The 162367-nt window shown below is 43.2% G+C and carries 179 protein-coding genes, 2 riboswitches and 1 other annotated feature; of the genes, 148 read left to right on the top strand and 31 right to left on the bottom strand.

The annotated features are described in order from the left end of the window. The first annotated feature begins 139 nt into the window (after positions 1–139). The 8 genes from JZO70_RS18230 to JZO70_RS18195 all read left to right on the top strand — a co-directional run bounded on the left by JZO70_RS18230 (position 140) and on the right by JZO70_RS18195 (position 6388). Positions 140–550, top strand: a complete 411-nt coding sequence (locus JZO70_RS18230; RefSeq protein WP_242704009.1) for a PTS sugar transporter subunit IIA — start codon at positions 140–142, stop codon at positions 548–550. 42 nt (positions 551–592) lie between these two features. Next, the gene (locus JZO70_RS18225) at positions 593–1087 is read left to right on the top strand and encodes a PTS sugar transporter subunit IIB (RefSeq protein ID WP_207675105.1); all 495 of its coding nucleotides are present in this window, start codon (positions 593–595) and stop codon (positions 1085–1087) included. 46 nt (positions 1088–1133) lie between these two features. Next, positions 1134–1979, top strand: a complete 846-nt coding sequence (locus JZO70_RS18220; RefSeq protein ID WP_207675104.1) for a PTS mannose/fructose/sorbose/N-acetylgalactosamine transporter subunit IIC — start codon at positions 1134–1136, stop codon at positions 1977–1979. A 14-nt stretch (positions 1980–1993) separates the two neighbouring features. Beyond that, complete coding sequence (locus JZO70_RS18215; protein ID WP_207675103.1) at positions 1994–2806, top strand: PTS system mannose/fructose/sorbose family transporter subunit IID; 813 nt, start codon at positions 1994–1996, stop codon at positions 2804–2806. A 9-nt stretch (positions 2807–2815) separates the two neighbouring features. Then, positions 2816–3718 carry a class I mannose-6-phosphate isomerase gene (locus tag JZO70_RS18210; RefSeq protein ID WP_207675102.1) on the top strand — a complete coding sequence of 301 codons (903 nt, stop codon included), beginning with the start codon at positions 2816–2818 and terminating at the stop codon, positions 3716–3718. 56 nt (positions 3719–3774) lie between these two features. After that, positions 3775–4485 carry a GntR family transcriptional regulator gene (locus JZO70_RS18205; protein ID WP_207675101.1) on the top strand — a complete coding sequence of 237 codons (711 nt, stop codon included), beginning with the start codon at positions 3775–3777 and terminating at the stop codon, positions 4483–4485. A gap of 198 nt (positions 4486–4683) precedes the next feature. Next, positions 4684–5523: a Cof-type HAD-IIB family hydrolase gene (locus JZO70_RS18200; RefSeq protein WP_207675100.1), complete on the top strand. Its 840-nt coding sequence runs from the start codon at positions 4684–4686 to the stop codon at positions 5521–5523. Between the two features lie 196 nt (positions 5524–5719). Beyond that, positions 5720–6388, top strand: coding sequence for a hypothetical protein (locus JZO70_RS18195; protein ID WP_207675099.1), 669 nt, complete (start codon positions 5720–5722; stop codon positions 6386–6388). Between the two features lie 42 nt (positions 6389–6430). Here the strand turns inward: JZO70_RS18195 and JZO70_RS18190 are convergent, their stop codons facing one another. From JZO70_RS18190 to JZO70_RS18180, 3 genes are all read right to left on the bottom strand, one after another. Then, positions 6431–7141, bottom strand: coding sequence for an ABC transporter permease (locus JZO70_RS18190; RefSeq protein ID WP_207675098.1), 711 nt, complete (start codon positions 7139–7141; stop codon positions 6431–6433). Beyond that, positions 7134–7844: an ABC transporter ATP-binding protein gene (locus JZO70_RS18185; protein ID WP_207675097.1), complete on the bottom strand. Its 711-nt coding sequence runs from the start codon at positions 7842–7844 to the stop codon at positions 7134–7136. Before JZO70_RS18185 ends, JZO70_RS18190 begins: the two co-directional genes overlap by 8 nt. Before the next feature lie 65 nt (positions 7845–7909). Further along, positions 7910–8446, bottom strand: a complete 537-nt coding sequence (locus JZO70_RS18180) for a PadR family transcriptional regulator (RefSeq protein WP_207675096.1) — start codon at positions 8444–8446, stop codon at positions 7910–7912. A 151-nt stretch (positions 8447–8597) separates the two neighbouring features. Between JZO70_RS18180 and JZO70_RS18175 the strand changes: the two genes are divergently transcribed. Continuing rightward, positions 8598–8858 (top strand): type II toxin-antitoxin system Phd/YefM family antitoxin, encoded by a 261-nt coding sequence (locus JZO70_RS18175; RefSeq protein ID WP_207675095.1) that lies wholly within the window; start codon positions 8598–8600, stop codon positions 8856–8858. Beyond that, on the top strand, positions 8855–9115 hold the full coding sequence (locus tag JZO70_RS18170) for a Txe/YoeB family addiction module toxin (protein ID WP_207675094.1): 261 nt from the start codon (positions 8855–8857) through the stop codon (positions 9113–9115). Before JZO70_RS18175 ends, JZO70_RS18170 begins: the two co-directional genes overlap by 4 nt. A gap of 57 nt (positions 9116–9172) precedes the next feature. Here JZO70_RS18170 and JZO70_RS18165 read toward each other — a convergent pair whose 3' ends face one another. Genes JZO70_RS18165 through JZO70_RS18155 form a run of 3 tightly spaced genes read right to left on the bottom strand, consistent with a single transcriptional unit; the run spans position 9173 to position 11121 of the window. Continuing rightward, positions 9173–9478 carry a hypothetical protein gene (locus JZO70_RS18165; protein WP_207675093.1) on the bottom strand — a complete coding sequence of 102 codons (306 nt, stop codon included), beginning with the start codon at positions 9476–9478 and terminating at the stop codon, positions 9173–9175. After that, positions 9475–10362, bottom strand: a complete 888-nt coding sequence (locus JZO70_RS18160) for a carbohydrate kinase family protein (protein WP_207675092.1) — start codon at positions 10360–10362, stop codon at positions 9475–9477. The genes JZO70_RS18165 and JZO70_RS18160 overlap by 4 nt, the downstream gene beginning before the upstream one ends. A 12-nt stretch (positions 10363–10374) precedes the next feature. Beyond that, positions 10375–11121: a MurR/RpiR family transcriptional regulator gene (locus JZO70_RS18155; protein ID WP_207675091.1), complete on the bottom strand. Its 747-nt coding sequence runs from the start codon at positions 11119–11121 to the stop codon at positions 10375–10377. Between the two features lie 255 nt (positions 11122–11376). Here JZO70_RS18155 and JZO70_RS18150 point away from each other — a divergent pair, with 255 nt between their 5' ends. The 8 genes from JZO70_RS18150 to JZO70_RS18115 are packed head-to-tail and all read left to right on the top strand — an operon-like array spanning position 11377 to position 17943. Beyond that, positions 11377–12225, top strand: a complete 849-nt coding sequence (locus JZO70_RS18150; protein ID WP_207675090.1) for a class II fructose-bisphosphate aldolase — start codon at positions 11377–11379, stop codon at positions 12223–12225. A 9-nt stretch (positions 12226–12234) separates the two neighbouring features. Then, on the top strand, positions 12235–13236 hold the full coding sequence (locus tag JZO70_RS18145; protein WP_207675089.1) for a zinc-dependent alcohol dehydrogenase family protein: 1002 nt from the start codon (positions 12235–12237) through the stop codon (positions 13234–13236). 12 nt (positions 13237–13248) lie between these two features. Continuing rightward, the gene (locus JZO70_RS18140; protein WP_207675088.1) at positions 13249–14898 is read left to right on the top strand and encodes a PTS system mannose/fructose/sorbose family transporter subunit IID; all 1650 of its coding nucleotides are present in this window, start codon (positions 13249–13251) and stop codon (positions 14896–14898) included. Positions 14899–14915: 17 nt separating this feature from the next. Next, the gene (locus JZO70_RS18135; RefSeq protein WP_207675087.1) at positions 14916–15353 is read left to right on the top strand and encodes a PTS sugar transporter subunit IIA; all 438 of its coding nucleotides are present in this window, start codon (positions 14916–14918) and stop codon (positions 15351–15353) included. After that, the gene (locus JZO70_RS18130) at positions 15325–15798 is read left to right on the top strand and encodes a PTS sugar transporter subunit IIB (protein ID WP_207675086.1); all 474 of its coding nucleotides are present in this window, start codon (positions 15325–15327) and stop codon (positions 15796–15798) included. The genes JZO70_RS18135 and JZO70_RS18130 overlap by 29 nt, the downstream gene beginning before the upstream one ends. A gap of 14 nt (positions 15799–15812) precedes the next feature. Beyond that, positions 15813–16577 (top strand): SDR family NAD(P)-dependent oxidoreductase, encoded by a 765-nt coding sequence (locus tag JZO70_RS18125; RefSeq protein ID WP_207675085.1) that lies wholly within the window; start codon positions 15813–15815, stop codon positions 16575–16577. A gap of 18 nt (positions 16578–16595) precedes the next feature. Further along, positions 16596–17327 carry a GntR family transcriptional regulator gene (locus JZO70_RS18120; RefSeq protein ID WP_207675084.1) on the top strand — a complete coding sequence of 244 codons (732 nt, stop codon included), beginning with the start codon at positions 16596–16598 and terminating at the stop codon, positions 17325–17327. 13 nt (positions 17328–17340) lie between these two features. After that, positions 17341–17943, top strand: coding sequence for a P-loop nucleotide/nucleoside kinase family protein (locus JZO70_RS18115; protein WP_207675083.1), 603 nt, complete (start codon positions 17341–17343; stop codon positions 17941–17943). 92 nt (positions 17944–18035) lie between these two features. On the opposite strand, the gene JZO70_RS18110 is transcribed toward JZO70_RS18115, so the two are convergent. Beyond that, positions 18036–20351 carry a PRD domain-containing protein gene (locus JZO70_RS18110; RefSeq protein WP_207675082.1) on the bottom strand — a complete coding sequence of 772 codons (2316 nt, stop codon included), beginning with the start codon at positions 20349–20351 and terminating at the stop codon, positions 18036–18038. 289 nt (positions 20352–20640) lie between these two features. Here JZO70_RS18110 and JZO70_RS18105 point away from each other — a divergent pair, with 289 nt between their 5' ends. Genes JZO70_RS18105 through JZO70_RS18075 form a run of 7 tightly spaced genes read left to right on the top strand, consistent with a single transcriptional unit; the run spans position 20641 to position 26206 of the window. Beyond that, the gene (locus JZO70_RS18105) at positions 20641–21072 is read left to right on the top strand and encodes a PTS sugar transporter subunit IIA (RefSeq protein WP_207675081.1); all 432 of its coding nucleotides are present in this window, start codon (positions 20641–20643) and stop codon (positions 21070–21072) included. Position 21073: 1 nt separating this feature from the next. After that, positions 21074–21544 carry a PTS sugar transporter subunit IIB gene (locus JZO70_RS18100; protein ID WP_207675080.1) on the top strand — a complete coding sequence of 157 codons (471 nt, stop codon included), beginning with the start codon at positions 21074–21076 and terminating at the stop codon, positions 21542–21544. A 15-nt stretch (positions 21545–21559) separates the two neighbouring features. Next, positions 21560–22330: a PTS mannose/fructose/sorbose/N-acetylgalactosamine transporter subunit IIC gene (locus tag JZO70_RS18095; RefSeq protein WP_207675079.1), complete on the top strand. Its 771-nt coding sequence runs from the start codon at positions 21560–21562 to the stop codon at positions 22328–22330. Then, positions 22330–23160: a PTS system mannose/fructose/sorbose family transporter subunit IID gene (locus JZO70_RS18090; RefSeq protein WP_207675078.1), complete on the top strand. Its 831-nt coding sequence runs from the start codon at positions 22330–22332 to the stop codon at positions 23158–23160. Before JZO70_RS18095 ends, JZO70_RS18090 begins: the two co-directional genes overlap by 1 nt. 18 nt (positions 23161–23178) lie before the next feature. Then, the gene (locus JZO70_RS18085; RefSeq protein ID WP_207675077.1) at positions 23179–24309 is read left to right on the top strand and encodes an iron-containing alcohol dehydrogenase; all 1131 of its coding nucleotides are present in this window, start codon (positions 23179–23181) and stop codon (positions 24307–24309) included. A 12-nt stretch (positions 24310–24321) separates the two neighbouring features. After that, complete coding sequence (locus tag JZO70_RS18080; protein WP_207675076.1) at positions 24322–25167, top strand: class II fructose-bisphosphate aldolase; 846 nt, start codon at positions 24322–24324, stop codon at positions 25165–25167. After that, on the top strand, positions 25160–26206 hold the full coding sequence (locus tag JZO70_RS18075) for a zinc-dependent alcohol dehydrogenase (RefSeq protein WP_207675075.1): 1047 nt from the start codon (positions 25160–25162) through the stop codon (positions 26204–26206). The genes JZO70_RS18080 and JZO70_RS18075 overlap by 8 nt, the downstream gene beginning before the upstream one ends. Before the next feature lie 68 nt (positions 26207–26274). Here the strand turns inward: JZO70_RS18075 and JZO70_RS18070 are convergent, their stop codons facing one another. Then, positions 26275–26721, bottom strand: coding sequence for a universal stress protein (locus JZO70_RS18070; RefSeq protein ID WP_207675074.1), 447 nt, complete (start codon positions 26719–26721; stop codon positions 26275–26277). Continuing rightward, the gene (locus JZO70_RS18065; RefSeq protein WP_242704008.1) at positions 26721–28289 is read right to left on the bottom strand and encodes an Nramp family divalent metal transporter; all 1569 of its coding nucleotides are present in this window, start codon (positions 28287–28289) and stop codon (positions 26721–26723) included. The genes JZO70_RS18070 and JZO70_RS18065 overlap by 1 nt, the downstream gene beginning before the upstream one ends. 513 nt (positions 28290–28802) lie before the next feature. Between JZO70_RS18065 and JZO70_RS18060 the strand changes: the two genes are divergently transcribed. The 3 genes from JZO70_RS18060 (at position 28803) to JZO70_RS22765 (ending at position 31200) form a co-directional block, all read left to right on the top strand. Then, entirely contained in the window at positions 28803–30464 is a 1662-nt protein-coding gene (locus JZO70_RS18060; protein ID WP_207675073.1) for a glycosyltransferase family protein, read from the top strand. Positions 30465–30563: 99 nt separating this feature from the next. Continuing rightward, positions 30564–30869 carry a type II toxin-antitoxin system RelB/DinJ family antitoxin gene (locus JZO70_RS18055; RefSeq protein WP_207675072.1) on the top strand — a complete coding sequence of 102 codons (306 nt, stop codon included), beginning with the start codon at positions 30564–30566 and terminating at the stop codon, positions 30867–30869. Positions 30870–31092: 223 nt separating this feature from the next. Then, positions 31093–31200, top strand: coding sequence for a type II toxin-antitoxin system RelE/ParE family toxin (locus JZO70_RS22765; protein ID WP_207675113.1), 108 nt, complete (start codon positions 31093–31095; stop codon positions 31198–31200). A gap of 49 nt (positions 31201–31249) precedes the next feature. On the opposite strand, the gene JZO70_RS18045 is transcribed toward JZO70_RS22765, so the two are convergent. After that, positions 31250–31561 carry a DUF2316 family protein gene (locus JZO70_RS18045; RefSeq protein ID WP_207675071.1) on the bottom strand — a complete coding sequence of 104 codons (312 nt, stop codon included), beginning with the start codon at positions 31559–31561 and terminating at the stop codon, positions 31250–31252. 200 nt (positions 31562–31761) lie between these two features. Here JZO70_RS18045 and JZO70_RS18040 point away from each other — a divergent pair, with 200 nt between their 5' ends. The 3 genes from JZO70_RS18040 to JZO70_RS18030 are packed head-to-tail and all read left to right on the top strand — an operon-like array spanning position 31762 to position 34672. Continuing rightward, entirely contained in the window at positions 31762–33435 is a 1674-nt protein-coding gene (locus JZO70_RS18040; RefSeq protein WP_207675070.1) for a PTS transporter subunit EIIC, read from the top strand. Between the two features lie 4 nt (positions 33436–33439). Continuing rightward, complete coding sequence (locus JZO70_RS18035; protein WP_207675069.1) at positions 33440–34195, top strand: Cof-type HAD-IIB family hydrolase; 756 nt, start codon at positions 33440–33442, stop codon at positions 34193–34195. Between the two features lie 15 nt (positions 34196–34210). Next, positions 34211–34672: a glucose PTS transporter subunit IIA gene (locus JZO70_RS18030; RefSeq protein WP_207675068.1), complete on the top strand. Its 462-nt coding sequence runs from the start codon at positions 34211–34213 to the stop codon at positions 34670–34672. A gap of 53 nt (positions 34673–34725) precedes the next feature. On the opposite strand, the gene JZO70_RS18025 is transcribed toward JZO70_RS18030, so the two are convergent. Beyond that, positions 34726–35517, bottom strand: coding sequence for a MurR/RpiR family transcriptional regulator (locus JZO70_RS18025; protein ID WP_207675067.1), 792 nt, complete (start codon positions 35515–35517; stop codon positions 34726–34728). 319 nt (positions 35518–35836) lie between these two features. Between JZO70_RS18025 and JZO70_RS18020 the strand changes: the two genes are divergently transcribed. From JZO70_RS18020 to panC, 15 genes are all read left to right on the top strand, one after another. After that, entirely contained in the window at positions 35837–36661 is an 825-nt protein-coding gene (locus tag JZO70_RS18020) for a class I SAM-dependent methyltransferase (RefSeq protein WP_207675066.1), read from the top strand. 76 nt (positions 36662–36737) lie between these two features. After that, a complete protein-coding gene (locus JZO70_RS18015) occupies positions 36738–37319 on the top strand; it encodes a helix-turn-helix domain-containing protein (RefSeq protein ID WP_207675065.1) in 582 nt (193 codons plus the stop codon). Positions 37320–37322: 3 nt separating this feature from the next. Next, positions 37323–37979 (top strand): chloramphenicol acetyltransferase, encoded by a 657-nt coding sequence (locus JZO70_RS18010; RefSeq protein ID WP_207675064.1) that lies wholly within the window; start codon positions 37323–37325, stop codon positions 37977–37979. 483 nt (positions 37980–38462) lie between these two features. Next, positions 38463–39440, top strand: a complete 978-nt coding sequence (locus JZO70_RS18005; protein WP_347565199.1) for an ABC transporter substrate binding protein — start codon at positions 38463–38465, stop codon at positions 39438–39440. Between the two features lie 151 nt (positions 39441–39591). After that, positions 39592–40095, top strand: a complete 504-nt coding sequence (locus tag JZO70_RS18000) for a hypothetical protein (protein WP_207675062.1) — start codon at positions 39592–39594, stop codon at positions 40093–40095. A 490-nt stretch (positions 40096–40585) separates the two neighbouring features. Further along, a complete protein-coding gene (locus JZO70_RS17995) occupies positions 40586–41986 on the top strand; it encodes a pyruvate carboxylase subunit B (RefSeq protein ID WP_207675061.1) in 1401 nt (466 codons plus the stop codon). Position 41987: 1 nt separating this feature from the next. Then, positions 41988–42275, top strand: a complete 288-nt coding sequence (locus tag JZO70_RS17990) for an OadG family protein (RefSeq protein WP_207675060.1) — start codon at positions 41988–41990, stop codon at positions 42273–42275. Positions 42276–42287: 12 nt separating this feature from the next. Next, complete coding sequence (locus tag JZO70_RS17985) at positions 42288–42644, top strand: biotin/lipoyl-containing protein (protein WP_207675059.1); 357 nt, start codon at positions 42288–42290, stop codon at positions 42642–42644. A 15-nt stretch (positions 42645–42659) separates the two neighbouring features. Beyond that, complete coding sequence (locus JZO70_RS17980; RefSeq protein ID WP_207675058.1) at positions 42660–43793, top strand: sodium ion-translocating decarboxylase subunit beta; 1134 nt, start codon at positions 42660–42662, stop codon at positions 43791–43793. 112 nt (positions 43794–43905) lie between these two features. Further along, positions 43906–44187 carry a hypothetical protein gene (locus JZO70_RS17975; RefSeq protein ID WP_207675057.1) on the top strand — a complete coding sequence of 94 codons (282 nt, stop codon included), beginning with the start codon at positions 43906–43908 and terminating at the stop codon, positions 44185–44187. A 156-nt stretch (positions 44188–44343) separates the two neighbouring features. Then, positions 44344–45054, top strand: coding sequence for an ABC transporter ATP-binding protein (locus tag JZO70_RS17970; RefSeq protein WP_207675056.1), 711 nt, complete (start codon positions 44344–44346; stop codon positions 45052–45054). A gap of 3 nt (positions 45055–45057) precedes the next feature. Next, positions 45058–46686, top strand: a complete 1629-nt coding sequence (locus tag JZO70_RS17965; protein ID WP_207675055.1) for a hypothetical protein — start codon at positions 45058–45060, stop codon at positions 46684–46686. A gap of 174 nt (positions 46687–46860) precedes the next feature. After that, on the top strand, positions 46861–47703 hold the full coding sequence (locus JZO70_RS17960; RefSeq protein WP_207675054.1) for a Rossmann-like and DUF2520 domain-containing protein: 843 nt from the start codon (positions 46861–46863) through the stop codon (positions 47701–47703). After that, entirely contained in the window at positions 47700–48548 is an 849-nt protein-coding gene (panB, locus tag JZO70_RS17955; RefSeq protein WP_207675053.1) for a 3-methyl-2-oxobutanoate hydroxymethyltransferase, read from the top strand. Before JZO70_RS17960 ends, panB begins: the two co-directional genes overlap by 4 nt. Further along, on the top strand, positions 48545–49390 hold the full coding sequence (panC, locus tag JZO70_RS17950) for a pantoate--beta-alanine ligase (protein WP_207675052.1): 846 nt from the start codon (positions 48545–48547) through the stop codon (positions 49388–49390). The genes panB and panC overlap by 4 nt, the downstream gene beginning before the upstream one ends. 36 nt (positions 49391–49426) lie before the next feature. Here the strand turns inward: panC and JZO70_RS17945 are convergent, their stop codons facing one another. Continuing rightward, on the bottom strand, positions 49427–49750 hold the full coding sequence (locus JZO70_RS17945; RefSeq protein WP_207675051.1) for a type II toxin-antitoxin system Phd/YefM family antitoxin: 324 nt from the start codon (positions 49748–49750) through the stop codon (positions 49427–49429). Positions 49751–50074: 324 nt separating this feature from the next. Between JZO70_RS17945 and JZO70_RS17940 the strand changes: the two genes are divergently transcribed. From JZO70_RS17940 to JZO70_RS17925, 4 genes are read left to right on the top strand one after another with little or no spacing between them, the layout of a single operon-like run. Beyond that, on the top strand, positions 50075–51022 hold the full coding sequence (locus JZO70_RS17940) for an ABC transporter permease (RefSeq protein ID WP_207675050.1): 948 nt from the start codon (positions 50075–50077) through the stop codon (positions 51020–51022). Then, positions 51019–51987 (top strand): iron chelate uptake ABC transporter family permease subunit, encoded by a 969-nt coding sequence (locus tag JZO70_RS17935; RefSeq protein WP_207675049.1) that lies wholly within the window; start codon positions 51019–51021, stop codon positions 51985–51987. Before JZO70_RS17940 ends, JZO70_RS17935 begins: the two co-directional genes overlap by 4 nt. Continuing rightward, a complete protein-coding gene (locus tag JZO70_RS17930) occupies positions 51984–52742 on the top strand; it encodes an iron ABC transporter ATP-binding protein (RefSeq protein WP_207675048.1) in 759 nt (252 codons plus the stop codon). Before JZO70_RS17935 ends, JZO70_RS17930 begins: the two co-directional genes overlap by 4 nt. 16 nt (positions 52743–52758) lie before the next feature. Then, positions 52759–53724 (top strand): ABC transporter substrate-binding protein, encoded by a 966-nt coding sequence (locus JZO70_RS17925; RefSeq protein WP_207675047.1) that lies wholly within the window; start codon positions 52759–52761, stop codon positions 53722–53724. Between the two features lie 51 nt (positions 53725–53775). On the opposite strand, the gene JZO70_RS17920 is transcribed toward JZO70_RS17925, so the two are convergent. Together JZO70_RS17920 and JZO70_RS17915 are read right to left on the bottom strand one after the other, a co-directional pair. Continuing rightward, complete coding sequence (locus tag JZO70_RS17920; RefSeq protein ID WP_207675046.1) at positions 53776–54798, bottom strand: ArsR/SmtB family transcription factor; 1023 nt, start codon at positions 54796–54798, stop codon at positions 53776–53778. 43 nt (positions 54799–54841) lie between these two features. Then, a complete protein-coding gene (locus tag JZO70_RS17915; RefSeq protein ID WP_207675045.1) occupies positions 54842–56548 on the bottom strand; it encodes an ABC transporter ATP-binding protein in 1707 nt (568 codons plus the stop codon). 713 nt (positions 56549–57261) lie between these two features. Here JZO70_RS17915 and JZO70_RS17910 point away from each other — a divergent pair. The 13 genes from JZO70_RS17910 (at position 57262) to JZO70_RS17850 (ending at position 70455) form a co-directional block, all read left to right on the top strand. Then, positions 57262–58017 (top strand): winged helix-turn-helix domain-containing protein, encoded by a 756-nt coding sequence (locus tag JZO70_RS17910; RefSeq protein ID WP_207675044.1) that lies wholly within the window; start codon positions 57262–57264, stop codon positions 58015–58017. A gap of 169 nt (positions 58018–58186) precedes the next feature. Next, positions 58187–58843, top strand: coding sequence for a response regulator transcription factor (locus tag JZO70_RS17905; protein ID WP_242704014.1), 657 nt, complete (start codon positions 58187–58189; stop codon positions 58841–58843). A gap of 13 nt (positions 58844–58856) precedes the next feature. After that, positions 58857–59870: a sensor histidine kinase gene (locus tag JZO70_RS17900; RefSeq protein WP_207675042.1), complete on the top strand. Its 1014-nt coding sequence runs from the start codon at positions 58857–58859 to the stop codon at positions 59868–59870. 80 nt (positions 59871–59950) lie between these two features. Further along, positions 59951–60970 (top strand): acyltransferase family protein, encoded by a 1020-nt coding sequence (locus tag JZO70_RS17895; RefSeq protein ID WP_207675041.1) that lies wholly within the window; start codon positions 59951–59953, stop codon positions 60968–60970. 89 nt (positions 60971–61059) lie between these two features. Next, entirely contained in the window at positions 61060–61824 is a 765-nt protein-coding gene (locus JZO70_RS17890) for an ABC transporter ATP-binding protein (protein ID WP_207675040.1), read from the top strand. Further along, a complete protein-coding gene (locus JZO70_RS17885) occupies positions 61817–63850 on the top strand; it encodes an FtsX-like permease family protein (RefSeq protein ID WP_207675039.1) in 2034 nt (677 codons plus the stop codon). Before JZO70_RS17890 ends, JZO70_RS17885 begins: the two co-directional genes overlap by 8 nt. A gap of 392 nt (positions 63851–64242) precedes the next feature. Further along, positions 64243–64674 (top strand): transcriptional regulator Spx, encoded by a 432-nt coding sequence (gene spx, locus JZO70_RS17880; protein ID WP_207675112.1) that lies wholly within the window; start codon positions 64243–64245, stop codon positions 64672–64674. Between the two features lie 231 nt (positions 64675–64905). Next, positions 64906–66525, top strand: a complete 1620-nt coding sequence (locus JZO70_RS17875) for a C39 family peptidase (RefSeq protein ID WP_207675038.1) — start codon at positions 64906–64908, stop codon at positions 66523–66525. 260 nt (positions 66526–66785) lie between these two features. Continuing rightward, complete coding sequence (locus JZO70_RS17870) at positions 66786–68243, top strand: NAD-dependent succinate-semialdehyde dehydrogenase (protein ID WP_207675037.1); 1458 nt, start codon at positions 66786–66788, stop codon at positions 68241–68243. Between the two features lie 94 nt (positions 68244–68337). After that, positions 68338–68475 carry a hypothetical protein gene (locus tag JZO70_RS17865; RefSeq protein ID WP_207675036.1) on the top strand — a complete coding sequence of 46 codons (138 nt, stop codon included), beginning with the start codon at positions 68338–68340 and terminating at the stop codon, positions 68473–68475. A 181-nt stretch (positions 68476–68656) separates the two neighbouring features. Beyond that, positions 68657–69340: a CPBP family glutamic-type intramembrane protease gene (locus tag JZO70_RS17860; RefSeq protein WP_207675035.1), complete on the top strand. Its 684-nt coding sequence runs from the start codon at positions 68657–68659 to the stop codon at positions 69338–69340. A 151-nt stretch (positions 69341–69491) separates the two neighbouring features. Further along, entirely contained in the window at positions 69492–70028 is a 537-nt protein-coding gene (locus JZO70_RS17855) for a GNAT family N-acetyltransferase (RefSeq protein WP_207675034.1), read from the top strand. 118 nt (positions 70029–70146) lie between these two features. Continuing rightward, complete coding sequence (locus JZO70_RS17850; RefSeq protein ID WP_242704007.1) at positions 70147–70455, top strand: DUF3784 domain-containing protein; 309 nt, start codon at positions 70147–70149, stop codon at positions 70453–70455. A 421-nt stretch (positions 70456–70876) separates the two neighbouring features. Here JZO70_RS17850 and JZO70_RS17845 read toward each other — a convergent pair whose 3' ends face one another. Beyond that, complete coding sequence (locus tag JZO70_RS17845; protein ID WP_207675032.1) at positions 70877–72025, bottom strand: hypothetical protein; 1149 nt, start codon at positions 72023–72025, stop codon at positions 70877–70879. 789 nt (positions 72026–72814) lie between these two features. Here JZO70_RS17845 and JZO70_RS17840 point away from each other — a divergent pair. The 9 genes from JZO70_RS17840 (at position 72815) to JZO70_RS17800 (ending at position 79224) form a co-directional block, all read left to right on the top strand. Continuing rightward, the gene (locus JZO70_RS17840) at positions 72815–73117 is read left to right on the top strand and encodes a type II toxin-antitoxin system Phd/YefM family antitoxin (RefSeq protein WP_207675031.1); all 303 of its coding nucleotides are present in this window, start codon (positions 72815–72817) and stop codon (positions 73115–73117) included. Next, positions 73098–73418 (top strand): type II toxin-antitoxin system YafQ family toxin, encoded by a 321-nt coding sequence (locus tag JZO70_RS17835; RefSeq protein ID WP_207675030.1) that lies wholly within the window; start codon positions 73098–73100, stop codon positions 73416–73418. The genes JZO70_RS17840 and JZO70_RS17835 overlap by 20 nt, the downstream gene beginning before the upstream one ends. A 129-nt stretch (positions 73419–73547) precedes the next feature. Further along, the gene (locus tag JZO70_RS17830) at positions 73548–74246 is read left to right on the top strand and encodes a response regulator transcription factor (protein WP_207675029.1); all 699 of its coding nucleotides are present in this window, start codon (positions 73548–73550) and stop codon (positions 74244–74246) included. A gap of 4 nt (positions 74247–74250) precedes the next feature. Continuing rightward, positions 74251–75171 carry a sensor histidine kinase gene (locus JZO70_RS17825; RefSeq protein WP_207675028.1) on the top strand — a complete coding sequence of 307 codons (921 nt, stop codon included), beginning with the start codon at positions 74251–74253 and terminating at the stop codon, positions 75169–75171. A 121-nt stretch (positions 75172–75292) separates the two neighbouring features. Further along, positions 75293–76216, top strand: coding sequence for an ABC transporter ATP-binding protein (locus tag JZO70_RS17820; protein ID WP_207675027.1), 924 nt, complete (start codon positions 75293–75295; stop codon positions 76214–76216). Next, complete coding sequence (locus tag JZO70_RS17815) at positions 76209–76994, top strand: ABC transporter permease (RefSeq protein WP_207675026.1); 786 nt, start codon at positions 76209–76211, stop codon at positions 76992–76994. The genes JZO70_RS17820 and JZO70_RS17815 overlap by 8 nt, the downstream gene beginning before the upstream one ends. A 10-nt stretch (positions 76995–77004) precedes the next feature. Next, a complete protein-coding gene (locus JZO70_RS17810) occupies positions 77005–77766 on the top strand; it encodes an ABC transporter permease (RefSeq protein WP_207675025.1) in 762 nt (253 codons plus the stop codon). Positions 77767–77881: 115 nt separating this feature from the next. Beyond that, positions 77882–78538 (top strand): helix-turn-helix transcriptional regulator, encoded by a 657-nt coding sequence (locus tag JZO70_RS17805; protein ID WP_207675024.1) that lies wholly within the window; start codon positions 77882–77884, stop codon positions 78536–78538. 56 nt (positions 78539–78594) lie between these two features. Beyond that, positions 78595–79224 (top strand): GyrI-like domain-containing protein, encoded by a 630-nt coding sequence (locus JZO70_RS17800; protein ID WP_207675023.1) that lies wholly within the window; start codon positions 78595–78597, stop codon positions 79222–79224. 2 nt (positions 79225–79226) lie between these two features. Here JZO70_RS17800 and JZO70_RS17795 read toward each other — a convergent pair whose 3' ends face one another. Then, on the bottom strand, positions 79227–79946 hold the full coding sequence (locus tag JZO70_RS17795; protein ID WP_207675022.1) for a CPBP family intramembrane glutamic endopeptidase: 720 nt from the start codon (positions 79944–79946) through the stop codon (positions 79227–79229). A 100-nt stretch (positions 79947–80046) separates the two neighbouring features. Between JZO70_RS17795 and JZO70_RS17790 the strand changes: the two genes are divergently transcribed. Next, positions 80047–80946 carry a helix-turn-helix domain-containing protein gene (locus JZO70_RS17790; RefSeq protein ID WP_207675021.1) on the top strand — a complete coding sequence of 300 codons (900 nt, stop codon included), beginning with the start codon at positions 80047–80049 and terminating at the stop codon, positions 80944–80946. Between the two features lie 6 nt (positions 80947–80952). Here JZO70_RS17790 and JZO70_RS17785 read toward each other — a convergent pair whose 3' ends face one another. From JZO70_RS17785 to JZO70_RS17770, 4 genes are all read right to left on the bottom strand, one after another. Next, a complete protein-coding gene (locus JZO70_RS17785; RefSeq protein WP_242704006.1) occupies positions 80953–81372 on the bottom strand; it encodes a type II toxin-antitoxin system death-on-curing family toxin in 420 nt (139 codons plus the stop codon). A gap of 2 nt (positions 81373–81374) precedes the next feature. After that, positions 81375–81602, bottom strand: a complete 228-nt coding sequence (locus tag JZO70_RS17780) for an AbrB/MazE/SpoVT family DNA-binding domain-containing protein (protein WP_207675020.1) — start codon at positions 81600–81602, stop codon at positions 81375–81377. A 388-nt stretch (positions 81603–81990) separates the two neighbouring features. Next, positions 81991–82329, bottom strand: a complete 339-nt coding sequence (locus JZO70_RS17775) for a type II toxin-antitoxin system PemK/MazF family toxin (RefSeq protein WP_207675019.1) — start codon at positions 82327–82329, stop codon at positions 81991–81993. Further along, positions 82322–82597: a type II toxin-antitoxin system RelB/DinJ family antitoxin gene (locus tag JZO70_RS17770; RefSeq protein ID WP_207675018.1), complete on the bottom strand. Its 276-nt coding sequence runs from the start codon at positions 82595–82597 to the stop codon at positions 82322–82324. The genes JZO70_RS17775 and JZO70_RS17770 overlap by 8 nt, the downstream gene beginning before the upstream one ends. A gap of 151 nt (positions 82598–82748) precedes the next feature. Between JZO70_RS17770 and JZO70_RS17765 the strand changes: the two genes are divergently transcribed. The 5 genes from JZO70_RS17765 (at position 82749) to JZO70_RS17745 (ending at position 89692) form a co-directional block, all read left to right on the top strand. Beyond that, positions 82749–83747, top strand: coding sequence for a LacI family DNA-binding transcriptional regulator (locus JZO70_RS17765; RefSeq protein WP_207675017.1), 999 nt, complete (start codon positions 82749–82751; stop codon positions 83745–83747). A 72-nt stretch (positions 83748–83819) separates the two neighbouring features. Then, positions 83820–85535, top strand: a complete 1716-nt coding sequence (locus tag JZO70_RS17760) for a glycoside hydrolase family 13 protein (RefSeq protein WP_207675016.1) — start codon at positions 83820–83822, stop codon at positions 85533–85535. After that, positions 85528–87402 (top strand): PTS sucrose transporter subunit IIABC, encoded by a 1875-nt coding sequence (locus tag JZO70_RS17755; RefSeq protein ID WP_207675015.1) that lies wholly within the window; start codon positions 85528–85530, stop codon positions 87400–87402. Before JZO70_RS17760 ends, JZO70_RS17755 begins: the two co-directional genes overlap by 8 nt. 214 nt (positions 87403–87616) lie before the next feature. Next, positions 87617–89401, top strand: a complete 1785-nt coding sequence (gene liaX / locus JZO70_RS17750) for a daptomycin-sensing surface protein LiaX (RefSeq protein WP_207675014.1) — start codon at positions 87617–87619, stop codon at positions 89399–89401. Between the two features lie 123 nt (positions 89402–89524). Further along, complete coding sequence (locus JZO70_RS17745; RefSeq protein WP_207675013.1) at positions 89525–89692, top strand: hypothetical protein; 168 nt, start codon at positions 89525–89527, stop codon at positions 89690–89692. Positions 89693–89694: 2 nt separating this feature from the next. On the opposite strand, the gene JZO70_RS17740 is transcribed toward JZO70_RS17745, so the two are convergent. Beyond that, complete coding sequence (locus JZO70_RS17740; RefSeq protein WP_207675012.1) at positions 89695–91197, bottom strand: amino acid permease; 1503 nt, start codon at positions 91195–91197, stop codon at positions 89695–89697. A 234-nt stretch (positions 91198–91431) separates the two neighbouring features. Further along, positions 91432–91605, top strand: a riboswitch (cobalamin riboswitch). 245 nt (positions 91606–91850) lie between these two features. On the opposite strand from JZO70_RS17740, the gene nikB reads away from it, so the two are divergent. From nikB to JZO70_RS17560, 36 genes are all read left to right on the top strand, one after another. Next, positions 91851–92852, top strand: a complete 1002-nt coding sequence (gene nikB, locus JZO70_RS17735) for a nickel ABC transporter permease (protein WP_207675011.1) — start codon at positions 91851–91853, stop codon at positions 92850–92852. Continuing rightward, positions 92821–93642, top strand: a complete 822-nt coding sequence (nikC, locus tag JZO70_RS17730) for a nickel transporter permease (protein WP_207675010.1) — start codon at positions 92821–92823, stop codon at positions 93640–93642. Before nikB ends, nikC begins: the two co-directional genes overlap by 32 nt. 19 nt (positions 93643–93661) lie before the next feature. Then, on the top strand, positions 93662–95221 hold the full coding sequence (locus JZO70_RS17725) for an ABC transporter substrate-binding protein (RefSeq protein WP_207675009.1): 1560 nt from the start codon (positions 93662–93664) through the stop codon (positions 95219–95221). A gap of 13 nt (positions 95222–95234) precedes the next feature. Further along, on the top strand, positions 95235–96020 hold the full coding sequence (locus JZO70_RS17720; RefSeq protein ID WP_207675008.1) for an ABC transporter ATP-binding protein: 786 nt from the start codon (positions 95235–95237) through the stop codon (positions 96018–96020). Next, a complete protein-coding gene (locus tag JZO70_RS17715; protein ID WP_207675007.1) occupies positions 96013–96819 on the top strand; it encodes an ABC transporter ATP-binding protein in 807 nt (268 codons plus the stop codon). Before JZO70_RS17720 ends, JZO70_RS17715 begins: the two co-directional genes overlap by 8 nt. Positions 96820–96833: 14 nt before the next feature. Further along, entirely contained in the window at positions 96834–97769 is a 936-nt protein-coding gene (locus JZO70_RS17710; protein WP_207675006.1) for a M14 family metallopeptidase, read from the top strand. A gap of 95 nt (positions 97770–97864) precedes the next feature. Further along, positions 97865–98030: riboswitch (cobalamin riboswitch) on the top strand. Positions 98031–98144: 114 nt separating this feature from the next. Beyond that, positions 98145–98642 (top strand): ECF transporter S component, encoded by a 498-nt coding sequence (locus JZO70_RS17705; RefSeq protein ID WP_207675005.1) that lies wholly within the window; start codon positions 98145–98147, stop codon positions 98640–98642. A gap of 21 nt (positions 98643–98663) precedes the next feature. Then, a complete protein-coding gene (gene cobD / locus JZO70_RS17700) occupies positions 98664–99728 on the top strand; it encodes a threonine-phosphate decarboxylase CobD (protein ID WP_207675004.1) in 1065 nt (354 codons plus the stop codon). Further along, a complete protein-coding gene (locus JZO70_RS17695; RefSeq protein ID WP_207675003.1) occupies positions 99725–100633 on the top strand; it encodes a GHMP family kinase ATP-binding protein in 909 nt (302 codons plus the stop codon). Before cobD ends, JZO70_RS17695 begins: the two co-directional genes overlap by 4 nt. Then, positions 100590–101945, top strand: coding sequence for a cobyrinic acid a,c-diamide synthase CobB (locus tag JZO70_RS17690; protein WP_207675002.1), 1356 nt, complete (start codon positions 100590–100592; stop codon positions 101943–101945). The genes JZO70_RS17695 and JZO70_RS17690 overlap by 44 nt, the downstream gene beginning before the upstream one ends. Further along, positions 101942–102889 carry an adenosylcobinamide-phosphate synthase CbiB gene (gene cbiB / locus JZO70_RS17685; RefSeq protein WP_207675001.1) on the top strand — a complete coding sequence of 316 codons (948 nt, stop codon included), beginning with the start codon at positions 101942–101944 and terminating at the stop codon, positions 102887–102889. The genes JZO70_RS17690 and cbiB overlap by 4 nt, the downstream gene beginning before the upstream one ends. Before the next feature lie 14 nt (positions 102890–102903). After that, a complete protein-coding gene (locus JZO70_RS17680; protein ID WP_207675000.1) occupies positions 102904–103554 on the top strand; it encodes a cobalt-precorrin-8 methylmutase in 651 nt (216 codons plus the stop codon). Beyond that, positions 103551–104675: a cobalt-precorrin-5B (C(1))-methyltransferase CbiD gene (gene cbiD, locus JZO70_RS17675; RefSeq protein ID WP_242704012.1), complete on the top strand. Its 1125-nt coding sequence runs from the start codon at positions 103551–103553 to the stop codon at positions 104673–104675. The genes JZO70_RS17680 and cbiD overlap by 4 nt, the downstream gene beginning before the upstream one ends. Beyond that, positions 104672–105283, top strand: coding sequence for a cobalt-precorrin-7 (C(5))-methyltransferase (locus JZO70_RS17670; protein WP_207674998.1), 612 nt, complete (start codon positions 104672–104674; stop codon positions 105281–105283). The genes cbiD and JZO70_RS17670 overlap by 4 nt, the downstream gene beginning before the upstream one ends. Further along, positions 105273–105827, top strand: a complete 555-nt coding sequence (locus JZO70_RS17665) for a decarboxylating cobalt-precorrin-6B (C(15))-methyltransferase (protein ID WP_207674997.1) — start codon at positions 105273–105275, stop codon at positions 105825–105827. Before JZO70_RS17670 ends, JZO70_RS17665 begins: the two co-directional genes overlap by 11 nt. Before the next feature lie 3 nt (positions 105828–105830). After that, positions 105831–106598, top strand: coding sequence for a cobalt-precorrin-4 methyltransferase (locus tag JZO70_RS17660; RefSeq protein WP_207674996.1), 768 nt, complete (start codon positions 105831–105833; stop codon positions 106596–106598). Continuing rightward, on the top strand, positions 106591–107625 hold the full coding sequence (locus JZO70_RS17655; RefSeq protein WP_207674995.1) for a cobalt-precorrin 5A hydrolase: 1035 nt from the start codon (positions 106591–106593) through the stop codon (positions 107623–107625). The genes JZO70_RS17660 and JZO70_RS17655 overlap by 8 nt, the downstream gene beginning before the upstream one ends. Beyond that, entirely contained in the window at positions 107626–108351 is a 726-nt protein-coding gene (gene cobJ / locus JZO70_RS17650) for a precorrin-3B C(17)-methyltransferase (protein WP_207674994.1), read from the top strand. Then, positions 108348–109106 carry a precorrin-6A reductase gene (gene cobK, locus JZO70_RS17645; RefSeq protein WP_207674993.1) on the top strand — a complete coding sequence of 253 codons (759 nt, stop codon included), beginning with the start codon at positions 108348–108350 and terminating at the stop codon, positions 109104–109106. Before cobJ ends, cobK begins: the two co-directional genes overlap by 4 nt. Next, positions 109103–110518: a uroporphyrinogen-III C-methyltransferase gene (gene cobA, locus JZO70_RS17640; RefSeq protein WP_207674992.1), complete on the top strand. Its 1416-nt coding sequence runs from the start codon at positions 109103–109105 to the stop codon at positions 110516–110518. The genes cobK and cobA overlap by 4 nt, the downstream gene beginning before the upstream one ends. Continuing rightward, the gene (locus JZO70_RS17635; protein WP_207674991.1) at positions 110518–111294 is read left to right on the top strand and encodes a sirohydrochlorin cobaltochelatase; all 777 of its coding nucleotides are present in this window, start codon (positions 110518–110520) and stop codon (positions 111292–111294) included. The genes cobA and JZO70_RS17635 overlap by 1 nt, the downstream gene beginning before the upstream one ends. Before the next feature lies 1 nt (position 111295). After that, positions 111296–112000 (top strand): cobalt-factor II C(20)-methyltransferase, encoded by a 705-nt coding sequence (locus JZO70_RS17630; RefSeq protein ID WP_207674990.1) that lies wholly within the window; start codon positions 111296–111298, stop codon positions 111998–112000. Between the two features lie 14 nt (positions 112001–112014). Beyond that, positions 112015–112764, top strand: a complete 750-nt coding sequence (locus JZO70_RS17625) for an energy-coupling factor ABC transporter permease (RefSeq protein WP_207674989.1) — start codon at positions 112015–112017, stop codon at positions 112762–112764. After that, positions 112751–113053, top strand: coding sequence for an energy-coupling factor ABC transporter substrate-binding protein (locus tag JZO70_RS17620; RefSeq protein WP_207674988.1), 303 nt, complete (start codon positions 112751–112753; stop codon positions 113051–113053). The genes JZO70_RS17625 and JZO70_RS17620 overlap by 14 nt, the downstream gene beginning before the upstream one ends. Positions 113054–113093: 40 nt before the next feature. Then, complete coding sequence (gene cbiQ / locus JZO70_RS17615) at positions 113094–113717, top strand: cobalt ECF transporter T component CbiQ (RefSeq protein WP_207674987.1); 624 nt, start codon at positions 113094–113096, stop codon at positions 113715–113717. Positions 113718–113734: 17 nt separating this feature from the next. Continuing rightward, positions 113735–114532 (top strand): ATP-binding cassette domain-containing protein, encoded by a 798-nt coding sequence (locus tag JZO70_RS17610; RefSeq protein WP_207674986.1) that lies wholly within the window; start codon positions 113735–113737, stop codon positions 114530–114532. Positions 114533–114538: 6 nt separating this feature from the next. Then, positions 114539–116041, top strand: coding sequence for a cobyric acid synthase (locus JZO70_RS17605; protein ID WP_207674985.1), 1503 nt, complete (start codon positions 114539–114541; stop codon positions 116039–116041). Next, positions 116038–116616 carry a cob(I)yrinic acid a,c-diamide adenosyltransferase gene (locus tag JZO70_RS17600; protein ID WP_207674984.1) on the top strand — a complete coding sequence of 193 codons (579 nt, stop codon included), beginning with the start codon at positions 116038–116040 and terminating at the stop codon, positions 116614–116616. Before JZO70_RS17605 ends, JZO70_RS17600 begins: the two co-directional genes overlap by 4 nt. Before the next feature lie 26 nt (positions 116617–116642). Next, positions 116643–117590: a hydroxymethylbilane synthase gene (gene hemC, locus JZO70_RS17595; protein ID WP_207674983.1), complete on the top strand. Its 948-nt coding sequence runs from the start codon at positions 116643–116645 to the stop codon at positions 117588–117590. 10 nt (positions 117591–117600) lie between these two features. Next, on the top strand, positions 117601–118296 hold the full coding sequence (locus JZO70_RS17590; RefSeq protein ID WP_207674982.1) for a uroporphyrinogen-III synthase: 696 nt from the start codon (positions 117601–117603) through the stop codon (positions 118294–118296). 4 nt (positions 118297–118300) lie between these two features. Then, positions 118301–119038 (top strand): hypothetical protein, encoded by a 738-nt coding sequence (locus JZO70_RS17585; RefSeq protein ID WP_207674981.1) that lies wholly within the window; start codon positions 118301–118303, stop codon positions 119036–119038. 5 nt (positions 119039–119043) lie between these two features. Next, the gene (gene cobU / locus JZO70_RS17580; RefSeq protein WP_207674980.1) at positions 119044–119631 is read left to right on the top strand and encodes a bifunctional adenosylcobinamide kinase/adenosylcobinamide-phosphate guanylyltransferase; all 588 of its coding nucleotides are present in this window, start codon (positions 119044–119046) and stop codon (positions 119629–119631) included. Beyond that, positions 119628–120389, top strand: a complete 762-nt coding sequence (gene cobS, locus JZO70_RS17575; RefSeq protein ID WP_207674979.1) for an adenosylcobinamide-GDP ribazoletransferase — start codon at positions 119628–119630, stop codon at positions 120387–120389. Before cobU ends, cobS begins: the two co-directional genes overlap by 4 nt. Then, the gene (locus JZO70_RS17570) at positions 120386–120928 is read left to right on the top strand and encodes a histidine phosphatase family protein (RefSeq protein ID WP_207674978.1); all 543 of its coding nucleotides are present in this window, start codon (positions 120386–120388) and stop codon (positions 120926–120928) included. The genes cobS and JZO70_RS17570 overlap by 4 nt, the downstream gene beginning before the upstream one ends. 22 nt (positions 120929–120950) lie before the next feature. Continuing rightward, a complete protein-coding gene (locus JZO70_RS17565; RefSeq protein ID WP_242704005.1) occupies positions 120951–121487 on the top strand; it encodes an ECF transporter S component in 537 nt (178 codons plus the stop codon). A gap of 165 nt (positions 121488–121652) precedes the next feature. Continuing rightward, positions 121653–122708 carry a hypothetical protein gene (locus JZO70_RS17560; RefSeq protein WP_207674977.1) on the top strand — a complete coding sequence of 352 codons (1056 nt, stop codon included), beginning with the start codon at positions 121653–121655 and terminating at the stop codon, positions 122706–122708. Between the two features lie 10 nt (positions 122709–122718). Here the strand turns inward: JZO70_RS17560 and JZO70_RS17555 are convergent, their stop codons facing one another. After that, positions 122719–122931 carry a helix-turn-helix domain-containing protein gene (locus JZO70_RS17555; protein WP_207674976.1) on the bottom strand — a complete coding sequence of 71 codons (213 nt, stop codon included), beginning with the start codon at positions 122929–122931 and terminating at the stop codon, positions 122719–122721. 12 nt (positions 122932–122943) lie between these two features. Beyond that, positions 122944–123471, bottom strand: a complete 528-nt coding sequence (locus JZO70_RS17550) for a hypothetical protein (protein WP_207674975.1) — start codon at positions 123469–123471, stop codon at positions 122944–122946. A 245-nt stretch (positions 123472–123716) separates the two neighbouring features. On the opposite strand from JZO70_RS17550, the gene JZO70_RS17545 reads away from it, so the two are divergent. The 19 genes from JZO70_RS17545 (at position 123717) to JZO70_RS17455 (ending at position 140468) form a co-directional block, all read left to right on the top strand. Next, the gene (locus JZO70_RS17545) at positions 123717–123917 is read left to right on the top strand and encodes a helix-turn-helix transcriptional regulator (protein ID WP_207675109.1); all 201 of its coding nucleotides are present in this window, start codon (positions 123717–123719) and stop codon (positions 123915–123917) included. After that, complete coding sequence (locus JZO70_RS17540) at positions 123917–124234, top strand: hypothetical protein (protein ID WP_207674974.1); 318 nt, start codon at positions 123917–123919, stop codon at positions 124232–124234. The genes JZO70_RS17545 and JZO70_RS17540 overlap by 1 nt, the downstream gene beginning before the upstream one ends. A 17-nt stretch (positions 124235–124251) precedes the next feature. Further along, a complete protein-coding gene (locus JZO70_RS17535; protein ID WP_207674973.1) occupies positions 124252–124596 on the top strand; it encodes a hypothetical protein in 345 nt (114 codons plus the stop codon). Positions 124597–124906: 310 nt separating this feature from the next. After that, complete coding sequence (locus JZO70_RS17530; protein ID WP_207674972.1) at positions 124907–126340, top strand: 6-phospho-beta-glucosidase; 1434 nt, start codon at positions 124907–124909, stop codon at positions 126338–126340. Between the two features lie 20 nt (positions 126341–126360). Beyond that, the gene (locus tag JZO70_RS17525; RefSeq protein ID WP_207674971.1) at positions 126361–126675 is read left to right on the top strand and encodes a PTS cellobiose transporter subunit IIB; all 315 of its coding nucleotides are present in this window, start codon (positions 126361–126363) and stop codon (positions 126673–126675) included. Between the two features lie 16 nt (positions 126676–126691). Then, entirely contained in the window at positions 126692–128701 is a 2010-nt protein-coding gene (locus JZO70_RS17520) for a BglG family transcription antiterminator (RefSeq protein WP_207674970.1), read from the top strand. A gap of 25 nt (positions 128702–128726) precedes the next feature. Next, entirely contained in the window at positions 128727–129050 is a 324-nt protein-coding gene (locus tag JZO70_RS17515) for a PTS cellobiose transporter subunit IIA (protein ID WP_207674969.1), read from the top strand. A 17-nt stretch (positions 129051–129067) separates the two neighbouring features. Further along, the gene (locus JZO70_RS17510; RefSeq protein ID WP_207674968.1) at positions 129068–129586 is read left to right on the top strand and encodes a hypothetical protein; all 519 of its coding nucleotides are present in this window, start codon (positions 129068–129070) and stop codon (positions 129584–129586) included. 4 nt (positions 129587–129590) lie between these two features. After that, complete coding sequence (gene celB, locus JZO70_RS17505; RefSeq protein WP_207675108.1) at positions 129591–130952, top strand: PTS cellobiose transporter subunit IIC; 1362 nt, start codon at positions 129591–129593, stop codon at positions 130950–130952. Positions 130953–131362: 410 nt separating this feature from the next. Continuing rightward, on the top strand, positions 131363–132226 hold the full coding sequence (locus tag JZO70_RS17500) for a helix-turn-helix domain-containing protein (RefSeq protein ID WP_207674967.1): 864 nt from the start codon (positions 131363–131365) through the stop codon (positions 132224–132226). A 152-nt stretch (positions 132227–132378) separates the two neighbouring features. Continuing rightward, complete coding sequence (locus JZO70_RS17495; RefSeq protein WP_347565194.1) at positions 132379–133434, top strand: AbrB family transcriptional regulator; 1056 nt, start codon at positions 132379–132381, stop codon at positions 133432–133434. Between the two features lie 413 nt (positions 133435–133847). Further along, complete coding sequence (locus JZO70_RS17490; protein ID WP_207674966.1) at positions 133848–134393, top strand: GNAT family N-acetyltransferase; 546 nt, start codon at positions 133848–133850, stop codon at positions 134391–134393. Beyond that, positions 134390–134827, top strand: coding sequence for an N-acetyltransferase (locus JZO70_RS17485; RefSeq protein WP_207674965.1), 438 nt, complete (start codon positions 134390–134392; stop codon positions 134825–134827). The genes JZO70_RS17490 and JZO70_RS17485 overlap by 4 nt, the downstream gene beginning before the upstream one ends. A 135-nt stretch (positions 134828–134962) precedes the next feature. After that, positions 134963–135532: an NAD(P)H-dependent oxidoreductase gene (locus tag JZO70_RS17480; RefSeq protein WP_207674964.1), complete on the top strand. Its 570-nt coding sequence runs from the start codon at positions 134963–134965 to the stop codon at positions 135530–135532. 97 nt (positions 135533–135629) lie between these two features. Beyond that, positions 135630–135866: a binding site (T-box leader), on the top strand. Positions 135867–135997: 131 nt separating this feature from the next. Then, positions 135998–137140, top strand: a complete 1143-nt coding sequence (locus JZO70_RS17475; protein WP_207674963.1) for a trans-sulfuration enzyme family protein — start codon at positions 135998–136000, stop codon at positions 137138–137140. Beyond that, on the top strand, positions 137141–137902 hold the full coding sequence (locus tag JZO70_RS17470; protein ID WP_207674962.1) for an amino acid ABC transporter substrate-binding protein: 762 nt from the start codon (positions 137141–137143) through the stop codon (positions 137900–137902). A gap of 14 nt (positions 137903–137916) precedes the next feature. Beyond that, positions 137917–138573: an amino acid ABC transporter permease gene (locus tag JZO70_RS17465; RefSeq protein WP_207674961.1), complete on the top strand. Its 657-nt coding sequence runs from the start codon at positions 137917–137919 to the stop codon at positions 138571–138573. A gap of 12 nt (positions 138574–138585) precedes the next feature. Continuing rightward, positions 138586–139320 carry an amino acid ABC transporter ATP-binding protein gene (locus tag JZO70_RS17460; RefSeq protein WP_207674960.1) on the top strand — a complete coding sequence of 245 codons (735 nt, stop codon included), beginning with the start codon at positions 138586–138588 and terminating at the stop codon, positions 139318–139320. 20 nt (positions 139321–139340) lie between these two features. Continuing rightward, the gene (locus JZO70_RS17455; RefSeq protein WP_207674959.1) at positions 139341–140468 is read left to right on the top strand and encodes a 5-methyltetrahydropteroyltriglutamate--homocysteine S-methyltransferase; all 1128 of its coding nucleotides are present in this window, start codon (positions 139341–139343) and stop codon (positions 140466–140468) included. A gap of 51 nt (positions 140469–140519) precedes the next feature. Here JZO70_RS17455 and JZO70_RS17450 read toward each other — a convergent pair whose 3' ends face one another. Beyond that, positions 140520–142766 carry a hypothetical protein gene (locus JZO70_RS17450; protein WP_207674958.1) on the bottom strand — a complete coding sequence of 749 codons (2247 nt, stop codon included), beginning with the start codon at positions 142764–142766 and terminating at the stop codon, positions 140520–140522. 348 nt (positions 142767–143114) lie between these two features. Between JZO70_RS17450 and JZO70_RS17445 the strand changes: the two genes are divergently transcribed. From JZO70_RS17445 to JZO70_RS17435, 3 genes are read left to right on the top strand one after another with little or no spacing between them, the layout of a single operon-like run. Next, entirely contained in the window at positions 143115–143471 is a 357-nt protein-coding gene (locus tag JZO70_RS17445) for a hypothetical protein (protein ID WP_242704003.1), read from the top strand. Between the two features lie 26 nt (positions 143472–143497). Next, positions 143498–144130, top strand: a complete 633-nt coding sequence (locus JZO70_RS17440) for a hypothetical protein (RefSeq protein WP_207674957.1) — start codon at positions 143498–143500, stop codon at positions 144128–144130. Between the two features lie 34 nt (positions 144131–144164). Continuing rightward, the gene (locus tag JZO70_RS17435; RefSeq protein WP_207674956.1) at positions 144165–144398 is read left to right on the top strand and encodes a hypothetical protein; all 234 of its coding nucleotides are present in this window, start codon (positions 144165–144167) and stop codon (positions 144396–144398) included. 222 nt (positions 144399–144620) lie between these two features. Here the strand turns inward: JZO70_RS17435 and JZO70_RS17430 are convergent, their stop codons facing one another. Then, the gene (locus JZO70_RS17430) at positions 144621–145052 is read right to left on the bottom strand and encodes a rhodanese-like domain-containing protein (protein ID WP_207674955.1); all 432 of its coding nucleotides are present in this window, start codon (positions 145050–145052) and stop codon (positions 144621–144623) included. 301 nt (positions 145053–145353) lie between these two features. Here JZO70_RS17430 and JZO70_RS17425 point away from each other — a divergent pair, with 301 nt between their 5' ends. Then, a complete protein-coding gene (locus tag JZO70_RS17425; protein ID WP_207674954.1) occupies positions 145354–146010 on the top strand; it encodes a TetR/AcrR family transcriptional regulator in 657 nt (218 codons plus the stop codon). A gap of 24 nt (positions 146011–146034) precedes the next feature. Next, the gene (locus tag JZO70_RS17420) at positions 146035–146739 is read left to right on the top strand and encodes a M23 family metallopeptidase (RefSeq protein ID WP_207674953.1); all 705 of its coding nucleotides are present in this window, start codon (positions 146035–146037) and stop codon (positions 146737–146739) included. 446 nt (positions 146740–147185) lie between these two features. Here JZO70_RS17420 and JZO70_RS17415 read toward each other — a convergent pair whose 3' ends face one another. Beyond that, positions 147186–148019: an AraC family transcriptional regulator gene (locus JZO70_RS17415; RefSeq protein WP_207674952.1), complete on the bottom strand. Its 834-nt coding sequence runs from the start codon at positions 148017–148019 to the stop codon at positions 147186–147188. 193 nt (positions 148020–148212) lie between these two features. On the opposite strand from JZO70_RS17415, the gene JZO70_RS17410 reads away from it, so the two are divergent. Next, positions 148213–148887 carry a response regulator gene (locus JZO70_RS17410; protein WP_207674951.1) on the top strand — a complete coding sequence of 225 codons (675 nt, stop codon included), beginning with the start codon at positions 148213–148215 and terminating at the stop codon, positions 148885–148887. A gap of 88 nt (positions 148888–148975) precedes the next feature. Beyond that, entirely contained in the window at positions 148976–149860 is an 885-nt protein-coding gene (locus JZO70_RS17405) for a D-alanyl-D-alanine carboxypeptidase family protein (RefSeq protein WP_207674950.1), read from the top strand. Between the two features lie 19 nt (positions 149861–149879). Here JZO70_RS17405 and JZO70_RS17400 read toward each other — a convergent pair whose 3' ends face one another. Continuing rightward, positions 149880–150995: a sensor histidine kinase gene (locus JZO70_RS17400; RefSeq protein ID WP_207674949.1), complete on the bottom strand. Its 1116-nt coding sequence runs from the start codon at positions 150993–150995 to the stop codon at positions 149880–149882. A 272-nt stretch (positions 150996–151267) separates the two neighbouring features. Here JZO70_RS17400 and JZO70_RS17395 point away from each other — a divergent pair, with 272 nt between their 5' ends. From JZO70_RS17395 to JZO70_RS17375, 5 genes are all read left to right on the top strand, one after another. Beyond that, the gene (locus tag JZO70_RS17395) at positions 151268–151543 is read left to right on the top strand and encodes a hypothetical protein (RefSeq protein ID WP_207674948.1); all 276 of its coding nucleotides are present in this window, start codon (positions 151268–151270) and stop codon (positions 151541–151543) included. A gap of 317 nt (positions 151544–151860) precedes the next feature. Further along, positions 151861–152262 carry a DUF4430 domain-containing protein gene (locus JZO70_RS17390; protein ID WP_207674947.1) on the top strand — a complete coding sequence of 134 codons (402 nt, stop codon included), beginning with the start codon at positions 151861–151863 and terminating at the stop codon, positions 152260–152262. Beyond that, entirely contained in the window at positions 152246–152779 is a 534-nt protein-coding gene (locus JZO70_RS17385; protein WP_207674946.1) for an ECF transporter S component, read from the top strand. Before JZO70_RS17390 ends, JZO70_RS17385 begins: the two co-directional genes overlap by 17 nt. Before the next feature lie 129 nt (positions 152780–152908). Further along, positions 152909–153520, top strand: a complete 612-nt coding sequence (locus JZO70_RS17380) for a hypothetical protein (protein ID WP_207674945.1) — start codon at positions 152909–152911, stop codon at positions 153518–153520. A 368-nt stretch (positions 153521–153888) separates the two neighbouring features. Further along, positions 153889–154371: a hypothetical protein gene (locus JZO70_RS17375; protein WP_207674944.1), complete on the top strand. Its 483-nt coding sequence runs from the start codon at positions 153889–153891 to the stop codon at positions 154369–154371. Positions 154372–154538: 167 nt separating this feature from the next. Here JZO70_RS17375 and JZO70_RS17370 read toward each other — a convergent pair whose 3' ends face one another. Continuing rightward, positions 154539–155294, bottom strand: a complete 756-nt coding sequence (locus JZO70_RS17370) for an N-acetyltransferase (protein WP_207674943.1) — start codon at positions 155292–155294, stop codon at positions 154539–154541. A 90-nt stretch (positions 155295–155384) separates the two neighbouring features. Further along, on the bottom strand, positions 155385–155684 hold the full coding sequence (locus tag JZO70_RS17365) for a YtxH domain-containing protein (RefSeq protein WP_207674942.1): 300 nt from the start codon (positions 155682–155684) through the stop codon (positions 155385–155387). Between the two features lie 243 nt (positions 155685–155927). On the opposite strand from JZO70_RS17365, the gene JZO70_RS17360 reads away from it, so the two are divergent. Beyond that, positions 155928–157121, top strand: coding sequence for an ATP-binding protein (locus tag JZO70_RS17360; protein WP_207674941.1), 1194 nt, complete (start codon positions 155928–155930; stop codon positions 157119–157121). A 51-nt stretch (positions 157122–157172) separates the two neighbouring features. Here JZO70_RS17360 and JZO70_RS17355 read toward each other — a convergent pair whose 3' ends face one another. Together JZO70_RS17355 and JZO70_RS17350 are read right to left on the bottom strand one after the other, a co-directional pair. Continuing rightward, on the bottom strand, positions 157173–159248 hold the full coding sequence (locus JZO70_RS17355; protein WP_207674940.1) for an ABC transporter permease: 2076 nt from the start codon (positions 159246–159248) through the stop codon (positions 157173–157175). Beyond that, positions 159245–159994 (bottom strand): ABC transporter ATP-binding protein, encoded by a 750-nt coding sequence (locus JZO70_RS17350; RefSeq protein WP_207674939.1) that lies wholly within the window; start codon positions 159992–159994, stop codon positions 159245–159247. Before JZO70_RS17350 ends, JZO70_RS17355 begins: the two co-directional genes overlap by 4 nt. 223 nt (positions 159995–160217) lie before the next feature. On the opposite strand from JZO70_RS17350, the gene JZO70_RS17345 reads away from it, so the two are divergent. Next, complete coding sequence (locus tag JZO70_RS17345) at positions 160218–160940, top strand: LytR/AlgR family response regulator transcription factor (protein WP_207674938.1); 723 nt, start codon at positions 160218–160220, stop codon at positions 160938–160940. Continuing rightward, complete coding sequence (locus tag JZO70_RS17340) at positions 160937–162307, top strand: sensor histidine kinase (protein ID WP_207674937.1); 1371 nt, start codon at positions 160937–160939, stop codon at positions 162305–162307. The genes JZO70_RS17345 and JZO70_RS17340 overlap by 4 nt, the downstream gene beginning before the upstream one ends. Positions 162308–162367 lie beyond the last annotated feature (60 nt).

Raw genomic sequence — 162367 nt, 5'->3', positions numbered from 1 at the left:
ATAAATAATCATAATTCAGTTTTAGTTAGTTGTCAAGGCAAAAAATAATTACAAATAGATGTTGACACCGCTTTCTCGTCGGTATATTATTTGGTTGTGATACAAAATGTAATTACATAAAAGGAGATGAAACGAAAATATGCACATTATGTTAGCAACTCATGGCGGGTTTGCAGAAGGTATCTTCAATAGTTACCAAATGATTGCCGGCACCAATCCTCAAATTCAAACCGCCAGCTTAACTGATGAAGGGATTGAACCCTTTGTCAAAACTTTTAAAGCCAAGTTAGACTCGTTGGTTGATGAGGAGGTACTAGTAATGACGGACCTAAAAGGCGGTACCCCTTACAACGAAGCTTACAACTATTATCTCAAACATCCTGACAAAATGCGAGTCGTAGCAGGATTGAATCTGCCGATGTTGATCGAAACTGGGCTGGCAATAGGGAATTCATCATTAAATGAGCTTTACGAGCTGGCACTTACAGCCGGGAAAGCCGGTGTTGATGGGCCGACTGAAGACAATGATGAGGATGACATCGAATTTTAGTTATAGAAGAAGCGATTATACAATAAGAAGGAGCGATATGTTATGACAATTACATTAGCAAGAATTGATGACCGGGTGATCCATGGTCAAACAACGACACGCTGGACGAAGGCGCGTTCAGTGCAAGGGATTTTAGTAGTAGGCGATGACATTGCCCAGGACGATTTGCGCAAACGAGTATTAAAAGCAGCAGCCGGCAACTTAAAGTTGGGTGTTTACACGACAGAACAAGCAGTGGAAAGCATTCCTAAAGGAAAGAACTCCAACAAAGATTTCTTCCTCATCAGCAACTCGCCCCAAACCTTTGCCAAACTAGTGGAGCTGGGCGTAGATTTTGGCAAAAAGCTGAACGTTGGGCCGATGAATACGCGAGCGGGGGCTAAAGTGTTGGGCCGGACTGTAGCAATTGATCAAAAGGATTACGACGCTTTTGAATACATGGATCAGCAGGGAATTGAGATTGGCTTCCAATTATTGCCGGATGACGAAACCAAACCTTGGAAAGTAATGAAGGCGAAATACGATTCGATGGACTAAAAAATGCTTAAACACAAAAACATCTTTTTAAATAGGAGGAAAGAAAATGGAAGGCAGTTTATTTTTACCAGCGCTTTTGACAGGAATTTTTTGTTACTTAGGAGCGATTGAGAGTCCGTGGTTGTTTGGGATGAGCGGTGGTTTTTATGTAGTAGGTCGGCCGTTAGTAGCTGGACTGTTAACAGGGATTGCATTTGGTGATGTTCAGGCTGGTGTTCTGTGTGGGTTAGCAGTGCAGGCGGTGTTTATCGCCAACTTATCAACTGGAGGTGCCACCAACAGTGAGATCACCTACGCAGCATACGGTGGTATCGGTTTGGCATTGGCGACCACCAAGGATCCAGCGGTTGCGGTGACCTTGTCAATTCTAATTGGCCAAACCTTTGGACTTATTTTCTATAATACTAGAATGGCTTTGTACTCATTCTGGAACACCCGGGCACAAAAAGCAGCAGAAAATATCGACGATCGCGGCATTACCATGAACCATGTCGTCTATCCTCAGATCACCACATTTCTGTTGCGGGCAGTACCGATTTTTGCGGCGATTTTCTTTGGTCGTGGTTTAGTGGATTGGTTGTTGTCTAATGTACCTCAAGTGGTCACCGACACGATTTCCGTTCTAGGGGGCGTATTGCCAGCGTTAGGGATTGCGATGCTGATGGGGATTGTCATCAAAGACAAAATTCATTTGGTATTTTTCTTTGCCGGCTTTGTGCTAATGGCCTTTGCTAAATTGAATATGATTGCTTTAGTTTTTCTAGCGGCCATGGTTGCCTACATTGTTTACTTAAGTACTGGAAAAGGCACCAACAACGGCAATACCAGCACGCCAGTAGCTGAAACCGGACCGCAGGCGGATGTCGCTTACGAAGATGATGACTTATTTTAAAGGAGGACAAGTTAATGGAAACAGCACGATTAAGTAAAAAAGAATTGCGTCAAATTTGGAAACGCTGGGGCTTCACCCATTTGTCTTCCATGAGTTATGAAAAATTGCAGGCACACGCGTGGGCCTTTTCCTACCTGCCTTTTGCTGAAAAATATTATAAAAATGATCCGGAAGCTAAACGCCGTTTGTTAGTACGCCACTCGATGTTTTACAATACCGAACCGCAAACCGGACAATTAATTAACGGTATTGTTGCTTCATTAGAAGAAGAAATTGCCTTAGGCGGTGATGTGCCGGAAGAAATGCCGATTAATATTAAAACCACCTTGATGGGACCGTTGGCTGGAATTGGTGATTCGATTATTCAAGGGATTATTGTGCCGATTCTGTTATCCATCGGTATGGGATTAGCCGCAGGCGGTAATGCGCTGGGTCCGGTCTTCTACTTGATCAGCTACGGCATTATTGGCCCACTGATTTCTTACCTGTGCTTTATGAACGGTTACCGTCTAGGAGTAAATGCCATCGATGTAATTATCGGTGACAATGCCAAGCGGATTACCGATGCTTTCAACATTTTAGGGATCATGGTTGTGGGCGGATTGGCTGCCTCCAATATTGCCTTGACTACAGCGATTAAAATTCCCATGGGGGATGAAGTACAAGAATTGCAAAATGTGCTGGACGGCATTTTCCCAAGCATTTTACCTTTAGCGATGGTCTTGCTGGCTTGGTACTTGTTAACCTCGAAACAGTTGACCGCCACAAAAGTAATCTTGGTCTTGACCGTCATTTCCGCTGCCGGCGTGGTCATTGGCGTATTCTAGGAGGCCATCATGTACATTTTAGAACCGATTTCCAAGGAGCGAATCTGGGGCACACCTAGGCTGCATGATTATCAAGGTGAGGAAACGATTGATAAGATTGGCTCTGTGTATTCCGCTAGCGGCATCACAGAAATTGATTGTCCGGTAGTTAACACCGACGCTTCTTTAAATGATCTAATTCAAACAGAGCCGGAGAAGTTCGGCCTGCAGCCGGGAGAAGTCTATCCCTTGATCATTTCCTTTACCGCTTGTGATGAAAACTTGAGTATCCAAGTCCATCCAACCGATGACTATGCGCAAAAGCAGGAAGGAATGCCTTATGGCAAAAGCGAGGCTTGGTATTTTATCACCCCGCCAGAAAAGGGTTGGATTTATGCCGAACAACTCACTCAAGATAAAGCTGCCATCACTGAAGCAGTCAAGGAGAATCAATATCAACAAGTGTTGCAGGAATATCCGACGGCGCAACAAGACCTGATTTATATTCCTTCAGGCACCATTCATGCCTTGACTAAGGGCTCATTAGTTTACGAAATCCAGCAGTCCACCGATATCACTTATCGTTTTTACGATTATGACCGGATGGATAAAACTGGAGAAAAAAGACAGCTGCATGTAAAGCAGGCGATTGAGACATTGATGCCAGAACAAAGAGTGGAGAAAAAGTCCTTTGAATTAGGTACAACGGCTCGCCAACGAGAGTTTACCATTCAACATCTGGAAGTTAACGGCGCAATCGAAAATCCTGCTGACATTGCCAGCGTCTTGACGATTCTTTCTGGGGAGCTGGTTTTAGGGGAGTATCCTTGTACCGCTGGTCAAAGCTTACTGCTGCTGCCAGGAGAAGAAGCGATTTTACCAGGCAATGCGGATTGTGTATTAGCGACGCCAGTTCCATACTGGCGTAAATAGTTGAGGGGATCATTCTATGCTATAATAGAGGTAATTTATTGAGGAGCCGAGGATCAATGAGTATCCCTTTACACAAAAAAATACGCGAAGATCTATTACAAAAAATTAAATCCGGCGAGTACGCCGAAAATGATATTATCCCAACTGAACTGGAATTAGCTGATATCTACGGCGTCAGTCGACCAACAATTCGCCAAGCGGTGCAATCACTGGTGAATGACGGCTACTTGGAAAAACGCAAAAAGCGGGGGACGGTGGTCACGAAACCAAAGTTCCAGCAGGAATTCACCCATGTGATTGAAAGCTTTGACTCTGAGATGAACCGCAAGGGCCTTGCGCCGAAGACCAAAATTTTGGCCTTCAATGTGGTGAAAGCAAATGAAGACGTGGCGGAAAATCTCAGACTGAAAAAAGGCGAACAAGTCTATAAGCTGATCCGTTTGCGCTATGCTGAGGACAAGCCGGTAGTTTTAGTCACCAGCTATATTCCCTATCGCCTGTTTCCCAACTTTCAAGAGATTGATTTCACCACAGAAAAATTGTACAAAGCCTTAGAAGAAGCAGGCTATCCGGTTTCAGCGGTAGCCCGCAAGCTGGAAGTCATCAAATCTGATGAAACTACCAGTGATTTGCTGGACATCGAAATTGACGAGCCGCTCTTTTATTTCCATACCCAAGGCTTCGCTCAGGATCGCGTTCCGGTAGAGTACTCGATTTCAAAATACCGGGGCGATTTGAATTACTTTGTCTTTGAGCTGTCCCAGTAAAATGTCGGCTTGACCTTTTATCAGAAAACGTTTACCATAAAAAGTGGATAGTGACTAGTGCGACTAGGCTAAACCTGTTAAGAACCAGCTTCGATGGAGGCTTCTTTCTTAACGGGTTTTTTCAATGGAACAAAATTGATTAGCCGGTTTATCGGGGGATTCGCCAAGTGTATCTAATTAATTATTTGAGGTGGAAAAATGGGAAAATTGATTTTTTTAGACGTGGATGGAACATTATGTAATGACGCTGGGATTATTCCAGACAGTGCCAAGGAGGCAATTCAACAAGCCGCCGCCAACGGCCACCAATTCTTTTTGTGTACCGGACGCTCCAAGGCAGAAATCACGCAAGAAGCGCTGGACTTGCCGTTAAGCGGAATTATCGGAGCCGGCGGCGGTTATTGCGAAGTGGACGGCGAAGTAATTCTGCACAAAGTTTTTGATCCCGAGGAATTGAAACGACTGATTGGTTTTTTAGAAGAAAATCAGATCGACTACTATTTGGAATCTAACCAAGGCTTGTTTGCCAGCGAAAAACTAAAAGAAACGTTAACCAACTTAACTTTAAACGGCTTGTCGGCTGACAGCGAAGAAGGCCAAGCTCGTTTAAGCAAAATTCAGTGGTTTATGGATTTGTTAATCGAAGACCAAAACCGAATCGATTATGCCGATGTAAACAAAGTATCTTTTGTGAATCATTCGATTCCTTACGAAAAGATCGACGATAAATACAAGGGTGCCTTCCAAATGATGCGCAGCACAGTACCAGCGTTTGGTCCCGACAGCGGTGAAATCGGTATCAAGGATATCCACAAGAAAAGCGCGATTGAAGCTGTTTTGAAGCATTTGGGCCGAGACAAAGCTGATACGATGGCTTATGGCGACGGTCATAATGATGTGGAAATGTTTGCGGCGGTGGAAACCGGGGTTGCCATGGGGAACGCCTGTGATCAACTTTTGGCTGTAGCCGATGAAGTGACTGCGACTCCGGATGAAGGCGGAATTGCTTTATCATTGAAAAAGCACCAATTATACTAGGTAAATAGAACAGAATTATATAATAATAGCCATGATCAGAACGAATAATCTGGGTATGGCTATTAATTTTCGTTTAAATACAAATGGATAGATGATATAATTAAAGAATAATTTCAAGTTGTGAAATTGGAGGTTCGGAATAATTCAATGACTTTTCAGTGGTTGAGTTAAAAAATAAAAAAAGGGGTTTTTAAGGATGGAAAAAGGCAAGAATTGGTTACGGTGGGGAATTATGCTGGTGGCCTCGCTCTTCCTGTTTGGCGCATGCGGCGGCGGAACGTATGATGCCAGCGGTTATGTGAAAAGTGTGTTGGATGCCCAAACGAAGGGTGAGCTGGATGAGTATCTTGAGCTGACGGACTCGACACAAAAGGAAGCGGAGCAGCTTTACAAAGGAAATATTGATACCCAAATGGAGAGTTTGGAGGGCATGGAACTTTCTGACGAGTTGGCAAATAAATATCGCCAGCTGTTTGTGAATGTCTTCAAAAATGCGAAGTATGAAGTTGGTGAAGCCAAAGAAGGGGATGACGACACTTTTACTGTTCCAGTCGAGGTAGAAACCTTCCAGCTGTTTGCTGGACTGGATGATGAAATGTTGAAGTTTCAGGAAGAAATGGTGGCCGAGTTAGAGGCTCAAGCTCTAGCAGGCGAAGCTCCACCGAATGAAGCTGAATACATGGAAAGATTCTATCAGCACATGTATGACTTGTTAAATGAACGAGTGGAAAATCCAACTTACGGTGAAAAAACGACCATTAAAGTGACCGTCAGCAAAAACAGCGACGGAATCTACGAAGCAGATGAAAAAGATCTGGAAGAAATCGGCAACAAAACTGTCGATGGCGATGATTTTACTGTTTAACCTAAAGCTGCGAAACCTAACCAGTTTCGCAGCTTTTTTTATTTAAATTTTCCCAACTTTAAATGAACGTTTTGCCAAAACAAGACTGATAACCAGCAAACCAATTAAGAAGGCCAGTGACAACCAATAATCAGCAGCCTGTCCTGACAGTGCCGCCAGATAGCCTTGGTGGAGCCGAGCAAAGGGATTGATAAAGCTGATCCAGCGGACCAAAGCTGGAGCCGTTTCCAAATTAAAAACCATCGGACTGCAAACAACTAAGGGAATCATCACCAAATTCGAAACAATGCTGAGCTGACCTTCGTTTTTCGGAATAGCCGACAACGCAAAACCTATCAGCGAAAAGATACTCGCTCCTAAGAAAAACAAAGGCAAGAATTGAAGCGCCTGGATGCCGGTCAAATTCAGATTGAACAAGAACCGCTCCACAAACAGCAGAAGAGTGGCTACCACACAAGCCACCACCGTTTGGCTGATAGTGATCGCCCCCAAATAGCGCCAAAGTGAAAAAGGCGTGATCCGCAGTAAATCAAAAATTCCCCGTTTCCGTTGGGCATATATATAGAAGGAATTAGTCGTGCAGCAATAGAAAAACAGCGCCACACTCAAAATACCAAATAGAATACCGGTGCTCAACTGTACCTTAAAATAGTACATACCAATTAAGACTGCCAGCGGTAAAATAATCGACCAAAACAACAGATAAAAATCCTTCAAATTTTTTCTCAAGGTGATAGTTATAATGTTAGACATACGCCTTCTCCTTTGCAGTGACTAAATAAAACAACTCTTCCAAATCCAGCACCTGATACTCTGCCAGCAATTTTCCAGGTGCGCCATCAGCCAAAATACGCCCCTTATCCATAATAATCACCCGATCTGCAATATTACGCACCTCCAACATGTCGTGAGAAGAAAACAAAATGGTTTTTCCAGCTTTTTTCAGCTGCTTAATCATCTGCTGCACCTCACGTTGTCCACCGGGATCAAGTCCGGCTGAGGGTTCATCCAAGATAATCAATTCAGGATTGTGCAAGGTAGTGATTGCCAAGGCTAGTCGTTTTTGTTGCCCCAAAGATAAGTTAGTAGCAACCGTTTCTGAAGCATCGTGTAAGTTGTAGCTTTCAAGAATCCCCGTTAATTCTTGGTTGGAAAGAGCCGCATCATAGAACGTACGAAACAATTTCAGGTTTTCTAGAACGGTATAGCCTTCAAAAAAAGGTGTTGATTGCAGCTGAACCCCGATCTTTTTGTTGAAATCGCTAGCCCACCGCGTAATACTTCCAGCTTCTGGCTGAGTGATCCCTAAAAGCATCCGAATCGTTGTGGTTTTGCCGGCCCCGTTGGTTCCCACTAAAGCAATCACCTCATTTTGATTGATTTCGAAATCGATTTGATGGACAATTTCTCGTTTCTTTAACAGCTTAGTAACCTTTTCAAATTTAATTAAGTTCATGTCAATTCTCCTTTGTATATTCAACTTTGACTATATGGCTAAAAATGAAAGCCACTTGCATGGCTTCATTGTTTTTCGATAATGGCGATGGTTTGCTCAATCAGTTTAATTTGTGACTCAATCGTTTCAAACATGTGATCAAAGACCACTTTTGACAATGCCGGAATTTCTCCTTGCATAGCTTTTTCTTTAGCAATCAATCCGTGCTTCACTTCAGCAATTTCATTTTCCTGCTTTGTTTTATGTTCCTGTAAGGCAGAAATAGCATCGGCTTTTGGAAGCTGGTGTGCCAATCCGATTCCCGAGTAGAGAGACGTTGGGTAGTTAACCTTTGGATCGGCTAAAGCCTCCAAAATTAATTGTGCTTGATATGTTTCACCCGCATCGGTAATTTTGTAGATGGCCTTTTGACGATGTCCTTGATTTTCAATCGTTGCCACCTCAACATATCCAGCAGCTTCCAATTTTTTCAAGGCATTGTAGATGGAACCAGGCAAAGCACCTGCCCAACGCTGGGAGTCGCTTTGCTCCAGCATCCCTTTAATTTCGTATCCAGACATGGGCTGCATGCTCAATAAAGCTAAGACTAATAATTTTGTCATCTCAAAACTCCTTTGTATATTCAACGTTGACTATATTTATACTATAATGATTTGGTGAGAGGTTGTCAATGAAAAGTTTAAATTTAAAAAAGTACAACATATTGTACTTTTTTATCCAGGGTGTTATACTTAGGGAAAGAAGGTGATTTGAATGCAAGCAACCAATTATTCTGACTTCCGTAAAAATATGAAAAGTTACATGGACATTGTTAGTGAGGATTTTGAACCAGTCATCGTCACGCGTAAGGATAATAAAAATGTGGTGATTCTTTCAGAGGCAGAGTACGAAAATTTGAAGGAAAACCAATATGTTTTAGGAAACCCGGTCAATAAAGCTTGGCTAGATGAATCCAAACGTCAGTTGGAGATGGGTAAAGGGAAAATCAGAGAGGTAATTGAGGATAACGAATGAAAAAGGAATTCTCAGAAAATGCCTGGAAAGATTATCTTTATTGGCAAACACAGGACCGAAAAACCTTAAAAAGAATCAATCAGCTGATTCGCAGTATTGAATCCACGCCGTTTGAAGGACTTGGCAAACCAGAACCCTTGCGCTTTGATTATTCTGGCTATTGGTCACGGAGAATCAATCCAACCGATCGTTTGATTTACCGAGTAGAAGAAGACACGATTTATCTATTGGCTTGCCGAACCCACTACCAAAACTAAAGGAAGTACTTTTGCCAAGTAATCTGCAAAAGTACTTCCTTTTTTAAGTGTCTTAATTTACGCAAAAGCTCCTATCAACGTGACAATCATCATCACCAAATAAATTAAGAAGCCCACGATATTTCTCGGGTTCAAACTCCATCCTTGCCCAATCCCTTTTCGCATAAATAGTTTCTTTTCACCAGCAGGCACGATGATAAAACCTATAACCAGCACGATAGCGACTACCACAAAACCAAATAAACCATAGATATTGATATCAGCAGGAATAAGGTGCAGCCGACTGGCGATCAAAAAGATAAAGTAGGCTGCGATTAACAAAGCTAAACCCAGCCGATTCAAATTCTTCGTCCGTTTACTCATAAGAATGTTTCCACCTCTTTCAATGTCGGAATCGACGTTTGCCCACCCATGCGTTCCACCGAAAGTGCCGCGGTCGCTGAGGCAAAAACAACGATGTCCTTTAAATCTTTTCCTTGATGCAAGCCATAAGCGAAGGCCCCGTGAAAAATATCGCCAGCCCCAGTTGTATCTACCGGTTTTGTGGGAAAGGCCGGGACATGATTAATTATTCCGTCTTGTTCAAACACACTGCCATTTTCACCTAAGGTAACCACGATTTGATGAGGATTCAATTCTGCCAATTTCGCAAATGCCGCTTCCAGCGTTTGCGGTTCCGCAACATTCAGCTCAATTCCAGTATATTGAACTGCAAAATCCTCAGAACAAACCAAATAATCCACCGTCTGAAAAAGCTCAGTCAGCTCAGGTTTATAAGTTCCTGCATCAATCAGCGTGATTGCTTCTGGATACCTCTTCAATGCCTCCAGCGAAATTTTAACTTCATGACCGTCCACCAAAATAACCTTCGGCGGATCATGGGGCCAGTTAGGCGAAAATTCGGTTTCCTGAAGCGGCGCATTCAAAATCGTCCGATTGCCGTTTTGCTTGTTAACCACAATGCAGCTGATGCTGGTCTTCTGCTCAGATTCCTGCCGAACGCCGCCCGTCTTCACCCCGACTGACTCCAATGTCCGCAAAATCTCCTTGCCGAACAAATCATCACCTACACGGGCAATCAGCGAAGTATCCATGCCCCACAGACCACAAAGATACGCCGCATTAGCTGCTGGTGCACCCATACATTCAGAACGATCGTAAACCCGATACTTTTGATTTTCGACAATCGGTTCCTCACTAGGAAAGGTAATGTCGTAAACCGCCTGGCCGATACATAAAATGCTCATGGAAATCCTCCTTTATAAACCAATATACTCAATAATTGTCCGGGTGATAATCAACAAAGGGACTCGGGAATAAACCTCTAAACCACTTGCCTGCATAACTTTTTCCGTATGACCGATGATTACTACATTTGAATGTTTTTCCAAATCTGTTGGCGATTTGCAGCAGCAGGTAACCACTTTGGCGCCACAGCGTTGGGCCGCTTTCGCTGAATCGGCTAATTCTGGAGTAGAGTTTCTCAGCGACAAAATGATCACCATATCATCCTTGGTCACAATTTCATGGGTCTTCAGCATCCACTTCACGTCTTTTACAATAATTGCATTATAGCCTAGCAGTTGCAGGTACATCTGAAATTCTTCAGCGATTAAGGCTGTAAATCCACGGGCATAAATAAAGATCCGCTGGGCATTTTTGATGTACTCGATGGTTTGAAAAAGAGCTGTCGAGCTAATCGCATCAATCGTCTGGGTGCACTCGCGAAAGGATTTTGCTAAAATATTATTCACCACATAAGGTGCATCATAAGTATCCTTGGATTGCTGCTGCTGTGAAATTTTATAACGTAATTCCCCAATGCCGGAAAAGCCGCATTTTTGAATCGTTCGTGAAACCGTCGCCGAAGAAGTGTAGGTCTTTTCGGCAATTTTCGTAATTGACAGTTCGGGGATTTTTGCTTCGTGTTTATTTAAAAAATCGATCACCTTGCGCTCGGAATCGGACAAGGCTTGATAGTCGTCCTTCATTAATTGAATAATCATGGGAATCCTCCCTCATCATCAAAATAGTTGCTGTATTGTTTTGATGAACTTCATTTTCTCATATTTTACCATGGATAGATTTTCAAGATACACTTGTTTTGCACTTTTTTCTGTAAAGGTTTTCCTGGTGAGGCTATAGTATTCACTTTTTGTTCAAGCTATGATGAAGATGAATCAAATATACGTATATTATGATATTCCATTTTTGGCCGGGCCCGGCTAAAATGGCGCACCACTCTAAGAGGAGGAAGATTCATGTACGTAACGTTGAAAGAGGTTTTGAGTCAAGCAGATAAGTTGAATATGGCAGTCGGAGCATTTAATACCCATAACCTGGAAATGCTGCCAGCCATTATCAAAGGAGCAGAAAAGCAAAAGACACCGGTGATTATTCAAACCAGCTGTGGAACGGCAAATTATGTCGGCCACCGAAATTTGGTCGCTGTTTGTAAATCGATGGCAGACGAGTATGGTGTAGATGTTGTCTTGCATTTGGATCATGCCAAAGATTTTGGTGAAATTCGTAAAGCCATTTTGGCGGGCTACAGTTCAGTCATGTTTGACGGCTCTTCACTACCATTTAAAGAAAATATTTTAGGCACACAACAGGTAGTGAATTTTGCCAAGGAATATGGCGTAAGTGTTGAAGCTGAATTAGGAACTGTAGGTGGAACAGAGGACGGCATCGTCGTTACCCAAGATGAAGTCTTTTATACTGATCCCGAAGATGCGGTTCGATTTGTTGAAGCGACCGGTATTGATGCATTAGCGGTGGCAATCGGCACCAATCATGGACAATACAAATCAAAAACCGAAATCAGCTTTGAGCAGTTGGAAAAAATTCAGCAGGCCGTTGACGTTCCTTTAGTCATTCACGGCGGAACCGGCGTCAAAGATGAAGATGTGAAACGAGTCATTGATTTAGGTATCCGCAAATTCAATGTAGGAACCGAATTGTTAGTCGGCTGGAATAAAAAATCCAAAGACTGCTATGGAGCAAACAAAGAAAATGTCTCCAATCGGGACAATGTGATGCCATGTTTAGATGCAATTCAAGCAATTGTCGAACGGAAGATTCAATTATTCAAAAATTTAGATAATTGAGGGATGGATATGAAAGCTGGATATTATGTAGGTGATTATACCTACGAAGTCAGAGATATTCCTGATCGAGAACCAATTGAAGATGAAGTGAAGATCCGAGTAGCTTGGTGCGGCTTATGTGGGACCGATGTTCATAAATTCCAAGGGAAAAACGGTGCTAGTGTGGTCATTCCACCGATTATCTTAGGCCACGAATGTTCGGGAGTAGTTGAATCAGTAGGACCAGAATGTGAATACTTTCAACCTGGGGATCGTGTAGCCTGTGATCCTAGCTACGGTTGCGGAAAATGTAAATGGTGTCAGCAAGGCCACCCGAATTTTTGTCTAACACGCCATGGCGTAGCAAAAGGCTTCGCCGAATACGTATATCCGCCGGAGCAAAATGTTTATCCTATTAAGGATTCATTGGATTTAAAAACCGCAGCCTTCACTGAGCCTTTATCCTGTGCGATTCACGGGATGGATTTGATTCAGATCGAAAGCGGCAAAACCGTCGTCATGTATGGCATGGGAGCAATTGGTTCTTTGATGCTGCAGCTGATCTACTTGGCGGGTGCCGGGAGAATTATCGTGGTGGAACGTGAAGCCGAGAAACGAGAATTAGCCTTGGAGTTAGGGGCTGATCAGGCGGTAAGCGACCAGGAGATCGAAGCGATCAGCCAAGCAGAAAATATCGATTATGTGATAGAATGCATCGGCTTGAAAAGCACCATGGAACAGGCCATCAAAATCGCCGGGAAGAACAGCAAGGTTCTGCTTTTTGGCCTAGGTGATCCGGATCAACCAGTCAGCTTTAATCAATTTGAAGCCTACACCAAGGAATTAAGTATTTATACTTCTTATTTAAATCCCCATACCTCGGCTCGGGCAGTCAAGTTGTTGGAAAGCGGTCGTCTGGACACTGAAAAAATTATTAGTGCCGAGTTGAACCTGGAAGAAATCGGGACAGAGCTTCAAAACTTAAATTATTCGAAAAAAGGAAAAGTGATGGTTTATTTAGATAGAAATTAAGGAGGAAAAAAGATGATCGTATCAGCAATTTTAGTTGCATTATTAGCGACAATGGGTCAGTGGTGGTTCTTTGGTCCAGTAACAAAATGTTTGGTTTATCCACTGACAACCGGATTTTTAGTTGGTATTTTTATGGGTGATCCGATGACGGGGATGTTGGCGGGGGCCAATATTCAGTTGATTTACTTAGGATGGATCTCCGCCGGCGGCACCATGCCCAGCAACACGATTGTTGCCGGGATTTTCGGTACAGCCATGACGATTTTATCCGATTCTGATCCTACTATGGCAGTAACCTTTGCCATTCCATTTAGTATGTTAGGGCTATTATTGAATCAAGTATATATGACAGTCAACGCAGCCTGGATTCACCAAGCCGACAAGTTATTAGACAAAGGTAACCTAAGCGGTGTTCGTTTGATGAACTTTGTGCCATCCTTTTGTATGGCCTTTCTATTATATGGAATTCCAGCCTTCCTGTTGGTCTACTCTGGCAGCAGCTGGGCACAACAGCTGATTAATTTTGTACCTGAAAATGTCATCAGTGCCTTAGAAGTAGTGGGCGGCATCATGCCAGCACTTGGGATTGCGATGCTATTAAATTATCTAGGCAAACGGAATTTGATTCCTTGGTTCTTCGGCGGCTTTTTCTTAACCGTTTATTCCGGCTTAAGCTTAACAGCCATCTCGATTTTCTCAGCAATTATTGCCCTTGTGATGTACTTGAATTCCAATAAAGGCAGCGAACAACCCGAAAAGAAAAAAGTCAAACGCTTATCGGTTACGAAAGAAGTCAAAACAGTTGAAGTGGCAAAAGAAGCTGAAGCAGCACCTGTGGTTGAATATCAAAAGAAATTGTCGAAAAATACCTTGGTTAAAACCTGGTTATGGACCACTAGTACCGAAGCTTGCTACAACTATGAACGCCTGCAAGCGTTAGGGGCAGCCAACTTAATGATTACGCCGATTCGCGCGTTGTATGATACAAACGAAGAACGAGTAAGAGAATTGCGCAAATACATGGTCTTCTACAATTCTGAAGTATTTACGATTGGACCAATTATCAATGGGATTGCTTGCTCAATGGAAGAAGCTCGAGCAAACGGTGAAGATGTACAAGAAAAAGATATTAACGCAGTTCGTACCGGATTAATGGGACCCGTTGCCGGAATTGGTGATACGGTCATGCAAGGAATCTTGTTCCCAATCATTTTCGGGATTGGTTGTTCGATGGCGTTGGACGGCAGTTACTTAGGTCCGATCTTGTCCTTTGTGGTGTTTGAAGCATTGATTTTTGGTTGCGGTTACTTTATGTTTATGACAGGTTATAAACAAGGGAAAAATTCGCTATTGAAAATTTTGAAAAATGGCACGATTGATCGCATTATAAACTCATTTAGTATCGTGGGGTTAATGGTAGTCGGTTCGATGGCGGCAACTCGGGTAGCGGTAAACACCCCGCTGGCAGTGACTGTAGGAGAAGGAGTCACAAAAATTCAAGATGTTTTGGATTCTTTGGCACCTGGTTTGATTCCATTAGGGATTACTTTGCTGGTTTGGTGGATGTTGAAACGCAAAATTAGTACGGTTTGGATTATTGTGGCTATCTTTGTAGTCGGCATTTTAGGATTCTATTTAGGAATATTAGGCTACGCAGCCTAATCAATTGAGGTGAAGGTATGAGCAATATTGTATTAGTCAGTCACGGAGAATTTTGTGTCGGCTTGCTGAAAAGTCTGGAAATGATTGCTGGAGATACGTTTGGAATTAGCGCAGTGCCGCTAATTCCCGGCGAATCACCCGAAAGCTATCGCGAGAAATTGACACAAGTATTAAGCGAAATGGACAAGGAAAAAGGCTACATTATCTTATCAGATATTTCCGGTGGCACACCTTTCCAAAGCGCTGCTTATCTGGCAAAGGATTTTCAAATTGGGCTAATCTCCGGTATGAATATGCCGATGCTGCTGACATTGGCATTAGGTAACTCAGACGAGATGACGCTGGACGAATTAGTCGAAAAAGCAACGAAAGAAAGTTCATTGGGTGTTCAAGGTAAGGTAATCAAGCGAGGGGAGCGGAAGCAGCGTGCAAAACTTAGTATTAACAAGAATTGATGACCGTCTGATTCATGGACAGGTTATGACCGCATGGATTAAAAATAAAGGTGCCGATCAGGTAGTGATTGTCGATGACGGAACAGCCAACGATGAATACATGATCGAGGTATTAGAAATGGCGATTCCCGAAGAAATTGCGATTGGCATTTTTACCAAAGAAGAGGGCGTACAGTTCTTCAGCCAAGGTCTAGATGCGCCAACTATTTTATTAGTAAAAGGTCCGGATGTATTAAACTATTTAGTTGACCATGGCATATCAATCGAAGAAGTCGATGTCGGCGGTATGGGTACCCGAAAAGACCGTAATGTCTTGTATAAAAATATTTCCACCAGTCCGGAAGAAAATGAACAATTCAAACAGTTAATCGCTAAAAACGTGAATGTGTTCGTTCAAGTAATGCCGCAAGACAAGCCAGCAGATGTAGCTAAATTTTTGAGCTAGAGGAGCAAAAGAAAATGGATGGAAAAGTCATTGTAATAACCGGCGGCAGCAGCGGTATGGGGGCCGCTATGGCCAAAGCTTTTGTCGATCGTGGAGCAAAGGTTGCAGTATTTGATTTAAATGAAGAAAAAGGGCGAGCATTAGTCGCTGAAATCAACCAACCAACTGCAGCCTTTTATAAAGTTGATGTCACAAACAAGCAGGCAATTGCTGCGGCTGTTGATGAGGTGGAAGCGCAGTTTGGCCCCTTGACCACTTGGGTGAACTCAGCAGGAGTCTCCGAAATGAAACCATTTTTGGAAAGCAGTGAAGAATTGTGGGATTTGACGATGGATGTCAACTTGAAGGCCACCTTCTTATGCTGCCAGGTTGCCATTGAGCGCATGTTGAAAACCGGTGGGGGAGAGATTCTGAACATGTCTTCACTTTCCGGCAAAAAAGCCAGCTCATGGCAAACCATTTATTGTGCTAGTAAATTTGGGGTACAAGGTCTGACCCAATCGATTGCCAAAGAATTTGCTGATCAAAATATTCGTGTCAATTCGATTTGTCCAGGAATTGTTTATACCGAAATGTGGGAAAAATTGAAGCATCAGTATGCCAAAAAACGTAATCTTGATCCGGAAGAAGTCATGGACTATTTCAAAGGCAACATTCCGATGCATCGTTTGGTGGATTTGCAAGACGTCATTAATGCCGCTGTCTTTTTAGTTACCGATCAATCCAGCTATTTAACCGGTCAGTCGATTAATCTAGTTGGCGGAGAGTGGATGGACTAGCAGACAGGAGGCGGTAGTATGGCAGAGTTAGATTTCAATGGTCGGGAGCAATTGTATTATCAATTGTACGATTTATTGTTTCAAGGAATCAGCAACGGAACTTATGTCATTGGCGATCTGATTCCTTCAGAAAGTGAATTGATGAAAACCTATCATGTCAGCCGAGCTACCGCCCGCAAAGCGATGGAGATGCTGGCAAATGATGGCTTCGTGAAAAAGAAAAGGGGCTTGGGCACAGTGGTTGTTTCCACTCGCCCAAAGCATTCCCCCCATCGAGTTGTTAATTACACCCGGAAAATTCAGCAGGCCAGCGTTGTCTCGCAAAAGAAATTAATCAGCTTTGAGACCATTCCAGCACCAACGGATATCGCTGCTATTTTAAATCTTGAAGCAGGCACTGAATTGATTTGCCTTCAGCGCCTTCGGTATGGCGATGAGGAACCTTTTTATCTGGAGATTAATTATTTCGAGAAGTCTTACGTTCCAGCAATCCTGCAACGGGATTTTTCGAAAGAATCGTTGCGAGTATTTTTGAAGAAAACCTATAACATTCAGTGGGCGTATGCTCGGCAAGAAATTTATTCAATTATTGCCGACGAAAAGTTGAGCCTGCTATTGAAAGTTGAAGCAGGCAGTCCTCTCCTTCATATCAAACGCGTCTCTTTTGATGTGGAGGATCATCCCCGAGAATACGTGGACACCTACTATATTGCAGAGAAGTATCACTTGGAAATCGAGTTGACCATTTAAGGGGATGAATGTGATGAAAAAAACATTGATTTTATTAGCCGGTTATCCAGGCACTGGCAAAACCTATTTAGCCAAGCAGATTATTGAGTGTTTTCCAGAGTTTCAATTATTATCTCCAGATGAATTTAAAGAAAAAAACTGGGATCAATATGGGTTTGATACGTTGGAAGAAAAAGAAGAGTTGATTCAAAAAAGCTGGTCCGATTATTATCAGGCCATGGAAGAACAGTTCAAGCAGCAGGTCAGTCTGATTTCGGATTATCCATTTAGCGACAAACAAAAGAAGAATATCAGCTGCTTGTGTAAAGTCTACTCCTATCAAGTCGTTACGATTCGTTTAATCGCTGACTTGGATGTGCTGTTTGAGCGACAAAAGCTGCGAGATACGAAAGACAATCGCCACTTAGGACACATTGTTAGGCAATATCATCAAGGAAAAACCGTCAATCCTGAGGAAGCTGATAATCTACTGACCTATGATGAATTTATTAGCCGATGCACGACAAGAGGTTATCAAAGCTTTTCGCTGGGAACCTTGTATGAAGTAGATGTGACTGATTTTTCGAAAGTGGATTATGAGGGATTGATGGAGCAGTTAAAGAAGAAGTTAGAATAATAGCAAGCCGGGTAATTTGCCATGTGATTATGGGTGAATTACTCGGCTTGTTTTTGATTTAAAACTACGAAATAAATATTTTTTAAGCTTGTTTAAACAAAATATTTATAGAAAATTTCTGATGTAAAAGCAAGTTCGTTTTGGGGGATTGTAATAGCAAAAACGTTATTCAAAAGCTCAAGTTCTGTTTTGACAACTTGATAAATCCTAGCATATTCTTCAGTACTTTCTTTTTTACTTTTATAGGGTAAAGTTTCATTACGGATAGTTCTTTCCACCATAAAAGCTGCATGATTAACAAAATGTAGAGTCAATTCATCGTCAATATCTATGTCTAACTTTTGGCAAATACTAGTAAGAACTTGAGTAAGCAGAGTAAAAGCTTTTTCTGGATTCAAGAAAATTAGTGAATTGTTTAAATACTCTAATAGTGCTTTGCTAGAAAGCTTCTCACTAGCAGCATTATTCTCATTTGAAACTTTTTTCGAAGTATTAAGCAATAAACTGCATGTTTCCTCAACTTTTATTAGGGATAACGGGTAGTGAATTTGTAATCTAGGAAGCTTATTAAACAATTGCTTGCCTGACTGTTTAAGTAATTCAATATCAGTAATAAGAATTATTTTGGCAGCTTTGGATTGTTTTAATATTTCAGTTTGATAATGAAGCAAACTTTCTTGTGTCAAATCTAAGTAAGCATTCTCCATGTAAAATGACAGAAAATGCAACTGGGAATATTTCTTTGCAAAAAAGCTCTTATAAGAAGATGCTACATGTTCAACTTGACTTATAAAAACTACTACCACGTTATCAAGTGCATAACGATTTGTCATTGAAAGAAAGCAATAAATGTAGGAGTTGAAAAAATCTAGTTTCTCATTAGTGTAGTTATCTTTTAAATATTCAGTTATTGTGTTTGCTGCTTGATCTATTACAGGGTTGTTTCTTTGGAAATCCAATAAGTATTCTTTTTTTGATCGACTATTTCTAAACTGTCTGATTGAGTGAACTAATAATTGGATCAATTTCTTTTCGATATGGATGGAGAAAGATTCCAGTATGTCATTTGTAAAATCGAATAAGCGACTATCAAAGTTTTGATTGTTGATAACAAAAGATTTTTCCTTTGAAAGTAGGGTTTGTTGTACTAATTCGGTCATCCTTCGTTCAATGTTCTGATCAGAAACTAAGTGAAGATTCGTTTCTACACGAGTAGATTCCAATAAAGCAAGTGACTGTTGGGGAATGTTAACCAAAAAGTATAAGTCACTCTCACCAATAATTTTAAAGACTGTTTTAACTCTTTCAGCTTCTCCTGTTACATCAGGAATATTATTCAATAAGTCATCTGACAAATCACTAAACTGAAGATCAATCATACTAGAGTTAGTTGGGAAACAAGTAAAATTGTAATACGCGTTGGCACAAGCATACATGATCTCATTTCTAAGGTCAGTCAAATTATTTTTGTAGCTGGAAATCAATAAACAGGTAAGAATGTTTTTAGACACACAAAAAGATTGATTTAAGGAATCACATTCTTGTTGAAGAAAGTTGAGGATAAACATCATCTTTTCTTTTAGTGTTCGTTCATCAAAAGTGGGTATCCTAATGCAATTTGGAAGATATTTTTTAACAAGGTTCTTCTTCTCCAAACTCAAAGTTTCACTAGTAACAACAAATTGTACCAGGTATTTAGATTCCGTTTGTAGACTTAATATCAAATTTAAAAAGTATTCTAAATTGGCGATACTTAGTACATGTAAATGTTCGATTGAAACTAAGTGTACCTTGTCTTTTGAGGTTAGTGACAGCGTTTGTACGAGATAGTTAAGTTTTTCTTCATCATTGCTGTAGACATCTAAGATAATTGTTTGAGCCTCTTTTACAAATTTCAAGCTATCACGGATAGTTTTTTCAAAAGTTGACAGTAAAAAATGTTTCCCAGTACCGCGTTCGCCTTCAAGCAAAAGATTCATTTTATGGTTTGGATAGTGGTGAATTAAACATAGTTGACGATAAGTTTCTGACAAAGTTTCATTTTTCCCCGAACCAATAACCTTTTTCAATAAATCAGTAAAATCCTCCACATATAATTTTTCGGAATGATCGTTGTAAAGAAAATACTCGAATTCTGCCACGCTGCTGAAGTTCGCTGGTATATGGGATATTTTTGTAGTTTCTTCCAGTACTTTACGCGAGAAGTACAATGTTGGTCGTCCATTAACCTTAATTAAATAGTTCATTCGAAATAACTGATTTAATTTACGTGAAATATTTGATCGATCATTGTGTAAATCAATAGATAAGTTAGTAGCATCAGCACAAGAATCTTTTAAATTGTTTTTCAGGACCATTTCAGCGGTTAGCTCTTCTATCTTTTTTAGTAATCGTTCATCTTTCGCCATATTTTTATCTCCTTCCAGTACATTTTAGTGCTTTCTAATCACATTTTAATACACACTGACTCTAGAGTATAGGTCGTTTTATCGAAAAAAGGAAAAAGTGTGAGGAGTTGTCGCTAGGTGTGTACATATACTAGTCTAACGAAGTGAAATTTCACAAAAATGAAGGTGTTTTCTTAAGCACATTAGGTGTAGTGTGCGTTTTTTCCGTTGTTTGACGGAAGGAGCAGGGGCTTTTACACTAACATTAAATAAGCGTTCATGAAAGCGAATAATGAAAAGGAGGAATAAGATGATTCAAATAATAATAGCTACTCATGGCTCGTTGTCTGAAGGATTCAAGGATGCCGTTGAATTAATTATGGGTGAGAGCGAAAATTTACACACGTTCTCATTGTATCAAGAAACTGGAATCGATTTGTTTGGTGATAGCATTCTTGCCAAAATCGAGTCCCTTCCTTCAAAAGACGGTATCGTCATTTTCACCGATTTATTTGGAGCCAGTCCATATAATCAGACTACGATTAAAATGAAAGATTTGAAAAATGTGAATTATCGTATTATTTCAGGTGTCAATTTGCCAATGGTGATTGAATGTCTCACTTTGTGCAAAATGGGTATTACTTTGGACGAGCTTTGGCAACCAGTTGTCAATGTAGGGAAAGAGGGGATTAAGGATTTCAGACAAGAATTTGAAAAACATATGATGAAAAGAGGGGATTAAGATGGGGAAAATAACTTTAGCACGTGTGGATGATCGGTTGATTCATGGTCAAGTGATGACTTCGTGGCTGCAATATACTGGAGCTAGACACATTCTAATCATTGACGACGAGACTGCAAATGATGAATTTACTAAGACAATTATCAGTATGGCAGTTCCAAATGGTATTCAATTAGACGTTTTCACGATTGCAGAAGCTACAAGTTTTTTGTCAGAAAACAATTTCAATGATTTGATTTTATTAGTAAAGTCACCATTAACATTTTTGCAATTAATTGAACGTGGTATTCCTTTGAAAGAGATTGTAGTTGGTGGTATGGGAGCTAGTGCTGAGCGGAAATCGTTCTATAAAAATATTTCTGCTTCAGAGAATGAAAAGATAGTTTTAAAAAAATTGATAGATAATGGAGTAGAGGTAAGAATTCAAGTAATTCCGGATCAAAAGTCTGTTTCAGTAAAAAATCTTTTATAAGAAAGGAGACAAACGATGAGTGTTAATATATTACAAGCATTTTTGATTGGTTGTGTCTATTACATGGGAATTAGCGGCACACCTTGGTTGACGTCCAATAATAGTATGGCAATGATGCGTCCAATGGTTTCTGGAACAGTTGTGGGGTTAATCTTAGGTGATCCTGTTCAAGGGTGTATTATCGGTTCGGCAATTAATCTTCCTTATTTAGCTTTTATCAGTGCTGGAGGTACTTTGCCAATGGATCCGGGGATTGCTGGAACTTTAGGAACTGCACTTGGACTTTTATCTGGAGTCTCTCCTACAGCCGCAGCTGCTCTTGCTATTCCATTAGGTTTATTGGGAACAGTGGTTTGGGTCGTTCATATGACGGTGGATATTTCTTTTGTGCATATGGCAGATAAAGCAGCGGAAGAAGGCGACATCGATCGTGTTAATTTCTTGCATGTAATTCCACCGCAAATATTTTTGGCTCTTATCACTATTATCCCAGTGATGGTTGCAGTTTATTTTGGAGCAGATTACGTAGCTGGAATGGTGGAGATTTTAGATGGTAAGCCTTTGGAAATTCTAGGTCTTATTGGTGGAATTCTACCTGCGTTAGGGATCGCGATGAATTTGAAAACATTAAATTCCGAAGGAGTAATTGTTTTCTTTGTTCTAGGTTTTATGTTTTCTATGTATTCGGGTTTGAGCATTCTGCCGATATCTGTTTTTGCAGCCGTACTTTCATACATCTACACAAAATTCATGATTACATCTAAAGGAAGCGAAGGTGAAGCTTAATGGAGAAGTCAAAATCTTTACTAACAAAAAAAGACATTACGAAATCCTTTTGGCGTTGGACGTTTTTTTCACACTCTAATTACAATTATGAGCGACTACAATCTACAGCAGTAGTAAATGCACTGACGCCGGCTTTAAAAAAATTATATAGTGACGATAAAGAAGAAATGAAGAAAGCTATTACTCGCCATTTACAATTTTTTAATACAGAACCAAATTTTGGTTGTGCCATACTTTCCATAACAATTGCTTTAGAAGAGGAAAGAAAGCTCGGTGCAAGTGGAATTGACGACACAGGAATTAATAGTTTTAAGACAGGGTTGATGGGACCGTTAGCTGGGATTGGAGATACCCTGTGGCAAGGCACGATTATTCCTATATTGCTGTCCTTTACATTGGCTTTCGGAGCAGAAGGAAATATTTTGATGGGACCGGTTTTATTCTTCTTATCACATTTCATTATTATGTTAGCAATCTCGTATAAGCTTTGGATGTTAGGATATGAAAAAGGAAAAGAAGGAATTTTGAAGCTGATGTCGGGTAATCTGCTTAAAACAGTCTTAACTTTTGCTCAAACATTGGGAGCGATTGTAATTGGTGCATTAGCTTCTCAATTTGTAGCTATAAGCTCTCCATTGTCGGTTTCACTTGGACAGGGTGAATTGGTAATTCAGGATCTTTTAGACCAATTGATCAAAGGTCTGCTTCCATTGGCATTGACATTAGGTGTTTACTATTTGTTACGAAAAAAACAGATGAAAACTACTCACATGTTAGTTGCGCTTATCTTGTTTGGACTAGTATTCGGATTGTTGGGAATTTTTGCTTAGAATAATAAGGAGGAACTCATGGAATTTATCTATCATTTGCCGGTGGATTTGTACTTTGGTGCTGGCAAAATCAACGATTTACCTGATTTAGTCAAAAATTTAGGTAGTCGAGTTTTATTAGTGACAGGTGAGGGTTATCTAGTTGAATCCGGGTTTATTGATAAAATAGCAGATCAATTAAGGGCAAATCTATTGGAAACCACAGTCTTTACAAACGTAGCAGAAAATCCCACGTTAGATTCGGTTAGAGAAGGTGCAACGTTAGCAAAACAAAATAAAAGCGATATTGTAGTGGGAATCGGTGGAGGTAGTTTTATGGATTGTGCTAAAGCAATAGCCTTTGCTGCCAAAAACAGTGAGGACATTTTGACTTACGTGTTAGGTGAGAATACTGGTTGTGAGGCACTACCAACGATACTGATTCCGACAACCTGTGGAACAGGCAGTGAAGTAAATCGCTATACTTTATTAAATAATCCTGAAACTGGAGACAAATTGCCGTTTGGCGACGACTTAATGATACCAACAATATCTTTAGTTGATCCGAATTTGATGAAGACGCTTCCTAAACAAGTGCTGGCAGCTGCAGGTTTTGATGCGTTAACCCACGCAATGGAATCGTATCTATCAAAAAGAGGACAGCCAATTACTCAGCTATTAGCTTTAGAAAGTATTCGTCTTTTAGGCGAAAACTTGGTAGAACTTTATAAAGACTATGAATATGAACTGGGATGGCAAAATGTAACATTAGCTAGTACATTGGCCGGAATGGCGATGGACATTTCTGGCTTAGGGCCAGGACATGGACTAGAACATCCTGTTAGTGGATTGAGAAATATTGTTCATGGAAGAGGAATGGCAGCGTTAATTCCAGTAATATTTAAACACTCGTATCAATCTGATCCTCAGAGATTTGCTAAGATATCACAATTATTAGGTGGGAAGGATGAAAATGATTGTACGGAAAGAATTATGAATTTGTTGGATGCGTTGGATCTAAATGTTCATTTAAAAGAGGAAGGGATGAAAGAAGAAGATATTCCGATTCTCGTTGAAAACGTTAAAGCTCAAAGTATGGATTATCTGACCAATTATCCAGTCACTTTTTCTGATGAAGAAATTGTTCAGCTCTACAAGGAAGCTTTGTAAAAGGAGGATATTATGCTAGTAACTATGAAAGAACTGTTGGATGAGGCAAAAGTTGGTGGTTACGCGGTACCAGCACCTAATGTAGATAACGAACACAATTTACGTGCAGCAATTGAAGCAGCTGAAGAAATGAATTCTCCAGTCATTATTGGACATATTTGTGGATATAATCCAGATATACAATACTTTGGACGAATCGCGACTGATTTAGCCCGAAGAGCAAAAGTTAAAGTAGCAATTAATTTGGATCATGGCGGTAGCTTTGAAGATTGCATGGCAGGTATTCAAGCGGGCTTCACTTCAATTATGATTGATCGATCTCAATCTAGTTTTGATGAAAATGTTTCTGAAGTGAAAGAATTAGCTAAAGCTGCCCATGCTTTAGGGGTCTCAGTAGAAGCTGAATTAGGACACGTAGGTGTAGGGCAAAATTATGCTGTTGATGGTAAGCAAATGCTGACAGATCCCGACGAAGCTGTGAGATTTGTCAAAGAAACAAATGTAGATTGTCTAGCTGTAGCAGTTGGGACTGCTCATGGTGTTTATCAAGGTACTCCAAAAATCCGATTTGAGCTCTTAGAAGAGCTGACAGAAAAAATTCCGGTTCCCTTAGTTTTGCATGGAGGGTCAGGATCTGGTGACGAAAATTTGAGCCGTTGTGCTAAATTAGGAATTTGCAAAGTAAATTTGTCCAATGATTTACGAAAGGCTGCTATTGAAAGTTTGTTGAAACAAGATATATCTGGAGACGGCGCTTATGAAATGTACAATTATTTAGCTGATGGATACAAAGCAAAACTAAAACACTATATTGAAATTCTGGGCAGTAAGGGTATGGGTGGTGAATTGAATGACTGAATTAGTAAGAGCTATTAGTGTTGAAAAAATCGGGTCTGTAGAAAATATAAATTTAGAAAAACCAAAGTTACGGGATTACGAAGTCCTTTTCAAAGTTCACTATGTTTCATTATGTACAATTGAACAGCGTGTTTATAAAGGGAAGCGTGACTATGGTTATCCTTTTCTAGGTGGTCATGAAAACGTCGGTGAAATTATTGAAGTTGGTAATGGAGTGGTAGGTTTTGAAAAAGGTGATTATTCAGTATTTACTTTCAACTATTGTAATCAATGCGAAAGTTGTCAAAGCGGCCGTGGAACTCAATGTGAACATCAAAAGGAGCAACTGCAAAAAATTGAATTTGACGGTTCAATTGTTGGAGGAGCAATGAGCGAATACATTGCTGTACCAGCTTGGCAATTGATCAAAATCACGCCAAAAATAGAGGATTTACCAGTATTTGCTCTAACAGAACCATTGGCATGCTGTATACACAGTGTTGAAAAAGCCAACATTCAGTTCGGTGATACCGTGCTTATTATAGGTTTTGGAATCATGGGCTGGCTTCATTTACAATTAGCGAAATTAAGAGGTGCTATTACTATAGTAAGTGAAGGAGATGAAGAACGGCGGAATTTTGCTCAAGTAGAAGGTGCTGACTATGTAATTAATCCGATGGAAGAATCCGTTGAATCTTGTATCAACGAAATCACACAGCAAAAAGGGGTAACCGTGATTGTAAATACAGTTGCTAATCCTAATATTTGGGATTCGTTATTTAGCTTGTTAACCACTCAAGGAAAAATTATTGCTTATAGTTCACAAGATATGAAAAAACCAGCGTCAGTCGATATGGGTTATATTCATAGCAAAGAAATCCAAATTATTGGTACGGTAAACCCAACTGTACATGATAATTTGAAAGCCACCAAATTAATTATGGCAAAACGGATCGACTTAGAAAAAATGATTGATTCAATTTTTGATTATGAAGATGCTAAGGCAGCTTTTGATCATGCCTGTTTACCGAACGTGTACCGTGTACTAATCAAGTTTTAGCAAAAAAGGGGCCTCGGCCTCTTTTTTGCTATTTAAAAACTGCCCATCATCGACAGGCAGTTCACTAATTATTTAATCACCGTCACCGAAATCGGCGAATGTTTCACCATATAAGAAGCACTTGTACCAAAATACCCTTTGATCCCATGAGTTGCCCGCGAACCTATCACCAGCAAATCCGCATTAGTTTGGGGAAGAATATCCTTCACAATCAATTCCGCAGGATCGCCTTCACCGGTCATCAATTCCAAATCCTTCACACCATGAGCCTGCGCATATTCGCGATATTCCTCCAACTGAAGGAGCAGTTCCTTGCGTTTTTCAGCCATGAATTGTTCGTCCATCACTTCATAAACGCTGAACTGGTCAATTTCCAAAATCGAGCAGATGATTAATTTTGCCCCTTCACGATAAGCAAAATTCACTGCATACTTAAACGCTTTTTGCGCATTCTCCGAAGTATCTACTCCAGTAACGATACACTGAAACTTTTCTGCGACTGCCTGATTTTCCATTAACGGTTTCCTTCTTTCAGTAACGCCTCAACTCGTTTATTTCCTTTGTACAGGTCCCAAATTGTCCAGGCTAACAACAATAATACCAGTACGATGACCACATAGGCAATTGAATCAGCCAGCATCAGTTGGCTGGCTGAAGCGTGATCTCCGAAGAAGCCTTCGATTTGCCCTGGCAAGCCAATCATGTTCAAATAGGTTAAACCAACGACCGAAATCCAGCCTAAAATCTTCACTACCAAATTATTTTTGAAGCGATCGCCCATTTCCGCCCGGCTGTCAGTCATCATCAACAAAGGAATCATTGAAAACGGCAACGCAAAAGCCAGAAATACTTGGGAATTATTCATCAAATCATTCAAGGCTTCATGCTCTTCAATCGTTCCTTTGCCGCGAGTGATCAGCACACAAATCAAAACGGGAACTACCGAAATCAAGCGTGTAACCAATCTTCGCAACCAAATCGGCATCCGCATTTGAATGAAACCTTCCATAATTACTTGTCCTGTCAACGTTCCGGTAATCGTGGAATTTTGTCCCGATGCCAGCAATGCAACCGCGAATAAGGTAGAAAGTAAACCGGATTTTGCCACCGTGACCAATATGCCGTTGCTCAGAGTAGTTGGATCGGACAAAGCTTCGTACAAACCAAAGAAGGAAGGGTCCTTCACAGCGCCAGCTTTGAAAACCGCCACACCCATAATTAGAAGAAGTGCGTTCACTAAGAAAGCCAAGGTCAATTGTATATTCGAATCCCAGGTGGTAAACCGCACTGCTTCAGCAACTCGATCTTCATTATCGTGATCAATTTTACGCGTTTGCGAAACCGCCGAATGCAAGTACAAATTATGGGGCATTACAGTTGCACCAATAATTCCCAACGCACCAGTCAAAGGCGTTTGCCCACCAATCGCTGGTTTGTCCGCGAAGGTTTCGCTATTAGGAATAAAGCCTTTGAACACGTCACCCCAAACAGGATTAGACAAAGTCACTTGATAAATAAAGACAAATAAAATGACGAAAATCAAACAGACGACAATCGCCTCAATTTTCCGAAAACCAATCTTAGTCAATAATAATAGCAGCAACACGTCAAAAACCGTAATGAATACCGCAATCGCCAACGGAATATTAAATAGTAGATACAAAGCTATCGCTGCCCCAATAACCTCGGCAATATCCGTCGCCATGATGGCCAGCTCGGTCAATATCCAAAGAACAATCCCCAACTTTTTACTAGTTCGGGCACGAATCGCCTGAGCCAAATCCATTTGAGTGACAATTCCTAGTTTCGCCGCCATGTATTGCAGCAGCATCGCAATCAGGCTGGACATCAAAATCACCGACATCAGCAAATATTGAAAGTTTTGCCCACCCGTAATTGAAGTGGACCAGTTCCCTGGATCCATATAGCCAACTGCAACCAGTGCGCCAGGTCCAGAATATGCTAATAACGTCTTCCAAAAGCCTTTCCCTTGCGGAACAGTCACGGTTCCGTTGATCTCCTCCAGCGAAGGTCCATTCGCATGATTTAATACTTTATTTTTATGGGCTTGATGATTACTCAAGTGAATCCCACCTTTCTATTCTCTCAATCCGATTCTATAATACTCCTAAATAAGGTAAAGCGAAAGTGAAAAGTATGGTGTGCCTAATTTAACTAAAAATCATTTCGTTTGAACACTTACCGAAGATATATTTGTAGGTGTTAGTATACAAATTTGAATTAAAATCTCGGACTGAATATCGGTGTCATGTTAGAGTAATAATTTTAGTATGAGACAGACTAGCAAGAATTAGTTGGTTGAAGGAAAGTTGAAATAATGACCTATATATTTCAAAAAGATTGAAATATTAGTTCGAATAGTAAATGTCTTGTTAGAAAGTTTGGAATAGGGCTCCCATCATTTCAAACCAGCTGTACCATCGGTCTTCCAGCTCACCATTTCTATTCTTCACTATTTTTGTAAATATCATTAAAGAAAGCCGAAAAATTGCTGAAAAAGTCTTTTTGGCGAGTCTCTTTATTACTAAGTTGGGAAAAGCGTGGCTTATAATGAAAACCGAGATGAGGTGATTTTATGAAAAAACTCTCTCCTTACTTGATCATTCCGTTGGTGGCGCTGCTTTTTATTATGCCGAACCTGATCACCGGTGACATGATTGTAGGGTCAGATGCTGTTTTTCATTTTAATCGGTTTTATGATACCGCAATGCAAATCAGACATGGCAATTTTGAATATTTTCTTACTTTTTACGGCTTTCAGCAATCGGGCCGGATTGTAAATGTGCTTTATGGTCCGCTTTGGGCTTACTGGAATGGATTACTGGTGCTGCTTACAGGTACTTGGTTTCGTTATCAAGTCGCTGCCAATTTCTTTATTTATTTGCTGTCGGGCAGCTCGATGTATTATCTGCTGAAGAAGGCTCGCGTGCCACAAGGACTAAGTGTCACAGTAGCGGTTTTCTTCATGACAACTTTTTCGATTCAATATTGGATTCAGCGTCAAGGATTTACCAGCTGGGGCACGGCGGTTCTGCCATTGTGTCTGCTGCCGATATTGGATATGGTGGAGAAAGGCAAAATTCCGATTGTGAAGCTGGCCTTTGCGATGGCTTTGATGACCCAGATTCATCTGTTTTCTAGTTTACTTTTGGCTTTGATTTATGGATTCTATTTTGTTTATAGCTTCATCAAGAGTTCTCATAAAACAAAGCTGATCAAAGATGTCAGCTTGGCTGTGCTTTTATTTTTGGGACTGACCGCCAATTTATGGGGATCGATGTTCTATTTGTACACCAACAATGAGATTTTGAGTCCCTTTGTGAACCAGCAGATGTCGAATTTCGCGGTAGACAGCGGCAGTGACTATTGGCTGTTTTATCCTTACGCCTTTTTACCGTTAATGGGTGCGATGCTGGCGATTTATTTAAACAATCGCAAAAAGATGACGCCGTTGATTCACTTAACTGGAGCTTTGTCATTGTTTTTCCTGATTTTGTCCAGCGATATTTTACCGTGGACTGATTGGGTGCAGGAACAGGTGCCGTTTGTTTCTTTGATTCAATTTCCGTTTCGTTTCTTTGCGCCTTTCACGGTGTTGTTCGCCTTCTTTGCCGCTCAAGTTTTCTCGACGGTGGTTTGGCCGAAACGCTTGAAACAAATTGTTCCGATGGTAGTTGTAGCGCTAGGAGTGGTGCAAATTTTGTATACCACCACCGATCATTTGCAGCGCTGGCAGACGGATTCCTACATCAATAAGGAAGGAATTCATACCTATGTTTACGGCGATGATCAAACGATTCGCGATTCTTTCTATAGTAAGGATTTGAAAAAAAGTCTGGAGCTGGTGCAAAAAGGTACGCCGGATTATTTGCCGGTTTATGAAGAAACGGATCGCAACAATTACAATATGTACAAAAAAGAAATCGTCGATAGAAATCCAGATTTCCAGAAAACCGTGGATGGCTCTTCGTTGATTATTCAATGGAATCAAGCAGAGTCTGGTGAAACGCAGGTACCGATTATTGTGTATGCTGGTTCAGAGGTGGAAGTCAATGGACAAAAAGTTTCACCGATCTTGTCAGAAATTGGCACGCCAACGGTTGAAGGGAAAAGCGGACAAAATACAGTTCGCTTACGCTTCCGAGCACCGGCGTATGTAACGATTAGCTTGTGGGTGACTCTATTGTGTTGGTTAGTTTTTCCATCATACTTTTTAATCAAAAAATTTAGACGGTAAAAACCATCGCCAACAAATAGTTGGCGATGGTTTTTTGGCAAGTAATTCTTTACAAAGTGACTCAATGTGGGTACGATGACGTAAAAAGGAGGCTTTTTTATGACTACAAGTAAACAGGCAACAAAAGATGACTACATTCGCGTTCGCATTAATGGCCAGTTGAAAAAGGAAGCGAGCGAAATTATCGAAAGTATGCAATTAGATATGAGCACAGTCATCAACATGACTCTAGACCAGATTGTTCGCCACAACGGACTGCCTTTTGAAGTGACAAACGATGACGAAGAAACGATTCAATTGAAAAAGTTGCAATCAGAAGTCGCTAAAGGATTGGCGTCTTTTAATCAGGAGAAGACCTACGATATTGACGAAGTAAAAGCGCTGTTCGCTAAATCTGGTGAGTAAGATGGATCAGGCAAAAGTTATTGAATTTTCCGAAACAGCAGTGAAAGATCTTCAGAATATTTTTGATTATGTGGTGTCTTATTCATCTTAAGAGGCAACTGCTGAAAAGTATGTTTAAAAGATGATCGACCGGATTGAGCATTTGAAGCAAACGCCGAATATGGGTGTGCTGGCAAACAACAAACTTTCTCAGTAGTTATCAACAGAGTATGCTTATCGATTACTGTTTCTTGATCCGTATGTTGCTGTGTATCTTTCTGAAGAAGAAAATCAGTTGGTCAAAATTATCAGAGTCCTCCATCATAAGCAAGATTATCCAGCTTTATTTTAAAAACACCAAAAACCATCGCCAGCGTAAAAAAGTTGGCGATGGTTTTGCATTACGAATTCCCGCGACTGAGCTTTCGTTTATCAATCTTTCCAGCATTTAAAAACCAATACTGATGATAATCACCCGCTAACGCAGTGAATGGTACAGGCATTTTGCCGACGGCTTCGATTTTTTCAGTCAAATATTCTTTTACAATCCAGGGATCTTCCAAAGCACGTTGCTGCAGGTGAAGAATTCGCTGGATTTTTTCATCGGTAGTATGGAGATCACGAGCAATTTCTTCGACTGAAAGACCAGAAAGCGCTAGGTTTTCCTGGAATTCTTGGATCGTGTCTTGCATTTGTTGTGGAGTTAGAGACATGGGGCTCACTTCCTATTCTTACTGTTTTTATCGATGGTACTACTGATAATAAAATCTGTCGAACAATTCATAACCGCGGCCGTAATTTTTTACTGAAACTCTAGTTTTTTTCTTTTTAAGATAAAAATGCTTAAATCGATAAAAACAAAACAATCGATGATAAGATGTGTTTGTAAATGAATAAATAGGAGGAATTAGAAGTGGAAAATACTGCAAAGAAAAGTCGTAAAAATCAGTTTATCCGAGCTTTTGAAACATTCGGACGTTCATTCTTGTTACCGGTTTCGGTGTTGCCGGCTGCTGGGATTTTAAAAGGAATCGGGTCAGCCTTCACCAATTCGAGTACGGTAGAGATGCACCCATGGATGGCGAATGAGACGTTGCAATTTGTTATGGGATTTTTGGATATGTTGGGAAGCGTCGCCTTCAGTAATTTGCCGGTAATTTTTGCGGTAGGTGTTGCTGTTGGATTGGCGAAACAGGAAAAAGGCTCGGCTGCTTTATCAGGATTATTAGGATTTTTAGTATTACACAAAACGTTGAACTTCTTATTAGCAGCAAGCGGTCAGCTGGTTGACGCTAGTGCGGAAAATGCCAGTGAATTAATGGCTGCGAACATGCAGACGACGATTCTGGGAATTCAAACGATGGATTTAAATGTATTTGGTGGGATTATTACTGGTATTATTGTTTATCTTGTCCACAAAAAAGCCATCCGAGTTCAAGTACCGCAAATTTTCGGCTTCTTTAGTGGCCCACGTTTGGTACCGATTTTGATTATGCCGGCAATGGCAATGGTGGCAGTTGGATTCTTCTTTGTTTGGCCGTTAGTTCAAGCGGGAATTAACTTGTTGTCAGTAGCTATTTTGAAATCTGGTTACTTTGGTACCTTTGCATACGGTGTTATTGAACGGTTGCTTTTGCCATTTGGTTTGCATCATGGACTAAATTGGCCAGTACGGACAACCCCGTTAGGCGGAACCTTCTTAATTGGCGGCCAAGAATTTTCAGGAACAATCAATGCCTACATGGCAGCACTTGCTGGTAAAAGCCCGATTGATCCGATGATTACTCGTTTCTCATCAGGGAAATTTATTTTCAACATGTTCGGTTTACCAGGTGCAGCTTTAGCGATGTATGTTACTGCGAAACCAGAAAATAAAAAGACAGTAGGATCTTTGCTGCTTGCGGCAGGGTTAACTTCATTCTTAACAGGTATTACTGAACCTTTGGAATTTACCTTCTTATTTATTGCTCCAGCACTTTACGGCGTTCATGCTGTTTTAGCAGGAACCACTATGTTGGTAGCGAACTTAGCGGGTGCGGCTTTCCTTACACCAACTGGACACGGATTGATTAACTTTATTATTTACGGCGTTCTGCAAGGGACACGTACAAAATGGTTCTTATTGCCGATCATTGGGGTATTTTGTTTCGCCATTTACTTTGTAGTCTTCACTTATGTAATTAAGAAATTTGACTTTAAGACACCAGGCCGCGAGGATGATCCAGCGACTATCGCATTGCATGGTAAGGATGAAACTCGTAAGAAAATGGGCGTGAAAACCCTTAAAGACATCGAGAAAGAAAGACAAAGTGGAGCAGTTGATGGGGCTAAATTGAGCTTGCATGACCAAGCGGTTGCCTTGATTGATGCTCACGGCGGATCTGAAAATATTGACAACGTGGATGCGTGTATCACTCGCCTGAGAATCAATGTAAAAGATGATTCAGTTGTTGACAGTGATCGGATCAAGTCCGATTTGAATGCGATGGGCTTTAACAAATCTGGTATGCAGATGCAATCCATCTATGGTGGTCGTGCGAATCAGCTGAAGGTTGAAATTCAGGATATTCTCGGATTGGCGGAATAAATAAATGACTATTGAAAAAATGATTATAACTGACTTAGACGGCACATTTGTCAAGGATTCGCGGAAAGTTGCATCGATTGATCAACAATCACTATTGGACTTAAAGGAAACCATGCAGGTAGGAATTGCGACCGGTCGTTCCATTAAGGAAATCGAATTTATTGAAGAACAGACTGGCATTAAGGCCGACGTGAAAATTGGATTTAACGGAGCTGTGGTTGAAGTAGGCGGCGAACGTATTTTTGAACAAACCATTTCAAAAGACTCTTTGGAACCAATATTGGCTTACATCCAGGAAAAAGAATTGGTGTTTGATGCGTTGGATGGTGATCAGCGGATTGGCACCCATAAATCTGAGGATATCGAGCGGCTGTGGAATATGCAGCTGGTTGAGCCGGAGGGATTGTTTGAACTGCTGCAGCAAAAGAAAATTTTCAAGATCAATATTCGGCCAGATGCTGATAAAAGTGATCAGCTTTTGGAGGATTTGTCGGTACGTTTTCCCGATTTGGCGATTTGTAAAAGCGGCGAGAAGCGAATCGAAATTACCCCTAAAAATATTACCAAAGGGCACGCCTTGGAAATTGTTCGGCAGCACAAGGATCTGCAAATTTTCTCAGTAGGCGATTCAGAAAATGATATCAGCATGTTCCAAACGTCAAACTACTCATTTTGTATGTCCCATGCTTCGGCACAGGTTAAACAGTATGCCAGCACGGTAATCAATAATTTTTATGAAGTAAAAAAATTAATTGCTTAAAAGGAGGAACAGCAGGTGCTATTTGGAAAAAAGAAACTAATTGTTTCCCCCGTCAACGGCCGCTTTATTCCGATTGAACAGGTGAATGATCCAGTCTTTGCTGAAGGGATGATGGGAGACGGCGTGGCGGTTATCCCAAGTGAAAATACAATTGTCAGTCCGGTTGAAGGAACAATAACCATGCTGTCTGAACAAAAACATGGCATTGGTATCACAATGGAGGGCGGTACTGAACTGCTGATTCATATGGGAATTGATACCGTGGAGCTTGGCGGCAAACCCTTCGAGATCAACGTTCAGCAAAATGACCAAGTAAAACCTGGTGATGCGTTGGCAACGATGGATGTCGATATGGTCAGAGCCGAAGGGAGAGACCCGGTGATTATGATTATCGCCACGGGTAAAACCTTGAAAAAGAAAAAGTATAGCCAGGAAAAAGATGTTTCCGTATTGGATGAATTAGCGAAAATAGAATAAAGTAAAACAAGGCCGCAGCCAACCGATAAAAAGGGAGACTGCGGCTTTATTTGTTATTCAGTTAGTTGACCAGCACTTTTTAGTTCATGCTCCTTTTGGTCGCTGACGAGTAAGACAGTCTCAAAAATAATTTCACTTGCCACTGACAGCATTAAGCGGGAACGCATCTTTTTCCGCTGCTGCGGACTTTGGTGAATCATCAGGGCAATTGTACTGAGATTCGCTAAGGCATTGCTGGATAAAGAAGTGATCGTAATTATTTTGCAGCCGGTTACTTTGCAAGCCGTAATGACTTCGATCAGCTGTTCTTCTGATCCGCTAAGGGAAAACACCACGATACAATCTTCTTTTTTCGCCACGTCTGGAATATCCCGAATGGGGAACACTTCGGAATAATCATTGGACCATAGACCAAAATTTTTCAGCTTGTGATTAAAGGAATTCACGACAGTAGCACTAGAGCCAATGCCAACACAAAAAATTCTTCTGCTGTTTAAAATGGCTTCAGCAATCGCCGTTAGTTTTTCCTTGTCCATCATGTGCAGGGTGCGGTCAAAATCGGAGGCCATCGTTTGCAGCATATTTTCATAGCTTCGTTCAGGCCGTGCTTGCTCCTCTTTCTGCCGGGTGGCAATCAGCGCATACTTAAACTCCGTAAAGGTTCGATAATTCAGTTTTTTGATGGCGCGGATAATTGTAGGGGCAGAAATATGTAATGCATCTTCGATAATTTTCAGTTTTAGATTTTCAATATCTTGGTAATCCAGCAGGTAATCAATTGCTAATTGTTCCGTACTCGATAACTCATCATAGTGCTTTTGAATTTGCGAGTAAACCGCATCCATAGTTGTCAACTCCCGTTTTTTATGTTAATTGCAGTATAGCATATTTAATACTTTACTGACGGGATTTTTCCTTGAACAACCGCTCAAACTTCGCTAAACTGAAAGTGATCGTTGACCAAAGGAAGTGGATTCAGTCCGGCGCACTATCCATTACAAATAAAGTAATTTAGTGAAACGTGGAAAAGCAGTCTAGACAAATAAACTGAAAAAATTTCGTTAGAGAAGTCAGTTTATTTGTTGTGCCTAGAGGATGCTTTTTCACGTTTTTTTGTGTACCCCAAAACCCGTCAACGATCAATTTAAAAAAAGGAGAATCCACATGAATATCAATCAACTAAATAAAACAGTGACCATTTTTGCAGATACCGGAGAGAATATTTGGACCGATCCCTATGTTGCCCAGCAAATGCTGGCGGCTCATTTAAATGAACAAGCCGATGGAGCGACTAGAAACAAAAGCTTTGTCGAAAAATCGCTAAAGTGGCTGAATGAAGAATTTCCAGCCGTTGACTATCCTAAAATTTTAGACCTTGGTTGTGGCCCGGGGATTTATGCTGAAAAGTTTCTGCGAGCAGGCTATCAAGTGACTGGTTTGGATTTTTCCCGAACTAGTATCGATTACGCTCGACAATCTGCCGAAGAAAAAGGACTTGAGATTGACTATATTTGTGCTGATTACCTTATGGCTGATTGGCAAGAGGGACGATACGATTTGATTTTTATGATTTATTGCGATTTGGGCGTGCTGTCTCATGAAGGACGCAAACTTATCTTGCAAAAAGCCGCTCAAGCGTTAAATCCTGGTGGTAAATTGATTTTTGATGTGTTCACTCCTGAAAAATACAAAGAGTTTACACCAACTCAAACTTGGCAAATAGAAGAAAACAGTTTTTGGAGCGCTGAGCCTTGCTTGCATTTGCAACGAAGCAAGCAGTATGGCCGAACCTATTTGGATGCTCACCATTTACTTTACGAACAAAACCAGAAAACCTTCTACATTTGGGAAACGGTTTTTACTCCCGAAGAAGTGATTGAAGAATTGCGGGCTGAGGGATTTACAAAAATCGAAGTCTACAGCAATCTTGCAGGTGACTTGTGGGAAGCTGATTCTGACACAGCCTGTTTTGTATCTGCTATCAAATAGTAAGGGAAAACTCTACGCTGCGTTGGTTGTTTTGCGGTGTAGAGTTTCGTATGCTTAGAAAAAGGAGTTGAAGAGGATGGATGTTATCCAAACAGGACAATTAATTCGTCAGCTGCGAAAAGAACGGGGCTGGACGCAGCAGGAATTGGCAAATCAATTGATGATCAGTGATCGTACGGTCTCAAAATGGGAAAGGGGCCGCGGGTATCCCGATGTTTCGTTGGTCACTAAGCTTTCCCAGCTTTTTCAAGTTGAAACCAATCAATTATTAGCGGGGGAGTTAACTTGCCAGCAAAAAAATACCGGTGATATTCGAAAAATCACTTTTTACGCGTGCCCGACTTGTCAGACCATCAATTTTTCATTCGGAAAAACCGAAATGGTGTGCTGCGGGCGCAAATTGGAGCCATTGATCCCGCAAAAGGAAACGGCCGAACACACCGCACATCTGCAAGAAGTAGAAAGTGACTGGTATATCACGTTTGAACATGAGATGGAGAAGGAACACTATATTTCCTTCATTGCTATCGTTTCTGGGGATCAAGTCCTGTTGAAAAAAATGTACCCCGAACAAGAAGCAGCCGTTCGTCTACCCAAAATATATCAGGGAAATCTTTATTTCTATTGTACAACCCACGGATTATTTAAAAAGGAGTAAATAATGAGCACTTTCTATGCACAGCCAATGGCAAACTGGCCGCGAGCAGAGTCGTTTTATTACTATTCACAAATGGCACCTACTAGTTATTCTGTCACGGTCAAACTAAATGTTACGAAGCTAAAAGCCGAGGTACAGCAGCGGGGATTAAAGTTTTTTCCGGCCTATCTGTATGCGGTTAGTCGAGTAGTAAGTCAGATTCAAGAATTAAAAATGGCAGTAAAGGATGAAACAGTAGGATACTGGGATTACTTGAATCCGGTCTATCCACAGTTTCATCACGAAGATCAGACAGTTTCTTTATTATGGACGGAATATTCACCTGATTTTGCCGAGTTTTATCAACGCTATCTATCTGATACGCAAAAATTCGCCGACGATCGTGGGATGTTAACCAAAAAGGGTGCACCACCGGAAAATTCTTATGTCATCTCCTGCATTCCTTGGTTCAGCTTTGACAGCTTTTCTTTGCAGCATCATAATCTGAAGGATTACTATTTCCCTAGTTTTGAAGCGGGAAAATTTACCCAGCAAGACGGGGAATTGTACATGCCTTTGGCGGTTAATGCGCATCATGCAGCAACAGACGGTTACCAGTTGAAAATATTTTTGGAGGAACTGCAGAAATTGATGGATACGGCAGCGGAGTGGATGGGTTGAAGCTAACAGCTTAGTACATTTATTTTTGGTGTATCGAAAATAAATGCAGAAAAGTTTGAATAATTTCGATCTACCGAAAATATAGGCTGAAATGTTGTTTAGCCGGGCTAAATCGAACATAGCAAAATAATCAGCAGAATTTTTTTAATACAAATTCTATTTTTCTCATTTACATTTAATATCTCTTGAGGTATACTAAGTTCAATTCATCAGTTGGAGGTTATTACCATGTTAAAGAATACTCTTACACAACTGAATAACCGCTATTACGTTAGCTATTATTAGATACGTTTGTATTCATCAGGATACAAACGGACAAAGTTTGTATCTATGATGGCTAATGGGTTTCAACGCGTCACCAGCCACGTAGGTAATTCTAAGTGGCTGCGAATAGAGCGGAAAATGTAATCTTACTTTCGTTATATCCAATCGTCCACTTAGACTATCTAGGTGGACGATTTTTTAATTCGAAAGGGAGAGAAAATAATGAAAAAAGTATTAGCAGGATTAGGAATTTTTAGTTTATTAGTATTAGGGGCATGTGGGCAAGGCGAATCAGCAACTGAAAACGGAAATGACGATGTAAAAACAGTTGGGGCACTACAGTTTGTAGAACACGAATCATTAGATGACTCTTACAAAGGGTTCGTTCGCGGCTTGGAAGAAGAAGGCTTTGTGGATGGCGACACAGTGAATATCGATTACCACAATGCACAGGGCAGCCAGGATAACTTGAAAAGCATCAGTGAAAAATTAGTCAAATCGGAGCCAGATTTATTACTGGGAGTGACCACCGTTGCCGGTCAATCGTTGTTAACAGCTACTACAGATATTCCGATTGTGGTGACTTGTGTAACGGACCTGCAGGAAGCAAAATTAGTGAAGAGCTACGATGAACCAGGGGGGAATGTGACGGGAACCACCAACATGTCGCCAGTTGCCAAGCAAATTAAATTGCTGCTGTCGATTGTGCCGAATGCTAAAAAAGTCGGAATCATGTACAATTCTGGGGAAATTAATTCAAAAATTCAAGCTGATTTAGCGGTTGAAGCCTTAGAAAAAGCCGGCGTTGAACCGGTGATCCGTACCGTAACCAGCACCAATGATGTGCAGCAAGTTTCTCAAACGGTTGCTGATGAAGTAGACGGCATTTACCTGCCAACGGATAACACTTTTGCCAGTGCAAAAACCCTAGTTGGCGATGTGATGAAAGAGAAAAAAGTGCCTTTAGTAGCTGGTGCAATTAATGATGCCAAAGAAGCCGGAATTGCAACAATCGGAATTAACTACGAAGAATTGGGCGCTCAAACTGGTAGAATGGCAGCGAAAATCTTGCGGGGTGAAGCAACGCCAGCGGAAATGCCTGTTGAAGAATCTGAAAACTTGGAATTCTTTGTCAACGAAGAAATGTGTGAAGCGTTAGGCATCGATCCAGCAAGCATCAAAAATCCAGAGGAATAAATTGATGATATAGAATGCAAGCTCGACTTGAGGTAGAAGTCGAGCTTGTATTTTTTGATTTATTGGGTAAGTATAAATATGCTATTATGTTACTGAGGAGTAACGAAAAATAGTTGGTGCGCAAATTCAGAATAGTAATGAGGTGAATTAAATGGAAGAGATAATCGAGCGTTATTCTAGCGAGACAGGTGTGAAGGAACAATACAAAAAACTAAGAATGAAAGAAATAGTTGAAGTGAAACAGGAACAGTTTGAGGTTGAGCATGAGTATTATCAAAGATTATCTGACGGTGAACTGTTTGAACCTTTTGAGAATCCTGATAAAAACTTGGAAAAAGATTATGCGTTATATCGTCAGAAGCATTCGCTGCTGTCACCAGAAGAGGTGAAGCAGATTCGAATGAATTATCAGCTGTCAGTCAGAGATTTTTCCAAATTATTAGGAATCAGCTACAGCAATCTTTCGACGGTTGAAAATGGCAGTATCCAAGCAAACTACATTGATTCCCTATTGCGACTTGCAGAAGAACCATTGGCTTTTTTACATTTGGTCCAGCAGCGCAGTGATCTATTATCTGAAAAAGCCTACCAAGATTTATCAGCACGCCTTGAGCAACTTGTTGCAGATTCAAAAAAAGCTGACGTCGCTTTGTAAAGAATTACCCGTCCAAAAAGCTGCTTATATAATAGAAGGAAAAAGTAAAATAAGTAATCTGATGAACTGTATCCAAATGGTTATAAAGCGTGTTTATCATAAAAATTCCGAAATATATTCAACTTAGCTGGTTTTTATTGTATAATTTATTTGTGAGAAGTAAGCGTTTTTGCATAATGTGCTTTTGGGGAAAAGCATAATCACGACGCTAGTGGAATATATTATTATTCATCAGATACCTTACTGTCTCACAAAAATGTAATAAAAAAGCTTGCGTAACTCGAGTCGCAAGCTTTTTTACGTTGTTCTGCTAAGTTTTGGAAAACGAAAAGCAGATGTGACTTAGATATGAAACAAAAAGCGGTTCATGCTGGGTATTTTCTAAGCTTATCCACGAAGTATGTTAAACTAATAATATAACAAATGTTAGCTGAAGAGTTTCAAATGTTACAGAAGTTGGGACAATCAAATGTAAAAGGAGGAGAGGCTTATGGGAAAGAAAATTGGGATTACCGACACGATTTTGCGGGATGCCCATCAAAGCTTGATGGCGACGCGGATGTCAATTGCCGATATGGAACCGATTTTGCCGGTTTTGAATGAAGTGGGCTATGCGTCCTTGGAATGCTGGGGTGGCGCGACCTTTGATGCGTGTATTCGTTTCTTGAACGAAGATCCGTGGGAGCGATTGCGGACAATCAAGCGCTTGGCACCAAACACACCGTTGCAAATGCTGTTGCGAGGGCAGAATTTATTGGGCTATCGTCATTATGCCGATGATGTGGTGGAGCGTTTTGTTCAACTGTCGGCGGAAAATGGCATCGATATTTTTCGGATTTTTGATGCGTTGAATGATACGCGGAATTTGGAGATGTCTTTAAAAGCCGTGAAGAAAACCGGCAAGGAAGCGCAGCTGGCGATTGCCTATACGATTAGTGATGTGCATACGGCCGATTATTTTGAAGAGTTAGGTGCTAAATTTGCCGAAATGGGCGCCGATTCGATTTGTATCAAGGATATGGCGGGGATTTTGACGCCGGTGAAGTGTCGCGACTTGGTGACACGTTTGAAAAAAAGAACCGGGTTGCCGATTATTGTCCACACCCATAGTACCAGCGGGATTGCTCAGATGACGTACCAAGCGGCAGTCGAAGCTGGAGCGGCGCGAATTGATACGGCGCTGTCGCCTTTAAGTGAGGGAACCAGCCAACCGCCGACAGAATCAATGGTCTTGAATTTTTTAGAAGAAGGTTACGACCCGGGGTTAAATTTGGAAAAAATGGAAGAGGCAGCCAATCATTTCCGGGGTGTGCGGGACAAGTATTTGGAAAACGGGATCTTGAATGCGAAAATGCTGATGCCTGATCCTAGAGCCTTGATCTATCAGGTGCCTGGTGGGATGTTGTCCAACATGTATTCCCAGCTTAGTCAGGCGAAGGCGGTTGATAAATACGATGAGGTGCTGCAGGAAGTGCCAAAAGTGCGGGCTGACTTAGGATTTCCGCCACTAGTTACACCTTTGAGTCAAATGGTGGGGACGCAAGCGGCCATGAATGTGCTGACAGGTGAACGCTATAAGATGGTGTCTAATGAAGTGAAGGCTTATCTTTTAGGGGAATACGGGAAATCGCCGGTGCCGATTGCCGAAGATTTTATTCAGGAAATGGTAGGGGATAAGCCGCGGATCACCGATCGGCCGGCTAATCATATTCCGCCAGAGTTTGAAACATTGAAAGCTGAGATTGGCGATTTAGCTGCCAATGACGAAGAGGTGTTGATTTATGCCCTGTTCCCGCAGGTTGGCAAAGACTTTTTAGCAAAAAATAATGTAGTTGAAGAACCAGTAAAAACCGAGGGACCGATCAAAGTATTTGGTTATACAAGGAGGTAGTATGGAATTTAATCTAATGGACTCGCTGGAGTTAACCGTTGTTGCCATGGCGCTGGTTTTTCTTGTGCTGGCAGGTTTGATGCTGCTGATGATGGGAACGGCAAAGATTGCCCAAGCGTTTGATAAACCAAGTGAAGAAGTACAGACACCGGAAAAACCTGCTGTCCAAGCGACTGCTGGCAACGATCCAGAACGAGAACGAGTGGCAGTTTTGTGTGCTTTGGCAGAAGCGGCTCAGGAAAACGCAAATAAGCATTATGAAATTGAAAAAGTTGAGAGAATTAAGTAGGGAGATGAATTAATGAAGCACTATGAAATTACGGTAGACGGACAGGTGTACCAAGTCACCTTGAGAGAAATTTCGGAAGCAGAAGCAAAACAGAAAAGCACGGCAGCTCCACAACCAGCAGCACCAGCAGCGGCGCCGGCACAAGCACCAGTCAGCAGCGGCACAGAAATTCCGGCTCCGATGGCGGGCAATGTTTTGTCGATCTTGGTTAAACCTGGAGATCAGGTGAAAACGGGGGATGTGCTGTTGATTTTGGAAGCGATGAAGATGGAAAACGAAATTGTTTCTCCAATGGACGGGGTGGTTTCTGAGGTATTGACGGAAACGGGTCAGACCGTGGAATCAGGTCAGTTACTTATTATGATTTAGCGACGGAGGAAGACGATGATAGAAATTGTACAGCAGATGCTGGAAACATCCGGTTTTGCTAATCTTACATTTAACAACTTATTCATGATTGTGTTAGCCTGCTTCTTCCTTTACTTGGGGATACGCAGGGAGTATGAGCCCTATTTGATGGTGCCGATTGCCTTTGGAATTTTGCTGGTTAATCTGCCGTTGGCGGGATTAATGAGTGAAGCGATTGGCGACAGTCCAGCAGGGTTGCTTTATTACCTGTATCAAGGAACCAATCTAGGGATTTATCCGCCGCTGATTTTTCTTTGTTTAGGGGCATCCACGGATTTCGGTCCTTTGATTGCCAATCCGAAAACAATTTTGTTAGGAGGCGCGGCACAGTTCGGAATATTCGCAGCGTTTTTCTTGGCGACGGCTTTAGGCATGACGCCAGCTGAATCTGGTTCAATCGGAATTATCGGTGGAGCGGACGGTCCGACGGCCATTTTTGTGACAACTCGCTTAGCTCCACATTTATTGTCAGCAATTGCGTTGGCGGCCTATTCTTATATGGCACTTGTACCAATTATTCAACCGCCGATTATTCGCATGTTGACGACAGAAAAAGAGCGTAAGGTAGTTATGACGCAAACCAGAAATGTTCGACCAATTGAAAAAATTCTGTTTCCCATAATTACCACTATCTTTGTCAGCTTGATTGTTCCAAGTGCAACAACATTGATCGGCTGCTTAATGCTGGGGAATTTGATTCGGGAAATCAAAATTGTGCCAAAATTGGCGGAAACGTTGCAAAACTCGTTTATGTATATTGTGACCATCTTGTTGGGAGTGACAGTGGGAGCGAAAGCCGATGGCGATTTGTTCTTGTCACCGACGACACTGAAAATTATGTTCTTAGGCTTGCTGGCGTTTGCGATTGGAACTGCTTCGGGGGTTCTGTTAGGCAAATTGATGTACAAGCTTTCCGGTGGCAAAATTAATCCGATGATCGGAGCAGCTGGCGTTTCGGCAGTACCGATGGCGGCGCGGGTAGTTCAAAAAGAAGGACAAAAAGAAAATCCCGGCAACTATTTATTGATGCACGCGATGGGTCCCAACGTAGCTGGAGTAATTGGCTCAGCTGTTGCGGCGGGTGTGTTGTTAGCCTTTTTCGGGGCATAATGGAAAGTCTTTGTTTGCAGGTTTTGCTTGCAGGCAAGGGCTTTTTTTGTGGAGAATACGAATATGGCATAAGCAGAGATGATATAATTAATCAAAAAAGGGGGCGAAGCTGATGGAGCTTTCAAAGGATAAAGGCAAAATAGCGGAATTGGCTGATGGCAAAGGAGTATTATTGTCGAAAGAAATTTTGCTTGCTGCGGGTTTGGAAAATAAAGAAGACGTAATGATGACGGTGGAAGTGGATGATGTTGGGAAAAAGCGGATCATTATTGAAGAAGAGTCGGTTGATAAGGAAACTTTGCTTGATGAACTAATTGGTATAGTTCAGCTGCCGCAAGATTTTGATCGGAACGAAGCAAGAACTGAAAGAATGCAGCACAGAATGGCAAAATAGGAAAGCTAGATGGTGCTAATATATAGAAACGAGCCTTTGTTTATTGCTTAATCGCAAACAAAGGCTCTTTTTGTGAAAAAGTTATCGTACTCCCTGCAAAATTTTGGTACACTTAGAAAAAGATTTGCTATGAATTAAATGGAAGAAGTGTGGACGATGGAATTAGTTTTAGAAAATATCGCCAAGCAGTTTGATGAGAAGATCATTCTGGACGGGGCAGATTTTACCTTTGAAACCGGCAAGATTTACGGACTGTTGGGTCGAAATGGTGCTGGGAAAACGACGCTGTTTAATTGTATTGCTAAGAATATGACGCTGACTAGCGGACAAATTTTGCTGGATCAAGGGGCAGGGCCGCAGGATTACGACAACACGGATATTGGTTATGTTTACACGATTCCTCATTTGCCGGCTTTTATGACGGCGGTGGAATTTGTTAAATTTTTCATGGATATTAACAAGGATCGTTTGAGAAATCCCAAAACGCCGGCTGAATATCTGGCGATGGTGGGTATCAAAAAAGAAGACCAGCATCGGTTGTTGAAGGATTTCTCTCATGGGATGCAAAACAAGGTGCAGATGGTGGTTTCTTTGATGATTACTCCGCCAGTTCTGTTAATGGATGAACCGTTGACTTCTTTTGATGTGGTGGCTGCGCATGAAATGAAGGAACTGATTTTGGCAGCGAAGAAGGATTCGATTGTCATTTTCTCCACCCATATTTTGCAGTTAGCTCAGGATTTGTGCGATGAGATTGTTTTATTGAATCATCATCAGCTGCAGCCGATCCCGTCGGAAAAAATTCACGACGCTGATTTTGAAGAGGAAATTATTCAGCTGCTGCGGGACCCGCAGGAGGAGAAATAGCGTATGGGTGAGATTGTTCGAATTTCCTGGATCTTTTCGGTGATAAAAATAACTCAGAAGGTCAATGGTTTGCTGTACTATTTGCGGAAGCTGCCGTTGATCGGGAAGAAAATCCCAGGCGGCGTGTTTCAAAGCTATGGACTGAAGAAAGTTCTAACAGTTTTGCTGTATATTTGGAAAGTCGGCTTCAGCTTGGGTGCCAAGTTTTTTTGGCTGGGACTAAACTATCTGCTGGTCTTTTTCATCATTAAGCTTACGTCTGGCGAGACATTGCGACTGTGGCCGCTAGATCCGTTCCTCTTAAGGCAGGGCTTTCTGTTTTGGGCGAGCTGGATGGTACTAGCCAGTATTTTTGATGGTATTTGGTATTCGCTGGATAACAATGAAGTCAGCTTTATGGAGCAGTTTTTGCTGCCGCGGGTGCGCTTTGTCCGAGGACGGATTTTGTTACTAAATGTCGTGGAAACCGTGAAATATTGGCCGGCATTCTTGCTATACGGAGCATTTTTGGATCAGTCCTTGAGTGTGCTGGTTGTAGGTAGTCTGTGTTATTTGGTACCGACAGTGTTTTTCATGTGGTTGGGACGAATGATTCATACTAAAACGCCGAGTCAGCTGCGGGGAATTGGCTGGTCGATTGTTTTGGTTTTAATCCTGTTGGTGGGTGCTGATTTGTGGTTGGACAAAGCGGCGGTCGTAGGTACAGGGCTGTTGCATCCAATTAATTGGCTAGTTTTGGCTGGTTTGCTGATCTTTTTCGGTCACAAATTTTTAAATTATTCAGATGAAAATGATTACTTGATTTGGCAGGTGGAGCGGGTGCACAAAACTGCCGAAGCTGCGCCGGCAGCTAAAAATGCCCAGTATTTAGGTCAGGGCTTGTCAATGCAGAAAAAGCTGGAGCTGGATGCCACCAGCAATGAATCACTTTCCGGCAGTCAATATTTAAATGATTTGCTGTTTAAACGATACCGCCGAATTTTAACAAGAGGTTTATACATTCGTCTAGCGGTTGTCGGGGTCGTTTGGCTAGGAGTGATCATTCTTTCCTTTTTGGGGCTTTTAAGTGGGCTGAAGGAGGAAGACCTAATCGGCTTTTTGCCTTTGCTGTTTTTCACGATGTATTTAGCTACTTTTGGGAAAATTATTGTGCAAATGGCCTTCGTCAATTGTGATATGGCGATGCTGTATTATCCTTTTTATCGAGAAGCATCGACGATTTTGTCCGGATTTATGTATCGCTTTAAGAAAACCTTGTTTTATAATGGATCGATTATTGCGGGGATTCTGTTGATTTTCTTGACCTTTGGCTTGTTGAATCCAGGTATTTTATCGCTGCAATTTTTCGCGGTGCTAGTGTTGCTGCTGTTCAGCTTGGCGGTGCTGTTTTCTTTTCACGAGCTGTTCATTTATTATTTGCTGCAGCCTTTTACTAGTGAAATGGAAGTGACCAATCCATTGTACAAAATCATTTCCGGAGTTTTCTACGGGATTGCTTATGCGAATCTTCAGATAGACGTGACTGGGTTGAGCTATGCGCTGTTGGTGTCCGCGGTTAGTCTCGTGTATATCGGGATTGGCTTGGTGCTGCTATGGAAGAAGGCGCCTAAGACGTTTCGGATTAAAGAATAAATAGGATGCAAATGCGAAAGCGGGTAACAAGCTTTCGCGTTTGCTTTTTTAGTTGGCAAAAATAATCATTTTTCTTCAATTAATTCCGGTAAATCAGTGACACGTTATCGACTTTGGGATACAATTGATAAAAATGACACGGGTGTCAGTGGATCACGGGGAAGGGAGCAAGGTATGAAGGTTGGGTTTATCGGAGCCGGAAAAGTTGGGTGTTCGTTAGGAAGCTACTTTCGAGAAAAAGGATTTGAGCTGTCAGGGTTTTACAGTCGTCAGTTAGAATCGGCGAAATTTGCGGCGGAGTTGAGCGACTGTAAAGCTTTTTCCGATCTGGAAGAACTGGTTGCAGCGAGTGATTGGCTTTTTTTGACGGTTTCTGATGCGCAGCTTTTGACGATTTTTCAGCAGGTACAACCGTTTTTGCGTTCGGAGATGGTAGTTTTTCATTGCTCGGGCGTGGAAAGTTCGCAATTGTTGGCAATTGATCCGGCACGGGAATACCGTTTGTTTTCCTTTCATCCTTTGCTGGCTTTTCCGAATCGGCAGACACCGGTTGCGGCCATCGAGCAAGCCTTGTTTACGTTGGAAGGTGACGACGCCGGGTTTGAAGAAGTGTATAATCAGCTGGAAAAATTAGGCAATTCGATTCAACGGATTGAGGCGGAGCAGAAGATTCGTTACCATGCGGCATGTGTGATGTGCAGTAATTTGGTAAATGGGCTGGTTTACAAGAGCCAGCAGCTTTTTCAGCAGGCAGGCTTTTCAGCTGAAGCGGCTGAAATTGCTTGGAAGAATCTTTTTTTAGCGAATGCTCAGAATATTGCGGCGACTGATGCAGTTAGTGCCTTAACTGGGCCGGTGGAACGAGCTGATTTACCGACGGTTGAGAAGCATTTGAGCCAATTGGAAGGAGACCAGGCGGAAATTTACCGGGATTTGTCGCAGGTTTTAGTAGAAATGGCGGAGATCAAGCATCCGGAAACAGATTATTCTCAAATAAAGGAGCGATTCAATCAATGAAAAATACGACAGCGAGTTTACAAAAGCAAAAGCAGCAGCAGGAAAAAATTTCGATGCTGACGGCTTACGATTATACGACGGCCCGATTAGTAGATAAAGCCGGAATTAACGCGATCCTGGTGGGAGATTCTTTAGGCATGGTGATGCTGGGGTACGAAAATACCTTGGCAGTGACGATGGAGGACATGATTCATCACTCAAAAGCGGTGGCACGAGGAGCGAAAAACGCTTTGGTAGTGACGGATTTACCGTTTCTATCCTATCATACTTCTATTGAAGAAGCAGTGCTCAATGCGGGGCGCTTGTTAAAAGAGGGCGATGCTCAGGCAGTGAAGTTGGAAGGCGGCGTCGAGTTTGCGGAAGTCATTCAGGCAATTACGCGGGCTTCGATTCCGGTAATGGGTCATGTCGGATTAACACCACAATCGGTGCATTCTTTTGGCGGCTTCAAAATTCAAGGGAAGACCGAAGCGGCTGCGCGTAAAGTGGTCCAAGATGCGTTGGCGGTTGAGGCGGCGGGCGCTTTTGCGATAGTTTTAGAAGGTGTTCCGGAAAAATTAGGGCAATTAATTACCGAACTTTTGACAATTCCCACAATTGGTATTGGGGCTGGGCGCTATACCGATGGCCAGGTTTTGGTATATCAAGATATGCTGGCGATGTACGATGGTTTTCAGCCAAAATTCGTGAAGCAATACGCGGCGATCGGTGAGGATATGGTGGCGGCCTTTGCAAATTATCATCAAGAAGTAGGTTCGCAAGCTTTTCCGGCGGATGAACATGTTTTTGCTATTCAGTCGGAAGTGATGGACACGTTGCGTCAGGAATTTGGTGAAGCAAAATGAAGCTGATAACAACGATTAAGGAAATTCGTGAAATTGTGTCCGAATGGAAAAAAGCGGGAAAGACTGTGGGGCTGGTACCCACCATGGGTTACTTGCATGAAGGACATCAAAGTCTGATTCGTCAGGCCCATGCTGAAAATGATAAAGTGGTGGTTAGTGTCTTTGTCAATCCGACGCAATTTAGTGCTAATGAAGATTTGTCCAGCTATCCTCGCGATATTGAAAACGATCTGGAAAAAAGTCATGAAGCTGGAGCTAGTTTGATTTTTCATCCGGAAGTCAGTGAAATGTATCCTGATGGCTTCAACACGTACATCGAAGCTTTCGGTGTGACGGAAGTGCTGGAAGGGGCTAGTCGACCGACGCATTTTCGCGGGGTGACGACAGTTGTCGGAAAATTGTTTAATATTGTTCAACCGGACCGGGCGTATTTTGGTCAAAAGGATGCCCAGCAGGCGGCCGTGATTGAACAAATGGTGCGGGATTTGAATTTTCCGGTGAAGGTGGTTTGTTGTCCGATTATTCGGGAAGAGGACGGCCTGGCTAAAAGCTCCCGTAATGTTTATTTGTCTGAAGAAGAACGGGAAGCGGCGCTGGTTCTTTCGCAATCCCTAAAGCTGGCTAAGAAAATGCTGGAGCAAGGAGAGAAGTCGGCTGAGAAAATTAAGCAGACGATGACGGAAAAAATCCAGCAGGAACCGTTAGCGGAGATTGACTACATTAAAATAGTTGATCATCGCAGCTTGCAGGATGTGGCTGTGATTGAAGCTGCGGTACTGATTCCTATTGCGGTTAGAATCGGGAATACTCGATTGATTGATAATTTTGTTTTTGGGGAATAGTGAATTGGAAGACCTTAGGCTGCTAAGGTCTTTTTGTTATTCCCATTCATCTTCTACATCTTCTGACTTTTCTTCACCACGAACTTCCTCATCCGATAAGTAATCCACCTTCATGGCAATTCTTTTTTCTGCCTCCAGCTCGACAATTTGATCTAATAACTGATCATTTTGCTGAATGAGACGTTGATAATCCTCAATTAGTTGTCGATAATTTTCGGTATCAAGTATTACAGCAACGGCTTTGTTGTTGTTAAGAACATAAACTCCGTTGCGACTCGTTTGGGCTTTTTCGATCGCGGACATGGGTGATTTCTTTAGGTCGGAAATGGAAACCAGTTCATTTTTAATTGCGTCAAGCATTCAAAAGACCTCCTTTTAGCCTTATTATAGTACGAATAATAACTATTTAAAAGCTGTTATTTCATCAGAAATCCGTATGCGACTGATTGTATTCTCACCTGTATTAAAACATTCTCATTTAAACTAAACTACATCCATTAATTTCTCATTAAAAAGAATCTGAGAAGCCACTCATACCAGACCCTCCTAAGCAGATTTCCACTTTCCTTGCAACTATTCTCTCCTAATAGCTAAAAAAATCTTGCTTTTCTTGACGATTTCGCCTAAAATTTACCAATGAGAGGGATAATGAGAATCATTATCAGTTAAATAGGGAGTGATTCGTTGAAAAAAGGATGGATTATTGCGCTTTTATTCCTCTTAAGCGGTTTCTCGATTTTTCTCGGAGTGAAGGATTTGGCTTTGCAGGGATTGCTTGCTGGGGAGCAGCAGCAATGGTTGGTTTTGGCGACGACGCGGATTCCGCGAACGGTTAGTTTGATTTTAGCCGGCGCCACCATGAGTATCTGCGGCTTGATTATGCAGCATTTGACGCAAAACAAATTTGTTTCGCCAACCACAGCAGGCACAATGGATAGCGCGCGGCTGGGAATTTTGATTGTGATGCTGTTTTTGCCAAATGCATCAACACCGATGCGGACATTGGCGGCTTTTGTCTTTGCCTTTTTAGGCACGATGGTGTTTCTGGCTTTGAGTCGGCTGCTGCCGGCGAAAAATCCGGTGTTCTTACCATTGCTGGGTGTGATGTTTGGCAATATTGTCGGCTCGGTAGCGACCTTTTTCGCTTATCAGTTTGAGCTGATTCAAAATATGTCTTCTTGGCTGCAGGGGAATTTTTCGCTGGTGACCAAAGGGAACTATGAGCTGTTGTATCTGACGATTCCACTGTTTATCGTCATCTACCTTTTTGCTTACCTTTTCACAATTGTAGGTCTGGGGGAAGATGTGGCAGTAAACCTTGGGATCAATTACCGGTTAGCCCAAACCTTTGGCATCGCTTTAGTGGCAGCTGCCAGTGGATTGGTTCTAATCATGGTAGGAACGGTGCCGTTTCTGGGAGTCATTGTCCCTAATATTGTCTCGCTGGTTTTTGGCGATCATGTGAAGCAGACGCTGTGGATCACGGCAGTATCAGGCAGCTTATTCTTAATGGTTTGTGATATGATTTCCCGGATTGTGATTGCACCTTACGAAGTGCCGGTCAGCTTGACGGTTGGCGTGTTAGGCAGTGTGATTTTCATTTACCTGCTGGTTAGGAGGCGACAGGCGTGAAGGCTTTCCCTCTGAAAAAAGGAACCACCTTAGTTTTACTGGCAATTTTGGCGCTGGTGTTGTGCGCCATTTATTTAACCTACAATACTTATGGCAATTTTCAGTTTGCCTGGATGCTGCGGGGGAAAAAGGTAGCGGCCTTTTTACTTGTGGCTTTGGCAACGGGCATGGCGACAGTGAGTTTTCAAACCATGACCCAAAATCAGTTTTTAACCCCGAATATTTTAGGCTTGGATTCGTTGTATGTCTTAATCCAAACCGTTTTGTTTTTTGTGGTCGGCGGGGTGAAGATGCTTTCGCAGGAGCAAACGCCGTTGTTTCTAGTGAGTATTTTGCTGATGGCGTTGCTGAGTTTGTTGCTGGCAAACGTACTATTAAAGCGGCAGCAAAATGACTTGTTTATCCTATTAATGCTGGGGATGATCTTCGGCACTTTGTTCAGCAGTACAAGCAGTTTTTTGCAGGTGATGATGGACCCTAACGAGTACGATTTGCTGCAGGGGCGGCTGTTTGCCAGCTTCAGCAACATCAATACCAACCATTTGGCGATTGCGGCTGGCATCATTTTGATCGGTTCTCTACTATTATATAGGTTGAGTTCTTACCTGGATGTGTTGCACCTAGGTGCCGATCAAGCGGCGAACTTGGGGGTGTCGGTCAATCGGTTTCAAATCTTGATTTTGTTTTTAGTCAGTTTGTTGACGGGAACGGCGACGGCTTTGGTGGGACCGATCACCTTTTTAGGTTTTATTGTGGCCAACATTGCGTATCAAATGATGCCCACCTATCGCCACAGGTATTTATTTCCAACGGCGGTTTTGCTGGGAATCAACTTTCTGGTGGGCAGTCAGTTTTTAGTGGAGCAGGTGTTTCAGCTGAAAACGACGGTAAGTGTGGTGACGCAGTTTGTCGGAGGCGTGTATTTTATTTGGAAAATTATTCATGAGAGGAGACGGCAAGGATGATCGACGTAAAGGATGTTTCGAAGAATTATGGTAAGAAAAAAGTGATCTCAGAAGTGCGCTTGCCGATTAAGGAAAAGCAGCTGACTGCCTTTATTGGGCCAAACGGGGCGGGGAAAAGTACCTTGTTGTCGATGATTAGTCGGTTGATCGATGCCGATGTGGGCCAGATTTATTTGGATCACAACGAGGTCAAAGCGTGGCGCTCCAATGAATTGTCGAAAAAGCTGTCGATTCTTAAACAGAGCAACGGCTTGAGTTTGCGGATTACCGTTCGTGAATTGGTGAGCTTCGGCCGGTTTCCTTATTCCAAGGGTCGCTTGACGAAAGAAGATCAGCGCTTGATTGATCAGGCGTTGACTAAGCTGGGTTTGGATGAAATGGCCGATGATACGATCGATACATTGTCGGGGGGCCAATTGCAGCGGGCCTATATTGCCATGATTTTAGCCCAAGATACCGAGTATATTTTGCTGGATGAGCCCTTGAATAATTTGGATATGAATTACGCGGTTCAGCTGATGAAGACCTTGCGGCGTTTGGTGGATGAAGAGCAGAAGACGATTTTGCTGGTGATCCACGACATTAATTTTGCCGCGAGTTATGCGGATGAGATTGTGGCTATGAAGGCAGGGCAGATTTTTGCCCACGGCACTACCGATGAAATGATTCAGCCGAGTGTGTTGAATCATTTATATGAAATGGACGTCAAAGTTTGCGAGCTTGAGGGCAAGCGGTTTTGTATGTATTTTAATTAAATTGGAGGAAAAAAGCGTGAAAAAATATATTGTGAGTTTGTCAGTTGTGTTGTTAGGATTAGGTTTGGCAGGGTGCAACTCGGGAAATGACGCCACCACAGATTCCAGCGGCGGAGCGACAGCTCAAAGTAGCGTAGCCAAAGTGGAAACATTGGAAGTAACCGACAGCAACGGTACAGTAACTGTTCCGAAAAATCCGGAAAAAGTCGTAGTATTCGACAACGGTTCATTGGATACGATTGATGCCTTGGGTGCTGGCGACAGTGTGATTGGGGCGGCAACTGACAACTTGCCAGCTTACTTGGAAGACTACAAAGATGTGGATTCAGCTGGGGGAATTAAAGAGCCTGATTTGGAAAAAATCAACCAAATGCAGCCAGACTTGATCATTATTTCTGGTCGTCAAAGTGACTTCCAAGATCAGCTGAAGGAAATCGCACCAACTATGTACTTGGCAGTGGATCCAACCGACACTTGGAATTCTATTCAGCACAATGTGGAAACCTTAGGCCAAATCTTCGATAAGGAAGATGAAGCCAAGGAACAATTAGCCGATCTGGAAACTAGCATCGAAGAAACGAAAACTAAAGCAGCCGACAGCCAAGACAAAGCATTGACGGTTTTAGTCAACGAAGGTGAGCTTTCAGCTTACGGCAAGGATTCACGTTTCGGGATTATCTACGATACCTTTGGGTTTGCGGAAGCCGACGATGCGATCGAGGCTTCAACTCATGGACAAAGTGTTTCCTACGAATATGTGTTGGAAAAAAATCCTGATGTTCTATTCGTAGTTGACCGCACTAAAGCGATTGGCGGAGATGACACCAACAACAAAGTTGCTGACAATGAATTGGTTGCTGAAACAACGGCCGGTAAAGACGGTAAAATCATCAGCTTGCAGCCAGATGTTTGGTACTTAAGCGGCGGCGGATTAGAATCTGTTAAGTTGATGTTGGATGATGTGAATAAAGTATTTGAATAAAAAGCAGCCGCGAACAGCGAGGAAATTCCTGGCAGTTCGCGGCTATTTTTTCTATTTTAATAATTCTCGGCGCAGCTCGTGGATAAAATGTTCAATCGATTCTTCATTCAAAACATAGTAGGCTTTATTTTTTTTCTCGATTTTTACAAAACCGGAATTCAGCAAAGCATTCATATGATGAGAAATAGTCGCAGGCGCTAGGTTCAGATGCTCCGCCAGTTCTAAGTTGTAGCTGGGCTTTTCTTTTAAGTAGGCTAGGATTTCCAGCTTGGTTTTGTCGCTAATCGCCTTGAGCCCCACCAATAGATCTTCCTTAGAAAGTGCCGAGTTACCGCCGCTTCGCTGAACATGATCACACAAAAGGCCGTAATAGCACTGATTTTCAAGAATTAATACCGACATAGGCACCGCTAAGGTTGGGGTGATCGTAGCTGCCAGCTCTAAATTTCTGGTCATTTGGCGTAGAAATGACTCATTTTGCATATTTTGCTGGTATTTTTCCAGTAAAGGAGCCAAATCATTTTCCACCGCAGCCTTCGCCGCCTCAAAAGCCGGCAGATTGGTCTTCACTGCTTCAATCAAGCCCGCCAAAATAGGTCTAGGCTGCTGTAGGAGATTCGTGATCTGCCATTTTACGCTATCAGGAAATTCCAGCTGGCCCAACTGCTGGATCGCCTGAAGAGTCGTTGCATTTTCTGGCGGCTCCTCGTCATGTATATACAGATAGATGAAGGAAATGATCAGCTGCTGCAGCTGGGCATCACTCATGGTGGAAAGTTCATCATTCCAGAAAGAATAGCGGAAAAGTAAAAATGCCAAGGTGATTAAGTAATCCGTTTCCACTTCTTGGAAAAAAAAGTCACAGGCAGTCGGTATTCGCTGCTCCTCAAAGCGTGAATAATACGCTTCGATGACGGGATAATGTTTTTCGTAAAAGCTCAATCCATCCAACCCCAACTCATCCAAATCAGCCAGCGTTTCTTGCTGGGCTTTTTCGTCAAAAGGGGTCTGATACAGCAGGAAAAAAGTTTCAAAGTAAGGATTTAATTGATTATTAATCGGCAAGGAAGTCATGCGTGTTTGCTCCTTTGAATAACTAGTTATATCTCATCATAAATCAAACCGCGGCTACTTGCAATTGCTCCTGTTGTTTAATCGAAGCAAAGTCGGCAAACTGCTGGTTTTTGCTCAATTCTTCGTAGGTGCCCACCTGAATAATTTTTCCCTCTTCCATATAGATGATTGCATCGTATTGACCTAACAGCTCTTCACTCAAGTTGTGGGTGATGGTCAACAAAGTCAGCTCCGGTAATTGCAGCAAACGGGTCTCGATGTCATAGGCGGTTTTGCTGTCGACCGCTGAGGTGCCCTCATCCAAAATCAGAAGCGGCTTGTTTTGAATCAAAGCCCGAGCCACTGCTACCCGCTGTCTTTGACCGCCAGACAAGTTATTGCCGTTTTCACCAGCAGGAGTTTCCAGACCAGCCGGCAAACTGTCGATAAACTTCTTGGCGCCGCTAGCAAACAATGCACTGCCGATTTCTCCGGCCGAACGTTCCTGATGCAAGGTGATATTGTCGCCAATTGATTCATCAAACATATAAACGTTTTGGTGAATCATGGAATAATATTGGGGAATTTGATGCACATCTAATTCCTTCAGCTCCTGATCATCAAAGCGGATTTCTCCTTGATAATTGCCAAAGTTAGCGGTGATTAAGCGGGCCAAGGTGGTTTTTCCGCAGCCGCTGGGGCCAACCAGGGCGTATTTTTTATTCTTTTCCAAAGTTAAATTTAGATCTTGAATGACGGGCTTCTCCTCATAGCTGAAAGCCAGCTGTTTTAATTGAATGGTTTTTTCAAAGGTGGGGACTTCTGTGCCTTTGAACGGCGAGTCCACGGGAGCAGCCAGTTCGTCAATCCGAGCTGCCACCGGTTTTGCCCCTTGAATTTTAGGCAAGCTTTCTAATATCATGGCGGCCGGCTGGACGAATGTGCCGCTCAGCTGAAGTAAGGCCAGCATCACGCCAGCGGTCATTTCGCCGTTTAACACAAAGTAGGCTGCAACAATCAAATTGACAAATTGAGTGCCCGCTCCTAAAACAGTCGAAATTCCTTCGTTAGCAGCATAGAGTTTGTCCACTGAGAATTTGGATTTTGCGGTCTGTTGGTTTTGTTGGTGAAAGCTTTTGCGGGCAAAGGGCAGCATTTGAAAGGATTGAATCACTTCGTAGCCGGATAATAAATCCTTCAAGCGCACGGTTAAGGAGGTGTAATTTTGCGAAAGCAGGTCCTGGCGTTTTTGCAGCGGGTTGCCGAAAATGCTTGGAATAATGATTAAAGCCAGTAAACAAACAATCATCACCACCGTGATCAAAGGACTGGTGTAAATCAACGCAATCAAAGTAGCCGCAAAAACAAAGCCGTAGCGAATCGCGTCTAATAATGGAACAAGATAATTGTCTTCCAAAATCTTAATATCGTTGGTGACTGCGGAGATATAGTCGGCAGTGTTGGTGGAGTGAAAGGTGGAAGCATCGCGATTCAAAATGCCGTCAAAAATTTCCTGACGCAGGTCTTGGATCACTTGATAAATGAATTTCTTGCTGAAATAGCTGTAAGCCCATTGCAGCAGGCCAGTCATCGGCAAATAAATAATTGTTAGTAAAACGGTTTGGCGAAACAAGGCGTCATCTTGGGTAATTGCGGCATTCAAAATATCCCGCAGCAGGAACGCGGCATAGATGGCAGTGATGGAAGAAATGATACTGAAAAGCAAGGTTATGACTAAAAGCAGCTTGTGGTTCTTGATCACGTGTTTCATAGTGGGTCACCCTTTCTTTATTAGATGGATATCTAATGTTTGTAAAAATATATCACGATTAACGAATGATATCAAGAGTAAATTAGATGTATATCGAATGAAATTCTTGATGATTCGTTTTTAATCTAATCTATCGGCGGTCTTCGCTGAATATACTGGTAAAAAGGACAATCGCCATTTCCAATCGGAAGCAGCATTCTCGGTTTATAACTCCAGGGACGCTAAAAAAACAAAAAATATTCTGTTACTAACATTATTCTTACAATCAATGTTAGATAGGACTTTATTACTTTTGGAATATTTGATATTATCAATATTCCGGATGTTTGATCTGGAACAATGAGGTCGTTTGTAGCGAAAAATATGGTTTTATAAGAAAAATGGTCAATAACAGGGGAAATTTAAGAATATGGAGGTTAAATGGAGTAAATTTACCGTAATATACATAACAACTAAATTTACTGGACACCGTACTGTTTATCAGACAGCTGATTAGCTGCTTTTCCAATGAGAAGAATTTGCAGGCAGTAAATTTTTTTCGCGAAAAGAAAGAGAACTGGGGGCAAGTCTAGTTTGAAATCGCTTTTATCAATTTTCTGTTTTTAACCAGCATGCTTGTTGAAGTGCGGCGTCTTTTTGGATAGGGGCGTACATACGGCTGCAACTAATCGCACAAACACCTCCAACAACTAATTGTAGAAAAGGTGGAACCCATGCAACACGTATTACTTTTAACTAAAAATGTCTTAGCGGAAGAACGCTTAATCAAAAAGCTTCACCATTTAAACTATGAAGTGCTGTGTTCTTCGGATTGGATTGAGCATTTAGCGCAAGGCAAAAGTCCACTGAGGTTGAATTATTTTCAAGCCGTGATTTTGAGCGACACTTTGAGCGATAGTGATTTGGTTCGTTTTTTACCCAACTTGAGCAGTCCATCCCTGGCGATTATCCGTGTAAGTACTCCGGAGTATACCGAGGATCGAGATAAACTTAGTGAATGGGTTCATGAATGGATTGCTAAAGAGGACTCACTTGAACAGATACGGGAAGCTTTATATCGGACAGTCAAGGAGACGAAGCCGCAACCATTGAATGTGACATTTTCGGCTGATTTTTCTAAGATTGGTAATAATGACAGCAGCGAATCTAATCTGGTCAGCGGATTACGCATAAAACTTTCAAAAAAGGAAAAGAAAGTGCTTGACCACCTGGTGGCTGCTGGCGCGAAGGAAGTAATTCTCGATCGCAAAGAATTATGCGAGTATATATGGGGGATTGATTCGGATTCCAACATGAGTCAGCTCTCCTGTCTGATAAATAAAATTAAGAAGAAGTTTGAAAGAGCTGGCGTGCCAGGGGAAACAATCACCACTTTGTGGGGCCGCGGCTACAAGCTAAATGACGAGTTCTACCGTCAATTGCTGCAAAACGCGTCTGAGGTTAAAAACTTAGTGTATCAGATGGATTAGAACGAGGCTTCAAGGGAATTTTCCTTTGAAGCTTTTTTAGGTTGGTGGTCTAAGAGTCGGCCCAGTTGGTGAAGCCTTTATTATAAAAAGGATGTTCATTTACAAAGGCGAATGCTATCATAAATAGATACGAACAAGGCAAAGAAATGAGGGATGCAGCGTGAAAATCATGATCATTGAGGATGAACCGAAGATCCGAGAAGAGCTGGCGGCTTTGCTGCGAAATGCGCTTTACCAGGTGGCGCTGGTGACGGAGTTTGTTGAGGTGACCCAACAGGTGCAGCAGGCCAAGCCGGATTTGATTTTGTTAGATATTCATTTGCCGGGGATTGATGGGCATCAGCTGTGTGGGGAAATTCGGCGTACCATGGGAGTACCGATTATTTTTCTCACCAGTGATAATAGTGTTATGACGGAGACCAATAGTATTTTGATGGGCGGCGATGATTTTATTGCCAAGCCTTATCATCCGTCGGTGCTGCTGGCGCGGATCACGGCGGTGCTGAAGCGCAGCGGTGGCGGAGGGAAGGAAGAAACGGTGCTGGAACACAAGGGTGTTACGCTGGATGTTCGTTCCTATAAAATTGCTGCCAATGGATTTGACACGGAATTGTCGAAAAATGAATGCAAGCTGCTGCATTATTTGTTTCTCCATAAAGGCGAGGTGGTGCCGCGGCTGGATTTGATTGAATACCTGTGGGACAACGAAGTGTTCATTGACGACAATGCTTTGAGTGTGACCATGACGCGGATTCGCGCCCGGTTGGCGGATATTGAAGTAACCAATTTTGTTGAGACTAAGCGGGGAGCCGGCTACAAAATCTAAGAAGGAGCAGCCTATGACTTTAGCAAGCTATTTAAAAGACAAGATTTTACTACTAGTGTTAAACGGGGTCAGCTTGTTTCTATTGAGTTTGTATTTGCTGGCAATCGGCAACAGCGCGTTGACCGTCGGCTTGATCACTTTTTTTTGGCTGACGATTTTAGGCGTTTGGTTAACGGTTCATTACCAGCAGCGGAAAAAATATTTCGCTGGGATTATGGATACGTTAGCGGATTTGGAGAAGCCTTATTTGATCCAGGAATTTATGGGGCAAAGCTGGCAGCTGGAGGATCAGCTGCACCAGCAGATTTTGCGGCGATCCAATAAAGCAGTGATTGAGAAAATTCAGGCGCTGGAGCAGGAGCAAATGGAATACCGAGAATTTATCGAGGGCTGGATTCATGAGGTGAAGCTGCCGATCACCGGCATGCGGCTGGCGGCCCACAATTTAGATAATCAATTGAAACGGAAGTTTGAAATTTATTTAACTGAAATGGACGACTTAGTGGAGCAGGCGCTTTTTTATGCCCGCTCGGAACAGGTTTACAAGGACTATACGATTAAGGAAACCGACCTGCGCCAAGTGGTGCTGCAAGTACTGGGGAAGAACAAATATTTGCTGATCCAAAATCAGATGGCACCGCAGCCTTTAAGTGAGCCGGTCTTTGTGCAGACGGATGAAAAATGGGTGGCCTTTATTTTAGGGCAGCTGTTGATTAATGCGGTGAAGTACAAAAAAGAGGGTCCGGGAGCGCTGACTTTCACGGTAGAAGAAGCGGAACACAGCGTTCGGTTGTCCTTGACGGATAACGGGATCGGAATTCCGACGAGTGAGCTGGGGCGGGTTTTTGACAAGGGCTTTACCGGAACGAACGGTCGCCAGCGGGAAAAAACCACCGGCATCGGCTTGTATTTATGCAAAAAGCTGTGTAAAAAGCTGGAGCTGGGCTTGGAAATCGACTCAAAGCAAAACGAATACACGACGGTCACACTGGTTTTTCCTAAGAACACCTATCTTTCAAAGCTGTAATTTTCACCACAGGTAAGTCGATACAACGAGCGGCCTCCAAGGCATAGACTGAAGCTAGTTTATGGATTGGAGGAAGCGGGATGGAATTTGTTCAGGTACAAAGGATTCATAAAATAAGTCGGCTTCAGTGGATGCAATACGGAGCGGCTCTGCTGGTGATCTGTGTGCATTGTGGTCCGATTTTAGAAAATCCAGCGTACAATCATCTGTTGAAGGGGGCACTTTGTCGGGTGGCGGTGCCGTTTTTTGCCCTTTCCACCGCCTTCTTTGTTCGGGAGAAAAGCCGTTGGCAACCGGGTTATTTTCGCACGTACATGCGCTCATTAGTGAAAAACTATCTGGTTTGGAGTGTGGCTTTTTTGCCGTTAGGAATGCTGTGGCTGCAGCAGAATCTGACGTTGCCCCTTTATTTGTATCCGGCGGCTTTGCTGGTGGGGGTGTTTTACACTGGGACGTTTTATCATTTGTGGTATATTCCAGCGCTGCTTTTGGCCTTGTGGCTGGGTCATTTTTTGGTGGGGAAATTTCCTTATAAAGTGCTGCTATCCGGTTTTGGTTGCTTGTATCTGTTTGGCTGCATGGAGACCTATTATGGATTTCTGCCGGAGGGCGGGATGAAGGTGGTAGTTGATGCGTATCTTCAGCTGTTTGTCACTACGAGAAATGGCCTGTTGTTTGTGAGTATTTTTGTGGTTCTGGGATTTCTGATCAGTGATTACCAGGATCAGTTACATAAGCTTTCTTCGTATTATTCATGGGGCTTGGTAGTGAGCATGGCCGGGTTGATTTTGGAGGAACGGCTGATTTTCGGTTCGGGGAATTTGGACTCGAATTTTTTGATTAGTCTGGTGCCGCTAAGCTTTTGCCTTTTTCTTTGGGGCTTAGCTGGCTCGCAGCAGGCACCCAGGATAAAAAATTGCAGCAAGTACTACTATTTTATTCATCCTTATGCCATTTTTGTGGTTCAGCAGATCACCCAGCAGGAAATGACTCGCGGCTGGGAGCAGTTTTTATTGGTGGTAGTTATAACTCATGGGATGAGCTGGTTGTTGGTGATGGGCAAGGGAAAGTTAACTGGGCGTTATCTTTCAAGATTGTAATCTTCAGTACAGATAAGTTCATACAAGGCAGCGGAAAAAATCTATAGACTAAAGGTAGAAAGTAAGCCTATGGATGGGAGAGAAACAAAATGAAGACATTAATTCAAGTTGAAAAGGTCGAAAAGTATTATGGCTCAAAAAGCAACGTGACTAAAGCTTTGGATGGGGTGGATTTTGATGTTGCAGAAGGGGAGTTCACCGGAATTATGGGGGCGTCCGGTTCCGGTAAAAGTACTTTGTTAAACGTGTTGTCGACGATTGATACGGTAACTTCGGGGCATGTCTATTTTCGCGGCAAGGATATCAGTACGTTAAACGAAGAGCAGGTGGCGAAATTTCGCAAGGAGAATATCGGCTTTGTTTTTCAGGATTTTAACTTGTTGGATACCTTAACGATCGAAGAGAATATTACCTTAGCTATGACCTTGCAGGATAAGCCGAAAAAGGATATTCAAAAGCGGGTGCACAAATTATTGGAGCAGCTGGGAATCAGGGAGATCGCCGACAAATTTCCTTACGAAGTGTCCGGCGGCCAAAAGCAGCGCTGCGCTTGTGCCCGGGCGATTGCCAATCAGCCGTTGGTAATTATGGCAGATGAACCCACCGGTGCGCTGGATTCCAAATCAGCCCAAACCTTGCTGGAAACCTTTGTCACCATGAATCAGAAATTGAATTCGACGATTTTAATGGTGACCCACGATGCCTTTTCTGCCAGCTATTGCAAAAGGATTTTGTTTCTGAAGGATGGGCAAATTTTCCACGAGCTGATCCGGGGCGAGAAAAGTCGCCGGGAATTTTTGAACGATATTTTAGATGTACTGTCAGTCTTTGGCGGAGGTGGGGGCAATGTTTAAGACGCTGATTGCCCGGAATGCCAAGCGTTCGGTGAAGGACTATCTGATTTATGTGGGGACGATGACGATTATTTCCACCTTGATGTTTGCTTTTCATGGCATGATTTTCTCCAAAGACATGCGAGAGTTATACGCAGATGCGACAATTTTTATAGTGATGATTGGCGTGGCTTCCTTTTTTATCGTCGGAATCGTCATGTGGCTGGTGCGTTATATTGTCAATTTCATGCTGGAAAAGCGCAGTAAAGAATTCGGCACCTATTTGTTGTTGGGGATGACCAAAAAACAAATCATCAAGCTGTTTCGCCGGGAAAATTATTTGTTGGGTTTGCTGTCGATTTTGTTGGGGATTATTCCCGGGTATGCTTTTCAGCTGCTGTTTGTAAATATTTTTTATGCCATTTTGGATACGGAATATCGCATCTCGCCTGATTTCAATCCGTGGTATTTGCTGCTGACCGCTGGGGTTTTGGTGCTGGCGTATTTGTTGGCCATGCGGGGTGTGCGGCGAAAAATCAAAAAGATGACGATTCGCCAGCTTTTATACAGCGACCAGCAAAATGAAAAAATCACCCATGAGAAGAATGGTCGCAAAGGCATTCTGGTGATTCTGGCAGTGGCGTACATTTGTGTCTTTAATGGATTGATTTTGACCTCCAATATGTCCTTGAATGCTAGTCTCTTTTATTCTCTAGGATTAGTGCTGGCGATTTATTTGCTGTATTTCGGTTTGGCGGCTTTTTTTATCCGCTTCATTCAGAAAAAATCGCCGCTGATTTATAAAAAAGATACGCTGTTTATCCTGCGGCAGCTGTCTTCCAAAATCAAAACGATGCGCTTTACGATGGGAACATTGACGATTTTGTTTACTGGCGCGTTGCTGACCTGGATGGTGGTGATGATGTTTACCGATTTTCAACGCAATCAAGTCACGCTGGTGCAGCCCTTTGATATTTCGATTTCCAATGGAGATGCCGATTATGATTTTAGCGACGAAGAGCAAGTAATTGCTGAAAATGCGCAGATCAATGACCAATATCAATATCGGATTTATCGCAACGGCACCACCGCAATGAATGATTATTTGTATGAGCATGTGGATAGCACTTACAAAGGCGAAAAAATTGGCGATCGCTATGCTGACAGTACTTATTTCGGCGAGGATACTTATATGAAACTGAGCGATTACAATCATTTGCGGGAAATGGCTGGCTACGATCAGGTGCAATTGAAGAAGGGAGAGTATATTCTGCAGGGGAAAAAACGCCTGGAAAAGCAGTGGCAAGAGGCTGGTGAGCAAGTCCGCGTTAAAGCCAACCAAGAAACACTGGCATTGCAGACAATTCATATGGAACCGTTTGCTCAGAACGGGATGAACGGTGCCGATTATTTGTTAATTGTAACGGATGAGGCAGCCCAGCAAATGACGCCTTATTACCGGGCCATCGCTATCAACATAGCGGGCGTTGCACCGCAGGGGTTGCAGGGGAAATTAGAGGCCCTCGACAAAAATTATAGTGAAACGGATCTTTACGGGGATCTTTACGAGATTTCTTATGGCAACGGCAGCGATCAAATTATGACGATGTCGGGCACCACGATTGTCAGGGATAATATTCAAAAAGACGCCAGCTTTGTGATTGTCTCTCTCTGCTTCATGATGGCGTATATAGGAATTGTTTTCCTGTGTGCCGCCTTGACTATTTTGGCTGTTCAACAGCTGAGTGATTCCACTAAGCATAAAAAACGTTACGACATTTTGCGCCAATTAGGACTGAGCAAAAAGGAAACGGAAAAAGTCGTGCTGAAGCAGTTGAGTATTTATTATTTGTGTCCGCTGGTGATTTCCGTTGTGCTGAGTATTTTCATCGGTTTGTTTGCCGGTGAACGCTTTGTTTATTACACTGGAGTAGAGGGGACGCCTTTTAGATTTTATGGACTGGCGCTAATGGTGTTCTTAGTCATTTATTTCGCCTACTTCATTGTGACCTATGTAGGGTTTACTAGAAATATTGAAAAATACTAATTATGGATGAAAGGCAGCCTGTGGTTGGGGCTGTCTTTTTTTACTGTTTTCAGCTGGTTTTAGAAATTACCACATATAAGAACACTTGTTATTAAATTAGGTTATGGAAGGCCTTTATTGGTATGAAAAGGTGGATTGAATTAAGAATTGATAAAATTATAATTCCGTTTTACTTTTTTATATCATAGTTGCGTTAAAAATAAAATAATCTGAAAGATAAATTTCTAGTAAACTTATAGTTAGAGGAAACCGTATGGGTTGTTGGGGTGATTCACATACATACGAATTTTTTTCTGATAGGAAGTCGGACTTTATTTTTATTTTGAAAATATCTTCAAGGATTCCTGATTCATGCTTAATTGCATAATTAAAAGAGAAAGAATGTGATGATTATGATTCATTTGTTAGTTGGGCCTTCCTGTACCTCTTGTCGGAAAGCCAAAAAATGGTTTACCAATTATGGGATTGAATTTGAAGAAAGAAACATTATTAATGAGCCATTAAATAGCAACGAATTGAAGCTGATTTTATCCATGACGGAAACCGGGATTGAAGAAATCCTGTCTACCCGCTCGATTGTTTATCAAAAACTGAACATCGATTTTGACGAGCTGTCCATGAGTCAGCTGCTGGTTTTGCTGTCGCAATATCCTCAGCTGCTGAAGCGGCCGATCATTTACGATGACCACCGCCTGCAAGTGGGTTATAACGAAGAGGATATCCGCATCTTTATGCCAAAAAAACTGCGCAAGGTTGCCCGCATGGACTTGTATCGTGAAAATGTGGATGTCTTGTGTGGGGATATTATTACGAATTTGCATTAAAATGAATGGATTTTTTAGACCAACTAACTGGTTGGTTTTTTAATACAGATACCGTGATGACAGATATGATAGCCTAATAATGCTGGGAAAACGGATTCAGATCGATGTGAATATAATGGATAAGCGAATATAGAGTAATTATATCCAATTATATGATGAAAAAAGTAAGATAACTACTGTGATTTTATAGTATAATAGCATCAGTGGGAAATCGTAAAAAAGGAGGATTTTATGGAAAAGAAAAGATTTAAGATGTATAAAAAAGGGAAAAGCTGGGTAGTCGCACCGATTATATTTTTAGGTATGTTAGGTGTCGGTGGCTTAGCGGTACAAGAACAAACAGTTCAGGCAGCTGAAGTAGCTGTTTCTGAGATAGAGGCAGCCGTTGTTCCACAAGAGAATACCAGTGAGGTTGCTGAAGTAGTGCCAGAAGTAGTTGTTGAAGATACTTCAGCCGGAAATTCTTCTGAAGCACAGACACCAGAAGTTCCAGTAGTTGAGACTCCTACAGTAGATACACCAGTGCAAGAGGATTCACAAGATCAACAGGAAGCAACCGATCCTACTGATCAAAAAGAAGAAACTATTGATTCTTCAACCGAAAATACAGAAGAAGCAACAACTGAAGAGTCACAAGATAAAGCCGACGAGACTACTGATAAAGAAGGCTCTGAGGTTGTAACTGAAAAAGAACCCGATGCTTCTGAAAGTAAAGACACTACAGATTCTGAAAAGAAACCTGAAGTCACAGATACAGTAGATTCGGTCACAGATTCAGTTAAACCGGAAAAAGCAGCAGCTCCGGTGGCTCAACCTAAGGCAGCTAAAGCAGCAGCACCAAAAGCAGCTGCACCAAAGGCTGAAGCGACAATTCCGATTTATCGCGTATATAATCCCAATTCTGGTGAACATTTACACACGATGAATGGGAATGAAAAAGACTTTTTAGTTAATCTAGGTTGGCGCTATGAAGGTATAAGTATGCGTGTGGTTGGTACGGGAAGAGAGTTATACCGTATTTACAATCCCAATTCTGGTGAGCATTTCTATACTTTGGATGGCAATGAACGAGACCATCTGAAATCTGTAGGCTGGAACTATGAGGGAATCGCTTGGCATACACCTTGGGAAGGCTTGCCGATGTATCGAGTTTATAACCCAAATACTAAGGGAGCCGGCGCTCATCACTATACGATGGATGCCAATGAACGCGACTCTTTAACACGGGCTGGCTGGCGCTATGAGGGAGTTTCTTGGTATACCCTTGGCGGAGCGGCACCGGTTGCACCAGTTGAACGTGTTCTGTCGGTTCCTTACGTTAGTCAATACGTTCCAGTTATGTCTCCTTGGGGCTGTGCTGGTGCGGCAATGGCAATGTTGCTGAATTACAAAGGCCAAAATGTCGATTTAAAATATGTTCAAGACAATTTACCAATGTACCCCGGAGATCCTGGTGGACAGCAGGGCAATGTGTATACAGGCGCTGGTTTTGGCTGGGTAATTACACCTGGTTCATTGACTAATTATGCAAAACGCTGGTACAACAATGTTTCTAATATTACTGGAACAAAAACTCAAGGGATCATTGATCGGATTATGGGTGGAAATCCAGTCTTGTATTACGGTTACTCTTCTTATCAAAAACCAAATGACACAAATAGAAATCATTGCAAAGTAGTTGTCGGCTATAAGGATAATAAATTCTTAGTTCACGATCCTTTGTACTACAATGCAAATGCTAAAGCCGGAACAGGCGGAGGAAATATGGCTTACGACCGCGGAGCAGTAGCGTGGGTTTCAGTGGCTGATTTCAACCGTGAATGGGATGGACGAGCAGTCGGAATTAATTAAATAGTAGTAAGATAAAACCAAACAACCAGTTTTCCTTCATTCATTAAAGGAAGGAGCCGGTTGTTTGGTTTTTTCGTTTACACGTCTGTACCAATTTCCAATAACCTGGAATTTTACTCATAAAAAAAGAAAATTTTAGGATAGATTCACTATTTATAAAGAAAACGCGTGAGTCCGGTATAACAAGCATCAATTTTGTGCTTTCATTTTATCCATGATAGGGTGATTATGTACCTAATAATAAGGAGGAAATTAGACATATGGCAAAAAGAGATTTACCACAGGTCGAAACTCGTCTCTATATTAATGGCAAATGGATCGAGGGCTCAGAGGACAAACGAGCAGTAATCAACCCTGCTACCGGTGAAACCTTAATTGAAGTTCACCAAGGTGGCGCAAATGAAACCAAAGAAGCAATTGCAGCAGCGAATGCGGCTTTTCCTAAATGGTCAACTATGGCACCTTCAGAACGCGCAGAGCTGATGAACAAAATGGCCGATCTGGTGGAAGAGGACGCTGAACGTCTGTCAACCATCATGACGATGGAACAAGGGAAACCACTAACACAAGCCAAAGGCGAAATTCAAACCAACGTGGAAAACCTGCGCTGGAATGCGGCAGAAGGTCAACGAGTAATGGGAGATATTGTCCCTTCACCAGCCACCAATCAATGGCAAGTGCGCAAGCAGCCAGTGGGTGTAGTAGGCGCAATTACTCCTTGGAACTTCCCATCCAATATGATTATCCGTAAAATTTCACCAGCAATTGCTGCCGGCTGTACTGTAGTATTGAAACCGGCAGAAGACACTCCGTTGTCAGCTTTGGCATTAATGGAGCTTTTTGACAAAGCTGGCTTTCCAGAAGGTGTAGTCAATATTATGCTGGGAGATGCTGCTACCATCGGAGAAATTCTTTCTGAATCAGACGATGTGAAGAAAATTACCTTTACTGGTTCAACTGAAGTTGGGAAAACCCTGAACGAACAAGCAGCTCCAACCTTGAAGAAAGTTTCGATGGAGTTGGGTGGACATGCACCGTACATTATTTTCCCAGATGCTGATCTGGAATTAGCCGTGGAAACCTTAGTTGAAACTAAATTCGGCAACAATGGTCAGGTGTGTACTTCGCCAAACCGGGTATTCATTCACAAAGATATCAAAGAAAAAGCCACGGAAATGATTGTGGAACGGGTGAAGGAAGTCACAGTTGGTAATGGCTTGGATGATCCAACCACCGGACCACTCATTAACAAAGAAGGCGTGGAAAAAGTCGAAGAACAAATGGAAGATGCTACCGGCAAGGGAGCAAAAGTCTTGGTTGGCGGCAGTAAAATGGAAGACGGCGAATTCGCCAACGGCTTCTTCTTCCAACCAACCGTTTTAGACGGTGTCACGAAAGACATGAATATTTTCTATGAAGAAACCTTTGGACCGGTATTACCGATCATCGAATTTGAAGATGAAGAAAAAGTAATCGAAGATGCCAATGACAGCGAATTTGGTTTAGCTTCTTACTTCTTCTCTACCAATATTCACACCATCGACAACGTCAGCAGCAAGTTGCAATATGGAATGGTGGGTGTCAACGATACCGAGATTTCTAATTCTGCAACACCATTTGGCGGGATGAAACATTCCGGCTTCGGTCGTGAAAACGGCACATACGGGGTGGAAGAGTATGTTGAAGTGAAATTTGTAACGATTCGCACCGCTAAATAAGTTTTTCTTCCTTATCCCAAACGCTGGGATAAGGTTTTTTCATCTTGATGGGTCGTTTTTGTTGTGCTAATCTTTTGGTAGGGAGGCGATCGGGATGAAGAATGTGAATCCGGCATGGTTGGTATTAGCAATTGTATTTTTTGTGATAGATTTCAATGATAGTTTTATGTTTACAATGTTAGGGTTTATCTTTCTTATCCTGGCCTTTACTGAAACCGACGAAAAAAAGTGAGTCGTTTTTTCTATTAGTTCATTTTTTAACGCAGAAGAGCATTCTGCGTTTTTTTGATTTGAATGTGCCTAAGCAAACTGTTTGGATCAAGGGAGATGCTGTTTAAATATCCCGCGAATAGTTCGTTAGAAAAGGTGTTTTTCCTGCTTTCCGGTATAATCAGAACAAAGGGGGCATTCCGATGTTCGAGAGAATTGAAAATACCAAGCCTAAAACTTGGGGACTTATATTAACACCTTTTTTACTGATTATTGGCTTTGCAGGCAGAATAAATAACTGGCCCTTAAGCTGGCTATGGTTGTTTGCTTTTTCATCAATCGCTTTGATTGCTCAATTTGGCCTAGGCAGTTATCAGATCTTTCTACAGCCGATGAAAAAAGGAAAATGGAAAAGCATTTTAGGGTTGACGGTGCTGTCGTTTGTTCTTTCATTTGCGGCATCAAGAGTGGGCATACTGCTGTTTAATAATGCCAGCAACGCCAATCCTATCGCAAAAGTTATCGTGGACAATAGTCTGTGGGAAAATATTTACTTTTTCCTGACTACTTGGATTTCGCTGGCTGGAGAAGAATTAATCACCGCAGCCGTCGCTTTTCCGCTCTATCATTTCCTCACGAAACGCTTTACGTCAAATAAGGCCTTTCTGCTGAGCTCGATTTTCGCGGCCTTATTCTTTGGTTCGCTCCATTTATCAACGTATTCCTGGAATTGGTATCAATGTTTAGTCATCATCGGCTTGACCCGAATCCCATTCAATTATGTTTGGAAAAGGACCGATAGTTTACGAGGGGGAATTATTGCCCACACGCTTTATGACTATACGCTCTTTCTCATTATGCTGATAGTGGCACTGCTGCAACATTAAGGTGGTAGCCGTTATCAATAAATGTTGCACCTGACTCTAGGCTTCTCTATAATTTAGGTAACTAAACAATGGAGGCTTTTGTTTGACAGACTTATGTTTACTTTCGGTAATGCGCTCTTCTCAAAATTAATGAATTAGGAGAGTGGAAAAAATGAACATTCAAATTCGTGAAACAACTGAAAAAGACCGCAAACAAATTTATGATGTCGAGTACCGGGCCTTCAATGAACCCGACGAAGCGATTTTTGCCGATGAATTGCTGGATGATCCGACTGCTCGGCCGTTGGTTTCTTTGTTGGCTTTTGATAGTGAACAACCAGTTGGACACATCTTATTTACTAAGGCTCGCTTAGAAAATTATGAAAAGCAGTTGTCGCTTTCGATTTTAGCACCGTTGGCAATTGTTCCTGAGTACCAGAAAAAAGAGATTGGCGGCCAACTAATTCGAGCCGGGCTGGAAATATTGAAGGAGCAGCAGGTGGATTTGGTTTTTGTGTTGGGGCATATCGACTACTATCCTCGACACGGCTTCAAGCCTGCTTTGCCGCAAGGCTTCCTGCCGCCTTACCCGACGAAAAAAGGATTGGAAGATGCTTGGATGGCGCAGGCGTTGTCGGATATTCGAACGGAAGATTTTTCAGGTGTGGTGAAGCCGGCAGAGGCGATGGATAAGCCGGAGGATTGGTAGGCAATTAGGTAAACCATAGCAAAGTAAAAAGTACTTTCATCTGGACAACTCCAATGAAAGTACTTTTTTTGCATAAAGGCTCCGTGGTAAAATGATAGTAAAAAAGGAGGGATCAGCGATGACAACAATTGATTATTTAGCTATCTGGAGTATCTTAATTGGAACGCTCATTGTGGGTATCCAATTGATTCGCGGAAAGTGGCTGATGCTGATAGCTGGTTATAATACCATAGGTGAAGCGAATCGAGCCAAAGTAAACGGCAGAAATCTAGGTAAATTGGTGGGAGTTTATTTATTTTTTGTAGATTTAGTAGTACTTTTGCCAATCATTGGAATAATTCCCGAAAATTACGTTGGTAGGCTGATTGTTCCGGCTACTTTGTTTGTGTTGATTTTTAGTAATGTTTCTAAGTTGTTCAAGCGATAGTTTTTTTACTCACTATAAAATAATCCGAATTTTTCAAGAAATAAAAAATGACTCAGTTGCCGATTTTTATCAGGTCATGTATCATTTCTTCTTAGAAAGCCTATCAATGATTGCGCAGTGAGTTTCCTTGGAGTGGCCACTGAAAAAGTACCATCAGTAAAAAAAGTCTGACCCATTCACCGGCGAATCAGCATGTTTGTCAAAAAACAATCGAACCCGAGTCCAATCGGAAAATAGAGGCAATGGAATAAAATTCTTTTCAAAACGAGCATTGCATAATACAGCGAAAAATATTTTGGATTGCTGCGATACTTTAGAAGTAATATCGCAGCAATTTCTCTCTATCTAGCTCCGTTTCAGAAAATACCGAAAGATAGGAACTTGAGAACAATAGAACTAACGTCCAAGTGCTAAAGCCTAATTAGCGCTTTTTCTTCTTGCCTCTTTTCTTTTTCCCTAGTTTCTTACGAGTCTTTTGATCTAGTTCCTTTTCTTTCCGTTGTCTTTCCATCTCTTCTTTAGTCAGGTAGACCTTCCCCTCTTTTTTTCTTCGTTTGGACTTTTTCTTTTTACCCTTTGGCGGGTCTTGCAGCGGTGTTTCAGGTTCATCGGCAGTATCTTTCGGCGGAGCGTCGCTTTTACGGTTAACGAGATTCGAGAGTGTCGGAGCCTCCTTCAGTTTGAGACCGCCGATTAAAGCCGTCATCATCCGGCTGTGGAGCTGCTGCGGATCGTCCTCCGGCGAATAGCTGTAGCCGTCGAACATATGGGCAGCGATTTCCTCTGACGTTTTGCCAGCATAGACATTCTTTTGCAAGAAGTCAGGCGATTCCATCAGCAAACCAGCACCTGGCTCGTTATTGACTTTAAGCAGAGCCAAAGCTTCCAGAGCTTGATCCAGCTGTTCCTGAAGGACTATCGAATCAGTGTCAGCGTCTGTTTCAGCAGCCTGTTCGTCTCGTTCACGATCGTAAACTGGGGTCGTCGACAAATAAATGTAGCGGAACAGCTCTGTAAAACGCCGCACGCCGTCTTTTTCAAATAGGGTTAAGGTCGTTAAAATCGATAAAAGAGCAGTGGTTTCCTCCACTGAGTAGCAAGGGTCCGTCCCCTTTAAGGTAAAGCGATGCTTCTTGCCCGCGGCGTCTTTGTAAACGGTGGCAATGTCCATCAGTTCGGCGGGCTGACGTTTGCCGCCATGGAGGTATTTATGTAAATGATCGGTCTGAGCGCGCAAGGTGGCGGTGTGATTCAAATATTCCTTTTCACTGCCAAATAAGCGGATAATCAGCTTTTCCCAATCGGTGTTTGAAAAATATTCTTTAAAATAAACGCAAAGATGCCGCACAGAAGACAGCGCCTCTAAATCACCAGTTAAAAACAGCTGGCAAATTTCTTCCTTGGCTAATAAAGAGAAGTTCTCTGGCGAAAAAGCATTACGCAGTAAAATCACTACGGCACATTGGATCAAATAAGCAGGATTGCTGCCCTCCTTCGCGAATTTGCGAATCCTAGCTTCCAAGTTTCGTCTAGTTAGAGAGAACAATTGCTTTTGCTGAAGTGCTTTCATAATTTTCACGGCTCCTTACGATTAGTTGAAATGATAGTAGGTGAAATCCTCTTCGATTAAAGAGGCTAATCACAATATATCGCAAACGCTTTCTGTAAGCAAGTGCAAATTTCATCGAAGGTCCAAAATGTTTTAATAACTCGTTATATTATATGATGTGTTCTTGATATATAAAGATTTTTCAAAATATTCGACCTGTTGAAACGGTTGGGATTTGTTATCCGAATTAGCATTTGTTTTTTAAGGGCTTAGCGTTATTTTATTTAAATTTTATGAAAATATTTCTTGGGGAAAATTTTTTAAAGGGGGAAAGTTGGATTATTTGCACCTTTTTTTAATGTAGTAATCGTCATCTGCCGTTTACTACATGTTTTACGGAAGATTACGACAAGTTGGAAAATTCGGCACCTTTTTCAAGCATGATAAGCTGATTTTTGAAGTGGTGAATTATACGGAAAAAGTCGCGACAGACTTCCAGCTATCCACTAAAACGGCGGGTAGAATTGGCCTGGACCTGAAATGAATTTAGCTACGGACCAAAAAACGGAGAGGCTGCTGTGATTTTTCGATTAGTATTGATAAATTAAGCCCGCTTATTGTGGTTCCGATAAATTGCGAGTCAAGCTTACTGTTGCCTTTATTATTTTCATTCAATTAAAAAAATTAAATGTGAGTGGTTACTGAAGACTAATAGTACAAGTTGAAGTAAATCTTCCGATCAACTCTCTGTTTATTTGTGTATAAATATGGTAATATATTTATACACAAATATAGAGAGGAGAAATCATGATGTCTGATATAGTGACAGCTACAACGCCATCTAAAGTAAGAACGAATCTTACTTCGTTGCTAGATGATGTTACGACGAAAAATGCCGAGATCCACATTGTTTTATCTTCCGGGAAAAATGCAGTACTGATTTCTGAGGATGAATTAAACTCGTTGCGTTCGCAGTTGAGAGAAATGGAATTAATGGATGCGAAAAAAGAGCGGATGGCGTATTTGAAAGATCCTAGTACGAAAAAATACAATACGGCTGAAGAGATGCATAAGGATATATTGGGAGATTTATATGACGAACTTCCAGACTAAATATCAGATAGTGCCAACCAGTCTGTATAAAAGACAAATTAGAAAGCTTGCTAAAAGTGGCAGATTCTCTAAAAAAGATATGGCAGAATTAACGCTTCTATTGAATCAATTAGCCAATAAAGAAAAACTTGCTGAAAAGTACGCAGATCATGCTTTGATCAATCATCCTTCCGGGGATCGAGAGTTTCATTTTAGGCCTGATTTATTAGTAATTTACTCCTATATAGATCATTTGCTTGTCGTTGAACTGGGAGAAGTAGGATCACACTCGGATTTATTTGGCAAGATAAGACGCAGATAGAGATCAATATATTTAACCAATTTTTGAATTAGGCCGGAACCTGCTAAGCAGACCGGCTTTTTTTAGACGCTCAAAACCAGCAACAATCTGTTACACTTAATTTATGAAGAAAAAAGCAGGAGGCAGACAATGGCAGACTATCAACTATTAATCATCGATGATGATAAAGAATTGTGTAGCTTGATTCAACGCAGCGTTCTCGCAGAAAATATCGAGGCGGATTTTTGTACTTCAGGCAAAGCAGGTCTGGACAAATTAAAAGCAAGGGACTACCAGCTGGTGATCCTGGATGTCATGATGCCGGGCATGGACGGCTTTGAAACTTTGGAACAAATCCGCCAAGAGAGCAGCTTACCTATTCTGATGTTTACCTCAAAAAACGACAGTGCCTCCAAAGTTAGAGGATTGCGAGCAGGGGCTGATGACTATTTGACAAAGCCTTTTGACATGGATGAGCTGATTGCCCGGGTCGTTTCCCTGATCCGCCGTTATACTCGGTTCAATCAGCCCGGCGCTTCACAGCAGCAGCTTACATTTGACGGCTTGGAAATTGATCTTGACAACCGTTCCATCACGACCGTCAACGGAACCTACGAACTTCCGCCCAAAGAATTTGATTTGCTTTTATTTTGCGCCAAAAATCAAGGGAAGATTTTGACTAAGCAGCAGATTTATGAGGAAGTCTGGGGCGAAGAATACTTTTATGACGATAGCAATATTATGGCGATTATCAGCCGTTTGCGGAAAAAGATCGAAGAAAATTCCGGAAGCCCGAAATATATCCAAACAATCAAGGGTATCGGCTATCGCTTTAACAAGGAGGTGTGACAAGATGGAGCTGATTATTTTTATTTCGCTGTTGGTGGCTTTGCTGGCGATCATCTACGCTGCTTATGTTACCCGTAAAGTAAAAAGACAAATCGCCGAAATGGAGGAAGCACTTGCTGATGTAAAGGCGGGGAATGCTAACCGACGTATTTTAGCGGCAACTAATGAGCTTGTTGCTCCGCTGGCGTATGAAATCAACGAAATTGTGGCAGCTTATGAAGGCAAGTTAGCCATCCTTCACCAAACAGAAGAAACTAATAAGCAGCTGATGACCAGCCTGTCCCATGATGTGCGAACACCCCTAACAACCTTGATTGGTTATCAAGATGCCGTAAACAAAGGGATTGTTACCGGAAAAGAACGGGAGGATTACCTGGAAATCGCCCGCCGTAAAGCTCATGACTTAAAAGAATATATCGATGTATTGTTTGATTGGTTCAAGCTGAATTCCAACGAGTTTACCATGGAGCTAACTACAGTGGAGGTTGCCGAACTGACGAGAAATATACTCATCGACTGGATACCTATCTTTGAAGCTAAACAAATCGCTTACCGCATTGATATTCCCCAACAGCCTCTCCAGGTAAAGCTTGATACAGACGGATATACGCGAATACTAAACAATTTAATCCAAAACGTCATTGCTCACAGCCGCGCAGAAAAAATCGAAATCGCTTTGTCCCAGAATGACCAGAACTTGCAAATATGCTTGACCGACAATGGCGTAGGAATAGAAAAAGCCGATTTGCCCTATATTTTTGAACGCCTCTATAAATGTGATAAGGGACGATCGGAAAAAGGCAGCGGTCTAGGATTATCGATTGTGCATCAGCTGGTGGAAAAAATGAACGGTGCCATCACGGCTAAAAGTATACCCGGGAAAGAAACAGTTTTTACTTTGTTTTTCCCCTTGAATGATGATTAAGGCTCTCGCTTTACGGTGGGAGCTTTATTCTTTTTTTAAATGCAAGGTTAATGCAAGATTCTGGCAAGGTTAATGCAAGACTGGGATGATAGAATTTTTGTATAGAACAGGAGGGTTGACTATGAGTAAATACATTATCGAAACGAAGAATCTGACCAAGCAATACGGCGTGCAAAAAAGTGTTGCCGATTTGAATATTCACGTCAAGCCGGGACGTATTTATGGATTGCTGGGAAGAAATGGGGCGGGTAAAACTACCGCCATGAAAATGCTTCTTGGATTGACAGCTCCTACTTCCGGCGAGGTCAACATATGGGGGAAACCATTACAGGGCAACGAGAAAAACGTTCTTCCTCGCATAGGCAGTTTGATCGAAGCCCCTGGTTTTTATCCGAATCTAACCGCAACCGAGAATTTGCGCATTTTTGCCGAGCTGCGGGGAGTACCCAACCGCCACGCCATTAAGGACACGTTGAAATTAGTCGGATTGCCTTATAAGGACAAGAAGCTTTTTCCCCAATATTCCCTGGGGATGAAGCAGCGATTAGCGATTGCCTTGGCCGTCATGCATGACCCGGAGCTTTTAATTTTGGATGAGCCCATCAATGGACTTGATCCGATCGGGATTGCTGAGGTGCGTTCCTTTATTCGCGAGCTTTGCGACGTGCGAGGCAAAACCATTTTAATTTCCAGCCACATCCTCTCTGAAATTGCTTTGTTAGCCGATGATATTGGTATTATTGATCAAGGTGTCTTGCTGGAGGAAGAGAGTCTGGAGGAGCTGGAACAAAAAAGCAGCCGCCATATTCGTTTTATTGTCTCCGACACCGCCCAGGCTGCCCGAATTTTGGAACAAAACTTTAACGAAACCCAATTTACCATCCAAGATGACCAGCATTTACGAGTGAATAATCTTGATCTGCCGGTTGCCGACATTGTCACCGAATTTGTAAAAAACGGATTGGCGGTTTCCGAAGCTCATACTTGTGAGGAAAGCCTGGAAGATTACTTTAAACGAGTAACCGGGGGTGAAGGAATTGCTTAGACTGATCAAATGTGAGTTTTGGAAACTAAAAAGAAAGCACTTTGTTCGTTTTGTGATTTTGGCCGCACTATTGTTTCCTATTCCGCTGACGGCTTTAGTCTTGGCGGGAAATGTCGGAAATTTCACAGGATTCGATGCAGTGTTTGGGCTGCTGGTAACCATGGGGGTACCCATTATGCTGCCGGCGGCGTTAGGTATTATTGCCACCATGCTGTTTTTTATGGAGCGAGATAATAACACCTTGAAGAATTTACGTGCGATCCCAGTTTCGCCCGTCAAAATAGTCACGGCAAAAATCGGGGTGCTGTACATATTAGGTCTGATTTTCGCTTTTGCAACGTTAGGCTCTTCAATCATTGGCGGACTGATTGTCGGCAGCGAATTAGAAAATATTCTCGGGAAATTGCTGATCGTTATCATTACAGCACTGCTTTATACAACAAGTATTTTACCGGTGATCATTGCGATTGTGGGTTTTAACCGTTCCTATATTTTTGCTGTTATTCTTACTTTTTTCTATACCATGTTTGATTTTGTCTTGGCTTATGGTGGTTTATTCGCTGCAACAAATCCCATGATGAAGTTGTTAACCAGTATTATGCCGGCTCCGATTATTTATCGTTGGCAGGCTTCAGAGTTTGTCGTACCGGGAACACCCGCTTATGCTGTCATGAAACCGTACTTTTTGCCGCTATCGGTGGTGGTTTTGCCGGTTTGTATCATTGGGCTGCTATCCTATCTACTCATTATTCGGATTTACAGCAAGCGGGAAAGTTGAGGTGAACAAGATGAAAATTATTGTAAAAACCGAGCTTTATAAACTAAAACGCTATTCGGTAGTATGGATTGGCATAGCTACCATGCTGGCGGTGGTGTTGCTGGCACGTTTTATGGCAACGGCCTCTGATGGGGCAACTCATACCCTTTCAAATTTTTCTTCCAGCGTGATTTGGAACAATCTGGTTTTGATTTATCCGGCAACGATTACCTTAATGTCTGGCTATATGATCGAACGGGAGCGTACCGATGATACCATGAAAAACCTCTTAACCATCCCGCTTTCTTTTCGGAAGCTGTTAACTGGAAAATTGCTTACTGTTGGCCTACTGACAATTGTGCTTTCGCTGTTTGAATTTGGATTTACCATGCTGGTGTTTTTCATGAGTGGTTTTCCAGGATTTTCCTTTGAAGGAGCGATTCAGGTCCTTTTTCAAATGATTGGGATGAATTTGTTCGCGTATATTGCCGTTTTACCGATCATTGCTTTTACAGGACAGAGAAGCGGCAGCTTAATGGGCGGAGTGGGGTTTGCTTTCTTTTATGGATTTATTGGAATGATGGCTTCCGGGCATGGCCTGCGAGACCTTTATCCGATTACCGCCGGACTTTCGCTTATTCGCTACCAAGACACAGAAAGCACAACGATAACCGGCAATCTTCTTGTTAGTGTAACTATCTTATTGATGATCTTGCTAGTTACTGTGCTGATTGTTTTAAATGCAAAAAATCGAGAAAGAAAAACACCCAGCAAAAAGCCGAAAAGCGTTTAGTCCTTAGATGAAATGAAGCCGGAAACTGCTGACAACAGGCCGGCTTTTTTGTCTCTCAAAACCACTCGCAATCTGGTACACTTAACCTAAGAAAACTAGGCGAAGGAGGTGTCCCATGACCAACAGTCGGCTATTGAAAATTTTGCTGCTGCTTTTAGAAAAAGGCAAGGTGACCGCACCGGAATTGGCGGAACAATTTGAGACCTCGGTGCGCACGATTTATCGCGACATCGACGGACTAAGCGCTGCGGGTGTCCCAGTATATACTACCCAAGGCAAGGGTGGCGGTATATTTCTCAATCAAGAGTATGTACTGAATAAAATGATTGTTTCCGCTGAAGAACAGGAAAAAATCTTAATGGCCTTGCAGGAATTGTCTTTGGTAGAAAATCGCCAAACCGATGAATTGCTGCAAAAATTAAGCGGCTTGTTTAGAACGACACCATCGGATTGGCTGGAAATTGACTTTTCAGCTTGGGGTTTAGAAAGCAAAACGATTTTTGATCCGCTAAAGCAGGCGATTTTCGCTCAACAGTTAGTCAAATTCTGCTATATGAATCGCAAAGGGGAGCAAGAGCGGCGAACCGTCGAGCCGGTCAAACTGATTTTCAAGAATCGTGATTGGTATTTGCAGGCCTTTTGCCAGCTGCGGCAGGATTTTCGTTTGTTTAAGCTGCTGCGAATTAGGGAACTGGAAGTGGCTGCACCCGCGGAAGTGCGGGAAGAGTTACAGACTCGAATGAAAAAGATGGCGCAAATTTATGAAACGTGACACTCCTTGTCAAGTTATGCCTGCTAAGATATAGGTATAAAGAGGAGGAGATAACGATGAAACACGAATGGCGAAAACAAGAAAAAGAATTGTATGGTGTATCCATAAAACCGCAGGTGATCCAGGTGCCGAAGCAAACTTTTATTACTATTAAAGGAGAGGGCAACCCCAACGAGGAAGCTTTCTCTGATCGAGTGGGGGTGTTGTATTCACTAGCATTCCCATTGAAAATGGCCTTCAAGCGTATGGCGGTCAATGACAAAACGCGGCGAGAAGAATTCAGCTATACTGACTACACTGTTTATCCATTGGAAGGGGAGTGGCAGACCACCAATCCCGACAATTTGCTGGACAAAACCAGCTTCCAGTACACGCTGATGATCCGGCAGTCGGACTATATCACCGAAGAAATATTTGAAGAAACTTTGACAACAGTCAAAAAGAAAAAGCCGCATCCATTATTGGATGAAATTGAATTTGTCACTTTAGAAGAAGACTTGTGTGTTCACGCCTTGCACAATGGATCTTTTGATGACGAGCCAGTCACCTTCGCCAAAATGGAGCAATTCGCCCAAGAACAAAAACTGCAACGACTGCATCTCTACCACAAAGAAATTTATCTCAATGATGCTCGCAAAACACCACCCGCAAAACGCAAAACCATTTTGCGCTTTCAAGTCAGATAAAGTTACCGCGTGGAGCTGCCCAGCTTCACGTTTTTTCCAGTGTAAATGATAAAAACAACATAACAGACCGTTAAGATTCCCACAGCGAATAAATTCTTTTCCACCGAACCATTTCGAACAACCGAAGCCAAAATATCAAACAACGCATGGAAAACGATCCCGATGTAAATGGTTCCTGTTTGATAATAAAGCAGAGCAAAGACAACGCCCACTAACAACGCATTGACTACCTGCAACATGACTAAAGCCGAAGTCATTTCCGGATTCAAGCCGCTGGACATGTGCAGCAGACCAAAGACGACGCTTGAAAATACGACCGTGACTTTCAAGCCCTTATCCCGCAAAAAATAAAAGAAAATTCCGCGAAACAAGGCTTCCTCAACAAAACCTACTAAGAGCATCTGCACCACAATCAAGCAAACGGCGGCTAATGATAATGCAGTATTCACCCCAAAAATGAGCGGCTGCACCAGCACAACCAAAGCAATATATCCATAAAACCCTCGACTAACAGGCTTCGTCACAAAACCAAAGCCCCGCAAGCTGCGATCCTTTCTCCTCATATAATAGAAGAAAAAAATCGCCGCCAATAAAAAGGCCGCAATCTGACAGCCCTGCAACCCCGCTTCCTCCAGCTGAAAAATCATACCAAAAGCCGTAAATAGGCTCACCACCACCGTTAATCCCAGTGCCATACCAATTAATTTCAAATAAATTTTCATTTTTTGTTCCTCCGTCTTCGTTTTTTCAACTATAGCATGGCCTTACTAAGGAAAAACCGCTATAATTCCGGTATACAGGAATTAACAAGGAGAACGAAAAATGTACGGAAAAATAATGAAGCAGATTCGCAAAGCCAAAGGATACACGCAAAAAGAAGTTTACACCGGCGTGCTCTCCAAAACCTTCTATAGCGATTTCGAAGCCGGCAAATACTCAGTAGAAATCACCAAATTCCAGGGGCTGTTGAAAAATTTAGGAATCAGTTACGAAGAATTCATGTATTTCAAGGAGACACCGGATGAGGGGAAACAATTAGAAGAACAGATCGATGCGCTATACAAAAAAGGCAAATTTGAGGAACTGTACAAAATCTATCAGCAATACCAGCAGCATCCCCAAATCGAGCTGCGCTACTCAGCGATGCAGGCTTATCTGTTAGTATTGCTGACTAACCCTAATTTCTATCAATTTTCCCGCGCACCCTTTCAAGAGATTTTAGCAGATTTGGAAAATGCCAAAATGTGGACTTTAAAAGAAATCAAACTCAGTAAGCTGGTACTGCTATCTTTAACAGAAAGCGACAAAAAACGTGCCGATGAGCTGTTCCAACGGATTTTGCGAGAATTAGAAAAATATCACAGCTTTGATACGAAGATTTATTATGAAGAAGTAGGGGATTTGTTTTTCAACCGCCTGCAAAGTCTCTTGATCATCAACGATATTCCTCAGGCAGAAGCAGTGGTTATTCAATATCAGGAACTGGTAAAACCTTCGGACAATTTATTGCTGATGATTCAGCTGCAGTTTATCACTTACTTAGTTGATCTTTATTCGAATTTTCCCGAGGCCCAAGCACAATTACAGCTTTTCTTAGAACAACTGACGGCGATTCCCACTTCGGAGACTCATTTTTACCAGATCATTTTCCAAATTCACCAAGAAAAGGCGCGGAATTATTATCAGCGGTATATAGCAAAATCCAACCCAGACAAGGAATGAGCTTCCTTATTTGGGTTGGATTTTATCAGTTGTTTTTAAATAGGTAAATACGTACTCCTTCAATGTGTCAAAATCCTTCTCGTAATTGACGACATTTAAAGTGAAGTCCAGGCCTTCTTCGGTAGTGAAGTCAGTCTGATAACCGTTTGCCTTCAAAAAGACATCCATTGCCAGCCAAGCGGTGCGTTTGTTGGCATTGAAGAAGGCATGCTTAGTCGCAATATTAATATACAAGATACCAGCTTTTTCATAGACGGTAGGATAGAGCTCTTCACCAAATACTTCCTGCTGCGGCTGGTTCACACACATATGCAGCGCTGGAGCGTCCTTTACACCGATTTGTTCCTTTGGAGAAAAGGTTGTTATCGCCAGCACATTTAGTTTAATGATGGTTTCTTCCGATAAATGGTTCATCTTCATCACCATAATTATTTTTCCACCAGCTCTTGCATCAATACATGGTACTGATTAATAGATTCTTCGATTAACGCATCGATATCGGGCTGCGGAATATCCTTCACGATTTCCACTTTTTCATCCTTAATAATATAACGAATCGAATCGCCTTCCTGCACATCTAGCGCTTGTTTCACTTCCTGCGGGATAGTGGCGATGTTACTATTGCCGGATTTTCGAATTTTGAACGCTTTAGTCATGATGATCCACCTCGTTTATTATAATTCTACAAGTAAGTATATATGTATTATACAATGTATTTCTTCCTTGTGAAGTATATACCGATATGAAACAGATCTATTTTCCAATCGGTCTTTTAAGCTCATTCGCAAGTGAATTCAATACATGTCTTGAGAATTAGAACATTTAACTATTCAATACTGAAGATTATTTAAGAAGCATACTCCGTTATTCGTGTTAAGATTGTGAGTTTGATGTTATAACGATATTACCAATAAAACAAAAAAACTATCAGCAACAAAACCAGAATTAAGCACTGCTACGGGTTTTGTTGCTGATAGTGTGAGAAGTCCCCCAAGGCTAGTTTTTAGAAACATTGCGCAGAAGAGTTCAGCCAGAAGGGATGTGTCAATTGAAGTCATAAAAGTGTTCAATAAATTTAGCTAATCCTTTTCGGTCCTGGGAGGACAAACTGCCAATCGCTTTTACTTTAAGCACGCTTAGATCAATACTTCTTGCTACACCAATATCTATCCATGATTCTCTATTTAATCCTGCAAACTGCCAATCACGAATTTGATAATATTGCTTTTGGATTGTGGTAGATTTGTTGTGAAACTTAGAGGTTATTTTGAACACATGAACAATATCCTCATCTTTTTCTATTACAAGCACGGGCCTCCGTTTACCATTAGCAGAATCTTCTGAATATCCTAGATAGGCAATTAGTACATCGTTTCTATTCATCCTCATCTAACCATTCATTGAGTTCTTCCATGGTAGATACGTGAACAGTAGGAACTAGATCAAGAGCTTTCATTAGGGAGATATCCGCCTTTTCTTCCTCAGTCAATGAAAAGCTAAATGGTATTTCACCTTTAGCAGCAACGCGCTTATACAGAGCGGTAATTAACACTGTAGGATTCAGACCAAGAGAATCTAATACAATATCTACGTCAGATGCTAAGCTTTTGTCAATATTCACTTGAACTTTCTTTTTATCTTTAGTTGTCATGATACCACCTCACACTCCTATTATACTCCCAAGAGGATGGTTATGCAAAGATTTCGCGATAATTATTCTCTTTCTTAAAAAACCATTTGACAAACCTTCCTAAACATCGTATGATAAATATGAAATCGATACCACAGGCGGTGAATAAAACATGGCAACAATCAAAGAGGTAGCGAAGAAGGCGGGACTATCAGTCTCCACGGTTTCTCGTTACTTAAATAAACACCCATATATTTCTGAAGATAAACGGCGACGGATTCAAGCGGCGATGGATGAGCTTCATTATCGTCCCAGCACAGTGGCCACCCAGCTGCGCTCGAAAAAAGGCAAAACCATCGGCATTTTAGTTTCCCGGATTGTGAATCCCTTTTTCTCTCAGCTGGTGGACTCGATTGAACAGTGCGCCAAGGACAAAGGCTACAACGTGTTGATCATGCAGACCTACGACGATCGCAATGCCGAGATTAATATGCTGGAGATGCTGAAGCAGCATGTTATTGCTGGCTTAATCATGTGTTCTATCGAAGGTGAGCCTCACGAAATCGAAGCCTACCAGGAATTTGGCCCAATTATTTTGTGCAACGAAGAAATTCCCGGTTCCAGCTTGCCGCAGGTGTACACCGATCAGCAGGCGGCCAGCTTTGAAGCGGTGGAATATTTGATCAATAAAGGTCACAAGAAAATCGCTTATTGTACAGGCGGAACGCTAACCACCGGTGGACACGGAAATTCCCGGACCGAAGGATTTGAACAGGCCATCAACAAGCACGGTCTGCCGATGAAAATTGACTGGATTTTTAAACAGGTTCACACGATCCAAGACGGGCAGATGGTGGCCCGCAAGATGCTGGCTTTACCGGAGAACATTCGCCCCGATGCAGTGTTTACCAGCAGTGACGAAGTGGCGATTGGTATTATGAAGGAATACATCCAAGCCGGCAAACGGGTGCCCGAGGACTTAGCGATTTTGGGCTTTGACAATCAACCCTTTACCGATGTGCTGGCAGTGCCGTTAACGACGATTGCCCAACCAGTAGAAGTTTTAGGACGAGAATCCACCAATCTGTTACTGGCTAAATTAGAAGAACGCAGCTACACCATCGACCAGTCACACTTACATTTAAGCTTAATAAAACGAGAATCTGCTTAAGGGCAGGTTCTTCTAAAATAGCAAATATGATATCGATACCACAAACTAAACTCACAAAGGAGCACATCCAAAATGAAAACAATGACAAAAGAAAAAACAATTCTCGGCCAGCCAACTGCCGACTGGAAAGAAGAGGTTGTCTACCAGATTTACCCGAAAAGCTTTTCCGACAGCAACAACGACGGCATCGGCGACCTGAAAGGCATCACTGCCAAACTGGACTACTTGAAGGAATTAGGCGTAACCATGCTGTGGATTTGCCCGATTTTCACTTCTCCCATGGTAGATAATGGCTACGACATCGCAGATTACCAGGCAATTCAACCTGAGTTTGGCACGATGGCAGATTTAGAGGAATTAATTGCCGCCGCCAAGGAAAAGGGCATGAAAATCATGTTAGACTTAGTTGTCAACCATTCTTCCGATGAGCATGAATGGTTCCAAAAAGCTCTAGCTGACTCGCAAAGTCCGTATCGTGATTACTACATTTTCAAAAAAGGCCAAGCAGGCAATCCCCCCAACAACTGGCGCTCGATTTTTGGCGGCAGTGTCTGGGAGCCGGTAGCAAATGAAGCCGATATGTATTACTTCCATACCTTTGATAAAAAACAGCCGGATCTGAATTGGGAAAATCCTGCACTGCGCCAGGAAATTTACCAAATGATTAATTGGTGGCTGGACAAAGGGATCGCCGGTTTTCGGATCGACTCGATTACCTTCATTAAAAAAGATCAGGATTACGGCGATGTCCCGCCGGATGGGTCAGACGGCTTAGGCAGCGTCAAAGTGAAAACCCGAAATCGTCCGGGAATTGAAAAATTTTTAGCCGAATTAAATCAAGAAACCTTCCGCCAGCACGATTGTGTCAGCGTTGGCGAAGCACCAGGAGTTCCTTACGAACAGTTTGATCAATACATCGGCCCAGATGGCTACTTCAACATGATTTTTGATTTTCATTATGCCGACATCGATGTGGAAAACGGCAGCGAGTGGTTCCGCCAAACGAAATGGCAGCCGCAGGATTTAAAGGAATTAATGGTTAAAAGTCAGGAAGCCATTCAGGCCAACGGCTGGGGCGCCAACTTTTTAGAAAATCACGATCAGCCCCGTTCGCTATCAAAATATATTACAGACAAAAACTATCAAAATGCGATCGGCGCCAAAGCGCTGGGAACCTTGTTTTTCTTCCTGCGAGGCACGCCTTTCATTTATCAAGGACAGGAAATCGGCATGAAGAATTTCCAACGAACCAGCTTAGCAGATTTCAACGATGTTTCCAGCATCGACAATTACCATCGCTCGATTCAAGAAGGCTACACCAAAGAACAGGCACTGGGCTTTGTCAATCAGCGCTCTCGCGACAACACCCGCACGCCATTCCAGTGGGATGCTTCGGCAACAGCTGGTTTTAGTCAAACGGCAACACCTTGGATGAAGCTGGTAGGGGATCAGCAGGAAGTCAACGCCGCCGATCAAGTGAACCACGAACAATCCGTGTTCCACTACTATCAGCAAATGATTCAATTACGTAATCATTCAGATTACCGCAACACGCTGATTTATGGTCAATTTCAATCGTTAGGGGCTGATCCAGCCATCATCGCTTATGAGCGGATCGGCCAGGAACGGATTCAAGTCATTGTCAATTTAAGCAATCAGCCGCAGCATTTTGATGGCGCTGGTGAGTTATTGTTAAGCAATTATCCCGACACTCCGGCATCCAGCGAGCAATGGCAGCTGCAACCTTACCAAGCTTTGGTTCTAAGAAAGGAAGATCATCATGAGTAAACAACCCAATTATCAGGAAATCGCGCAAAAAATCGTGGCGGTGGTAGGGGAAGACAATATTGTTTCGGCTACCCACTGCGCCACTCGGCTGCGGCTGCAGGTTAACGACCGCAAAGCCATCGATGACAGCCAAGTGGAGCTGATCGATCAGGTCAAAGGCGTCTTTTATAACGCCGGACAGTACCAGATTATTCTGGGAACTGGTGTCGTGAATAAAGTCTATGCTGCTTTGCAGGATAGCTACTCTTTTGAAAACGTTTCGAAGTCCGAAATGGCCAAGGCTGATTCTTCACCCTTGCAGCGGGCCGTCCGCAACATTGCTGATGTATTTGTGCCGATTATTCCAATTTTAGGTGCTACCGGTCTTTTCTTGGGATTAAAGGGTGTGCTGTTGAACGAATCGGTTTTAGGTGTGATGGGTTTATCTCTTGAATCAGTGCCGGAATGGTTGAATGCTTGTATCACGGTTCTAACCGATACGGCCTTCGGATTTCTGACTGCTTTTATTTGCTGGTCTGCCTTCAAAAAAATCGGCGGCCTGCCCATTATCGGTTTTCTGATTGGATTGATGCTGGTGTCGCCAGCCTTACCCAATGCTTATGCGGTGGCCGGCGGAACGGCGGAACCGATTATGGCCTTTGGCGTAATTCCATTAGTCGGGTACCAAGGCTCGATTTTGACAGCTTTAATTACCGGAATGATTGGGGCCGCGCTAGAGAAAAAATTGCGGAAAGTCATGCCTAACTCGATGGATTTGATTTTTACCCCCTTTATCGTAATTTTAGTTTCAGTTTTTATCGCGTTGTTCGTTTTAGGCCCGATTGTCCACGGCTTTGAAGCTCAAGCCGTTAAAGTGATCGAGATGTTCCTGCACTTGCCATTGGGAATCGGCGGCTTGATCATCGGCTTCTTGTATCCGATTGCCGTGATGACCGGGATGCACCACATGTTTATTATGATCGAAACTTCCTTGATCGCCACCACCGGCTTCAACCCGTTGATTACCGTTTGTGCGATGTACGGCTTCGCCAATGCGGCAGTCTGCTTGGCCATTGCTTTGCGGACAAAAAGCTCATCGATTAAGACGGCGGGTATTTCTGCAACGGTTACCCAAATGCTGGGTGTCAGTGAACCGGCGCTGTTCGGGGTCGTGATGCGCACCGGGATGAAGGCCATCGGTGTTATGCTGGCCAGCTCAGCCATCGGCGGCATGGTGCTTTCGTTGTTAGGCATTCAAGCCAACAGCTACGGCTTGGCAGTTCTTTTGTCACCGTTGATGTACATTTACAGTCCTTATCAAGTGATTACTTACGTCACTGTCGGAGCTGCCACCTTCGTATTGGCCTTCGTTTTGACCAATTTATTCGTCATCAAAAAGACCAAAGACGAAGTTGTTCCAGAAGTTAAGCAAGTTGGCCAAGTAACCAGTGTCGGCAAAGTCTATGCGCCGATTGAAGGGGAGATCATCCCGATTACCGAGGTCAACGACCAAGTATTCGCCAGCAAAATGATGGGGGAAGGCTTTGCGGTTCTGCCAACCAACGGAGAAATTACCGCACCGGTTTCCGGCGTCGTAAAAATGATCGCACCAACTAAACACGCCATCGGCATTGTCAGTGAAGACGGTTTGGAACTGCTGCTTCACTTAGGCATTGATACCGTGGAGCTTCACGGCGAACCCTTCAGCTGGTCGGTCAAAGAAGGCGAAAATGTCCAACAAGGACAACCAATCGGCACTATGGATTTAGCAATGTTAGCCGAAAAAGGCAAAGATGCTTCCGTGATGGTGATTATTACCGATTCCCGCGCAACTATCGCCAGTTTACAGTTTGATGAAGATTCCGTTCTGCCTATTTTAGAAAGTTAAAAAACGATCCCCCGTTGCTGAAATTTCGGCAACGGGAATTTTTTTGTGACTAAATAAACTCTATATAATAGAAGAAAATGGTTCATTTTCTCTTTTCCACAACCAACCCAGCCAGAATACTTAGAAAAAATCCTCCTTTTGACCTATGTAAAATTCAAAAATATCCGGCATAATAGAAGCATGGAGAAATATAGTCTAATAAGGAGGCTTTATCATGGCCCTACGCAAAGAAATTTTAGAAGCAATCAAGGACGGCACCATCACGCCGGAAGAAGGCTTGCAATTACTAGAAGAAATCGAAGAAGCTGAAGCACTAAGCAGTGAAGATAAACCAAAACCAGCGAAAACTGCCGTGGAGGAATCAGCTAAAGAGGCAACACCAGCGCCAGAGCTAGAATCCGCGGATGAATTAGAGCAGAAAGCTCAACCGGAATCAGAAACAATACTGGAAGACGAACTGGTGGAGGAATTAGAAAACAAAGCTGAGCCAGAACCGGAAACTGAACCACTGGGAAAATCAGAAGCAACACCAGAAGCAGCACCAAAAACGGCACCCGAAGACGAACCAGCGAAAGTGCCAGAGCCTAAAATTGAACCAGAACCAGAAAAACCTCATGACCCCATCGCCAGCTTAATCGACGAATGGGAAATGAACGATCACAAGCCGCCGGTATCTGAACCTGTCCAACAGCCGAAATCAGCAGACACTCGTTCAGAAAAGCAAAAAGCCAAAGAAAATGATTCCCTAGTCAAGATTCATGCGCTGGATCAACAGATCGATCCTTTGCGAGACCAATTAAAAGAAAGGCAGGAACTCTTCCGAAATCTGAATTTAGAAGTTGAACTAGAAATCATTTCGGATGATAACATGGTTTTGTATCAACAGACCAAAAAGGAAATGGCTGATATCGAAGCGCAAATCAAACTGTTAAACCGCAAGAAAGAAGCGGCAGAAAAAGATTTTTATTCGATTCCTGTTTGGAAAAACGAAATACCTAAATTTAATGAAGAAACCGAAAATCCTTGGGGCTTTGAGGATGATGAAGAGGAAGCACCAGCTTACGAAAGCACCAGCTTCAACAGTCGGGTCAACGACTTGGTCAACCGCACCTTAAAAACCGTTGCCGACACAGTCGACGGCAAATGGAACGAGGTCAAACTTCCAGGCGCAGGTTCGGTAGGGAATACCAAGTTTGAGCATGATTTTACCTTTAGAGATCGTGGAATCACCGACTTGGATATCAAATTGGCCAACGGAACGGTGATTTTTGAAACGTGGTCGAGATCGGATATTTACGTGGAAGCAGAGATCAAGCTGCAGGGAAAAATGTACGGCCAAGATCCCATGGACGCCTTCATGGAACGTAGCCAAATTCAGGTGGACGAGGACAAGCTGCTTTTCCATGTTCATAATAAACGGGTGACTGCCGAGTTAACCTTCTATTTGCCGGAAAAAATGTACGATCATGTAATGATTCGGCTGCTGAATGGGGATTTGATTGTCCAGGAAATCAATGCTAAAGATATTTTCATTAAAGCGACCAACGGGGATTTGATCTTCAAAAACATTAACGCAGCGGTGCTGGAAATTCAAGGTACTAAAAATGAAATCGAAATTTACGAAGGGACGATCCTTGATTCCATCATCGAAACTGCCAACGGCTCAATTGTCTCCAAGGCGGATGTCGCCAATTTCGATGCATCTTTGGTCAATGGTCAAATCAAACTGAGTGTCGGCAACAATGATTTGAGAAAAATTAAAGCCAATTCAGTCAATGGAACAATCAAAATTTCACTGCCAACTACGATTGGTTTAGAAGGAATCGCCAAAACCAGCTTGGGAGAAATCAATTATCGCTTATCCGATTTTCAAACAGTCAGAGAACGAAGAGACGCCAAAGAACGGCTGTTTCATTTCCGCCGCCCAATGGAACCAACCGCGCAAATCGAGGTTTCTTCCAAAACCGGCAGCATTTTCTTGAAAGACTTTGCCCGCTAGTTTAAATTATTACAAGAAAATATCCCGACGACACTGAATTCTGTTGTCATCGGGATATTTTTAGGCTATTTAGTCGCAACTCTTTAGTATATAATAGAAGAAACTTTGCAAGGAGGAACATTTATGCCCAATCCTGATTTTGGCAATCTGATTATTGTCATCGGGAGTTTGTTATTTTTACTATTCCCGATTTTTCTAATACTGTTAAACTATTTCGTAGTCAAACGTGCTGTTGTAAAAGGCATGCAGAAATACCACCGCATGACGGAAACGCAAGAAGACGACGAGTAAATTTACTTTTCCTGCTGCGAATGCTGAGCCGCCTTGTGCTCCAAGCTCAAATATACATGATGGGCAAACAACCCGAAGGCCAGCGGTCCCAGCAGCAGAGTCGAAAAGTTCAGATAATTGCCTAATTTCAACGGTTCGTAAATTTGAAAGGCAATCGCGATAAAGATACAGGCACAGACGCTAAAGGACAAAAGAAAATTCAAGCCGCGGCTCTTAATAATCAAGGATTCTTCAGCAATCACTTTCTTCTTAATGAAAAACGGGAAGCTGGCGGCTACAATAAAATAAGGAATCGCCCGCGACACATTGGTCATAAAGGTCAGCTGATTGAACAGCTCCGCTAAAAGAGAGTTGCTGATGGAAAGCAGCAGGATCGCGACGGACAAGGCAATTGCCTGCAGCCACAACGCTCTTTCCGGCATTTGATTTTTATTTAGCGCCGAGAATTTGTGCCAAAGCTCGCTAGGCGTGCCGTGAATCAAACTTTTCAAAGGACCATAGCTGATAGAACATAGCAATCCCAGATAAGCAATCCCCATTGCCAGGGCGGTATAGCGAATAAAAAATTGTCTTAAAAGAACGCTTTGACCAGCACTCAAAGCAAAGCTGTCAGCCAAGGACTGAGCCAGATTTTCCATCAGGCCGTACATCAAGTTCCCTAAATGCAGCGATTGGATTTGCCGCAGCGATTCAATGTCGTTAGCGGCACTCCACAAAACAATTCCTGTCACATACAATAACAAAATAATAAACGAACTAACAATCACAGCCTTAGGAAATCTTTTCCGGCTGTTTTTTGTTTTGTCGGCAATACTGGCAATCGTATCTAATCCGCCAAACGCGGTAATCGAAAAGATGAAAAACGGGAGCTGTGACAACAGCCGCGTACTGGATTGATGGAAAAAGCTGGTAACGTTCAAGCTGTTGGACAGGTTAGTCATCACTTGTTCCGGACTATTTAAAATCAGCAATACATTCCCCGAAATCGATAATACCAACAATCCCATCATCGTATACCCGCTAATTTTCAGACAGTAAAAAATTGCCTGGAACCCGCGATTATTAATCCAAGTAATTCCAAACACTGCCATAATCGAAAAGACTGCCAGCCACACCTGGGGCGGCAAGTTCAGCCAAGCAATCGTTCCTGTCAAATCTTTGCCGAAAAAGAAAATCGACAAAGGAATCATCACCTTCATAAATAAACTAATCATCCAAATAAAATAACTGCAATACCACAAAAATACCGTGATGAAGGCGGCTTTGGGAGACAAAGAGTCCTTTAACCAATCGTAAATGGATCCCGGCCGATGAGCATACTTCTTCGTGTATTGAGCGACGATCAGCGCGTAAGGTACAAAATAACAAGCCGCGCTAATTAAAAACCAGATCAGTGACTGACTGCCCAGCATAAAAAAGGCGGTAACCATGCTGGAGAAGGAAAACACTGTGGTTGTAATGATTAAAATTAAATTTGGTACTGACGTATCTTTGTTTCCCAACATCTTCAGCCTCCTGCTCTTTTCTTACCATATTATTGACTTTTTTCACTAAATACAAGGCACTTCGTAAAAATAGTTATTTTGCAAAATGATAAATATCGAAAAATGAAAAACGAAAACCTTGCTATATCAATGATCATTGGGGGTGGGGGGCATAAATAGCAATATTTTGCCGAATTTTTGCAGGTTTTATGAAAATTTGGCTGAACTGCCTGATAGCAATAGGTTTTGCCCGATTCTTCCATTACAATTTAATTAATAAAACGCATTCAATAAAGGGAATGAGGTGAGAATCCTCAGCAGCCCCTTTCTACTGTGTACGCGGACGAAATCAATCATTGCCACTTTACGGGAAGGCATGAGAGTAGGACGAAGCGAAGTCAGGATACCTTAGTTGAATGCAAGTAAAAGAATGGATTGGGAAATTCTTTATACTTCAGACAAGCAGTGTCTATGACTGCCTTTTTTGTTGTATAGCAAGCCCTTAATTCATTCGAGTTAGGGGCTTTTTCTTTTTCGCAAGGAAAAAAAGCAAGTTTCCACGAGGATCAAAGTTATATTTAAAGTTTTTTGATGTCTGGCTTCACTGACGAGCTTTGCTAGGATTAGGCGGGCGAGTTGGAAGCCTTTCTTAAATTAGAAATGGGGAAAAGAACATGACGATTCAAAAAAGCAATCATCGCATTATTCAATTATTCATCGTCTTATTCGGCATCAGTTTTTTAACCTTTCTGCTGGTTTATTTATCACCAGGAGATCCGGCGGAAATTATGCTGACGGAATGCGGACACATTCCAACACCGGAATTGCTGGCTCAGGCTAGACATGATCTAGGCTTGGATCGGCCGTTCTTGACGCAGTATGGCAGTTGGCTGAAAGGCGTGGTCACCGGCGATATGGGGATGAGCTATTCCTTTAAAATGCCAGTCTTCCAAAAATTGATCCAGTGCCTGCTGCCGACACTGGCCTTAGCGCTTTTGTCATTGGCGATCATGTTAGTGGTTTCCTTGCCATTGGGCTTTTTATCAGCAGTCTTCCACAACAAATGGATGGACTACGTTGTTCGCGGCTTTTCCTTTATCGGAATTTCCGTACCCAGCTTCTGGATCGGCTTGGTTTTACTGCGAGTGTTCGGGGTGAATCTCGGCTGGGTCTCAGTATCCGGCGGCAGTGCCGATCTGCGGTCGATTATCCTACCGGCGGTGACCTTAGCCTTGGCAATGTCGGCGAAATACACCCGCCAAGTGCGGATCACTGTATTAGAAGAACTAAACAAGGAATACGTAACGGGCGCGCGCATGCGGGGAATTCCTGAAAGGAAAATCCTCATGCAGCATGTCATGCCTAATGTGCTGCTGCCGCTAGTGACCATTTTAGGCTTGTCCTTTGGCAGCCTGCTAGGTGGAACCGCGGTCGTAGAAATTATTTACAACTGGCCAGGCTTGGGAAACATGGCTGTGCGGGCAATTGCCTGTCGTGATTTCCCATTAATCCAAGGCTACGTATTAATGATTTCGCTGTTTTATATGCTGATTAATCTTTTGGTGGACTTTTCTTATCCGTTGATTGATCCGCGGCTGAAGCAAGACAAAAAAATGAAGGTTAAAACGAGTGAGGTGAAGAAAGATGGGAAAGCTTACGTCATTGAAAAAGAATAAGCAGCTGGTAATTTCACTGATTATGCTGGCACTGATCGTTTTGGTCGCCATCTTCGCTGAACAGATCGCGCCTTACGATCCGCTGGATGCCGACATGAATCGTTCCTTAAGTGCTCCTGACAGTTTGAACCGATTTGGTACCGATCGCTTAGGACGGGATATTTTGTCGCGAGTGATTTTTGGCACCAGGTCTTCATTAGGTTCAACAATTATTATGGTAGGAATTATTTTCGTTTTAGGAACCTTTTTAGGGATTGTCGCCGGCTTTTTTGGCGGCTGGGTGGACCAGATTATTATGCGGTTGGCCGATATGATGATTTCTTTCCCCGGTCTGGTTTTGGCGATTGCCATTGCCGGCGTGTTAGGACCGAATTTAACCAATGCTGTGATTGCAATAACCTGTGTCAGTTGGACCAAGTACGCCCGTTTAGCTCGCAGTCTGGTTTTGCGGGTCAATCAGAGTCTGTTTATGGAAGCCGCCCTGGTGACTGGGACTGCCAACAGTCGGCTGATGTCCCATTATATTTTGCCGAATATTTTTCCGCCCATGCTAGTGACAGCCATGACGGATATGGGAACTTTGATGTTGGAAATTGCGGCTTTGTCTTTCTTAGGTTTCGGAGCGCAGGCACCGACACCGGAGTGGGGGCTGATGCTAAATGAAGGCCGGACCTATTTGGCAACTGCGCCATGGCTGATGATTTATCCCGGCCTGGCGATCGTAATAGTAGTAGTAACCTTTAATCTGATCGGTGACAGCGTCGGGGATTTGCTGGATACACATCAATAAAAAATGAGGGGGAAATAAAATGAAGAAATGGCTAGGACGAGGAATAAAACTGGCTTTATTGGTATTAACCGTGGGCAGTTTAACCGGCTGCGGCGGCGATGAGGATACAGCGTCACCAGAAGGAAAAGATTTAACGATTGGGGTAACCAGCTTCGCAGACACCTTAGAGCCCACTGAGCAATATTTCGGCTGGGTCGTCACCCGCTACGGCGTAGGTGAAACCTTAGCCAAGTTCGACGAAGAAGGAAAAATTGTCCCATCCTTAGCGGAAGAATGGACGGTAAGCGACGACAATCTAACCTGGAACTTTAAAATCCGACCTGAGGTAAAATTCTCCAACGGCACCGAGCTGACTCCGGAAATTGTTAAAGCTTCGCTGGAACGTTCTTTTGAACTAAATCCACGCTCGGAAACCTTCTTCAAATTAGATTCCATCACAGTGGACGGCGATACCGTTTCAATTAAAACCGAGGTGCCTTCTGCGGTAGTTCCCGGCAGTCTGGCTGATCCGCTGTTCTTGATCGTGGATACCACTGCGGATACTTCTAAGTTTGCCAGCGATGGCCCGATTTGTACCGGCCCTTACGCGGTGGAAAGCTTCAACCCAACCGTCGACTGTGTACTGGTGAAAAACGAGCATTATTGGGATGGCGAAGTACCGATGGAAAAAGTGACCATGAAATGTATCGATGATCAAGCCACCCGCTCAATGGCCCTGCAAAACGGCGAAATTCAAGTGGCTTACAATTTGAAAACCGAAAATGCCAAGGAATTTGAAGGGAATCCGGAAATTAAAATGCAGGATTTAGATTCCCTGCGTTCGACTTATGCTTTCATGAACCAAAATGGTCCGTTGAAAGATTTGGCTCTGCGCCAAGCGATGATTCGCAGCTTGGATCGGGAAACCTATGCGGAAAAACTGCTGCAAGGCGGCGCAACTCCAGGGAAAGCACCAATTCCGCCAACCTTAGACTTCGGCTTTGACGAATTAGTGGACGAAAATGCCTTTGACCCAGAAAGCGCCAAAGAATTGTTAGCGGAAGCCGGCTATGAGGACAAGGATGGCGACGGCTTTGTGGAGCAGCCAAATGGCGATCCGTTAGATTTGGAATTTGTTATTTATACCAGTCGCGAAGAGCTGAACATCTATGCTCAAGCAGCCCAAGCCAACATGAAGGATGTCGGCATCAAGGTAACCTTGAATACCGTCAGTTATGAAACATCGATGGATTTACGGGATTCCGGCAGCTTTGACATGCTGATTTGGAACGTATTGGTGGCGAACACCGGTGACCCGGAAAACTACCTGCGAGACAATTGGCACAGCGAGTCACCAACCAATGTTAATGATTACAACAATCCGAAGGTGGACGAGTTGATCGATCAATTAACCACCACCTTTGATGAAAATGAACGTCGCGATTTAGACATTGAAATTCAACAAATGATTATGGACGATGCAGCCACCATGTTCTTTGGCTACGAAACTACGTATCTATTCCATACTGACCAAGTGAAGGGCATTCAGCTGTATCCGGTGGACTACTATTGGTTGACTAAGGACGTCACATTTGAATAGAGAGTGAGAAATTATGCTGAAAATCGAAAATTTATCGGTGTGCTATGAAGGCAATCAGAACCCTAGCGTCCAAGACTTTAATTTAACCATGAAAAAAGGTGAAATCGTCGGGATTGTCGGGGAAAGCGGCAGTGGCAAATCCACTGTGCTGAAAACCGTACTGGGTGCTCTGCCTAAAACCGCAAAAATAACCGGTGCCATCGATCTGCAAGGGGAGTCCTTACTGGCTCAAAGTCCGGCTCAATGGCAAAAAATGCGGGGCACCAAGCTGTCGCTGATTTTTCAAGACAGCAGCTCCGCCTTAAATCCCATCCGTAAAATCGGACCGCAATTTGAAGAATACATTCAGCAGCATTTGTCTCTCGACAGCAAATCAGCCCGTCAAAAAGCCGAAGAAATGCTGATTAAGATGAGACTGCCTGATGCCAAAAGTATCATGGACAGCTACCCCCACCAGTTGAGTGGTGGGATGTGCCAGCGGGTAGGTATTGCCATGGCGATGACCTTCAACCCCGAATTATTGCTAGCCGACGAACCCACAAGTGCGCTGGACGTGGTGACCCAGCAGCAAATTGTCGAAGAACTTTTGCTGCTGCGGAAGAGTTATCACACCTCGATTCTGCTAGTGACTCACAACTTGGCGATGGCAGCCTACATGTCCGATCAGCTGGTAGTGATGGAAAAAGGCGTGGTGGTGGATTGCGGCACTGTGCTGGAAGTTATCGAATCACCCACCAGCGACTACACCAAACGACTGTTAGCCGCAGTCCCAGAATTAGGAGGTGCGTTGCATGTCTGAGATTATTTTAGAGGTTCAGCATTTAACCAAAGAATTTACTTTGCCTAATAAAGAAATTCTGACCGCCTGCGATGACATTTCCTTTACGATGGAAAAAGGCGAAACCATCGGAATTGTCGGCGAAAGCGGCTCCGGAAAATCCACGCTGGTGAAAATGCTGATGCTGATGGAACCACCCACTCAAGGTGAAATCATTTACCGCGGCGAAAACATCTTAAGCTACAATAAAAAAGCAATCTGGCAGCTGCGGCCCCAGATTCAGATGGTGTTTCAAGCCCCGATGGCTTCGATCAACCCGAAAATGAAGGTGATCGATGTGGTGACAGAACCCTTGTTTAATTACAAAAAATTGAAACCCAAAGAGAAACGGGCTAAAGCGATTGAGCTGCTGGCGATGGTGGAAATGACTGAAGAATATTTGGATCGTTACCCTCATAATTTAAGCGGTGGTCAGTGCCAGCGGGTTAGTATTGCCCGGGCCTTGGCCTTGGAACCTGAGCTGTTGATTTGCGACGAAGCTACTTCAGCCTTAGACGTATCGGTGCAAAAAAGTATTGTGGATTTACTGGTGAAGCTGCAAAAGCAGACCAACATGAGCATGCTGTTTATCAGCCACGATTTGGCCTTGGTCCAGTCCTTTGCCCATAAGATTTTAGTGATGCAAAAAGGCGTGGTGGTGGATCGGCTCAGCAGCAGCGAGACCTTCAGCGCATCCCAAGTTGCCTATACGCAGGACCTGTTGAACTCAGTGTATTCACTAGCGAAGGTCAGACAGCAACTGAAACCAACAATGACGTAAAACAGGAGGCCGATGTGAAAGAAAAATTAACGAAGCAAATAGCCGGAACCGTTGAACGCCTTTTCTACCAGGTAGCAGGCACCGATCTTGAGCTGCCGGTGGTTTCCATCAAAGGGCAACAGCCGGGCGCAACATTACTAATAACCGCTGGTGTTCATGGCGGAGAATATCCCGGCATTGAAGCGGCGAAACGTTTGAGCCAAGAAATCAATCCTAGTGAACTGATGGGCAATTTAATCATCTTACCTTGTGTCAGCCAGCGAGCCTTCTATCAACGGATCGCCTTTGTGAATCCTGCCGATGGCAAGAATTTGAATCGCTCTTTTCCGGGGAAAGCTGATGGTACAGAAACCGAAAAAATCGCTTATACCTTAGAAACAGCGTTTTTCTCGCTAGCAGATTTCTATTTGGATTTCCACAGCGGCGATTTACCAGAGCCGCTGGAGCAGTTTGTTTTTATACCTGGCGTTGGTTCACCGGAAACGGTCCAGCAAGAATATGAAGCGGTACAGTATTTAGATCTGCCCTTTGGCATCCCTTCTCAAAGTCGGGTAGGTGCCAGCGGATGTGCCTGCCAGATGGGTGTTCCAGCCTTATTGATTGAACGTGGCGGCTTTGGCGAACGATTGCCGGCAGCGATTGATGGTTTTGTGGATGATGTCCAGCAGCATTTGCGATTTTTGCAGATTTTAGACGAGCCGTTGAGCGGTGCTAAGCCATTGCCGCTGAAGGAAAACATCCATTACCTGGACAGTCCGCAAACTGGGCTGTGGTATCCAGCTTTTGAGCTGGGAGATCAGGTGGAAGCCGGTCAATCCCTAGGGGTAATCGAGGATATCTTCGGCAATGTATTATGGGAAGGTTTTGCTAAGCAAAAAGGCGAAATTTTGTATCAGGTGGCTAGTTTGCCAATTTCGGCGGGGGAACATTTAATCGCCTACGGATATTAGAAAAAGTAAATAGCAATTTTTTGTCCTCTTCTATTTCAAACTATCAGAATGTAGCTGACTTGACGCCAGAACTTCGGACGGTCAACAGGATTCGATATAATAAAGACAATCAAATAAATAATAATGGTTCAAGGGAATGAGGTGAGAATCCTCAACAGCCCCTTTCTACTGTAAGCGCTGACGAAATCAAAACTGCCACTTTACGGGAAGGCATGAGAGTAGGATGAAGCAAAGTCAGGATACCTTGATCGATTGTTAAAGAATAATTGGATTGGGAAGATTATTTGCTGATTGTTTGCACCATTAAACAGACAAAACACGGCGAGTCCTTCTTTTTCAGGCTCGGCGTGTTTATTTTTTTAAGGAGGGGACAAAATGAATAACGCAACAAAAAGATTAACCACCTTGGCAATCCTGCTGGCTCTGTGTGTCATTGGGGCCAACATCAAGATTTTAGGTTCGATTGCCTTGGACTCATTTCCAGCATTTATTGGCGCCATTGTTTTAGGACCAGCGGCGGGGGCCTTTTTAGGCTTTTTCGGCCACATGATTTCAGCGCTATTATCCGGCTTTCCCAGCTCACTACCGATTCACTTGATTATCGCGGCCATAATGGCTTTATGCATGTTCGCCTACAGCTGGACTCGCAGAAAACTGGCCAAGAATAAACTGGCAGCTTCTGTGGTTTCGATGGTGGTAGCTTACATCATCAATGTGCCATTGGACATCGTGTTACTGTATCCTTTAATGGGACCGGGGATTTTCGTTTTGTTCGTGCCTTTAACTTTGGCAACTGTGGTGAATTTAGGATTATCTGAAATTGTTATTCTGGGCATTCCAAGTAAATACAAGGAATTTGTCTCAGCCAAATAAACGAAAAACGGGGGAGTTAAGATGGCTAAGCACGGAGGCAACATTCAAGAAATCGCTGAAATCCATCAACTGGACCCGCAAAAGCTGATCGATTTCAGTGCCAATATTAATCCGCTGGGGATTCCCGCGGGGGTAAAAAAAGTACTGCAGGCAGGAATTGAGCAGCTGGTTCACTATCCCGATCTGCGCTATCGCGACTTAAAAGCGGCGATCGCAGAATTTCATGGCATCCGACCTGAACAAGTTTATGCCTCCAACGGGGCGGCCGAAGCAATTTTTATGTTGGGGAAAACATTACCGGTGAACCGCTTGCTGCTTTTGGCGCCTACGTTCGTGGAATATGAAGAAGCCTTTAGTCAGCAGGCCACTGAATTTTGTTATTTCAATTTGGAAAAGTACGATTTTCAGTGGAACGTAGCGGACTTGATTCAAAGCGCCAAACGACAAAAGGTAACTGGAATTTGCTTATGCAATCCCAACAACCCCACTGGTCAGTTGTTAAGGCAGGATGAACTGTTGCAACTGCTAGCATTTTGCCAAGACAATGAAATCAAGCTGATTGTGGATGAAGCCTTTGTGGACTTTTCCGAAGAAGACCAGTCCTTAGTGGGAGCGTTAAACGATTATTCGCAGCTGTTTATTTTCCGCTCGCTGACTAAAATGTTCGCGATTCCTGGCTTACGTTTGGGTTATTTATTAACCAGCAATCAAGAAATATTGGCCGAAATGGAGCAGCAAACGGTGCCTTGGCATATTAACACCTTTGCCGACTTGGCTGGCCAACAAGCCTTAAAAGAACAAGAATTTATTAAAGAAAGTCAGCAATATATTAAACAAGAGCGGGCTTTTTTAGTTGAACACTTAGCTAAATTTGCCCCAGCGATTAAATGTTATCCCAGTGAAACCAACTACCTGTTTTTCCGGTATACTAAAGAGGACTGTCTGCAGGAACGTCTGCTGACAAAAAACATTTTGATCCGCAATTGCGACAGCTTCAAAGGCTTGAGCCAACGCTATTACCGGATCGCCGTCAAGTCCCGCCCGGAAAACGAGGCGCTGCTGGCGGCGTTGGAGGAGATTTTATGAAACAGGTAACGGCCATTTGCCCTGGTTCCTGCGGTGAGCTTTTGCAGGGCTGGGTGGGGGATTCGCAAAAATTAGTCAGTTACGGTATCGACAGCTTTTCCCGCGTGACTGTGGGTTCCGGGAATCACCCGAATTCACTGCCAACAAAAGTCCAGATCACAGCCAGCAGAACTTTACAACACCTAGGTATTTCGGAGCTGGAGTTAGCAAAGTTGTGCATCACGGTGGATTCGGATTTGCCGGTCGCTAAAGGGATGTCCAGCAGCACTGCTGATATCGCGGCTACTTGCCAGGCGGTGGCGGCTTATTTTGGAAAGCCCTTCTCGCGGGAAGAAATTTTGAACATTTGTCTCGGCATCGAGCGTACCGACAGTATTTTGTTTCCTTCTTTGACCCTGTTCGAGCAGCAAAAAGGCACCACCAGAGCGATCAGCGGCTGGTGCCCAGAATTTTATGTGATTGTTTTGGAACCGGAGCAGGAGATTTTAACCGAAGCCTGTCATTCGCCGAAAGTTGAACAACTGGTTTATCAACAACGGCAACGTTTTGATCAAGTGTACCGCCAATATTTGGAAGCTGTGGCTGAGCGAAACCTGCGGAAGCTGGGGGCGGCGGCCCTGCAAAGTGCCCGCTTAAATCAGGAAATTTTACCAAAGCCTTATTTTGATGAGCTGGTATCTCTAAGCCAACGTTACGATCTGCTGGGAGTGAATGTGGCTCACAGTGGCACTGTCATGGGCTTGATGGTGGAAGATGAGCAGCAAATTCCGGCGTTGTTGACGGCGCTTCAGCAGTCTTCCATTAGCCGTTGGTACACCCAGATGAAGGTACATAAAAGCTACTATCAAGGAGTGCAACTGCATGAAAAAATTAATGATCGCGGCCGCCTCCAGCGGCTCCGGTAAAACCACGGTAACTTTAGGATTGCTTAAGTTGTTGCAGGATCAAGGCTACCGAGTTCAACCTTATAAAGTAGGACCAGATTATGTAGATACCGAATATCACACCCGGATTACCGGCACAGCTTCCCGGAATTTGGATATGTTTTTAATCAATGACCAAGAGCGCTTGCGTTACTTATTCGAAAAAGAAGCTGGCAAAGCTGATCTTTGCGTGATCGAAGGAGTGATGGGTCTGTTCGACGGTCTAGGCAGTGACAAGGATTGCTGTTCCAGCTCCGGGGTAGCGAAGTTGCTGGATTGTCCAGTGATTTTGGTGGTGAACGGCCAGTCGGCGTCGACTTCGATGGCGGCGTTAGTGAAAGGGTTTGCCGAGTTTGATCCTGACCTCAAGATTAGCGGCGTGATTGTAAACAAAGTGGCTTCAGAAAACCATTATCAGCTGATCAAAGCGGCGATTGAACGTTATACGGATGTGCCGGTTTTTGGCTATTTAAAAAGAAACCAAGGCGTGGAGCTGCCTTCTCGTCAGCTGGGCTTGATTCCCGACCGTGAGATTAGCGACGTCCTATCTAAAATTGATCAAGTGGCTGAAGCTTTAAAGGAAACCGTTGATCTAACTGCTTTGCTGGCAAGTCTGCCGGAGGAAACGATCAACTTCGTCCCTGAAAGCTACCCGCAATATCCGGATTTGACTTTGGCTTACGCGCTAGATGAGGCTTTTCACTTTTATTATCAAGATAACTTGGAATTATTGGCAGCCTATGGCGTTAAGCTAGTAACCTTTAGTCCCATGAAGGATGCTGAGTTGCCGCCAGCGGATTTGTATTATTTTGGCGGCGGCTATCCGGAAGAGTTTGCGGCACAACTGGCTGAGAATAGCGCCATGCGCAAAGCTGTGAAGGATAAGCATGACCAAGGTGACTTCATTTTAGCCGAGTGCGGTGGGCTAATGTATTTAGGAACTGCGTTGGGTTACCAAAATCAGAGCTTCCCAATGGTGGGAATTTTTGAAGGCGTCAGTGAGATGACCGATCGGCTGCGGCGGTTTGGTTATTGCTACGGGGAAATGACGGAGGACACCTTGATTGGTAAAAAAGGGACAGTGGCTTCCGGACATGAATTTCATCATTCCCAGTTTGAAAGCTCGGAGCCAACCGTGATGGCAATGAACAAACAGCGGGATGGCGAAATCGTCAAAACTTGGCAAGGCGGCTATCAAAAGAAAAATACCTTTGCCAGCTATCTGCATTTGCATTTTTACCAACGTAAAGATTTCTTAACGGACCTGCTGGAAAAAGTGAGGGCTGGCCTATGATTGTAACGGCCTTTCTATTGGATCTGCTGTTGGGGGACCCGTATCACTGGCCCCATCCCATCAAGCTGATTGGCAATTTTATCGCCTGGTTTCAGGCCAGCTTCACCCAGGATAAGAGTGAAAAGGAAAAATATCGCTTAGGCGTAGTGCTATGGCTAGTTACAGTGATGGGAACTGGTTTAGTAACTTATCTTTTATTGCGGCTAACCTTTTGGCTTCATCCTTGGATCGGAACAGTTTGTTCTATCTACTTGGCTTATACAACTTTAGCCACTAAGAGCTTGGCTCAAGAAGGCCGAAAAGTGTATCAAAAACTGAAATTTGACAGTGTGACCAATGCCCGCAAACAGGTGGCAATGATTGTCGGTCGCGACACTGCGGAATTAAGCGAAGAAGAAATCACTAAGGCTACAGTGGAAACGATCGCCGAAAACACTAGTGACGGTGTAGTTGCACCTTTGATGTGTCTGTTTCTAGGTGGTCCAGTGTTGGCGATGATGTATAAAGCGGTGAACACATTGGATTCTATGGTGGGATACGTAACCCCTAAATACAAAGAAATCGGCTGGTTTTCCGCAAAAATGGATGACGTTTGGAATTTTATTCCCGCTCGCCTGACCTGGTTGTTTCTGTTGATTGCTGCAAAAATTCTTGGTTTGAACAGTGAAAATGCCCTGCAGGTTGGGCGCACTGATTGCCGCAACCACAAGAGTCCCAACAGCGGCTACCCAGAAGCAATCGTTGCCGGAGCACTAGGCATTCAGCTGGGAGGCACCCATCAGTACCACGGAATCGAGATTTACAAGCCGACCATCGGCAACGCGCTTCGTCCGGCACAACAGGAAGATATTATCTTAACCAATCGTTTATTATACGCTGCGGCCATTGTCAGTCTGGTGACCTTCAGCATCGTTTCGTTGCTCGTCCGCTATTACTTATTGTGAAAAGAGGTAGCTTTGTGGAATATAAAAAGAACCCCCAAGGAATAGAAACCGAAAGCTTTGAAATTATTCAATCGATCATTCAGCAAGAATTTCCAACGTATCAATTTGCTTCACCGAAAGAGGAAAAAATCATCAAACGGGTGATTCATACTAGTGCTGATTTTGATTATTTGCAAAATCTGACCTTCACCCATGATGTGGTGGCTGTTTTGGAACAGTTTTTACAAGCCGGTGAAGGCACGATTTTTACCGACACCACCATGGCCCTCAGCGGCATCAATAAACGGGTGCTGGATCAGTTGGGCATTAACTATGCCTGCTATATCGCCGATCCTGACGTTGCCGAACAAGCCAAAGCTAAAGGCATGACTCGCTCAATGGCGGGAATTGAACATGCGGCGACTTTGCCGGGACCGAAAGTTTTTGTACTGGGCAACGCCCCGACAGCGATTTTCAAAATTTTGGAAATGGTGGAGGCCGGCACCTTGGAACCTACAGCCGTTGTCGGAGTACCAGTTGGCTTTGTCGGAGCAGTGGAATCAAAAGAAGCCTTGTACGAAAGTGATTTGCCAGCGATAGTTGCTCGTGGTCGTAAAGGCGGCAGCAATGTTGCAGCCGCCATCATCAATGCCTTGTTATATCAAATGGTGGAAAGGGAAAGCTGATGGAGGAATTTGTTTTCTATAATGGAAAGAAATTACGCAAAGGCTACACTACCGGCTCCTGTGCTACAGCAGCTGCCACCGCGGCGGCGTTGTATCTGGTTAAAGATCAGCAGCACGAAGATGTTCAAATTAAATTACCCAACGAATCAATGTTAACCATTCCGATTGCCAGCTTGGAGCTGAAAGCCGACAGCTGTGTGGCGTTTGTTGAAAAAGACGGCGGCGACGATGCCGATGCTACCGATGGCATGCTGATCGGTGTGGAAATCAGCCGCAACGACACACCAGAAATAAAAATTGATGGCGGCGAAGGAGTTGGCCGGGTAACCGAAGTAGGCTTGCAAATTCCTGTCGGCGAAGCAGCCATTAATCCTGTGCCTCGTAAAATGATTGCCGAGTCAGTTCGCAAAGTCATCGGCCCGGAACAAGGCGCTTTGGTAAAAGTCTTTGCTCCCAAAGGCGTGGAAATCGCGCAGCAAACCATGAACAGCCGCTTAGGAATTATCGGCGGCATCTCTATTCTGGGTACTTCGGGAATTGTCACCCCTATGTCGGAAGAAGGCTGGAAGCAGGCGATTTCGGTGGAGCTGGAAATGAAAAAACAGCAGGGCTACAAAAAGATTATTTTGTGTCCTGGTAATTACGGCGAAGATTTTGCGGTAAAGGAACTGAAGCTAAAAGCCGAACAGATTGTCTCTATGAGTAATTTTGTGGGCTATGTTTTGAAAGAAGTCCAGCGTCTGGCCTTTGAAGAAGTGCTGATGGTGGGGCATTTAGGGAAGTTGATTAAAGTGTCAGCCGGAATTTTTTCTACCCATAGTAAGGATGCTGATGCGCGAACCGAAATTTTGATCGCTAATCTAGCTTTGCTGGGCATGCCGGTCCCGCAGCTGCAGGAAATTCAAGCCTGCAACACCACCGAAGCGGCTGGAGAAATTATTGAGCGCTACGGCTACGAAGGTGTTTATCAAGTAATTGCTGACAAAATCAAGCAGCGGTCCCAGGATTTATTGAAATATCGCAAGCCAGAAACGCGGATTGAGGTCGTGATCTTTTCCTCCCAACGCGGCTATCTGGCATCAACACAACCCTTGGCACAAGTGATGGAGGAATGGCAATGATTACCGTAGTTGGCATCGGCCCGGGTGGAAACAGCAATTATTTATTTGAAACAGCTAAGCAGGCCATCGACAGGGCTGACTTGATTATCGGCAGTTCCCGGCAACTGGAAATCGTGCCGATGGAAAAACAGGCTGCTTGTGTTCAATTGCCGCGAAAACTAAATGATTTGGAAATCCTGCTAAAGGAAAAAGCAACGGGATCAGTCGTGGTGTTGGCTTCTGGTGATCCGCTAACTTACGGCATCGGTAAATGGCTAAGTCAGCGTTTCTCATCAGATCAGCTGACGATCCTACCAGGCATCAGCTCGATTCATTATTTATTCAACCAACTGCAGCTGCCGATGGAGGACTGTTTGATTACCAGCAGTCATGGCAAGGTGCCGAATTTTGACTTAATTTTCCAGCTACCGAAAGTGGCGCTGGTTACAGATAAACAAATCGGACCTTTCCAATTAGCGCTAGCAGCAGTGGAACGGGACCAAGAAGCAACCTTCTATATCGGGGAAAATTTGAGCTATCCTGACGAACGGATTCGCAAGTTTTCAGCTAAAGACGTACCCGATGAAGACTATCAAATGAATGTAGTGGTGATTGTTAATGAAAGATAGCAGTTTTATTCGCGGCGCAGTGCCCATGACCAAAGAAGAAGTGCGTTCCGTCAGCTTGGCTAAGTTACAGCTTCGAGCGGCCCAGAACTTTTTAGATGTAGGAACCGGCACTGGCAGTATTGCCATCGAAGCTGCATATACTTATCCGCAGTTGAAGGTTACAACTCTGGATTCCAATCCAGCTGCGCTGGAACTGTTGCAGCAAAATCAAGAAAAATTCGAACTAACCAATATTAAAGGTATTTTGGGCAAAGCGCCCATCCAGCTGGAGCAGCGTTTTGACGCAATTTTCATCGGTGGCAGCGGCGGCAATCTAGCGGAAATCTTAGACTGGAGCTTCCAACTGTTAACCGACAAGGGGCGGCTGGTTTTGAATTTTATTTTACTGGAAAATGCCTTGGAAGCGATCCATTGGCTGGAGGAGCAAAAATATGACTTTCAGGCGGTTCAACTTCAAGTAGGGCAGTACACAAAACTGGGCAAGGGGCATTATTACAAGCCGCAAAATCCAGTGATTATTATTGAAACAGGAAAAGGGGAATAGGCGATGGCAAAGGTTCATTTTGTTGGTGCGGGTCCCGGCGATCCCGAGCTGATTACATTAAAAGGCTACCAGCTGCTGCAAACAGCCGGCGTAGTGATTTATGCTGGTTCACTGGTTAACCCGGAGCTTTTAAATTATTGTTCGGAGGACTGCGAGATTTTCAATAGCGCCTCCATGAATCTAATCGAAATTATTGATGAAATGCAACGGGGTGTGGAAGCTGGCAAGGAAGTCATCCGCCTGCAAACCGGCGACTTCTCGATTTACGGCTCGATTCGTGAGCAAGTTGAGGAATTGAAGAAACGAGAAATTGAATTCACTTGTACGCCTGGAGTCAGCTCATTCTTGGGTGCAGCTTCCAGCTTAGGCGTGGAGTACACGGTGCCGGAAATTTCTCAAAGTGTCATTATTACTCGCATGGCGGGCCGCACACCAGTGCCAGCGAAAGAAAATTTACGATCGTTAGCGCAGCATCAGACGTCGATGGTGATCTTCCTTTCGGTTCAAGGAATCAAACAAGTGGTGCGAGAATTGTTGGCAGGGGGCTATAAACCGACAACACCAGTGGCGGTAGTCTACAAGGCGACTTGGCCAGAGGAAAAGAAAATTGTCAGTACCTTAGAAAAAATTGCCGACGAAATTATTGCCGAGGATATTACTAAGACTGCGTTGATTATGGTGGGGGACTTCTTGGGAGATGAATTTTACTACTCCAAGCTGTACGATGCCACCTTCCCCCATGAATACCGGGACGCGAAGAAAAATGACTAGGCTCGCGATCGCCGCGCTGACTCCAACCGGCATCCGCTTAGCCAAAAAAATACAAGCCAGTTGGGAAACGGAACTGCCGATCTTTGTACCGGAAAGCAGAATGGAAACTGGTCTGACCGTCATTCCGACGGGTAATTTCAAGCAAGGCCTGCAGCAGCTCTTTCAACAATACGACGGGCTGATTTGTATTATGGCTACTGGAATTGTTGTTCGCAGCATTGCCGAGGTAGTCAATGATAAGCGCCAAGACCCGGCGGTGGTTGTACTGGACGAAAAAGGTCAGCACGTAATCAGTCTGCTGTCCGGTCATGTCGGCGGCGGTAATCAATTGGCCCGTGAGATTGCTGAAAAAATCGGTGGACAAGCGGTGATTACCACCGCCACGGATGTCCAGGAAGTTACCGCTCTGGATCTGCTGGCCAAAGAAATCAATGGCTGGTATGCCGATTTCAAGACAACAACGAAGAAAATCAATGGGCTTTTAGCTGATCATCAAAAAGTCGGCTTGCTGCAACGAGAAAAACGGGTGCAGGATCTGCGAGGACTGACTTTGCTGGAGGAAGGCGATTCTTTGGAACCTTTCGAGGCGGTTTTATTAGTCTCCGATCGGAATGAACCATTAACCGGCGAGAAGATTATTCAGGTGGTACCGCGAAACTATGTCTTGGGAATCGGCGCTCGAAAAGGCGTGACCTTTGAAGTCATCCAGGAAGAATACTTGAATTTTTGCCAGCAGCAGGGAATTCACCCTCAGGGAGTAAAAAAAATCGTCAGTATTGATTTAAAAAAAGAAGAAGCAGGAATATGTCAGCTGGCAACTTGGCTGGCGGTTCCTTTTGAAACATACTCAGCCAAAGAGCTGGCACCAGCTGCCGCAAAGTATCCTCAGTCCGAATTTGTGAAGCAGACGACAGGGATAGGCAATGTCAGTTTGGCAGCCGCTGATTTGGCTAGCGGTGGACAGGTAATTAGTGAACGCTACGCCCAGCATGGGGTGACCTTTGCACTAGGAAAGGACGGAAAGTAAATGTTGTATGTGGTTGGATTAGGACCCGGCGAAAAAGAAAAAATGTCATTCGAAGCGCTGGAATGTTTGAAACAGGCAGAAATTATTGTGGGCTACACCACTTATATTCGCTTAATTAAAGAGCTAGTAGGAGACAAGGAAATTGTCAGCACCGGCATGAAGCAGGAAATTGATCGCTGTAAAAAAGCCATCGAACTGGCACAATCCGGTAAAGAGGTAGCGGTGGTTTCCAGCGGAGATGCCGGCGTTTACGGCATGGCCGGATTGATTTTGGAGCTGGTCATCAAACTGGAAGAGCCGATTGAAGTAAAGGTGATTCCAGGCATTACAGCCAGCATAGCTGGGGCAGCTTTACTGGGCGCGCCTTTAATGAACGATTTTTGCCACATCAGCCTGAGTGATCTGATGACGCCATGGGAAATGATTGAAAAAAGGCTGCATGCTGCAGCTAGCGCCGATTTTGTAATTTGCTTGTACAACCCTCGCAGCAAAGGTCGGCCGAAGCATCTGGTGAAGGCACTGGAAATTATTCAGCAGTACAAGTCTGGCGACACGATTGTCGGCTTAGCCAAGGATGTCGGCCGTAAGAAAGAACTGGGGATTCTAACTACGATTCAGGATCTAGATGAAACTTTAGTGGATATGACCACCGTTGTGCTGATTGGTAACAAGGAGACCTACGTTTCCAATGGGCAAATGATCACGCCTCGCGGGTATCAGTTATGATTTTAGTTTTAGGCGGCACCTCCGACAGCTTAAAAATTGCCGAAGGTCTGCAACAGCAAGGAATGGAATTTTATCTGTCAGTGGTTTCTGATTACGGTGCTAAGCTGGCCATAGAAGTGACGCAGCAGGTCATTCAAGGTCGGATGAATGTTGAGGAATTGGTGGGGTTCCTTAAAGAAAAGCAAATCCAGCTAGTCATTGATGCCACCCATCCTTTTGCGGTGGAGGTATCAAAAAATGCCATGAAGGCCTGCCAGCAAACGGCCTGCGACTATCTGCGTTTCGAGCGTCCCTCGGAGATGCCAGAAGATGTAATTACAGTGGAAACGATCGAAGCTGCCTGCCAAGCCGCAACTCAGTATGACGGAAAGATTTATCTAACAACCGGCAGTAAAACCTTGCCGCAGTTTATTCAGTATTTACCAAAAGAACAATTGATTGTGCGGGTTCTGCCAATGGCGGAGGTTTTACATATTTGTGAAGCTTGCGGACTGCAGGCGGATCAGATTGAAGCGATCAAGGGTCCTTTTTCAGAGGAAATGAATCAAGCGTTGCTGACCCATAATCAAGCAGCGGTGATGATTACCAAGGAAAGCGGTCAGGCCGGGGGCTTCATGGAAAAAGTTGCCGCCTGCCAAAAGCTGGGCATTCCTTGCATAGTGATGACCCGGGAAAAGCTGGAGTATCCGCAAATCGCGGCTACAGCAGAAGAAGTGATCCAGCTAGCTTTACCAAAAAAGGAGCTGAAGATATGACAGGAGAAATTGCCTTAGTCGGCGCCGGTCTCGGCGATCCCGAATTATTGACCGTCAAGGCCTTGCGAAAAATCCAACAGGCGGATGTAGTGGTCTATGATCGTCTGATTAATCCAGCGATTTTGAATTCTTGCCGGGCTGACTGTGAAAAAATATACGTCGGAAAAATGCCCAATTACCATCCGGTTCCTCAGGACCAAATTGAAGCTATCATGCTGGAAAAAGCTCAAGACGGGAAGAATATTGTTCGGCTAAAAAGCGGTGATCCTTACGTGTTTGGTCGGGGCGGCGAAGAAGGTTCGACTTTGAAGGATGCCGGAATTCCTTTTGAAGTGATTCCTGGAATTACTTCATCCATCGGCGGATTGGCTTATGCCGGGATTCCCGTGACTTATCGTGATTTAGCGGCCAGCTTTCATATTTATACCGGACGTTTGAAAAATGCGGAACAGCCGGTAGATTGGGCAACAGCTGCCAAAGCTGAAGGGACATTAGTCTTTTTGATGGGGATGGCCGCTTTGGAGGAAATCACTCAACAGCTGATCCAGCACGGAAAATCGGCCGATACACCGGCGGCAATTATTCAATGGGCCAGCCGCAAGCAGCAAAAAACGGTAGTTGGAACTTTAGCGACGATTTTCGATTTAGCTAAAGAAGCGAACCTGCAGCCGCCCAGTTTAATTGTTGTGGGCGATGTAGTGACTCGTCGCAGTAAACTGAACTTTTTCGAGGAACGACCGCTCTTTTCATTGAGCATCGCGGTTCCTTACAGCAAAAAGAAAAAAATCACCAGCCGCTTAACCGATTTAGGAGCGGAAGTGGTAGAGCTGCCGAAGCCGCAATTAGAAAAATACGATTTGACGCTAGATTTTGCTAGCTTTGACCAAGTGGTTTTCACTGACAAAACCAGCATTCAAGTATTTATCGAAACCATGAAACAAGCAAAAACTGATTGGCGCAAATTAAGCCACTTGAAATTCGTTACTGTCGGCCATCATACCGGCGCAGAATTACGGAAAAAAGGGATCGAATCAGACGAGCATTTGACGGATATAAACGAATTGACCAGCACTCCGGAAACGTTGATTTTAGGTGATGCACAACAAATTGCTTCTATTAAAAAGCAGCAATTATTTGGTCAATATCAAGTAACTCACGAAGAAAAAATTGTGCCGCCGATTCATGACCTGTGGCAGACCACTGATCTGATGTATTTCCCGAATTCCAAAGCCGCTCGTCTATTCTTGCAAGCCTTGGATCAAGAGGAGTTAGAGATTCTGCGACAACGGAAAATTATTGTGATGGGCCAGTTTACTAAAGCCGTTTTTGATGCTGCTGATATTCCAGTGATTCTAACTAAGGAACCTAGCTACGAAAGTGTATTGGAAAAAATATTAGAGGAGATGAACTGATGAAAAAAGCAATTATTGCTGTCAGCTTCGGCACCAGCTACCTAGAAACTCGCAAGAAAACGATTGAAGCGGTGGAAGAAAAATTAGCCGCAACTTTTCCTGACTATGATCTGTTTCGAGCTTTCACCTCCAATAAGGTGATCAAAAAAATCAAAGAGCAGGAAGATATTACGATTTTGACGGTGGATCAGCAAATGCAAAAACTGGTGGATGCTGGTTACGAAGAAGTATACGTGCAGCCGTTGCATATCATCTCCGGCAGCGAGTACTCCAAGGCGCTCCATCAAGCCAAGCGTTATAAGGATAAACTGAAAACAATCGAAGTAGGCAAACCGTTATTAAGCAGTCAAGCCGACTTTGAAAAAATGATTGACTGGTTGAAGAGTTTAACGCCGGATTTTGCTGAAGATGAAGCATTGGTTTTAATGGGGCATGGCAGTCAGCATTCTGCCTTTACCGCCTATGCATGTTTGGATCACATGCTGCTGAAGGAGTCGATTTTTGTTTGTGCGGTGGAAAGCTATCCGGAAATTCAGTCAGTGGTTCAGCGCTTGAAGGATGGTGGCTTCAAAAAAATCAGCCTGTATCCTTTCATGCTAGTAGCCGGCGATCATGCCACCAACGACATGGCGTCAGATGACGAGGATTCTTGGAAGAGCCAATTACAGCAAGCTGGCTTTGAAGTGGAACCTGTGTTAAAAGGTTTGGGAGAATTTCCAGTGGTTCAGGAAATGTTTATTGATCATATGAAAACAGCGATGGAGACAGGTGACTAGGATGGCAAAATTTTACGGCATTGGCACCGGACCGGGGGATTCCGATTTACTGACGGTTAAGGGACAAAAGGTATTGAATCAGGTGGACTGCTTATACACCCCGGAACCAAAAAAAGGCGGCAAAAGCTTGGCCTTGAAAATCGTTACACCCTATTTAAAGGAAGATTTAGAAATTAAGCAGCGTCATTTTCCGATGGTGAATACATTGGAAACCAAGCAGGCCGCCTGGGATGCAATTGCGGCGGAAATTATCGCCGACGTGCAGCAAGGGAAAAACGTGGCCTTCATCACATTGGGGGATCCGATGATTTACAGCACCTATGCCTATTTGTTGGAACGGGTGCAGGGCGAGGTGGAAACTGAAACGGTTGCTGGGATTTCTTCCTTTACCCAAATTGCTAATTCGCTGCAAATTCCGTTGGTGATGGATGATGAATCTTATGCGGTATTGCCGGCGACCAAGGATGAGGCCTTAATCAAGGCGGCGTTAGAAATGTTTTCAACGGTTATTCTAATGAAGGTTTCGGTAGCTTTGCCGAAAATTTTAAAGCTGCTGCGAGAACAGGATTTGTTAGAACAAACGATTTTAGTCAGTGATGCATCAATGGAAACCGAAGAGATCACTGTGGGCATTCAAGAGTTAACCGAGGAGGCGAAGCTTTCGTATTTCAGTACGATGATTGTGTACAAAAATCGTGATTTTTGAAGGGAAGAGATTAGATGAAGTACAAATTGAAACAGGCATGTAAATTCCTAATGCTATTAGCCCTTTTATTTTTCTTAATGCCGCAGAAAGCCTATGCCATGCACATTATGGAAGGATTCCTTCCGTTAGGCTGGTGTTTGTTCTGGTATGCAGTCTTTATTCCATTTTTCATTTACGGTTTAATCAGTATCAAAAAAGCAACGGCAGACAATCCGCAAAACAAAGTCTTGTTAGCCTTTAGCGGCGCGTTTATTTTCATTCTTTCAGCCTTGAAGATTCCTTCAGTGACTGGATCCACCTCTCATCCAACTGGGGTAGGGATTGGGACCGCTCTGTTCGGCCCAGGTGTCATCAGTGTGTTGGGGACGATTTGTTTGTTATTCCAAGCATTGCTGTTAGCTCACGGAGGGATTACGACTTTAGGAGCCAATGCGGTTTCGATGGCAGTTGTCGGACCATTTGTCGGATACGGTGTGTATCAATTGCTGAAAAAAGCCGGTGCTTCGGCTTCAATTAGTTTGTTCATGTGTGCTTTTATTGCTGATTTGGCGACTTACTTTATGACTTCAATTCAGTTGGGGATCGTGTTTCCTGATCCGGCTGGCGGCGTAATGGGTGCGATTGTTAAATTTGCTGGTGTGTTTATGTTGACGCAAATTCCGATTGCCATCGCTGAAGGCTTGTTGACTGTGGTGGCTTACAACTTAATTTCGGCGAATTTTCCGGTGAACGAGGGGAGTGTCTTGAATCATGGAGGCAAGTAAAACGAAATCGAAAACTAAATTGAACTTGATTTTACTGCTGGCAGTGGCAGCTTTAATGGTAGGTGCTTTGTTGATCAACCAAAATGGTGAGTACGGCGGCTCCGATGGCGAAGCGGAAGAAATGATTACCGAAATCGACCCAGAATACACTCCTTGGTTTGAATCAATTTTGGAACCGAAAAGCGGCGAAATCGAAAGCCTGCTGTTTACGTTACAGGGCAGCTTAGGTGTGGGGATCATCACCTATATTTTAGGCTATTACAAAGGAAAGAAAACCAGTGCTGATTGACCGTATCGCCTATGAGAATCGGCTGCTGGAGGTTTCGCCCATGAAAAAAAGTGCTGCCTACCTGTGCCTGCTGCTGGTTTGTTTTCTGACCGGTCCGCTGGTGCAGGGGCTGCTGATTCTGGCGATCATACCGCTGACCATTTATACTGCCAAGGTCACGCCTCAACGCTATTTGAAATGGTTGATGATTCCGCTGCCTTTTCTAGCGGTCAGTCTGATCACGATTTTGATGACGACTAGTCCAAATGCCGGGGATTTGCTGATTAGTTTACCGTTTTTCGGCCGCTTTTTAGGAATTTCCGCTGCGTCTTTGGACATGGGGATGCATCTTTTCTTTCGTTCCTTTAGTTGTCTAGTTTGTACTTATCTGTATATTTTGTCGGTTCCTTTTCAGCAAATTCTACAGGTCATGAAGCGGGCGCATTTTCCGCTGCTGCTGATTGAGCTGACGATGCTGATGTATCGCTTTATTTTTATCTTTTTAGATGAGGTCTTTATTTTGAAACGATCTCAGGAGATGCGCTTTGGCTTCAATGGGTTGAAAAACAGCTATCTGTCTTTAGGTATGATGATTAAGCTGCTGTTTTTACAGACCTTTGATCGGTTTAACAAAATGACGTTGTCACTGGAAATGAAATTTTTTAATGGAGATTTCCCCATGTAAGGAAAGAAGGGCTTGGAATGTTTGCAGTTGAAGATTTATGTGTCAGCTATGAGAATCAAATGGAAATTCTGCATCAGCTTTCCTTGCGCTTTGATACCCATCAGGCGGTGGGGATTCTAGGAGCGAACGGTTCTGGTAAATCGACTTTATTTGCGGCAATCGTGGGTTTGTTGAAGCCAACCCGTGGCCGAGTGATTTACCAGGACCAGCCGCTGGATTATCAGAAAAAGGCCCTTTATAGCTACCGCCAAGAGGTGGGGATTGTTTTTCAAGAGCCGGATCATCAAATTTTTTATTCGATTGTGGAAGAAGATGTTTCCTTTGCTTTGAAAAACTTAGGCTTTGATCAACGAGAAATCGACCGACGCTTGGACGAGGTTTTCGACCTGTTGGCATTGCAGCCGCTGCGGAAAAAGCCGATTCAATATTTAAGCTATGGGCAAAAGAAAAAAATCGCGATTGCCAGCGTGCTGGTGCTGCAAACTAAATGGCTTTTGTTGGATGAGCCCACGGCCGGCTTAGATCCCACTGGGCGCAAGCAGATGATTGACATCATTTTCCGCTTGCTGGAGCAGGGAACTAAGGTAATTATTTCCAGTCACGACATGGATTTAATGTACGAAATTTGCGACTATCTCTACATATTAAAAGAAGGCTCGCTGGTGGCAGAAGGTGCAAAGGAAGAAGTCTTTTTGGATGAAGAGATGCTGGCCCATGCCGGACTGGAGCAGCCGTGGCTAGTGAAAATTCATCAACAGCTGCAGACGCCGTTGTTTAAAAACGAAGCAGAATTTATGGAGAAAAGAGTGAGGTGATCAGTGATGGGAAAAAGCTTGATGGTGCAAGGAACTGCCTCTGATTCGGGAAAAAGTATTTTGGTGGCCGGCCTGTGTCGGATTTTTCATCAGGACGGACTGCGGGTGATTCCTTTTAAATCGCAAAATATGGCTTTGAACTCCTATATCACGTTAACGGGTGATGAAATGGGACGGGCCCAAGTTTTTCAAGCGGAAGCTGCCGGGGTGGAGCCGGATGTGCGGATGAATCCGGTGCTGTTAAAACCGACGTCTGACCGCAAATCCCAGGTGATTTTTAAAGGAAAAGTGCTGTCGGATATGGATGCAGTGGAGTACCATAATTTTAAACCGCAGCTGATTACTAGAATCTCAGAGTTATATCAGGAGCTGTTGGCGGAAAATGATGTGATCGTTTTAGAAGGCGCCGGTAGCCCAGCCGAGATCAACCTGAACAGCAAAGACATTGCCAATATGGGAATGGCGAAAATTGCTGACGCGCCGGTGATTTTGGTGGCGGATATTGACAAAGGCGGGGTGTTTGCCTCGATTTACGGCACGATTCATTTGCTGAAGCCGGAAGAACGGGCGCGGATTAAAGGGATCGTGATTAATAAATTCCGAGGTGATGTGGCTTTACTAGAACCGGGTTTGCGGATGATTGAAGAGTTGACGGATGTGCCAGTGGTGGGGGTAGTTCCATATGCTCAGCTGAACATTGAGGATGAGGACAGCGTGGCCTTGAACAAGGTCAACCGTTTGTACAACACCCAAAAAGAACTGGACATTGCGATTGTCGCCTTGAAGAAAATTTCTAATTTTACCGATTTTAACAGCTTGTCGATTGAGCCGGATGTGTCGGTGCGTTATGTGTTTCCTGGAGATCAGCTGGGGAGTCCGGATATTTTGATTTTGCCCGGAAGCAAGAACACGCTGGAGGATGCATTGTATTTGGAAGAGTCTGGCTTGGCAGAGGAAATTCGTCGGGTGCGGAGAGAAGGCAAACTGATTCTCGGCATTTGTGGCGGCTTCCAGCTGTTAGGAAAATGGCTGCATGATCCTAATCAAATCGAATCCACTCATGGCAGTTTAAGCGGGTTAGGTCTGTTGAATACTGAGACCTATTTCGAATCGGAAAAGACGACGACGCAGGTGACTGCTCGGAGCGGGGAAGAGTTGCTGACTGGCTATGAAATTCATATGGGGCGTACGGAAAACCACGAGGAACAAGCTTTTGCCCAAATTATTTCTGCAAATGGCAAAGCGATTGAAAAGGCGGATGGAGCAGTTAGTGCCGACGGTCAGGTAATTGGGACTTATCTGCATGGTGTATTCGATAACAGCGGTTGGCGTCGTCGCTTGTTGAATCAAGTCCGCAGTGCCAAAGGATTGCCGCCGATTGAAAAGGTAGCGATTCCTTATCAGGAATACAAAAACCAACAATACGACAAGTTAGCGGATTTGTTGCGAGAAAGCTTGGACATGGAGAAAATTTATCAAATTATGCAAGGCGAGGAGTTGGAAGTATGAGCATTTACACACGTTATGGCGATCAGGGGTACACCCGCTTAGTCGGCGGCGGACGGGCAAAAAAGAATGCGCCGCGGGTCCAGGCTTATGGGTCGATTGATACCTTGAACTCCCACGCAGGTGTGGCGGTTTCCCAGCTGAGCAAAGAGGATCCGGTAAGGAAGGAGCTGCTTCAGGTGCAGCAATGGATTTTTGATTGCGGCGGTGATTTCGCTACCCCAGATGAGAAGCGGCCTTATAAAATCGAGGCGGAGATGGTTCAATGGCTGGAGGAGAAAATTGACGAGTACTGGTCGAAAACCCCAGAGCTGAAGCAGTTTATTTTACCGGGGGGTGTGCCGGCAGCTGCGACCTTACATGTCTGTCGTTGTGTAGCTCGTGAAGCCGAACGCAATGCAGTGGCTTTACTTGAGCTGGAGGAAGCAGTTAATCCCGAAGCTTTAAAATTTTTGAATCGCTTATCCGACTACTTCTTTGCATTAGCCCGCTGGGTGAACCTGCAAGCAGAAGAGCCAGATGTTTGTTACCAAAATAGTGCCCCAGTGTTTAAAGGGAAAAAGAAACCGCGGGCGTAAAACGTTGCGGTGAAAGAAGGAAAAGTATGAAGAAGAAGCTGAAGGTTGGAACCCGCGGCAGCAAGCTGGCGACCACGCAAACCAAGCAGGCATTGGTCCTGTTTAACCAACATTTTCCAGAAATTGAGCTGGAGTTAGTCAAAATCAAAACCAAAGGCGACCACCTGGCCAATCACAGTTTGCTGGCGATCGGTGGGCAAGGAGCTTTTGTTCGGGAGCTGGAGTATCAACTGCGAGAAGGAAAAATCGACTTCGCGGTTCACAGTTTGAAGGATATTCCGACGAGGATTCATGAAGAGTTGGCGATTGGCTGTTTTTTGAAACGGAAATCACCAACGGATGCGATTTTGTTTCCTGAGGCAGGTCTTAGCTTAGACAAATTGCCGCAAAAAGCTGTGGTAGGAACTAGCAGTTTGCGGCGCAAGGCACAGTTATTACACGCGCGACCAGACTTGGATATCCAGCCAATTCGCGGCAACATCGATACCCGCATTCGCAAAATGAACGAGGGACAATATGATGCGATCGTGCTGGCGTTAGCTGGTTTGGAACGGATGGGTTTGGAGGAAAGTGTGCCTCATCAAGAGCTTTCGCCAGACACGATGCTGCCGGCGATTGGACAAGGGGCTTTGGCCTTCGAATGCCGCAAGGACAACACTGAAGTTCGGGAGCTGTTGAAGAAAATGAATGATGAAGCGACTGCTGGTGCGGTGGCAGCTGAACGGGCCTTTTTAGGTAGTTTGGATGGCAGTTGTACGTTTCCAGTGGGGGCTTATGCCCAGAAAAAAGGCGACGTTTATGAATTGACTGGGATGATCGGCAGTGAAAACGGCGTGATCATTCTAAAAGAAACGCAAAAAGACAGCGATCCTCAGCGCTTAGGAAAAGCGGTCGCTACCACATTGATTCAGCAAGGTGCCATTCAGCTGATTGAGGAGTGCCGAAACGATCAGGAAAAAATTATTATACACTAGAGAAGCAGCCATGCCAGAAGTTATTCGGCAAGCTTTGGTTCAGCGGGAGGTTGACGTCATCGACATTCCTATGAATCGAACCCAAGCCGTCCCTTGTTCAGCGCTGGAGCAGGCGTACGACTGGCTGTTTTTCACTAGTGTAAACGCGGTGCGGTATTTTGATTTTGACCAACTGCTGCCGCAAGCCAAAATTTTAGCCATTGGTAATCAAACCACTAAAGTACTGAAGGAATGTGGTTTGCCGGTGGACTTCCAACCGAAAGAAGGTTTTTCTGAAGGTTTGGTGAGTGAGTGGATGGCAACGGTGACTGAACCGCAGCGGGTCTTTTGGCCGCATTCTTTGCGGGCCCGCCGTGTTATTTACGATTCTTTGACCAAGGGTGGACATACGGTGCTGGAACAAGTTATTTATACCAACGAATTTGTGGCGGAAGATCGCAAGCAGTTGATCCAATTGCTGAAAGAAGACCGTCTGGATTATGTGCTGTTTGCTAGTCCCTCTGCTTGGGAATCCTTTTATGAAACGGTTAGCCAGCTGGCTGATTTACCAGAAGTTTTTTGGGAGAATCTACGAATTGCGGCGATTGGTCCGGTGACGGCCAAGGCGATTGAAAAAGAGGGACAGTCGGTGGCGATCCAGCCGAAAGTTTACGACATGCAGCATTTGTACCAGTGTCTATTGGAAGAAATAAAGCTAAAGGAGTAAGAAGATGAGTCTGCCAACGAGTTATCGCGATTTAACGATAATGCCGATTTTTACTGAGAAAGCGCTGGTGGTTGCCTGCGACACGAGTGCGGCGATCGGCCAAAAAGAGCATGATGCGGTTTATATTGATCCCGCAATCACGGCGGCTTTTTGCCTGCGGGTGCCGATATTGGAGTTCATTTGTTTTGGAGCTAAACCTTTGTGTATCATCGACTTGATCGGGAATGAATACGAACCGACTGGTCGACAAATTTTGTCAGGCATCAAAGGCGAAATGGTGAAGGCGGGATTGGGAGATTTGCCGATCAACGGCAGCACCGAAGAAAATATGGTGACGACTGCCACCAGCATCGGCATCACCTTAATCGGAGAAATTCCGACGGATCATGCGTTGCCGCGGATGGAAGAGGAATGTACCTTGCTTCAATTGGGGCAACCATATATCACCAATGAGGTGGTGAAAAATCGCGACATCATTTTTTCTTATGATATTGTGAAAAAGTTGAAAGGTGAACCTGCTGTAGTGGATCTTTTACCGGTGGGATCAAAAGGAATCGGCTACGAAGCACAGCTGATGACGGAAAATTCTGATTTTCAAGTGACGTTTAATGAAGGTGTCGACACTGAATGTTCAGCTGGGCCAGCAACAGTCTTGATATTGGCGGTTAAAAAGAATCGGGTAGATGAGCTGTTGGAAAAATACCCAGAACTAAAACAAATCGGAGAATTCACAAGGAGGTGACCGCGATGGGTCAGATTACATTAATTACTGGCGGGGCTAGAAGCGGAAAATCAAATTTTGCGGAAAGCTTTTTTTGGGATTATGAGCCGGTTTGCTACATAGCGACAAATGGCGCGGCGCGGGATGAAGAAACGAAACGCCGAGTGGAGCTGCATCAAGAACGGCGGGCGAATGCTTGGTCGACCCATGAAGCGTATCTCGATTTAGCGGAATTTATTGCGGCAGCTTCTAGTAAATCTTATTTGCTGGATTGTGCCACCATGCTGACGACGAATTATTTTTATCATTTAATGCAGCAGCAATTTGGCGAAAATTATCAGCTGATTGATGAGCAGATTGCCAATTTTTCCGAACAAGAAAAATCGGCGGTTGAAGCGGAAATTTTAACGGAATGGCAGAAAATTATCGCTGCTGCTAAGGAGAACGCGGTGGAATTGGTGATCGTCACGAACGAGGTGGGCTTGGGAATTGTGCCTGAAGATCCCTTTGTCCGCTGGTTTCGCGATGTTTTCGGCCGCATTAATCAATTTCTAGGAAAGGAAGCGGATGTGGCCTTTCTAGTGGTGGCCGGCATTCCGGTAAAACTCAAATGATCAATAGTTTAATTCTCTATTTTCAGTTTTTTACTCGGGTTCCGATTCCAGTGGAAATTGACAATCCGGCAGAAGGTATTCGATCCGGCGTGCGTTATTTTACTTTGTTCGGTCTGATATTGGGCTGTATCGAAACACTGGTCTTTTTACTTTTGCAGCGAGTGTTTGGTGCTGGAATTGCCTGGATTTTCACGCTGTTTTTTGATGTTTGTATTACCGGCGGCTTTCATTTGGACGCCTTGTCGGATATGGCGGACGGTCTGTTTTCTTCCCGCAATAAAGAGCGGATGCTGGCGATTATGAAGGATAGCCGAGTGGGGAGTAACGGCGTGTTGGCAGTAGTTTTCTATTATTTATTAATGATTTTCAGTTTTTATACGATTCTGCCCATGACCACGATCTACCAACAGTTATTTATTGTTTTGCTGCTGAATGTCGTGGGGAAAAACGGCATCTCTTTGTTATTTTACAATATGCGCTATGCGGGGGATAATCCTGAGGGGTCAGGTACGATTTTCGTGAACACGAAAACGGCGGATATTGGGATCGCTCAAGGATTTACTTTTGTTCTTTTGCTGCTGCTTTTTGGCAGAGTTGGAGTAATATGCTTTGGTGTGAATGTTCTTGTTGCGGCGGGCTATCGCTGGCTGGTGCTGAACAAGGTGGATGGTTTTAATGGGGACACGTTGGGCGCGGGATCGCCTTTGACTCAAGTCAGCTTTTTATTGACATTGGTTAGTCTGCGAGGTTTGCTATGAAAATTTACTTCATTCGCCACGGCGAAACTGATTATAATAATCGCGGGCTGTTTTATGGTTCAACCGACGTTTCATTAAATCAAACCGGCATCAATCAGGCATTGGCTTTGCATAAGAAACTGGCGTTTTTGTCAGCGGATATTCCTGTTTACACTAGTGAGCTGGTTCGCACAAAAGAAACGGCTCAGCTGATTTTTCCGGCGCAAGAAAAAACGGCTTTAGCTGGTTTTAATGAAAAAAGTTTTGGCTTGTGGGAAGGCATGGATGCGAATCAGATAGAAGCCCGTTATCCGGTGGAATGGCAAAGCTGGTTGGATGATCCTTTTGAGATAACACCGCCGGAAGCTGAACCGTTTTTTGATTTTCGTTTGCGGGTGCTGACGGAATTTGAAAAATTATTGAGGAAAAGACAGGATTTTGTGATTGTCAGTCATTTAGGGGTGCTGCGGGTAATTTTGCAGGCCTGCAATCCGGGAAAAACTTTTTGGGAAGTGGATGTTCCTCAAGGTGAGTATCAAGTGATTGATACGGACTTGTAAAAATAGAAATCAGGTGAAAGTAATGATGGAAAATTCGCTCAAAAAGAATCACTCGCATTTTAGTGTGCGAGATATTTGTTTTATTGCATTACTGACAGCGGCCTGCGTGGTCGGCCGCACGTCTTTTCAGTTTATTCCTAACGTTCAGCCGATTACTACCATTTTTATTATGGTTAGTTTGAATAAGGGCTTCGGTCGGGGCTTTTTGCTGGCGGTGCTGACGATTATTACCACCAATATTTATATGGGTATGGGGCCGTGGACGATGACGCAGCTTTTTGCCTACGGAACGATTGTTTTGCTCAGCAGTTTGTTAGGTCGAATTCCCAGTTTTCAGCGGCACAAAAGTTTGCAGCTGATCTTTGCATTTGGCGCTGGCTTTTTGTTTGGTTTTCTGACAGCCTGCGGTGATGTATTGATTTATGGTATTTCAGCATTTTGGCCTTATTATTTGCAGGGTGTTTACTTTGATTTACTCCATGCTACAGGCAATTTTATTTTCTATTTGCTGTTGATGTCGATTTTGCCAAGACTTTTTAGTAAGTTTTGGTGCAATTAAAAGATGAGAAGTTATTTCAGCTTGAATCTTCCTTCAATTGGGATGATTTGGGCTTTTTTTGTTTTATAATATTAAACCAACGCTGATTCACTATGGTATAATGAGTTTTATTGATAATATTTTTGTTATTATGTTATATATTTGTTGAATAGGAGCGTTTGAGTGATGGATAATAATGAAGATCGAAAGCGGCCGGTGGTCTTTTTGAAAGATATTTCTGTAAGAATGATGACTGATGGCAAGGCGCAATTGAAAAGAAGCTTGACTCTCTTATCGATATTTTGGCTGATTCTGTTGCTTACTTATGGGATAGTCGTGCTAACTGGCAACAAAGAGGTTCATTTATATAAGATATATATTGTGGTTTTTGCTTTGCTGGGTGCTGTGGCAGCCAATCATTTACTCTATTCAAAAAGAATCACTCTTCTATTGTATCCAGCTAGGCAACAATACGTGTTGAGGTTGGGAGACAAAGAAGTGAAGTGGGGTCAGGGAGATATAGCAGCTATTCATATTTCTACACACGGAGATTCCCACACGCAAGGATTCTTTTTGGGGGAAAGAGTGGATCTGCTGATCAATCAAGAGTATTTTGCTTTCAAGGTTAACAGGAGAAAATTTGTTGACCGGTTATACGAGTTTGAAGAAGCTCTGGCAGTATCATTTTACTTAGAGAGGCAAAAAACCACTTTGAAAGAGACAGCACCAAAGAAAATCACTTTTCTTAAAGAAGACAAACTGCGATACGGAAAATCTCTTACGAAGAAATTTCTTTTTGCTCTGCTCTTTTGTTTTTTAGTTGTTATTAATCTGGTATTTTCATTCTATGCAATAAGTAACTTTGGTTTATTCGGGATGTTTGCGGCCTGTATAGTTGCTTCTTATGTGGTAGTGCTCAGCAAGTACGCGCTTGTGGCATTGTATGATGCTCTGACTGAAATCCAAACGACGGTAACCTTTAGCGAGCGCACCAAAAGTCTGCATTTTTCTAATGAGAAGGAATCTTTTCGCTTGTTGCTGTCTGATATAACGGAAATAAAACCGAATTTTCTTTCGGTGGCGCCAATGGGCAGAGCTTTTTCCAGTATGGCCTTAAAGATGAAGCTAAAAGGTGAACCTTACATGTTTTCGACGAATAACGACCAGACGCGAGGAAAGCTGGAATATTTTTATTGTTGGCTAGCGATACGCCAATTAGAGGCTGAAAAAGGCGAGAAGTAGTTGTAACTGACTACTTTTCGCCTTTTTGATATTCTAATAAATCTCCCGGCTGACAATCCAGCACATCGCAAATCGCCTCCAAAGTGGAAAAACGCACGGCACTGACTTTGCCGGTTTTCAGCTTGGAGAGATTGGCATTGGTGATGCCGACTTCTTCTGCCAAATCCTTCAAGCTGATCTTTCGCTCCGCCATCATGCGGTCTAAGTGAACAGTAATTGGCATCTCACAGCCCCCTTATACAGTGTCATCGGCTAGTTCTTGGAGGGAGATCGCGTAGCGGAAGATCGCGGCTATACTGGAAAGAACCAGTCCCATAATCAGGCTCAAATCAAAGGTAAGATATAGGTTAATTTCACCGGCTACCACTGTAGCGATTAAGGAGTAGATTACCGGATAGAAAATTGCTAGACCCAGCACGCTTTTAGCAATCCAATCGATTCGTTTTTGGATTGTTTTGGAAAAAGGTGTTCGATTTTCTGACAAATCATAGAAAATCCGACTGCCCAACCAAAAGGCTATACCCCAAACAAGAAGTTGCGGCATTGCCATTAGCGTGTTAGTAACGTCTTGTTGGGAAGCTGTAAGTCCACCTTCTGACAAAAGTCCAATGACAACAATCCTGTTTGCGTCTGTAATCACGGGATTCTGATAACCAAACAGCTGCACTGCTAGATAAATCACCCAAGCAAAACATCCAACTGCCAATAATTTAAATAATCCATCAATTATCCAAAATGTATCGCGAGATTTTTTTAAGTCCATGATCCTCGCCTCCTCATGTATAGTATAGCACGATAATTATCGTTAAACAATAATTAATTGTCGATAAAAGATAATTTGAGGATGAATAAAATTCGGATTTTTAAGTTGCTACACTGAAAAAATATGGAAGAGGTCTTCCTTAAATTGATCAATAATAAGAATCCTTAGTAATACTGTATTGACAAAATGTAATCACTTGTTTACAATTTGTAATGAAGAGGTTAGCAAGGAGGACGTTTGGTTTGATTAAAAATCGTATCAAGGTGTTACGAGCCGAGCGGGATTGGACTCAGGCAGATTTAGCGGATCGGGTAGGAATTTCCCGCCAGGCGGTGATCTCCATAGAGAAATACAAGTACACACCGTCGTTGGAGTTAGCCTTTAAAATTGCCTCGGCTTTTGAGGTGGAAATTACAGAAGTGTTTAGACCAGAGGAGGATGACTGATGGAATGGGTGAGCTTTGGACTATTAACTATTTTAGTAATATTTTTAATTGCAACTATGGTATTTAAGAGTAGAAAAGAAAAAGAGTATAAAAACGATGAACGTTGGAGATTAGTAACTTCAAAAGCTAGTAAACAGATCATGATTTATTATTATTTGGTCTCTTTGCTTATTTGTATTGGTTCTCTATACTTCAGTATAACTGGATCTTCAAAAACAATTGAACTGGGACTCGTATTCAACTATGGCCTTTATACTTTATTGTTAAGTAATCCTATCGAATACATCGCCTTGCGATACTATAACAGCGTACTTTAAGCCAAAGGAGGAAAAGTATGATTTACTTTTTTATTGCAATTTCAATGACTATAATTGTCGCTTATATGAGTTACGGCATTGGTTTTGAAAATAAAAGCCGGAAGGAAAATAAAAATGACGAGCGCTGGCAATCGGTGGTTGCTAAAGCAAATAGTACGGCATTATCGACGTTCTATATAGCAGGAAGCTTGATGGCAGTGGTCACCTTAGTAAGTGAAATTTTCCAAAGCGTCTACCTTATCCGGGGACTACTATCTCAAGAAAATCTATTTGAGATTTACAAGTATTATACGTTGGTAATTCTATGTATCGTTTTTGCGGTACGGACGTATTCGCTGAAGCGCTATGATCGGGAAATGTAACCAAGAAAGTTTGATTACAGTTTCTAAAAACTAGATAAAAATACTCGGCAGCTATCCGGAATTTTTTGCGATAGCTGCTCTTTTTGCGAGCAAAAGTAGTCTAAATTCCCTTTTCACTAAGGAAATTTCTCTTTTTCCACAACGGTAAAATCAACTATTGCCGGAGTACAAACGCTCGCTAGATAGCGGTTTCAACCTTTTCGTTTAAACAAATGAACAAGGTTCCGTAACGATAAGGAAAGAATATGTCTTCCTATAGAAAGCGCTATCTATTATTCTTAGAGCATAGAAAGAAAAGGAAGGTGAAGCAATGACAGGATTACCAGAAAATTTTTTGTGGGGTGGCGCAGTTGCCGCACATCAGCTGGAAGGCGGCTGGCAAGAAGGTGGTAAGGGCATCAGCGTAGCGGATGTCATGACGATGGGTGGACCGGGCGTTCCCCGCGAGATTACTGATGGCGTGATCGCTGGCAAGAATTATCCGAACCATGAGGCGATTGATTTTTATCATCACTACAAAGAGGATATCGCATTGTTTGCGGAGATGGGTTTTAAATGTTTCCGGACATCGATTGCCTGGACGAGGATTTTTCCTGAAGGAGATGAGGCGGAGCCCAATGAAGCGGGGCTGCAATTTTACGACGATTTGTTTGATGAGTGCTTGAAGCATGGCATTGAACCGGTTGTGACATTGTCCCATTTTGAACTGCCTTTTGCTTTAGTGAAAAAGTACGGCGGCTTTACCAATCGCAAAACGATTGATTTCTTTGTGAATTTTGCGGAGGTTTGCTTCAAACGTTACCAAGACAAAGTTAAATACTGGATGACCTTTAATGAGATTAACAACCAAGCCAATTACAACGAAGATTTTGCACCATTCACCAATTCAGGAATCGTCTATAAAGAAGGCGATAATCGGGAGCAAATTATGTATCAGGCAGCCCATTATGAATTAGTGGCAAGTGCCAAAGCGGTTCAGATCGGGAAAGCCATCAACCCGGATTTTGAAATCGGTTGTATGATTGCGATGGTACCGATTTATCCTAAAACCTGTAAGCCAGGGGATGTTTTGATGGCACAAAAGGCGATGGAAAAACGTTATTACTTCACTGATGTTCATGTTTTTGGCGAGTATCCTGGCTACATGAAGACTTACTTCAAGCGCAAGGGCTTTGATTTAGATATCACTGAAGCAGACTTGTCCGAGTTGAAAAAGGGAACCACTGACTACATTGGCTTCAGTTATTACATGTCTTATGCGATTGAGCATCAAGCGGACAATGATACTTATGACTATGATGAAACCCGCGACCTGGTGCGCAATGAATTTGTTCCGACATCTGATTGGGGTTGGCAAATCGACCCTGAAGGTATTCGTTATTCCATGAACTGGTTCGCCGATCACTATCGCCAACCGCTTTTTATTGTTGAAAACGGTTTTGGGGCGATTGATGTTAAAGAGGACGACGGCACAGTGAACGACCAGTATCGGATTGATTATTTAAAGGCTCATGTTGAGCAAATGATCAAGGGCGTGCTGGAAGATGGTGTTGAACTGATGGGCTACACACCGTGGGGGTGCATCGATTTGGTTTCTGCCAGCACTGGCGAAATGAAAAAACGTTATGGCTTCATTTATGTTGATAAAGACAATGAAGGTAACGGGACATTAGAACGCAGTAAAAAATTATCGTTTGACTGGTACAAAAAAGTTATCGCCACTAACGGCGCTGATCTAGATTAATTATTAGGAGGAATTTTATTATGAAACGAGCATTGATTATTTGTGCAGGGGGTATGTCTTCTTCGGTTATTGCCAAGAAAACAACGGAGTATTTGCAAGGAAAAGGAAAAGAAATCGAATTAGATGCGACTTCAGCTTCGCAAGGCTCAACAACAATTGCCAAGGATGAGTATGATCTGTACTTGGTTAGTCCACAAACGAAAATGTATTTTGCTAATTTGGAAAAAGCTGCCATTAAAACGAATAAACCAATCGTCAATATTCCGCCGCAGGCTTACGTGCCGATTCCAATGGGAATTGAAAAAATGGGCAAACTTGTGGAAGAAAATATTTAGATAAAGGTTGATCAACATGTTGAGTAAGAAAGAGACAAAAATTCTTAAATTGCTATATGGACACCAGCCGACTTTTTTGACCAGTCAGGAGCTGGCAGCCAGTCTCGGGGTATCAGACCGGACGGCTCGGAAATACTTGCATTTATTGGAGGATACATTGAAGGATCAAAAGCTGGGCTCGATTGAAGGAAAACAGGGCAACGGCTATCGTTTAGTGGTGGACAGTCAGGACAGCTTTCAGGCGTTTTATTTACAGGAAACCAAGTCACCGCATTGTTCCAAGGACAATGGAGCCGTTCAGGAAGTGCAGGATCGTCAGTATTACATCCTGAATCAATTGTTTTTCGAGCAAAAAGCGGTGTATGTGGACAATCTAGCCGAAGAATTGTTTGTCTCTCGCTCAACGGTTTCCAACGATTTAGTCGAGGTCAAGAAACTGTTGAAGCCTTACGAGATTGAATTAAGCAGTAAAAGTAATCGAGGAATCTTTGCTGTGGGTAATGAGAAAAATATTCGTCATTTTATGATGAATTATTTCTTCTTGCAGCGTCTGCAGGATAATCTATATACTTTTTCCACTTATACCAACCTGCTGGATGGCATCAGCGTTGAAGAGATCGTCATTATTGTCTTAGACGAGTGCCGAGAAGCGCGCTTGAAGTTGTCTGACTTTATTATTTTCAATATTGTTTTGCACATTGGACTGGCAATCAAACGGCTCCAATCTGGATTCGAAATTGAGTATAGCAATATGATACAGCTATCCGAGGATGCATTGGAATACCAAACAGCTTTGCGAATTGTAAATCGAATTACCGAAAGTATGTCAGTGGAGTTTCCCCGCGAAGAGGCTAATTACATTGCGCTGCATTTGCGCAACAAGATTACCTCCAAACGGGTTTTCCAGAAAACCACTTATAGTGAATCGGAAATTAAAGCCCAGCTGTTGGAAGCATTGGCAGCCTTTGATCAGGAAACGGGTTATCACCTGCAGCAGGATTCGATTTTGATTGACGGGTTGATGATGCATTTTACCCCCTTCTTATTGCGGTTGCAAAACAACATGAGTATCGAAAATCCACTGATGGAGGAAATTCGTCAGCATTATGGGGATTTACTGCAGATGACAATCAAATATCTCTCTAAGATGCCGATTTTTCAACCTTATGAAATTACCGACAGCGAGTGGGCCTACTTAACGATTCACTTAACGGCGGCAGTTGAACGATACCATAATGACCTAAAAGCACGGGTCCTAGTAATTTGTGCCACCGGCTTAGGCAGTTCGCAAATGATTAAAAACCGCTTGGAGCGGGAATTCGGTTCGAAGATTTTAATTGAAAAAGTCATCAGCTATTACGAGATTGCCGATCAGGATTTAGACAAAATTGATTTAATTATTTCCTCAATTAATTTGCCCAACGTGATTCATCACACACCGATTGTTTATGTCAGTGTGTTTGTTGGCGAAGAAGATATTAAAAAGATCAATCATGAATTGTCCGGCTTTAGACCGTCTAACTTTCCAAGCCTTAAAGATGAAGCAGCGGATGCTGAGAAAAAAGCGGGGCAAATCGAGTTGATTCAACAATGTTTCCGACCTGAGCTGTTTATAAAGCTGGATTCACCTTCTACCAAAAAGGAGGTTGTCGATCAATTGATTACTCGCCTGGAGGCAGTAGAGGGCAAACCGATAAAAGCTGCCTTCAATCAACAGCTGCGTTTGCGGGAAAGCTATAGTTCAGTGGCGTTTTCATCCCGCTTAGCCGTACCCCATCCGATTGAGGCCTTGACCGAAGAGGCGTATGTTGCCGCGGCGATTGTACCAAAGGGTGTCTATTGGGAAGCGGAATATCCAGAGATCCAGCTGGTGCTCTTGATGTCGCCGGATAAGCTGGGCCGGGTGGAATTAGAGAAAGTCAGTCACATGCTGGTACCGATTATTGAGGACGAAGAATTTTGTGCCCAATTAGTTGCTAGTAAAAATTACGAAGAATTTATTGCAAAACTAATTAAATCGCTTTAATAGAAAAACGGCAGGAGTGAAAAAGATGGATTCTGAAAAATTACAGGAAGTTGCTTTTGAAATTATCTTAAGCAGTGGGGACGCGCGCACACTGGTGCATGAATCGTTCCAGCATATGCGGGAGGGTGAATTTGCCACCGCTGAACAAAAATTAGAGGATGCCAATGAATCGTTGGTGAAGGCACACCGTGCACAAACCGAATTACTAAAGAATTATGCTAACGGTGAAAAAATAGAAATGGAAATAATCATGGTGCATGCGCAGGATCATTTGATGACCACCATGACCTTGAAGGAAGTTGCTGCGGAAATGCTGGTCTTGTACCAACGTCAAGCTGCGATTCATTAAGAAAGGAGGGGACTGGCTTGAGTAAAAAAGGAACAAGGGATATAAAAAAAGAAACTGCCTTGAAAAATTTTCGCTACAATCGCTTTTTGATCTTGCGTTATTTACTGGCCGGCTTTTTCTTCAGCAATCTCTATTGGCTGCTGATGTTGTTTATGAGCCGCAGCTGGTATGCACTGCTGCCGGCAAGTTTATTTATTTTAACGCTGCCGGCGATTGGTGAACACGCGAAGCTTTACGGTGATATGACCGATCAAATCCAGAATAAATTGCGCCATCATAAGTTTTATCTATCTATTCAACTAGGTATGAATCTGGTGCTGTTAGTTATCAGCTTTACTGAAGGAGGTTTTCAACGGTTGTACCCCTTTTTGACGACTTCTTCTCAAGCCAAAGCAGCCCTTGTTACGATCCTGTTAGTGGGGATTTTTATGTCAGCCTTTTGTATCCATCGTATTAGACGGATTTATTTGCAACAAGACAAGCATTACGAGTATATCCAGGAGTTTGCCAAATTGAAACAGAAAGCGAGTGAATAAAAAAATGGACGGATCAAACAACAAGATATTTAAACTCTTAGAAAAGACATTGATGGGACCTTTAGGAAAATTAGCACAGTTTAAAATTGTACGTGCAATTATGGGCGCAGGGATGGGCGCAATTCCTTTTACCATCGTGGGCTCCATGTTCTTGGTATTCAATATTCTGCCAATGACATTTCCCTTTTTAGAAGATATTTTCAATGCCAGCTTCTTCAGAGTTAGCGAATTATATATGTTAGCCAACAGCACGACAATGGGTATCTTGGCATTGTATTTCTGCATCGGCTTAGGTTACGAATATACTAAAATTATTGCCGAAGAAGAAGATTTAAACATGGCGCCAATGACGGGTGCTTTGCTTTCTATGTTCTCATTCTTCATGGCGATCCCACAATTAGTGATGGAAAATGGTTCAATGGTTCGTGTGACGGACGGTGGACAAGACATTATTAATGGTTGGGAGATCGGCGGCGACGGGATAGCTCGTCTAGGAACCGTGGGGATCTTTACCGGGATCATCATGGCTGTTATCGCCGTGCAGTTGTATCGTTTATGTGTATCAAAAAACTGGGTTATCCGTATGCCGGAACAAGTACCAGAAGGTGTATCACGGGCCTTTACGGCATTGGTTCCAGCGTTCTTAGTGGCTTTTGTTGTATTAGCAATTATCGGGGTTTTAGTCGCATTCAACACGGACATTTTCCAATTAATTGCTGTGCCGTTTGGTTTTGTAACTCAATTGACCAACAGCTGGTTAGGGATTATGGTCATTTACTTCTTGGTGCATGCATTATGGCTAGTGGGGATTCACGGGGCGAACATTATCTTCTCACTGATCACACCAATCACGCTTGGCAACATGGCTTTAAACGCTGAAGGCGCAAATATTCCATTGGCGGGTGAGTTTAACAATGCATTCGTAACCGTTGGTGGTTCTGGTGCAACTTTAGGCTTTTGTTTCTTCTTAGTTTACATGGCGAAATCAGAGCAGTTGAAGGTATTAGGGAAAGCGGCTTTGATTCCAGCGATCTTCAATATCAACGAACCTTTGATTTTCGGTGTACCGTTGATTTATAATCCGTACTTGGCAGTGCCGTTTTTCTTAGCACCAATGGTTTCAGCAAGTATCGCTTACTTTGCGATTCAACTGGAAATTATTCGTCCGGTGATTGCCAATATGCCTTGGCCATCTCCAGCAGGAGTAGGAGCTTTCATTAGTACCGGTGGTGACTTGAAAGCCGCAGCTGTGGCTATCGTCTGTGTGTTAGTCGCTTTTGTAATCTATCTGCCATTCATTCGTTCTTATGACAAACGCTTGCTGAAGGAAGAACTAGCTAGTGTTCAAGGTAATGATGCAGCATAGTAAATAAGTAAATGGTCATGAGGGTGAAATTCTCTCTTGACCATTTTTTTAACCTTAAAGAAAGGATAAGTTTTTCAAAATTGAAATGCTTGTAACAACAATGTTACCGGTGTCCGGCTTCACAAACTAACTTTGTCGGCACTAAGCGAAAATTGGGAGAAACTTGAGGAGCAGTTTATCCCAATTTTAGTCTTAGTGCTCCAAAGCTGAGCGAGTTTGCGAAGCCTTTCTTAGTAATAAGCTAAATGAGACTGTAAAACCACTCTAGTTTATGACTACAATAGATTTTTGCCAATGTTTTGCTAAATAAGTCGAATAATCATTGAAAACAAGCCGATGCACGTAATAAGTGCGCGGTATTTTTATGCTTATAGGATACACTTATCATATAGGAGGAAAGGAGTTTTTTAGTGTTAGCAAAAAATATCATTAAGTATAGAAAGAAAAATAATTTGACTCAAACTCAGTTGGCAGAAGAATTGAAAATCGCACGTCAATCGATTTCCAAATGGGAAACCGGCGAAAATCTGCCCAGTATTGACAATTTGATTTTGCTGAGCGAGATTTTGAACATTTCCTTAGATGAACTAATTACCGGTTCGCCTTATTTACCGCTGCCCTTTGATTTTGGCAAACCCAAATCCAGAAAGGCGTTAATCATTCTAGGGGTAATGGCTTCACTGCCGCTGCTTTCGTTCATAGGGCTGGGCTCGATAGAAGAAGTGGCGGGGGACTTTTTCCGTCTATTGTTGGTGTCTGCATTAATGATTGTTTTGAGTGTGTATGGCTTTCCCTTTGATTTCAAGCGGTATTACAACTATTGGAGAATTGAAAAGACTGGACTAGTTTATGCTACACCTCATCTACGCTCGTTGGGAATCAGCGGTTCCTTAGATGAGTTGATCTTACCTTTGAAAGCTCTGTTCGGTCAGCGAAAAACGAGAAGGATCAACTATCAGGACATCCAATCAATGGAACTAATCCTAGTCCCATTTCGTTCAAACCCAACTCTAGGCTGGTCACCGCGGGGCTACACTCCTCGCTTACAGCAGCTGATGAGAGAATCTTTCTATTTAAAAGTTGTCACTAAGAATGGTGATGAAATTTATTTAGAATTGCGGCAGTACTATATGAAGGACTCCAAGGAGCGAGAACTTTTTCTTCCTATTATATTGTTCTTTAAACGGAAAAATTTTGACTTTATTGATCAGGGGCAGATTATAGAAAAATTGAGGAGTGGGAAGAATGTGCTTGAAGGCATATATGCTGATTAATAATTGGAACAGGGATAGTTCACGCATCTCAAGCAAAGCTGTGAAAAAAAGCAGACTTTTATAAAAAAACAATAAAAAAACAGTACAATCTGGCAGGCACCTGATAAAATGAAGCTAACAAGACGAATATGCTTCATTGAGGAGATAAGCAGGTGCTGGTTAAAATAATTGGAACTTTAGTGGTAGGATTTTTAGGTAGTACGGTGGCGAAACGCTTGAAGATGCCGGCCGCATTTATGACAGGGAGCATGCTGGCAGTGGCATTGTTTTCCATTATAACAAACGAGATGTTTATGCCGGGCAGCTTGAAGGTAATCGCCCAGGTTGTCAGCGGGGCTTACATCGGTCAACAGGTCTCCAAGCAGGATTTATTGAACTTTCCTAAACTGGCGAAATCTATTGTTCTGCTGATGACTTTTTTTACCATCAACACGTTTGTCATGGGCTTTTTGTTCGCGCGTTTTTTCTCGATTGATTTGGTAACGGCTTTACTTAGTTGTTTGCCAGGCGGGATTATGGATGTTTCGCTGATCAGTATCGACATGGGGGCCCAGGCTGAAATTGTGGCGACCATGCAGCTGGCGCGTTTGGTGGGGATGCTGCTGATTTTGCCTTATTGGATCAGTTTTATTTTGAAGCGCTTAGGCAAAGATGATCCGAAACCGGAACCGGAAAAACCAGCTTTGAAAAAGAGCCTGACCTTTGGAACGAATAGGGAAATTAGTAATAATTTGTTGATCTTAGTTGTTTCTGGCATTGGCGGTCTATTGGGGATGTACTTGCAAATTCCGGTAGGGGCCTTGATTTTCTCGCTGATTTTTTCTTGCGGTCTAAAACTGTTGAAAAATACTGCGCCGTTGAACAATAAAATTCGTCAGCTGGCTCAAATTTTGGCCGGTTCGATTATTGGCAGTACCTTTACCCGAGAAAGTTTGGAGCAGATCAGTCAGCTGCTGATTCCGGCTTGCTTGCTGTTAGGCAGCTATTTATTTATTAATGTGTTGTTTGGTTTTATTGTCTACAAGCGGGGTATCCTGGATTTGCGCTCGGCTTTGTTTGCTTCATCACCAGCCGGGGCCACCGACATTTCCTTGATTGCGGGGGAACTGGGAGGCGACATGCCGAAAATTGCGGGGATTCAAATTTGCCGTACGCTGTATACGATTATTGTTTTGCCAATTTTAGTTCGCCTAGTGGTGAATGAATAGCGCTGTTTAGCGCTTTTTTTGACTTTAAAGAAAGTATAAGATATTCACAATTAGAAAGCTGCTTAAACCAATTCTACTGATGTCCGGCTTCACAAACTAGCTTTGTCGGCAATAAGCGAAAATTTTGAGAAACTTGAGGAGCAGTTTATCAAAATTTTAGTCTTATTGCTCCAAAGCTGAGCGAGTTTGCGAAGCCTTTCTTATGCAATAAAAAGCCATATTCTTGAAAATGGTTTCATTTCTGGCATAATGGAAGAGAGGTGAGTCAATTGAAAAGAAGAAATTGGGTAAGTGTGTTGGCGATCTCGCTGGTTGCGACGGCCGCCTGCGGGATGATTATGGGGATTGAAATTATCACCCATCACAAAGAAACAAAAAAAGGCTCTTAGGAGTCTTTTTTTTAGGAGGATTCGATGCTTACTGTAAAAAATATTACACGACAATTACCGGAGTACGCTAAAATTTTTGATATTTATAAAAATTCTTTCCCTGAAGAAGAACAAATGCCGGTGTGGCTGCTGCGGCTGTTCGCGAGGAGAAAACGGGTAGAATTTTTGGCTTTTTATGATCAAGGGGTCTTTTGCGGTTTTACTTATTTGGTGCACAGTGAAAAACTGACTTTTATTTTTTATCTTGCCACCGATCCGGACCAGCGCTCCCAGGGCTACGGCTCAAAAATACTCAGCTGGATTCAGGAAAAATATCAGGATCGCGGCGTGGTTTTAACAATTGAAACGGTGGATCCGGCGGCTGAGAATTATCAGCAGCGCCTGAGGAGACAACAGTTTTATTTCAAAAATAATTTCCACGATACCGGACACAAAGTCAAAGAATATGGTGTGCTGTACGATGTATTAGCGAATACACCGAACTTTGTTTTTTCTGACTATCAAGCGTTACTAAAATATTTTTCCTTTGGCTTTTATTCAGTCAAACCGGAAAAGATGGAGGACAAATGATCAAAGAATTAACGAACCCCACTCAACAGGAAATTGAAAAAATTGCTCAACTGTGGCTAGCCAGTAATTTGGAGGCTCATGATTTTGTAGCAGCGGATTATTGGCGCGGCAATTATTCTGAAGTCAAGGAGATGCTGCCAAATGCCCAGCTGTTTGTTTACTCTGACGAAGGTGAACTAGCCGGATTCATGGGCTTGATGGAGGGTTATATCGCTGGTATTTTTGTCAAAAAGGAGTACCAGCAGCAGGGGATCGGCCGAGCTTTGTTAGCTGAGGCAATGAGCCGAAACGAAAAATTGACGTTGGCAGTCTACAAACAGAATCAACAAGCTTATCGTTTTTACGTAAAGCAAGGATTCACCGTGGAAGCAGAAAGGATCGATCCACAAACCGACGAAGTAGAATATCAAATGAGCTGGACGCGCAACGCATAAGAAAGTATTTGAGCGATCATGGACCAAACACGGTCCAAATGGTCGTTCTTTTTTACTGGCCAAATAAAATCGGCTATCATTCCCCCTTCAAAACCTCTATACTGAATGGTAATCAACTTTCGAAGGGAATGACTTATGAAAATACTAATTGTCTACGCCTACCCCAATCAAACCGGATTTTCTGCCGCCGTTTTAAACGCTGTGCAGGAAAATCTGAAGGCTAGTCACCAAGTGAAGCTGCTGGATTTATATCAGGAAAACTTCGATCCAGTCTTAGTTTTTAACGAACAGCAAAGGAGACGTGACTTGGCGACAGAAGCGTCTACTGCAAACTATCGGGAAATGCTGGAGTGGTCGGAGCAATTGATTTTTATTTTTCCTATTTGGTGGAGCGGGATGCCGGCGATCTTAAAGGGGTTTATTGATCGAGTGTTTGCCAAAGGATTCGCTTATGAGTACAAAGGTCTATTGCCAGTGGGGTTATTAAAAGGACGTCAGGCATGGGTTATCACCAGTCACGACACGCCGAAGCCTTATGCTCGCTTTATGCAGCAGGATTACGGTCGGGTATTAAAACGACAAGTGCTGGGCATGTGTGGAATCAAACCGGTGAAGCTGACGGAGATTGCTTATTTGCGGGGGTCTTCCAATGAAAAACGTGAGAAATATTTGCGGAAAATTGCTAAAATGAGTCAAGCGTTATAGTCATCTTTCTTGAAACAGATCTGACTATTATGAAATTAAAATGAAAATTTCTGTTGACAAATGAAAAATTAGTGATAATCTATTAATCAAATAAAATATTTTTTCGATGAGAAAGAAAGTAGACTTGGAACGGTTGCAGAGAGACTCTGGTTGGTGAAAAGAGTTAGATGGGAAGAGTTGAAAATGGCTTTTGAGAAACTTTTGGCGATAGGTAGTCAAAAGCGGAGTGTCCACCGATACAAGGACCGCCGATCTTGCGTTTAGCGACGTCGGGCAGAGAGACGGGGGGAACCTGTCTAAACAAAAGGTGGTAACACGATGATTCGTCCTTTTACTAGTACATAGCTGGTAAAAGGGCTTTTTTTGTTTTCCGCAGCTTTTTGGGGATCATCAACGAAGGTTTTTCGCGTAAGCAGGCATCGGAAAAGTATTTTTATTCCAAAAATATTATTACAGGAGGAAAACATGAAAATTGAATCATTGCTCGTTCAAGGAATTTCTGCCCATAACAATCCTTATGGTGCGATCGTTCCACCGATTTTTTTAGCTTCAACCTATATTCAGCCGGCGATTGGAGAAGAACAGGATTTTGCCTACTCAAGGGGAGGCAACCCAACGCGGAATCAGGTAGAGGATTTGCTGGGCCAGCTGGAGGAAGCGCAATATAGTTACGCCTTTGCTTCGGGGATGGCCGCTACAAGTTCGGTCTTTCAGCTTTTGAAGCACGGCGACAAAGTTTTATTGAACAACAATATTTACGGCGGAACCTTTCGCTATTTGGATCAGTTGTTTGAGTCTCGGGGGTTAGAGTACCAGCTGGTGGAAGATTTTAACCACTTGTCTGAAGAACATTTTGATCTCACGGTAAAAATGATTTTTATCGAAACACCTTCTAATCCACTGCTGGAAGTCACAGATATTAAAAGAATCAGTGAGCTTGCCCATCAACATGGTGCCGTCGTGGCAGTAGATAATACCTTTATGACCGCCTACTTGCAAAAGCCGTTGGCATTGGGAGCCGATATTGTCACTTATTCAGCTACCAAATATTTATCTGGACATGCTGATTTGATTGCGGGAGCTGTTTTAACTAATGATCAAGCAATCGGTGAACGGTTGAAGGTCATTCAAAACACGCTAGGCAACATTTTAAGTCCTTTTGATTCATATTCGTTGATTCGAGGAATTAAAACATTGGCAGTACGGATGGATCGGCAAATTGAAAATACCCACAAACTGATCGTTTTTTTGCAAAGCCAAGCTATTTCAGTCAATTTTGCTGGGGCTCATTCCAAGGAAGAAGCGGCGATTCAATCAAGTCAGGCAACTGGTATTGGTGCGGTAATTTCCTTTGAATTACCGGAAGAATATGACTTATCGGTTTTTGTTCAACAATTAAAAATGTTTCCACTGGCAGTTAGTCTAGGCGGGGTTGAAAGCTTGATTTGTCACCCGGCTTCCATGACTCACGAGTCCTATTCTCAGGATTTACGAGAAAAAATTGGAATTAGCGATCGTCTGCTGCGGGTAGCGGTGGGAATTGAAAACAGCGAGGATTTAGTTGCCGATGTGGCGCAAGCCTTGAAGCAAGCGAAGGGGGAAATTTAGATGAAAAAGAAACTGATTTTAGTCACCGCACTAGCGGGTTTATTTTTACTAGGAGGCTGCCAATCTGGCAATTCTGCTACCGAAGAAAAAGTGCTGCGGGTGGGCACAGAAGGAACCTACGCACCATTTTCTTATCGAAACGAAGAAAACGAATTAGTCGGTTACGATGTAGAAGTGGCCGAAGCAGTAGCTGAAAAAATCGGCTATCAAGTAGAATTTGTGGATGCCCCTTGGGATTCAATGCTGGCAGCCTTTGATGCGGAAAAATCCGATGTCATCTTTAATCAAGTGAGTATTACGGATGAACGGAAAGAAAAATATGATTTCACCATTCCCTACAGTGTTTCCCATGCTTCCTTGATTACCAATGAAGCAGATGACACGATCCAAAGCTTTGATGATTTGAAAGGCAAAAAATCAGCCCAATCGTTGACTTCAAATTATGCGGTGTTGGCTGAGGAGTACGGAGCAGAATTAGTCAGTACCGACGGCTTCAGTAAGTCGGCGGAATTAGTTGCTAATGGACAAGCGGATGCTACTTTAAACGACGATGTCACTTATTACGATTACATCAATCAGCAGCCGGATGCGCCGTTGAAGCTGGTTCAGGTTTCTGATGAGACGACGGAAGTTGGGGCAATGCTTCATAAGGGTAATGAGGAATTGATTGAAGAAATCAATCAAGCATTACAGGAATTAAAAGATGACGGTACTTTGACGAAATTATCAACGAAATATTTTGATAAGGATATTTCACAATAGAAAGGTTTGTGATTATGGAGCGAACACTTTCAATTGTACAAACTAGTTTATGGCCCTTGCTGACGGCCTTGCTTCAAGTAACGATACCCTTAACCATTCTTTCCTTTAGCTTTGGCTTGATCATTGCGGTGATCACAGCTTTGGCGCGTATTTCGAAACAGCGAATTTTAAATACGATTTTCTATCTGTATGTTTGGATTTTCCGCGGGACACCGCTGTTGGTTCAGTTGTTCATTGTCTTTTTCGGATTGCCTAGTGTGGGGATTCAGTTTGAAGCTTTCCCAGCGGCAGTCTTGACCTTGTCCTTGAATACTGGAGCTTATGCTTCTGAAACAATTCGCTCGGCGTTGCTGGCGATTCCGAATGGACAATATGAATCGGCAGCCTCATTAGGCATGAGCCGTTGGCAAATTTTGCGCCGCATTTTAGCGCCGCAGGCTTTTAAAATTGCGGTACCTCCTTTGTCCAACACGCTGATTAGCTTAGTGAAGGATACGTCCCTTGCTTCCAGCATCACGATTGTTGAAATTTTTATGACCGGCCAGCGGATTGCCGCGCGGACTTATGAGCCGCTGCTGTTATACTGCTTAGTTGCTGTATATTATTTGATGGTTTGTACTGTGTTGGGTTATTTTCAACAACGACTTGAGCAGCGCATGGCTCGTTATTAAGGAGGAATTGGTTTGCTGACATTAAAGAATTTAACGAAAACATTTACCGACGAGCCGGTTTTGAAAAATATTTCCTTGAGCTTCGAGGATGGAAAAACAACCGCGATCCTTGGACCTTCCGGCTCAGGGAAAAGCACCCTGCTGCGGCTGATCAATTTGTTGGAGCAACCGGATCAAGGTGAGATTCAGCTGGAGGACAAAATTATCGCTTTTCCGCAAAAGCTGCCTTTTAAAGAATTACGGCAGCACCGAGCAAATTTCAGTATGGTGTTTCAGGCCTTTAACTTATTTCCTCACTTAACGGTGGTGGAAAATGTCATGGAAGGACCAACGCAGGTAAAAAAAGTACCGGCTGCTGTTGCCAAACAGCAAGCCCGCCAATTATTGCAGCTGGTGGGCTTATCGGAAAAAAGCGATAGCTATCCTAAATCCTTATCCGGCGGTCAGCAGCAGCGGGTGGCGATCGCCCGTGCACTGGCGATGGAGCCAAAGTTCATTTTATACGATGAACCTACCAGTGCGTTAGATCCCGAATTGGCGCAAGAGGTTTTAAACGTGATTCAAAATCTAGCCGATCAAGGCAATTCGCAAATTATCGTAACTCACCATGTGGATTTTGCCCGAAAAATTGCCGACCGGATTTTGTTTATTGAAAACGGGACAGTCTTTTACGATGGAGACACCGAGCACTTTTTTATTAGCGACATCCCACGAATTCAGCAGTTTATTCAACGAGTTTCTCAATAAAACAACAAAGGATGATAAAAATGACCAATAAAATTCCCTTTACTGTAGACCACGTAGGCAGTTTCCTGCGACCAGAAAGTATCAAAAAAGCCCGCCAACAAGCTGCCGATGGAATCATAACCTCGGCTGAACTGCGGGAACTTGAGAATCAGGAGATTGCAAAGTTGGTAGAACAGCAAAAAGCTGCCGGAATCAAAGGTATTACCGATGGTGAATTCCGCCGGGGCTTTTGGCACATTGATTTTCTAGAAAACTTGCATGGGGTGGTGGGCTATGTGCCAGAAACGGGCTACAATCAGCAGTTCCACGGAAAAGCCGCACCTTCTTACAATATTCGTGTGGAGGATCGGATTGCCTTTAATCCAGACCATCCTTTTTTAGCAGATTTTATTTTCTTGAATGAACAGGTAGAGACGGAGCCGGGCTACTATGCCAAGGCAACGATTCCTAGTCCCACGATGATTTTGCGCCAAGAGCTTTTAGCGAATGACGGCACATCGAAGATTGATACGATTTATCCTGATTTGCAGGAGTTTTACCGTGACTTGGCTGAAACTTACCGGGACGCGATTCAAGCCTTTTATCAAATCGGCTGCCGCTATTTACAATTTGACGATACCAATTGGGCCTTCTTGGCAGATGCGGACAAACGGACGGAGTTGAAGGAAAAGGGAATTGACCCGAATGAGATCGCGCAAATTTGTGCCGATATTATTAATGAAGCGCTGAAGGATAAGCCACAGGATTTGACCATCACTACTCACATTTGTCGGGGGAATCACGCATCGTCTTGGTTGTTCTCAGGTGGTTACGAGCCGATTGCCAAAGAACTGTTTTCCACCAAATACGACGGCTTTTTCTTAGAATACGATTCTGATCGAGCGGGAGATTTTGCGCCGCTGCGTTACTGGAATAATTCAGATAGCAAAGTGGTACTGGGCTTAATTACTTCGAAACACCCAGAGCTGGAGGATGTTACTTCAGTGATCGAGCGAATTAACGAAGCCACACAGTATGTACCGTTAGAAAATTTAGCCATCAGTCCCCAATGCGGTTTTGCTTCAACCCAAGAAGGCAACAAGCTGACGGAAGAGGAGCAATGGGCTAAAATTAATTTTTTACAAGAAATCGCAGAACAAGTCTGGTAAACAAAAAGAGGAATCCTCAATAAATATGCTGAGGATTCCGATAAACTTTTTCTAGTCACCAGTCGGCTGAATAGAAAATGTCAATTGGTAATTGCTTTGTTTAATCCCGCTCAAGGGTCCAGAGTAATTTCCTTGAAAGGCAAATGTTCCGCTGCTGTTTGCTCCACTAAAAGGTGGTAAAACAATTGCTTGGCTAGAATCAATCGTGGTCAAACTCACTACTTTTTGTTGATTATTAAAAGCTGCCTTCAGTGACAAGTCCAAGGTTGCTTCGAACTTCGCCGGCTTACTCAACTGATCCACCAGTGTAAATTGGTTGGTTGCTCCAGCAGATAACGCAGAGACCGAAATTGCCACAGGAGTATTGCCTAAATTTTCCGCCGCATAACTGCTGCTTTGGAAGGCGCCAGTCATGGGGGAAGCAAATTCGGTCGCAACCGGCAGCTGCACAAAAATTCCTGGTTCGACTGTTTGGGTGGCTGCAAACCAATTGCTGGTGGTGCTGACTGTAAAGCTGCGATTGGAAGCCGTCAAGGAAACTTGATCCTTCACCTTGGCATAAAGGTAATAGTCTTGAGCCACCAGTTGATTGAGCGTCAGCTGGGTACTGCCAGTTACCACCTGATTAGCCAGCAATGCACCATCGGCTGTATTTTCAATCGTTGCTTGGGTGCTGTCACTGTTAATGTCTTGGTTTGGAATCAAATTGGTCGTCGCAACTTTGTAACTAACTTGCTGCAAGGTACGGTCTGCCGGGGTTACTTCCAAAGTTCCACCAAGAATCAGATCGCTTTGTCGCGGAGCTACCTGCGTTGTAGTTGAAAGGTTGCTTATGGCCACGGTGGGTTGATAAACTAAAGCGACTTGATTACCAGTTTCTGATTGGGTGTAAACTGCCGACTGATTAAGCCCCAGCAGTTTGGAATTTGTTGTTTCTGTTGCACCGTTGGTTAAAAGGCTGAGTTGATCTTTTTTCGTAGCGTCGGTATCCTTTCGATTGAAGGTCACCGATCCGCCGGTAAACAACGAACCTGATGTATTTATTTTGGAAAATAAAACTCGTTTTGGTTGATTAGCATTAATCACCGTGTTTCCGGTCATTGCCCAAGAAGTCGAAATGGACTTATTATTCTCAAAAACCGCCTCAGCATTTTTCCCGACTGAAATATTCGTAGGCGCACCATCAGACACGCCGCGAATGCCGCTATTCAAATAGCTGACATTCCTCAATCCGCCACCGTTTATCACGTTGTAATGAAATTGAGCCGCTTCGCCGATCGTTAAATTCGCCGTAGTACTGGCAAACAAATCATTTTTCCCATTATCAATCGTCACCTGAGCCCGTGGATTTAAAGCAACATCAATTGGTCCCCGCTCGGATTCTCCGCGAAAAACCGCGTCCTCGCCACTAGGATTGGACATCACCTTAATATAGTTGGTGCTGTCGCTATCAAACACGATGTTGCGAAATCCTGAAGCAAATTCCCGACCATAATTTCCGGTACTGGAGCTGATGAAGCTGTTTGTACCTTTGAAGGTTACCGTGCTGCCGGTTCCGTAATAACCATTGAAGGGAACTGCGCCATTGCCGGGAATATTGTAATTGATATTTTCCACCGTCAAATTCAGATTTGCTGCAAAGGATGAGCCGTCGGTGTAAGGATAAACTAGGCCCGCGGTAGTGGAATTAGGGTAGGCGCTGCTGCCAAACTTCAAATTGCGAAAGGTAATGTTTAAATTTGCGGTGGAAACCTTCAGCAGGGTGGCCCAATTATTCGTGCCATCAGCTAAAGTATAGCCATAGTACATCCCATACTGATGGGTTCCATCTGTCCCCGCCCCATCAATAATGGTGTCGCCAGTAAAGGTTAACGTATCGATGCCGCCATTGACATAGCCGTAAACGATATCTGTTTGTAAAAGCAGGTATTTTTTTGTGTAGGCGGTATCCTGCATGGCTGCTTTGAAGGTGGCATAGCTGGTAATGTTGTACAGGTGATAACCGGATGGCACCGCAAAAGTGCTGACCTCAGTCTCTGCCTGAGCCAGTCTCGGTGTGATCACCGGTTGTAATTCTTCCGCAACTTCCTCCGTGCTTGAACTTGCGGCCTCTTCCGAAGTCTCAGTGGTAGTCGAGGAGTCAGTCTGTGCACTGTCAGACTCATTGCTGGACTGACTTGATTCAGTGGATTCGCTGGAACTAGCCATTTGTCCGCTGTCCACGACAGTTTCGGCAAACGCATGGGTAGGCATGATAGAGACAAGCAATAAGCCGATCAAAAAAACTCTTTTCTTCACTCAGTGACCTCCTTACATCTAATTAATTCCAACCTTAACTATACGAGAAAATCGATGAAGGAGATTTTATTTTTTTGAAACTAAAATCCAAATTATATAAAATAATTCGTATTTACCTGTAAAAGCAAATGGGATAGGATAAGAGGCAATCCAGCAAATTCATTTTCAAAAAAGGAGGTCTGAGTAATTATCGAAAACAACACAAAAAAACGAAAGAAGTGGTGGTATCTTTTATTGCTGCTGCTGTTGTTGCTGGGGGGATATTTCACCTACAGGTATTTTTCCCAAGAAGAAACAGCAACAGTAATAGCTGGGAATTTTTTGCCGGAGGGAAAGGATGCTTCCAAAATGACGGAAGAGGAAATTGCCAATTATGCCCAAACGGCCGTGGACAAGAGTCAGTTTAATATGCGGGTCGTGGCCTCAGCTAACTTTGATCAAGCAACCATGACCGGCAATTTAGCCATTCAAAATCCCCCCTCCAATTCTCAACCCGCCAATGTCGTCATTACTTTAGACAATACCGGGGAGGTTCTCTATACATCCGGCGGGATTGAGCCCGGCGAGGAGATAAAAGAAGCGACGCTGGATAAAAAGCTGGAACCCGGCATCTATCAGGCGACCGCAACTTTTCAAATTTTTAACTCTGATACCAAGAAACAACAAGGCCAGGTAAAATCGGCATTGAGTATTACGGTGGAATAAAATAAAACAAATGAGGAGATCAACAAATGAAAAAATTTATGGCAGGTTTATTAGTAAGTGCAAGTATATTAGGCTTCGTAGCTACAGCTTCGGCGGCAGAAACCGATAATGGCGACGGCACAAAGGTAGTAACTGAAGCGGGGACTTCTACAGTTCCAGTTCAAGGGACTTTAGGCGCCGATAATTCCAAACCAGATGCTGGAATCGATGAAGGTAATACCGACTGGGTCAACGTGACGGTTCCAAGTACCACTTTATTCTATAGTGCCGGGACTGCTACCACGATCAAATCACCAACTTATACGATTGAAAATCATTCCGGTCGTCCGGTAACCGTTTCTGTCGACAGCTTTAATTCGCAAGCAGCTGGCGGTGATCTTAGTAAGGTTGCCAGCTTAAACGTTGCTTTGGATGCGCACTTAGGGAGTGCAACCACCAATGTGCCAGTGATTGACGGAGGTACACCAAAAGGCAATGCTATCGGAACCAAGATTGGGGAACTGGCCAACAGCGAAGGCAAATTGACTGCCAGCGGTACTGCTGGACAAGCAACTGCATTAACATTTGGTTATTCTGGGAGCTTTGCTAAAGGGGTAGTTACTAGCCCGATCACCGAAATGTATGATTTAGGCTTGAAATTTACTCCTACTAAGTGGTAGGTAGCAGCCTCTAATTCAAAACGGAGGTTCCTGGATGAGTCAAATTGAAGTTTATGGGACGTTAGGTATAAAGGAAGTCGATCAAACTGAAAAAATCGATTTGCCTGCAACGCCGTCTGTATCAAGATCAAGTGTTCAGACTTATACTGGTCGGCTGGTCCAAACCAACGACACGGTGAACACGAATTTAGTTTTTATGGGGATAGTGCTATGCTTGATTGCTTATGTGATTTATAAAATAAGAAAAATGGAGGCTGCTGGCGAGTAGTCGAATAATTTGAAGGAAAGTCGGAAAGAAAAAATCTTTTCGGCTTTTTTACGCAGAGAAGTACTCATTTTCGTGAGAATTCTTTGATGAGGTAAGAAATAAGTGCAGATTGTTGGAAAAGTGGACAATAGGTACTGAGAAGAAAAATGGTTGCCGCTGTTTGGTGATTCAATAATTGCAAAAAATTCCCACGATGGAAAATGAATACAGCTATTTAATTGTTTAGACGAATTCTAGTACGTTTGTCGCTTGCTTTTGTTTTCTGCCAAGCATTTTGATGATAATCATGCTTTGTGAGAATACATCTGTCGCTGGGTGTTTTACCAAACTTAATTGTTCAGAATGAAAAAGTTCCAAATAATTGAGTACGGCTGCTGTTCCACCGATAACATTCACGGCCTGATAGCCTTTTTCATTAAGGAAATAAGCCATCGTTTTTGCCCGCTTACCTGATTGGCTGAATAAATAATAGGTCTGGTTCTTATCCAATTCAGTGTAACGACTAGGCAATTCAGTCAAAGGCATAGAAGTAATAGTCGATTGTGATTTCATATTTTCAATTTCAAAAAAATCAGGGTCTCTAAGGTCAAGTACATTTAATGATTGCGTCTTAGCAAGAGCTACAAACTCTTGTGTTGTCATGGAATAATTCATCTGCTATAAGTCCTTATCTATAATTTTTCTAACGACAAAATATTAATACACATTCGCAGGAAATACAAGTGATAATTTGCAGTAAAACGGTTACTTTTACGAAAAACGAACGATTTTTAATCTTTTATCTAGTTTTCAGCAGGTATATTTAAATGAAAAGGCGGCAGCTTGAGAAATCAGATTTCTTATTTTGTTGAAGTTTAGTCAAAGGTTTAGGTGGCGAGAAAGCGTTGACCTGTTAGGTAAATGAGTGTATGCTTGTATTGACCTAATAGGTAAATCTGGTTTGGAAGGAGCAATTATGAGTATAAAATTATTTGAACTGGAACCACCAAGACGAGATGCGATATTGAACGCGGCTTTGAAGGGATTTGTCGCAAGAGGCTTTGATCAGGCCTCCACGAATACCATTGCCAAAGAAGCAGGCATGTCCAAAGGGTTGCTGTTTCATTACGTTAAGAACAAGCAGGAACTTTTTCTAGCTGTCTACCAGTATTTCACAGAGTTGCTGGAGCGAGAATACGCGGCTAAGCTGGACTTTACTGAAAAAGATCTTTTTGCTCGCTTGCGCCAATCCTATCTGCTGCAAATAAAGCTGATTAAGCAATACCCAGCAATTTTAGCCTTTAATCAATTATCTGCCGCTACCAAATCGACGGAAATCAATCAGGAAATAGAAAAAATTCGTCAAGGTGCTGCCTGCCAGCCGCCACTTTTTGAAGGAATTGATGTTTCCCGATTTAGAGAAGAGCTGGACATTGAGAAAAGCCAGCAATTTATTTTGTGGGGGAACATCGGTTTTACTAATCAAATTGTCGAAGAGATAAAAAATGCAGAAGAGCTGGAGGAAGCTGCTGTTATCGAGACGGTGGATGAGTATTTAAACGAATTGGAAAAAATCTTCTATGTACCAGCCAATCAAGGAAAAGGTAGAGGCATTTGGAAGTCACTGTTTTAGCCAAGCAAAGTCAGGAGAAAAGCCATGAATCATTCCATCATCGTTGAATTTCCACTGCGGGGAGAGTGGCAGTCCCCCAATACACCAGGAACCAAGATCCCCAGTCATGGAACCAATCGTTTTGGTACCCGCTATGCCTATGACTTTATTCAAGTTGACTGGAACCGCCCCGGCTGGCCGGCTTATCGCAGCAGCTTGCCGCAATACTTGATTACGGGTTTGCCGCTTAAGGATTATTATTGCTGGGGTCAGGAAATTTATGCCCCTTGCGATGGCATCGTCGTTAAGGCGGAGGACCATTACGAAGAACGCGAGCGAACCAATTTGTTGGGAGATTTGAAGAATGCTTATCAAAATGCCAAGCATTTTGATCCGTCGATGGGTGATCCTCGAACTGTTGCCGGCAATTACATCATAATTGAGCATTCCACAAAAATTTATGCCGCTCTGTGTCATTTGCAGCAGGAGTCCATTCAAGTGACAGAAGGCCAACTGGTAAAAAAGGGCGATCTCCTTGGTCGCGTCGGACATTCCGGTAATTCCTTTGGTCCGCATCTGCATTTTCAGTTGATGGACAATCGTGATATCAGTAAAGCAAAGGGGCTGCCTTGTGCTTTTGAAAAGTATGAAGTTTATCGTGAGGGAAAGTGGCAAGAAGTTGAGGCGGGGATTCCTACCAGTAAAGATCGGATTCGGTTTGGTGGGAAAGTAATTTTGTTAATAGAATAGTTCATCATTGTCCTACATTGATTGCTTGCATTCTAAGCCAATCGATGCAGGATTTTTTTATTAGTAATCAATTGAAAAGACCACAAGGATTCAGAAGTTTTACGATTGTTTATTCGTTATTCTTGAAAGAGAAGAAAGAGGTGAATCCGATGAAAATCTAGTTTATTTTTTTATATTCAACTTGAAAGGAAGATTTTATGGTGAACAGCCGATGTAGTCCGCCTACACAACTTTTGGATCGAAGAAAATAATCTAGCAAAGGAAGTTGTGTATGCCTAAGCAAAAAACACATAGCGGAATGAAGAAGCGGGCCAAGCTAAAAAAGGGTAAAATAAAATGCCCGAAGTCTGTCATCAGTTCCCCGGATAAAAAGAAGGTTAAACAGTTGCTTTCTTAGTTTTAATAGAAGAAAAAATCTTTGAACGATTCTATGTTCAAAGATTTTTTTACTTAGTTATTGGAATACACAGCTCCATTACGACCTTTTCGTGCTCTCGATCAATTGCCAGGTAGCGATTCACAGCAAAACGTTCCGTCATTTGATACTTGCTTTGAGGCAGCCAAATGCGAAAAACTCCCTGCAGCTCAGCAAAAATTTCGTCGATATGGCCGGAAAAAGAGTAAACAGCATAAGTACCACCCTTGATCACGGTAGCAGCCTCCGGAGTTGGCTGATCGGCCGAAAAGCACAGGTCGCAGATGCAATGATCCAAATCAGCGGAAGCTGGATCGCTGTAAAATTTTTCATACAGAATTGTTTGATCAAAGATCGTGTCTTGGTGCTTATCTAGAAACATAAACCAGCGATCTTTTAAATCAGCGTAATTTCCGATAAAACGTTCATAGTAAACTTTTTGCTCCGGCAGCTGTTCGATTCGTATTTTACGGTCATACTTGTCATAAGATAAAAACGTTTCTATTTTGGCAGGGATGAACGGGTTTAGCGTTTGGGGAGCAGTTAAAATTTGGCGATAGAAAGCAGGTGGATGATGATAAACTGTTTTAAAAGCAGTACTGAAGTTGGTAGAACTATAGCCATAGTCTAAGCCAATCTTACTCACTCTTTCGGTTGCCTGCAGCTTCAAATCAATGGCGCTTTGTTCCAGTTTCATCCGTTTGATAAAACCATAAACACTTTCACCGGTTTGCTCCTTAAATAGTCGAGCAAAGTAATAGTGGGAATAATTGAAATAAGCCGCGACTTTTTCCAAGGTCACCCCTTTATCTAGATGCTGGATAATATAATCAATGCTCTGGTTAATCAGTTGTTTTTTATCCATGGCCACCTCTTCGTAAAGATCATTTTTCAAATCAATTCTTACTTTTAGTATATTTGCTGGAGGGAGTGGATGTAAAGGACAAATTTAACAATACGTTTCCTCGAAATCTAGTTGAAAAATTCTAAACAATTTTGCCCACAGCTCCAGCCAGCGGCAACTTTTGCTATAATTCAATAGAGGAGTGTGATTCCGGGTGAAAATTTTGTTAGTGGAAGATGAACAAGAAATTTCTGAATTAGTCGAATTTTATTTAAAAAACGAAAATTATGACGTTGTCACCTGCGAGAACGGGACCGATGCTTTGGAAAAGATCCGCAGCAGTGAGTTTTCCTTGGCGATCTTGGATATTATGCTGCCGGATACCGATGGCTTTGAGCTGTGCAAGGCGATTCGTGAAAAATATACGTATCCTGTTATCATGCTGACGGCCAAGGGGGAAGAAATCGACAAAATCACCGGATTGACGATTGGTGCGGATGATTATATCACCAAACCGTTTCGTCCATTGGAACTGGTGGCTCGGGTGAAGGCGCAGTTAAGGCGGGCAACTCAATACAGCGGTGCAAAACGCAATGTATTGACCGTGAAGGGGTTGGAGCTGGATATTGAGAAGCGCAAAGTTTTTCTGAATGAAGAGGAGCTGTTTCTAACGCCGCTGGAATTTTCGATTTTGAAGCTGCTGATGGAGCGCAAGGATCAGGTGGTCAGCTCAGAAGAGTTGTTTAAAGAAGTTTGGGGCGAAAAATATTACATCAACTCTAACAATACTATCATGGTCCATATCCGCCACCTGCGGGAAAAGATGCAGGACACCGGCGAGAAGCATAAATATATCCAAACGGTTTGGGGTGTCGGCTACAAAATATAGCTTAAGATATCTTAAGAGAAAACTAAGTGAATAATAAAAAACTGCCTGCTTATAGATGATTAAATAAATCTATAAGGAGGTTTTTTCGATGAGAAAAAGAAGGAATAAGTTGCTGCCGGGGTTAACCATCCTAGCTGTTTTGTTAGCGGGTCTGTTAACGTATCAAGTTTTTGCCACGCCCAGTGGAAACTTCATCAACGTTCGGGGAATTTCCGCTAATCAGTACTTGTTAAAGCAGCGCAACGGAACGATTATCAATCAAAGAAAGCCCCAGAAAAAAATTGCGATTGCCTCACTTACAAAAATAATGACCGCCCTGTGTATGATTGAACAGACAGAAGACCTGAATCAACTAACCACTGTACCTGAAACGATTTTTTTAGATATTCAACAAAATAATTTAGCCGTCGCCGGTCTTCAACCAGGTGAGGTAATTAGTTATCGTGATCTTTTGCACGGGATTTTGCTGCCGTCTGGTGCCGATGCTACCATGACCGCCGTTTTGTCAGTTAGTGGAAATGAAGAAGCCTTTGTCGCTGAAATGAATCGCAAAGCAGCGGAGCTGGGCATGAACAATACTCATTTTACCAATTCCATCGGTTTAGATACGGAAGACCATTATTCAACGGTGGAGGATTTGGCCCTGCTTTTAGAATACGCTCTGACGAATGAGACGTTTTATCAGACGTTTACTTGCCTGTACTATCAAGGTGCTGCCACCAATTGTCATCCCGGAGGAAATTATTTTACCAGCAGTTTAATCAGTCGTGGTGAATCGCTGGAGCTGACCAATGGCCAAATAATTGGCGGCAAAACCGGCTATACCAAAAAAGCTGGCTTATGCTTAGCCAGCTTGGCCCAAATAAATGGCGAGGAATATTTGCTGATTTTGGCGGGAAGCAAAGGGGATAGCCAATCCGAGCAATTTAACTTAATCGAAAGTCGCAAGCTTTATAACGAAAGCCTGCCATAAAAAACGCGTAGCGAAAAAGCTACGCGTTTTGGCTGTCGATAGGCAAAGTGAAACGAAAAGTTGTCCGACCATTTTCACTTTCGGCTTCAATCGTTCCTTGATGAGCTAAAATAATTTCTTTCGCGATCGCCAGACCCAGGCCGGCACCGCCGGTTTTAGTGGAACGAGATTTGTCCAAGCGATAAAATTTTTCAAAAATGGTTTCGATTTGATGTTTCGGAATCGTCGCGCCTTCGTTAGTGATGCTGAAGGTTAGACGGTCGACTGTATTCTCAGTAAGCGCCATCTGAATGGTGGAATTTTCCGGTCCATAAGCAATCGCGTTTTTCAGCAAATTGTTCAGCACCCGCGCCAGCTGCTCACTATCGGCAAAAAGCTTCAAGGTTTCTGGCCCAGTGTAGGCTAAGCTCTGATTTTTCTCTTTCAACAAAGGATAAAATTCATCTGTCAGCTGATTCAGCAATAAAACAAAATCCAGCTCCGTCGTGTATAGTTCAATATCCTGTAAATTGAAACGAGTAATATCGAAGAAATCGTCAATCAAATTTTCCAGACGATTGGATTTATCCAAGGTAATAGAAAGAAAATGCTGCAGCTGTTCCTTCGTTAAATCAGGCGAATCGAGGATCAAGTTGAGATAACCAATCACCGAAGCCAACGGGGTCTTCAAATCATGCGCCAAATAAGTAATCAAATCCTTGGTTCGTTGTGTTTCCCGTTTCAGCAGGACCTCTTTGTTATCAATGTTGGCTTTGATTTTCAGCAACTCGTTATCAATCACCAGTTCCCCGATAGGCACCGCCGCATCAGCCGCAAAAAACTGAGTGATTTTTACCGCCAGCTGCTGAGTATTCTTTTTCAGCTGATATCGGTAAATAAAAAAGCTGATCAAGGAAACAATAAAAATAATGGCTAACGCAAAAATAATCAGAAACAGTTTGACATTGGGCCAATCGATATAAGTTTCCACCCGATAAGGTTCCTCTGAACCATCAACAACAATACTAACAAAAGTGCCGTAAATACTATCCAAAATTTTATGATGCATTTCGGTTTGAATAAATAATATGGACGTACCCACCAGCAACAGTGCACCCAGTAAAATGAAAAACAGAGAACTCATTTTTTTCCGCATTTTCCGACCTCCCTTCATTGTTTTATTAAATTAAGTGTATCAAACCTTATCCAAAGTGAAAACCCAACATTTCTTAAGCTTTCTTCACAATAGCCGAACGCTTTCGCGGGGGTGACTAGTGGCAGTAAAGCGACCTCGTTTCAAAAATCTTGGGAAATGTTGAACAATTTCTTAAGAGACAAAAAAAGAACAATCTAGTTATGGAAAGCGCTGTCAGAAAATGATACAATCAGTATTACCTAATACAAAGTAGAGTGAAAGGAGGGCCTATGATGACGATCGTGAATCAGTACATCACGGAATGCTTGGATGATAACCTGGAAGATTTCACCAACTATTCGATTTTCTGCTGCGGCAAAAAAATTGAAACAGATGAAAACGTTCGCATTTATTACACTGACTGGCTCTCCAGCAACATTGTTTATGAACTTGTGCTGGCCCATGATTATAAAACCGAACGAAAAAATATTTACTTTTACCTGAAAGACCGCCAACAGTGGATTGCCTATGGCCATAGCGGCGTGCGGGTAGTCCCGTCATTAGGATAACGAAACAAGCTGACAAAGTGCTTCATACACTTTGTCGGCTTTTTTTGTTCCTATCGCTTTTGTAAAACATCAAAAGTATGTAAATTCAACTAACTACAGTTGCAGCCTAATGTAAAAGATTTCCGGCTTCATTTATTTTGTTGCTAAAAGTTTTCTACTATTATATAGTCTATTATTTGTAAATTGTTTCTTACTAAATCAGACAGTCGAAAAAAACAACTATTGTTCAATCGAGATTCTTCATGTACACTTCTATATACAGAAGATTGTCTGATTTATATTTGGTCAGACGATGGGTAAAAGAGAGGAATTTATTCATGAAAAAACTAGGTCTTATTTTAATGTTAGGTATCTCATTAAGTGTAGCAGCTGGCTGTACGCCAGGGGGAAGTACTTCCGAAAGCTCCAGCCAATCAACAACGGCATCTACGCAGGAAATGATCACCGCTACTGTGAAGGTAGTCAACGATGGCGAGGAAGTTTCTAACGAAGAGATTGAAACAACGGAAACCACCAGCTTGTTGGATATCATGGAAAAAGATCACGAGCTGGAAGTGGATAACGGCATGATTATCGCGATTGATGGAACCAAACAGGATGAGCAAGCGGGTTTGTATTGGACCTACACCATTAATGGCGAGTGGGCTGAAAAGGGCGCCGGCGAGACCTTCTTAAAAGCTGGTGACCAAGTCGAGTTTACCTATGGAAAATTCGAATAAACACGTTAGCGGATGGCTCACCGTTCGTGATATTTGCTTTATTGCACTGCTGACGGCGGCGTGTGTGGTGGGGCGTACGGCATTTCAATTTATTCCCAATGTTCAGCCGATTACGACTATGTTTATTCTAATTAGCTTGTACAAAGGCTTTACCCGCGGATTTTTAGTTATGCTGCTGACGATCCTCACCACCAATATTTACATGGGGATGGGACCGTGGACCTTAACCCAGCTTTTTTCCTACAGCGTAATAATTTTGGTGAGCTTTGGCTTAAGTAAAATTCCTGGGTTCAGCCAACGAAAAATCCCACAGCTGGTTTTTGTCCTTTTGGCGGGCTATCTGTTTGGCTTTTTGACCGCTTGCGGGGACTACGTCATTTATGGCATTCGTGCCTTTTGGCCATATTATCTCCAAGGAATCTATTTTGATACGATGCATGGGGCGGGTAATTTTTTGTTTTACCTTTTACTGTCACCGATCGTGCCGCGGTTGTTCATGAGGTATTGGCCGGATTAAGAGGATCCAAGGATTTTTTTGCTAGAAAAGTCGCTGGATGCTTTTTGGGTTAAAATACACTTGATTATTCACGAGGGTTTCGCATATGATAAAAGAGATTAATTTTAATGAAAGCAAGGAGTTGAAAAAATGGGAGTAAACCTCCAGGAGCGGCAATTGTTTAAAATGCAGCGGAAAACCTTAGAGAAACGTTTTTCACAGCATTACGAGGAAATGAATGATGCAAATTACATAATTGAATGCGCATTAGCCGTTCAAGTTCGCAATGCACTGACGACAGAAGACTTCTCATTTTTGGCAAAAGACTTGATTCGCCAGCTGTTTTTCACAGCGGAGGATCTTCAGGCGACGCGCCATCTGTGCTTTTTCTTCCGGGCGTATTTTACGAATGAAGAATGGGCAACTGTATTGGGACGATTGTTCAAAAAACCGGATGAATACTTGGATTTAACGCAAATCTATGTTCCGGGAGTGGAGAAGCTGCAGAAATTCCTATCTTCCGGCGCCCGGGAAGAGGAGGAGGATATCAGTATCTATGCCTTCTTCAAAGACGAAGCAGGGAAAATGCAAAGATGGCGATTAAGCAAAGCTGAATCCAAGCTTGGTTCGCAGGAAGCTTTTGAAATTATGCATATTCTAAGCTTTTTGACGATTCTAAAAAAAGATGGGGTACGGCGCTTTGTGAAGCCGCTGCGCTCTGACTTTGTCACCACTTATCATGTGGAAAAAATTGGGACTTAAATATCAATAGTGAAAAACTCAAAAGGAGACCTGTCTCTTTTTGAGTTTTTTTGCATAGTCAAAGCCCTCAAAATAGCTTTCCCTGCAGCCAAGTCTCTGATATTTAAAGCAGAATCAACCTTTGTTTATGAGAAAGGCCCTCTTTCAGCTCAAATCCTTAAGATAAAAGTTAATAAAACGTTTGTCTGTATTTGAATCTAATCTTTTTGCTTTTTCTTTCAAAAATATATGATTTTATAGTTTTAAATATATGTAAAAATGATTATAATAATAGTAGTTATCATTTTTGTAAGGGAGGACCTTTGCGTTGAAGTGATAACAGGTGGGGAAGCGTTTCTATTTAAAAAAGAAGGGAGAAGTTGTTTGGTATGGGACAAGAGGGATCGTGCTATATAAGAAAGGACAACCGTCGGGGGCATTCTTATAATAATAGGAAAAAGAATGAGCCAACTTTCCAAGAATGGGTGACTGAGCTCACGGCTGATCAAACGATTGATTGGCGTGCCTATGACAAATTGAAGCACTATGTATTTCCGATTTTGGGTGAGAAGCTGTTAGAGCAGGTGGATTGTTTCGCGATTGCTGAGCTATTGTTGACGTGGCAGAAAAAGGAGGTCATGCTTGAGACTATGCAGGAATTGATTCGTTTGACGCATCAGACGATTGATTATGCGGTGGAAAGAGGTCTTCTCTTGGAAAATTTGTGTACTTCAATTGGTGGCAATAAGCCGAAATTATCTTTTTTGTCTGTAAAAGATCAATCGGTATTCAAACAGATCGTAGTTGAAGATCGTCACAATACGGGCCGGGCGGCGATTATTTCGATGAATACGGGATTACCCATCGAATAAGCTGTTGGCTTAAAACGACTGAAACTGCTTAATGTTACAAAAGTTTGTTTACCAGCCGAAGAATCCGCTGAAGGTTTGCGGTATATTGCTTGGAACCTTTTTTCTATCGGAATAAAAATGAAAAGACACGGCCCTTTTGGATTGATTCGCCAGGGCGGTGTCTTTGTTTAGTCATCCAATTTTGCTAAAAACTTCTTCAGCTGTCCTTCGTTCATCATGTGAATGGTTTGAAAGCGGCCTTTATAATAAATCGCCCAGTTGTTGAACATCCCCGGCAGTGCTTTCGCTTTTTCCAGACTGTCAATGGCAATCGTGTTCAGCGGGATATTATTAGCAGTACAATAAGCAGTCACTTCCTTTAGTCCATTTGGAATAAAAGGACATTGCAGGCCGTAATAGATGGTCAAATCTTGCGAGTCGATTTTTTGCTGGCGGGCATTTTCGGCAAACTGTGGCTGGCTGCCGTCAAAGGAAAGAGCCAGCAGTTCGTATCCGCCCTCTAAAGTATCCACCACTTCAAAACCGTTTTTTACCATGAACTTTTTATCTGTGAGGAAAGGACTTTTCTTTTGGGAGCTCACTACACAGACTCCCGATTTCTTTTGGGCTTTGGCATCGTTTATACAATACTCCAGCAAGGCTTTGCCGTGTCCATGGCCTTTGAATTTACCCGATACCCACTGGCAATAAATGTACAAATAATTATCCCCGACAACCGGCACCCAGGCTGTCTCCAAGGGTGCATATTCGATAAAGACCTTGCCGTTTTCGTTAAGCTTACGAAAAACATGTCCTTCCTGCACCCGGCTGGCTAGCCATTCTCGTTTCGCGTTGACACCGGCTTGATGCTTCATCCCGGCAATTGCGCAGCAAACATGTTCCGTGGCTATGTTTTCCTTACTTAAATTGATGTAGTTGCTCATTTAGTCACCGCCTCATTTTTCCCATTTTACCATAAAATGGTTCTCTTTTTGCGCAAAAAAAGGAAGACCTGCGTCTCCCTGATTGGTGAGTTAATAGAAGCTATCCTTTAAGTCGTTAGACATTTCCTTTAATTCAGCTTTCGTCTCGTCTCGGGTGGCTTTTAGGTCATCCTTCAAAGCGGTGCGCTCGTCTTTTAACCCTTCGGTGGTGTCCTTTAGATCCTCTTTGACTTCCTGTTTGGTGACCTTCATTTCTTCCTTCAAAGCCGTCATCTCTGTGCGAATCTCTGCTCTGCCAACTGGACGCAGCACGTAGCGGTTCAAGGACAGTAAGCCAATACACACAATTCCTAAAACCAGCACCGTCATATCCAAAGCGTTTCGTTTCATTAGTAAATCCTCCTCAATTTTTCTCTTATCTACAGGTTTCTTTCTACTCTTTAATCATAGAGGAAATTTAGCTGTGCCACGTCCAACTTAAGTCCTATTTTTGACTAGGGAATAAGGCTTGAGTCGTGGTGGCGGATTTGAAGGGAACTGCAAATATTGGATAAAATCGGACAAATTTGAAGCAAACTTCAAATAATGGTAAAATAGATTAAAATATGAAGTCTAGTTCAAGGAGGGAAGCCGATGTTTCAACGTCCAGTTTATCTTAACCAATTGATCCAATTCAAGGATGCAGATTTAATCAAAGTCATAACTGGAGTAAGACGTTCCGGGAAATCAGTTTTGTTGATGTTGTATCGAGAGTATCTGCTCCAACTGGGCATTCCGGAAGATCGCATTATCTATATGAACTTCGAAAGTTTCGAGTACCAAACGATTACTACCGAAGAAAAGCTGCGTGAAAAGATCATGGAGCTTTTGCCAGTAGACAAACAAAAAGTTTATTTCCTATTTGATGAAATTCAAACAGTAGATGGCTGGCAAAGAGTGATCAATGGTATTCGAGTCAGTTTTAATAGTGATATCGTCGTTACCGGGTCAAATGCCTATATGCTGTCAGGAGAATTAGCCACCCTTTTGAGTGGGCGCTATGTAGAAATTGCCATCTATCCTCTTTCCTTTAAGGAATTTTTGGCAGCCAAAGGAATCGATGCAGATTCTCGCAGCGTAGATAGAACCTATACAGAGTATGAAAAATACGGCGGATTTCCTAGTATAGCAATCGCAAATGAAGCGATTAAGGATACGATTTTATCGGGGATATTTGATACGATTGTGTTAAATGATGTCGCATTGCGGGCTGGTGTAAAGGATGCAACTGTTTTAAAAGCAATCATCAGCTTTTTAGCAGACAATGTAGGTCAGTTGATTAATACCTCTAAAATTGTCAATACATTAAAAAGCGAAGGTGTACAAACCACGGTTCACACAGTCAATCGTTATTTGGAACTGCTGGAAAACAGTTATTTGTTTTACCGTGCGAAACAATATGATATTCGTGGACGTGAATACCTGCGAACCAATGGCAAGTATTTTATTGTTGATTCTGGCCTCCGGCGTAATGCGATTGGGCGCAAAGACGGGAACTACAGCAATCGTTTAGAAAACATTGTCTATCTCGAGCTGCTGCGACGCGGCTATCAGGTGGATGTAGGAAGATTGGATAGTAAAGAAATTGATTTTGTTGCCCGCAGGCTGGATGAAACGGTGTATGTTAAGGTAACTTACGAGATGCCAGAAAATCGTCACGAAACAGAGAATCTCTTGAATATTCGCGACAACTATAAAAAAATCCTAATCACCGGACGTTTTTATGAAGAGAAACAAATCGACGGCATTCCAATTATCTACATTGTGGATTGGCTATTGTCAGACTAAAAAGGTCCTAACAGAGGAGAGAACTTTCTCCGCTGTTAGGACTTTTTGCTTTTACTCGATTAAATTCAGCAAACGACAGGTTTTTCGCAAAGTTAAGCGATAAAATAGCCACATTAGGCCGCTGATTACTAGGACAACAATCAAATCAACCCCTAGTGTCGCCCATTCCGTAGCATCTAAACTAGTTGAGTTGAAGTACAGGATCATAGCATAAAACAAAAACATCAGCACGGTTCCTACTGCGATGGGGATAGCAATAATCTTGCGCACCTGTTTTGTGACTGTCGCAATCAGGTAAGCGCGGTTGGCTCCCAATCGGCTGAGATCTTCATAAATTTGTCGATTGGTAAGCGCAATGGTGGTGCAGCGGGTATAGGCGATCACCAAGACTGCAGTGAAACAGATAATAGCGATGAAGACAAACAGCATCAAGAAGACGGCCATATTATTGACGAAGTCCACCTGATCCAAGATGCGGAAGGACGGCAGATATTTCCATCTAGTAATAAAATGTGAGGAATCCCGTTGCTGGTTATCCAGCACAGGCAGGGCGTCTGCCCAATAATCGTCACCCTCCCGCAGCTTGCCGACCCGGTCATACCAGAGATCCATCACCGGTTCTTCAGCGCTTTGATCAATAATTTCGTTGCGCAGCCGTTTGGCAAAATTGTAGCTGGCCTCCACATCCGCCACGTTAAACAAGATCATTTTTTCACGCCATTCGTCGGTCAGGCCTTGCGTAATAGTTGCAAAATCATCATCATTCATCACCAAGTATCCGGTAAATGGCGCGTAAGTCAGGTGACGATCTATCGAAATGGAAAGGGTCGTTTGTGTATCTGGATTCGTCAAAAGAGTAACATCATCAGCGGAAGAGCTGTCTTGACCATAGCCCCGCACCGGTTTGACCGATCCTGCTGAGACATCAACCGGTTTGCCGCTGAGTCTTGAAAATTCACTGGCGGATATGCAGTGCTGTTCATGAGAAAAGGGAATATATTCTTTACGAAACGTACCGTCGCCATTGTCATACTCCTGCGTGCTGTCGGCGGCTAGGGTGGTCAGCAGCATTTCATTCCATTGAGTGATTTCCACCTTTTCTTCTGCGGCCATTTTTCTGACGGCAGCTTCATCAGGTACTGCTTGATCCAAGCGATGATAGTAAACAAAATCCACCGGCCGATTTTTGACTTCCAAAGAATTTCTAGTCATCATACTAGGGATATAAAAAATGGCAAAATAAGCGCCGGCAATCAAAATGGCAATCACACACATGTTGCGGACCGTGGACCGGCCTTGGAATTTCATCATGCTATGAGAAACAATATTTTTGTACTTGTTTTTTCCGTTTTTGTCCCGCACGACCACATAGACTAAAAATAGATAGAGACCTGCCAGCGGGATCAGATAGATTAGGTTCAGCCAAATCGGTGGCTGCCGATGCAGTACTTCTCGGAAAAAAGTAGGCAAGCCGTAGAGTCCTAGAAAGGTTCCGCTGGCCATCATTAAAATGCCGCCCCAGCCGTACCAGGATTTGACCCCGGACACCGTCTCGCTTTTACGCTGCTGGTAGAGGATATCCATGATATTCTGGCGGCGCAGAAAAAGCAACGCGCTGATCAGCAGGATCGTCACCACAAACAACGCAAATCCCAGGCCCCAAACGTAACCGCTGAGATTAAGGGAAAATTTCATCTCCGGAGAATCCACCAACAGGCGAAAAAACTGCCAGATGCCTGCCGCCAGCGGTGTGCCCAGCAAAAAGCCTAAGCCGCTGCCGGTTGCTGCCAGCAAACTAACTTCCGTAAGCAAACTGTTGCGCAGCTGTTTCTTGCCAGCGCCCAGCACTTTAAAAACACCAATTTGCTTCGATTTACTGCGGAAAAACAGGGAAGAGGCGTAAACGGTAAAAATGCTGCAGCCGACAATGGCCATCGCTAAAATCATCATCATCTGTTTGCGGGAGTCACCGCCTTTAGGCAGGGTCGTCTGGACCGTATCACTTTGCATAATAATCGAAAAGGCCGAGATTAAAGCAGTGGCAAAAAGAATACAACCAAACAACAGCAGGGCATTTTTGTAATCCTTTCGTCGCAGCTTGGCGTTTGCTTGAGCGAAGGTATTCATGCTGCATCGCCTCCATCCATTTCCCGAATCGCGTCCAGCAGCTCATCTTGAAAATCAGAGCGATTGCCATGATTACTGACAACACTGTGAACCACGCCGTCCTTTAAGATAATGACTCGATCACAAAAGGAGGCAGCAAAGCTGTCGTGGGTAACCATAAAAATAGTGGCATCCAGCATTTTTTTCGCCTGCAAAAAGGAATCGATCACGGCTTTGCTGGATTTGGAATCCAAATTGCCTGTAGGTTCATCGGCTAAGATAACTAAGGGATTATTAATCAGAGCTCTAGCTACGGCCGTCCGCTGTTTTTCGCCGCCGGAAATTTCAACCGGGTATTTATCCCGTATTTTGGCGATGCCAAACACCTGACAAAGCCGCTCGGCGCCTTCCTCCATGTCTGAGCCGGTCCGCCCACTGATAATCCGCGGCAGCATAATGTTTTCCTTCACACTCAAGCCATCCAGCAGCATAAAGTCCTGAAAGATAAAGCCTAGCTCCTTATTGCGCACCGCTGCCAATTCATCTTCTCCCAAATGAGAGAGATTTTTGTCTCCTAAAGTAATCTCTCCCTGGTCAAAGGGGATATAGCAGGAGATGCAGTTGAGCATGGTGGTTTTACCTGAACCAGACGGCCCCATCACTCCCACAAACTCTCCTTGCTTTACCTCAAAATTAATTCCCTTCAGAACGGGATAGGCTTGGCCGCCCAAATGATAGGACTTCTGCAAATTTTTTACTGCCAACATTTCCTTCAACCTCCTCTTTCTTCTATATTTAGCGTACCAGTGGTGGGGACCGGCCACAAACACCCCATGTAAAAACTCGACACTCAAATGTAAAAAAGTGCAGGGGGATTACCACGATGTAAAAAGCGGTCGTTTTCAAGTAAAGAGGCGCAGAGGAACTATTGTAAAAGTTGGGGTGGTGTGTGAAAATTAACAAAAGACCACAAGTTTTGGAGGTGGGAGTATGCTGAGGGTTGGTATTTGTGATGATGAACAAAAGGCCAGAGAAGCGCTGAGTTTAATGCTGACGGTTTTGTCAGATCGGGAGGAAATGGCGCTAAAAATCTATGAGTTTTCCTCCGGTGAAGGGGTGGTCAAATGGTTGACGAACCATCCAGGAGAACTGGACCTGCTTTTTCTTGATATCGATATGCGGGGAATGGACGGGATCACTACGGGAAAAGAAATTCGCAAGACGGACATGGGATTGAGTATTGCTTATTTGACGGGGCACCCCGAGCAGGTCTTCCAGGGCTATGCCGTTGGCGCGTTGGATTATTTAATCAAGCCTTTAGAAAAAGACAAGCTGCGGGAAGTATTGAAGCGGGCAATGGTGGCTTTGCAGCTGACGGAGCAAGATACCTATACGGTTCGTAATGCCGAGGGACTCTATCGGATTCCTAAACGGGAGATTCGCTATGTCTACAGCGACCGCCGGCTGGTGACGATCGAAACCAGTCGCCGCAGCTACACCTTTTACGGCAAGTTGGGAGAGGTTGAACAAGATTTGGGAAACGGTTTCGTTCGCATCCATAAGCGCTACTTGGTGCGGGCTCAGGCGGTGGATCAAGTGGAAAGCGGGCAGGTAAAGCTGGGAGAAGTGACGTTGCCCATCAGCCGCACGCATCGGCAAGCCGCGATGCAGGGATTTGCCCGTACGCTGTTGAATAAGGAGGCGGGGGAATGATGACGCTCCTGGCTCATGTTGTCCGGCTGTTGGTGTCCTTTCTTTTTATGAATACTGCCCAACGTTTTCTTCCGGTTAAGGGGAAGTGGATCTGGCAGCTGCTGTTTTTTCTAAGCTGCTGGTTGGGGGCAAATACGGTCATTTTAATTGGCGATCCTTGGAATATTATTTTGATCCTGCCGGTCTTTTTAGTAGGCTTTTTCCTGTGCTGTGAAGGGACGATTGCCGCCAAGCTGACGATGGGACTGATTTTTTTCGCTATTTCGATTTCCTTAAGTGCTGTAATCGATACCGGCATTCATTTGGTCGGCTATTATTTAGGCGACGTAGGCAACCCGGTTATGCTGCGGCTCATCTTACCCCAGCTGGAGGTGATGGGCTTTTCTACTATTGAAGCTGTACCGCAGGAGGACTTTGCTGCATTAAGTATTTTCGCCTTGAATAGGCTGGGAGTGCAAGCCTGGCTGCGGCTGATTTCATGGGCGATCATTTGGCTCTTTTTCCGTAAATTAAAGCTGACCGAAGCGGCAGAACTTTCGCCGCAAATCTGGCGCTTAGTGGACGTGTTGGCTCTTTTTCCCACCGTGACGGTTTTTGCGATGGTGGCCCTGCAAACCTTTGGGATGGTATTGGATACGAATGCTTCATTTTTGCCGACAATAACGATTTTACCCTTTGCTTTTTTGTCGTCTTTAGGACTTTTGTACGCAGTCTCGGTGTTGGTGCGCCATGAAAAGCTGGAGAAGCAGCAGGCTCTTTGGCAGATTCGCGCCGGCTATTACAGTCTTTTGGAACAAACCCAGCTGCAGGTTCGCTATCTGAGACATGACATGGCGAATCATCTTCATACGATGGATGTGCTGGACAATGATGGTATGCGGGCTTATTTGCGGGAGTTATTAGCCTCGCCGGCTATGACCGGAAACCTGCGGGTGTGTGACAATGATATTGTGAATGCCGTCATCACCAGCAAAACGCTTCGCCTGGAAGAAGAGGGAATTCAGACAAAAATAGAAGTGGATATCCCCAAGGAATTGGCGGTGGCAGATATCGATTTGTGCGCCCTGTTTGCTAACGCGTTGGATAATGCAATTGAAGCTTGTGGCAAACTACCGGCAGACCAGCGTTTTATTCGGATGAGTACGGTTGCTGACAAAGGGCTGCTGATGCTACGGGTGGAAAATGCGGCCGCGGCGGCGCCGATAACCAAAGACGGCCAGATCGTTACTAGTAAAAAAAATCAGGCCGCCCATGGTTTCGGCTTGGCCAGTATTCGCGATATCGTTGAAAAGTATGATGGAACGATGGAAACGGAGTATCGGGATGGGATCTTTTTATTGAGCTGTACTATGATGACGGCTGTTTAGGTGAGCGATTGCTATCAAATTAAATGAGTCATGACAGAGGAGTGCTATGCTACCCCTATC

Source organism: Candidatus Enterococcus moelleringii, from assembly GCF_017377575.1.
GTDB classification, from domain to species: domain Bacteria; phylum Bacillota; class Bacilli; order Lactobacillales; family Enterococcaceae; genus Enterococcus_A; species Enterococcus_A moelleringii.
The sequence above is the reverse complement of the archived record's forward strand: the minus strand, read 5'-3'. Positions and strand labels throughout refer to the sequence as shown.

What these genes read in the sequence shown, in the direction of transcription:
- JZO70_RS18230 (WP_242704009.1), top strand. Translation starts at nt 140, where the DNA reads ATGCACATTATGTTAGCAACTCATGGCGGGTTTGCAGAAGGTATCTTC.
- JZO70_RS18225 (WP_207675105.1), top strand. Translation starts at nt 593, where the DNA reads ATGACAATTACATTAGCAAGAATTGATGACCGGGTGATCCATGGTCAA.
- JZO70_RS18220 (WP_207675104.1), top strand. Translation starts at nt 1,134, where the DNA reads ATGGAAGGCAGTTTATTTTTACCAGCGCTTTTGACAGGAATTTTTTGT.
- JZO70_RS18215 (WP_207675103.1), top strand. Translation starts at nt 1,994, where the DNA reads ATGGAAACAGCACGATTAAGTAAAAAAGAATTGCGTCAAATTTGGAAA.
- JZO70_RS18210 (WP_207675102.1), top strand. Translation starts at nt 2,816, where the DNA reads ATGTACATTTTAGAACCGATTTCCAAGGAGCGAATCTGGGGCACACCT.
- JZO70_RS18205 (WP_207675101.1), top strand. Translation starts at nt 3,775, where the DNA reads ATGAGTATCCCTTTACACAAAAAAATACGCGAAGATCTATTACAAAAA.
- JZO70_RS18200 (WP_207675100.1), top strand. Translation starts at nt 4,684, where the DNA reads ATGGGAAAATTGATTTTTTTAGACGTGGATGGAACATTATGTAATGAC.
- JZO70_RS18195 (WP_207675099.1), top strand. Translation starts at nt 5,720, where the DNA reads ATGGAAAAAGGCAAGAATTGGTTACGGTGGGGAATTATGCTGGTGGCC.
- JZO70_RS18190 (WP_207675098.1), bottom strand. Translation starts at nt 7,141, where the DNA reads ATGTCTAACATTATAACTATCACCTTGAGAAAAAATTTGAAGGATTTT.
- JZO70_RS18185 (WP_207675097.1), bottom strand. Translation starts at nt 7,844, where the DNA reads ATGAACTTAATTAAATTTGAAAAGGTTACTAAGCTGTTAAAGAAACGA.
- JZO70_RS18180 (WP_207675096.1), bottom strand. Translation starts at nt 8,446, where the DNA reads ATGACAAAATTATTAGTCTTAGCTTTATTGAGCATGCAGCCCATGTCT.
- JZO70_RS18175 (WP_207675095.1), top strand. Translation starts at nt 8,598, where the DNA reads ATGCAAGCAACCAATTATTCTGACTTCCGTAAAAATATGAAAAGTTAC.
- JZO70_RS18170 (WP_207675094.1), top strand. Translation starts at nt 8,855, where the DNA reads ATGAAAAAGGAATTCTCAGAAAATGCCTGGAAAGATTATCTTTATTGG.
- JZO70_RS18165 (WP_207675093.1), bottom strand. Translation starts at nt 9,478, where the DNA reads ATGAGTAAACGGACGAAGAATTTGAATCGGCTGGGTTTAGCTTTGTTA.
- JZO70_RS18160 (WP_207675092.1), bottom strand. Translation starts at nt 10,362, where the DNA reads ATGAGCATTTTATGTATCGGCCAGGCGGTTTACGACATTACCTTTCCT.
- JZO70_RS18155 (WP_207675091.1), bottom strand. Translation starts at nt 11,121, where the DNA reads ATGATTATTCAATTAATGAAGGACGACTATCAAGCCTTGTCCGATTCC.
- JZO70_RS18150 (WP_207675090.1), top strand. Translation starts at nt 11,377, where the DNA reads ATGTACGTAACGTTGAAAGAGGTTTTGAGTCAAGCAGATAAGTTGAAT.
- JZO70_RS18145 (WP_207675089.1), top strand. Translation starts at nt 12,235, where the DNA reads ATGAAAGCTGGATATTATGTAGGTGATTATACCTACGAAGTCAGAGAT.
- JZO70_RS18140 (WP_207675088.1), top strand. Translation starts at nt 13,249, where the DNA reads ATGATCGTATCAGCAATTTTAGTTGCATTATTAGCGACAATGGGTCAG.
- JZO70_RS18135 (WP_207675087.1), top strand. Translation starts at nt 14,916, where the DNA reads ATGAGCAATATTGTATTAGTCAGTCACGGAGAATTTTGTGTCGGCTTG.
- JZO70_RS18125 (WP_207675085.1), top strand. Translation starts at nt 15,813, where the DNA reads ATGGATGGAAAAGTCATTGTAATAACCGGCGGCAGCAGCGGTATGGGG.
- JZO70_RS18120 (WP_207675084.1), top strand. Translation starts at nt 16,596, where the DNA reads ATGGCAGAGTTAGATTTCAATGGTCGGGAGCAATTGTATTATCAATTG.
- JZO70_RS18115 (WP_207675083.1), top strand. Translation starts at nt 17,341, where the DNA reads ATGAAAAAAACATTGATTTTATTAGCCGGTTATCCAGGCACTGGCAAA.
- JZO70_RS18110 (WP_207675082.1), bottom strand. Translation starts at nt 20,351, where the DNA reads ATGGCGAAAGATGAACGATTACTAAAAAAGATAGAAGAGCTAACCGCT.
- JZO70_RS18105 (WP_207675081.1), top strand. Translation starts at nt 20,641, where the DNA reads ATGATTCAAATAATAATAGCTACTCATGGCTCGTTGTCTGAAGGATTC.
- JZO70_RS18100 (WP_207675080.1), top strand. Translation starts at nt 21,074, where the DNA reads ATGGGGAAAATAACTTTAGCACGTGTGGATGATCGGTTGATTCATGGT.
- JZO70_RS18095 (WP_207675079.1), top strand. Translation starts at nt 21,560, where the DNA reads ATGAGTGTTAATATATTACAAGCATTTTTGATTGGTTGTGTCTATTAC.
- JZO70_RS18090 (WP_207675078.1), top strand. Translation starts at nt 22,330, where the DNA reads ATGGAGAAGTCAAAATCTTTACTAACAAAAAAAGACATTACGAAATCC.
- JZO70_RS18085 (WP_207675077.1), top strand. Translation starts at nt 23,179, where the DNA reads ATGGAATTTATCTATCATTTGCCGGTGGATTTGTACTTTGGTGCTGGC.
- JZO70_RS18080 (WP_207675076.1), top strand. Translation starts at nt 24,322, where the DNA reads ATGCTAGTAACTATGAAAGAACTGTTGGATGAGGCAAAAGTTGGTGGT.
- JZO70_RS18075 (WP_207675075.1), top strand. Translation starts at nt 25,160, where the DNA reads ATGACTGAATTAGTAAGAGCTATTAGTGTTGAAAAAATCGGGTCTGTA.
- JZO70_RS18070 (WP_207675074.1), bottom strand. Translation starts at nt 26,721, where the DNA reads ATGGAAAATCAGGCAGTCGCAGAAAAGTTTCAGTGTATCGTTACTGGA.
- JZO70_RS18060 (WP_207675073.1), top strand. Translation starts at nt 28,803, where the DNA reads ATGAAAAAACTCTCTCCTTACTTGATCATTCCGTTGGTGGCGCTGCTT.
- JZO70_RS18055 (WP_207675072.1), top strand. Translation starts at nt 30,564, where the DNA reads ATGACTACAAGTAAACAGGCAACAAAAGATGACTACATTCGCGTTCGC.
- JZO70_RS18045 (WP_207675071.1), bottom strand. Translation starts at nt 31,561, where the DNA reads ATGTCTCTAACTCCACAACAAATGCAAGACACGATCCAAGAATTCCAG.
- JZO70_RS18035 (WP_207675069.1), top strand. Translation starts at nt 33,440, where the DNA reads ATGACTATTGAAAAAATGATTATAACTGACTTAGACGGCACATTTGTC.
- JZO70_RS18025 (WP_207675067.1), bottom strand. Translation starts at nt 35,517, where the DNA reads ATGGATGCGGTTTACTCGCAAATTCAAAAGCACTATGATGAGTTATCG.
- JZO70_RS18020 (WP_207675066.1), top strand. Translation starts at nt 35,837, where the DNA reads ATGAATATCAATCAACTAAATAAAACAGTGACCATTTTTGCAGATACC.
- JZO70_RS18015 (WP_207675065.1), top strand. Translation starts at nt 36,738, where the DNA reads ATGGATGTTATCCAAACAGGACAATTAATTCGTCAGCTGCGAAAAGAA.
- JZO70_RS18010 (WP_207675064.1), top strand. Translation starts at nt 37,323, where the DNA reads ATGAGCACTTTCTATGCACAGCCAATGGCAAACTGGCCGCGAGCAGAG.
- JZO70_RS18000 (WP_207675062.1), top strand. Translation starts at nt 39,592, where the DNA reads ATGGAAGAGATAATCGAGCGTTATTCTAGCGAGACAGGTGTGAAGGAA.
- JZO70_RS17995 (WP_207675061.1), top strand. Translation starts at nt 40,586, where the DNA reads ATGGGAAAGAAAATTGGGATTACCGACACGATTTTGCGGGATGCCCAT.
- JZO70_RS17990 (WP_207675060.1), top strand. Translation starts at nt 41,988, where the DNA reads ATGGAATTTAATCTAATGGACTCGCTGGAGTTAACCGTTGTTGCCATG.
- JZO70_RS17985 (WP_207675059.1), top strand. Translation starts at nt 42,288, where the DNA reads ATGAAGCACTATGAAATTACGGTAGACGGACAGGTGTACCAAGTCACC.
- JZO70_RS17980 (WP_207675058.1), top strand. Translation starts at nt 42,660, where the DNA reads ATGATAGAAATTGTACAGCAGATGCTGGAAACATCCGGTTTTGCTAAT.
- JZO70_RS17975 (WP_207675057.1), top strand. Translation starts at nt 43,906, where the DNA reads ATGGAGCTTTCAAAGGATAAAGGCAAAATAGCGGAATTGGCTGATGGC.
- JZO70_RS17970 (WP_207675056.1), top strand. Translation starts at nt 44,344, where the DNA reads ATGGAATTAGTTTTAGAAAATATCGCCAAGCAGTTTGATGAGAAGATC.
- JZO70_RS17965 (WP_207675055.1), top strand. Translation starts at nt 45,058, where the DNA reads ATGGGTGAGATTGTTCGAATTTCCTGGATCTTTTCGGTGATAAAAATA.
- JZO70_RS17960 (WP_207675054.1), top strand. Translation starts at nt 46,861, where the DNA reads ATGAAGGTTGGGTTTATCGGAGCCGGAAAAGTTGGGTGTTCGTTAGGA.
- panB (WP_207675053.1), top strand. Translation starts at nt 47,700, where the DNA reads ATGAAAAATACGACAGCGAGTTTACAAAAGCAAAAGCAGCAGCAGGAA.
- panC (WP_207675052.1), top strand. Translation starts at nt 48,545, where the DNA reads ATGAAGCTGATAACAACGATTAAGGAAATTCGTGAAATTGTGTCCGAA.
- JZO70_RS17945 (WP_207675051.1), bottom strand. Translation starts at nt 49,750, where the DNA reads ATGCTTGACGCAATTAAAAATGAACTGGTTTCCATTTCCGACCTAAAG.
- JZO70_RS17930 (WP_207675048.1), top strand. Translation starts at nt 51,984, where the DNA reads ATGATCGACGTAAAGGATGTTTCGAAGAATTATGGTAAGAAAAAAGTG.
- JZO70_RS17920 (WP_207675046.1), bottom strand. Translation starts at nt 54,798, where the DNA reads ATGACTTCCTTGCCGATTAATAATCAATTAAATCCTTACTTTGAAACT.
- JZO70_RS17915 (WP_207675045.1), bottom strand. Translation starts at nt 56,548, where the DNA reads ATGAAACACGTGATCAAGAACCACAAGCTGCTTTTAGTCATAACCTTG.
- JZO70_RS17910 (WP_207675044.1), top strand. Translation starts at nt 57,262, where the DNA reads ATGCAACACGTATTACTTTTAACTAAAAATGTCTTAGCGGAAGAACGC.
- JZO70_RS17905 (WP_242704014.1), top strand. Translation starts at nt 58,187, where the DNA reads ATGATCATTGAGGATGAACCGAAGATCCGAGAAGAGCTGGCGGCTTTG.
- JZO70_RS17900 (WP_207675042.1), top strand. Translation starts at nt 58,857, where the DNA reads ATGACTTTAGCAAGCTATTTAAAAGACAAGATTTTACTACTAGTGTTA.
- JZO70_RS17895 (WP_207675041.1), top strand. Translation starts at nt 59,951, where the DNA reads ATGGAATTTGTTCAGGTACAAAGGATTCATAAAATAAGTCGGCTTCAG.
- JZO70_RS17890 (WP_207675040.1), top strand. Translation starts at nt 61,060, where the DNA reads ATGAAGACATTAATTCAAGTTGAAAAGGTCGAAAAGTATTATGGCTCA.
- JZO70_RS17885 (WP_207675039.1), top strand. Translation starts at nt 61,817, where the DNA reads ATGTTTAAGACGCTGATTGCCCGGAATGCCAAGCGTTCGGTGAAGGAC.
- spx (WP_207675112.1), top strand. Translation starts at nt 64,243, where the DNA reads ATGATTCATTTGTTAGTTGGGCCTTCCTGTACCTCTTGTCGGAAAGCC.
- JZO70_RS17875 (WP_207675038.1), top strand. Translation starts at nt 64,906, where the DNA reads ATGGAAAAGAAAAGATTTAAGATGTATAAAAAAGGGAAAAGCTGGGTA.
- JZO70_RS17870 (WP_207675037.1), top strand. Translation starts at nt 66,786, where the DNA reads ATGGCAAAAAGAGATTTACCACAGGTCGAAACTCGTCTCTATATTAAT.
- JZO70_RS17865 (WP_207675036.1), top strand. Translation starts at nt 68,338, where the DNA reads ATGAAGAATGTGAATCCGGCATGGTTGGTATTAGCAATTGTATTTTTT.
- JZO70_RS17860 (WP_207675035.1), top strand. Translation starts at nt 68,657, where the DNA reads ATGTTCGAGAGAATTGAAAATACCAAGCCTAAAACTTGGGGACTTATA.
- JZO70_RS17855 (WP_207675034.1), top strand. Translation starts at nt 69,492, where the DNA reads ATGAACATTCAAATTCGTGAAACAACTGAAAAAGACCGCAAACAAATT.
- JZO70_RS17850 (WP_242704007.1), top strand. Translation starts at nt 70,147, where the DNA reads ATGACAACAATTGATTATTTAGCTATCTGGAGTATCTTAATTGGAACG.
- JZO70_RS17845 (WP_207675032.1), bottom strand. Translation starts at nt 72,025, where the DNA reads ATGAAAGCACTTCAGCAAAAGCAATTGTTCTCTCTAACTAGACGAAAC.
- JZO70_RS17840 (WP_207675031.1), top strand. Translation starts at nt 72,815, where the DNA reads ATGTCTGATATAGTGACAGCTACAACGCCATCTAAAGTAAGAACGAAT.
- JZO70_RS17835 (WP_207675030.1), top strand. Translation starts at nt 73,098, where the DNA reads ATGACGAACTTCCAGACTAAATATCAGATAGTGCCAACCAGTCTGTAT.
- JZO70_RS17830 (WP_207675029.1), top strand. Translation starts at nt 73,548, where the DNA reads ATGGCAGACTATCAACTATTAATCATCGATGATGATAAAGAATTGTGT.
- JZO70_RS17825 (WP_207675028.1), top strand. Translation starts at nt 74,251, where the DNA reads ATGGAGCTGATTATTTTTATTTCGCTGTTGGTGGCTTTGCTGGCGATC.
- JZO70_RS17820 (WP_207675027.1), top strand. Translation starts at nt 75,293, where the DNA reads ATGAGTAAATACATTATCGAAACGAAGAATCTGACCAAGCAATACGGC.
- JZO70_RS17810 (WP_207675025.1), top strand. Translation starts at nt 77,005, where the DNA reads ATGAAAATTATTGTAAAAACCGAGCTTTATAAACTAAAACGCTATTCG.
- JZO70_RS17805 (WP_207675024.1), top strand. Translation starts at nt 77,882, where the DNA reads ATGACCAACAGTCGGCTATTGAAAATTTTGCTGCTGCTTTTAGAAAAA.
- JZO70_RS17800 (WP_207675023.1), top strand. Translation starts at nt 78,595, where the DNA reads ATGAAACACGAATGGCGAAAACAAGAAAAAGAATTGTATGGTGTATCC.
- JZO70_RS17795 (WP_207675022.1), bottom strand. Translation starts at nt 79,946, where the DNA reads ATGAAAATTTATTTGAAATTAATTGGTATGGCACTGGGATTAACGGTG.
- JZO70_RS17790 (WP_207675021.1), top strand. Translation starts at nt 80,047, where the DNA reads ATGTACGGAAAAATAATGAAGCAGATTCGCAAAGCCAAAGGATACACG.
- JZO70_RS17785 (WP_242704006.1), bottom strand. Translation starts at nt 81,372, where the DNA reads ATGGTGATGAAGATGAACCATTTATCGGAAGAAACCATCATTAAACTA.
- JZO70_RS17780 (WP_207675020.1), bottom strand. Translation starts at nt 81,602, where the DNA reads ATGACTAAAGCGTTCAAAATTCGAAAATCCGGCAATAGTAACATCGCC.
- JZO70_RS17775 (WP_207675019.1), bottom strand. Translation starts at nt 82,329, where the DNA reads ATGAATAGAAACGATGTACTAATTGCCTATCTAGGATATTCAGAAGAT.
- JZO70_RS17770 (WP_207675018.1), bottom strand. Translation starts at nt 82,597, where the DNA reads ATGACAACTAAAGATAAAAAGAAAGTTCAAGTGAATATTGACAAAAGC.
- JZO70_RS17765 (WP_207675017.1), top strand. Translation starts at nt 82,749, where the DNA reads ATGGCAACAATCAAAGAGGTAGCGAAGAAGGCGGGACTATCAGTCTCC.
- JZO70_RS17760 (WP_207675016.1), top strand. Translation starts at nt 83,820, where the DNA reads ATGAAAACAATGACAAAAGAAAAAACAATTCTCGGCCAGCCAACTGCC.
- JZO70_RS17755 (WP_207675015.1), top strand. Translation starts at nt 85,528, where the DNA reads ATGAGTAAACAACCCAATTATCAGGAAATCGCGCAAAAAATCGTGGCG.
- liaX (WP_207675014.1), top strand. Translation starts at nt 87,617, where the DNA reads ATGGCCCTACGCAAAGAAATTTTAGAAGCAATCAAGGACGGCACCATC.
- JZO70_RS17745 (WP_207675013.1), top strand. Translation starts at nt 89,525, where the DNA reads ATGCCCAATCCTGATTTTGGCAATCTGATTATTGTCATCGGGAGTTTG.
- JZO70_RS17740 (WP_207675012.1), bottom strand. Translation starts at nt 91,197, where the DNA reads ATGTTGGGAAACAAAGATACGTCAGTACCAAATTTAATTTTAATCATT.
- nikB (WP_207675011.1), top strand. Translation starts at nt 91,851, where the DNA reads ATGACGATTCAAAAAAGCAATCATCGCATTATTCAATTATTCATCGTC.
- nikC (WP_207675010.1), top strand. Translation starts at nt 92,821, where the DNA reads ATGGGAAAGCTTACGTCATTGAAAAAGAATAAGCAGCTGGTAATTTCA.
- JZO70_RS17725 (WP_207675009.1), top strand. Translation starts at nt 93,662, where the DNA reads ATGAAGAAATGGCTAGGACGAGGAATAAAACTGGCTTTATTGGTATTA.
- JZO70_RS17720 (WP_207675008.1), top strand. Translation starts at nt 95,235, where the DNA reads ATGCTGAAAATCGAAAATTTATCGGTGTGCTATGAAGGCAATCAGAAC.
- JZO70_RS17715 (WP_207675007.1), top strand. Translation starts at nt 96,013, where the DNA reads ATGTCTGAGATTATTTTAGAGGTTCAGCATTTAACCAAAGAATTTACT.
- JZO70_RS17705 (WP_207675005.1), top strand. Translation starts at nt 98,145, where the DNA reads ATGAATAACGCAACAAAAAGATTAACCACCTTGGCAATCCTGCTGGCT.
- cobD (WP_207675004.1), top strand. Translation starts at nt 98,664, where the DNA reads ATGGCTAAGCACGGAGGCAACATTCAAGAAATCGCTGAAATCCATCAA.
- JZO70_RS17695 (WP_207675003.1), top strand. Translation starts at nt 99,725, where the DNA reads ATGAAACAGGTAACGGCCATTTGCCCTGGTTCCTGCGGTGAGCTTTTG.
- JZO70_RS17690 (WP_207675002.1), top strand. Translation starts at nt 100,590, where the DNA reads ATGAAAAAATTAATGATCGCGGCCGCCTCCAGCGGCTCCGGTAAAACC.
- cbiB (WP_207675001.1), top strand. Translation starts at nt 101,942, where the DNA reads ATGATTGTAACGGCCTTTCTATTGGATCTGCTGTTGGGGGACCCGTAT.
- JZO70_RS17670 (WP_207674998.1), top strand. Translation starts at nt 104,672, where the DNA reads ATGATTACCGTAGTTGGCATCGGCCCGGGTGGAAACAGCAATTATTTA.
- JZO70_RS17665 (WP_207674997.1), top strand. Translation starts at nt 105,273, where the DNA reads ATGAAAGATAGCAGTTTTATTCGCGGCGCAGTGCCCATGACCAAAGAA.
- JZO70_RS17660 (WP_207674996.1), top strand. Translation starts at nt 105,831, where the DNA reads ATGGCAAAGGTTCATTTTGTTGGTGCGGGTCCCGGCGATCCCGAGCTG.
- JZO70_RS17655 (WP_207674995.1), top strand. Translation starts at nt 106,591, where the DNA reads ATGACTAGGCTCGCGATCGCCGCGCTGACTCCAACCGGCATCCGCTTA.
- cobJ (WP_207674994.1), top strand. Translation starts at nt 107,626, where the DNA reads ATGTTGTATGTGGTTGGATTAGGACCCGGCGAAAAAGAAAAAATGTCA.
- cobK (WP_207674993.1), top strand. Translation starts at nt 108,348, where the DNA reads ATGATTTTAGTTTTAGGCGGCACCTCCGACAGCTTAAAAATTGCCGAA.
- cobA (WP_207674992.1), top strand. Translation starts at nt 109,103, where the DNA reads ATGACAGGAGAAATTGCCTTAGTCGGCGCCGGTCTCGGCGATCCCGAA.
- JZO70_RS17635 (WP_207674991.1), top strand. Translation starts at nt 110,518, where the DNA reads ATGAAAAAAGCAATTATTGCTGTCAGCTTCGGCACCAGCTACCTAGAA.
- JZO70_RS17630 (WP_207674990.1), top strand. Translation starts at nt 111,296, where the DNA reads ATGGCAAAATTTTACGGCATTGGCACCGGACCGGGGGATTCCGATTTA.
- JZO70_RS17625 (WP_207674989.1), top strand. Translation starts at nt 112,015, where the DNA reads ATGAAGTACAAATTGAAACAGGCATGTAAATTCCTAATGCTATTAGCC.
- JZO70_RS17620 (WP_207674988.1), top strand. Translation starts at nt 112,751, where the DNA reads ATGGAGGCAAGTAAAACGAAATCGAAAACTAAATTGAACTTGATTTTA.
- cbiQ (WP_207674987.1), top strand. Translation starts at nt 113,094, where the DNA reads ATGAAAAAAAGTGCTGCCTACCTGTGCCTGCTGCTGGTTTGTTTTCTG.
- JZO70_RS17610 (WP_207674986.1), top strand. Translation starts at nt 113,735, where the DNA reads ATGTTTGCAGTTGAAGATTTATGTGTCAGCTATGAGAATCAAATGGAA.
- JZO70_RS17605 (WP_207674985.1), top strand. Translation starts at nt 114,539, where the DNA reads ATGGGAAAAAGCTTGATGGTGCAAGGAACTGCCTCTGATTCGGGAAAA.
- JZO70_RS17600 (WP_207674984.1), top strand. Translation starts at nt 116,038, where the DNA reads ATGAGCATTTACACACGTTATGGCGATCAGGGGTACACCCGCTTAGTC.
- hemC (WP_207674983.1), top strand. Translation starts at nt 116,643, where the DNA reads ATGAAGAAGAAGCTGAAGGTTGGAACCCGCGGCAGCAAGCTGGCGACC.
- JZO70_RS17590 (WP_207674982.1), top strand. Translation starts at nt 117,601, where the DNA reads ATGCCAGAAGTTATTCGGCAAGCTTTGGTTCAGCGGGAGGTTGACGTC.
- JZO70_RS17585 (WP_207674981.1), top strand. Translation starts at nt 118,301, where the DNA reads ATGAGTCTGCCAACGAGTTATCGCGATTTAACGATAATGCCGATTTTT.
- cobU (WP_207674980.1), top strand. Translation starts at nt 119,044, where the DNA reads ATGGGTCAGATTACATTAATTACTGGCGGGGCTAGAAGCGGAAAATCA.
- cobS (WP_207674979.1), top strand. Translation starts at nt 119,628, where the DNA reads ATGATCAATAGTTTAATTCTCTATTTTCAGTTTTTTACTCGGGTTCCG.
- JZO70_RS17570 (WP_207674978.1), top strand. Translation starts at nt 120,386, where the DNA reads ATGAAAATTTACTTCATTCGCCACGGCGAAACTGATTATAATAATCGC.
- JZO70_RS17565 (WP_242704005.1), top strand. Translation starts at nt 120,951, where the DNA reads ATGATGGAAAATTCGCTCAAAAAGAATCACTCGCATTTTAGTGTGCGA.
- JZO70_RS17560 (WP_207674977.1), top strand. Translation starts at nt 121,653, where the DNA reads ATGGATAATAATGAAGATCGAAAGCGGCCGGTGGTCTTTTTGAAAGAT.
- JZO70_RS17555 (WP_207674976.1), bottom strand. Translation starts at nt 122,931, where the DNA reads ATGCCAATTACTGTTCACTTAGACCGCATGATGGCGGAGCGAAAGATC.
- JZO70_RS17550 (WP_207674975.1), bottom strand. Translation starts at nt 123,471, where the DNA reads ATGGACTTAAAAAAATCTCGCGATACATTTTGGATAATTGATGGATTA.
- JZO70_RS17540 (WP_207674974.1), top strand. Translation starts at nt 123,917, where the DNA reads ATGGAATGGGTGAGCTTTGGACTATTAACTATTTTAGTAATATTTTTA.
- JZO70_RS17535 (WP_207674973.1), top strand. Translation starts at nt 124,252, where the DNA reads ATGATTTACTTTTTTATTGCAATTTCAATGACTATAATTGTCGCTTAT.
- JZO70_RS17530 (WP_207674972.1), top strand. Translation starts at nt 124,907, where the DNA reads ATGACAGGATTACCAGAAAATTTTTTGTGGGGTGGCGCAGTTGCCGCA.
- JZO70_RS17525 (WP_207674971.1), top strand. Translation starts at nt 126,361, where the DNA reads ATGAAACGAGCATTGATTATTTGTGCAGGGGGTATGTCTTCTTCGGTT.
- JZO70_RS17520 (WP_207674970.1), top strand. Translation starts at nt 126,692, where the DNA reads ATGTTGAGTAAGAAAGAGACAAAAATTCTTAAATTGCTATATGGACAC.
- JZO70_RS17515 (WP_207674969.1), top strand. Translation starts at nt 128,727, where the DNA reads ATGGATTCTGAAAAATTACAGGAAGTTGCTTTTGAAATTATCTTAAGC.
- celB (WP_207675108.1), top strand. Translation starts at nt 129,591, where the DNA reads ATGGACGGATCAAACAACAAGATATTTAAACTCTTAGAAAAGACATTG.
- JZO70_RS17490 (WP_207674966.1), top strand. Translation starts at nt 133,848, where the DNA reads ATGCTTACTGTAAAAAATATTACACGACAATTACCGGAGTACGCTAAA.
- JZO70_RS17485 (WP_207674965.1), top strand. Translation starts at nt 134,390, where the DNA reads ATGATCAAAGAATTAACGAACCCCACTCAACAGGAAATTGAAAAAATT.
- JZO70_RS17480 (WP_207674964.1), top strand. Translation starts at nt 134,963, where the DNA reads ATGAAAATACTAATTGTCTACGCCTACCCCAATCAAACCGGATTTTCT.
- JZO70_RS17475 (WP_207674963.1), top strand. Translation starts at nt 135,998, where the DNA reads ATGAAAATTGAATCATTGCTCGTTCAAGGAATTTCTGCCCATAACAAT.
- JZO70_RS17470 (WP_207674962.1), top strand. Translation starts at nt 137,141, where the DNA reads ATGAAAAAGAAACTGATTTTAGTCACCGCACTAGCGGGTTTATTTTTA.
- JZO70_RS17465 (WP_207674961.1), top strand. Translation starts at nt 137,917, where the DNA reads ATGGAGCGAACACTTTCAATTGTACAAACTAGTTTATGGCCCTTGCTG.
- JZO70_RS17455 (WP_207674959.1), top strand. Translation starts at nt 139,341, where the DNA reads ATGACCAATAAAATTCCCTTTACTGTAGACCACGTAGGCAGTTTCCTG.
- JZO70_RS17445 (WP_242704003.1), top strand. Translation starts at nt 143,115, where the DNA reads ATGACGGAAGAGGAAATTGCCAATTATGCCCAAACGGCCGTGGACAAG.
- JZO70_RS17440 (WP_207674957.1), top strand. Translation starts at nt 143,498, where the DNA reads ATGAAAAAATTTATGGCAGGTTTATTAGTAAGTGCAAGTATATTAGGC.
- JZO70_RS17435 (WP_207674956.1), top strand. Translation starts at nt 144,165, where the DNA reads ATGAGTCAAATTGAAGTTTATGGGACGTTAGGTATAAAGGAAGTCGAT.
- JZO70_RS17430 (WP_207674955.1), bottom strand. Translation starts at nt 145,052, where the DNA reads ATGAATTATTCCATGACAACACAAGAGTTTGTAGCTCTTGCTAAGACG.
- JZO70_RS17425 (WP_207674954.1), top strand. Translation starts at nt 145,354, where the DNA reads ATGAGTATAAAATTATTTGAACTGGAACCACCAAGACGAGATGCGATA.
- JZO70_RS17420 (WP_207674953.1), top strand. Translation starts at nt 146,035, where the DNA reads ATGAATCATTCCATCATCGTTGAATTTCCACTGCGGGGAGAGTGGCAG.
- JZO70_RS17415 (WP_207674952.1), bottom strand. Translation starts at nt 148,019, where the DNA reads ATGGATAAAAAACAACTGATTAACCAGAGCATTGATTATATTATCCAG.
- JZO70_RS17405 (WP_207674950.1), top strand. Translation starts at nt 148,976, where the DNA reads ATGAGAAAAAGAAGGAATAAGTTGCTGCCGGGGTTAACCATCCTAGCT.
- JZO70_RS17400 (WP_207674949.1), bottom strand. Translation starts at nt 150,995, where the DNA reads ATGCGGAAAAAAATGAGTTCTCTGTTTTTCATTTTACTGGGTGCACTG.
- JZO70_RS17395 (WP_207674948.1), top strand. Translation starts at nt 151,268, where the DNA reads ATGACGATCGTGAATCAGTACATCACGGAATGCTTGGATGATAACCTG.
- JZO70_RS17390 (WP_207674947.1), top strand. Translation starts at nt 151,861, where the DNA reads ATGAAAAAACTAGGTCTTATTTTAATGTTAGGTATCTCATTAAGTGTA.
- JZO70_RS17385 (WP_207674946.1), top strand. Translation starts at nt 152,246, where the DNA reads ATGGAAAATTCGAATAAACACGTTAGCGGATGGCTCACCGTTCGTGAT.
- JZO70_RS17380 (WP_207674945.1), top strand. Translation starts at nt 152,909, where the DNA reads ATGGGAGTAAACCTCCAGGAGCGGCAATTGTTTAAAATGCAGCGGAAA.
- JZO70_RS17375 (WP_207674944.1), top strand. Translation starts at nt 153,889, where the DNA reads ATGGGACAAGAGGGATCGTGCTATATAAGAAAGGACAACCGTCGGGGG.
- JZO70_RS17370 (WP_207674943.1), bottom strand. Translation starts at nt 155,294, where the DNA reads ATGAGCAACTACATCAATTTAAGTAAGGAAAACATAGCCACGGAACAT.
- JZO70_RS17365 (WP_207674942.1), bottom strand. Translation starts at nt 155,684, where the DNA reads ATGAAACGAAACGCTTTGGATATGACGGTGCTGGTTTTAGGAATTGTG.
- JZO70_RS17360 (WP_207674941.1), top strand. Translation starts at nt 155,928, where the DNA reads ATGTTTCAACGTCCAGTTTATCTTAACCAATTGATCCAATTCAAGGAT.
- JZO70_RS17355 (WP_207674940.1), bottom strand. Translation starts at nt 159,248, where the DNA reads ATGAATACCTTCGCTCAAGCAAACGCCAAGCTGCGACGAAAGGATTAC.
- JZO70_RS17350 (WP_207674939.1), bottom strand. Translation starts at nt 159,994, where the DNA reads ATGTTGGCAGTAAAAAATTTGCAGAAGTCCTATCATTTGGGCGGCCAA.
- JZO70_RS17345 (WP_207674938.1), top strand. Translation starts at nt 160,218, where the DNA reads ATGCTGAGGGTTGGTATTTGTGATGATGAACAAAAGGCCAGAGAAGCG.
- JZO70_RS17340 (WP_207674937.1), top strand. Translation starts at nt 160,937, where the DNA reads ATGATGACGCTCCTGGCTCATGTTGTCCGGCTGTTGGTGTCCTTTCTT.